The following is a 230,686-nucleotide window of genomic DNA, read 5'->3' on the forward strand; positions in this document are numbered from 1 at the left end:
ACGCAGCCGAAGCGAAAGCGAGTCTGAACAGGGCGTCGAGTCAGTGGGGGTAGACGCGAAACTTGGTGATCTACCCGTGGCCAGGTTGAAGGGGTGGTAACACACCGTGGAGGACCGAACCGATAAGCGTTGAAAAGCTTCCGGATGAGCTGCGGGTAGGGGTGAAAGGCCAATCAAACTGAGAAATAGCTCGTACTCTCCGAAATGTTTTTAGGAACAGCGTTCAGTGTTACCACTTTAGAGGTAGAGCGACCAACAGGATGCGGGGGAGTCACATCCTACCAACTTCTGATGAACTCCGAATGCTAAAGGGGGTGCTGGGCAGTGAGGGCTTGGGTGCTAAGGTCCAAGTCCGAGAGGGGAACAACCCAGACCATCATCTAAGGTCCCCAAGTGTGTGCTAAGTTGAACAAAGGCGGTCCGGCTGCTGAGACAGCCAGGAGGTTGGCTTGGAAGCAGCCATTCCTTTAAAGAGTGCGTAACAGCTCACTGGTCGAGCGGGGCGGGCGTCGATAATAAACGGGCATCAAGCACACCACCGAAGGTATGGACCTGTACATGAGTACAGTGTGGTAGGAGAGCATTCTAACAGCGGTGAAGTTGAAGCGTGAGCTTTGGTGGAGCGGTTAGAAAAGCAAATGTAGGCATAAGTAACGAGAATGAGGATGAGAACTCCTCACACCGAAAAGCTAAGGTTTCCTCCGCGATGGCAGTCATCGGAGGGTTAGTCGGGGTCTAAGGGGTAGCTGAAAGGCGGGACCTGAAGGGAATTGGGTTAATAGTCCCAAACTATCTATGCAGGTCAAACCATGACGGAGTGCCGGGGGTTCTACGTCCGGACGGAAGTGGGCGTTGAGATGAGGCTTCGGCTGAGTCGAAGAACTGAAGGGGCTTCCAAGAAAAGTGGTTTGGCGTCAAGCGTATGGATACCCGTACCGTAAACCGACACAGGTAGCTGGGAAGAATATTCTAAGGTGCGCGAAAGAATCATGGTTAAGGAACTCGGCAAGATGACCCTGTAACTTCGGGATAAGGGGGGCCTACCCAGCGATGGGAGGCTGCAGAGAAGAGGCCCAGGCGACTGTTTACCAAAAACACAGGACTCTGCCAAAATGAAAGTTGACGCATAGGGTCTGACACCTGCCCGGTGCTGGAAGGTTAAGGGGGGAGCTTAGTCGCAAGACGAAGGTTTGAACTGAAGCCCCAGTAAACGGCGGCCGTAACTATAACGGTCCTAAGGTAGCGAAATTCCTTGTCGGGTAAGTTCCGACCTGCACGAATGGTGTAACGATCTGGGCACTGTCTCAACCATGAGTTCGGTGAAATTGTAGTAGCGGTGAAGATGCCGCTTACCCGCCACGGGACGGAAAGACCCCGTGCACCTTTACTACAGCTTAACATTGATCGCCGGTCAGGCATGTGTAGGATAGGCGGGAGATTGCGAAGCGGTGTCGCCAGGCATCGTGGAATCAACCTTGAAATACCGCCCTTGGCTGACTGGCGGTCTAACCTAGACTTAGGGACCGTGTTTGGTGGGTAGTTTGACTGGGGTGGTCACCTCCGAAAGGGTAACGGAGGTTTCCCAAGGTTTGCTCATGCCGGACGGTAATCGGCAGCGGAGTGCAATAGCAAAAGCAAGCTTGACAGTGAGGCAAACAGGCCGATCTGGGACGAAAGTCGGGTATAGTGATCCGGTGGTTCCGCATGGAAGGGCCATCGCTCAAAGGATAAAAGGTACGCCGGGGATAACAGGCTGATCTCCCCCAAGAGCTCACATCGACGGGGAGGTTTGGCACCTCGATGTCGGCTCGTCACATCCTGGGGCTGGAGAAGGTTCCAAGGGTTCGGCTGTTCGCCGATTAAAGTGGCACGCGAGCTGGGTTCAGAACGTCGTGAGACAGTTCGGTCCCTATCTGTGGTGGGCGTTGGATGACTGAGGGGGTCTGTCCTTAGTACGAGAGGACCGGGATGGACCAACCGCTGGCGGATCGGTTGTTTGGCCGCAGGCACGGCCGAGTAGCTACGTTGGGAACAGATAAGCGCTGAAGGCATCTAAGTGCGAAACTGGCCCCGAGATGAGTCATCCGGTATAAAGGGTCGTAGGAGACGACTACGTTGATAGGCGACAGGTGTAGGTGCAGAGATGCATAGAGCTGAGTCGTACTAATGAGCCCGGACGCGTGATTGTTGTTGCTGCAAATGGAATGTGTGGAAATGTGTGTATTGAATTGTTTGTTTCTTTCTGTGGGGACAAAGACAACGCCATAAAGACATAAAGACTTTGAGCGCAAGCTCGACGAGTTCAACAGGTTGGTGCGGTTAAGGCGGGTGAACACCTCTTCCATTTCGAACAGAGCCGTTAAGCCCCGTACTGCCGATGGTACTGCTGTCACAAGCGGGAGAGTAGGAAGGTGCCACCTGGTGATATTGAGGGGAAAGGCCGTTAGCGGAAGCTAGCGGCCTTTTGCTATTAAAGCCTATTCAACTGTAATTATCTCAAAAAGAAATAGACTCCTATAAATGTTCATAGCGACTTGTCTAAGCAGGTTGCAAATCGTTGATGGATGGCAATACAATCTTTTGTAATAACTGATCCTCTAGCAAGCCCGCCCAAGTGTTTAGATAAGTAACTACATCATCACGGACATTATGTTTCAGATAGCGCTTCTCCAAAGGCAAACGGAGTAGCACTTCTCTATCGTCCAACTTCTCAAGATGTTTTAAATCTTCTATCGTCAGACCATTCGTAATCATTTCGTTGATTATTAAGTCAATTGGCATTTGGCTGCTGGAACAATAATCGTCAACCTGTTTGCTCCAATCGCCGTAACGCTCCATAGCGTATCGATGAATTTGATCTTTTGATAGTTTGGTCAGCTCTTGAGCGAGATTTCCGCAATTGCAGCCTCCCATATGCCCCCATTGATAATGCGTACCGTTCTTAAGCTTTTGAGCCGTAACGCGCAGTGCATGTATTAATTCAGGTGTTGGACGTGCCATGTCTAAAACGTTTATTGAATGATAATACTGTTATTGGCCGAACAGCTTGCTTATTGGTTTTGTTCGCTTGGCATAAATGAAAAAGCCCACCGACATGGTGGGCTTTTTTTATCGGACCAATTCCATCAAATCTTTATCGTTTACTTCTTTTCGAATGTCTGCCATATCGAGGAAGCGTGTGTAGATACCGTCCAAAGTTGGTTTGTCGTAGCGGTATCCAAGCAATTCAAGTCGATGCTTTAGGGCGTGACGTCCACTTCGTGCCGTTAATACGATAGATGACTCCGGAACGCCGACATCCTGAGGCTTCATGATCTCATAGTTCTCCGAATGCTTTAGAAAACCGTCCTGGTGTATACCCGACGAGTGTGCGAAGGCATTGCGACCAACGATAGCTTTGTTCGCCTGAACAGGCATGCGCATCATTTGCGAGACAAGATTACTTACTGGAAATAGCCGGGTAGCATCGATGTTCGTGTAATAGCCAAGCTCCTTTTTCACCTTTAAGGCCATAACGACTTCTTCCAGTGATGTATTGCCAGCACGTTCGCCGATGCCGTTCATAGTAACCTCAACCTGCCGCGCTCCATTCATGACGCCAGCCAGGGTATTAGCTGTAGCCAGGCCAAGATCATTGTGGCAATGAATCGATATGGTCGCTTGATGAACATTCGAAACGTGCTCGTATATATAGGCAATCTTTCTGCCGTATTCATCAGGCAGGCAATAACCTGTTGTATCCGGTACATTGACAACGGTTGCCCCTGCTCTGATAACCGCTTCGGTAAGCTGAGCTAGAAAGCTAAGATCAGCTCGTCCCGCATCTTCAGCGTAAAACTCCACATCTTCAACGTACGTCTTAGCGTGTTTAACCGCAGCAACGGCTTGCTCAAGGATCTTTTCCCGTGTACTGTTAAATTTGTTTCTGATGTGAATATCTGAGGAGCCAATACCTGTGTGAATCCGACCGCGTTTCGCCCACTTAAGCGCTTCACCAGCTGCGTCGATATCCCCTTTAACGGCACGGCTAAGAGCACAAATGGTCGGCTCGCTAACCGCTTTAGAAATTTCAACTACCGATTTAAAATCTCCGGGGCTAGATATTGGGAAACCTGCTTCAATAATATCAACGCCCAGTCGTTCCAGCTCTTTAGCTACCACAATTTTTTCTTCAGTGGTTAACTGGCATCCCGGCACTTGTTCGCCGTCGCGTAGCGTGGTGTCGAAAATATAAACTCGTTGGCTCATACCCGGTATTGATTGAACTGTATATAATTGACAAAGTAACGTAAAAAGATAAAGCCCTTTCATTTGGAGAAAGGGCTTTATTTGCATAGAACAACCTTCTCCGTTTAAAAAACGCTTCTCTTTAGAAGTAGGCTATTCCAACAAATCGATATCATATTTTCTGCGAAATTTCGCTGCTTGCGTAAATACGCTACAAAAGTAGCCAATTCATACAAAATTGCAAATACCCGCAAAAATTTTTGTCTTTTACAATGTAACTACAAATCAGGCATTTAAGCGGCTGACTAGCTCCTTACCCATAGCTTCAGTTCCAAGTATTTTCTCCGCTGGGGTATTCTGATCGGCGATGTCCCGTGTACGGAATCCGGCCTTCAATACGGAATCGACAGCGTCGATGACTGCCTGGGCTTCGTCCTTCAAGCCAAAGGAAATGTCTAGAAGCAAGGCTGCTGATAAAACCGAAGCAAGCGGATTGGCAACGCCTTTTCCTGTAATGTCATGCGCTGATCCGTGGATTGGTTCGTAGACTCCCGTATTATCGCCAACCGAAGCAGACGCGAGCATACCCATTGAACCTGCAATTTGGCTAGCTTCGTCAGTGAGGATATCACCGAACAAATTACCTGTTACAACTACGTCAAACCGCTTAGGATCTTTAATCAGAAGCATGGCAGCTGCATCGATGAACTGATGCTCGACGGTTACGTCAGGGTATTCGGGCGACAGCGTTTGTACGACTTCCCGCCACAAGCGACTACTTTCTAAAACGTTTGCCTTATCAACGGAGCACAACTTCTTACCACGTGTACGGGCTGCTTCGAACGCTTTACGAACGATACGTTCAACTTCGTACTTGCTGTAAATCATCGTATCATAAGCCGTATTTCCTTCATCGAGCCGCTCGCGTTTGCCGAAGTATACGTCACCCGTCAACTCGCGAAAGAAAAGAATGTCAGCACCCCGTAGAATTTCCGGCTTAATACTCGATGCTTCGAGAAGTTCGTCAAATAGCTTGATCGGGCGGAGGTTGGCATATAAGCCCAGCTCTTTCCGCATCTTCAATAGCCCCTGCTCAGGACGTACTTTAGCCGAAGGGTCGTTATCGTATTTGGGGTGACCTACTGCGCCGAAAAGAACAGCATCGGCAGCGCGCATTTTTTCTAATGTTTCGTCCGGTAGAGGAGAACCCGTAGCTTCGATAGCAACGTGGCCGATGAGTGCTTCATCGTAGGTGAATTCATGACCGAATTTCTGGGCTATTACTTCCAGAACCTGCTTACCTACGGTGGTTACTTCGGCACCGATGCCGTCGCCGGGAACTACGAGAATGTGTTTTTTTGCCATGATTAATCTAAAGTATTCAGCATTTTTTGGGTTGCCTTGATGGCTGATACGGTTTGGTCAGAGTCGAGGCCCCGGGTTTTAAATTCGCGATTTTTGTCTTTCCAGGTAATGATTGTCTCGCAAAGAGCGTCGGTTCGCCCTCCCGTCGGAATCCGCACGGCGTAGTCGGTCAAAACGGGTAAGGTTTGGTTTTTCTTGCCGTAAATTTTCTTTAGCGCATTCATAAAGGCGTCGTACTGCCCGTCGCCCTGTGCACTCTCCTCAAATTGCTCTTCATTAATACGCATCCGGAGCGTGGCCGAAGGCTTCAGATCTTTTGAATGAGTCAGCACATAGTTAAGAATCTCTACCCGCGAGACGACAGCGTTTGTATTCAGCACGTCAGCAATGACGTACGGCAGATCTTCACGGGTAACAACTTCTTTCTGATCACCTAGCTCAATAACCCGTTGGGTTACTTTTTTTAGGTCGTTTTCCGACAACTGGATCCCCAGTTCGCGCAGGTTATTTTCAATGTTTGCCTTGCCTGACGTTTTTCCGAGGGCATAACTGCGTTTACGCCCAAAACGCTCGGGAAGCAGGGCGTTGAAGTACAGGTTATTTTTCTTGTCGCCATCGGCGTGAATACCTGCGGTTTGCGTGAATACGTTATCGCCTACAACAGGTTTGTTATCCGGAATCCGCAACCCGGAAAAGGTTTCGACAATCTTGCTGACCTGATAGAGCGACTTTTCAGTAACGCCCATTTTCACATCCGGCATAAAATCCCGGAGAGCGGCAATGGCGCTGGCCATCGGTGCGTTACCTGCCCGCTCGCCTAAGCCGTTAACAGTTAGGTGAATGCCCTGCGCGCCGGCACGTATACCTTCCAGCACGTTGGCAACACTGAGGTCATAATCGTTATGCGCGTGAAAGTCAAAATGAATCGTTGGGTAGCGGCTGACAAGCTGACTGATGAACGCATACGTTTCTGAAGGGGTAAGAATGCCGAGTGTATCCGGAAGGAGCGCCCGGCGGATTGGCTGGGTTTGAAGAAAGTCAAGCAGTTGAAAAACGTAATCGGGCGAGTTTCGCATGCCGTTGCTCCAGTCTTCCAGATAAACGTTCGTTTGCAAGCCTTCCTGCTGAGCCTCCTCGATAACTAATCGAATGTCGGCGAAATGTTCGTCTGGCGACTTTTTGAGCTGGTGGGTAAGGTGGTTGAGCGAACCCTTGGTCAGTAAGTTCATCACCTTGGCACCGGATGCCCGCATCCAGTCGAGAGACGCTTTGCCGTCGACGAAGGTGAGTACTTCGATTTTGTCGAGTAAGCCAGCGCTAGCCGCCCAGGTGGTAATCTGTTGTACCGCTTCCAGTTCCCCGGCTGATACCCGCGCAGAAGCCACCTCTACCCGGTCTACCCTGACTTCGGTAAGCAGCAGCTGGGCCAGAGCCAATTTCTCAGAGGCAGAAAACGACACCCCGCTGGTTTGTTCACCGTCGCGGAGTGTCGTATCCATAATTTCAATGTAACGGCGCTTCATACGTTAAAGAGCGAAAGAAGTAAATAAACAAAAGAGTGATCGTTTGGCGCTCCGCTAGTGCGATGTCCCGAACGTTCACTCTTCCGCTGGCTCTTTAAAATGGCCTTGTCTCAGCAAAGGTTTCGATCTCCCCTTTCATCGAAAGCAGGTAATCAATGTCATCATAACCGTTGATGAGGTTATGCTTTTTGTAGCCATTGATGTTAAAGCTTTCACTCTCGCCCGTAACCAGCAACGTAATCGTCTGCGTTGGAAGATTGATTTCTAGTTCCGTGTTAGGGTCCGCATCGATAGCCGCGAAGATTTTCTCCAGAAACTCGGGGCTTACTTGTACGGGAAGGATACCAATGTTCAGCGAGTTATTGCGGAAAATATCGGCAAAGAAGCTCGATACAACACAGCGGAACCCGTAATCGTAAATCGCCCAGGCAGCGTGTTCACGGCTAGACCCACTACCGAAGTTTTTGCCGCCTACCAGAATTTTGCGGGGCGACCCTTCGCCCGAATAGGTCGGATTGTTCAGTACGAAATCTTGCTTAGGCGTATCGTCGTTGTTATAGCGCCAGTCGCGGAAAAGGTTGTCGCCGAATCCTTTGCGCTCCGTTGCTTTCAGAAAGCGGGCAGGGATGATTTGGTCCGTATCGACGTTCTCAATCGGCATCGGAACGGCAGTGCTACGCAGTATAGTGAATTTGTCGTAAGCCATTTTTGTAGTCGTTCTATGTCACTTGCGCGGAATTAATCGTCGTTAGCTGCCATTGAGTGTTTGGAATGACAGCTAACCGACGCAGAGCGCCATGACGTTAAATAAATTGACGGGGATCAGTTACTACACCGGTGACGGCAGCAGCGGCAGCTACCAGCGGACTTGCCAGCAAGGTTCTGGCACCTGGACCCTGACGACCTTCAAAGTTGCGGTTCGAGGTCGAAACAGCGTATTTGCCCGCTGGAATTTTGTCTTCATTCATCGCCAGACATGCGGAGCAGCCTGGTTGACGTAGTTCAAAACCGGCGGTAGTCAAGATATCGAGAATGCCTTCTTCCTTGATCTGCGATTCGACAATGTGTGAACCCGGCACAAGCCAGGCCGTTACGTTATCCGCTTTCTGACGACCTTTAACGATCGAGGCAAAGGCGCGGAAGTCTTCGATACGACCGTTGGTGCAACTGCCCAGAAACACAAAATCAACGGGTTTGCCCAGCATCGATTCGTTTTCCGAGAAACCCATGTACTGAAGCGATTTCTTGTAGCTTGCGGCACCGTCTTTCACCGTTTCAGCTACTGGAATCTGACGCGTTACGCCGGTTCCCAATCCAGGATTGGTACCGTAGGTAATTTGGGGTTCAATAGCGGCTGCGTCGAAGGTCAGGTCAACGTCGAAGGTAGCGCCTTCGTCTGTTTTGAGCGTCTGCCAGTAAGGAACCAGTTTATCCCACTGTTCGCCCTGAGGAGCCAGTTCGCGTCCTTTCAGGTAGTTGAGCGTCGTCGCGTCAGGAGCGATGATACCCCCACGAGCACCCATTTCGATACTCATGTTGCAGACCGTCATCCGGCCTTCCATGCTCATATTCTCAAACACATCACCCGCGTACTCGACGAAATAGCCGGTTGCGCCACTGGCTGAGATCTGCGAAATGATGTACAGAATCGCGTCTTTAGGCAACACCCCTTTACCCAGCGTACCGTTGACGGTAATGCGCATTTTCTTGGGTTTAGGCTGCATAATGCATTGAGTTGCCAGTACCATTTCTACTTCCGACGTACCAATACCGAAAGCGATAGCACCAAACGCGCCGTGTGTTGAGGTGTGCGAATCACCACAAACAATGGTCATACCGGGTAACGTAATGCCGTTTTCTGGACCGACGACGTGTACGATACCGTTTTTGATATGGCCCAAACCCCAGTGCGAGATGCCATACTTGGTCGCGTTCCGTTCCAGGGCCGCCAGCTGATTAGCCGACAAAGGATCGGCAACCGGCAGGTGTTGATTAAGCGTTGGCGTGTTGTGATCGGCAGTCGCGAAGGTGCGTTGGGAAAACATCACGGGTACGTGGCGGCTTTCGAGACCAAGGAAAGCGACAGGACTGGTTACTTCGTGGATAAAATGACGGTCGATGAAGAAAACATCAGGGCCATCGTCAACGTGCCGGACAACGTGTGCGTCCCACACCTTATCGAACAAAGTTTTTGGAGTGCTCATAACTATATAGATAACAAGTCTTAGGATTTTCTACCAAATCTTTCTGGCGTAGTAACAAGCGAGAAAGGTGGCTACAAATTTGCCAAATGTTCTTCGATTATACATCTCGCCATTCGTCCAGTGAATAGCGATTTTAGCTCAATGTACCTGTTTAGGTGTAAAACCGTATTGCTGTTTGTACGCCTTTATAAAATGGGAAACGCTTTCGTAGCCAATTTCCATGCTAACTTCTGATACGTTCTTGACCGTATTTCGTAGTAAAAAATGCGCGTGCGTTAGCCGCTTCTGGCGAATCCATTGACCAGGTGACGTATGAAAGTGTTCTTCGAAATCACGTTTAAACGCCGACAAGCTCCGTCCCGACAAACGGGCCAGTTCGTTCATGGACAACGGTTTAAGTAAATAGGTACTCATGAGGTAATCAAGATCCGTTTTCTGGCCTTCGTAGATATGGCGAAGAATAGCTTTCAGTTGGTTGGACGCATCCAGCTCAAGAAGGTGTAAAAGCAATTCCTGGAATTTGAGCCGAAGCAGTTCGTTCAGAAAAGGAGTTTTTGCCCCGAAGTAGGGGAGTAGTGAGTCGATAAACGTTACGAAAGTCGGTGATGAAGAGAAAGACAGGATCAGATCAGCAGGCAACGGGAGCGGAACCGGCAACGATTGGAAAAGGGCCAGATGCTGGCTAACAAATTCTTTCAGTAATTTCTCATTTACAAAAAAGACGAGGCTGCGGTAGCTGGAGTCAATAGACTCGTTCATGGAGTAGCACCCTCGCTGAAAAAATAGAATCTGCCCCTTGTGTACGTGCAGTTCCTGCGTGGGTGAGCTGAATTTCTTCTCTCCTTCCAGAATAACAATGACGGCATGTTCTTCAAAGAAAACCTCGTTCCGTTCAGGATAGACATCGCTACGGTAAGCCACGAACGTCATTTCCTGAATTTTCAGGGATTGAAACTGATTCGCTTCGATAGAAGACGGCACACGGAGCATGGAAAAGACAAATTAGCGGAAAAGGCAGACTACACCTGTCGGCTGGCGGGCTTCTGCGTTAGACTAAAAACTGAAAAAGATTCGGCTGGTCGTTCAGGTAGTCGAACACAATATTCTGGTCTTTCATCCGCTGAATAAGTGGCTCGAAATCATCTCGATTTTTAAGTTCAATGCCTACCACAGCAGGACCGTTTTCCCGATTTGTTTTCTTGATGTATTCAAAGCGGGTGATATCATCGGTCGGTCCCAGTACGTTCAGAAACTCGCGAAAAGCACCCGAGCGCTGTGGAAACCGAATAATGAAGTAATGTTTCAGTCCTTCGTAAAGCAAGGACCGTTCTTTGATCTCTTCGGTGCGGGTAATGTCATTGTTGCCACCGCTGACCAGACAGACCACGTTTTTGCCTTTGATCTCGTCCTTGATCAAATCGAGTGCGGCAATGGTCAATGCTCCGGCGGGTTCAGCAACAATAGCATCTTCATCGTACAGTTTGAGGATGGTGGTGCAGACCTGCCCTTCCGGCACCAGAATAACGCGGTCAAGAAACTGACGGCATACTTCGAACGTAGTTTCACCAACGCGCTTCACGGCGGCACCATCTACGAATTTGTCAATCTGGTGGAGGGTAACCACATGGCCCTGGTCAATGGCTACCTTCATGGAAGGCGATCCCAGCGGCTCAACGCCAATCAGTTTGGTTTTCGGACTAAGCTGATTAAAAACCGTCGAAACACCGGCTGCCAGACCGCCCCCACCGATAGCCATCAGCAGGTAATCGATCCTAAAATCAGAATCCTTAAAAATTTCCAACCCAACCGTTCCCTGCCCTTCAATGACCTGCAAATCGTCAAATGGATGAACGAATATGCTGTCGTGGGTTTTGACGTAATCAATAGCTGCGTAATACGCATCATCAAACGTATCGCCCGTCAGCACAACCTCAACGAACTCCTTACCAAACAGTTTTACTTGCTTAACCTTTTGGTTCGGCGTGGTTGACGGCATAAAAATAGTACCGCGAACGGCCATCTTCCGGCAGGCATACGCTACGCCCTGAGCGTGGTTGCCGGCACTGGCGCAAACGACACCCTGAGCCAGTGCTTCGGCTGACAGGCTAGCCATTTTGTTGTAAGCACCCCGAAGTTTGTAAGACCGAACAACCTGTTGATCTTCGCGTTTCAGGAAAATGGTAGCTCCATAACGATCCGACAGATTGATGCTTTCCTGAAGAGCTGTGTGCGAGGCTACACCCCGGAGCCGCTCGGCAGCCAGATAAATATTATCCAGATCGGGAAAGGTTGTTTTCTTATCGGCTTCGACGGACAAGCTCATAGTGCAAAAAAAGTATAAGCGGGAAAGGTAGCCTTGTTGTCCGACCGTCAGTTTCTAATGAGCGGTCTGCCAACAAAACTACCTTTCCCGAATTAATTAGTTAGCTACGCTCTGGACGCAACGACCGAACGGCTTTACCAGCCTGCCACATTTCTGAATCGCGCAATTCGGACAGTTCTACTTCCAGCTTCTCGCGGTAGTCGGGCTGCGAGTTACGGGTGATGCTGATTTCGGCCTGCTCCTGCGATTTTACTGAGTTATAGAGTTGCTCGAAAACCGGCTTGGTCGCATCGCGGAAAGGCTTCCACCAGTCGAGAGCACCGCGCTGAGCTGTGGTCGAGCAGTTTGCGTACATCCAATCCATGCCGTTCTCGGCGACGAGTGGCATCAGCGACTGCGTCAGTTCTTCAACCGTTTCGTTGAAGGCTTCCGAAGGGCTGTGGCCATTAGCGCGCAATACTTCGTACTGAGCCGCGAAGATACCTTGAATAGCACCCATCAGCGTACCCCGTTCGCCGGTCAAGTCGGAGGTTACTTCTTTGTAGAAATCTGTTTCGAACAGGTAGCCCGAACCTACGCCGATACCCATAGCAATTGCCTTGGTACGGGCATTGCCCGATGCATCCTGGTAGATAGCAAAGCTAGAGTTCAGCCCTTTTCCTTCTACGAACAACCGGCGAAGCGACGTACCCGATCCTTTCGGTGCAACCAGGAACACGTCAACATCAGCTGGCGGAACAATACCCGTTTTTTCTTTATAAGTAACGCCAAAGCCGTGCGAGAAGTACAACGACTTGCCGGGCTTCAGAGCCGCTTTTACGGTCGGCCAAAGTTCAATTTGAGCGGCATCAGAAAGCAGGAAGCAAATGATGGTACCTTTTTCCAGCGCTTCTTCAATCTCGAAAAGCGTTTCGCCGGGTACCCAGCCGTCGGCAACGGCTTTGTCGTACGTTTTGCCTTTACGCTGTCCTACGATGACGTTAAAGCCATTGTCGCGCATGTTCAGCGACTGACCAGGGCCTTGTACGCCATAGCCAATAACGGCGATTGTTTCATTAGCTAGCACCTCACGGGCTTTTTCCAGCGGGAACTCTTCCCGTGTAACAACTTGCTCCTCAACTCCTCCGAAATTAATCGTTGCCATGTTTAATTGGTTTTGGTACTCGTATTATGGGGGTTAAACATTACAGATAATAAGCCCACTCCATTTCGGGCAGGTATTCTACCAGTCCTTTCTCGGTTTTTCCGACGGCTACGCGACCCGAGCGAACAAACTCCAGAATGTCGTACTGCTTGATGTAGGCAAAGAAATCAAAGATCTCCGTATCGTTCCCGGTTTTCTCGATCACTACGTAATCAAGACCCCAGTAAACGACCCAGGCTTTGTATTTCTTGTTGATGGTTTCAACATCCAGCGGTTTGCTGCCCAGGGGTGTAGAAACCTTGAACAGCGCAATCTCATTATAGACGATCTCGTCGTTGAGGTAACCAAAAACGGCCATCACCTCCACGATTTTACGAATCTGACGCACAAGCTTTTCGACTTCTTCCCGCGATTCGTGTTTAATGACAATTGTGAATCGGGACACGCCTTTTCGCTCGGTTTCAGAAACCGTCAGGCTCTCGATGTTGATCCGTCGGCGCGTGAAAATAATCGTGATGCGATTCAGCAGTCCGATGGTATTTTCCGTGAATATACAAATGGTGTAAGTCGTCATGGGGGATGTCATTAGTTGTCAATTGATCGTCGTTGTGTTACCATTTATTGGGCTGAATACTGATGAAATAGGCACCAACGAATGGGTAATTAGGACAGTCAGCGACGGAATAGCGAATGACTATTTCAATCTGATTTGTGAAACGCTGGTGCCAGCAGGTACCATCGGGAATACGTTTTCTTCTTTCTCCACGATGACTTCGAGCAAGAACGGTCCGTCGTGGTTCAGCATGGTATCAAGCGCATCCGACAGGTTTTCCCGCTGATCGCAGGTCATACCATCCATGCCGAAACCTTTGGCAATCGTGATGAAATCAGGATTCTGCAACTCAACGAATGAGTACCGGCGTTGGTGAAACAGTTGTTGCCATTGCCGGACCATGCCCAGAAAGTTATTATTCAGGATGATGGCTTTAACCGGTTGCTTGTTCTGCACAATGGTTCCTAATTCCTGTAGCGTCATCTGGAAACAACCATCACCAATAATGGCTACAACCTGCCGGTCGGGAGCACCGACCTGAGCACCAAAGGCCGCTGGTAACGCAAAGCCCATCGTGCCCATACCGCCCGAGGTAACTAAGCTATTGGGACGGCGGAACTGATAGTAACGGGAGGCCATCATCTGGTGCTGACCTACGTCGGTCACCAGAATAGATTCTCCGTTGGTTTTCTCCGACAGCATGTTCACAACCTCGCCCATTCGGATTTTTCCTTCGGCGGTGTTTAGTACCGGCTGTGTGATGGTTTCGTGCTCGACCACGTCATATTTGCGAAACTCATTGCGCCATACCGTATGATCGTTGGGGTTAACCAGCGATAGCAGAGCGTTGAGTGCTTCTTTGGCATCACCGACAACCGGCGCGTCGGCCCGAATAATCTTATCGATTTCCGATGGATCGATCTCGATGTGAACGACCTTGGCTTGCTTGATAAACTTGCTGGCATCGCCCGTTACCCGGTCATCAAAACGCATACCGATGGCAATAACTACGTCGGCTTGATCGGTCATCACGTTCGCGCCGTAGTTTCCGTGCATGCCTAGCCAGCCTACGTACAGTGGATGGGCGGTCGAAATGGTTGATTGGCCCAGCAAGGTTGTTGCTACCGGGATGCCGGTTTTTTCAACGAATGTCAGTAATTCCGCTTCCGCTTTTGCGATTTGCACGCCGTGTCCAACCAGCACGTAAGGCCGTTTCGCGGAGTTGATCAGGCGGGCTGCTGCTTCCACCTGTTCCAGCTTTGGTACGAGACGAGGCCGGTAGCTAATGATGCTCTGGCAACGTTCGTACGCAAACGGTTTCGTCATCAGTTCCAGCTGGGCACTTTTGGTAATGTCGATCAGGACGGGTCCCGGACGACCCGACTGGGCAATGTAGAATGCTTTTGAAATGACATCCGGCACTTCGTCAGCGTCGGTAATCTGGTAGTTCCATTTAGTAATCGGCATCGTAACGCCCATCACATCGGCTTCCTGAAAAGCATCTGTGCCCAGTAACTTTTTAGCCACCTGACCGACAATGCAGACCATCGGTGTCGAATCGATCAACGCATCGGCAATACCCGTAACCAGATTCGTTGCGCCTGGTCCCGATGTTACGAGGCAGACACCCGCCCGACCCGTTACGCGGGCGTATCCTTCGGCTGCGTGAGCCGCGCCTTGCTCGTGACGAACCAGAATGTGATTCAAGCGATCCTGAAAATCGTAAAGGGCATCGTAGACCGGCATGATTGCTCCGCCGGGGTACCCAAAAATGGTATCGACGCCTTCGGCTACCAGAGCCATCATAAGTGCTTCCGATCCTGAGATTAATTTCGGAGCTACTGGGGGAGCCGCCGGGGTAGTCTCAATAATTTCCGGGGTGATGCTGGCGATTGCTTCCATGACGTATGGTCAGTTTAAGGTCGTTAGCTTGTTGGTTTTCTTACAGGGTTGTATTCAACTATCGAAAGTACGAATCGGGCAACTGATTAAGCTTCATCCGTGACACAACCTTCACTGGCTGATTTTACGTTCCGGATGTATTTGCCGAGCATACCCTTTGCAAAGCGTGGAGCCGGTTGCGTCCAGCGACTCCGCCGGTCGGCTAGTTCTTCGTCCGAAACGTGCAGCGTGATCTCGCGATTGACAGCGTCAATGGTGATGCGGTCGCCGTTCTGAACCAGTGCAATCGGTCCGCCTTCAAACGCTTCAGGAGTGATGTGTCCAACCACAAAACCGTGGGTTCCACCCGAGAAACGTCCGTCCGTGATCAACGCTACTTTATCGCCAAGACCCGCGCCAATAATGGCCGAGGTCGGTTTCAGCATTTCGCTCATACCAGGGCCGCCTTTGGGTCCTGCATTCCGGATTACGACTACCTGACCGGGCAGCAGTTCACCGTTCTGTAGCGCTTCGATTACTTCGCCTTCGTGCTCACACACTTTGGCTGTGCCTTCAAAGCGTTCGCCTTCTTTACCCGTAATCTTGGCTACTGAACCATCTGGGGCCAGATTACCGCGCAGGACCTGAAGGTGTCCGGTAGTCTTGATGGGCTGAGAGACGGGGAAAATGATTTTTTGCGTTGAGAAATCAAGGTCCTGTGCCTCCGCCAGATTCTCGGCAACGGTTTTTCCGGTAACCGTGATACAGTCGCCGTGAATCATACCTTGCTGGTAAAGGTATTTCATAACCGCAGGAACACCGCCGATACCCAGTAGATCTTCCATGTAGTACTTACCGCTCGGCTTTAGATCCGATAGTAAGGGCACACGATCGCTGATCGCCTGAATTTCATCGAGTGTCAGGTTGATGCCAGCCGCACGCGCAATAGCCAGGTAGTGAAGTACCGCGTTGGTTGACCCGCCGAGTGCCATAACTACTGCAAACGCGTTTTCGAGCGACTCGCGGGTAATAATATCTTTGGGGGTGATATTGCGCTCTAGCAGGATACGCATAGCTGCCCCAATCTTCTTGCATTCTTCCTGTTTTCCTTCATGGGTAGCCGGGTAAGTACTGCTGAACGGAAGGCTTAAGCCCATCGCTTCGATGCTACTCGCCATGGTGTTGGCGGTATACATACCACCGCAGGCACCGGCTCCTGGAATCGCGTTTTTGACAACGCCTTCGTAATCTTCATCGGAGATGTTATTGGCGTACCGCTTGCCGAGGGCTTCAAAAGCCGAAACGATGTCTAATTTCTGACCTTTATAGTGTCCTGAACGAATTGTTCCACCGTAGACCATGATACCTGGCCGATCAAGGCGAGCCATCGCCATAACAGCACCCGGCATATTTTTATCACAGCCAACCACCGTAACAACACCATCGTACCACTGCGCTGACACAACGGATTCAATCGAGTCAGCGATCAGGTCGCGGCTGGGCAGCGAATAGCGCATACCGTCATTGCCGTTCGTCATGCCATCCGATACACCGATTGTGTTGAAGATTAGACCAACCAGACCGTTCGCCTGAATACCTTGCTTTACGTAGACGGATAACCCGTTGAGGTGCATGTTACAGGTGTTACCCTCGTAGCCCGTGCTGGCAATACCAATCTGGGGCTTCTGCATGTCATCCTCGCTTAATCCAATACCGTATAGCATAGCTTTAGCGGCTGGATTAGTTACTTCTTGCGTTAGTGTGCGACTAAAACGGTTTAATTCGGTAGTTTCTGGTTCGGCAATCATCTTAGACAATTAGCGAAATTTCGCTGATAGTGTAATAACGCCGTAAAGAAAAGTTAAGTTTTCTGTAAAGGCAAGAAAAATGGTATTATTTGTCAGTTAAAATATGGACGTATTATTTTTGGGTCATGATAACAGAAACATCGTCGCAATACGATCATTTAGAGCAGATGTCGGTTCACGACTTGCTGACCAATATTAACAAAGAAGATAAGACTGTCCCGTTGGCAGTTGAGAAGGCTATCCCCCAAATTGAAGCGTTGGTTAGCCAGATCGTCAATCGCATGAAAAAAGGCGGACGGTTGATTTATATCGGTGCTGGAACAAGTGGTCGTCTGGGCGTTGTCGATGCATCGGAGTGTCCGCCAACGTACGGTGTTCCGCACGATCTGGTCATCGGTTTGATAGCGGGCGGGGATGGAGCCGTACGAAAAGCGGTCGAATTCGCCGAAGATGATGCGGAACAAGCCTGGAAAGATATTGAGCCGTATCACCCCGACGAGCTGGATACGGTCATCGGGATTGCAGCCTCGGGCAGAACGCCTTACGTGATTGGTGGGCTTGATAAAGCGCGCGCAGCAGGTTTGCTAACGGGTTGTGTTGTTTGTAATCCGGGTTCAGCGGTGGCGCAGGCGGCTGAATTTCCAGTTGAAGTCGTTGTCGGTCCCGAGTTCGTTACGGGTAGCACACGCATGAAAGCAGGAACTGCCCAGAAGCTGGTGTTGAACATGATTTCCACGTCGGTTATGATTCAACTAGGTCGCGTGAAGGGAAATAAAATGGTCGATATGCAGCTTACTAATATCAAGCTTCAAGATCGGGCGGCCAAGATGGTAATGGGTGAGATTGGTGTCAGTCGGGAAGAGGCCGAAGCGCTATTAGCGAAGTACGGTAACGTTCGCGGTGCTATCGACAACTTTAACCAGGAAAATAACTTGTAAAAATAAGGCTGCTGGTATCCAGGTATAGTTCAGGTAGCAGTTTTAAACCAGTGTTACTTGAAACCTGTACCGGTTTGACGCGATTCACAAAGTAGATTCATAAACGCTTCGAATGTACAAGAGCCAGTAACGACGCTTTTGTATCTTACTCAAGGGCAGACAAGAAATCACTTATTCGTTTTCTGATTGTTGAAATCAGTAGCGGGAAACTGGTCGCCCTTTGGTAAGTCGTCAAACAGACGACTATGGCGTCCTGCGGGCTGGAGCTGAGCGCATCTAGTCAAAGTTTGCGCTGTTTCTGCCAGACATCGGATTAAGGAAAAGCAGCCTGTAGTAGCAATGGCTTTTGCCGGTAGCAACGGTTGATTTTGCTGGCCGATGACCAGGTGCCAACCGCTCAGCTTCGGATCAGTGAAATACTGAAACGTAAAATCGTGAATGCGCTTAATCCATTTTGGGCATTCGGGGTGGTGCGTTTGAAAATAGCTTTTGGTCAAAGCCGATAAGGCTTCGACCTGTACCCAGGCCCACCGTTGGTTCCAGTCCGGAAAAATAAGCGGCTGCCCTTTCATATCCGCGTACTGATTAAGTCCACCTGATAGCTCATTCCAGGCCACTTCGCTCATTCGGATACACCATGATGCTACTTGCATAGCCAATTTGCGATTGCCCGATTCAGCGCAGAGGTCAAGCAAAAAATTGGCGGCTTGGAAAGTCAGACCAACGTTAAGCCGCCGACCTTCCGGGGTGTTGATGAACGAGCCGTCGGGCAGCATATATTCTCGCAAGATACCCGTGCGACGGTCCAGAAATTCGCGCAACAGCACATGCAGGACGCTTTCTATCTTTTCGTGCCAGCTTTCCTCATCGAGCAACGGTCGGATTTCGAGTAGTGTTTTGAGCAACAGAACGGGCTCACCTAAGTGACGGAGCTGGCGATAGCCGCCAATTGTCTGTGCCAATTCGGTATGCGTTGTTTCCCATTGCCGGAACAAGCCCGAAAACACTTGTTTCGCCAGCATCGCCCAGCCGTCGTCGTCTGTTGCGCGGTGAAGCTGGGCGTACGCCATAACGGCTGAACAGCTTGCTACAACGTTGGCTGCCGGAGCTACCGGACGGCCCCGGCGGTCAAGCTGTTCATACGAATTCAGCTTTTCGTCGTGGGCAAACTCACTCAAAAAAGTAGCGCCCTTGTATGCGTGGTCAAGCCAGGCTGGTTGACCGTCGAAGGTATTGTAAAGCCACGTAAATGCCCATACTTGTTGTGCTTGCAGCGTTACGATCTTATCGCCTTCTATAACCTGCCCGTCGCTTGTCAGGAAGTCAAAGTAACCACCGCATTGCTCATCCCGGCTGTGGTTAAGCCAAAACGGAACAACCTGGCGAAGCAGCGCCTGTTGATAATCGGCAGAAAGTTTACGAAAATCTAACACCCTGTAAATATAAAAAAGCGGCTCAAATCGTACGATTTGAGCCGCTTTTTTGTTTCGCTGCGACTAGGAATAAACACGCTCTACTTCGCGCTGTTCCTTATCTTCTGGCAATACGAATTTCATCGGTTTACCAACTTTATCCGGCAATAAAGCAATGTCGAGAACCTGATCGACGGTGTCGGCGTAATGAAACTTGAGGTCTTTGATGTACGTAGCATTGATTTCCTCAATGTCCTTCCGGTTTTTCGAGCAAAGAATAATTTCCTTGATACCCGCCCGATTAGCCGCCAGAATTTTCTCTTTGATACCACCAACCGGTAACACTTTACCCCGCAACGTCACTTCACCTGTCATCGCCAGGTAAGGTCTAACCTTGCGTTGGGTATAAATCGATGTCATCGACGTTAGCATCGTAATCCCCGCAGAAGGGCCATCTTTTGGAACCGCCCCCGCCGGAATGTGGATGTGCAAGTCGTAGTGATTGAATATCCGGTAGTCGATGTCTAAATCATCGGCGTGGGCTTTCAGATAAGAAAGAGCGGTGATTGCTGATTCTTTCATTACGTCACCCAACTGACCCGACAAGGTCAAAACGCCTTTTCCACGGCTTAAACTCGACTCGATCAGCAGGATTTCACCGCCAACCTGCGTCCAGGCCAATCCCGTTACAACACCCGCAATGTCGTCATCGGCGTATAACTCTTTGTCGAAGATTTCGGCTCCCAGCATTTTCGGCACATCAATAGCCCGAACGGTGTGGTTGTATTCCTCCTCCATCGCAATGGATTTGGCAACTTTACGGACCAAAGCACCAATTTTCTGCTCCAGATTCCGCACGCCCGATTCACGCGTGTACCCTTCAATAATCCGCAAAATCGCTTTGTCCTCAAACACCAGATCTTTAGGCTTTAGCCCGTGATCTTTGCGCTGCTTGGGAATCAGGTATTTCTTGGCAATCTGTACTTTTTCTTCAACGGTATACCCCGCGATGTCGATAATCTCCATCCGGTCGCGTAGGGCGGGGTGGATGGTATCGAGTGAGTTAGCGGTAGCGATAAACAACACCCGCGACAGATCGTACTCCGTTTCGAGGTAATTGTCCATAAACGTCGAGTTCTGCTCGGGATCGAGTACTTCCAACAACGCTGACGACGGATCGCCCCGAAAATCGGAACTGACTTTGTCGATCTCGTCCAGAATAAAGACCGGGTTCGACGTGCCGCATTTGCGAATATTCTGGATGACCTTACCCGGCATAGCGCCGATGTACGTTTTGCGGTGACCTCGGATTTCGGCTTCGTCGTGAACACCACCCAGCGCCATTCGGCTGTATTTACGTCCTAATGCCTTGGCAACCGATTTCCCCAGCGAAGTTTTACCCACGCCCGGAGGGCCATACAGGCACAGGATTGGCGCTTTCATGTCGTTTTTCAGCTTCAGAACGGCCAGGTATTCGATGATCCGCTCTTTTACTTTTTCGAGACCAAAGTGATCGGTATCCAGAATCTTCTGCGCCCGCTTCAGGTCGAAGTTGTCCTTCGTGTACTCACTCCACGGTAGATCAACCATCAGCTCCACGTAGTTCATCGTCACCGGATATTCCGGAGCCATTGGGTTGATCCGCTGAAGTTTGTTCAGCTCCTTGTCGAAGTGCGCCCGTACCTCGGTTGGCCACTTTTTATGATCGGCCCGTATGCGAAGTTCGTCGATCTCGCGGTCAGGATTATCCATGCCCAACTCGTCCTGTAACACCTTCATCTGCTGGCGCAGGTAATAATCCCGCTGCTGCTGATCGAGGTCCGAGGAGGCTTTAGACTGAATCTCGCGTTTCAGTTCAAGCAACTGCACTTCCCGAAGCATGTATTCGAGCAGCAGATTAGCCTGTTGGTTTCCTTCGAGTGTTTCAAGAAGGCGTTGTTTGTCGGATACGTCGGCGTTGATGTTAGACGACAGGAAGTGGAGCAGAAATGTCGGACTTTCGATGTTGTCGAGCGCAATCCGGGCTTCCTGTGGTATCTCTGGATTAAGCCGTAAAATCTTATAGGCCGAATCTTTCAGTGACTGCAACAGGGCTTTTCCTTCCTTTTTATTGACGGCTGGAAACGAATCTTCGATCTGACGAACCTGCGCCGTCATGAAAGGCTCTTCCTGCTGGATTTGCTGGATTTCAAAACGTTTCTTTCCCTGAATGATAATCGTAATGTTACCATCAGGAAGCGTAATCATTTTGATGATATAAGCCACTGTACCATATCGATACAGATCATCGACCGTTGGTTCGTCTTTTTGTTGATTCAACTGCGCAACTACGCCGATAATCCGATTGCCTTTGTACGCTTTTTTTACCAGCCGAATGGATTTCGCTCTACCTACCGTAACCGGAATAACCATACCTGGAAACAATACAGTATTACGAACCGGCAGAATAGGCAGGTTCGGCGGAAGCTCGTAGTCATCATCCAACCCTTCCGGCGAGCCAAGTGGCACAATTTCTAAATTGTCCGAATCAAAATCGGCCAGCAGTAAACGGGTAGCTAAATCTTTTTCTGAAATCATATGTGAACTGTCAAACTGACAGCTTTCATTACGTGGTAGGTGTCTTTACCTTGTGGAAAGATAAGGTTATGAGCAAGTTGCAAGAGCCGTGCCATATATTGACCGCTGACCCAAAAAGGGGTCACACACCTTAACAACAAAAGTAACCAAATAGGACCGCCACTAATCAATAAATTTATTATTCAGAACGAAACATCCTGAACGGGCTGGTTTTTGCGGAAAACAAATGTTTTTTTCTGGCCCTGATACTGAACATTGACCATATTGACCTGGTCATCGAACATTTCCATCAGTACATTTTGCTTTAGCAGCCCTCCTTTAAAGGGTTCACTATAAGGCATTTCCAGATAAATCCAGTTGGCGTCAGCTTCTACCTCATGACCTACGTAGGTTATAGGTTTAGTTTGCTTCTGTGGATTTACGTAAGCAAAATGTGAACGAATGTATTTTTCGATTAGTGGTTCGTTTTTATCGTGCGGCTGACCGGGCGAACCATCTAAATGCACTTTGGTGTTTGCCTCCTGGGATAACGCTTTTTCAAAGTCGTCCGTGAAAATACGGATACTGATCTCAAATGCGCGCTCCTTGGGGTTGTACTGCATTTGCGTAACACTGGCATGAAAATCATGTTTCGCTCCGCTATTCAGGACAAGAGGCCGACTACCTGACAGGCAACCGGCCACTAGTATCATCAAGGCTATTACTGACTTACGCGATTTCACTGCTTAGAAAACAGCTTTAAATACATCATTGAAAATAGCGAAGGCCATTAGCCCGAGCAGGATAACCATACCAACTCGCTGAGCTGCTTCCAGGAATCGATCCGATGGTTTTCTACCTGATATGATTTCGTACCCTAAAATGGTCGCGTGACCACCATCGAGCGCCGGGATCGGTAGTGCGTTCATAAACGCCAGTGCCATAGAAAGCAATCCTGTGACGGTCCAGAAGCGATCCCAAACCCAGATACCACCAAACAGATTTTGTGCGATACCGATCGGGCCACTTAGTGCTTTGGAGGGAGAAACTTCACCCCGGAAGATTTTACCAAACCCTTTGATGTTGTCGAACACAACCTGAAAAGCCTTTTGTGTACCAATCGAAAGAGCTTGCCCAAATGTGTATTCTTCTTTCGTCAACGGAAGCAACAGCTTTGGGTAGAAACCAATAGTCCCATCGGCGGTTGTTGTCATGTTGAGGGTAAGCGCCTGACCGTTGCGGTTGATACCAAGGGTAAGCGGTTTGCTTTTGAGCGGCTTCACCACCTCGGTAAACTCGTGATAGAACCGAATTGGTTTGCCGTTAGCGCTCGTGATAACATCCCCTTTCTTTAAGCCTGCTTTCGTCGCTGGCTGGCCAGGAACCAACTCGTCAACTTTGAACGGCTCGATAGGCTCAATGAATTGCCCGGCAGCTTTTTTGTCGGCTAGCTTATCAACAAAATTGTTGGGAATGTAAATGTCTTCCAGCTTACCGTTGCGTTCGATCGTGTAGGAGCTATTGTCGCCCAGAAACACGTCCGAGCTACGGATCTCGTTAAAATCGTTAATTGGCTTACCGTTTACTTTAACAATTTTGTCGCCTGTCTGCAAGCCAATACCTTTTGCCAGATCGTACGCTACAATACCGTATTTAGCGTCTTTCATGGCCAGGTACGTATTGCCATTTTTGTACGTAAGGATCACGAAAATCAGGATACCGACAATTACGTTAACGATGATACCGCCGAGCATGACGATAAGGCGCTGCCAGGCTGGTTTGGCCCGGAATTCGTACGGCTGAGGTTCGGTGTTCGTATGCGTCGTATCGAGCGATTCGTCGATCATGCCCGATATTTTCACGAAGCCACCGAGTGGAACGGCACCAACGCCATATTCGGTTTCACCCCGTTTGATGCTCCAGATTTTGGGTGGGAAGCCGATAAAATATTGTTCCACCCGCATGCCAAAGGCTTTTGCCGCCAGCAGGTGTCCTAACTCGTGCAATCCTACTAAGATAGACAGGCCCAATATGAGCTGTCCGGCCATAACTAATATTTCCATCTACTCTTAACTGTGAATTTCGCTGATTGAATGAATGCCGGTATTACTCAAGTGGCTTAATGATCGTTATAAACGAAGCACAACTATACGTCAAAGGTAATAATCCGTGTGAATAGAAACGTTAACCGGTGTGTATACTGTACAAACACCTAAACGAAACTTTTAATTCGCTCGGACGCTAATCGACGGGCTTCGTCATCTGTACGGACGTAATCCTCATAAGTCGGGTTCTGTACGAACGTTGTTTTGGTTAGGCACGACTCGATAATCTCCGAAATTTCCAGAAAACCGACCTGGTCATGCAAGAAGGCATCGACGGCTACTTCGTTGGCCGCGTTGATGATACACGGCGCATTTCCGCCTTGTTTGAGAGCATCAAAGGCAAGTTGCAAATTGCGGAACGTTTTAACGTCAGGCTTCTCGAACGTCAATGACGGGTAGTCCAGAAAGTTGAAGCGCGGAAAATCGGACGGAAGTCGGTTCGGATAGCCGAGGGCGAATTGAATCGGTAGTCGCATATCGGGTAAGCCCATCTGCGCTTTCAGGCTACCATCTTCAAACTGAACCAGCGAGTGAATAATGCTCTGAGGATGTACAATCACATCAATCTGATCGGGAGTTAGTCCGAACAGCCACTTGGCTTCGATTACTTCCAGCCCTTTGTTCATCAGGGTAGCGGAGTCGATCGTAATTTTAGCGCCCATAGTCCAGTTGGGGTGCTTAAGCGCCTGTGCTTTCGTGACCGTCGATAAAAACTCGGACGATTTTCCCCGGAAGGGGCCGCCCGAAGCCGTCAGGATAATTTTCTCGATGGGGTTATGAAACTCCCCGACAAGGCACTGGAAGATAGCCGAATGTTCTGAATCGACCGGATAGATGTTGACGCCTTTTTGGGCCGCCAGCTTGGTAATCAGTTCGCCCGCAACAACCAAGGTTTCTTTATTGGCCAGTGCAATCGACTTCCCCGCTTCAATCGCCTTGATGGTCGGTAACAAACCTGCGTAACCAACCATAGCGGTCAGGACCATATCGATTGTATCCATCTGTACGACCGAAGCAATGGATTTAGCGCCAGCGTAGACCTTGATACCAAGCGGGTCTAGTGCGCTGAAGACCTGATCGTATTTGGCCTCGTTGCAGATAACCACAACATTAGGATTTAGGTCGGCAGCCTGCTGAATCAGCAGTTCGGCGTTGTTGTTGGTCGTTAGCACCTCAACGGCAAACTGGTCGGGATGGGCCTTGACCACTTCAATTGCCTGTGTCCCAATAGAACCAGTCGAGCCGAGAATAGCGATATGGCGTTTTTTTATATCAGTCATGTAGTTTTCAACAGATCAAAATTGACTTTTACGTCTAACTCTTCTTCAATAGCGCGGATAAAGTAAACGCCCTCGGGATAAGTAACTAGCAATTCATCAATATACTGCTGTGCTGATTGACGCAAGTTACCAATCTGTTGCTTTTTTGATTGAACATACCGTTTGCGTTGATCTGCCAGGCGGGCATTGTCTAAATCGAGTAGTCGAATAAGATTTTGGGCTGCTACATCATTGGGATCAGCGGCAACATAGTGGCCGCCAGCGAAGTACAAAATTCGTTGTTCTAAGTCTTCAGCAGTTGGATGAAGTATAGGTTGATAGTCTGCCCATTTTCTAGACTTTTTAGTATTCCATAGGCTTTTTACTAAAAACCAATTCGTATAACTATCTTCATTTGTGCCTTTTAGCGTCGGATTGAAGTGTTCAATGTGTGCGTCATCTGATGGACCAAGATATGTCTCCGTATAAGCACAAAGCGTATGCTGTTCATCAGCTAATAACTGCCTTAGCAAGTCATTCTCCCCAGCTTTAAACTTCACCTTACGTTTAATTACCTCCGAATCGGCGTCTTTTTTAACTCGTCGCATGCCGATTAAAATTTATACTGATCACCTAATTTAGCCTGCTCAACAATCAATTCTTTTTGGCGAACAGGGTCCTTCTCGTTTCTAATTTCTACAAATAAATTCCTATATCGCTTATAAGCGTCTAAGCCTGGCTTTAGCATCAATTCCTCTAAGCCAAAATCTTCACTTAGTATATCGTTGGGATCATCACCTTCTGGAGCAATTCCGTTGTGAAACTTCACTTCTCCGTTTTCGTCAAAGTATAAAATGAAGCGTTCACAAGGCTCGAAAGCGGAAGCAATAATTGGTGAGTGAGTGGCGAAGAAGAACTGAGCTTCAGGAGCAAGTGACGTATAATAATCAATTAGACCTCGCTGAACGTCAGGAAATAAGGAACGTTCAGGTTCATCGAAAAGAATAACTCCTTGATGAATTTGACTCTTATAAATTGGGATCGCTGTTGCTAAAAGCTGCTTTGTACCAGTGCTTAAAGTGTCGTAGGTTAAAGATACCCCGTTTTGTGTTTTTATAACTATTGGCGCTTCTGTACCTTCTATGTCTACTTCCAGATGAAAGTTTTTCAGGATTGGATTAAGGCAGTTATTAGCTATATCTATTTTTGGATTAGGATTCTCTTCCTGCCATTTACTTAGTTTCTCTGCCAAACGATTTGGTGAAAAGCTGCCATTCCTCTGAATTAAATCAATTGCTATTCTCTTCAAACTATCATCGTATCTATCTATATCGCTAAGTAGGTAATTCCACAAGTAACGACTTCCCACAGACTGTAAAGCCATCACTTTTGAGTTTGTCAATTTAGTAATTGTTTCCTCTCTTTTTTCATTAGCTAGAAGGATCTCATTACTATTTGCAATGTATGGCTTATTGCCAAAATCACTTTCGTTTCTATTAGCTGTTAAACTATAAGCGTGATTAATAGCCGAGTCATCAACATACACACATAGTTTACTGGTTACTCCAATCTCATTTTCTACCTGTGACTTTAATAGCCACTCTACGCTGCTATTGATAACTGATAAGTCTTTAAAAAGGCTATCTTCATAGTTTTTAAAGCTTTCATTATCAAATCGAATAGATTTTCCGCTGGCATCAGCTGTCACTGATACTTTGTTGAAAATTATGTAAGGATCTATAGAGTTTGGCCTACCGAGTTGTCTCTTTTTGTAGAGTTGATATCCATCATCACTGATCACAAAGAAGTTCCAAATAATATTCAATAGGGTCGTCTTGCCAGTTCCGCTTTGGCCGATAAAGCACACTTTCTCCAACGGCTGACCTGCTTTAGGGTGGTTAGCCGGATACGTGAAATCAAACTTTATATTTTTGAACTGACGGTATTCATCAATGTTGATTCCGGTTATTTTCATCGTCTAAACCGTTTTCGGGATTTCCAGTAATCCATCGGCAATTTTTCGGTCGTTGGCCAGACGAGGTACTTTGTTCTGACCACCTAGCTTACCCTGCGACTTCATGTAACGCTGAAAAGCTCCGCGTGGTAAGCTGGTCAACTTCAGTGGTTGTAAGATAGAGCCTGTAATCAGATCGTCGTAATATACGTTTAAACCAATCAGTCGGTTGTCAATATCGCGGGCAAATGAAGCTAGATCGTTAGGGGGCGTAGCAAATTCAATTAGCCACTCATGGTACGGTAAACCTTCCGAAGGACTTACCATCGGAGCGACGGTAAATTCGACGACTTCCGTTTCGGGATGGCGCTGCATGGCGTACTGGAGCGCTTTCTCTACTTCTTCGCCAATGACGTGTTCGCCAAAGGCCGAAATAAAGTGCTTGATGCGTCCCGTTACCAGTAGCCGGTAAGGCTCCCGCGAAACAAACTTGACCGTGTCGCCTAGCGAATAGCCCCACAGCCCGGCGTTGTTGTTGATAATGACCGCGTAGTTTTTTCCCAGCTCCACTTCTTCGATGGTTAGTCGGCGCGGGTTTTCCGTAAAGAACTCGTCAGCGGCAATAAATTCATAAAAGATACCGCTGTCTAGCAACATCAACAGACCCTCTTCGGTCTGCGTATCCTGAAACGCAATGAAGCCTTCCGAGGCTGGGTATGTTTCGATGGAGTCGATCCGCTTGCCGATGCTTTCGTACAGCTTCGCGCGATACGGCTCGAAGTTAACACCACCGTACACGAACAGCGAGAAATCGGGAAACACGTCCTTAATCAATTTACCCGTGCGTTCCTGGATTCGGTCGAAATACATCTGCACCCAGGGGGGGATTCCCGAGATCAGCGACATCGGCTGATCGATTGTTTCATCGATGATCCGCTCAAGCTTCGTCTCCCAGTCTTCAATGGTGTTTGTTTCGTAGCTGGGCAACTGGTTCGTGCGCAGGTAAGCTGGAACATGGTGATTCGCGATGCCCGACAATCGACCAATGTTGATACCCGCTTTTTGAGTAAGTTCAGGACTGCCCGAAAGAAAAATAAGCTTCTTATCCAGAAAACCACTGTTGCCCGTTTGGTGAACGTAATTCAGCAGTGCGTCACGAGCTGAGTTGATGTGGTTTGGAATGGAGTCATGGGTAATGGGAATATACTTCGTGCCGGAGGTTGTACCGGACGTTTTGGCAAAATAAAGCGGCTTGCCTTTCCAGAGGACATCCGACGTACCGGCTAGGATCTGGTCGATATACGGTCTAAGATCTTCATAATCGCGGACGGGTACAGCCTGCCGAAAGTCTTCGACCGTTTGGATATCCCGGAAGTGATGAATTCGGCCAAACACCGTGTTTCGACCGCCTTCGAGCAACTGCTGTAACCAGCGCTGCTGGGCTTCGGCGGGTCTGTACATCCACGCCTGTTGCCGCTCTACCACCCATTTAGCCAGTGGCTTACTTACGACTGAACGAATTCCCATAAGGACACAAAGTTACGAAAACAGTTGGCAGTCTGCTGTACATACACACAATTGATGCAGGTCAGAGAAGTGTGTATGTTTCTAAATTTACTTTGTTGTAAACAGACGCCTATAAACTGCTAACTATTCTGATTGTCATATAAAAAATACAATAATGCTTTTAACGACTAGGCTTGTTTGTCTTGAATAATCCATATTTTTGCAGACCTTTTAAAACACTACTTGTAAAAAGGCGCAACAAATAACCTGGAATGGGACTTTTCAATTTTTTAACCAGCGACATTGCTATTGACCTGGGCACGGCGAATACCTTGATTATTCACAAGGATCGGATTGTGGTGGATGAGCCTTCGATTATTGCAATGGACAAAGCCAGTGGGAAAGTGCTGGCTATTGGCCACAAGGCCATGCAAATGCACGAAAAGACCAATGAAAATATTAAGACTATCCGTCCGTTGAAAGACGGCGTGATTGCTGACTTTACAGCCGCCGAGTTGATGATTCGGGGTATGATCAAAATGATCGATACCGGCAGTAAGCTTTTCTCTCCTTCTCACCGGATGGTGATCTGTATTCCATCAGGCATTACGGAGGTTGAGAAGCGGGCCGTTAAAGATTCTGCTGAGCATGCCGGGGCCAAGGAAGTATACATGGTGCATGAGCCAATTGCCGCTGCTATCGGTATCGGTATTGACATTACGCAGCCGAACGGAACGATGATCGTTGACATCGGTGGGGGCACTACCGAAATTGCCGTAATCGCGCTGTCGGGTATCGTCTGCGAACAGTCTATCCGTATTGCGGGCGACGTGTTCACGCGTGACATTGTCGACTACATGCGCCGGGAACACAACCTGCTTATTGGAGAACGCTCGGCGGAGCAGATCAAGATGGAAGTTGGCTCGGCACTGCCCGAACTCGACAACCCGCCGGCTGACTACGAAATTCGCGGTCGTGACCTGATGACGGGTATTCCCAAAGAAATCAAGGTTACGTATAGCGAGATTGCCTACGCGCTCGATAAATCGATTTCGAAAATTGAAGAGGCTACCATGAAGGCGCTGGAAATTTCGCCACCGGAGCTTTCGGCGGATATTTACACGAATGGTATTCACCTGACCGGGGGCGGTGCGCTGCTGCACGGACTTGATAAGCGCCTGGGTGCAAAAACCAAGCTGCCTATTCACGTGGCCGATGATCCGCTCAAAGCCGTTGTAAAAGGCACGGGCGAAGTAATTAAGAATTTGGATATGTACCGGTCGGTACTGATTAGTTAAGCTTTGTTTTGTAGCCTGGACCGCTGGTTTGGGTAACCGAAGGGTAGCTTGTGGCGGAGAATTTCGCGGGCAATGCAGGCTTCGGTTATCTGAATCAGCGGTTCAGGCTACTTGCTTTCGCTACTCTATGGGCGAGTTAGTCGATTTTTTTGTTCGAAGCCGAAACTTCATTTTGTTTGTGCTATTGGAAGTACTTTGCTTCTATTTTATCATCAACACAAGCAATTACTGGAGCGCAACGTATTTCAACACCTCGAACCGATACGCGGCAAAGGTGTTGGCGTGGTCGAATGCGGCCAACGAGTACACACGATTGCGGCAGGTTAACGCCGATTTGGCTATGGAAAACCAGCGGCTCAATACCCGCCTGACCCGGTTACTCCAGAGCAAACCCGCTGCCCCTGCTGAATACCAAGCTGATTCAGCCTTTGCCGACCGATTCAAATACACCGTAGCGAAGGTGGTTGACAACACCACGCAATTCGCCAACAACTATATCACGATCGACAAGGGAACCGACGACGGTATTCGTCCGGGGATGGGTGTGCTTTCACCAACAGGAATAGTCGGCAAGGTGAAAGTGTGTAACCGTCATTTTTCGGTCGTTACGTCCATCCTGCATTCCGAGTATCTAGTTTCCTCGCGACTGACGAAAGCTGGTGATGTTGGAACCGCTAAATGGGATGGCGTCGATCCGCACCTGATCAAGCTCAATGACATTTCGCTGACGAAAACGGTTAATAAGGGTGACTCTGCGGTTACTTCCGAATACAACACAACGTTTCCTCCGGGGATTCTGGTGGGGCGCGTTCGGTCGGTTGGTGTGCAACCAAACAAGACATTCCACGATATAACGCTTCTGTTGTCAACAAACTTTAGTAACCTCTCCTTTGTGTATGTGGTCGAAAATCGGTTGCAGCAGGAGCAGGATCAGTTGGAAAAACAAGTCGAAACGGAAAAATGAGTTTTCAGTTGACGGGCAAATCAATATGCCTCAGAATCTGAAAGCAGAAAACGGTTAATTAGAGTGACTTTACGCGAGATCCTGTCCGCTGTCTTTTTGTTTTTGTTGTACCTGGTATTGCAGATCCTGCTGGTGCGGAATCTGGTGCTGTTCGATTACGCATTCTGTTTTGTTTACATCGCCTGCGTGCTGCTGCTGCCAAACGAAACCAGCCTGACCTGGCTATTGCTGATTGGCTTCGTCACCGGTATTATTGTCGATACGTTTTACAACACGCTGGGTATGCACGCAGCGGCTACAGTGCTTATGGCCTATTGCCGTCCATTGATTGTCCGTTCGCAGATTGACGTACCCGGTCTGGAACACCGAATTGAATTCTCGTTAAAAGAACTGGGGGCGGGCGCTTTTTTTCGGTATGTGTTTATTCTGGCACTTATTCATCATACCGCGCTGTTCTTCATTGAAGCGAGCAGCCTGTCATTGCTTATTCCAACGATAATCCGGGTTATTGCCAGTACGCTGTTCACGACGGTGAGCATTGTGCTGATCCAGTTTTTTACAAGAAACTAGCGTACCGAAATGGCAGAAACACTTTTCATTCCGCAAACAGCCGACCGTAAAGCCGTCTACGAAAGCTTAGTACCACAAATAGCCGCCTTGATTGAAGGCGAACCAGACCTGATCGCTAACCTGGCCAATATTGCCGCTGCCCTCAAAGAAGCGTTCGGCTTTTTCTGGGTTGGCTTCTACCTCAGTAAAGACAACCAGCTTGTGCTCGGACCTTTTCAGGGACCAATTGCCTGCACGCGCATTGCATTCGATAAAGGCGTTTGCGGAGCCGCCTACACCCGGCGGGAGACGATTTTAGTACCCGACGTTGACCAGTTTCCAGGGCATATTGCTTGCAGTTCGGCGTCTAAATCCGAAGTTGTTGTCCCGATCGTCAACCGTACGGGCGAGGTGATTATGGTCCTGGATGTAGACAGTGATCAGCTTAATGACTTTACGGAGGTCGATGTGCAGGGGTTAGAGCAAATTGCCGCTTTGATTACCGCTTTGTGAGCTAACGACTAGAACTAAATAGGTGCAACAATGGGTCAACTCGTTTTGAAACGAGTTGACCCATTGTTTTATATAGAAAGACAGAATCGAATTAAACGCTCGCAAACAGCGCCTTGGGCTTGCAGTAAAGTTTAGGCGTTGTATCCTTTTGCTAGTGATGGCGCGGGTATGTCCTCGTCAAAAAGCACACCCGATAAACCACAGCGGTTTGCCTGGAATGATGGAAGACCATGAACAAACTGATTTTAGTACAGGCAAATGCATCGCAACCGTCTGACTGGGCGCTGTTTTTTGGTCATTTCCACCCGCTTATTGTTCACCTCCCCATTGGCTTTTTGCTTATCGCAGGTCTGCTCGAACTGGACCGGTTAATCCGCCGTAATTCGGTCAGCACACATACCATCACGCTTATTCTGTTCTGGTCGGCGGTCAGCGCGACCTTAGCCTGTGTGTTTGGTTATTTGTTATCGCTGGGGGGCGGGTATGATGCCGCGACCCTGACCAGCCATCAATGGCAAGGGATCGGCGTCGCAGTGTTTGCGTGGATTGCCTGGGCGGTCAAGTGGGAAAATTTGGGTCGTATCATTCCCTTCGCGCAACTGATGTACCTGCCTGCGCTTGGAGTAGCACTGTTGTTTCTATTGTCCGCTGGTCATCAGGGTGGCAACCTGACGCACGGGTCGGACTACCTGACCCAGTACGCGCCTGAACCCATTCGAACGCTGGCGGGCTTACCACCGAAGCAAAACGAAATCAAAATTGAGCCAATCTCCGACGTGAATCAGGCGCTGGTGTATCAGCAGATCGTTAACCCGATTTTGCAGACGCGCTGCGTTCAGTGTCACAATGCCGACAAAGCCAAGGCTGGCCTACGCCTTGATAACCCCGCTATGATCAAGAAAGGCTATGAAGATGGTCCGGTTTTCGTCGCGGGGAACAGCAAGGGTAGCGAACTGACGAAAGTTTGTCTGCTGCCCGAAACCGACGACAACCACATGCCGCCGAAAGGGAAGCCGCAACTGACGGATAGCCAGATCGCGCTGCTGACCTGGTGGATTGATCAGGGCGCTTCGTTTGACAAGAAAGTAGCGGACCTCGCTGTTAATGACGCGATTCGTCCGGTGTTAGCTGGATTGGCGAAGGGTAGTTCAGAAAAGGAATCGTCGGAGAAGCAGGTTGCGTTAGCGGGACCTTCACCCGAATCGCCGGTGCTGACCATGACGGTTCCGGCGGCTGATCCGAAAGCTGTAGACGAACTCAAAAAAACGGGTCTGTTGGTACTACCGCTTTCCAAAGAGCACAATCAATTGGAGGTTAGTGCCGTTAATGCGCGGAGTTTTAGTGATGCACAAGCGGCTTTGCTGCCTGCACTGCGTGAACAGATCGTATGGTTGAAGGTAAGTGATACTGAGGTGACCGATGCGGCATTAACGCATATCGCTCAATTGAAAAACCTGCAAAAGCTTCACCTCGAACAAACCAAAGTGACCGATGCGGGGCTGAAACAACTGGCTGGATTAACCCATCTGGAGTACCTGAACCTGTACGGTACAGCCGTGACGGACGCTGGTCTCAACGAATTGACAAAGTTGAAAAATCTAAAGACCGTTTACCTCTGGCAAACCAAAGTAACACCGCAGGGGCTGGCTTCTCTGAAGAAAACGATGCCGAACCTGGAAGTGATTGGGGGCAGCGACGACCAGTCGATTGCCAAAGCGACCGCTACGGATCAGGAAGAACCGAAGAAGAATTGATTGCTACGGCGCTTACCAGGCAATGGCGAAAACAGTCCAGCCATCGGACTCGGTTTGCAGCGAGAAGGTGAAGCCATGGTTCAGCAGAATCTCCCGCGTAAGCGTTAGACCAATGCCCTGTCCGGTAGGCCGCGTACTGAAAAAAGGGTTGAACAGTTTGGCGGCTATCTCGTCGGAAATTGGTGCGCCATTGTTGCGAACAAGCAGTTGACGCGCTTTGACCTGTACTTCTACTATTTGTCCTGCCTTGCAGGCTTCAATGGCGTTTTTGATAATATTGACCAGCACCTGCTCGAGCTGACCAACATCCATTGGCTGCGTAACCGGTGTAGTTGAACTTATCAGCGTAAGTGTTACGTGCTGCGCTTCCGCCTGCGGCTGCATAAGCCGAACAACATTACGAGCCAGTTCGGTTACGTCGCCGGGCAGAAGGTGGGGCGTTGGCAGCCTGACCACATCCGCAAAGCGACGCATAAACCGATTCAATCGCTCGTTACGGTCAATCGCAACCTGAACCGCGCTTCGTAGGTCGGGGTCCGGCAGTTCGGATTCGGCTATGTTCAGAATCGAATTGACGGCACCGATGGAGTTATTCACTTCATGCGCCATCATACGGATAACTTTACTGTAGGCATTTTTCTCGGTAGCCAGAATCTCGGGGGTGAGTTCTTCAATGATCAGGAATGAACGGCGGAAACCACGGTCGACAAAATTGGACCGAAGCACTTTGTAGGTTTCGATACCGTTAGGCTTCATGATGCGCGAATCGCCGTCAACCAAATCAGCAATGTGGGCGAGCAGGGAATAACCCAAATCGGCCAACTGCTTTCCGATCACGTCATTGGGGTGTACACTCAGCAGCTGGCAAGCCCTCGGATTGATGGACGCGATACGGTCGTCGAAATCAAAGACCAGGATGGCAATGGGGGCAGCCTCGATGAGTTTATCCAGGAAAAACTGTTGTTCAGCCTGCCGGGTGCGTTCCTGCCGAAGCTGATCGATCATGAGGTTATACACCGTAATCAACTCATCGACTTCTCGGTTGCCCGTTTGGACAAATTTGATGGAAAAATCTTTGTCGCGGATGGCTTCAATACCCGATGTGATGAACTCGGCAGGTTGCTGAAACGCCCGGTAAATACGTACCGCAACGTAGGCCGAGATAAGAATCAACACTTCCGACGCAATGAACAACGCTTTATTCTCCCGCAAGATCCAACCCATCAGGGCCAGCAGCACAAGGTGAACAGCCGTGATGTAAATCAGGTAACGAGTGCGTAGCGGTAAGTTCATTCCTCGGTTGTGTAGGGAATGCCAAATTTCTCTAATCGCCGGTAGAGTGCAAAACGAGTGATCCCCAGCGCTCGGGCCACTCGGGTCACCCGGTTATTGTGAAACACCATCGCCTGCTGAATCATCTGGTATTCCATCTCTTCGAGTGTCATCGTGCCTGTCTGCGGCAAAACGGTGGGGACTGTCTTTGTTTGAGCCTGGCTAAGATTCTGTTCAAAATCAGCCACCGTCAGTTTATCGCTATGCGCTAGCAGCACCGTGCGCTCGACCACGTTTTTCAACTGACGAATGTTGCCCGGTAACGCCAGCGTTGATAGCCAGTTCATGGCTTCCTTTCCTATGTGAAGACCAGGACGCCCATACAGTGTTTTCAGGTTGTTGACAAAGTACGTCGCCAGCCGGGGGATGTCGTTGGGCCGTTCGCGCAGTGCCGGTAAGCGGACCGTAATGAGATTGATCCGGTACAGTAAATCTTCGCGAAATAAGCCCTTAGCGACCATCTCGTCCAGATTCCGGTTTGTGGCGCAGATAACGCGTACATCGACCGTCCGGCTCTTGCTGCTGCCCAGCGGCTCAAAAGTCCGGTCCTGTAACACCCGAAGCAGTTTTACCTGACTGGCCGGATCAAGATCACCAATTTCGTCCAGGAAGATACTGCCTTTATTTGCCAACTCAAACCGTCCGATCCGGTCGGTGCGGGCGTCGGTGAAAGCCCCCCGGACATGTCCGAACAATTCACTTTCAAACAACGTAGAGGAGATGCCCCCCAGATTCACTTTGACAAAGGGCTGCCGCTTGCGTCGGCTGTTCTGGTGAATGGCTTCCGCGATCAGTTCCTTGCCCGTGCCGCTCTCACCCGTAATCAGTACCGGGGCATCGGTAGGAGCCACCCGCCCAATTGTTTTTAGCACATTGAGCAGAGTGGCGTCTTCACCGACGATGTTATCAAACGAAAACTGTTCGTCAAGACGTTGGCGGTCGGGTGATACCAGGTCCGGTTTCGCCAGATTCAATGCGGTACGAACCGACTGAACAAGGTACTCATTTTGCCAGGGCTTGGTAATAAAATCTTGGGCACCGGCTTTCATTCCTTCCACGGCCAGATCGATGCTGCCCCAACCCGTAATCAGAATGACCGGCACATCGGGCAGCCGTTCCCGAATCCGACGCAACAGCCGTAGCCCATCATCACCGGACGTATCTACCGAAAAATTCATGTCCAGCAGAATCAGCTCCGGTGTTTCTTCGCCTAAAATTTCGAAGGTCTCGAAGGGGCCGTCGGCAATACGCACGGCAAATCCTTCTTTCCTGAACAGCAGGGAAAGCGACGTTTGAACCGCTATATCGTCGTCAATAATCAGAAGCATGAGCTCAAGGCAAAAATAGCCTTATAAAGTTTGAAAACTCTACAAGGCTCGTGCAACTATTCCTCGTGAAGGGCCGTCGCTGGTTGAATGAGGGCGGCCTGTCGGCTGGGAAATAGAGCGCATAGGGTAACAATTCCGTAGATGATGAGTACTGCAATGCCAATAGCTGTCATGTACGTCCCCGATGCTAAATCGAAAACGTTCAGCAACGGAAACTGAACGGCAAAAAGTAGCCCGATCAGCATGGCGAATGTCGCCAGTACCCAGATTTCACCGATAAACTGGGTCGAGATACCGCTGCCTGTCGCCCCGATCGCCCGACGCAATCCGATTTCGCCCCGACGTTTGGCAATACTTAGATTTAGTACGCCGAACAAGCCAAGCGCTACATTGATCAGCAGAAAACCCGACACAATGGCGGCTATGATAACCGGGACCAATACCAGATTATGTTGGTTTTTTCGGGAGTCGGTCAGGTAGTTGACTTCCACGCTCCATCCTTTTACCATCGTTGCAATATTCTTTACCACGTTGGCTTCGAAGACCGCATCCGTTCCGGGCTTTACTTTGATGAGTACGATGTTGGACCAGGAATTCTTGGCTTCCATTAGCTCAAAAACGGCAGGTTTATTCGTCATGAATTCCCCCTTTGCCTTGAAATTGTCCATAACGCCAACTACTCTGAACTTGTCGCTAACTATTTTTCCTAGGGCGTTTTCGTTACCGAAGAGTTCTTCTTTGGCTTTCTCGTTGATAACCATTGGTCGATATTTACCGACGCTGTCAGCATTACGATACCATTTGCCGTCCGTTACGGAGATGCCAAGCGTTTGGGCGAAATTCTCGTCCGTTACGTAACGGTCAGACACTACGTTCCGCTTGTTGTATTCAACGCCGTCGTTCATCTGGTTTGCCGAAAACGGAAAGTTGCTGCTCATGCGCGAAACCGATTCTACTTCTGGATACGTTTTCAGTTGCTGTACAATCCGCCCCAGTTTATTGGCCACTTCCGTTGTATCCTGGTTGTTGTTCAGGTCGATGGCCCACACGTTTTCGTAGGCAAACCCCAGCGGCTCCCGGTAATTCCCGACATTCACCACAATGAGGGTGGCCAGGCCAAACAAGACCATAAACGAAGCCCAGATCTCGACGATCAGCAGCGTATGGGCCTTTTTCTTATTCCAGATAAGTCTAAAGAGATGAGAGATCATAGTAGAAAGGGAAAAGGCGTAGGAATGAACGGGCGGAAACCGAAAGGCGATTTACGGTCACGGATTCATTCCATCGCTGTTTACGATTTTAAGGCGTCTGCGATCGATAAGCGGGACATGCGAAGGGCGGGCAATACACCCGATAGAAATCCGAAAATTAAACACACGAAGATGCTGATCAGGAACACGCTTAGGTTGATGGTTAGATCGGCGTAGGCAATCCAGCCACTGCTGTTGATAAAATAAATGATACCGGAGGTCAGCAATAGGGCAATAGCGCCCCCGATCAGCGTGATGAAAATATTTTCGACTATAAACTGCCAGACCAGCGTCTGAATGGGTGCACCGAAAGCTTTCCGGATGCCAATTTCCGACGCTCGTTCCATGATCCGACTGACGTTGACGTTAACCAGATTGAGAGCTGGTAATCCCAGCAGCATAAACAGAATGAAGGCAAGAGCCCCAAACAGAATGGCTTTGAGCCCAGGGCCACCGTCCAGAATTTGACCGATGAAATTGGCCGCGTACGGCTCTGATTTTACTTCCAGATAGGTATACTTATTGTCGTTTTCGACAATTGGTAACGGTATCTGATTGATGCGGTCCTGAAATTCATCGTTTATGGCCTTTAGATCTGATTTATTCTTGGCCAGCAAAATACTCATGAAACCGCCCCGCATATCGCTTCGCTGGTAGTTGCTCTTGGGAGCTGTGTACGGAAAATAAACGTCGGCGTACGTGATTGGGCGTGTAACGGGACTGCCTTTTACAACACCGATGACTTTGTAATGAATGTTTTCGATTTCAACGTCTTTGCCAACCGCCGATTCCGTCGCATCGGGAAAGTACTGTTTCCTGAAGTCGTCCGTAATAACCGCCACGTAATCCCCATTGGTAATGTTCTGCTCACTGTACGGTTTGCCTTCCAGAAAATCGAAGTCCATGACCCGCCAGAAATCGGCGTCGGTAAATTTGGTGTTCAGCTTGATGCGCTGCGAACCCACGTACGCATTAGAGCTATTGAAGGCGGAAAAGATACTGACCCGCTCGGGCGTTTTTAGCGTTTTAGCGTACTTGTTCAGAAACTGAAAACTCATCGGTCCCGAACTTCTTCCGCTTCGAGCCGAGTCGCGCTGAACCATCAACATGATGTAGAGCGAGCGGTCCCGGTTTGTCTCAGGATAATGACTGCTAAACAGATGATCCAGAAAGGAGGTTAGTACCATCAATACCGTGAGGGTCAGGCTGATACCAAAGAGCGTAATGAAAGTGTAGAACGGATGCCGAAGCAATACCTTCCAGGCGATTTTTATGTAGTTTATCAGCATGGCATTAAACCGTTTGAAGTACCGAATCGCCAACCATTGACCCATCGAAAAGCCGCACTAAACGATGCGTTTTCTTTGCCATCGATTCGTCGTGCGTAACCATCACAATCGTGCTGCCCTCAGCGTTGAGCTGTTGAAGAATCGCCATGATTTCGTTGCCCATCGCGCTGTCCAGATTGCCCGTCGGTTCATCGGCGAGAATAATATCGGGTCGGCCTACGATGGCTCGTGCAATCGCCACCCGCTGTTTCTGACCACCTGACAGTTGATTCGGGAAATGTTTCATGCGGTTGCTCAGACCAACGCGTTCGAGCGCCTGCTTCGCCATCTCCCGGCGCGATGCACCCGTTGTGTCACCTTTGCGGTAAAGTAGCGGAATCTCGACGTTATCGAGCACCGACAGGTCGTTGATCAGGTGGAAGCTTTGAAAAATAAAACCGATTTTCTGGTTCCGAAGCCGGGCCAGTTCTTTGTCCCGGTAATGGGTTACGGCCTGGCCGCCAATCTCCACACTGCCTTTGCTGGGTTCGTCGAGCAGGCCCATAAGGTTCATTAGCGTCGATTTGCCACAGCCGCTGGGTCCCATAATAGATAGGAATTCTCCGGTTCGGATGTCAAGGTTAATGTTTGTCAGCGCCAGCGTCTCGATGCTGCTGGTGCGGTACACTTTTTCGATGTTTTTGAGGGTAATCATGTCGATCGAGGGTGGTTAATACGTGATTTTATGATTCGTTTCAAAGTCGTACAACGTCAGCAGACGAAGTGAATAGAATGCCTGCCAGTAGTCGCGAAGCGCCAGAATGGCATCCCGGCGGGCACGGTCTTTATCCTGGATGGCAATACCCAGATCCGTAACGCTCAGGTTACTTAACTTAAACCGGTCCTGGGCAATCTGATAGCGATTCTGGGCGATCTGGTCGGCCTCGGCAGTGAGTTTGACCTGCTGGCGAAGCATGTCCAGCAGCGTTACCTGCGTGTAGATCTGCTGCTCGAATACGCGCTTGTTCTGCTCGACGGTCTGTACGATTAGCTGTTGGTTCGCCAGTGCGGTTTCTGTCCGGGCTTTGGCTCGTCCCCACGTCATGATGGGTAGTACAAAGCGAACTTCCAAAAACTCGCGGTCCTGCGGACGCACGTACACGTCGCTCGGTTGAGTACCCCGGTTCGACAAGCCGAATTCTGCGTTTAGCGTAGCATTCAGTCCATTTTCTTTTCTTGCCTTTTCCGTATCGCGTTCGGCTTCGAGCAATTGCCGACGGAAGCCAATCGACGCCGAGCGATTCGCAAACGCTTCGGTTAGTGCCTTGCTGATATCGACCGGAAATTCCGTTAGCTGAGTCGGTACAACCAGTTCGAAGGGCTGCGGTCGGCCTGAATTGGCGTCGTTTGTATTCAAATACGATCGTAGCTTTAGCGAGGCTACTTCTGCCGTCTGACGAGCCGATGCCAGATCTTTTTTGGCGTTCAATACGCTTAGTTGCAATTGAAGCAGATCGTTCTGCGAAATCTTGCCCAGGTCCAGCTTGTGAACGGCTATCTTGTAAAGCGTGTCATTGTTAGCGCGGTTGGTTTCGGCAATCTGAAGGTTTACCTGCGCAACCAGTAAGTCAAAATAGAGACTCGTCGCATCAACGGCAACCTGTTCCAGGGCTTCGATGTATTGCTGGTTACTTTCGGCGTAGCGCAATGGTTCGGTTCGGCGATCCCACTTCATCTGATTGAAGCGAAACAGCGGTTGCGTTAAGCCGATGGCAAAAGGAATACCGTTGTAAAGCGTCGTGTTGTTCAGAAAATTGTCGAACCGCTGAAGTTGCTGCTGGACGAAGATAGAGCCACCCGTCAAAGGAATGTTCTGGCTCAGGGACAGGTTCAGAATCGAGTTATTGTTCGAAACGGGTTGAAACGCAATCGTACCGTCGGGCTGAGTGACCTGCACAAACGAACGGGTAAAGCTGGGCAACGATCCATCAAGGCTCAACTGCGGTTTAAAATCGGACAGAAACGTTCGGTATTTCCAGTAGTTCGTTTTTCGCAGGGTAGCCGCCTGTTTACCGGCGATCGACTGGTCACGAGCCAGCTGAATAACGTCGTTCAGCGTAAACTTTTGTGCTTGCGTCGTGGATAGTTGCAGGATTAGAAGCATGGAGCAACCTACCACCCATTTCGTCAGTGAACCGATCCGTTGGCCTGCCTGACTAGTCGTCGTCTTCATCGTCAGGGCTTTTTAGGATCAATCGTGAGCTGTTCCAAATGCGCGAATTCGCTTAAATCGGTTAAAATAACCTGATCGCCGGGTTGCAAACCACTTTTGATCTCAACCCAATCGAAGTTGGACAAACCGACCTCTATTTCGCGACGCGTCGCCACGGTAGGGCTGGTCATCACGTAGATAAACTGCTTGCGTTTGCCTTTAAAGGCGGGGCCGTTGGCGACGCGAACGGATTTCGCCACGCGATTGGTGACGATAAAGACTTCTACTTTCTGATTAGGCCGGAGCGACGTGTGACGATTATCATCCAGATCAACTGCAAACTGGATAACGCCGTTCTGAACGGCTGGTTTGACCTGGACGATCTGACCGCGTATGGACGTTTCATTTATTTTTACAATGACCGGTAAGCCTGATTTTAGCTGTTCGGCATATACATCGGAGCAGGAACCTTCAACCCGGAAGCTGCCCAAATCGGCTAGCCGGGCCAGCATTTCGCCTTCGCTCACGGCTGAACCGATGTGCTCGTTTACCCACGTCAGCACGCCCGCCCGGTCGGTTAAAATATCCGCCTGTTTGAGCTTGTGCGCCAATACTTTCAGGTTGGTGGCTTCGATCTGCGCCTGTAATTCCGACTCTTTCAGGCTGGCGCTCATCGACTGACGATTGTAGGTCAAGTCATTCTCAAGCTGCCTCTTTTCCAGTTGAGCAATTTGCAACAGATTCTCCGCGCGGGTAACGTCTTCCGGCGTCTGGCCACCTACTTTCAGTAATCGTTTTGCATCGTTTAGTTCGGCTTTAAGTTTGTTGATAGACAGCGATTTGATCTGGTCGTTGACATCCGCATCGAATAAGTTCTTGTTTAACTTTAGCCGAAGTTGCTCGATGCTGTTTTGTTTTAATGCGAGTTGGTCAGCAATTTTTTCGTATTCAATCTGGGTCAGTGATTTGTCCAGTTCCAGGATGGGCTGACCTGGCCGGACGCGCGTTCCGGGCGTTAGCAGGACCCGACGGATACTGGCGCGGATGGGGCTGGTGATGATTTGCTCATAAGCAGGGATGACTTCTCCCGTAGCGGTGATGGTATTCTCCACAAAACCGGTCTGGGCAACTGCCGTCCTGATTTTGCTTGCTTCGACTGATGTGTTTAGCAGCGTCTTAAACCAGAGAATCCCAGCAATCAACCCAATACATAAGGCTGTGCCAATCAACCAGCTTTTTCGGCGGGTTTGGGCAACAAGTTCGGGTGCTAATTCACGGTCCATGATTGGTAAGTGTCGTTATGCACTATACTTTCCAAATGGCATGCCACGAATAAAATGTTGAAATTGAGGTGTTTATGGTTTTGTTGGGAACGAAATATGTGCGAAATCGCACAATCGGTGCGGTTGTGCACTAAGTAGCGAAGCCCAAGACGGAGCACGGAGTGATACAGGATACCTGTAATGGCTGGCAACGTTTCGTTCTTGTTAGGTGTTTCACTCTGGACGGGCGTTAAAATAGAACGGTAACCGGGTAAAATAGTACTGTTTGAAGGTTCGTGGAGTTCGTAAATTTGTAATTTAGCGTATACTCAACTTAACTGGTTGCATGCCAATTTGGTCCGACATACGGTTTCGACGTGTTTTACTTGGTACAACGGCCAGTCTGTTCACCATGTCCGTTTGGCTTACGGCTTGTCAAAAAGTGGTTGAGAAGCCTGCCGACGTTATTGCCGCCGAAGCCTTTTTGCCGGAAAAAGTCGATTATAACCTGCACGTCAAGCCAATTCTGTCCGATCGATGCTTTGCCTGTCACGGTCCCGACAAAGCCAAACAGCAGGCGGGGCTGCGACTCGACACGCCCGAAGGAGCTTATGAAGCGTTAGCCAAAAGCGGTCATACGGCTATCGTGCCGGGTAATCTGGCCAAAAGTGAATTTGCGCGTCGCATCATCACCACTGATCCGGACGAAGTGATGCCTACGCCCCAGTCGAATCTGACGCTCAGCGCGGAAGAAAAGGCAATATTGCTACGTTGGGTCGAACAGGGGGCTGAGTATAAGCAGCACTGGTCGCTGATTGCGCCGACCACGCCCGAAGTTCCCAAGGTCGGTGACGATAAATGGGTCAAGAACGACATTGATCGATTTGTTCTGGCTAAACTGAAAGCTAAGCAACTAAACCACGCACCCGAGGCCGATAAAACAACGCTTCTTCGTCGCGTAAGTCTGGACCTGACGGGCTTACCACCAACACCGGCCGAGATTGACGCGTTTCTGGCGGATAAGTCCCCGAATGCGTACGAGAAAGTAGTAAATCGGTTGCTCAACAGCCCGCACTACGGCGAACGGCAGGCGGCTGAGTGGCTCGACGTGGCCCGGTATGCCGATACGCACGGCTACCAGGACGACGGTTTGCGAACAGCGTGGCCTTACCGCGATTGGGTGATTCGGGCTTACAACCGCAATTTGTCGTTTGATCGGTTCGTCACCTGGCAGCTAGCCGGTGATTTACTGCCTAAGTCAAACCGGGATCAGCTCATTGCAACGGCTTTTAATCGCAATCACCAGCAAAGCCAGGAGGGTGGTATCGTTGATGAGGAATATCGCGTCGAATACGTAGCCGACCGGACCAATACGTTTGGGAAAGCCATGCTGGGCCTGACCGTCGAATGCGCCCGCTGTCACGATCATAAATACGATCCGATCAGTCAGAAGGATTACTTTTCCTTGTTTGCGTTTTTTAACAGCAACAATGAGCGCGGGCAGATTCCTTATAATGGCGAGGCCGCTCCGACCATTACGCTTACCAAGCCCGAGACCGAAGCAAAATTAAAGTTCATTCGCGAAAAGCTCAAGCCCATTGAGCAAAAGCTAAATCCCAATCGCCCGGATTACCAGCAACGGTTTACGCAATGGCTTGCCAACGATTCGCAGCAAAACCTATCGTCAACGGATTCGGGATTGTTGGCCCATTACACCTTCGACGAGGCCGACCGGGCCGATGTAAGCGCGTTTGTGAAAGCGCAGAACGAAGCGAAAAAGCTGGAGGATGCGAAGCGGAAAAAAGAAGAGGACGCCAAGTCGAAAACAAAGAAACCGGAGATTAAGAAGCCTGAACCGAAACCCGTTGCCAAGCGGAAAACGAAAGAAGAGCTTTGGAAAGATCCGCGCAATGCGTTTGCCAACTCGGTGAACGACACGATTCCGGCACGGCTGGGTGGCGATCCCGACAAGGTGCCTTACGCCGTTCCCGGACGGTTCGGTAAGGCGCGATTCCTGCCCGGAGATAGTTACATCGAACTACCCCGTGATTTTGGTGCTTTCGAACAGAATCAGCCGTTTTCGGTGAGTAGCTGGTTTAATCTGGCTAAACCAAACATGGCCCTTACGCTTTTGGGGCGCACAACCGGACCGATGGACGGGCAGCGCGGCTACCAACTTGATCTTCTGGCCGACGGTCGATTGAAACTCACGTTCAACCACGTCTGGCCTGCGAATGCCATTGACATCGAATCAGTCGATAAAGTACCCGCTCACCAGTGGTTTCAGGTCGCGTTTACCTACAATGGCATGGGACGCGCCAACGGGCTGACGCTGTACCTGAACGGTAAGCCTATGCGGACTAAAGTGGTTACCGACAACTTGGTTCACAGCATGGTGTACGGCAAGGATAAAACGCATTGGGCGCAACACGCGTTTTACGTGGGTCGGATGCACGACAATTTCTACAAAGACTTTGCTGTTGACGAATTGCGCATCTACGACCGTTGCCTGACGGCATTGGAAATGCCTAAACTGGCCGGACAGTTGGATGCGCTCAACGCGGCTCTGCAAACGCCCGCGTCTAAACGTACGCCCGCGCAACGAGCGGGTTTGTATACGTACTACGTGACAACGCAGGACCCGATCTATCGCGATGAGTACGCTAAAGCCATGACCTTACGGGGTGAGCAACTCATGCTTTACACCAATTCTGATCAGGTCATGGTGATGCAGGAGCGACCAACTCCCCGCGAAACGCGTTTGCTGAAGCGTGGCGCTTACGATGCACCAGGTGAAGTTGTTAAACCTGCTGTGCTGCACAGTTTGAGCCCAATCCCAGACGATCTTCCTAAAAACCGGCTTGGTTTGGCAAAATGGTTGCTGTTGTCCGACAATCCGTTGTTTAGTCGGGTGATGGTTAATCGGGTGTGGCAACAATATTTCGGGCAGGGATTAGCCAAAAACAGCGATGATTTTGGTAATCAGGGCGCGTTACCAAGTCACCCCGAATTGCTGGATTACCTGGCCGTTCGGTTTCGGGAAGGAACCGGGGCGCCCGGCTCTCCATGGAACATAAAAGCCTTACACAAGATGATCGTCATGTCGGCAACCTATCGGCAATCGTCGCGGGTTTCGGAAAAGGAGCGGGAAGCCGATCCCGAAAATACGTTCCTGAGCCGTGGACCAAGTTATCGGATGTCGGCGGAGCAGGTACGTGACAATGCATTGGCAGCTAGTGGGTTATTGAACCAACGGATTGGTGGGCCGAGTGTCCGACCGTATCAGCCGGCAGGTATCTGGGAAGCACTGGCAACGCGCAACGCGGTAAAATACGAGCAAAACCACGGCGATAGTCTATACCGACGCTCGATGTACACGATCTGGAAACGGAGTTCGCCCCCGCCGATGATGCTTAATTTCGACGCTGCCGAGCGGCATACCTGTATTGTCAAACGGCAGAAAACGAGTACCCCATTACAGGCACTCGTCACCCTTAACGACCCGCAGTTTGTTGAAGCGGCCAGAGTACTGGCGCAGCGGGTAAAGGGGGCAGGCACACGCGATGATGGCGAATTAATTAACCGAATCTTCAAAGCCGTTATTAGCCGTCCGGCCCGACCGATGGAAGTAACCCTGATGAAGCAGCTTTACGCGGAAGAGCTGGCCGATTTTCGAAAAAGCCCTAAGCGAGCGACGGAACTGTTAACCGTAGGCGAGTACCCGGTTGACAAAACACTAGATTCGGCGGAGCTTGCTGCCTGGACCGTGGTGACAAGCACAATCATGAATTTCGACGAAGCGATCATCAAGCGCTAATGGAAGTGGCGTTGGCGGGGCCGCCCGAGCGGTTCTCAAACCTGATGCCACCAAAAAACTGATGAATAATAGGCGCTGGCCTTTGTAATCAACAACAGCTATGGACATTCAGGACGAAATACACGATCAGTTGAGCCGCCGGACGTTTTTAGGACAAACGAGCGCGGGGCTGGGGACGATTGCGCTGGCGTCGCTCCTGAATCCAGCGAATCTGTTTGGTAAAGGATCATCTGCGTCAGACGAAAATCCGGCGGTCGGGAAACCGCATTTTCCACCCAAAGTAAAGCGGGTTATTTATTTGTTTCAAAGTGGCGCACCTTCGCAACTGGAACTGTTCGACTACAAGCCGAAGCTTGAAGCGATGTGGGGGCAGGATCTACCCGAATCCGTCCGCAATGGTCAGCGTCTTACCGGAATGAGCGCGGGACAAAGCCGGTTTCCTCTGGCTGCTTCAAAATACGCGTTCGCGCAGTACGGCCCCAGTCGCATGTGGATGAGTGAACTTTTGCCCCACACCAGCCGGATTGTGGGCGATCTGACGTTTGTTCGTTCGCTCCATACCGAGGCCATCAATCACGATCCCGCCGTTACATTTTTCCAGACGGGTAGCCAACAGGCGGGGCGTCCTAGTTTTGGCTCCTGGATTAGCTACGGATTAGGTTCCGACAACCAGAATCTTCCGGCTTTCGTCGTGTTGCTGTCCAAAGGCCGCGATGGTGACCAGCCGTTGTACGCGAAGTTGTGGAGTAACGGATTTTTACCTTCGGTGCACCAGGGCGTTGTGTTTCGGTCGGGTCCCGATCCGGTTTATTACCTCAATAATCCGCCGGGTGTTGACAAAACGAGCCGTCGGCGGATGCTTGATTACCTGACAAAACTGCATCAGGAGCAATATAAACAGGTACTCGACCCGGAGATTAACAGCCGAATGGCGCAGTATGAAATGGCGTACCGGATGCAAACGTCAGTCCCCGAAACGCTCGACATTGCTAAGGAGCCCGATTACATTTTCGACATGTACGGCCCCGAAAGCCGGAAACCCGGTACGTTTGCCGCCAACTGCCTGCTGGCTCGTAAGCTCATCGAGAAAGACGTGAAATTCGTGCAGTTGTACCACCAGGGTTGGGATCAGCACGGTAACCTGCCGAACGACATCAAGATTCAGACGAAAAGCGTCGATCAGCCGTCTGCCGCCTTAATCCGGGATTTGAAGCAGCGCGGTTTGCTGGATGATACGCTCGTGATCTGGGGTGGTGAGTTTGGGCGTGGCGCTTATTCGCAGGGAAAGCTAACACGTGACAACTACGGGCGCGATCACCACCCGCGCGCGTTTACGGTCTGGATGGCTGGGGCCGGGGTGAAAAAAGGACTGGTCTACGGCGAAACCGACGATTTTGGCTACAACGTTATTAAAGATCCAGTCCACGTCCATGACTTTCAGGCTACTATTCTGCACTTGCTCGGCGTTGACCACGAGAAACTTACCTTCAAAAGCCAGGGCCGTCGCTACCGCCTGACGGATGTACACGGTAAGGTCATTAAGCCGTTGCTGGCTTAGTTTTCGCTGTATTTTTGGAGGTTCGTTCTGCCGAACAGTATTCGATACGCTGTATCTTGGAGATACGGCGTATCGAATACTGTTCGGCAGAACTCTCTTATACCATTAACTTTGGCGATCCAGAGTGAATACCGATAAAGGAATAAGTATGATTCAGTTCAGGCGATTAGATCACATCTTACTGTCGATCCCGGAAGGTGAGACGGCAACAGCTCGTACCTTTTACACCAATGTAATGGGGCTGACCGAAATTCCGGGCAACCATCCGGGCGGGGCTATCTGGTTTGCTATCGCCGATATTCAGCTCCACCTTCGCGAAGAAGGCGGTGAACAACCCTACTCAAAGCGTCATCCGGCGTTTGAAGTCAGCCAACTGGAACTAGCCAAAAAAGCGCTTGAACAGCACGCTATTCCCATCGAATATTCATCAGAAATTGACGGGCGGCAGCGATTCTTCATTCGTGATCCGTTCGGTAACCGGATCGAGTTTCTGGAGTTTTTACCGTAAAAAGGGGCTGTTCCTTAACCTGATTCCTTCTATATTTCACCCGGCAAAAGAAAAATAGGAGAAAATCAGTTAATCAGAAGGAGCATCTTTCTAACTAATGCAGGAACAAATAGAGACATGGATACGGGCGCTGGTCCGCTGGTTTGGGTATGTGCCTAATCGTGATTTGTCAGGTTGGGTATTACTCACAATCGCGGTCGTGCTAGGCCTGGCAGTTGATGTTGTCGTTACTCAAGTAAGCCGGTTTATTGCCCGTCGCCGAACGTTTCAAACGCTCAATCTTCTCAAAATTCATGTTCGCTGGGCGTTTTGGTTGTTCACACCATCCTTGTTTTTTCTCCTGGCTACCAATATTCAATCCGCGCGGTTTCTGCGTCGTCACCCTGTAGCCGACAAAGTGGCGGAGGTGTTGTTTCTCGTTACAGCCACTTGGTTGATTGTCAAATTGTTGAAGTTTGGCGAACTGTTCCTGATCCGGGAATACGACACAACCAAGGACGTGAATCTGTCGCAGCGGAAATTTGTGACGCAGGTGCGCTTTGTTCGCCGTTTAATCGCGATTTGTGTTCTGATTGTGGGCGTCTCGCTCTTACTGATCTCGTTTCAGGGAAGCCGAAAAGTTGGATTGAGCGTGCTGACGTCTGCGGGGGTCGTATCGGTGGTTGTCGGTTTTGCTGCTCAAAAAACGCTGGCTAGTTTGCTGGCAGGGATACAGATTGCTTTCAACCAGCAAATTCGTCTCGACGATGCGGTTGTTGTGGAAAAGGAGTGGGGGCGTATCGAAGAAATTAACCTTACCAGCGTTATTGTCCGGCTCTGGGACCGGCGTCGGCTGATTTTGCCTATTACGTACTTTGTCGAAAATCCGTTTGAAAACTGGACCCGCTCCGACGCGTCGATTGTTGGTGCCGTTTTTTTATATCTGGATTATAACGTACCGATCGAAACGATTCGGACTAAAGCGCGGGAAATTGTCGAGAATGACCCCTTATGGACGGGCGAAACCTTTGCCGTTCAACTGACTGATACGACACTGACCTGCATTCAGATTCGGATATTAGCATCGGCCCACGATGCGCCGTCGGCGTTTGATTTACGCTGTCATATTCGGGAACAACTCATTACCTTCATCCGGGACGAATACCCGCAGGCGCTACCGCAAACACGCTTGATGCTGGCTGAAGAGCTGCGCCCCAAAGAAGTCTAACCTGATAGATTTAGGCTTAGTGGGGTCAACTACTCATAGCTGACCCCACTGATAAGCCGTGTTTTCTTGTGGTGTCGGTTTCTCAAAACAGTATTGTCCGAAATGTTCGATTTACATCAATCGGCTCCCTTCGTAGTGGTGTCGGTTACTCAAAACCGACCTTTGGCGTCAGCAACCGGTGTCGGTTATGAGTAACCGACACCACTGACACCACCAAAACAATTCAGGTTTTATTCTTCCCAATCGAATGAGCGTTCGATCGCTTTCTGCCAGCCGCGCATGAGTCGTTTACGCTGCGCATCGTCCATTGTCGATTCGTACGTTCTGGCGACGCCCCAGTTTTGCCGAAGGTCGTCCAGATTGTGCCAGTAACCCACGGCGAGACCGGCAGCATAAGCAGCACCCAACGCTGTCGTCTCGGTCATCTGTGGACAAACGACGGGTCCGTTCAGTACATCCGCCTGAAACTGCATCAGCAATGAATTGACAACCATGCCCCCATCGACGCGCAACGATTTTAGTGATACACCCGCATCCTGTTCCATCGCCCGTACTACATCGACAGTTTGGTAAGCTGTTGCTTCCAGAACAGCCCGCGCGATATGCCCTTTGTTGACAAAGCGGGTCAGGCCGGCAATTACGCCCCGCGCGTCGGCTTTCCAGTGGGGAGCATACAGTCCCGAAAAGGCAGGGACGAAATACGCTCCGCCGTTATCGTCTACCGACCGGGCAAGCGTTTCAATATCGGTGCTTTTTTTGATAATGCCCAGATTGTCGCGCAGCCATTGCACCAGCGCGCCCGTTATGGCCACACTGCCTTCGAGCGCGTAATGAACGGGTTCGTTCTGAAACTGGTAAGCCACGGTAGTCAGCAAGCCGTAAGTCGACTCGCGGAGTTCGGTGCCGGTATTCATAAGCAGGAAGCAGCCCGTACCGTAGGTATTTTTAGCTTGTCCCGGTTCGTAACAGGTCTGTCCGACCAGCGCGGCTTGCTGATCCCCAAGAATACCCGCAATGGGTACGCCCGGCAACACCTCCGACGTGACTGTTCCGTACACTTCGCTACTGGGCCGGATTTGTGGCAACATAGCGCGGGGAACCCCAAACGTTTCCAGCAGCGAATCGTCCCAGTCGAGCGTGCGCAGGTTCATCAGTTGCGTACGACTGGCATTGGTAACGTCGGTAATATGCAAACCACCAGCGGGGCCGCCGGTCAGATTCCAGACAACGAACGTATCCATATTGCCAAAAAGCGCGTCGCCCCGTTCGGCATCAGCGCGTAAACCAGACACGTTGTCCAGCAACCATTTGAGTTTCAAACCGCTGAAATAGGTTGCTAGTGGAAGGCCCGTTTGCGGCCGAAACCGGTCTTGGCCGCCGTGCGCTGCAAACTCCGTTACCAGATCGGCGGTACGCATATCCTGCCAGACAATGGCATTGTAGTACGGCTTCCCCGTTTTACGATTCCATACGACGGTGGTTTCCCGCTGGTTGGTGATACCAATAGCGGCAATATCCTGCGTTGACAACTGCGCTTTGATGCGGGCAAGGGCGACCACTTCCAGCGTATTACGCCATATTTCTTCGGGATCGTGTTCAACCCAGCCGGGCTGCGGATAAATCTGTTTATGTTCTTTCTGAGCGAGTGAAACAATCTGGCCTTGCCGGTCGAATACTATACAACGGGTACTGGTCGTCCCCTGGTCAATGGCGGCTATGTACGTGGGCATAAAACGGTATGAATGGTCAAAACAGGTAAATACAAAAGAGCAGTCAATTTACTGGTAATGATTAGTAACTTACCGTTGGGTCCCCTATACGTTTCGTATTGAACAATCCTCAATAAATACAGATTGTATTCGTTAAAAGAAAGACACGCCCAAATTTGCCTATCTTGGGCGTGAAAATGCCTCTGCTTCATTTTTATATGAAAATCAATACGTTGTCTGTGCTACTGGTCGCATTGGGTTTAGCTACCGGGCTGGCGGGTTGCAACTCAGCCATGCAGGCGTACAAAAAAGGCGTTCGGCACTACGACGCTGGAGAATATAATTTGGCGCTCACCCAATTTCAGAAAGCGGAAAAAGGAAGTATCGATCCGGCCCGCCTGAACTATTACATGGCCGAATCGTACCGCTTGTCGAACCGCTTTGGGGAGGCCGTTCCCTTCTACCAGAAAGCTATTGAAGCCAATACGACGGAACCCGAAGCCCGCTTCAACTATGCATATGCATTGAAGTCGCAGGGGAATTACCCCGCAGCGTTGGATCAACTTCAGCAGTATGTCGCCAACGCGCCCAAAACGACGGCTAAGCCGGTACTCGACAAAGCGAAGCGCGAAATCGAAACGCTGAAAGCCATAAACATCATCGCCCAGAATAAGTCGCTGATCACGCTTAAAAACATGAGTAACCTTAACTCGCCCGGATCGGAGTTTGCGCCGGTGGTGCGGGGAGAAGAACTCGTCTTTACGGCGTCGCGGAAGGAGCAGGTTTATAAGAACAATGGTTTGCCAATGCTGGGTCTGTACAAGACCAAACTCAACCAGAAGCCCGACGAGACTGGCAACGCACCGGAATTGTTCAGCAGCAATGTTCTTCAGAACGATGTGAACGAGGGAACACCGGCTTTCTCAAAAGATGGCAAAACCATGATTCTGGCGCGTGGTAATAACGGCAAGCGCAAAGGCGGGCTGGATGTGGATCTGTACATCAGCCGCTTAGGTGAAAACAACACCTGGAGTCAGCCACTTCGTCTGCCCATCAGTGACTCAACGGCCTGGGACGGTTCACCTGCTTTCTCTGCCGATGGCAAAACGCTTTATTTTGCTTCGAATCGCGCGGGTGGTGCGGGTGGTATCGACCTGTACCGGACGAGTATCGATGCATCGGGACGGTTTAGCCGCCCGGTCAACATGGGTCGTGATATCAATACGCCCGGCGATGAAATGTTTCCCTACGTTGGACCAGACGCGAAACTGTATTTTGCTTCCGACGGACATCCGGGATTGGGTAAACTGGACGTATTTGTCGCTACCCGGTCGGGTGGGGTAACGCGGGTCGAAAATATGGGCCAGCCTATCAATTCACCCGGTGATGATTTTGGCCTGATCTATATTGAGCCGAAGAAGGGATTCCTTGCGTCCAACCGAACGGGTGGTAAAGGTGACGACGATATTTATTTCTTCCAGGAAGGCCCCGCTGCTGATACGACGACGATTGTACAGAACAAACGCGATCCGAAGCGGGTCCGTTATTTCTTAGCTGGAACTGTTTCGGCCAACGAAACGCCGATTGCCCCACTGGATTCGGCTCGTGTCCGTATTCTAGATGACGCTACCGGGCAGCCAATTGCCGAAGCGACAACGGGTCAGCCCGGTACGTTTGGTAAGTACCCGTTGCAGGAAGGCAAAGACTACACCATTCTGGCCGAGCGTAAAGGATACCTGACACGTCGGGAGCAGTTTACGATGCAGGGCAAGAGCATTCCCGAAATCTTCCTGACAAAGCCGGAGACAGACACAACGTTCAACGTAGCGATTTTGCTGGATAAAGGCACGCTGAACAAAACGTTCGTGCTGGAAAACATCTACTACGATTTTGATAAATTCAACATCCGCCCCGACGCTGCTGATGAATTGGATAAGTTAGTAACGATACTGAAAGACAACCCGACGCTTAAAATAGAATTAGGCTCCCATACGGATGCGCGGGGTAGTGATGCGCACAACGAAACGTTGTCGCAGAACCGGGCGAAATCAGCCGTCGAATACATTGCTTCGAAGGGTATCGACGCCAGTCGTCTGACCTACAAAGGGTACGGCGAAAACCAGCTGATCGTCAAAAATGCGAAGACGGAAGAGGAACACCAGCGCAACCGTCGAACCGAGTTCAAGATTCTTGAGCTATAGGCAGGCACGGGATTAGATTTGTTGAATGGGTAATTGATAAGCAGGGTCATAACAATTTGACCGGTTTACCAATTACCCATTTATCTATTTACCCGTTGTGAGCCATGAACGATAAACTCCGTCAGTTTCTAGTTGTCTTCGGCATTATCTCGCTGATCGTGACAAATTATCTGTCGAACGTAGGGGCGTTTGGCGGACAAACGAATGCCAACATCTCGGCCAAATACCCAACCCTAATTACGCCGGCTGGTTATGCCTTTTCAATCTGGGGCGTGATTTTTCTCGGCTTGCTTGCTTTTGCCATCTACCAGGCTACGCCATCGCAACGAACCAATCCGCGTTTTCGGGCTGTTGGCGGATGGGTTATCCTGAATGCGTTTTGTAATAGCATCTGGAGTCCTTTATTCAACAACGAGCGCATCGGATTAGCACTAGTGGTCATTCTAGTCATGCTATTTTCGCTGGTTATTATTGAGCAGCGTCTCCTGGCGCGGCCACATAGCCCCTTGTTGCCGGTTGATGGTGATGCAACGCTTCCTGAATCAGCAGCGTCACCAGCGGAGACGTGGCTAGCCCGGATTCCGTTTTCGCTGTATTTCGGCTGGCTAACCATTGCTACGATTGTCAACGTGGCAGTTTATCTGAAAGCTACCGATTTTAGCCTGATGGGTCTTAGTGAGCAAACCTGGGCCGTTGCTGTCCTGATCGTTGGGTTGGTTGTGGGAGCTGTTGTCTTCAATCGCTATCGAAGTGTCGCGTACATACTTGTATTTGCCTGGGCTTACGTAGCCATAGCTATCAAGCAGGAAGGTAATGGACAGGTTCCGTTGGTAGCCGGGGCCGGAGCAATTGTGGCGGTTTTGCTAGCCATTACAGGGCTTATCTCCCGAAAAACACCAAGCTATACGTAACTGCTGATCATTGACGGTTATCAAAAAAGGGCGCTTCCAGTTGGAAGCGCCCTTTTTGTAGGTAGGAGGAAATAGACTTATGCCTGTTCTTCTTCCAGTACTTCGATGCTGTTGATTTTGTCGCCCTGACGAATCTGGTCAATAACGTCCAATCCTTCGACAACCTTTCCGAAAACGGTGTGGTTACGATCCAGGTGCTGCGTATTCTGGCGGTTGTGGCAAATGAAAAACTGCGAACCACCCGTGTTGCGGCCCCGGTGTGCCATCGACAAGACACCCCGGTCATGGTATTGGTTGTCGCCCGTCAGTTCGCAATCGATCGTGTAGCCAGGACCACCCGCACCCGTACCGGTTGGGTCGCCACCCTGGATCATGAAGTTTGGGATAACGCGGTGAAACATGATACCGTCGTAGAATCCTTTCTTCGCGAGGGTAATAAAGTTATTAACCGCTTTTGGCGCGTCTTTATCGAAAAATTCGATGAGCATGCTGCCTTTGTCGGTATTCATTTTAGCCTTTGGCATAACTAAAGTCGATTTTGTTGTGACTGCAAAATTACGACGAATCGCTTTACAAAGATGTCCTTTTCCGATGATTGCAAAGAGAAGCAATAAACAAGGATTTGATAAAGTCAGAACAACGGATTAACACTATTTACAATGTACAGCCAGTCAAGTGGCTAGTCGACAGGGCAATAGTTTATCAGTTGAGACGCCTAGGTGTAACAGGCGAGTTGACCTGTCGTTGGCGAGAAGCGTATAGCGAATAGCTGTCAAGGAAAAATAGGTAGTTAATGGTAGCAAAACCATTGGTTGATGCTAGTGGTAAAGACGCTTATAAGTCTCCTGATTTCGCAAAGCTATTTTTTAAGATTTGATTTATAATTTATTCTTGGAATAAGTCAATGTGTGGTGTGTTGTTATTTGCGGCAAAGAGGATAAATTGCCTGATCGTTAAGACTTAAGAAGAAACTAAGTCTGATTTTCTTCTTGTTTTTGTTCAATTATACTCAGTTTCATCTTTTTTGTAAGTACTATTACTCCGTTGGTTTTACTTTTTTGTTGGATTCCCTACTTACCATTTTTATTCAGAATCTGTGAACATTCAACCGATTCTTATCAATTTCTAAACGTGTAACCATGAGTCTGATCTATCATGTTGTTCCGGCTAAAGACTGGGCGACGTTCGAAAATAAATCAACGTATGAAGCCGCCAGTCTCCAATCTGAAGGCTTCATTCATTTGTCAACAGAGAGTCAAGTGGCTGGTGTATTGGAACGGTACTATCAGAACGTGCCAGATCGATTACTGCTGCACATTGATCCTACACTGCTGACTGCCGAACTGAAATATGAAATTTCGACCAACAACGAGCGTTTTCCGCATCTTTATGGCCCTCTTAATAAGGAATCCGTCGTGACCGTAGAACACCTGGATTAACCGTCATAATTGACCTGTACGAAAGCGTTGTGATTGCAGGCCCTGGACGATTTGTATTTGTCAACGTGCCCCAAGCGTATTTCCAATCGGTTAAGGTCGGGTGCCCGCCACAGTTGTAACAGAATTAAGAAATCAGGCGTTTGCCGGAAAAGTTGTAGGTGCATCAGGTACGTTACGAAGCGAATCACGAACTTTACTTGCCGAAGTGGCAATTCTTAACCCAAAACAGAAACTGTCTTCAGGCTTGTGTAGTCAGGTAGAGTTCGACATAATTGTGCCCAATGCACCCGCCTAATCCCAGCCAACGCGCTTCAAATCACTTCTGAGAAACCGCACAGTGCGGTAATCGAACGTTGTCGAAAAACAGTAGCCCAACGATGAAGAAAAGTATTATTTATAGTTTATTGATTCTTGCCGTCGGTGCGCCGATTTGGTGTTACACTGCCCATGCCCAGACTACGCCACTCAATGCACCAGGTGGGGGAGTAACGGTACAGCCGGGGAGCGTTCCTGCTGGTACAACGGGTACGGTTCAACCACAAACCCCGGCCAACAACGGCGCAACCGGACCAACGACGACATCGTCCGCAGCTCCTGATCCAAACGCGGCCGCTCCGGCCTTGACAATCAGTGGCTTTCGCCGGTTCAGCGATCCGATGCTTGAGTCGTTGATTCAACTGGGTTTGGACAATAGCCCGAACCTGAAAGCGGCTTTGAGCCGGTTGGAAGAAGCCCGAATTCGGGTGCAGGTGGCGCAATCATTCCTGTCGCCTTCTTTACGAAGTTCGTTACTGGTTACCACACAAAGCCTGTCTGAGCGTCGGCCCTTATCAGTTCCAAACCAGGCTGATCAGCTGCCTCGCTTTCAGTTGAATACATTTCAGCTTTTACCCATCGACGCTAGCTACGAACTTGATTTGTTTAAGCGGATTCGGAACAGCATCACGGTGGCGAATCTGCAAGCGCAGGCCAGCGATGCTGACTATCAATCGTTTCGGCTAACACTAGCTTCCGATATTGCCCGTACGTATCTGCTTATTCGGGGTAACGATGCCGAGCAGGCAGTTTTCCGTCGGAACATTCAATCGCGGGACACAACCTTATCGATCATTCGGGAGCGCTTCCGGGTCGGGTTGATTAATAACATCGATGTACAACGGGCCGAAACGGACTATGCAAGTTTGCAAGTGACGTTGAAAGGGCTCGAACGCGCGCGTATCGAACTCGTCAACGGCTTAGCTCAGCTTTGCGCGCAGGACCCTACCCAGTTTTCGGTACCTGCCGGAACGTTGCCAGCCGCCGTACCAGCGTATCCGTACACCGCTGTGCAGGTCGAACAACTGCAACGTCGTCCTGATTTGCTACAGTTCACCCGTCAGAATCAGATTGCAACCGCTCAGGTTACGCTCCAGCAAAGTAGTACGCTACCCCGCGTAACCCTTGTTGGATCAGCGGGCGTCTTGTCGGGCCGGATCGGTCCCTGGTTTACGCCTAGTGCTGCAACGTACATAGTAGGCGTTAACGCGTCGGTACCTATTTATGAGGGGCATCGGGCTCGTCAGAACATCTCGCTTTCCAGGCAGCTTGCCCAAACGGCGCAGCAGACGTATCAGCAGGCCCTACAACTTGCTCTACGTGATGCCGAAACGGCTTTGGATAATCAGACACTTTTACGACAGCAGATTGATTTACAGGGACAAACACTAGCGCTGGCTCGTCGAACCGAGCAATATAACCGGGAATTGTATGTTCGAGGACTGGCTACGTATTTGGAGGTTCTGGATGCGCAACGTACCATTTTAACGGCTGAACAGCAGCTCGTACAGCTTAGAAGCCAGGAAAATCAGTACGCTGTAGCCCTGTTACGTGCCATTGGCGGGGATTGGTAGTTTAAATAATTTATATTTCGGTAACAATTCTGCTTTGGTAAGTAGGAAATCTGCCGTTTGTCTATGTACTTTTGCTAGCCGTGATCGTTCAGTAAAATTACTGAACTATTCCGTAGTTTTTAAGTAGAATAGTAGCGTCGCAACTTTAGCACATTCAAGTCTATTAGACCACTATCAATGAATCATACGTACGTCATCATTATGGCGGGGGGCGTTGGAACGCGCTTTTGGCCCTTTAGCCGGACCAGTTATCCAAAGCAATTTCACGATGTTTTAGGTACAGGCCGAACGCTTCTCCAGCAAACTGCGGACCGTTTCAACGGTGTTTGTCCACCTGAGAATATTTTTATCGTTACCAGCTCGTTGTACAAAGATCTGTGCCAGCAGCAACTGCCGCAGCTTTCGGACGATCAGGTACTCTGCGAACCTATTGCTCGCAATACGGCTCCCTGTATTGCATATGCTTGCTATAAAATTGCCCAGCAAGATCCGGAGGCCAATATTGTTGTGGCTCCGGCTGATCATATTATTCTTAAGGAAGAAGAGTTTCAGCGTACCATTCGTACCGCTCTGGATGCTACGCAGAACCAGGACATTCTGGTAACGCTCGGTATTCAGCCAAGCCGTCCGGATACGGGCTATGGCTACATTCAGTACATTCCTGATTCAGCACAGTCGGTTAAGAAAGTAAAAACATTTACCGAAAAGCCACACCTCGAACTGGCGCAACAGTTTGTCGAAAGTGGTGAGTTCGTCTGGAATGCGGGTATCTTCGTCTGGAACGTACAAGCGATTGTCAAAGCGTTCGAGAAATACCTTCCTGAAGTTGCCGAAATTTTTGACGAAGGGAAAGGCAAGTATTACACGAGCGAAGAAACCGCTTTTATCGACAAAGCGTACTCGCTGACTAAAAGCATTTCCATCGACAACGGTGTGATGGAAAAAGCAGACAACGTTTATGTTGTGCTTAGTGACTTTGGCTGGTCGGATCTGGGTACCTGGAAGTCTTTGTACGAGGTGTCGGATAAAAACGACGAAATGAACGTAGTAGACGGTCACGTTCTGCTATACGATACCAAAAACTGCATCATCAAAACGCCTAAAGATCGCTTAGTAGCAATTAACGGTCTGGATGGCTTTATCGTTGCCGAATACGACAACGTACTGATGATCTGTCGGAAGGAAGATGAACAGAAAGTAAAAGCCTTTGTGGCTGATGCCAAAGAGCGCGGTGTTCACTACGTGTAATTCCTAAATTAGCTCAGCACCGTCGCGGCACGTTGACAAACGGGGCCGCGACGGTGTTGACGTTTTCTGAATAAGCGTATCCTTCTTATAAAAATAGTCGGTCAGGACAATCAGACTGAAACAGCTTTCGTTAGTTTTGCGAACTACCGACTGACTTGTGAAAAAACTCTTCCTATCCATATCTATTTGCTTGCTGTGTATTGGTTTACTGACCGACTGCAACGATTCTAAGTATGCTTTCTCGCCCGGTGCCGGAGACCCTCGCATTACCGGGACCTGGCAGTTGTACGAGCGACAGTTTCCTAAGGACTCCACGTTATACACGAAAAATTATTCCTACCAGGTTGTGGTGGTGGATAAACGTAATGTTCGGGTTGTCCGTGACTCAACATTGACGTCGCGGGATACGTCTTTTTACGCCCGGCGGAGATATCGAGCCAATCCTGCGCAGACGCTGTCATTCGGTACAGATGGGACACTCACTGCCAGCGGTGATGAAATGACGTATTACACCTCGACAAAGCATTTTCGCGTCGATTCAACGCAGCAGGACGGATTGGGTGTGAATTTGTATGTCAACACGAACGGTGCCAATCAATATTTCCGACAGGGCGTTTCCTTCCAGAGCGATACACTTTTACTGAAGCCCAAATGCGAAGGAAATTGCTACCTTAAACTGTATCGCGTGCGGTAGGATGTTCTTCCAGACGAAAGAGCGGTAGATTTAGCTATATTGGCCTGTTAACATCGCTTTATATGACGCTTCTCAATCGCCGTTTCGTCGCGCTGACGGCTATTTTCGTGTGTTTATCAGCGCTCTGGCAATCAACACTTGGTCAGACAAAACCAACGCTAGCCCAACTGCGCGGACAGATCACCGAGGAACTAGCCAAGCAACGTGGTGTTTTTGCGGTCGCTTTCAAAGATTTAAGCACTGGTCAGGCGTTAATGATTCGAGAGCATGATGTATTTCATGCGGCCAGTACCATGAAAACGCCCGTTATGATTGAGATTTATAAGCAGGCTGCCCAACGTCAGTTATCGCTTACGGACTCGATTCCTATTAAAACAGAATTCAAAAGCATTGTGGATGGTAGTCCCTACAGCTTAAGCGCCAGGAATGACAGCGACACTGCTATCTACAAACAAGTTGGAACGAAGCGGACGCTTGCGTCGCTGGTTTACGACATGATTATTCTGAGCAGCAATCTGGCGACAAACCTGGTTATTGAGCAGGCCGATGCCCAGAAGGTGACGCAAACCATGCTTGAATTGGGCGCAAAAGATATCCAGGTCCGCCGGGGTGTCGAAGATTCGAAAGCATTTGCCCAGGGCCTTAATAATACCACGACGGCCTACGACCTGATGGTGATTTTTGAAAAAATGGCCAACGGTCAGGTCGTTAGTCCGGAAGCGTCAAACGCAATGATCAAGGTATTGCTCGATCAGCGATTCAACAGTAAAATTCCCGCTAAATTGCCAAAAGAAGTGAAAGTGGCGCACAAAACGGGTTCTATCGTCGGTGTCTCGCACGATTCGGGCATCGTGTTTTTACCCGATGGACGGAAGTACGTGCTGGTTCTCTTGTCGAAGGATCTCAAAGACGATCAGGCGGCTGAAAACACGTTGGCTACTGTTTCGGAAATGATCTATAACTACGTAAAAGACTAAGCGTCGTTCGTCTGCCTGCACATCCCTGCTTGCTCAGGATAACTAAGTAATTGCGGTATCGGCAGCCTAACAACGGTCGTTGTCGCCGTTGGCCTGTTACCTGCGTAAAGGTTTAGTAAAGTTTAGCCATTGCTCGTACAGGAAACGTACCGACTCCTTTAAACTTTGGCGGGATAGCGCTAAACGTAAAACGGTCGTCGGGGAGCGAAGACAAGTTGCACAAATGTTCGACGATTAAAATGGACGCACCTAGTAACGTGGTGTGTACCGGACGGCTTTTACCGCGTGTATCGTCGATGTTATGGGAGTCGATACCGACTAGTTTTACGCCACAATCACGTAAATAGTCAGCCGCTTCACTTGTCAGAAACGGATGATTCTCGTAATAGTTGGCCGTGTTCCAGAACTGATCCCAGCCGGTATGAATAAGAACCGCCCGATTCCTGACTTCGTACGATTGCACGTGAGCTTTCGTAATAGACAGTGTTTCGGTGTAGGGCACTCGAATAACAATACCTTCCAGATCGGTAAACGCTTCCAGGCCGGTTTCAGACAGGTCTTTGCCGTTTTCGAACCGATGAAACGGGCAGTCCAGATAAGTACCTGTATTGGTGACCATCTCGATCCTGCCAATCTGAAACTCTGTGCCTTCCTCGTAAAGCTGACGCGATTTTTCGCGGCTCAGGTAATCGCAGATGATAGGGGCGGGGAGACCCTTGTACGTCACGAGGCCATCTTCAATGGTATGGCTTAGATCGATCAACCGATTTTGCTGTCCAGTACCTTCAATAGGCTTTCGTTTATGCGCTTCAGCAATGATTTCTTTGTTCAGGATTTTGGCAGGACCCACCATAAGTAGGCGCAAGTCAGCAATGATGTACTCTAGTAAGTCGGCGTCTGAAATATCGTCTCCTGCAATATCCAGTCTAAAATCTTCGCCGGTTAAATTACCACCGTTGGTGAATTGAATCTCGAAATCGAACTTAACGCGCTTCTGCATAAATTGACAACTACAAGGGTTTACCCGCTTCTATAATTACTTCTGCATAGCTTCCCAACCCTGCGCACGAATCGGTGTTTGCTGACCTGCTTTGGTAGCCAGCGTTATCTGATTCGGGTCGTTCGTCAAATAACCAATCGCCGTTATACGCGGGTTATTGGCTAGTTTGTCAAATTCCTGCGGACAGACCGTAAACAGTAATTCATAATCCTCGCCACCGTTGAGTGAAGCCGTTATAGGGCTGATCTTAAATTCATCGGCCCCCAAATGCGTCTGATCATCAACCGGAATGTTTTCATCAAAAATCACCGCTCCCGTACCGGATTGGCGGCAAATGTGAAGCAGTTCAGAAGCTAGTCCGTCCGAAATATCGATCATGGCCGTAGGAAGAACACCCAGGTCGCGAAGCTCATGCACAACGTCGGTGCGTGCATCAGGACGGAGTTGCCGTTCTACCAGATAAGCGCGTTCTTCCGAAAGATTGGGTTGCATGTTCGGATCGGCCAGAAAAACCTGCTTCTCGCGCTCCAGCAGCTGAAGGCCAAGGTAAGCGGCTCCAAGATCGCCCGTTACGCAAATCACATCGTTGGGCTGGGCGGTGTTCCGGTACGTGATCAGCTCTTTAGGTACTTTGCCCAGCACCGAAACCGAGATGATCAGTCCCGACCTTGAGGCCGTGGTATCACCACCCACCAGATCAACGTTGTAGGCTTCGCAAGCTGCCCGGATGCCCTCGTACAATTCATCAACGGCCTCAACCGGGAATCGGCTGCTCAGGCCAATGTTGACCGTAACCTGAATCGGCAGGCCATTCATCGCTGCAATGTCCGATACGTTGACGGCAATGGCTTTGTAGCCGAGGTGTTTCAGGGGGACATACGTCAGGTCGAAATGAATACCTTCAACGAGCATGTCGGTCGCCAGCAAACCGTAGTCGTCACCCCAGTCAAAAACAGCTGCATCGTCGCCGATACCGCGAACCGTTTCGGCATGGGCGGGAGCCGGAGTTGCCTGTCGGATACGCTCAATCAGGCCAATTTCGCCAATAGTATTAAGATCAGTCATAAGTTTGCAGGCGATTTACGGACTAGTAAACCACTAAAAAAGCCGTTCCTGTTGACATACGGAACGGCTTAATCAAAAAAATGGTTTGCGCGCTTACGGATTCGTCAGCGTATATTTCACGATTTGACCCCCTGTTTTCTGGGTAGTTGTCGTCTGGGTAATCACCAACTCATTATCGCTAATCGAATTGATTGTGAAATCGAGTTTGCCGGTGGTGTTACCACTTATCGGGGGGCTTATATTTGAGAAGGAAAGTTGTGTATCCGATGGAACTGAGTACTGGCCCGTAAAAGAAGTTCCTTCAAAATCGGTGAAGGTAACGGTAGGCGCTGCGCTTAAATTCAGCTGGTAATTAGCGTAACCTGGCCGAACATTGCTCGTTGCTCCTTTTGTATAAACAGTAACGTTGTTCCATTCAATTTTACTGGCTGTCCACACTTTAGCAATTCGTTCAGAAACCGGAGGGGTTTTGGAACCACTGCAACCCATCAGCAAACCAATAACGGCTATTGCCGAGAGAAAAGCAGTGAAAGAAGTCTTTTTCATTGTAAATTGTTGCATATAACAGAAGTGGCTAAAGTTACACTATTTTTGTTTTCGCCTGCAACTTTCAGGCACTCAATAATTAGTTGGTCCGACTGAACGGTTATACAAATGCTTACTGATTCGGCAAAGCCGAAAGAATACACCCGAGCGCAACTGGCCCTTCGCAATGGCTCCGACCGCGACGAGATCTGGTGCGCCTACGCTGGCCTGATCTATGACGTATCGGCCTCCCGACTTTGGCGTACGGGTAAACATTACGAACACTGGGCTGGGCAAGACCTGACGGCTGAACTAGCCGACGCTCCCCACGCTGATTGGGTATTCGCCCGCTTTCCCATAGTAGGACGGCTTCTGTAAGCTATCACAAATCAGAGGCCACAAACGCTACATAATGACTACGATTCTCATCGCCGACAGCGGTTCAACCAAAACCGACTGGCGTCTTGTTAGCGCTGATGAAACTCCCCGCGCTATTCAAACGAATGGCTTCAATCCCTATTATCAAACAACCGAACAGATTATTGATACGCTACGCGTTCAGTTGCTGCCGGAGCTAAATGGCCAAACCGTAACCGCTGTGTTTTTCTACGGGGCTGGATGCAGCGGGCCGTCGGTAAACTATGTTATCGCCGATGCGTTGCGGGCGATTCTGCCTGCTGTGAGTCTTGTCGAGGTGAACAGCGATATGTTGGGAGCCGCTCGCGGAGCCGCCGGACGTGAGCAGGGCATCGTTTGTATCTTAGGAACAGGTTCCAATGCGTGCTGTTACGATGGCTACGACATCAAGCGTGGTATCCAGACGCTGGGCTTCTGGCTTGGTGATGAAGGTAGTGGCGGTTACATGGGTAAAACGCTCGTCCGGGATTTTTTCCAGGAACGGCTACCGGCTCACCTGCGCGACAGTTTTCAGGCTCGTTATGCGCTTGACCGGCCAACGCTGTTGGAAAATGCGTACCAGAAACCCTACCCGAACCGTTATTTCGCGTCGTTCACGCCTTTCTTATCCGATCACTTGGCCGATGAATACGTCGATACGTTAGTGACCGATGCGTTTATTTTATTTCTGTCAACCTACGTCACTCGCTTCCCCGAATCCAGACAGTGGCCAGTGCATTTTGTTGGGTCAATTGCGTATTATTTCGGGGATCAGCTCCGTAAAGCCGTTCAACAAACCGGTTTGCTGATGGGCCGTGTCGTAAAGGCTCCCGCTACGGAGCTGGTTAATTTTCATCGGGAGACTGCATAATGTACCTTTGCGGTGGGGTTATTGGTTACGCCTTGTCGATAGCCTATACAAATCCCGCAACAACCTGAATAGTAATGGCAAATCGGTATTTTTTAAAAGTAAAAGAGGTCGTTCGGGAAACGCCGGACGCTGTAACAATAACGTTTTGGCACCCACTCAACGAAGAAGTGCGCTACCAGCCGGGACAGTTTTTAACGTTCCTGCTGAATATAAACGGTCAGAAGCTGAGACGCTCGTATTCAATGGCTTCGTCACCACATGTCGATGTGTCGTTGGCGGTGTCGGTGAAACGGGTACCGGGCGGTTTGGCGTCCAACTACCTGTGTGATCAAGTCAAATCCGGCGATATTCTTGAAACGCTGGAGCCAATGGGTAATTTCGTGCCGAAGCTGGACGCTAAAAATCGGCGCAACATTGTGCTGATTGGCGCGGGTAGCGGTATCACTCCGCTGTTTTCGATGGCGAAGTCGGCGTTGCACGTTGAGCCGGATAGTCGCGTATGGCTGATTTACGGTAACCGCAGTCAGGAAACCATTATCTACAAAGCGCATCTGGACGCGATGGAGCAGGCGTATGGAGCATCGCGCTTTCGGGTGACGCATGTGCTGAGTCAGCCTACGGGAAGCTGGTCGGGACTCGAAGGACGATTGAATCAGCACACGATTGCGAAACTGGTCGAAACATTACCGGCTGCTGAGCGCCAGAACGTTAGTGTTTATCTGTGCGGTCCCGATGGCATGATGGCCGAAGCCCGTTCAGCTTTGTCGCTGGTCGGCATTCCGAATGATCGTGTATTCAAGGAAAGCTACATTACTGCGCCCGTCGCGGCTGGTGAAGTAGTCGAAGAGCCGGTAGCCGCCGACGAGGCAGGATCGCCCGAAGTGACCGTTCTCTACGAAGGTAGCGAGTACAAATTCACCGTGGCCCCGCACCAGACTATTCTGGAAGCGGCTTTAGATCTGGACATCGATTTGCCTTATTCGTGTCAGGCGGGAATGTGTACGGCCTGTATGGGCCGTTGCGTATCTGGTAAAGTACAATTGGACGAAGAAGACGGTCTTTCGGAATCGGAATTAAAAGCGGGTTACATACTAACCTGCGTTGCGCACCCTGTTGGCCGGGATGTAGTGATTGAAATTGAATAAAAAGCCTATTTGATCTTTTCGGAATGTTTTAGAATGTCATACGCCATATCTCCAAGATATGGCGTATGACATTCTAAAACATTCCGAAGCCGTAGAACTACAACTCGTCCTTGCCCATTTATTTTTTACGCTTCGACGCCGGAGCTGGGGCAGCTGGTAAGGCAGGAACTACGGCGTCAGGAGCCTGAGCCGGTGTGACGAAGGCCGGAGGGGCAGCTGGTGTTGCTGGAAGTGGAGGAACGGTAGCGCGTAACGACCGGGACGGACGAGTCGGACGCTTTACCGGTTTGGATTCAACCTTGATCGGTAAATCTAGATCCATGTCCGATTCGTCTTCCGCCATAATATGCGCTACTTTTTCGCTGTGCCGACTCATCTCTTCCGATAGCAAATCCAGCCGTTTTGTCATCTTCTCGATCTCCTGTTCCAATTGGTCCATGGGCTGCCGGGCTGCTTCCGCTCTTTTTTGAGCCTCTTCGAGTTGCTTGTCTACCTCTTCGACACTGAGTTCCTGCTTTTTTATTTCCGGTTCAAGAAGTTCAAGTTGTTTTTCAATCGTAGCGGCTGCGGCTTTGTCTTTTCCTTCGACGGATGCGTCCATCATCTGTTGTCGTTTCTGGAGAATACGTTGCCGTTCTTCCAGCAACCGTTGTTTACGCCATTCGAGCGTTTCCTGACTGCGCTCAATCGCTTCGACTGGAAAGCGAAGCTTCTCCATCTGCCGATACAAGGCTTCCATTTGGTTCGACCGCTGAGCCATGAGCCGGCTCAAACTGTCAAGACGCGTTTGGTGCAATTTGCGCAGCTGCTTAAGGGTGTCGGCCAAGGGCTTTGGTGGCGCAGTCATTTTGGCTAATTCCTCGTCGAGCTTATCCGGGCTAACAATGCTGGTATGCTTTATGTCTGCCGTCCATTGATCCAGTGCGTTCATGCCTTTGTCGAAGGAATACTTTGTTTCGATAAGGGCCAGTAGCATATCGCGCTCAGGTTGAGGAATCGAGTCTAGTAGAAGCTGACCGCTCATGACCTGATCGAACTGCTGTTGAAGCTGGTCAACGTGCTTCGCTGGTAGCTTCTGACCTTTCCAGGTCATATAATCGAGCTTGTTATTGTCCGTCATACTGAATTCAGTGCCGTTACCTGCGCTAAGCCGCCGGTACGACTGCGGCTTCGGCTTACTTGGTTTAGATTGTTGCTGAATGGCATAAACCGATGCGCTTACCAGGAGTAGCGTTGCCAGCGTAAGACCAACCAAACTACCGTTCGAGACAATCGGGCGCGTTGAAACACCAAGTGCGCGCCGAACCCGGTGGAGAAGCAACTGCCGTTTGGTGGTCAGGGCCATTGCCAAAGCGGGCGTTTGACTGGATTGAGCCAGCCGTAGTTCTTCGACACGAGCTAGCGCCTGAGCCAGTATCCGTCCATTATTTCCACATGCCTGTATCGCCAGATCATCGCAGCAGTGTTCCCGTTCCTCCCGGATACGCGCTGATAACCACCAGATAGCCGGGTGGAAGAAATACAGTACTTCCAGAACCGACTGAAGAAGATTAACCGCATAGTCGTGGCGCTTCACATGGGCTAACTCGTGAGCAATAACGGCTTCAAGTTCCTGAATGGACAGGTGAGTCGCCAGGCCGATAGGAAGTAACAGAACAGGTTTCAGGCTGTTGACAACCATCGGTACCACGATCCGGGCCGACTCACGGATGCGTACCACCGGACGGATCTGTAAAGCTGATCGCAGGTGATTGGCCAGATCGGCTACACGGTCGGAAGCGGGTTGAGCCGCTGTTCGGTTGAGGTGTTGCAGGTAAAGCCAGCCACCCGTAAGTCGTACACCAAACAAAGCGACACCGATTAAATAAATCAAAACAAACTGACTCAGGTGGTTATCCAGAAAAACCTGAATTTGGGTATGCCACGGTACTATCTGCGTCATCGTTTGCCAATGAACGGGTAGTGAGCCTGCGGAATGCGTGTGGCTGGGTGTTGTGATCGTAGAGGGTAGAGGCTTGTAATACCAGGCGAATGTACCCATCGAAAGAAGCGGTTGTGCCAATAAAGCCAGAACGCCTGTTCGGTAACGGGCCGCGCTGGACCGACCGCGAAATACCTGCAAGACTAAAGCTGCCGACAAAACAAGCGCGAACCCTTGCCAAAGTGTGTGAAGTAAGGTCCAGCCAAGCGCGTAACTAACCGGACTTGATAGATAATGCGTGATAGTATTCATGACAAACCTTGTTGATCAGTTTAATTGATTACTCCCGGTCCAGATTATCAAGTAACTTTTTGATTTCGTCCAGCTCTTCGCGCGATGTCTTGTGCTGGCCCAGTACCTGCATGACCAGCTTCGACGCTGATCCGCGAAAAGCCGTTTCGACAAAGCGGTCAACCAGCCCCCGTTGCGTATCCTCCTGACTGACAGCCGCTGTGTACGTATGCGACCGCCCATCTTCTTCCCGGCTCAGTAACCCTTTCTCATGCATGATCTGCATAAGCTTCAAGGCCGTTGTATAGCCAATATCACGACTTTGGCTTAGTGTTTCGTGAACCTGTCGTACGGTGCTCGGCCCTTTAGCCCAAAGCACGTGCAGGATTTCCAGTTCAGCATCGGTTGGCTTCATAATTATCTACGAATAATTTCGTAGTAAAGAAATACGAAGATTTTCGTAGATGCAAGAGTGTGAACAAAAAAGTTTTATAATCACTTATTTGTAAGATGGCTGGATAGCTTTTTGCTTTATCAACCCGTAAAAATTTACACATCGACTTTGATAGCCGAATCACCCTATGACCCCAAACGAAACCTTACTTATTCCAACTCGTCCCGTTCGGCAATTCATTGGCGAAGATCGCTTTGCTAATTCGGATCTAAAAAGTTGGGACGATGTAAAACCCTTGTACGACGAGTTACTGAACCGGCCTATTCAAAACGCCGATGATCTCAAACGATGGTTGATCGACCGGAGCGAGCTGGAATCGTACCTGTCCGAGAATTTTGCGTGGCGGTACATTAAAATGACCTGCGACACGGCGAACGAAGAGCTGGTTAACAGCCTGAATTTTTTTATTGCCGAGCTACAGCCCCCCATGACTGCGTACGGAAACGATCTGGATATCAAAGCCATCAGCAGTCCTTATTTAAGCCAGCTAACCGACGAAGGATTTGCGGTTATGGTACGGGGCATGAAAAAGGCTATTGAGATCTTCCGCGAGGAAAACATTCCGCTGCAAACGGAGATTCAGACCGAAGAACGCAAATACGGTGCAATAGCCGGTGCAATGACCGTTACGATTGACGGACGTGAAATGACTTTGCCCGAAGCCAGCGACTTACTTCAGGTAACGGACCGGTCGGTTCGGGAAAAAGCCTGGCGTAAAATCTGGGAACGGCGGTATCAGGATCATGATGCGCTCGATGGGCTTTTTGATCGGTTGCGAACGCTACGGCATCAGGTAGCGGTTAATGCGGGGTTTGCCAACTTCCGGGATTACTCGTTTGCGGCTCTCGGTCGGTTTGACTACACACCGGAAGATTGCTTTAATTTTCACAGTTCGGTGGCGGATGCGGTAGTGCCGTTGCTGGACAAACTGGCTTCGGATCGGAAACAACGACTCGGTGTCGAACCGCTGCGTCCGTGGGATTCAAAAGTTGATGTGGAGGGCCGTCCACCGCTCAAACCGTTTGGAACGGGAACCGAACTAATCGAAAAGACAATAACCTGCTTTGACCGACTTGATCGTTCGCTTGGCGACGACCTGCGGATTATGCGGGCAATGGGCCACCTCGATCTGGAATCGCGGAAAGGAAAAGCGCCCGGTGGCTACAATTACCCACTGGAGGAAATCGGCGTACCGTTTATTTTTATGAACGCTACTTCTAGCCTACGCGATCTGGTAACGATGGTTCACGAAGGTGGACATGCTATCCACTCGTTTCTGACGCGTGATTTGTTGCTAAAAGCGTTCCGCAACCCACCGATGGAGGTAGCCGAACTAGCTTCCATGAGCATGGAATTACTGTCGATGGATCACTGGGATGTGTTTTTTGACAACCCCGATGAATTACGTCGGGCTAAGCTTCAGCATCTTGAATCGATTATCGAAACCCTGCCTTGGGTAGCAACCATCGATAAGTTTCAGCATTGGATCTACGAGAACCCAACGCACACCGACGCCGACAGGAGAGAAAGCTGGATTGCCATTTATGATACGTTTGCCGATAAAATAACGGACTGGTCGGGCATAGAATTCTTCAAGTCGTACCTCTGGCAGCGGCAATTGCATTTATACGAGGTGCCGTTTTACTACATCGAATACGGCATTGCTCAACTCGGCGCTATTGGTGTCTGGCGTAACTATCGTCGGGACACGGAGGCTGGTTTAGAGGGCTACAAAAAAGCGCTTAGCCTGGGGTACAAAGCGCCTATTCGGGATATTTACGCGGCTGCTAATGTACCGTTCGATTTTTCCCGCGAACATATTCGCGAGCTAATGGCGTTTGTATGGGAGGAAATGGAGACGCTTAAGAAGTAGACGAATAACGAGAAAATTAGAAAAATCTAACGGTTAACCGCTTACGACTAACGACTCTTTCGTAAGTTTGCAGAATCAATTCGTAATCAAGTGGCTATGAAACGCGTATTCAGTGCAGGATTAATGGTAGCCGCCGTGCTGTCGCTGGCATCCTGTGACTATCAGAAAAATAACACGATCCGTCAGGCCGACTACCGGGCAGGTGATTTCCGGCCTGATTATCGGGCGGGTGATCCTGAAGTATATGGAGCTGGCAAAGATTCGGCTGCTGTACAAACAAAATACAAATACACGCCGAATCCTGCTCTTGATCAACGGGCCGATAAGATTCGTCAGAAATTATTTGGGCCTAGTACAAACGGGCAAGGTGCTTAATCAACTTGCATTATTCGGAGGTCAAGGTTTATTTAACCAAGGCCGTAGAATGGGCTAGTTAGATGGCTTATAAAAGCGACGCATTGGTCAACTTGACCGATGCGTCGCTTTTGTGTATAAGGAATAGTAGTATCTATTTTTTTTGCGTTACTTTGTTCGCTTAACGCATTGCACTTAATAGTACTTTTTAAATAAGGTAAGTAGTCAAAAACAGCATAGACGCTATGAATATTGCATTAGTAACAGGTTCGGCTGGGCTCATTGGTAGCGAAGCCGTATCCTTTTTTGCCGATAAGTTCGATCTCATTATTGGTATTGACAACAACATGCGTCAGTACTTTTTTGGCGCCGATGGGTCAACCGAATGGAATCGGAATCGATTGTCAGACACCTATGCTACTTATAAACACTACGCAGCTGACATCCGGGAAGTAAGCCAACTGGAACCTATTTTCCGGGAGTACGGCTCTGACATTAAATTAGTACTGCACACGGCTGCGCAACCGTCACACGACTGGGCGGCTCGTGAGCCATTTACCGATTTCGGCGTGAATGCTGTTGGAACGCTCAACATGCTTGAGATGACCCGCTTACACAGCCCCGAAGCAGTATTTATCTTTACCTCGACCAACAAAGTATACGGTGATAACCCGAACTACCTGCCGCTGATCGAGACAGAAACCCGCTGGGAAATCGATCAGAACCACCCGTATTTCAAGGATGGTATTGACGAGTACATGAGTCTTGATCATACCAAACACTCGGTATTTGGCGCATCGAAAGTAGCTGCTGATATCATGGTACAGGAGTACGGCCGCTATTTCGGTATGAAAACGGGTGTTTTCCGGGGCGGCTGCCTGACGGGACCAAACCACTCAGGTGCTCAGCTTCACGGCTTCCTATCTTACCTGATGAAGTGTGCCATCACGGGTAATCAGTACACGATTTTCGGCTACAAAGGCAAGCAGGTACGGGACAACATTCACAGCTGGGACCTGGTGAACATGTTCTGGCATTTTTACCAGAATCCTCGTGCGGGTGAAGTTTACAATGCGGGTGGTGGCCGTTACGCCAACTGCTCCATGCTCGAAGCCATTGCCCTATGCGAAGAAATTTCGGGTAATAAAATGAATTACCAGTATTCAGAAACGGCGCGTAGTGGCGACCATATCTGGTACATTTCTAATCTGAACAAATTCAAAGATCACTACCCCGACTGGAACTGGACATACGATTTGAAAGAAACGATGGTTCAGATTCACGATAGTATGGCTGCCCGGTTGGCCCTGGTGAAATAATATCCATTTACGCTAAAAAATGCCAGTCGAATAAGCTGGCATTTTTAGTATTATGTCCATGCCGCATTTCGATACCTACCCGACTTTATACTGGTTTCCCGTTTATTTATTGTGCTGGGCGCTGTTGTGGTTGGCCGTTCGGCCCCGGTTCAATCACCGGGCCTTTCTAGCCTTGTCGGTGCTGGTCCTGTTTTTGCTACGGTTGCCGAGTATTGTTTTTAACAGCGAGATTAATCCGGACGAAAGTCAGATGATTACGCAGGCGCTAACGCTCCGGCAGGACCCCGTTTATTTTCGGGCGGTAGATGGAACGACAGGGGGACCGTTGGATAGCTACTTCTTAATTGTTCCCAGCTTTATCGGGTTACCATTCGATTACATCACTGCGCACTTAACCGCCTTTGGTTTGGTTGCGGCATGTCTGTGGCTTCTGTTTCGAACGGCAAGGTTGTGGTTTGGCGACGCAGCCGCTCGTCTGGCGTTGCTCCCTTTCATCTTCATGCTGGGATTAACGCAGAATGGTGATTTTTTGCATTATAACAGCGAACTGATTGCGCTGCTGCTGCTAAGCTGGAGCTATTACCTTTACGCTACATTATTAAAGCAGAAACAACCTTCGACAGGTCGAATAGCGTTGATCGGCTTATTTCTGGGAATGGTGCCGTTTGGCAAATTACAGGCTGTTCCGCTTGCGGCTGTGGTCGGTTTGTTTGTTTGTGTCGATGTACTGCTTCGGCAAAATCTTAGTGCAGCGGGTAAGATTGGTCGCGTCGCTGTACTAGGCGTATGTGGGCTAGCGTTCCCGCTATTTTTCGTTTTGTTTATGCAAGTCAACGGCATGTACGATGACTTCGTAACGTTCTATATTCTGGGCAATTTTCGGTACGCTGGTGACACAAACCAGTGGCAAAGCCTGCTTCGTCTGCCTGATTTTTTCCGAAAAGGAAGCGAGTTTGACTGGCTGGTTAAGTTTGTCGCCATCGTCTGGTTAGCTGGCCTGGTAATGGCCTTCCGCCGAAAAGACCGGTTAACGGCTCATTCCGTTCAGATTGGTGCTTTTATTGGTCTGCTCTTCGTGGCAACGCTGTTTGCTATCACCCGAACCGGCTCGGAATATGTACACTATCTTTACTTTCTGACGGGACCGCTGTTGTTTGGACTAGCGTATGGCTGGCAAAATCTGTTGAATGTTGAACGCTTAGGGAAGTGGCTTGGGCTGGGTGTTACCGCTATTTTTCTAATCCTCTTTGGTGTTCAAACCGGTCAGAAATTTCTGAATAAAACGCCCGTTAACCCGTATCCTTCGGACAGTCAGCATGGCTGGGCCGTTCAGCAAACGCCCGTATCGAAAGAAGTCCTGAAATACGCGCGACCCGGTGAAAAACTAGCCGTTTGGGGTTGGCGCTGCGATTACTACATACAAACCCAAATGCCGCAGGGCGTAGCTGAGAATCATACCATTCGCAGTGCTTTTAATCATCCCATGCTGGCCGACTATCAGAAACGGTACGTACGTGATTTTGTACGATCTACTCCGCCGGTTTTCGTTGATGCGGTTGGTAGCCAGAGCCTTTGGATGAATGATCGGAAGACGCAGGGCCATGAACTAATCGGACCGTTGGCTCAATTTGTAGCTGCGCACTATACATATGTGGGCCTGATCAATGACACCCGAATCTACGTTCGTAAGGATCGTGTCAATGGCTTATCGCTGGTGGATCAATCCGTAAAGTAGACAAGTAAAAAAAATAATTCACATTTAGCAGCCAGCACTTATTAATCAAAAAAAGGCTAAGCTGACTCGTAACAAGCTTTTTTCATGTGGACAAAAAAAGGACTCATTTATAAACCAGACGGTACCCAACCGTTTAGCCGTACGCACGCTCAAGTACCATTTGGCTATCCAATGGGCGATAAGTTACGCGTGTATTTTTCGACGCGTGATGAGAACAGTTCGTCGGCGGTTTCCTTTGTCGAACTGAATCCGAACAATTTATCCGAAATAACGTATATTCATGACCAACCCTGCCTGAGCAAAGGTGCTGTTGGTATGTTTGATGAAACCGGAACCATGCCTTCGTGGTTTTTGCCCGTTGGCGACGAAATCTGGCTCTACTATACCGGTTGGAACAAAAGCGAAACAGCGAGTTATCGACTGGGTATCGGTTTGGCTATTAGCACGGATGGAGGGCTGACGTTTCAGCGAAAGTACGACGGACCCCTACTGGATCGCTCTATTTATGATCAAGTGTGGGCGGCCCAGCCTTGTGTGATTCGGGAGGGTGAAACCTGGCGGATGTGGTATTTGTCCTGTACAAAAATTGAAGTCATTAACGGGCATCCTGAACCGTTTTACGACGTTAAGTACGCCGAATCGAAGGACGGTATCAACTGGGAACGTACGGGGCAGGTATGCGTTGGTTACGACGAATTTACCGACGCAATAGGGCGCCCAACGGTTTACAAAGACGGTGATTTGTACAAGATGTATTTTTCGTACCGCAACGCGACGAACTATCGTACCGACGTACAGCGCAGCTATCGAATTGGCTATGCCGAGTCGAAAGACGGAATTACGTGGAGCCGCAAAGATGAGCTGGCCGGTATTGAACGTTCTGCCGACGGTTGGGATTCATTGATGATGGATTATTGCCATATATTCCCGCATCAAAATGAATGGATTATGCTTTATAATGGTAATGGCTTCGGTGCATCAGGATTTGGGTACGCTACCCAGTCGGCCACTTACTAAATTATGAACAAATGTCTTTGTTTATTAGATAGATAGCAACCTAATTTGTGTACAATCCACAAGTGAGCACCCATGAAAGAAGTAGCGAAATATCTGATTAAAATAGACGCCGAATTTGTTGATGGTAAGATAGTAACCGAGATTCCTTACGAGGAGGTAATGCGGCTGGTTAACGAACCGAATATTGTCATTATAAAGACCGGCATTCCACAGGAAACCCTGGCGAAAGTTATCAAAGGCACACGCCAGTGGGCTAGCAAAACTCCTTTGACTGAGGCACCGGATACGTTTGACAATAACCAGCACAAACATCGGTTACATATTGCCAAAATTCAGCAGGCTCCGCAGTTGTTCCACGATCATACATTCGATGCTTTGCTCGACCTGGAGCCAGCATTTCAGCAGACACTGCTGAGCATTTTTGATCCGATGCGTAATCTTTGGAACAGTCTGACTGGAAACGATGAGGCATTTGGAATTCGCAAAGGGGAGGCTTATTTCCACCCGCAGGTAACGCACTACCCGCTGGGAGGAAGTTTCTTTGGCCGGCACTGGCATCCGCTCAATCCACAAAAAGTAGGGTTGATTCTAGCGTTGAACCAGTACGGAAAAGACTACACGTCAGGTGGCACAGGCTATGTAATAAACGATCACATTATTGAAACAGAAGGTTTCCAGGATTCGGGTGATCTGCTTTTGTTTCGCTACGACCTCCCTCATTGGGTGAGTCCTTCCAGCTTTGCTGACCGCTTCAGTTGGGAAGATCCCGCCGGACGTTGGGTGTCGATTCTACCGTTTTATAACCCGTGGGGTACACCCGCTGACAAAGATGAGCCGCAGGGCTGGAAAACCCAGATCCAGCAGGCAAAACATGCCCCATCGGTGGCAGTTGCTTAAGTTAGTCATTAAGTACTACAAGTGAACCCTATACGTGACATTCGGGTTTCAACTGAAGTACTTAACGACTAGCTGTAAATTTCCAGTATATGGTTAAAGTTAGCGTGCTGATTATTACTTACAATCAGCATAAATTCATTCGCGCTGCCATCGAGAGCGCTCTTGCTCAGCAGACAACGTTTCCAATTGAAATTCTGGTGGGCGATGATTTTTCAAAAGATGGTACGCGTGAGATTATTCAAGAGTATGAGCAAAAATATCCTGGCTTAGTTATTGGTGTACTACATCCTCACAACATGGGGAAAAATGGGGGGATCAACTGCCTTGAGACCCTAAAGCTAGCCAAAGGTGAATATTGGGCCTTGATGGATGGCGATGATTACTGGATAGATCCGCTGAAACTGCAAAAACAGGCCGATCTATTAGACGCTCATTCTGACTATTCCACTGTTTTTAGCAACACGCGGGTCATTTTCGAAGATGGGTCGCCGTCGTACCTACTCAACGGCCCCGACATGAAGCCCTATTATACGCTGGATGATTTGATCGGCGAGGATGAGATCTGGTTTATGGCTACGTCAAGTTGCATGTACCGGAACAACATCAAGGAGTACCCGGCCTGGTTTCGGGAATCATCGAGCGGTGATATTCCCCGCTTGATCCTGAAGGCAAAACTGGGTAAGATTGGATATATCCCGGATGTGATGTCGGTTTATCGTAAAAACCGGGGTGGAGCTAGTTACGCAGATAACTACTACGACGAATCATTTCTGCGCAATCGAATTCAAATGTATAGCGACATCAACCGGGAGCTTGATTACCGCTACGATCACCTTTTGCGCCGGAATATTGCTCGCTATTACCGGATGATGCTCGATTCGAAACAATACAAAGACACTTATTTCCGTCGCGCCAAAGTGGCCATTCAGTACCTTTATCTGGGAAAACCAGAGTGGGATAAGGCGAAAAAAGTAATTCGTGATTATATTGTTCCTCAGCCGTTAGCGAAATTGTACAGTACAATTCGTTTGTTGCCTTACCGATAATTCGTGACGGCAGCCAGTACGGAGACGGAAGCTACAAACCTATTTAGAGAATCACGGGCCAGAATCCGTGCTATAGCTATGAAATTAAGCGTTGTTATACCGGCTTATAACGAAGAAGAATCGTTGCCGCCCACCTTACGGGCCTTGTACCAGACCTTGGCTAAACACGGTATTCCGCACGAGATCTGCGTGACCAACGACAACTCGAAAGACGGAACGTTACGGGTACTTAATGAAATGGCGGCTAATGAAATTCCAACGTTGGTTCCATTCACAAACCTTGGTCCTAACGGATTTGGCTACGCGGTTCGTTACGGACTGGAACGTTTTTCGGGCGACTGTGTGGCTGTATTTATGGCCGACATGTCTGATGATCCAGAAGATCTGGTTAAGTTTTATAATAAAATGCTTGAAACCGATGTCGACGCCGTATTTGGGTCGCGTTGGGGAAAGGGTGGAAAAGTAATTGACTACCCACCGCTTAAAATGTACATCAACCGCGTAGCCAACTTCATCGTTAAGCTGTTGATGGGGATTAAGTACAACGACACGACCAATGCGTTTAAGTTGTACAAGCGCGAGACCATTGAAGGCATTAAGCCCTTTTTAGCCCCTCACTTTAATCTGACGGTGGAGCTCCCACTGAAAACGATTGTGCGTGGTTACAGCTTCGCCGTTGTACCCAATAGCTGGACAAACCGGAAATACGGCGAGTCTAAACTAAAGATTAAAGAGATGGGCAGCCGCTACTTCTTTATCTTGATGTACTGCCTGATCGAAAAATATTTTTCGCGTGGTGATTTCCACAAAAAACCGGTGACGCCTGTAGCGCAAACAGTTAGCCGGTAGAAAATAGTCTATTAGCGTTAGTTGATGAGCCAGCCCGCAGACGGTTGGCTCATCGTGCTATCAGGCCCTTTAAGCCGGGAATCTGGTAAATAGCGAGGGTTTGTACGACCGCCCACAGAAACCCGCTGATCAGCATATAAAGCAGGAGCTGACCACGACTCACGCGGAACGAAACCGCGAGAGCGGTGCCCCCAATAGGCGTGAGAATCAAAGGCGTCAGAAAAGCGATTCCCATCAGGCCAAACCGCTTCCACACTCTGATTGCCATCCGCGTTCGGCGTGTAAACCGCTTTGGGCGCTGCTTTCGGTAACGATCGACTAAGGCTTGTATGGCTGATCCGGCGTAAGTAATTGCTGCCACACTAAGCATCATGCCCGCCACTGTACAAAGGGATGTTTCTATCCAGGATAAGCCCAGTGTTGCCCCTGTCAATGGCCCGCCAATGAATTTAATCGTGCTGGCAATGATTACCGAAACATATTTGGCAAGGTTCATAGAAAGAATTTAGTCTTGAAACAACGCCATAAACGTAGCTGTTGTTTACGATATATGCCACTGCTTAAATCTGTTTATTCTGGTTCGCCTGCCTACCTTTACAATGGTCATTTACAAACCATTATTCCAAGTCTTACCCGCAATGTCACTGGCGTTACTTACGAACGTGAACGGCTAACGCTCGCCGACGACGATTTTATCGACCTTGACTGGATCGATGCAGGAAAGAAACGACTGGTTATTCTGACGCATGGACTAGAGGGCGATAGCCGACGCCAATACATGCTTGGAACGTCCCGGCTGTTTTCTCGGCATGGCTTTGATGTGCTCGCCTGGAACTGTCGTTCGTGCAGTGGAGAGATGAACCGGGCTTTTCGGCTCTATAATCATGGTGAGATTGGTGATATTGGTGAGGTGATAAACCACGCATTACGCACCAAATCATACGAGGAAATCGTCTTGGTAGGCTACAGCATGGGAGGAAATATTATCCTGAAATACCTGGGTGTCCATGCAAAACACGCCCCCGATGTTATCAAGCGAGGAGTTGCCATTTCGGCCCCAACTGATTTGGGAGCTAGTGCTGCGCTGCTCGACCGGACTTCGAATCGTTTCTACCGGAATCGATTCATGAAAAAACTGATTGCGAAACTAAATCAGAAAGCCGACCTGTTTCCGGGCCGGCTGGATATGACAAAATTGAAGCAGGTAAAGCAATGGCGTGATTTCGACGATTTTTTCTCGGCTCCGGTAAACGGATACCACGATGCCAACGACTTTTACAATCAGGCTTCCGCCGTTAATTACATGGCTGACATTGCAGTACCCGCACTATTATTAAACGCAAAAAACGATCCGTTACTATCCGCCGAATGTTCACCCGGTTGGCTTGCTGAAAACCATCCGTCTATATTTTTAGAAACGCCCGCTACGGGTGGTCACGTTGGCTTTATGGTCGCGAATGACATATACACCTACGCCGAACGACGAGCGCTGGCTTTTGCCGAAGGTACAATCGACGGCTAAAACATCGCTTCTGCGATCTGTTCAGCGTGAACTAGGCGCTGGCAATGTGAATCAGATCTTCGATTTGATTGATGATTGTAGCATTTTCGGGAATATCAATATCCTGTCCGACGACTTGGTAACCCATGAGTAGCAAGTGAACGTCCGGAAACGATTTCACCAGACGATCAACATAAGGTTGGACTTCGTGGTTTGCGGGTACCGAGGTCAAGGCCGTGAGCAGATAATCAGGTTTGTGAACGTTGTAGGCAAAAACCAACTCGTTGAACGGCAAACTCTGACCCAGATAAATAACTTTGTTGTAGCGAGCCCGAATGATGTAATTGCTGAAAAGGAGACTAATCTCGTGCATTTCACCTTCCGGTAAGAACAGCATGTATTTTTTGCCGTCTGGCCGCTGTTTGCTGGCCTGCCCATCGATAGCAACGATAATTTTCTGACGAATCAGATTAGAAATGAAGTGTTCCTGGGCAGAGCCAATCGATCCTGTCACCCAAAGCGTACCGATTCGGCTTAAGAATGGATAGACAATGTGAATCATTGTGTTCTCAAAGCCAAACTGGAGAATGTTCGTGCTGATGATCTTCTCGAAACGCTCCTCGTCGAGGTCAATCATCGAGATGGTAAGCGCGTGGATCTGATCAGGATAATTAAGTTGCCGATCTGAAATCTTGATTACTTCACGATACATTTCCTCTACCGACAGCTTCGAGATCTCAGATATCTTGTATCCATGATCTTTTAGCAGAGAAATATTCAGCACCAGTTTGAGATCCTGATCGTCGTACGTGCGGATATTGGTATCCGTTCGCTTGGGAGAAATTATATTGTAGCGTTGTTCCCAGATTCGCAACGTGTGAGCTTTGATGCCCGAAAGTTGCTCTAAATCTTTTATGGAGTAACTACTCATAGAACCAATCTATTGTATATGAACAGGGAGTAAAGCGCCATGCTGATTCATACTTTTTTGCAGTTGACAGCAGACTGCTTTTACAAGCCGACTGAAGATAAATAAAGACATACGGTCAATACCATCGTTAAGTTTGCTTGCTATGCAAATATACTTATAGAACACCAAAGTTTGACTTTTGTTTAAGTGGATTCTACAAAAGTATGAACAAAAATTGGCCGATAAAAAACGTGAATTGTAATGCCAATAACCACTTCGCCAAGCGATTGTCTTTTCGGAAGGGTAGGGCATACCAAACGGTAAACAGTAGAATAGAAACAAGCCACCAACCAAGATAATTCTGCAAAGGAACTGGCTGCCCGAACCACGTCCAAAAATCCAGCTGAATCGCTACGGGTTCGATAAATAAGTCTAACACGACCATCACTGTTGCGGCCAGTACAACTTTTAGCCAGGCAGGGGCAGGTAACTCATTGCATACAGAACCAATACAATACGACAAGATAAGCCAGTTGACAGCAATAACCGGAGGAACTGACCATACCTGAGCGCCTAGTCCCCAGCCGTAGGCATAGTGACCAAAAATCGACTCTGTATGAACACCGATTACTTCAATAAAATAGCTCGCCAGTAGGGTGAGGGCAAGATAGATGTAAAAGGAAGGACGCCAGTCGGTGTGATATAACAGTAAAACGACCAGGGATGAAATAAGCGTAACGGGGCTTAACGGGCGGAAATAGTCTACCAACGGGGGGAGTTGTAAACCAACGATACCCGCAAGGTAAGCCATAATCAAAATCGCTCGGATGATTGAGTGATACCGGGTAACTGTAGGAACATGAACGGCCATGAACGAGCAACTACCTGATCGAGAGAAGTGTTACAAAAAAAGCCTCCTGAATAATCAGGAGGCTTTACTAGGGGGTGAAAGACGGGGCTCGAACCCGCGACCTTCGGAACCACAATCCGACGCTCTAACCAACTGAGCTACAATCACCGTTTTGAGAGGGCAAAGATAGTAAATAGCAATGAATTATAAACAATAGCGGCTACCTTTTTTTCTACAATAGCCAACATTGTCTATAATTCATCGCTTATAATTAGGCTTGCTTACCTTGCTGATAACGCTTATTCGCAGCGTTCCAGTCAATTACGTTAAAATAAGCGCCAATGTATTCGGGACGACGGTTCTGGTACTTTAGGTAGTACGCATGTTCCCAAACGTCCAAACCAATGATTGGAAATCCTTTTGCGTCCGCAACGTCCATGAGTGGATTATCCTGATTTGGGGTTGAAGTAACGGCTAACTGACCTTCTGGAGTAACGATCAACCACGCCCATCCTGAACCAAAGCGGGTCGTCGCAGCTTTCGTGAACTCTTCTTTAAAAGCGTCGTAAGAACCGAATTTTTCGTTGATCGCGTCGGCTAGCTCACCCGTTGGCTGGCCGCCACCGTTACCAGAAATCGTATTCCAGAACAAGGTATGGTTATAATGGCCGCCCCCGTTATTGCGTACTGCAACCGGAGCCTGGCTCACCGTTTGAAGCAATTCTTCAATTGACTTGTTTTCCAGCTCTGTTCCAGCGATTGCATTATTTAAGTTCGTAACATAAGCATTGTGGTGCTTGTCATGGTGAATTTCCATGGTTTGCTTGTCAATGTTAGGCTCGAGCGAGTCGCTGGGGTAGGGTAGTGGGTCTAATACAAAAGCCATTGGACTTATAAAGTTAAAATGGAAGATCTTTCGGTTGGGTTAACACGGCTCCATTCGTTTATGTTCTTAAGCGTCGAAAAAACTTAGTCAATAACTGCTGACTGTCATCGGCTAACACACCTGTTTCGACGCGCGTTTTGGGATGTAACAGCGAGGGCTGAATGCGGCTGTACCCACGTTTTGTGTCGGGTGCGCCGATCACAACACGCCCGATCTGCGCCCAAAACAAGGCCCCGGCGCACATCACACAGGGCTCCAGCGTGACGTAAAGTGTACAGTCGGTTAAGTACTTGCCGCCGAGGTATTGCGTCGCTGCCGTGATGGCGAGCATCTCGGCATGAGCGGTTACGTCGTTGAATTGCTCCGTCTGGTTTCGACCCTTCGCTATAATACGATTTTGAGCGACAACTAAAGCGCCAACGGGGATCTCGCCCGCTTCGGCTGCCTCTTCCGCCAGACTTAGCGCAATATCCATAAAGTAGTCATCCGAGAACATAAGCAAGAGGGTAGCTGGAGAACCGGCTAAAATACAGCTTAATTTATTGTTTAAGAATTTTCCGAACCGACTGCCGGTCTCCAACCTGAATGCGAAGTATATACTGACCCGTCGGTTGAGTACTCAGATCAAGTTCGGTTTTGGCCGTACGGGTGGTCAGTTGATGGATTGTTCGTCCCTGCTGATCCATGAGCGAAAGAACAGCCGGGGTACGACTCAAAGGCATATCAATCGCCACGGTCACAGATGTCTGAGCGGGTACGGGATACACACCCACCAACGGATCGAGTGAATTGTTTTCCAGCCCTGTTACAACCAGAACTTTTACAGTCGCTGTACCCGATATAGCGCCTGCTCCGCAACCATTGCTCACACTAACCAGATGATACGTTGTCGTTCGCGCGGGTCGGACTTCGGCAACGTATGGGTTCGTAGTGGTTGTTGCTACATATGATCGAAGGCTATCCGCGTACGTTACTGTCCAGGGATTTTCACCGCTTAGGGTAACCGTCAAGCTTGCCGGGACACCCGCATAAATAGTTTGATCACCCTTCAGGAGGGCAATCGGTTTGGAGCGTACCGTAACAAGCGTGGGGCTGTTGGTCCCTACCACTTCGACATCTGGATTTGATCCTTTCACGCGAACGTAATACTGACCAGCTACGAAAGAATCTGACAAACGTGCTGTGACAGGGCTGTTGGTACTGGTAGCAGAAATTTCGTATTTTTTACTCGTATCTGCCGTACTGATCAGATCGATTTTAAACGTGTTGCCATTTCTAAATGCTCCTGTCGTCTGAAACGGTACCGTCAGAGTTGTTCCTGCGCACACAATGTTATTGCCTATGCTGCTCGTCGTGATCGTTGGACTTTGTACACTGATGACGGCTGTTGCCGGATTACCCGGTAGCCCAACACCACAACTATTGGAGACGGTCGTGACCTGATAAGTAGTATTGCCTCTGGGTAGTACCTGAATGGTTGTGTCAGCTGTGCGGGATACGCCCGAGTAACCACCCGTCAGCGTGTAGCTGAACGGAGGATTGCCCGTGAACTGTAATCGTAGTGGTGTTCTCTCGCCCAGATTGATCGAGGCCGATCCTGTTAATGATAAAGTTGGTATCGCGTTGACGATGACTTTAACAACCGAACGGGCGCTGTAGCAACCCGATGAACTGGTCTGATACACATAATACGCATCACCACCGGGCTCTACATTGACGTTGATCGTGGGAGGAGCGGGTGCAACGGTTGTTTCGTGGCCGTACGGATCGACCCAATGCAAGACACCCCCTGGCTCAGCGGTTGCTTCCAGGGGTACTGATTTCTCATCGACGCAGTACGCAACTACCGGCTTAGAAACCACCGGGACGGGTGTTGTCTGCACGTATACCTGAAGTGTAGCTTTCTGGCTTTCGCAATTGTCAACCGTCTGGGTAACCTGGTAGCTGATACTACCTGTCTGCGAGATGGGTGGCGTTGGAGCGCTTGAATAAACCCGACCGTCGGTATTGTACCACCGCAGATTCTGACCACTTGCGGTCAACGGCGAAATCGTCTGAGCGGGCTGGTCCTTCTGTGCCTGACAGAACGTTAGATTGCTGACGATGGGAGAGGCCGGTATGGGTTTGATGCTGACGGTTAAGGCCGCCTTGTTACTTTCACAGCCGTTTACGGTTTGCGTGGCTTTGAAAAGTTGATTGCCAATCGTGTTTGTACCGGGTGTCGGAGCATTAGCCAACGGTTGATCCGACGCGTCGTACCACTTGATGTTTGATCCCGTAGCCGTCAGCGCTTGTGCCTGCGCGTTGTTGCAGAAATTTACTGAACTTACGCCAGGAGCAACGGGTATTGCTTTAACTGTAACAACCAGACTGGCTCTTGTACTCTGGCAACCATCCAGCGTTTGACTGACGTAATACATCGTTTGCCCTGGTGTGGTGTTCTGAACAACGGGACTCGTGGCAGATGCCGTACCACCCGTCGCATTAGTACCATACCAGTTTGCTGTTGCATTAGCCGTAAGGGTTACTGGTAGTGTTGGCACAGGACTATTCTGGCAAAAATCAACGGGTGTCGTGACGGGTGCCGTGGGTGCATCTTTGACAAGCACCGGAATAGCCGCTCGGTCGCTTTCGCAACCGTTTACGATTTGCGTAACGTAGTAGTTTGTCGTGCCAATAATCGATGTATTCGGAATTGTTGCCGTTAGGGAAGAGGGCCCACCCGACTGTTGGGTACCATACCAGTGTAGATCCTGACCGCTAGCCGATAATGGATTGGCTTTCGCGCCTTCGCAGTAAGGACTTGGGGTAATACCGGCGGGCTTGTTGGGTAACGGGTTAACCAGAGCCGTCAAACTTGTCCGAGCACTCTCGCAGCCATTCAGCGTCTGACTCACGTAATAAACCGTTGAACTAACGGTGCTTGTAGAAGGCGTAGGCGCCGTAACCGACGCTGTACCACCCGTGGCATTGGTTCCGTACCAGTTCAATGTGCCACCTTGCGCTGGTGTTGCAGACAAAGCGTTCGCTGGACGATTTTGACAATAGATAGTTGGACTGACTACGGTCGGAGTTGTAGGTAGCGGTTTCACCTGTACGGACAAGCTGGCCCGTGGACTTTCGCAGTTGCCTACTACTTGAGCGACATAATATAACGTTGTCGAAGCGGAGGTCGTACCAGGCGTGGTTGGTGTCGAGGTAGCTGTACCACCGGTTCTGTTGGTCCCGTACCAATTTAATGTACCGCCCGATAGCGCTGTGGCCGACAAGGGTTTTGCTGTTTCATGCTGGCAATAGGTCAACGCAGCCGGCACAGAAGGCGAAGCGGGCGCCGACAGTACGGTTACGGCAATTGCTGCTCGCTGACTTTCACAGTTATCAATTATCTGACTAACGTAATACGTAGCACTGCTTTGATTAGTAGGTACTGTCGGTGTTGCTGAAGCCGTGCCACCCGTAGCCGATGTACCCCACCACCGTAATGTCGCTCCTGATAGGGCCGTAGCTGTAAGCGCTGCCGTCGTTGCTCCCTGACAAATACTTACCGAAGCGATTGTTGCAGGAGCTGGCAGAGCATTGCTAGTTGTTACAAGGAGGGAGACCCGCTCGCTTTCGCATCCGTTCAACGTTTGGCTGACGTAATAGGCTTTCTGACCAATTACGCTTGTGTTAGGAGTTGGAGCAATCGATGAAGCCACCCCGCCAGTGGCCCCTGTGTACCAATTGAGCGTTGCCTTCGTAACAGTTGTAGCAGACAAAGGACTGGCAACACTACCCTGACAGTACGATTTGTTCGCAACGATAGGCGCATCTGGGCGTTCGTTAACCGTTACCTTAATGCTTACTTTATCGCTCATGCAGCCATTCAGCGTTTGGCTTACGTAATAAGCCGTGCTACCGGTGAGGTTGGTATTTGGGACTGTTGCAACACTGGTTGGCGCGTTTGATGCATTCGTTCCGTACCAGTTTAACGTTCCACCAGACGAAGCTGTAGCGGTCAGGGGTTGGGCAACATCACCTTCACAATACGCAGCAGGCGTTAATACCGTAGGCAAACCCGGAGCCGATTGGACAGCGACCTGTTGGGTATTTGTGCTAATGCGAGCCGGAGAACTGGAAATAACCCTGATCTTATACGCTACGCTGGCTGCTGTCGTCTTTGGAATCGTCGCATTGATTGTAGCCGTGTTGGCTGCTGATGGAACCAGAGAAAGCGTTCCGATGCTGATCGTAGAACCAGAGAAAACGCCGTTTGCATCCGATAGTTGAGCCGTAAAAACATTTCCGGTCGAAAACGCGCCCGTCGTTGAAAAGGGAATAACCAGTGTACCGTTTGAGCCTGTGCAGGCGATACTGGCCGATAAGGCACCTGTCGTGATGGTTTGAGCCTTGCCCGGTGTCATAAACCCGGTAAGACAAAAACAGATGAAGAGATAAAAGTAACGTATAGGTCCCTTCATAGATATAATTGGAAAAGCGGTTAACGTATCTAAAAATAGCAAAATTACTTTACTTGATGCAGACGGTAGACGAGGGTAACTAATAGTATCTAACAATAAAAATGCCACCTTTCACAGTGGCATTTCATAAAAGACGAAAGGATCGTGGAGTGTGTTGCGCTTATAAAACTGCGCTGTAAATCAACTCGTGTATTCTTCGGCGAAGCTTAGTTGTGTTGATTGAGTTGTTGCCCGCTGTCGGATAAATACGGTTCGACAAGAAAACGAAGATTAATTCCTTTTCCGGATCAACCCAAACGACGTTACCCGTAAAGCCCGTATGCCCAAATGAGGTGGCGGAGGCTTGTTGCGCCAGATAAACGCTGCTCGAACTTTCCGGATTCGGCTTATCCCAGCCCAGCGCCCGGTGGCTACGGTTACTCAATGTCTGCGTAAAGTAAGGAACCGTCATCGGTTGAAAGATACGCTCCGTACCGTAAAACCCCTTTTGGAGATTCATTTGAAGAAGGGTCGCAATGTCATGGGCGTTTCCAAACAACCCGGCATGTCCCGAAACTCCCCCCTGTACCGCTGCCATCTGATCGTGTACCGTACCCACCAGTAGTTGATTCCGGTAGTAGGTATCCTGTTCCGTCGGTGCGCAATGTGGATTTTTCAGGCGTTGAAGTGGTGTAAAGCCTAACTGGTGTAAGCCAAGCGTTTTGTACACATTTTCCGTTACAAACGCATCCAGAGGTTGTTTGCTGACGCGCTCGACAATCTTTTGCAGCATCAGAAAATTCAAATCACTGTACACGTAAGCGGGTTTGCCCGACTCGTCGAGCTTGCGGGACATTGGTGACTGAACCACCCATTTCCAGACTGAGTCCTTCAGCGCAGGCGTTGCCCAAAGCGTCGGTGCTATTTGCAGCGGGTGCAACGTATCACGGGTAGCACTGTAATATTCAGCTTTCAGCCCACCACCCGGCGTCCGTGTCCGGTCCCATGTGGTTGGGTAGAACGACACCATACCCGACTGATGCCACAACAAATCCTGAATAACGATATTCTGTTTGTTAGTGCCTCTAAGTTCGGGCAAGTAAAGCGATGCTTTCTGGCTTATGTCAATCTGCTTGCGATCATACAGAACCATCACACTTTGCAGCGTTGCCAGCACTTTGGTCAATGAAGCCAGATCATACAGCGTTTCGTCCGTTACTTTCTCTGCACCGGGGCTGTAAGTCAACGCACCAAAATTCTTGCTGTAAACAACCTTGCCTTTACGAGCCACCAGAATTTCGCAACCGGGTACAACGTGATCGCGAACTGCGTTTTGAGCAATAGCGTCAATTTTTGCCAGAACGGCGGTTTTCATGCCAACGCTTTCTGGCGAACCCGCCGAAAGACGACCTTCCGGACTGACCGTTTCGCCAAGCCCAACCTTCAGATCACCCGTCGAAATTGGCAGCATACCGCGGGAGCCTAGTGCGCCGAACAGAACCTGAGGCACAACGCGTTGCATCTCATCAAATTCCTGATAAGCGCAGATCAGGCCGTCGGCATCCGTAAACTGCGTAAGGCTGTAAGGCGAACCAAAAACCGTAACAATTACTTTGACGCCCCGTTGTTTCAGCCGTGTTACCAGATCGAATGAAGCTTTTGTAATGCCGAACTTCCGGTAACTCGACTCGGTCATTTTGTGGTAGCTCACGACAACCGTATTCGCCGAACTGACCTGAGCCAGCGCATCGTTCAGTTCCGTTTCGGAAACAATCTTGTTTGGGTAAGAAAGCGTCTGAAAAGGCGCGTATTGGTTAAGCGTTTTTTGGAACGGGTTGTCGACATCTGCACCAATCGCAATCGACGCCAACCGCAGGGAGTCCAACGGGCCGATAGGCAGGATCTTGTTACGATTTGTAACAACCGTAACCGCTTGTTCGCACAAGTCATGCTTGAGCTGTTGCGCTTCCGGTGAATTCAGCTCCGCCGATAAGCCAGCAAGATTGATGGGCTTATACTGATTTAACCCAGCCCAGTATTTAGCGCGAAGTATTTTTTTGACTTTTTCGTCAATGAATTCCTGGGATATGACACCCTGCTGAATCGCATTAAGGATATTTTGCGAGGCTTCCCGAACGTTTTCTGGATACAGCAAAATATCATTCCCGGCCATCAACGCCCGTAGGTTAACGTCCATTGCTTTGGGTGACCGGCTGATACCGCCCATGTTCAGCGCATCAGTAAAGACCAGCCCCCGGAATCCCAGCTCCTTCTTAAGAAGCTCTGTTACAATTTTTTCGGATAACGTAGCGGCCAGGGCCGGGGTGTTGTCCATTACTGGTACATGCAAATGACCCGTTACAACGCCCATCAAACTGTCGGCAATGAGTTTCCGGAATGGGTACAGGTCAATGTCACGCATTTGCTCCGACGACCGGCTAACGGTTGGCAGCGTGTGGTGCGAATCGGCATTGGTGTCGCCGTGGCCCGGAAAATGCTTAGCCGTAGCAATGACGTGGGTTTGCTGTAAGCCACGCATGTAGGCCGACGCTTTCAAGGCTACATTCTCCTTCGACTCCCCAAATGAACGGATGCCGATGACCGGATTCGCGGGGTTGCTGTTAATGTCCGATACCGGGGCAAAATTGATATGGATGCCGAGCCGCTGGCATTGCCGGCCAATTTCGGCGCCCATCCGGTAAATCAGTTCATTGTCGCGAATGGCACCGAGCGCCATCTGCTTAGGAAAGTCCATCGTACTATCCAGGCGCATCCCTAATCCCCATTCGCCATCAATGCCAATCAATAAAGGGACTTTTGATAATGCCTGATAGCGATTGGTCAGAACGGCCTGCCGGTACGGACCACCCTGGAAAAAGATCAGACCACCAATATGGTTTGTCTGGATAAGGTGCTCGATGTATTGGTAATGATTATCATGACGGTTGGAGAACGTAGCCACCATGAAAAATTGCCCGACTTTTTGTTCGGGGGTGAGCGTCTGAAACACACTGTCGACCCAACGCTGCCCGCTATCGGAAAGCGAGAAGACTTCAACAGGGGTGGCGTACGAACGCACGTGCGAAGCGGGTGCCGTCAACCGTCGGGCCTTCGCTTTGTGAGCGTGTGCCGACGGGGCGAGCCGGGTCCATAAAGTACGCCCTGGCTTCGTTAAGCCAAATGCCGTAAATAAACTGACGGACAGCAGACCGATGACCAAAATCGGTCGTACAAGGTTGTTCCGCATGGGTACTCGATTGGTAAAAAGGTACAGTCGGCTATCGGTGGTTTATCGCCAAACCATAAAAATAGCCAACACCTACTGAAAACAATAACACATGTTTGAATTATCTAACTTTTTAACAAAATAATATACGTGAAATGTTTCGCTGCTTGGATTAATACAAAATTAAAACGAGCGAATGGAAAGAAAGCCGACGTTGCGATTTCAGGAAATGCATTGACAATCAACTCATCAGTTGATGAATAAATGAATGTTTGTTGCAGGATTGAAACGTCAAAAAAGTATACGGAGCAGCACAAAATAACAGCAGATCAATCACCAACCGTATACGGGTGTAGCTGTAAAGCACTTGGAGCGGAAGAAAACTTCCTGTAAACTGACGAATGAGATTGGAGAAGCAGGCTGGTAAGAGTTTAACAACGATTCGTTGTCTACATGGGCCGATCACCCAATAGCCTGTTCAAGTGGATCATTGCAAGACCCAAGCTGTAGCTAGTTGGAAGAAGCTACAGGGCGCTTTCAGACGTAACTTAACAGCCGTCAGATGAAGTGTGGAAGAGAGGATGCGTAAGAGTAAATCAGAAAGACCGTGCCGGACGTACGCTCGCCAGGGCAGCAACCAGTCGTTTGCTTAGTTCAGCTTTGTCAATAGCGGCAAGCGGCTGCCAGCACGACGACGCTGATGTCACTTTCGATTTTTGAACTAAAGCCGACGATTTCGCCCGCATTTGCTTTCTGGCAGCAAAAATATTGTGCGGATGCCCCATGCTCATCGCCTGTCCGCTAATGCCTACTAGTAAGGTTCCGACAATTAGTAAGGTTTTCATGGTCTGGTTGGTTCTTATTGACAACACAAAGATATAGGCTTTGTTGGGTATCTTGCAATACATAGTACTAAATTTTTTAATTATTTTTTCAGAATCGGCCAGGTCGAGCAAAATATTGAGTCTCTTCTCCATAAAGCATAATCATTTTGCTCGACCTGGCTAACCGATTTATCGTCAATCAAGCACGATTCGTTTGACGGCACCGTCTTCGTTCTGCGTGACAGTTATAAAGTAAGCTCCTTGTGCGCTTTTACCTAAATCAATTTGGCCGACAAACTCACCTGAGAAATCGTTCAACTCGCGTTTAGCTACTTCTTTTCCTTTCGGATTGGTCACAACGATACTTACATCGCCTTTTGCCGGAGCCGTGAACCGGACGTTCAGTTGGGCGCGGTCTGGGTTGTTTGGATAAGCATCCAATCCACGAATGGTAGACGGTTTGCTGTTGAAATTGCGTGACCAGTCTTCGAAGGGACGAACAAGCTGTCGATCCAAGTCGCGCGGTAATTGCATTCTGAATCGGTTGAGCTGGTCGGCTAGCGAATCGGTCCCGCGACGAAATTCATAGCGCCAGGTTTGTAGATCACGGTCGTTAATCCGGGGTATTCTGCCTCGATACACGTAAAAATCATCGGGAAGCCGTCGGTGGCGGGGGGTGAGATGCTCGCGTCTTGCTACGTGGCCGCTATCCGTATCATCAACGATAATGGTCATGTGGCGCTTGCCTTCTTTCCCTTTCCGCGTCGTCTTCAGCGAGTCGACCAGTTTCATGACAAGACGGTCGCGTTCAGGATCAGTCAGACCGTCAACCCGGTAGGTACGTTCGATCTCCCGCACTTCATCGCCGTTTCGTTCAATGATCCGGACGTTAACTTCGTCTTTCTTTGGCGAAGAACCCGCCTTCTGAGCCGTAGCGATTCCACTGATACCACCAGCGATGAACAGCGCTAAAACGAACCGCTGTAGCAGAATTACTGTTTTTTTCATAATCGTAACCGTTAATGAATACACAATAAGATAGGCTAAAAGTCATTGAGGGTGGGGCTGTTAAAGTTTGTTAAAGGCTCAGTGACTGCCTGGCAGCATTCGTATTTTTACGGATTACACAATCAGGCATAGCCAAAAGCATACCGATTGTGATCTGCTTGTTTACCCATAGATGAAAAAAAAGGCCGAAGGTTGCATAAAGGCCGAAAAAAATGTCGACACTACGCATACGATGGATTGTTGCCCTGATGGCAGTCGGATTGGTGGGCCTCGTTGGTTTACAGTCTTACTGGATCAGTAGTGCATTGCATTTGCAGAAAGAACAATTCGACTATAAGGTTACCGATGGCTTGCAGGAGGTTGTTCGCGCCCTCGAACGGCAGGAGGCTATGTACCAGGCAAAACAACATATCCAGGCCCGCGACCATCAGGACCGGTTGATGGCGATTGCCAGAAAAGAAGATAAGAAGTCGGTTGTTGAATCCTCGGCTTCCAGGAAAAAAGTAGCCAGTGCAACATCCGATAAAGTAGCTAGTACTCAGGCAAAGAAAGCAAATCCGAAAGTGACTGATTCGCAGCGGTTGCCGTATGGAATGGCCCCGGCTGGTGCGGTAGTTGTACAATCGGATGTGCTGCATCCGGTAGCGCATCCGCTGTCGCCAGAGCAAATGGCCGTTGTCGAAGAATTTTTCCGCCAGCAGGATGAACTGATGGCAGTTGGCGACTGGCAGACACAACTAGCCCAACAACAGCAGTTTAATCACTGGGTCGATCAGATTCTTGTCAACGAACTCAATCAGATCAACGGACAGGTGGCTTCGGCTCGTCGGCAGGATTCGCTGGCCCGATTAAAAGCAAGTCGGGAGCGGGCCAAACAGATTGCTAAGCAGCGAAAGTCGCGCCAAAATGTGTTGAACGATTCGGCTAAAACAGAGGTAGCCGTCAGTACACCAACAAGCTTTAGCTCGAACCGAACGGGCGAGCAGTCGAGAATGATCAAGGATGTATTGAAAGGGCTACTTCTTTCGGAACGCCCCATCGAGGATCGTATCAACCGACTGGCGCTCGATACGCTGCTACGGCAGGCATTGCAGGAAAGAGGCATCAACATTCCGTTTGCTTTTGGCGTTCGGACGAAATCCCAACCTGCTTTTCTGTTTACGTCGCTCGGTATGAGTCCGCAGCAGTTCAGAGAGGGTGGATATAAAGCCGCCTTGTTTCCGAACAATATGCTTGAAACGGGAAACTACGTTTACGTTTATTTCCCAACGCAACGACAGTTTATTCTGAGTCAGTTGTGGTTTACGTTCGGCGCATCAGCCGTGTTGATTCTCGTCATTCTGGCTTGTTTTTACATTGCTATTAGTACGATTGTCCGACAGAAAAAGCTGGCCGACATCAAGAATGATTTCATCAACAACATGACCCACGAGTTCAAAACGCCTATTTCGACCATCTCATTGGCGGTTGAAATGGCGCAGGAACAGGTCCGCCACCCGCAGGGCGCTTCAAGCACGGATGAGTCATCCGTAAATGAACGGTTGTCGCGTTACATGGGTATTATACGTGATGAAACCCGACGACTTGGTTCGCACGTTGAGAAAGTACTGCAAATGGCCTTGCTCGACCGGGGCGAAATCAAGCTGAAATTGTCGTCAGTCAACGTACACGATGTCGTCGAGAATGTGCTGAACAACATGAGTTTGCAGATCGAGCAGCGCGGGGGCGAATTAGACCTGGAGTTTGATGCCGACCGCGAAGTGATTGAAGCCGATGAGGTCCACGTAACCAATATCGTGTATAACCTGCTCGACAATGCGCTGAAGTACTCGCCCGAAAGTCCGCATATCGCCTTGGCTACGCGTAGCCTTCCCGAAGGAGTCAGCATAACGGTTACGGATCACGGGCTGGGAATGACCAAAGATCAGCTAAGCCGTATCTTTGAAAAATTTTACCGGGTTCCGACGGGCAACCGACACGACGTAAAAGGTTTTGGGCTGGGATTGAGTTACGTGAAGAAGATGGTTGACGAACACCACGGGCAGATTCACGTGGTCAGCGAACCTGGCAAAGGCAGTTCATTCGAAGTGATTTTACCCTATAACATTAGCGAAAGAGCAAAAGAGTAGTGAACGATTCATGTACTCGTTTGCTCTTTCATCGTTCAATTATGCCTACCATTCTTCTCGTCGAAGACGATCCCAATCTGGGCCAATTAGTGCAGGAATACCTGACTATGAAAGGCTACGCTACTGACCGCGCTACGGATGGCAATCAGGGCCTGCAAAAGTTCATGGCTGGTCAGTACGACCTATGCATCTTCGATGTAATGATGCCCAAGAAAGACGGCTTCACCCTGGCGAAAGAAGTACGTATGGCGCAGCGTGAAGTGCCGATCATCTTTCTGACGGCCAAGTCCATGCAGGAAGATGCCATCCAGGGCTTCAAGGTGGGAGCCGATGACTACGTGACGAAGCCGTTTAGTATGGAGGAGCTTTTGTTACGCATTCAGGCTATCCTACGGCGGTATCAGCGATCTGCCGACGCACCTGAACCAACGGTATATAAGATCGGCTCGTTTTCGTTCGATTATCCCCACCAACTGCTAAGCCGTTCCGCCGAAAATGAACCCCAAAGCGAAATAGAGTCGCCGGCGCAGAAACTAACCAGTAAGGAATCCGAGTTATTAAAGTTGTTGGCTCAGAATTTGAATCAGCCCGTTAGCCGTAGTTTTGCGTTAAAAATGGTCTGGGGTGACGATTCATACTTCAACGCCCGCAGCATGGACGTGTACGTTACCAAGCTTCGTAAATACTTGAAAGATGATGCGACTGTTCAGTTGGTCAATGTACACGGTGAAGGATTTAAACTGATTGCCTGACGGTTTTCAGCTGTTCGATTGTTTTGAACCGAACGGTACGCGAAAACCGAAATTTGTAAGCCATGAATATAATACGTCGTCCGCGCCGGAGCCGTCAATCCGCTGCTATTCGTGATATGGTGCAGGAAACGCGCCTGTCCGTCACCGATTTTATTTTGCCCGTTTTTATCATGGAAGGGCAGAACGTCCGTTCTGAAGTGGCTTCCATGCCGGGAATTCATCGTTTGTCGCAGGACTTACTCCTCGAAGAAATACAAGAGTGCGTCGATTTAGGTATCAAAACGTTCGATCTGTTTCCAAATCTGCCTGAGTCGAAAAAAGATAAATACGCTACGGAAAGCTACAACCCTGACGGTTTATATCTGCAAACGATCCGCGCCATCAAAGACCGCTTCCCCGATGTGATGGTGATGACTGATGTGGCGATGGACCCGTACAGTTCGGACGGTCACGATGGTGTTGTCGAAAACGGTAAGATCCTAAACGATCCGACCTTAGAAGTACTGGGTAAAATGGCCTTGGCGCAGGCGCAGGCAGGCGCTAACATTGTCGGTCCTTCAGATATGATGGATGGGCGAGTAGGCTATCTCCGGCAGGTGCTCGACGAAGGGGGCTTTCACGATGTTGCGATCATGTCGTACTCAGCCAAGTATGCCAGTGCTTTTTACGGACCGTTCCGCGATGCGCTTGATTCAGCACCGAAATTTGGCGACAAAAAAACCTATCAGATGAACCCGGCCAATAGTCGGGAAGCGCTCATCGAAGCCCAGCTCGATTTTGCCGAAGGAGCCGACTTTCTGATGGTAAAACCCGCCTTAGCGTACCTTGACATCATCAAGCTTCTGAACGATAACTTTCATTTGCCCATTGCTGCTTATAACGTCAGTGGCGAGTATGCGATGATTAAGGCCGCGGCTCAGCAGGGCTGGCTCGATGGAGAACGGGCCATGATGGAATCACTACTGTCAATCAAACGGGCTGGTGCTTCGGTTATCCTCACTTATTTTGCTAAAGAAGCTGCCCGCCTTTTATGAGTAAGCTATTAATTCGTAACGCTCGTTTGGTAAACGAAGGGCGTGTTGTGGAAACGGATGTGCGTATTGAAGATGGATTCATTGCGCAGATCGGTCAGAATTTGTCAGATGCTGGTGTCAATCAATCAATTGATGCCGATGGTCAGTACCTGCTCCCTGGTGTTATTGATGATCAGGTACACTTCCGTGAGCCGGGTCTTACGCATAAAGCAACCATTCAGTCCGAGTCGCGGGCGGGCATAGCGGGGGGTGTCACCAGCTTTATGGAGATGCCCAATACCGTACCCAACGCGCTGACGCAGGAGCTACTGGCCGATAAATATGCCATCGCTGCCCAAACGTCGCTGGCGAACTACTCGTTTTTTATGGGTGCTTCGAACAACAATCTGGATGAGGTTTTGCGTACAGATCCGCGCACTGTTTGTGGCATCAAGGTGTTCATGGGATCATCTACCGGTAATATGCTTGTGGATAATGAGCAGGTACTGGCCAGTTTGTTCCAGCAAAGTCCGATGCTAATTGCTACCCACTGCGAAGACGAAGCTACGATTCGGGCCAACACCGAGCGCTACCGGGCAGAATACGGTGACAATGCGACTGCCGCTCTGCATCCGTTGATTCGTAACGAGGAAGCGTGCTTAATATCGTCAACGCTAGCGGTTGAACTGGCCAAGCAGTATAATGCCCGATTACATATCCTGCACATCTCGACGGCTGACGAACTGAAGTTATTCGCTAACGACCGGCCGTTAACGGAAAAGCGCATTACAGCGGAGGTGTGTGTCCATCACCTTTGGTTTGATAGTGATGATTACAAACGCCTGGGCAATCTGATTAAATGCAATCCGGCCATAAAAGCTCCGCATCACAAGGAAGCGCTAATGACGGCTCTGCTGGATGATCGACTGGATATAATTGCTACAGACCATGCTCCGCACACTTGGGCGGAAAAGAAGCAATCGTATTGGCAGGCTCCATCTGGGTTACCGTTGGTACAGCACCCGCTTTTGTTGATGCTTGATTTTGTTCAGCAGGGTAAGCTACCGATTGAAACCGTTGTCCGCAAGATGTGCCACGCCCCCGCCGATTGTTTTCAGATTGACCGGCGTGGTTATGCGCGTGAAGGATACTGGGCGGATCTAGTACTTGTCGATACCAATCGGCCAACAACCGTTTCGAAAGAAAATGTACTGTATCAATGCGGATGGTCGCCATTAGAAGGCCATACATTCGGGGCTACGGTAACGCACACGATTGTGTCGGGTGAACAGGTATACGCACAAGGACAGTTTCTGACCCACCAGTCAGGAAAGCGGATGCTATTTAATCGATAGTACGAAAAAAATATGGTCTAGATCTTGCACAGTCAGGAAAGTGTACCGTATCTTTGCAATCCCAAACAAGGGGAAACGTACTGCCGAAGTGGTGAAATTGGTAGACACGCACGTTTCAGGGGCGTGTGTCTTTACGGACATGCGAGTTCGAGTCTCGCCTTCGGCACCACCTTAAGCCGCAATCTATTGATTGCGGCTTTTGTTTTATAATTAACTTGTCCGCCACGACACTGCCCCTCTATACTACCCCTGAATGCGGCATGATTGGTCTGCCCCTTTTGAACACTGTTGAATAACCAGCAGTCTCTTTTCGGTTTCAATAATCCATTTACCAAGATTGCGCGTACGAGCGTGATCGATTCGAAGACGGCTACCGAGACGACACTTAGCCCGTTAGAGAAAGAAAACCGCCCCACTCTTTATCGCCCCTTTGATACTCACTGATTCTAAAAGTAGACTCAAGTCTCTACAAACATTTTTGTTACTGGCTTGTCTACTATAAACTATTCATACATATTGTTTTTCAAGATTAACTCTTTTGCAATCAATGAACGGTGAGCGCGAGCCCCTCGATCAAACTATTACCGCCGACTATGAGCGGATAAAGTTTACGCTACAGGCTGCTTGTATTGGAACCTGGGAGCTAGATATAACGAATCAATTGGTTCGTTGGGACGATAGCTGTAAAACGCTTTTTAATTTTTCGGGCGATGATCTGGTAGCCTATGATCAGGTACTGAATTTAATACACCCTGGTGATCGAATTTTAATCGAAGAGATTGTTCAACAGGTAATTAATAACCAGCTTGGTGAGCAGTATAACGTTAAATTTCGTGTTTATGCTGATGAGAGCGGCCAGTTTCGCTGGTTGCAAAGCAGAGGGAAGATACACATAGACAAAAAGACGGGAAGCCGCCGTTTGCTAGGCATATTAGAGGACGTCACTCAGTCGGTTGACGGTCAAGACCAGATTGCTGCTCAGCAGAAGATTGAGATTGACGAGCGATTTCGGGGACTTATTAACGAAGTACCCGTCGCCACTTGTCTTTTGATGGGCGAAGATCTGATTGTCGAAATGGCCAATTCGCCGGCGTTGGCTATCTGCGGAAAAGACCATTCTATAATTGGTAAACCATTAATTGACATCTTCCCCGAACTGAAAGGTGAACTCGTCGAACGGATGTTACATAGTACGTTACGTTCGGGAGAAACCAATCAGACGCGCAACACCCTTGTCGAGTTGATTGTAGATGGTGTATCGCACACCTATTATGTTGATTTTGTATGTAAGCCGTTGCGTAACCCGGCGGGTACTATCAACGCTATCTTAGTCATGGGAATCGACGTCACCGAGCAGGTGATGGCCCGGATGAAGATCGAAGAAAGCAAAGACCAGTTGACGTTTGCCATTGAGGCTGCTGAACTGGGCGTTTGGGATTTGAATCCTGCCACGAACAAATTCACCGCTAATAACCGATTGAAAGAGTGGTTTGGCGTTCCTTCCCAAAAGGAAGTAGAGTTAGATGTAGCACTTAATGCCATCACTGATAAGGACAAACAGCGGGTATCCGGGGCAATCTGGAACGCCTTGCAGGGGCAATCGGGAGGGCAGTACGATATTGAATATACACTCGTCCATCCGGAGACGAAGCATGAGCGAACGGTCCGGGCAAAAGGAAAAGCCCAATTTACCGATAAAGGCGTGGCTTATCGCTTCAATGGTACACTACAGGACATAACTGAGCGTGGACAGATAGAATTGGTCCTAGCCGAAAGTGCGCAAAAATTACGTAGTTTAGTTGAAAGCGCCCCCTTTCCGATTGGCGTTTACGTTGGTAGAGAGATGCGTATTGAACTTGCCAACCAGTCGATTATGGACGTTTGGGGTAAAGGCAACAATGTGGTCGGTAAAACGTACCAGGAGGTGTTACCCGAACTGTCGAATCAAGACATTTACTCCCAACTCGACAACGTTTTCACTTCGGGTATTCCCTTCCATGCTAAAAATCAACGGGTTGATCTTAAGGTAGATGGTAAGTTACAGCCTTACTATTTCAATTATAGCTTTACTCCTCTGTATGATGCCAAGGGGGAAGTGTACGGGGTGATGAATACGGCTGCTGAAGTAACGGACCTGATAGTTGCCAAGCAGCAGATCGAAGACGCTGAGGTGGCTCTTAGAGGGGCAATCGAACTGGCGGAACTGGCTACCTGGAGCGTGGATGCCAACCAGAGCACCTTCACTTTTTCCGAACGATTTATGAATTGGCTTGGCATCACCGAGTCTACAAAAAGTCTGGAGGAAGTGTATAAGTTGTTGCCCGATGAATCGAGGCAGTCAGTGAAAGAAGGAATTGCGGCCTGTCTACAGTCTGGTTCGTCCGGCTTTTACGAGAATGAGCATCCTGTTAGTAACCAACTGACTGGGAAGATGCGCATCATCCATACCCAAGCTCAGCTTTATTTTGATGCCGATAATCAGCCAATAGCGCTTCGAGGTACGGCCCAGGATGTCACTGAGCAACGGCAGGTACAAATAGCCTTGGAGCGGCAAGTCCAGGAGCGGACTGAAGAATTGGCGGCTATCAACGAGGAGTTGGCAGCTACCAACGAAGAATTAGCCGCTACCAATGAGGAACTGGCTGCTACCAATGAAGAGTTAGCCGAATCCAACCAGTTGTTTATTCGCTCCAACCACAACCTTGAGCAATTCGCTTACATTGCCTCGCATGACTTACAGGAACCTTTACGTAAGGTGCAGCAATTCGGCGATCTGTTGATACGACAACATGGCGATCAGCTAGGTGAAGGGGCGATGTATCTGGAGCGCATGCAATCAGCCGCTAGCCGCATGTCGACGTTGATTCGTGACTTACTGACTTTCTCGCGCATTTCGACTCAGCAGGATAGTACAGGGCTGGTAGCTTTGAATGGCGTTATTAACATGGTACTGACAGACTTAGACCTGCGCATTCAGGAGACAAGTGCGGCCGTTAACGTTGGGTCATTACCAGTTATACAAGGCGATAAATCTCAACTGGGGCAATTATTTCAGAACCTGATTAGTAACGCGCTAAAGTTTTTCCGACCTGATATTCTACCCGTTATCAACATCAGTGCTGAATTGATAGAGGTCAGTGATTTACCTCCAACAGTGAAGCCAACGCGCTCGGTAAGGGCTTACTATCGCATCGATGTAGCCGACAACGGAATTGGGTTTGATGAAAAGTACATTGATCGCATCTTCCAGGTTTTTCAACGGCTGCACACCAAAAGCCAGTACGCAGGTACTGGTATCGGATTGGCGATCTGCGAAAAGGTAGCGGCCAATCATGGAGGAGCAATCACCGCTACGAGTCAACCGGGGCAGGGTGCTACTTTTAGCGTATACTTACCGGCCTGAGTCGCTATTGAGGCTGGTAGCAGTCGACTTAGCATTGTCAATACAAACAAAATCCCGTCTGGTTCTAATGCCAGACGGGATTTCTGTTATTATATCTTGTAAAGAAGTTAGGCAATAACTTCGCCAGCTTCTACCAGATTATGTTTTAGTAAGTATTCTGCAATCTGAACGGCGTTGGTAGCTGCTCCCTTGCGAAGGTTATCAGCTACGATCCACATATTCAGCGTGTTCGGCTGACTTTCATCACGACGAATGCGACCGACGAATACTTCGTCTTTTCCGTGCGCTGTCAGTGGCATCGGGTATACTTTGTTTTGCGGGTCATCCTGTACAACAACACCCTCGGCATTGCTGAGTAGTTCAACCACTTCGGTTACGTCAAAATCGTTTTTGAATTCAACGTTTACTGCTTCCGAGTGGCCACCGATGGTTGGAATGCGGACTGTGGTTGCCGTTACCTGAATCGAATCGTCGCCCATGATCTTCTTGGTCTCGTTGACCATTTTCATTTCCTCTTTGGTATAACCATTGTCGAGGAACACGTCGATATGGGGTAATACGTTCAGGTCAATCGGGTGCGGATACACTTTCGATACGCTAGTGTCGCCATTACGTTCAGCAAATAGTTGATCAACAGCCGCTTTGCCCGTACCCGTAACCGACTGGTAGGTCGAAACGACAACCCGTTTAACGCCATAGCGGTCGTGCAGGGGCTTTAGCGCAACGACCATCTGGATCGTCGAGCAGTTTGGATTCGCAATAATCTTGTCTTCTGGCGTGAGCGTATTGGCGTTGATTTCAGGAACAACCAGCTTTTTGGTTGGGTCCATCCGCCAGGCCGACGAATTGTCAACTACGGTAATTCCTGCCTCCGCAAACTTGGGGGCCAGGGCCAGCGAGGTGCTACCTCCAGCCGAGAAAATCGCAACGGCAGGTTTGGCGGCAATGGCATCCTCAAAGCTAACGACTGTGTACGGTTTACCCTTGAACTCAATCTGTTTACCAACCGAGCGCTCGGAAGCAACGGGAATGAGTTCTGACACGGGGAAGTTACGTTCTTCCAGTACCTTCAGGATTTCGCCACCGACTAGGCCTGTGGCGCCAACGACTGCGATTTTCATAATTTTTTCACCAGTTAATTAAAAATTGACCGCAAAATTACAGTAATAAGTTGACATACAGATAAAAAAGGAAGATATTTTTAGTAGCCACCAATTACTTAAAATAGACAACGGAATCAGGAGTCACACAAACCTCCAACGGAATGTCAGTCGGTTCAATCGCGTCAATTTGCTCGACGGGCTCTACGAATGATAATCCGACTTTTAAACAGTCGGGGCGACAATCCGCCAGGAACCGATCATAAAAGCCGCCACCATAGCCGACTCGATGGCCCTGTCGATCAAAAGCCAGAAGTGGTACCAGTACAAGGTCAATCGCGCTGGTCTTGACGGCTAGAGAATCTTCGGCAATGGGCTCAGGAATACCCCATTGATTAGTAGCCAGAAGCGTATCTGGAGTCAGTTCGTAATGAGTCAGTTGGTACGTATCAGCATCCGTGATCGAAACAGCCAGCCGGACCTGCGGAAAATCGTGCCAAAAACGGTGAACGATTAGCCAGGTGTTTAGCTCGTTTTGGCGTGCGATGGGGAGGAAAGTATGAACGGTAAGCCTGCCATCCGTCCATACCTGATCGAAAAAATGCGCGCAGATTTTATGGCTATACTCAGCAAGCGCTGTATCGGACAGCGCCTTGCGAGTGGTCAGATACTGACGCCGTAAATCAGCTTTTTTCATACACGCTGTGATAGCCAGAAGCCAAACTTATTCCAAACAGAGCTGCATCCGATAGTCGAACGGATCGAAGACCGAACCGATTTTGTTTAAAAACTCCCGGTCGTTCAGGTGAAATGTCAGAAAGTTCTCGCTTCGTTCCTGTAATCCGCCATTAGGAAACAGTTCGTCTTTGACGGCCAGTAACTGCCGAACACCCACTTCCTGATTGTGCTCTTCGGCCCGGCGCATTTTCTTTTCCAGCCGTGTAATGGCATTGGCAAACCGCTTCGTCTCGGCTAAAACTGCTTTCTCAAGGGTAGGGTCAACCATTTGCGCTTTGTGCAAAATGTTGTCCAGCGCTTTGTTGACAACCTTGTTTTCGTTGTCGAACTTAAGCGTGTGCCGGGCGTGGTTTTCGACATACTCGCGCTTGAGAACCAGCGTGTCCTTAAACAGTTCTTCGGGCGTCAGACCCAACTTGCGAATGCGCTTTGCGCTTACTGATGGCACATACATCGCAAAATTGCGGGGCATCAGAATTGGAAAAGTAGTCTGGAAATAATCGAATACCGGTTTCAGCTGCAACCAGTAAGGTACTTCCGACGGTCCACCGATATAAGCCAGATTCGGTAGAATCGTTTCCTGGTACAGAGGTCGTAGCACGACGTTAGGACTGAATTGCTCCGGATGTTCGTCGAGCAGTTGTAACAACTCCTGTTCGGTAAACCGAAGCTTGGTATGTAGCACCCGATAGGTACCATCCTCCTTGCGCTCGATACGTTCGCGAAGCTGATCGTCCAGGTAAAACAGGTTAATGTCGCGCGGGGAAATAACCGTTTTGTACCCCAGTTTTTCGAGTAGCTCAGTTTGCTTTGCCACCAGTTCACCCGAGCGCTGATGCTGCAACTCATCCCGCATGACCGGGGCGAAAACACGCTTTAACGCGGCATCGTCGGCATCCAGCGATATAAGACCCTGACTCCCGAACAGCTCGTTTATGTAATGCCGGGCCGCATCGGCTAAGGTGTTGTGCTTTAAATACGCTTCTTCAAACAAGGACAGCTTTTCGGGAATCTGATTGAAAAGCGTCTTTAGTTCCTGCGGATTCATCCGTCCAACGGCTCCCCGCTGTTCGGTCGCCCAGGAGTAGTTTTTACCGAAGAGCGAGAAGTGATTGATTTCAGCAAAATCGTGATCTTCCGTCGCCATCCAGTAAACCGGCACAAAATTGTAGTCGGGATAGGCTTTCTTCAACTGTTGCGCCAGCCTGATTGTCGTAATCAGCTTGTAGACGATGTACAGCGGTCCCGTAAAGATATTTAGCTGGTGGCCCGTTGTAACCGTAAACGTGTTTGGCTGGAGGAGTACCGAAAAATCCGGTTTGTTAGAAATTTGTGCGTACTGCCGCTCAAGTGCATCGACTAAAACCTGCCGTTTTGATTCGTCAAATGTCTTATCATTGATCTGTTCTTTAAACGCTGATAACTCTGGGTAGCGCTGATAGAACGGGAAAAGTATATCTTTTTTATTGATGTAATCGAGAAATAAGGAAGAAAACTGGCCGGTGGATGCGAGCGGCAGGTACTGACAGTCCATGCAGGTTGGGATTTATTCGGCTCAACAACGGAAAAACCCGCAAGGTTCGGCTTGATCATAATGACCAGGACTAAACCTTGCGGGTCAGTAACAGTTAGGAGACAACTTCTCCGTATAAATCAAACTCTTCGGCCCGGTTGATCTGGACATTTGCGAAATCGCCCTGTCGAACGTAGCGATTGCTTGCCGATACCAGCACCTCATTATCTACTTCGGGAGAATCGCCTTCGGTACGGCCAATAAAATAGCCGCCCTCTTTGCGGTCGAAAAGAACTTTATAGGTTTTTCCGACTTTCTGCTGATTCAATTCGTGCGAAATACCCTGTTGTAATTCCATGAGCGCATCAGCACGTTCCTGCTTGATCTCATCGGATATATCGTCAGGCATGGAGAACGAGTGCGTGTTTTCTTCGTGCGAATACGTAAACACACCCATTCGGTCAAAACGCATCCGTTCAACAAAGTCGTACGTTTCGTCAAACATGGCGTCCGTTTCGCCGGGGTGGCCAACGATCAGGGTTGTACGCAACGTAATGTCCGGTACTTTTTCCCGAATCGTATGGATCAAGGCTTCCGTTTTTTCGCGGGTTGTACCCCGGCGCATCAGTTTCAACAATTCCGTCGAACCGGTTTGCAAAGGCATATCCAGGTAGTTGCAGACGTTTGGCCGGTCGCGCATAACGTCGAGTACTTCCAGCGGAAATCCTGACGGATATGCGTATTGCAGACGAATCCAGTCGATACCTTCCACGTCGGCAAGCTGGTTGATCAGATCGGCAAGGTTCCGCTTTTTGTACAGATCCAGACCGTAGTAGGTCAAATCCTGAGCAATAAGAATCAACTCTTTGGTGCCACGTCTGGCCAACGAACGCGCTTCGGTAAGCAAGTCGTCGATGGTTCGGGATACGTGTCCTCCGCGCATCAACGGGATAGCGCAGAACGAGCAGGGACGGTCGCAACCTTCGGCAATTTTCAGGTAAGCGTAATGCGCAGGCGTTGTCAAAAGCCGTTCGCCAACGAGTTCGTGCTTGTAGTCGGCCCGAAGTGTTTTCAGCATCCGGGGCAATTCGTTGGTGCCAAACCAGGCATCGACGGTAGGCATTTCGACTTCGAGTTCGTCTTTGTATCGATGGGACAAACACCCCGTTACGTACACTTTATCGACAATCCCTGCTTCCTTGGCATCGACGTAGCGGAGAATCGTGTTGATGGATTCTTCCTTCGCATTGTCTATAAAGCCGCAGGTATTGATGACAACGATGTTGGCATCGTCCTTTTTGGCTTCGTGCGTCACATCCATACCGTTGCCCTTCAGTTGCGTAAATAGCACTTCCGAATCGACTAGATTCTTCGAGCAGCCCAGCGTGACTATATTGATTTTATTGGTACGTATTCCTTTCGTTTTCAAAACAGTAATTATGCATTGCCGTGACTGTTAGAACGGCAGTTTTGTCTGCAAAGTTCGTTAAATTAATTAGAGTCTGATGGCTCAAACCAAACTGATTCGTGGACGACAACAGTATGAGTAAGCCTTTTGAAATAATGTTCCACAACATCTGGGAAAAAGAAAAGATTACTGATGCTGTGACGGCTTCCGTTCGTCAAGATAAACGTCCAATACGAGAAATCTGGCCCTTTCGTACGGTTATTTATATGATACTCAATGTCAGAGACAGTATGCGAGTTGAGAATAACATGAGAATTATCTTGAGTAATTGTAATGCATAAATCAGTTGGATCGAATGTAATGGTCCTGCCTTTGAACTGATGCCAATGTTTCCATTGTAGCCAAAAGGTGTGTATAGCTACGCCGAAGAAAAGGGCTATCGAAAGCAGCAGTAGTCCAATGGCCAGCGGATCAGAAGGCAGATTAGCTAGAGTAAGCCACAAGGTAATTAGGCCCAATAGCAACATTACACCACTGAATACCGTTTCGGAACTAGAAAAAAAACGCTTGGCTGTCCATTCAATTGACTGTTTACAAAGGAAGGGGGAGTTTTCGCCGACGGCGTCTGTCGTGTACCGGATCATCTTGTAAATGAACCAGATGAAGGGTATGAAAATGATCAGCAGTATACTAAAGAAAGTCTCCATATAGCATAAGAAATCACTTCATGGTTAATGTTCACGGTTGCCACTAACTACCGACTTCTCAGCGTGTTGTATGTCAGTAGGTTTGATATCCATCGCCCAAGCCAAGCGATGCCAGACAAGCGCTTGTGGAACATGGCCGAAGAAATGTTCGATAAATTCAACGTGGCCTATGTGGCTAATAAACAGGTTGTTTAGTTGAATGATTTGCCCGTCTGACCTGTAGAACAAGTAGTAACCGTAGCCAGCCAATGGATTTTTAGCATTGTCCATTTTCTGCAAGTGGTGTTCAAGACGAACAACAGTATTAGGCGTAAGAACGCTGTGCTGATCAGGGCTGTCAATCGTAATGCTCTGACTACTGGGATCAAAGGTAAGTACCACGTTTCGGGTGATGGTCCAGTATTGCCAATCGAAATAAAAATAAAAGATCAGGTATCCTGAAAAGGCTAAAAAGAAAGGTGCCAGCAGAAAGCCGAAGTATTGTTTTTGGTGAATGCTCACATCTACCACGATGAAAGCCAATACTGGCATCATAACAAGCAAAAGAGCTTCAAGTACCTTTGTAAATGTGAAAAAATACTGAGAAGCCGAAAAGTAGTAGGTGCGTTCCCGTTGTAATGGCGCATTCTCGCCAACGGTGTCATCTGTATAAACAAGAGCCCGGTTAATGAACCAGATGAATGGCACAAAGACAATAACCAGCAGAATGATGAACGTTTCCATGATGCCTAAAAAACAGCTTCATGGGTGATTTCTACTTTTACAGTTGACTGCCGGTTCTTCTGGACGTTGACCGGAAAAATATTGTTTTGAGTGTCAGAAAGGTTTGCGTACAAACCCTTCGGTTCACGTACGATCAGCGAGTAACGGCCAACAGGAAGGACAACGCAGAATTTTCCATTTTTATCGGATCGTACCGTCTTGATGGGCTTAGCCTCCCGGACGGAATTGATAAAACCATTGTCGCCCGCATCGACCTGACTCATATTCAGAAGTGGAAAAATAAGAATTTCCCGCTCAGCGGGTACGCCATCCGAATCCACGCTGGGCGAATCCACGCTGGGCATATGATTTCCGCGCTTTACCACAACCAAACCGCAGATTCCTTGCTTGGCGGCAGGTTTACGAGTCTGTTTGCGTGAGTGGTTTTGAGCGGAGACCGCAAACGCAACTACGAGCAAAAGAAATGTAACTGCCGCCTGTTTCATACCCGATGTCATTTCTTGAAAAACGAATCCACAAACTCCATCTTGTTGAAGGTTTGTAAATCGTCAATTTTTTCGCCGACGCCGATGTATTTGACCGGAATTTTAAACTGATCTGAAATACCGATGACAACGCCACCTTTGGCTGTACCGTCCAGCTTGGTAATGGCCAAAGCCGATACTTCCGTTGCTTTTGTAAATTCGGTAGCCTGGATAAACGCGTTCTGTCCCGTTGATCCGTCGAGTACTAAAAGCACCTCGTGCGGAGCGTCAGGAGTCACCTTCTGCATGACCCGTTTGATTTTGGTCAGCTCGTTCATCAGGTTGACCTTGGTATGAAGGCGTCCGGCGGTGTCGATGATAACCACATCGGCCTGCATATCCGTGGCTTTTTTGACCGCATCGAACGCAACCGCCGACGGGTCGGTGTTCATGCCGTGTGAGATAACAGGTACCCCCACGCGATCGCCCCAAAGTTTGAGCTGGTCGACAGCCGCAGCCCGGAACGTATCACCCGCACCCAACACAACCTGCTTTCCCCGCTTGTGGAACTGAGCCGCCAGCTTACCAATGGTTGTGGTTTTACCGACGCCGTTGACACCAACAACCATGATTACATACGGCTTTTTATCAGCAGGGAGCGCAAAGTCGTTCGACACGTCGGTTGTGTTATTGTCGGAGAGCAGCGCAGCGATTTCCTCGCGCAAAATGCGGTCCAACTCTTCGGTACCCACGTATTTGTCACGGGCAACTCGCTCTTCAATCCGGCGAATAATCTTGACGGTTGTCTCAACGCCAACGTCCGACGAAATCAGGACGTTTTCTACCTCGTCCAGCACTTCCTCATCGACAGTTGATTTGCCGACGACGGCTCTGCTAAGTTTAGAGAAGAAACTATCTTTTGTTTTCTCTAAACCTTTGTCGAGCGATTCCTTTTTTTCTTTCGAGAAAAAACCGAATAAAGCCATAGTATCGTTAGTGAAATGGGATCAACAAGTTAGTGTGTCAGTGCTTAAGGAGATCCGCGCATTCAATACGGTGATCGGCCTGCCAACTGACTAACTATTTTTTAACGCAAAAAGTCCCACTAGGCCAGTGAAGGCTGTGGGACATTTGAGTTATTGGTGAAGGAAACAGGTTCCAACAGGGGTTAGCCTTTCAGCGCAGCCTGTACTTCGTCGACAGGAACCATTTCTTCCTTGAAGGTGTAAGCGCCAGTTTTAGGCGATTTAACGGCTTTGATAATCTTAGCAAACGCTTTGCCGTTATCCTTCGTTTTCAGGGTTGCAACTACCTTTTTTGCCATGACGGTTTATGGTTTATAGTTTTTGACTGTGTTATGGTTTTTTACAAGCTAAAGCAAGTGCCGGCCCACGCTGTAAAAACAATAACCAAAACTATTTAATTTCTTTATGCAACGTTACTTTTTTCAGGAACGGATTGTATTTCTTCCGTTCGATACGAGCCGGCGTATTCTTCCGGTTTTTCGTGGTGATGTACCGGGACATGCCGGGTACACCGCTGTCTTTCTGCTCGGTGCATTCCAGAATAACCTGGATTCTATTGGCGCCTTTCTTTGCCATTGCTAAAGTTCGTTTTCTCGATAAGGAGCGCAAAGGTACAAAATTACTTTTAGTTTACAAACATATAGTTGCGAAAAAGCTATGATTTGTAGAAGGTTAGCCCGGAAGCGATAATCTTTGGGCGTTTAATTCCCTCTGACGACCTTTGTCCGCAAATGCACTAAAACAGCCGTAAGTTGTTTTGGGTATGGTTATGGCTACGCAAATAATTCAATACGAATACGCTCCTGGTCATTTTCGGGCGTCGGAACCAAACGTTTACCGGCCCGATATGCTCAATGAAGGAGAGATGATTTTAAACATGGGACCGCAGCATCCGTCTACCCACGGTGTGCTACGGCTCGAAGTCGTTACCGACGGCGAGATTATTGTCGACGTGGTGCCGCACCTGGGTTATCTGCATCGTTGTTTCGAGAAACACGCCCAGGCCTTGCCATTCAATCAGACCATTCCATTTGTGGACCGGCTTGATTATCTGGCTGCTATGAACAGCGAACATGCTTTCGTAATGGGTGTCGAGCGGATGCTGGGCATTGAAAACGACATTCCAAAACGGACGGAATACATTCGGGTGCTGGTAGCTGAACTAAACCGCATCGCGGCCCACTTCGTCGGAGTTGGTACGTATGCGCTGGACATTGGCGCGTACACGCCTTTTCTGTGGCTTATGCGCGACCGCGAACACATTCAGCGCCTGCTGGAGTGGGTAAGTGGCGCGCGAATGCTGTACAACTATATGTGGGTAGGCGGCTTGTTTTATGATCTGCCGGTAGGTTTTGAAGAACGCTGCCGGGAGTTTGTTCAGTACCTCAAACCTAAGCTGGTTGAGCTGCAACAATTGGTGATCGAGAACGAAATCTTCGTAAAACGGACGGCTAACGTGGGTGTTTTGCCGCTCCCAGTGGCGATTAGCTACGGTTGTACAGGGCCTATGTTGCGTGGTTCTGGCTTGCGTTACGATTTGCGCCGGGTTGACGGGTACTCCATTTATCCTGAACTGGATTTTGATATCCCCATTGGTGAAGGCCAGATGGGAACTGTCGGTGACTGCTGGGACCGTAATAATGTTCGGGTACTGGAATGTCATGAGTCAATACGGATTGTCGAGCAGTGTCTGGACAAGCTCACGACCGATTACCGACGTACCCGCGACTACGACCCACAGGCTGTGGTACCCAAAAAGATCCGTCCAAAAGCAATGGATTTTTACGCCCGCGCCGAAAGTGCCAAGGGTGAGTTAGGTTTCTTTTTTCGGACGGATGGTCGATCAGACGTACCCGTTCGCTGCAAAGCCCGTTCCTGCTGTTTTCACAACCTATCGGTTATCGGTGAAATTAGCAAAGGGGCTATGCTGGCCGACCTGGTGGCTGTTATTGGATCAATCGACGTTGTAATGGGCGAAGTAGACCGGTAGAAGATCAAATTCTTTTCCGGCTGCTACCCGCTTATTCCAGTACCAGAATATCGGGTGTGTTACGACCCAGGCCATCGTAATCGAGACCGTAGCCTAGTACAAACCGGTTTTCGATCTCAAAGCCCACGTAGTTTAGGTCCAACTGCTTTTTGAGCGCTGCTGGTTTGAACAATAGCGTGGCAATAGCAAGCGATGCCGGTTTTTGAGCGTTGAGCTGATTGCAGACATCACTAATAGTCAGGCCCGTATCAACAATGTCCTCGATGATGATAAGGTCACGGCCTTCAACAGAATCGTTTAAACCTAAAATCTGTTTAAGCGTTCCGCTGGATTCAGTAGCGGAATAAGAAGCAACCCGAATAAAGGTGATTTCGCAGGAAATGGTGAGACGCTTTACCAGATCGGCGGCAAATATAAAGGCCCCGTTGAGTACGACGACGATCAAAGGCTGTTTGCCTGCATATTCCTGATTAATTTGCCCAGCCAGTTCGTCGATACGCGTTTGAATGGCTTCTGCACTAATGAATGGGACGAAATTTTTATTGTTGACTGTTATCATATCAGCGTCTGCGTAGCGTCAAAGATACGGCCCTCTGTTGCTAGCAGACAAAAATTTACCTGAAAAATAAACGTTAGTAAACGTACTGTCAGCGGATTGTGTTGATAGAGAAGGAAAAGCGACCTTAACGAATGAAGAAACTACTGTTGACGGTATGGCTCGTGGGACTGGCTGCGTTAGCACAAGCCCAGTTGTATGATCCGTCGGCGTTTGATAAGAAGTATGATGGCTTGTTGAAGCATCCTGGGGTTCAGATCGAATCTGCCGAAGCCATCAATTTGATGTATAATTACAAATTTTACGACGCCGATAAGGAGTTTCGGTGGTTACGGCTACGTTACCCCAAACACCCAATGCCTTATTTCCTGATGGGCCTGGCAGAATGGTGGAAAATTGTCCCGAACACCGACGTTACGGACTATGATGACGTTTGTCTGGCTTACATGGATTCGACCATTACGCTGGCCGAAAAGCTGTATGATACCAGTGAAAACAAGCTTGAACCTTCCTTTTTCCTGGCGGCTGCTTATGCCTTTAAAGGCCGACTTTACTCGGAGCGGAAAAAGTGGACAAAGGCGACCTTGGCCGGTAAGAATGCATTAAAGTATTTCGAGAAGTGTAAAGGGAATGCTGATTTCAGCCCTGAACTCTTATTTGGCGACGGAATGTATGACTATTACGCGCAGTGGATACCCGAAAATTACCCGTTGCTGAAACCGATCCTGATGTTCTTCCCAAAAGGAAACAAAGTCAATGGCATCAAGGAGTTGGAAAAAACGGCTAATTCGGCCTTCTACACGCGTGTCGAGGCCCGGTATTTCCTGATTCAGATTTACAGCATGGAAAATCAGTATGATAAAGCGTACGAAATGTCGAAGTACATGGCGGAGCAATATCCTGATAATCCATTTTTCGAGCGGTATTATGCCCGGTCAGCTTTTGTAACGGGACGATTAACCGAAGCGGAGCGCATCTCGAAAGATATTCTGGCGAAGGTAAGCCGTACGCAGTCGGGCTATGAAGGTGTTAGTGGACGAACGGCAGCGTATATCTTGGCTTACATCAACCAGCAGTTTTACAAGAATCTGCCCGAAGCCAAAAAGTATTACCAGCAGTCGATTGACTATGCTAAACAAACGAATGCGTTAAATGCGGGCTATTACTGGTCGTCGGTGCTGGCTTTAGGTAAGATTGCCAACGAAGAAAAGAATTACGATCAGGCGCAGGCTTACTTTAAAGAAGTGATGGACAAAGCCGAACGTAAGTCAAGCCAGCATAAAGACGCGAAAAAAGCGCTGGATGACTTGAAGAAATCGCGCCGGGAAGAACGCCGGAAGCGTAGAGAGTAGCGTGCAATAGGGAGTAAGATGTATGATATAGCGGTTATTAGTGGTATATCATACATCTTACTTCGTACATCATCAAGGAATAGGTAATACTTTGCTTTCTTTGAACGTTGACATGATCACCATAGTTTGGGTGCTGGCAACTTCGTCAATTTCGTTAATAACATCCAGCATTAACGCCTGATACGAAGCAATATCCTTCGCAATTACTTTCAGCAGGAAGTCGCCGGAACCCGTAATGTGGTGGCACTCGATAATTTCAGGAATTTCATTCGCACGAGCCACAAACGACATTGTGGTTTCTTTTTTGTGCCCAACAAGCGTAACCATCACGAATGTGGTAACGCCGAGGCCGACTTTCTCGCGGCTAAGCTGAGCGTGGTAGCTTTGAATAATACCTGACGTTTCGAGCTTTTTAACGCGCTCCAGGGTGGGAGCAGGAGAAAGACCTATTTCTTTAGAAAGCTGGGCATTGGTAATTTTTGCGTTGGCTTGCAGGATCTCTAATACGTTGCGATCTATTTGATCTAATTTATGGCTCATACTCAATACGGTCTGTTGAAACTCAGTTTCAGAATAGGGCAAAAGTAGTATCTTTCAAGAAAAATAGTCTAAAAAGATATTGGTATTTTGCAAATTTCGAAAGAATTGTTGCTTATATTTCTTTTAAACGGCACAAAAGTAAGGGAATTCACTAAGACACCAAATGAAAGCCTATTGATCGGTTACATACTGATATGTTACCGGTGCTACTGAATCAGCTGTGAAAACAGGCTTAATAACCCCTGTGAGGGGCAATTACAGAAATTTTGGATAAGTACTATTTACTAAAAAATTATTTTGTGCGCGTTAGGTTGATGGATTCAGACAAGCAAATAGATCGCCGAGGATTAAACCTAGGCAGTTAATCCGGGTTTATAAGGCATGAAAATGCGCAAAAAATCAGAGTTGCCTACCAAAATATGTCCGGTGTGTAACCGTCCGTTTGCGTGGCGAAAGAAATGGGAACGCGACTGGGATAACGTAATTTATTGCAGTGATGCGTGCCGCTTAGTTGGCAAAAAGCAAAAAACGACTCCTTCGCAAACGTAGATCCAGCCGTCTATCGTTATTTTTGGCAATTAACCAGCTACTCAACATGCGCTTAATTGCCTTTCTCTGTTTGTTTGTTCTTGCTTTATCATGGGATGGTTGCCGGCGACCTCAACCTGTTGTGGTAAAAAGAACGCCAGTGCCCGTCAGACGCCCACCCGCAGCAAAACCAATTCCTCAGAAACCAGTAGCTGCAAAGCCAGAACCCGCGAAGCCTGTTCCAGTAGCTCCTGTAGCGGCCCCCACTCCTAAAGATATGGTTGATGGCGAAGAGGTGGAAGAAATGCCCTTCGAACGTGGTCTCGTTCCGCCAAAGCGGGAGTTTCGGGCTGTCTGGATCGCAACCATTGATAACATCGACTGGCCCAGTAAGAAGGGGTTACCCGTTGCTGACCAGCAACGCGAGATTATCGAAATGTTCGATCAGCAGCAGCAGATGGGGATCAACGCTGTTGTTGTGCAGGTCCGGTCAGCAGCGGATGCGTTTTACGCCAAAAGCTCGGAACCCTGGTCGGAGTGGCTTACTGGTCAGCAGGGTTTAGCACCACAGCCGTTTTACGATCCGCTGGAATTTATGATTGAGCAGGCCCATCAGCGCGGCATGGAATTTCATGCGTGGTTTAACCTCGACCGGGCTACGTACAGCAAAACATCCAGCGTAGCGCCAACGAACATCATTTATCGAAAACCGGGATGGGTCTTTACCTACGGTGGCCGTAAACTTTTTAACCTGGGAGCGCCCGCTGTTCGGACATACATCGCCGGAATCGTCGCCAACGTGGTCCGTGAGTACGATGTAGATGGGATTCATTTTGACGATTATTTTTACCCATACGCCGTCGCCGGACAGGTTTTTCGCGATGACAGCACGTATCAGGCGAATTTCAATGGTATGAAAAAAGAAGATTGGCGACGTGACAACGTGACCAAGCTCATCACTGAACTGCGCGATTCGATTCGGGATAATAAACCCTGGGTTAAATTTGGGGTGAGTCCGTTTGGCATCTGGAAAAACCGAAGTAACGATGCCGAAGGATCAGCTACCAACGGTGGTCAATCGTACTACGATCAATATGCCGATACCCGGAAGTGGATTCGTAACGGGCTGATCGATTACATCGTACCGCAGGTTTATTTTAGCACGGAGTTTACGCGGGTGCCGTATAAAACCTTGGTTGAATGGTGGGCTCGTAACTGTGGTAAGGCTCACCTTTATATCGGACACGGCGCTTACCGAGTTGGACGTGGGTCGGAGCGCGATCCGGGCTGGGGGCGATTCACGGAGCTTCCGGATCAAATGCGTTACAACCGGCAGCAGCGAGCCGTACTGGGAAGCGTATTTTTCAGCGCAAAATCGTTAAAGACCAATCCACTTGCCATTCGGGATTCGTTACAGTCGAATTTTTATCGGTATCCGGCCCTGGTACCGCCAATGACCTGGCTGGATAGCATCCCACCCCTGGCGCCCCGCGACTTAAAAGTAGCTGACACCCCAGAAGGTATAGAGTTGTTTTGGCAACAACCCGGCGAAGCACAGGACGGCGACGGAGCGAGTTATTACATTGTCTACCGCTTTGAAGGGCGACCTTCCCGTATGCGATTAGAGGATCCTCGGTGTATCGTTGCGCAGTGCATCGGCGAAGCTTCGACGCGATTTATCGACAGAACCGCCGATCCGAAAAAGAAGTACGTCTACGCCGTAACAGCCGTTGACCGACTTCATAACGAAAGCCGTGAAGTAACCGTTAAGCTACGCTAGCTCAAAAACTCGTTCATGATTTCGGAAACGGGCCGGGCATCCGGAAAAAAGCTGACTAGTTTCGTCAGGATACCTTCTACCGTAGCATCGGGGCAGGACGCGCCACAGGTCAGTAAGATCGTGACGGGTTCGCCCGTTGACCCGCTTAGTCGGGGGATAAAGTTTTCGGTAACGACTTCTTGTTTCGTATGGCCGTTATAATGACGGATCAGGTTTGGCGAAAGAATCTTCTGTTCCGACTCGATAAAATAGGTGGGTAACTTCTCCTCACAAAGATCGACGATGTGTGATGTATTGGATGAGTTATAGCCACCGGCTACGATGGCAAAATCGGCTGGATACGTCAGTAGCGCATACGTCGCGTCCTGGTTATCATTCGTCGCGTAGCAGAGTGTGTCCCGCGTGTTAGCAAAGTAGGCGTCAACCTGATCCGTCGATGGATTTTCGCCAAGATTGTGCTTCTGGATCATCACTTGCTTCAGGTAATCGGCAATACCCTGAGTGTCCGAAGCCAGCATGGTGGTCTGGTTGACGACGCCAATCCGCTGCAAATCGCGGGATGCGTCAAAACCAACCGAGTACTGATCCGCAAACTCGGTGTAAAATTGTTCGGTGGGTGACTCGCCCGTAATGTAGCGAGCCAGGCGCTGCGTTTGCGCTAAATCTTTTACAACTACTGTTGGGGCCGCTTCTTTGCTGTGCGAAAACGTAGCGCGCGTTTCTTCGTGGTTCGGTTTACCGTGAACAATCACGGTATAATTTTTCTGCCCGATCTGGCCTGCTTTATTCCAGACTTTTTCGACAAACGGGCAGGTCGTATCGTATTTTTCAACGTTCAACCCAATGGAAGCCAGCTTGCTTTGTGTTTCTAGCGTTGTGCCAAAAGCCGGGATAATTACAACGTCATCGGGCATTAGTTCCGACCAGGGAATAATCTGCCCGCCCTTGGTATCCATGATGAAACGTACCCCACGGCTTTGTAAATCAGCGTTTACGTCGGGGTTATGAATCATTTCACTAAGCAGAAAGATGCGTTTTCCAACGTTCTCAGCAATCGCTCTGTAGGCAATTTCAATCGCGTTTTCGACGCCGTAACAGAAGCCAAAATGCCGGGCTATCAAAAAACGGACCGGACCAAAATCGAGCAGGGTAGGGGTGAAGTCCCGTTTAAGCTTATCTTTTTTCCGCCGGAATTCCTTAAGCGGTGTAATAATGCTGCTACGGTAGTAATCAGGGATATCGAACGATTTCATGCTGAGAGTCGGCGGTCAGACTTTTTGGGCTAACAAAGTTAATGTGCCGGTAATCAAACAACAACCTGCCGTTCGGCAATGTTCATTTACCACTATTTTCGATAATCCTGACGAAACCGATGCCGAAACGCCTGCTGAAATACAAGAATTACGATATTCACAGCATTACCACCGTCGCTGGTCTAGACGCAACCGCCCCACGTTATAATGCAAACATTGTTAGCTGGGTCATGACAACGGACATGAAGGCTACCGTAGTAGCCGTAGCGCTTTACAAAGTTGATTACACCATTGAACTAGTACGGGCAAGCGGTATTCTAAACGTTAATCTGCTGGCTACCGACCAGACACGGCTGATTCGTAAGTTTGGTCAGCAGTCTGGTCGCACTAGCGACGGGCGGGCAATCGATAAACTGAAAAACGTGCCTTTTGCCCTTGACCAACGCGGTTGTCCATACCTGACAGAAGCCATCGGTTATGCGCAATGCTCCGTAATGCACAGTACTGATGCGGGCGATCATGAGCTTTTTATTTGTGAAGTACAGAAACAGATTGTGCTCAATCCCGACAAAGAAGTAATGACGTACGCTTTCCTGAAAGAAAAGAAACTGGTGCGTGGGTGATTAGCCACTTTTGTTACAGTTGACGGTAGTCTGATCACCTTATAGGGATTGGCTGTTGCGAAAGTCGGTATTGGTCTGAATGACCCGTTTAAGCTACCTGTTTTGAAGGGAAAAATCAGTCGAATAAGGATTACCAACTCAGCCCAGCGTTTCTCGACTTTTGCAACAGCCACATCGTGATAGACTCGATTAGAACCGATTGGCCGTAGCCGACACCTTTTTAGCTTCAAATACGTAGCGAACAAGCTGATTAAGGCTGTCGGGCTCAACAATATCGAAAGCCAGGTTCTGGGTTTGTGGCCCATAATAGCCAAAGGCACTAGCCCCGTCTCGATAAAATCCCACAATGTCGTTCGTCTGATTGGCCCGCTTAGCGATGATGTTCAAACCGCCAATATTAGCGATCTTATTCACCAGAAAGCCACGCGCTCCTTTCCGGTATACGTTGCGAAGAATTGACGCTTTCACTGTGCCATCGGGTTGGGGATTGGCCATACTAATGCCGATGCGATGGGTAATCGTCGTACTATCCGGCATCAAAAAGGGTAAATAGCCATCGAAGGTTTTTTGGCCGTTTACATACTGCGTCAATCGGGTCACTTCATACGTACCGATCGAACTCTTCAAATTGGTGGCTACCGGATCATCATCACGACGGCAACTACTCATCAGCAGAATGAACACGGCGAGGGAGAGCAAATAATGCATACGAATAAATAGATTTGGTTTTGTAGATACGAGTCCACCCTTACGAAAAGCGTTGGGTTGCTGTCGGCTTAAAAGTTGTTAAATCAGTGTTATTGATCAGGTAAGATAACTTGATCATCATCTTGCTTATTTAGAAAGCTATCCCTTTCCGAGCGTGCTCTAGCAAGTCCATTGGCGTCTTTTACGGAATAAAGGTTGGCATACCGCTTCAGGCTGTCATGGAAGTGACATGGCCGTTTCAAGAGTGGGTTTATAGTTCTAAATTTCCAGACTTTACAATTGCAGAGTAGGGTAAAATCTGCCTGCTTAAGGCTTATGTGTCGAGCAGCATAAGCCTCTTATTGACTTTTACAACAGCTATGGAGGTTATCTATCAATATGTTATCGCCTGACTCCGCTTTACTTCTTTGGCAAATCATTATATTAATCCAACTACTCGGATTAGTCTATAGCATTGTGCGTCTGTACAACCATCGGCTGGGTTTCAGGACGAAAACGGTTTGGTGCTTCATCATTCTATGCGTTCCTCTCGGCTGGGTTGTTTATCTAATCTTTAGGAAGCCGACCTATTCGACGGGTGACTGAGTCAGCGTAAGCAATCGGCAGCCAATGCCTGAGCTCTTTGCCGCAATGCCCGAATGGAACGGATAGTGTCTTTGTCGCCATCCCCACTAAACGCTAAGGATCGAGCATCGGGGTAGTGCTTTTATTACCAGTAGTTTCTTCGAGAATTAGTTTCTCTAACCTAAAACCATTCATGGAAAACTCCGCCGTGTACTTGGATAATCAGTGGGCCTGGTGGCACAAATTGCTATTTCGCTTCGCCTGCATTTACATCGTACTCTACACAACGATCTGGACCTGGATAGGCGACCTGCCTCTATTCAGCTTGATTGGTGAGTACTACGGCAAAATGGAGAACTGGCTGGTGACGGCGGCTAACGATTACATATTTCATGTAAAGGACGAGCTGGTTCCATTGAACGGTAGCGGGGATACATCCTACGGATACGCTCAATTGTGTTTCTTTCTACTGGTTGCAGTCGTCGGTACAGTCATCTGGACAATTTTCGACAAACGGAAAGAATATAACACGGGCTACTACTGGCTGATCGTGCTGGTTCGCTATTACGTAGCGATGATGGCGTTAGGCTACGGCATCATCAAGCTATTCGGACTGCAAATGATCTTTCCGTCGCTGAGCGCCTTGGCTACTCCGCTGGGTGATCTGCTGCCCATGCGGTTTTCCTGGTATTTTATTGGCTACTCGACGCCATACCAGTTCTTTTCGGGGGCCGTTGAGGTCGTAGCGGGCCTGCTGTTATTATTTCGGCGCACCAGTACGCTGGGAGCATTTGTGGCTGCAAGCGTGTTTCTTAACGTGATGATGCTGAATCTGTGCTATGACATTCCCGTCAAGCTATTTTCGATTCATTTGTTTCTGTTTAGTAGTTTTCTGCTGATCGCCGATGCCCGACGACTGCTTAACTTCTTTGTATTCAATAAATCGACCCAGCCACTGCCTCAGATCGTACTTCCTAAACAATGGATGCGACGGAGCAAAGTAGTGCTGAAAATCGCGTTTTTTATTTTGTTTCTGGTATTCCCTCTGATCAGATCGTATCAGGGTTGGTCATCGTCACAGCAAGCGTCTACTACACCAAAGCTGACCACCGGTTTTTTCTCGGTTGATCAGTCGCAGGGTACAGCCGTCGATAGTCTGCGTTGGAAAGATATCGTTTTTGAACCGACGAATACGGGTAGCATTCACACCGCTGATACGCTATTCCGGCAACGGTATCACCGGGCTTATTTCAGCTATTCCTTTGATACCTTAAAACACACAATTGATTTCAAGCGGTCGTCTATGGATACGACGGCGCTGTTTACCATGCAGTACGTAATGCCCGACACGAATCACATCGAGTTGCGTGGAAAAATTCGTAACGATTCAGTAGCAATGACGCTTAGACGCGAGAACCGCCGTTTTCAATTGGCAGAAAAGCAATTTCACTGGCTTTCGGAGGCCAACCGTTAAAAGCGACGAAACACCAGTAAAATGCTTGCTTACAGGCGGATACTCTGACCAAGAATGTCATCCAGATATTCCCGCGAGTTGGCTAGTCTAGGCACTTTATGCTGTCCACCTAGCTTGCCGCGCTGTTTCATCCAGGCGTAGAAGGTGCCGCGCGGAACGACGTGTATGCGGGGCTGTTTCAGAACCATATCGTTATAGCGCTTCGCGTCGTAGTCGGAGTTAACCTCGCGCAATGCCTGATCAAGGAGCTGGTTAAATCGCTGTTGGCTATCAGGCTCTCGCGAAAACTCGATTACCCATTCGTGGCAGCCGTTTGCGCCGTTGCTCATGTAAACTGGCCCCGCCGTGTAATCGGCAATAACCGCACCTGTGGCTTCGCAAGCCCGCGTTATGGCGGCTTCTGCATTCTCGACGATGATTTCTTCGCCAAACGCGTTGATGAAATGCTTCGTACGACCACTGACTTTCAGGCGATGGGGGTATAGCGACGTGAAGCGCACGGTGTCGCCGATTCTGTAGCGCCACAAGCCGCCGTTTGTCGAAACGATCAGCGCGTAGTTTTTGTCTAGCTCCACTTCGTCGATGGTCAGGGCTTTGGGAAAAGGCTGATCCGCTTCCTGAATGGGGACGAACTCGTAGAAAATTCCATAATCGAGCATCAGAAGCATTTCACCGATTCGCGACAAATCGTCCTGAATGGCAAAGAACCCTTCCGAAGCGTTATAAACCTCCTGATACCGAACGGTTGACGAAGGAAAGACCTGCTGTTGAAACAACTCCCGGTAAGGCTGAAAATTTACCGCACCGTGAATCATAACTTCGAAGTTCGGCCACACGTCAAGAATGTTGGATTTACCCGTGCGAGCCAGAATTTTGTCGATCAACACCAAGCCCCAGGTGGGTGCGCCCAGCATACTCGTCACGTTTTCCTGAGCCGTGACCTCCGCCATACGATCCATTTTGGCTTCCCATTCATCCATGAGCGCAATGTCGATAGACGGTGTGCGGATGAACTGCGCCCAACTTGGCAAGTTTTTCATGACCACGGCGGACACATCGCCAGCGGCACTGTTCGCACTGAATGGATTGGTATGCAGGCTACCACCAATCGAAAGTCCTTTGCCAGCAAAAGTCTGTGTATCTGGATTGTTGGCTACGTAAAGAGCCATCATATCCTTACCGCCTTTAAAGTGGCTTTCATCCAGCGACTCGGTCGTAACCGGAATGAATTTGCTGCGGGCGTTGGTTGTTCCTGACGATTTGGAAAACCAGCGCACCGGCGACGGCCAAAGTACCTTGTTTTCGCCTTTCATTACGCGCTCTATGTAGGGATAGAGATCTTCGTAACTTGAAACAGGTACCTGGCGCTGGAAATCAGCAATCGTCTGAATTGAGCGGTAATCGTACTTTTTGCCCCATTCCGTTCGGCGACCTGCCCGGATGAGTTGCTCAAAAACCCGTTGCTGCACCGGACCTGGGTGTTGCATCATGGCCTCAATGCGCGGTAAACGCCGTTGCAGGAGCCATTTGAGCGTAGTATTGAGGAAGGTCATACCGTTAAAATACACATAAACTAACGTAGACAGCTAGGTTAGAGGTAGAAACTTACAAAAGCATTGGTTGGTTTACAAACGAGCCGCTCGATCAGGGTAATCGGTAATCAAGCCATCAACACCCCACTCTTTCAGCCGTTTCATGTCGCTCAACTGGTTGACCGTCCACGGAATAACACTGATCCCCTGTTCGTGTAGCTGGGCAATCCGGCGCTGGTTCAGTAGTTTGTAGTGAGGGCTGTAGATAGCCGGTTTGAAGCCCAACTTCTGTATGTTTTTTTGGGGACTGCGCAGATTCTCGATCAAAGCCGAAAGCCGGACGTTAGGGTATTTGCCCGCATCGATCTGTTGCTTCCAATGGGTCAGGATGGCAAAGTCAAAGCTTTGAATAACAACACGTTCGGCTGGTAAGGTCTGGTTGATGACGGATTCAACAAGGTCGCAGAAAGCGGCTGGTTCTGGCTGGCTTATGTTGTACTCAGACGGAACGCTCTTTAGCTCAATGTTGTAAGAAAATGCCGGTAGATTATGCGCTTTTCTGTAGGCTTCTGCCTGCTCAATAACTTCGCTCAGCAAAGGCTTGTAAGTCTGGATTTTCTGTTGTTCGGGATAGGCGGAGTTGCCGTTTGAACCGATGTCGTAGCGCTTGACATCGGCATAATTCATTCGATAAATGAGCAGACTTTTCTGGTCTTTCTTATCAACTGGTTTCCCGTCCGGTGTTATGCTGTAGGCCGCATTGAAGTAGGGTTCATGCGAAACAACCACCTGTCGGTCTTTGCTAATGACCACATCCAGCTCCAGCGTTGTCACGCCCAGTTCCAGCGCTTTGAGAAAGGCCGGAATCGTATTTTCAGGCATCAATCCCCGGCAGCCCCGGTGCCCCTGTACATCAAACGCGGGCGGAGTAGCCGAGGTAAAAAGGGTGGCAATCACGCAACTAAGTAGAACGTTAAAACCCATAGGCCTGATTGGTGGAGTCCCAAAAGTACACTTTCTTTTTTAGTTAGGCTCGCTCGAAACCACTCGTGAGGATTGCGATAGGTAGCCGCCCCCCCAATCAAACTCTACTCTGCGTCTGTTTTTTAAACTGGTAAACACCTCGGTTGGCTTGACTCGCCGGTATCTTGTCTGATCGTTTGTTTGGGTAAAAACGCGAACGGGACCGTTGTTTTGCGTGGCGATGTGACAAAGTTTTCCGTTAGCAAGCAGGACTGTCGCCAGTGCTTTGGCGTCTCCATCGACAACAAAACCTGACTGAGCGGGAGAAAGAGGTTTAAAGTGACCACGTCCATCGCCTAGCAGACATAGCCCCAATCCGGCATCTTGCCAACCCGACAAAACTTCGTTGGCGTAGTCGTTGCCGATCAGCAGCAGATCCAGGTTACCATCGTGGTTAAGGTCAGTAGAAATAGTGCCGAACACGGGCGAAAATTGAGCCTCTATAGGCAGCGTATGCAGGACAAGCGTTCCGTTTCGGTTCTCGATGTAAGCCGATGATGTGAAGGTTGCCCGTTTATGAATGGCTGATTGTTGCTGATCGCTGTCCAGCAGGTCGGCTAATTTTAGTTTGCCGTAAGTAGCGTAGGACGTCATTTTCTTTTTCAACGACGGAACCTGATCGGTTAGCACATCACGCGGGTGAATCGGGTATTCGGTGTCGCCGTTGAAAAAACTCAGGATGGGGTCAAGCGTACCATTCTTGTCATAATCAGCCGCGTAAACTGATACCGGGTGAGAATCGGATGCCTGAAAGCGATTGTTCAGGCCCAAATTGCCCGCTACGTAATCCATGTCGCCATCGTTATCAAAATCACCCGCCGTCAGGCTATTCCAGAATCCGACCGCTTTTTCCAGCGACGGCATGGACGCAGCTGCCAACCGGCGACCTTGCTGATTTTTAAAAACGCTAACAGGCATGAACTCGCCCGCTATCAGTAGGTCCGGCCAGGAATCGTTATCCACATCTGTCCAGAGCGCTGCGCAGATCAATCCGGCCTGACTAAGCCCAGGCGCTAGCTGGTCGGTGACGTCAGTAAATCGAACAGTACCCTTATCGCTATCATTGCGGAGAATGCAGCTCCGGGCCGGTTCAGGGTATCGCTGTGGTTTTATGCGCCCCCCGACAAACAAATCGAGGTCGCCGTCGTGGTCGAAGTCCGTCGCTACGATACACGATCCGCTTGACGTGGTGTTAGGTAATGATTGAACAGCGGCCCGAAAATTTCCCTTTCCGTCGTTTAGATACAGGCTGTCCTGATAGCGGGCTTCGTTTTGCCCAAACTCGGTGCTACCGTGAACGGCGTACAAATCGAGGTCGCCGTCTTTATCGGCGTCAAACAGCAAAACACCGGTTTCTTCGGGTTCTTTCGCCGGTCGATCTTTACGAGAAAAATGACTTTTGCCAGATGACGTAGCTTGTTGCAGAAAGAAAGTGCCGCCCCGGTGAGCCGGTCCCCCAATGTAGATATCGTCCAGCCCGTTGCCGTCTATATCGCCTACCGCTAAGCTTGGACCAATCTGTGAGTGCTTGTGCACAAGTAAGGTTTGCTGGGCTTTATAATCCACAAAATCGTCTTCCTGATGCTGAAACGACAAACCGAGTGGTGCAGAAACTTCGGTAAATAAAGCTTTCTCGACAGGCTGTAACTGCATGAATGCGGCTGGTTGCGCGGTGGCCGAACGTTCGTCGAGGGTGACCGTTTTGTTGGTCAATATATTTTTGAGTAGCTGACCGGTACCAGATGGCCATAGTATTTTTAGCGAATCGATTCGCTGTGCTTTGCCTAACCCCAGATGAACGCCCGATTCCATTGACGATTGATAACCACGCTGTCGGATGTATTCGGTGTAGCGAACTGTCCCGTTTGTCCAGATGGCGATTTTAGCACCTAAGCCTTCCCGATTACCCGGTTTCCCCGCTAGTTTTAGTTTTAAAAAGCGATTGGTTGACGAGTCGGTGGCGTTTTCGATGGTCCTGTTGCGATAAATGAAAGCCGGATCGTTGATGTTATTCATCACCAGATCCAGATCGCCGTCATTATCGAAATCGGCGTAGGCCGTACCGTTCGTAAATGACGGTTCATTCAGCCCCCAATCACCAGCAACGTTCGCAAAATGGAGGCCATCGCCTTTGTTGTGGAACAGGAAATTTGGTTTGTAAACGGGTTCCAAATCCTCGATTCGCTTCAAAAGTTGCGCACGTCGGTCGGCATCCGTACCAAATGTCCCAGCATCCCGGTTGTAGCTCGTGAAGTCTAGGTCAGTGATGTCTTTGCGGTAGCCGTTTGTGATCAGCAAATCACGAAGTCCGTCGTTGTCCAGATCGGCAAAAAGCGCACTCCAGCTCCAATCGGTTGCGGCTGTACCCGTCAGGTAGCCGATATCACTGAAAAGAGGTAGCGCCCCCGCTTTATCGGATGCATATCCCCGATTGAGTTGAAGGACATTACGAACGTACTGCGTCTGATAACCCAGCCGTTGCGCCATCTGAAAACGGTCGTACGGAATGGTCGAAAACATGGTTTTCTGCCGTAAGTTATCGTCGGGAAGCATATCGACTACGGCCAGATCATTCAGACCGTCGTTGTTGATGTCAGCTATATCAACACCCATGCTATTATGACTCTGGTGCTTGAGCGTTTCCGCTATCCGGTTGGTAAACGTGCCGTTTTGATTGTTGACGAGCCAGACGTCGTTGGACTGGAAATCATTGGCGACATAAATGTCAGACCAGCCGTCTGCGTTTATGTCGTTGATCACGACGCCTAGTCCCCAGCCTTCGTGTAGTAAACCTGCCTGCGCCGAAACATCGGTAAAATGCGGGACAGCCGGACCAGAGCCTACCTTGCTCGAAGAACCATCGTTGCGAAATAGCTTGTCCCGACTTTTGGCCGAGCCGTCGTTGCGAGGGCCTATCACGTTGTTTCGGTTAAACGCTTCCAGCGCATTGGTCAGTAGAAAAACGTCAAGGTCACCATCGCGGTCGTAATCCAGGAAAGTCGCCTGCGTCGAGTAGCTGGAGTCGGCTAATCCCGCTGTTTGTGCGGTTTCCCGAAAACGGGGATTGCCATTGGCGTCATTGCCCAGATTAAGAAACAGCAGATTAGGAACGGCCCGGTCCCGATTGGGATGAACCGTCGAGACGTAAATATCCTGCCGACCGTCCTGGTTTATATCGGCCACGGCTACCCCCGTGCACCAGGATGTAGTGCCGACACCCGCTTGTTTCGTAATGTCTTCGAACTTAAAGTTTCCTTTGTTAAGATACAGCTTGCTCGACACCTGATTGCCCGCAAAAAAGACATCGCTCAACCCGTCGCCGTTAAAATCGCCGACGCCAACGCCCCCGCCATTGTAGATGTATTCGAACTCCAGTACGTTCAACGAGTCACTTTCGGTAATGGTATTGGCAAAATCGATACCCGTCTGATTGGCGTCTAAGCGCTCAAACCGGGGTGTTTGACGGGTGCAGCCAGCGAGTGTAACGACAAGTAAGAGAGTTCGTGTGAGCAATGAGCGCATAGTCGACAGGCAAAATCCCCGGCATAGCAACGAAGGCCAGCCGGGGATCGTATTGGATACTTTTATCTAGAGAAACAACGCTTAATAGCCCGGATTCTGATCTTTTTGCGAGAGCTTACTGTTGTTGTCCAACTCCTGTTGTGGAATCGGTAGCAACTCCTGCTTGCCTTTAGCGAAGTAAGAAATAGGCTCGGTTTTAAGCTTGTTCTGAGCCCGCCAACGCAAAAGGTCGCGGTTCCGGATTTGCTCACCGCCCTGTTCGACCCGCTTCTCGTGAACAATCGCTCGGAACACTTCATCCTTGCTATTCACCGGGTAGTTTGTGGTCGGATAGGCGGGCATGGCTACGCTCTTACGCGCCCGAACCTGGTTAAGCAAGGCAATAGCGTTCGCTGTGCTACCCGTTTCGTTTTCGGCTTCAGCCATCATCAGCAGCACCTCCGCGTAACGGATAATTCGCATATTGATTCCTGACGTATAGAACGTTTCGTTGTTTTTATACATCGCCGTGTACTTGCGCCAGCTTATCTTCTGCGCCGTTCCGTTGAAATTGGACGTGTTGCCCTGCACCTGCGACTCCATCAGCGTATTAGCGCCGTTGTTATAGGTATCGCCAATGAAATAAAAATTGTATTTCAAGCGGGGGTCCGTTTTAGCATCGCCTTTAGCGGTGTTTTCAAATTCGCCGATCAGGCCATCGGATGGAATCAGGTTGCGCCAGCCAATGGCCGAGTACTCCTGGCTTCGCGTCATCGTTTCGTTAGCTCCGCCATCATTGCCGTCGCCATCCCAGTTGAAGTCGCCAATTTTAGAGAACCCAATTTCAAAAATAGATTCCGAATTAAATTCCGTCTCTTCAATGAAATTGTCGTTGTACTCGTCGGTCAGCTTATACAAGCCTGAGCTAATGATCTGCTGAAGCTGGGTTTTTGCATTGGCATAATCGCCTTTTTGCATGTACACCCGGGCGAGCAGTGCCTGAGCCGCTCCCTTCGTTGCCCGACCGAGATCGGCTCCGCTAAAGCTAGCAGGAAGATCGGCCTGAATAGCCTGTAAGTCGGTGATGAGCAAATTATAGATCTCATCGACCGTTGCTCTTGCCTTCGTTCCGGAGGTACTCTCGACGTATTCGGTGTAAAGCGGAACCCCGCCCCAAAGCGTCACCAGATCGAAATACGACAAGGCACGGAGAAATTTAGCCTCTGCAATGGCGCGCTTGGTTAATGTCGGATTATCCGTAACGGAGGTCCCTTTATTGATGACCACGTTGGCCCGGTGTACGGCCCGGTAAAGGCCATTCCAGACGGAGAAGGCAACGCCATTACCGGGGTTCTGAGCCCCAATCAGAATCTGGTTGCGGGGCGCTTCCAGCTGTCCACCACCCGTTGCTACGTCGTCCGAGCGTAGATCATGGACAAAAAACCATTCACGGCCCGTCAAATTGGCGCTTTGCCAGATGGCGTAAACGGAATTGACACCCTTGACGAGTTCGTCGGCGTTTTTAAAATAAGTTTCGGTTGTGAACTGGTTTGGATTGACTTTGTCGAGGTTGTCTGTACTACACCCAAAAAACAATCCAATCGCCACTATACCTGTAGTCCAGTATGTAGGTTTCATAGTTGCTGCGTTTTTCTGTTCCGTTAAAAGCCAAGTTGTAAGCCGACCATAAAGGTGCGTGCCTGCGGAAACTGACCGTAATCGATACCGTTTGTTAATGTCGGGTTGGCGTTGCTGGTGCGTGATCCGACTTCTGGGTCGTAACCCGTGTACTTCGTAAACGTCAGCAGATTCGTCGCTGCGACGTAAACCCGCGCCCGGCTGACCGTACCGCGTGAGAACGATTGCAAGGCTGCGGCTGGTATGGAATAGCCAAGGCTGAAATTCTTCAGGCGCAGGTACGAACCATCTTCGATAAAGCGGTCCGAGGTGCGGGAGTTCGCGTTCGGATCGCCGTCAACAGCGCGGGGAACGTCGGTGTTGGTGTTTGTTGGGGTCCAGGCCCGAAGTACATCGGTTCCGGCATTGAACAACCGCAGCATTCCTTGCTCAAGCACTTTTACACCGTTGTAGATTTTATTGCCCTGAACTCCCTGGAAAAAGAGCGACGCATCGAAGCCCAGATAATTGGCGCTCAGGTTTAATCCATAAGTGAATTTCGGCAAAAAGCTACCCAGATTGATCCGGTCATTCGCGTCGATCACACCGTCGTTGTTGGCATCCACGAACCGAAGATCACCCGGCTTCGCGTTGGGTTGCGAAGGAGCCGTTCTAACCTCATCCGCTGTCTGGAAAATACCCGCTACTTTCCAGCCGTAGAAATACTGAATTGGCTGACCCGCTTCGGTACGCGTAATGTCGAATCCACCGTAATCGGCGTTGGAGCCGTTGAGCAGCGGTGAAATCGTTGGTCCCAGACTTAGGACTTTGTTGCTTATGAAACTGATGTTACCCGACGCGTTGAACCGGAAAGCACCTTTGGTTTTGTTATAGCCCAGTTGTGCTTCGAAGCCGTTGTTTCGCATGCTACCCACGTTCACAATCGGTGATTGTGAATAGCCGATGGATGGCGCAATCGGTTGGTTCAGAATCAGTCCGTCCGTGTTGCGGCTGTACACCTCGGCTGATAAGGTAATGCTGTTGTTCAACAAGCCCAGATCCAATCCGAAGTTGCTCATCTTAGTCACCTCCCAGCGCAGGTCGGTGTTGCCCAGTCGGTCGAAATAAGATCCCTGCGCCCGGTTACCACCTAGAATCGAGTTGGTGTTCTGCGATACGGTTACCTGCCACGAGTAATCACCGATGCCGTTAAAGCCCATTGTGCCGTAGCTAGCCCGCACTTTTAACTCCGAAATGGTCGGTATATTTTTCATGAACGGTTCTTCGCTGATGCGCCATCCTGCCGAAACAGATGGGAAGTTGCCCCACTTGTTGCCCGGCGCAAACCGCGATGAACCATCCCGCCGGAACGACGCACCAAACAGGTATTTACCAGCAAATTCGTAATTGAGTCGGCCCAGGTAAGAGATGAGTACGCTTTCAGAACGGGTTCCGCTCAAACCCACGCTGGTACTGATCAGGGCATTCAATTCGCGAATGTCGTTCGACGCTGCCTGCCCCGTACCATTAATATCGAGGAACCGGCTGCCTTGCCGTTCGGCGACAGCTACGGCGTTGATGCTATGCTTGCCAAATGTTTTTTCGTAGCTCAGCTGGTTCGAGATCAGTGGTGATACATACGTTGAGCGTTGGTCGGTCAAACTGGCCAGCGCCCGGGCGTTAAAGCTTTCATTATAGATCGGCAAGAAGGAATACGTCCGGGCGGTTACGTAGTCGATACCACCCCGTAGCCGGTAGGTCAGTCCTTCGATAAGCTTCACGTCGATATAAGCGCTTCCCAGAAATTTCATCCGTTGGGTGTTGCTTTGATCCTGCAACGCGGCCCGAACCGGGTTCTGTGGGTCCGATGCATCGGACCCGTCGGGACCCCGGTATCCGCCCAGCAGATTCGGATCTTCAATCGGCATGTAAGGTGTCATCCGGATCATATTCTGCACCTGCGTCCGGCCACCAGCGCTTACTTCATTCAGCTTGTCATCGTAGGAGATGGTCAGGTTCTGACCGAACGAAAAGCGCTTGCTGATGGTATGGTCGGAGTTGATGCGAAAATTGCCCCGTTTGTATCCCGTACCGATCATAATACCCTGCTGGTTGAAATAACCGACGGATGAGTAAAACCGTGACCGTTCATTACCACCCGATAGCTGAAGGCTATGTTGTGTAATCGGAGCACTGCGAAACACAGCTTTCTGCCAATCGGTATCCGTTTGCGCGTAAGTCTGCGTTGCACCGGTATAAATAGGCTGGTTCAGGTTCGCGAATCGGGTAGGAATTGGCTGGCCCGCGTTTGTACGCAATGCCGTACCGTATTGGATGTACTCGTCGCGGTTGAGCAGGTCCAGTTCGCGCCAGGTACTCTGCGTACCTACGTAGCCATCGTAATTGACGTGTAGTTTTCCGTCAGCGGCTCCTTTTTTCGTTGTAACAATGATAACGCCGTTAGCGGCCCGCGATCCGTAGATGGCTGCCGACGATGCGTCTTTCAGTACATCAACCGACTCGATATCGCGCGTGTCGAAATTGTTTAGATCACTGGTAGGAAATCCGTCAATGACATACAGCGGATTAGCTGCGTAGTTGATCGAGCCTATCCCCCGGATGCGGACAATGGGTGTTTCTCCCGGCGATCCGTTGGCTACCACCGTTACGCCTGGTACGCGGCCCTGAATTGCCTGCTCGACACTCGGCACGGGTAGCTGGGTAACTTCCTGCGCTGACACGGACGAAATCGCGCCCGTGACGGAAGCCCGCTTTTGCGTGCCGTAGCCAACGACGACAACTTCGCTGAGCGCTTTAACATCATCCTGTAGCGTTATGTTGACCCGGCTGCGGTTAGCTACCGCCACTTCCTGCGATGCATAACCGACAAAGCTAAATACGAGTGTCGCATTGTTGGCTGCGTTCAGGGTGTACTCGCCATTGGCGTTCGTTGTCGTCCCCCGGCTAGTTCCTTTCACGATGACACTGACCCCGGGTATTCCCTGTCCGTTTTTGTCGATGACCCGGCCACTGATGTCGGCCAGTGGTTGGCTCGATGTCATCGACCAGCCGCTACGCTCTAATCGTTCAAGGGTGCGGTCGGGCAGGTTCACGGGTGACGATGGCTGATCGACCTCAGCTGGACTCTCGATTTGTTTGATTTTGTTGAGAAACCGGTGATTTTTCTCTTTCTCCCATACGATGGCGTAAAAGTTAGGCTGGACCTTGCGATACGTCAGCCCCTTATCCGTTAGTAGGTTAGTGAGTTCGGTTTCCAGATTTGGGCTTCGACGGCCCACCAGCTGAACTTTTGTGTCAACCAGATTGGTCGGATAGATAAACGAAACTCCGTAGTGCTGCTCTAATTCAGCCAGGGCGCTTCGGAGTGTAATAAAACGAGTATCAGTGCTTCTGCTCTGATACATAGCAAATCGGTCGCTGGAGGCCAGTAATTGGGCACGTACTGGCAAGATCCCGGCCAGCAACAACGATCCGAGGACAGTTAGTTGTTTATTCATGTTGGGATAGGTTGGTTCGCTGAATAATAATCCGATTTTTTTGTTGAGTAATGCGCAGGTCGAATACTGTTGATAATCCATTCAAAATGGTTTGCATCGACTGGTTAGGAATCGTTCCGGACAAGGTCTGACGCTGTAGGTCCGGATCGGCAATCAGTACCGTCGCTCCATAGGTGTCTTTGAGCATCTGGGCTACTTCCTGCAAGCTGGTTCCCTCGAACTTTAGCTTCCCCGTTTGCCAAGCCGATTGAGCCGCTGCGTCAACCCGTTTGCGGTAATACTCCTTTGTTTTGACGTCCGTATAAATCAAGTCGCCCGGTTTCATGACCAGTTTATTCTGCCTGGGATTGCCTACATCGAGCTGAATTTTTCCGGTGTTTAGTACCACTTTTGCCCGGCTTTCGCGGGCTAGTACGTTGAATTGCGTACCGAGTACTTCAACGTTCAGCTTATTTGGTAGATGGACAATAAAGCGCTCGTGATTTGACTTATGGGTGACCTGAAAAAAGCCTTCGCCATTGAGCCAGACTTCGCGCGTTTGACCGCTTTTCCAGTGAGGTGCATACCGTAGGCTACTGTTGCCATTAAGCGTTACAAGCGAACCATCTGATAGCGTAAAGCGAGTTGTTTTGCCGAACGCGGTTTGCTGGAACAAGTCAGCGGGATATAGTTGCCGGTAACCAAAGAAAGCAGCTGTTGCCAGTAGCAAAGAACCAACGAAAATCGCGGCCCATTGCATGGGTTGACGGAGCCAGTTTATTCGTCGGATTACCGGTCTATGCTCGGTCGAGGCAGCGGCCAATCGATGCCGAATTGTACTCAGCATCTGGTCCGCATCGGGTACCGGAATAGTGGGAGGGGCGTGCCAGTCCGCGTTGCTGAACTGATTGTTGAGCCGCCGAACCAGATAGGACTGCCCGGCCTCGGTGTCAAACCAGGCCAGCACCTGTTTCGCTTCGTCGGCCGTTACCCGATTGGCGAAATACTGCTCAAGTAGCGCTTCATTCATGAGTATAGGAATGCCAGTATGCTTCCTATACACCACTCAAAGTGAAAAGTATTATTAGAAACAGAAAAATATTTCTATTTTAATTGATAAAAACAGCCAGCCATGTGATCATAGCTTCAATTCCGGCGTGTTGTCGTAAATAATCGCGCAGAAATCGGCAGGCGTGATAATACTGCACTTTGGCTGTGTTGCTAGAGATTTGCAGTTGAGAGGCTACTTCCTCGTTGGTCAGTCCTTTTTCGGAGCGTAGGATAAATACTTGTCGCCGTTGCGCCGAAAGTTGTCGTAAGCCCGCCAGCACTACCGATCCGTATTCGCTCAGCGTCAACGTCTCTTCCGTCGAAGTATCCACATCGGGTCGGGTGGCCTGATGACTGAGATGCCGTAGAATAGCCCGTTTTTCGTCACGAATCGTATTAATCATTTGATGACGCATAGCTGTTGAGAGATAGTTTCTTACCGATTGAGAGGGATCTAAATGCTCCCGGTTTATCCATAATTTCAGGTAAACGTCCTGAAGTGCGTCTTTCGCCAGGGCCGGGTCTTTTACGTACTGTATAGCTATACTGTATAGAAAATGGTAATATCGCCGAAACAAAGTTTCGAACGCAGCCTCGTCATGCTGTTTCAAGCGAAGCGTTAATTCCGTATCCGTCAGTTCCATAGATTTTATGTAGGAGCAGTGCGAACGGTTACACGTAGAAGGAGCAGACAACGTGTTCTATTTACAAATGTAACAAGAATTGTCCCGACAGGAAAAGAATATTTTTTATTTGTTCAATCCAATAGTGATCTTGCAATACCATTTTTCCGCTTGGTCTATTAAATCTTCATGCGCTATCTAAAGCCTATCTTAGTTTCAACAATTACCCTACTTTTTGTTTGGCTATTAAATCGTTCGTGGGGTAGCATTCCCGCTTTCGGACCATTACTAAGTCCCTTTGTTGGATTTTGGCAAAATGCGGAGTCTGTTTCCGGTACGGACGAAGAAATCAAGCTGGAAGGGACCAAAGCACCTGTTACCGTTGTCTATGATGACATGGCGGTTCCGCACGTGTTCGCTCAGAATGACTACGACGTTTATTTCGCCCAAGGGTACGTTACGGCTCGTGATCGACTTTGGCAGATGGAATTTCAGACTCATGCCGCTTCGGGCCGATTAGCTGAAGTCGTGGGTGAGCGGGCTTTGCCGCTTGATCGCTTCAATCGGGAAATTGGTATGGTATACGGTGCCGAGCAGGCGTTGAAAGCCATGATGAGCAATCCTGTATCGAAGCAGATTGTTGAAGCGTACACGGCTGGGGTTAACGCTTGGATTTCGACGCTCAAACCAGCTGATTACCCAATCGAATACAAGTTACTTGGCTACTCGCCCGAACCCTGGTCGACCTTAAAATGTGCTTTACTACTCAAGGCCATGACCAGCACACTGGCCAGCGGAGCCGATGATCTGCAAATGAGCAATGTCAGAAAACTGTTCGGCTCGGCGGTTACGAGTGATCTTTTTCCGGATTATCCTGATCACGAGGACCCAATTATTCCCCCTGGTACTAAATGGGACTTTAAACCGCTACCGGTCCCTAAAACACCCGATTCGTCAGGGGTAAACAATTCATTAGCGCTTAACTGGCCCGCTCACGATCCGGCCATTGGTAGCAATAACTGGGCGGTAGGATCACAGAAATCAGCTACCGGCTATCCGATTTTAGCGAATGATCCTCACCTGACGCTTAGCTTACCGTCTATCTGGTACCAGATTCAGCTCGTTTCGCCGACGATGAATGCCTGTGGCGTATCGTTGCCGGGATCGCCCGCCGTGATCATTGGCTTTAATAAAGACATCGCCTGGGGCGTAACGAACGTTGGTGCCGATGTGCTGGACTTTTACAAAATCCGTTTTCGGGATGCCAGCAAGCAGGAATATTTGCACGGTGGCACATGGAAACCGGTTCGGCAACGGCTCGAAGTCATCAAGGTGAAAGGTCAGGCCGATGTGATCGATACAGTCTATTACACGCATCATGGACCAATCGTGAATCAAAGTGATCAGAAAGGATTCCGCGCGAATATACCGTCGGGGTATGCCGCCCGCTGGATCGCTCACGAACCGACCAACGAAATTCAGTGCTATTACCTGCTTAACCGCGCGAAAAATTACACGGATTATGTACAGTCACTGGCTTACTACGGTGCGCCGGCACAAAACTTTATTTTTGCCGATGTTCACAAAGACATTGCTATTTCGCCCAATGGTAAGTTTCCGCTGAAATGGAAAGAGCAGGGCAAATATTTGCTCGATGGTACCAATCCGGCTCACGACTGGCAGGGATGGATTCCTCCGGCCCAAAACCCCCGCGTACTAAATCCGCCAAGAGGCTTTGTCAGTTCGGCCAATCAGTCGTCAACCGATCCGAGTTATCCGTATTACATCAACTGGCAATTTGCTCCTGCGGAGCGTGGAATGCGCATCAACCAGCGGCTGACGGCTATGCAGCGCGTTACAACGGATAGCATGCGTCGTTTACAGAACGATGTGTATAACCTGCGGGCGTCGATGGCCCTGCCTACGTTGCTGCCTTTGCTGGACATATCAGCGTTAAGCGGTGATTACGCCAAAGCGTTAGCCACGTTAAAAAGCTGGAATTATCAGAACGACACCAGTTCCGTTGGCGCGACGATCTTCACGGAGTGGAACCGACAGTTAAGCGACGCCATCTGGAAGGACGAATTTGACCGGGGCGATACTTTGCTCACGCGCTTCCCGAGCTTCGACCGGACGCTACGCATGATCCAGAAAGAGCCTAAATCACATTGGTTCGATAATGTGCATACGGCCGCCCGCGAAACGCTATCGGATGTGCTGACGAGTAGTTTCCGCTCTACCTGTGATACGCTTCAGAAAAAGCATGGTGCTATTGGTTCTTCCTGGTCCTGGGCGACTCATAAAGCTACGGCTATCCGGCATTTGGTACCCGGCTTGGACGCATTCAGCGTCTTAAACGTACAGACTGGGGGAGGGAGTGGTATTGTCAATGCAACTACGGAGCGCACGGGTCCTTCGTGGCGGATGGTTGTTGAATTAGGGCCAACCCCAAAAGCATACGGTATTTATCCGGGCGGTCAGTCAGGAAATCCGGGCAGTCCACTTTATCAGAACATGATCGAAACATGGCGTCGAGGACAGTTGACCGAGCTGGTCTACCTTCAATCGGCACAGGACAAAAATGCCCGGATTAAACGAAAGCTAACGCTTAAATAGCCTTGTTGACAGGCACACTAAGTTCACATTCTTAACTCCCAGCGGTTCCCGTACTATTTTCATGATTCAAATTCTGTTAATTGCGCTGCTTAGTTTGCTGGCTCAGCTCGTACTTCCCTGGTGGAGCCTGGCCATCATCGCCTTTTTGGTTTGCTTTTGGCGTAGCGAGCGAGCCGGACGAGCTTTCTTTTATGGTTTTGCGGGCGTCGCCCTGGTCTGGCTGGCCTATGCATTACTGATTCACCTGCGTACTGATGGTGTTTTTACGGGACGAATGAGCCAACTGATTTTTCGGACAAACAACGCGGGCCTGCCACTGCTAGCCACAGCGCTTGTTGGCGGCTTAGTGGGTGGTCTGGCTGGACTTTCCGGTTTCTTTGTTCGACAAGTGACCGGAAATCAACCCGTAAAGCATACTTCGTAACTTGTAAAACCCCTACATTTGTAAGATAAACTTGCAACTAACCAATCCATTTTACTGTGAAGAATGCTTCATTGATTCTAAATGTCGTCCTGACAATTGCCGTAGCTGTTCTGTATTACCTGCACTTTAAAGATCGTCAGCCCGAAACCACTTCGACGGCAGCCGTGCCTGCCGAAGCAAAAGGAAAAGCCATTGTATACGTGAATGTCGATTCGTTGCTGACTAAATATGAGTATTTCAAAGACACGCAGAAAGTGCTGGAAAGCAAACGTTTCCAATTAGAGAATGACCTGACTGCTAAAGGCCGTAATCTGCAAAACAAAGTAGCGTTCTTTCAGCAGCGGGCAGCTACTATGACCCAGGAGCAGGGCCGCGCTACAGAAGCGTCGCTTCAGAAAGAGCAACAGGACATCCTGGCTTATCGTGAGCGGGCCGCCCAAAACCTGGCTGTCGAAGAACAGAACAAAAACAAGGAATTGTACGACCAGATCTACGACTACCTGAAAAAAGAAAACGCGAAGAATAAATACGAGTTCGTGTTGGGTTATACCAAAGGCGGTGGAATCCTTTTCGCTGATCCATCAAGTGATCAAACCAGCCGTATACTGGCGGGATTAAACCAAGAATATAAGACGAAGCAGGATAAGCCAGCGAAAAAATAAGCAAGCATAGCTCGTTACAAAGCGTCGGTTAACAGACTATTTGTTTGTCGACCGACGCTTTTTGTTCGTGAATAGGGTAGAAGAGGGCCTCGCAAAGACAATTTTCGTACGCAAACAAACCTCTGTTCTGTTTCGTGTGTTCTTGACCTTACCGGGTTATTTTCGACCTGCTAGTAGTTGTTTATTTGGATTACTAAAGGCTAAAGCCTGCTTTTAGGCATCACAATTATATATAGTATTGCATGGCCTCCGCTTCTATTGTTAAACAGGTTGATATTCGAAACCGCCGGGCGTCGTTTGAATATTCATTCTTAGAAACCTACACCGCCGGTATCGTACTGACTGGTACAGAAATCAAGTCGGTACGGCAGGGGAAAGTGAACTTGCAGGACGCTTACTGTCTGATTCATGGCGACGAATTATTTATTCGTCAGATGAATATCTCGCTCTACAGTGAAGGGACGCATTATAATCACGAGCCGTTACGGGACCGAAAACTGCTGTTGACCAAGCGGGAAATAAGGCGGCTGAACGAAAAGCTAAAGGATCAGGGACTTACGATTGTTCCCGTTCGGATGTTTACCAGCGAGCGTGGGTTCGCTAAAATTGAAATTGCGCTCGCCAAGGGTAAGAAACTGTACGATAAGCGCGATAGCATCAAAGAGCGCGATGTAACCCGAGAGATGCAACGAGAACGCTATTAAGTTTACGTTTCTGGGCATCTACTAAATTTTCCACAACTCTTGTCGTTATGTGGATAACTCTGTAACTTGCTACCGTACAGAGGCATCTAAACGCGACATGGGCAGGAAAGTATTAGTCTTAAATCAAGATTACAGTGCACTCAGCATCTGCTCCGTTCCAAAAGCATTTTTGCTGGTTTATTTAGACAAAGCCGAACTCATCGCCGAATCTGAGCAATTTATGCTACGAACCGTTTCGGCCGAGTTCCCGATGCCGTCGGTTATCCGGTTACATCGGTACGTTAGTCTGCCCTACAAAGGCGTTATGCTTACTAGGCAGAATATTTTTAAGCGCGACGGCCACAATTGCCAATACTGCGGAACGACCGAAGACCTGACACTCGACCACGTTCTGCCCAAATCACGCGGTGGAAAAACAAGCTGGGACAATCTGGCTACCGCCTGCAAACGGTGTAACTCGCGAAAAGGCGATTATACCCCCGAAGAAGCAAACATGAAGCTTCGTCAAAAACCGTTCAAGCCCACTTTTTTAGTTTTCCTACGCGAATTTTCCGGGTCTCTTGAACAAAGCTGGATGCCCTTTTTGAGCAAAAAAGGAAAGGCTTTTCAGTAAGATAACGATATACGAAGAAGAAGGAAACGGCCCGCCCTAAGTGTTCCGCGAAATGCGAACCTCTTGGGCGGGCCGTTTCCTTCTTCTTTTTTGCTTTTTCTTGCTCAATTTCAAAGAGTTTTACCTGCCGAGAAACTTTTTCCACAAAGCAATTGCTATCTTTGCAGTCCTTTTTTAAAGGTACCATTTTATAAAACCAAAAGTCAGTCCGCCGTTGACCCACGGACTGATGTACCGAGTGGGTCAGGAAAACTTTTTTTATGAGCAAAACGCAGCAACGCGAACTGCCGGCATTTGATTGGGACCGGGCAGACAACAAAGGATTCGGAAGTGGCTATTCGGATGCGGAGCGCAACCGGATGTTAGAACTGTACGACAATACCCTGTCGGAAGTTAAAGAAAAAGAAGTCGTTATGGGAACCGTCGTTGGGATCACAGACCGTGAGGTACTGCTCAACATCGGCTTCAAGTCGGACGGATTGGTTCCAGCTTCCGAATTCCGGGATATGCCGGACCTGAAGATGGGTGATGAAATTGAAGTTTACGTAGAAAATCAGGAAGACCCGAACGGCCAGCTGGTATTATCGCGTAAAAAAGCGAAAGTGATTACCGCATGGCAGAAAATCCAGAAGGCTCTGGACGAAGACCTCGTTATCGATGGCTTCGTGAAGCGCCGGACAAAGGGTGGTCTGATCGTTGATATTTTCAGTATTGAAGCTTTCTTGCCAGGTTCGCAGATCGACGTGAAGCCGATTCGTGACTTCGACATCTTTGTCGGCAAGAAAATGGAGGTTAAAGTCGTGAAGATCAACTATGCAAACGATAACGTTGTCGTTTCGCACAAAGTACTGATCGAGAAAGACCTCGAAGCACAACGCGCTCAAATCCTGAACAACCTCGAAAAAGGTCAGGTTCTGGAAGGCGTGATCAAAAACATGACCAACTTCGGTGTGTTCATCGATCTTGGTGGTGTCGATGGTCTGTTGCACATCACGGATATCTCGTGGGGCCGCATCAGTCATCCATCCGAAGTACTGCACCTCGACCAGAAGGTCAACGTGGTTGTTCTGGATTTCGACGAGGACAAAAAGCGTATCTCGCTGGGCATGAAGCAACTTCAGGCTCATCCTTGGGATGCTCTGGAAGAAAACATCGAAGTAGGATCGAAAGTAAAAGGCAAGATCGTAAACGTAGCCGACTACGGTGCGTTCCTCGAAATCATGCCGGGTGTAGAAGGTCTGATCCACGTTTCAGAAATGTCGTGGTCGCAGCACCTGCGTAACCCACAGGAGTTCCTGAAAGTTGGTGACGAAGTAGAAGCTGTTGTGCTGACACTCGACCGCGCTGACCGCAAAATGTCGCTGGGTATCAAGCAACTGACCGAAGATCCTTGGACTCGTCCAGAACTTCGTACGAAGTATGCAATTGGCACCAAGCACAAAGGCGTGGTTCGTAACCTGACCAACTTCGGCTTGTTCCTCGAACTGGAAGAAGGCATTGATGGTCTGGTACACGTATCGGATCTGTCGTGGACGAAGAAAGTGAAACATCCTTCTGACTTCATCAAGGTTGGTGAAGAACTTGAAGTGATTGTTCTTGAACTGGACATCGAAAACCGTCGTCTGGCTCTGGGTCACAAGCAACTCGAAGAGAACCCATGGGATACGTTCGAAACCGTATTCGCCGTTGGTACGATTCACCGGTGTACGATTATCAGCAAGAACGATAAGATGGCAACGCTCGAACTGCCTTACGGCATCGAAGGCTTCTCTTCATTGAAAAATCTTGCTAAAGAAGACGGTACATTTGCTGAAGTAGGCGAAACGCTTGATTTCAAAGTAACCGAATTCTCGAAAGACGAAAAGCGGATCATGCTGTCGCACACGAAATCGTGGCAGGAGAAGAATGAGCCAGTGAAAGAGCAAAAGCCTAAAGCTGCTGCTGCTAAACCAGCTTCTACTTCGAACCAGTCTGACCGTGGTGCAACCTTAGGAGACCTCGACGCGCTGGCGGCTCTGAAAGAGCAGCTAGAAGGTCGTAACTAGTCTTCTCGTATAGATTTACGGTGAAAATCCTCTGGGCCGAAAGGTTCAGGGGATTTTTTTCAACACTCTTTTCAAAATAAGAGATAAAATCGTATGTTTGCACTCCCGAATCCGGCATACAGATCAATTCGGGCTATAAGGTTCCGTGGCCGAGTGGCTAGGCAGAGGTCTGCAAAACCTCGTACAGCGGTTCGAATCCGCTCGGAACCTCACCAAAAAAAGGCTAATCAATACTGGTTAGCCTTTTTTTGTGGCCTTTGCTCAACAAAATGAGTTATAGCGTCAAGTCTTCTTTATCAACAGATCAATTATTTTACTGAGTATCTCAAATCATTCATACGATGGCGATAGATTGCGGCTTTTTCTGCTATCTTAACTGATAGACGTTACGGATGTAATTCACTGATGGGCAACTATAAAAACGTTGAGGAAGAGCTGGTCGCTTTACGAGAAGAGCTTGATCGGGTAAGAAAACAGACGAGTGCAGCCCTAGAAGCGGTTGGCATTGGTCTGTGGACGATGTTTCCTCAACAAAACCGTGTCCTTTGGGACGAACAATGCCAGCGAATCTATAATTGGCCTCACGCGTCCGTCAGGCTGGATGAGTTTATGTCCCGAATCGATCCGCAGGATTTGATACGGATGCAGGCAATACTGGCGGAGCCGCCAAGTCGACAAACGGGTAAACCCACAACTATTGATTACCGAATCACCAGTCCGGTCGACGAGAAAGTTCGCTGGATTCGTATTACAGGCCGGGTAACGATGCAGGCATCCGGAACAGCGGATTATTTTTCGGGCACGGCCCAAGACATTACTGACGAAAAACGCAGGGAAGCTACGCTACAGACTGTCGAGCAGCGATTTCAAATGGCCTTCTCCAATGCTTCGGTCGGCGTGGTTATTCTGGATACGCACAGCAGAATACAGCTTATCAACAAAGCATTTGCTGACTTGGTAGGCTACGATCAGGAAGAGTTACACGATCAGCATTTTCAAGCAATCAGTCATCCAGACGATGTACAGGAAAATATTTTCTTAGCGCAGCAGCTGTTAGCGGAAGAAGCGAATTCGTATGTATTCAACAAACGTTACATTCGTAAAGACGGCTCTATTGTATGGGCTCAGGTGAGTTCAGCCTTAATTCGGGATCAGGATGGAAAACCCGATAGCTTCATTACGATTGTACAGGATATTACGACTGAGCTCCAGGCACAGGCAGAACAGAAAAAGCTACTCTCCTTATTACAATCCAGCGAAGAAAGCCTGCGGGATGCCATTGAACTTGCGGAACTAAGCACCTTTGAGATAGATCCGGCTAAGGATGTACTCCTGCTTTCCGAACGGGCTAGAGATTGGCTGGGATTCTCGCACGATGAAAGAATTACCCTTACGCAAGTGCTTGATACGATGCGAGACCGCAATTCGGTCGAAGTGTCCTTGAATCAAGCTTTTTCTAAAGATGTAGGTACAACAACCGATATTGAGCTATGGGCCATTAACCGGCAAACAGGACAAGAACGGCTGTATCTGGCTCAGGGACGCGTGGTCAGACGAAGTCCGAACGATGCAGATCTAGTCATACGTGGTATTGCTAAAGACATAACAACCCAAAAACAGTACGCACGGGAGCTGGAGCAACAAGTGCAAGGGCGTACTCAGGCGCTTCAGCAAGCTACGGTACTTGTAGAGCAGCAAGCCGATCAACTCCGGTTCGTTACCGACAGCGCACTGACTGCTATTGCGCTTTACTCGATTGTTCGTGACGAAAAGACTGCAACCGTCATTGACCTGCGTTACGTGTTGATTAACCAGATGGCTTCACGCATGACGGGCATACCCGTAGACCGCCTGATCGGTAAAACGATGTCAGAAGTGTTTCCTGGTATGAAAGGCAGCAAGGCTTGGCACCTTTATTTAGAATTAGCGGAAACCGGAACCCCGCTGCGTTATCACAATCATTACACGCAGGATGGCTACGATATCTGGTATCAGGTCCAGGGAGTCCGCCAAGGCGACTTTTTAGTCTTGTCATTTCTCGACATCACCGAACTAAAGCAGACCCAACTTCAGCTTGAAGGACTAAACAAAGATCTCTTAACCGCAAACGATAACCTGCAACAGTTCGCATTTATCGCGTCACATGATTTGCAGGAGCCACTGCGCAAGGTGCAACAGTTTGGCGACCTATTGAAAAACCAGTACAGTACTGAATTGGGCGATGGCGTAACATATCTTGAACGAATGCAACTCGCTGCCCAGCGGATGTCTATCCTGATTAAAGATCTCTTGACTTTTTCGCGGATTACGACCAAAACCCAAACCACTACAGAAATACCTTTGGAACGGGTGATAAGCCGTGTAGTCGAAGACTTGGACATCGCTATTCAAGATGCTGATGCAACGGTACAGATCGATTCATTGCCAGTTATAAAAGGGGATGAGTCTCAGCTGCGACAACTCTTTCAGAACTTACTATCAAACTCTCTGAAGTTTCGCCGACCGGATGTAAAGCCGGATATCCATATAAGTGCGCAGCGCATAGCCGCATCTGATTTGCCGTCAACCATCAACATGATTCGGCAGTCAGCTAGCTATCAACTAATTAGTATTAGTGATAATGGAATTGGGTTTGATGAAAAATACCTTGATCGTATTTTTCAGGTTTTCCAGCGTCTGCACGGCAAAAATCAATATGATGGTACCGGCATAGGATTGGCTATTGTTCAAAAGGTAGTTTCCAACCATGGGGGGACAATTACCGCTACGAGCCAACTCGGTCAGGGTAGCACGTTTCAAGTATTTCTGCCCTATGAATCTTGAAATTCAGTATTGAGAACAGGCTGAACGAATAGCGAAGATGTGGGCGAATAATCTGACCGCTATGCTCGTCTTTAGCTAGCTAAGTTTATCCTCTTCCGATGAAAACAGCAGTTGGCTAATAGTCAATAAGTTATTTTCAACAAATAAAGACCGCCCATGTTTACAACTTACTCGAGCGGTTTAAATAATCCTTGTAGTCTTTCTGACTGACATTCTTGAAAGAATTGTGAAATAGCTTTTTTGCCGAATAGCTCGTTTGATTATTTGCCCAAATCGCCAATGGGCAGTACGATCCTTCTTAATTAGAAACAATATAAATAAAATTGAGAATGCAAAATAACTAAACGTCTGCTTTTGCCTATACAGCATTCGTGTAGTACTTTTGTGGACCTATGAAAGGTCAGTGGTGATTATGTTGATCAACTTAATGAATAGATGTCTAACAATGAGTCGTTTGTCTAAGTTTTGCGGGGCTATGGCCCTGTCACTGGCGCTGTTATTTAACGGCGGTCAGCTAAAGGCGCAGGACTCATCTGCAACTGCGGGCGGTGGTGCGGCTGCGGCTGCACCTGCTTCTGGGGGTGGTGGTGATGCTGAAAAAGGAAAAAGTCTGTTTACTAACAACTGTGCACAGTGCCACGCAGTAACAGATGAGAAAGTAGTTGGCCCGGGCTTAAAAGGTATTGAAGAGCGGGCTCCAAGCAAAGATTGGCTTCACAAATGGATACGTAATTCATCCGCTGTGATTGCATCTGGTGATGCGTATGCTAACCAAGTATTCAACGCCAATGGTAAAGTACAGATGTCGAGCTTCCCCAATTTGTCGGATGCTGACATCGATGGAATTCTAGCTTATATTGACCAAGCTAATAAACCTGCAACAGCGGGACCTACAAGCACACCAGGTAACGCAAACACAGCAGGCGTAAGTCAGCCGGGTGGAGCAACCGCTGGTAGTCCTTCTGAGCTGTTTACAGTAGTACTTGTTGCTTTACTTGTAGTGATGTTGCTCGTTCTGGGCGTCCTGCTGGTAATCGTAACGATCCTGTCGAAAGCCGTAACGCCGGTAACTGTCGATGGAACACAAACTACTTCATCATTTGGACAGCGTTTGAAAGACGGTTTGTCTAGCGCTTTCAATAACTCGACACTTCGCTCGATTGTAATCTGGTTGTTTATCTTGGTTGCTACGAAAGAAACATTCGATGGCGCTTACAGCATCGGTATTCAACAAGGTTACGCACCTAAGCAGCCAATCGCTTATTCGCACAAGCTGCATGCAGGTCAGTACAAGATCGATTGTAACTACTGTCACACAGGGGTTAATAAGGGTAAGAGCGCTACGATTCCGTCGGCTAATATCTGTATGAACTGCCACGGCGTCATCAAGAAAGAGTCTCCGGAAATTCAAAAGATCTACACAGCTATTGAACAGAATCGTCCTATCGAATGGATTCGGGTTCATAACCTGCCTGATCTGGCTTACTTCAACCATGCTCAACACGTAAACGTCGGTAACGTACAGTGCCAGACCTGCCACGGTGAGATTGAAAAAATGGAAGTAGTTGAGCAGCGTTCGTCGCTGACGATGGGCTGGTGTATTGACTGCCACCGCAAGACGGAAGTTAATACGAAAGACAATGCTTACTACGATAAGTTAGTCGCTCTCCACCGGAAAGAAAGCAAAGAGCCGCTCAAAGTGGCTAATATCGGCGGTCTAGAATGTTCTAAATGCCATTATTAATCCACTGAGCCGTATAGACCTGACCGTAATACGTCAGGTTTGACCGGCCGGTTCAACCAACAGGTATCTTACCGATTACAACACGCATGGAAGAGAATACGACCAAACGGTATTGGAAAGGGGTTGAAGAATTACGCAACGACGCAACGTTTGTAAAAAACGCTAACAGCGAGTTTGCTAATCCTGATCCGCAAGACTCGCCGAGTGACTTGGAAGGTCTGCTCGGTGGTTCAAACACCCAGCGCCGTGATTTCCTGAAAGTAATGGGCTTTGGCATGGCAGCCGTGACTTTGGCAGCCTGCGAAACCCCAGTTCATAAAGCAATTCCGTACATCAACAAACCGGAATTTACATTTCCTTCTATTTCAGACTACTACGCATCAACGTATACCGAAGGCGGTGATTACGCTGCCGTTTTAGTTGAAACACGCGAAGGTCGGCCTATCAAAATTGAAGGTAACCCGCTGTCCAGCATTTCGAAAGGTGGTACCACCGCTCGGGTTCAGGCATCGGTTTTGTCACTGTATGATATTGATAAGCTGAAAGGTCCAAAGCGGGGTGAGTCAGATATTGACTGGGCTACAGCAGACCGGGAGATTGTCACTCAGCTGAATTCGGTTGCGTCTCGTGGAGGTGCCATCCGGATTGTTACATCAACGATTCTTAGCCCGGCAACCAAAGCTGTCGTAGCTGATTTCGTTGCCAAATACCCAACGGCACGTCACATTATGTACGATGCCAACTCAGCATTTGGTATTACGCAGGCTAACCAGGCTTCGTTTGGTAAGGCTGTTATTCCTTCCTACGATTTTGGCAAAGCGCAAACAATCGTTAGTGTTGGTGCTGACTTCCTTGGTACGTGGATTGCTCCGCTAGAATATGCTCGTCCGTACGCAACGGGACGGAAAATCGGTGCTGTCGGTGGTGGTAAGAAAACCATGTCGCGGCACTATCAGTTCGAAACCGGACTGTCGATGACAGGTGCTAACGCTGATTACCGTACCGCCATCAAGCCATCGCAGGAAGGTCTGGTTGTCGCAGCGCTGTATAACAAAGTAGCGGCTAAACTAGGCGGATCAGCGATCAGTACGCCAGCTGTTACTGTTGCTAATCTTGACAAAGCTGCCAACGATCTGGCCCGTTCACGTGGACGCGCACTGGTTGTATCAGGTTCTAACGATCCAAATGTTCAGATCGTTGTGAATGCCCTGAACAATCTGCTGGGTAGCTACGGAACAACAATCGATATCAATACGCCGGTTAATTACCGTCAGGGTAATGACCAGCAGATGAATGCTTTTATCGACGAAGTTAAAGGAGGTCGCGTAGGAGCAGTACTTATTTTTGGTGCTAACCCGGTATACGATCATCCTCGTGGTGCTGAATTAGGTGAAGCGTTGCCTAAAGTTGCCTTATCCGTGTCATTTGCGGATCGGGCTGACGAAACGGCTTCGTTGGCAAAATACATTGCGCCAGCTCCTCATTATCTGGAGTGCTGGAATGATGCTGAGCCAAAACAGGGTTTCTACAGTCTGATGCAGCCTGCCATCACCAACATTTATAAAACTCGCCAATTTCAATCGAGTCTTTTGACGTGGGCTGGCAAACCAGGTGATTTTCAGACGTATTTAAAAAACTACTGGCGGGCGAACCGCTACCCACAAGCGTCTGGCTTCAGCTCTTTTGATTCGTTCTGGATCAAGAGCTTACACGACGGTGTATTCGAGCCTAATAAAGGTGCAGCAGTAGCAGGTGGAGCTTCTTTTGCTGGCAACGTAGCACAAGCTGCTGCCGGAATTGCTCAGCGTTACAGACCAACAACAGGCATGGAGCTAGCGCTCTATGAGAAAGTAAGCGTTGGTACAGGTGCAATGGCTAATAACCCCTGGTTACAGGAAATGCCGGATCCTGTTACAAAGGCTTGCTGGGATAACTACGCATCGCTATCGCAGAAGACAGCCAACGATATGGGCCTTGCTCAGAACGACCTGGTAACGGTAAGCGTTGGTGGTAAGTCGATAGAGTTGCCTGTTCTTGTTCAACCTGGCCAGGCAGACAACACAGTTTCTGTGGCCGTCGGTTATGGTCGTGAGAAAGCTGGTAAGTCGGCAAATGGTGTCGGTAAAAACGCGTTTCCGTTTGTTACGCTAGCCGGTGGCTATGTAACGTATGCTGCTTTCGACGCAAAAGTTGACAAGGCTGGTGGATCGCACGAAATAGCGCAGACGCAGACGCACGAGACCGTGATGGGTCGTAAAGCTGTTCTTCAGGAAGCGATACTCGCTGATTACCAGAAGAACCCGATGGCGGGCCGGTATGAGCCAAGAGTAGCGACATCGGAAGGGCCAAAAGCGCCAACTGATATTACGCTATGGAATGGTTACGGAAAGCCAAACCATTCATGGGGTATGGTTATTGACCTGAACTCATGCATCGGCTGTAACGCGTGCGTAATCGGTTGCCAATCCGAAAACAACGTTGCTGTTGTTGGTCGTCAGGAAGTTATCAACCGTCGTGAAATGCACTGGATTCGGATTGACCGTTACTACAGTAGCGACGCCGATCCAGAAGACGTTAGAGAGTTAGAAGTTGCATCAGCTAACCCTGAAGTAACGTTCCAGCCAATGCTGTGTCAGCATTGCAGCAACGCTCCCTGCGAAACGGTATGCCCAGTGTTGGCTACTACCCACAGCACGGAAGGTCTTAACCAAATGACCTATAACCGTTGTGTAGGTACACGTTATTGCGCAAACAACTGTCCTTATAAAGTACGCCGGTTCAACTGGTTTAAGTACTTCGATAACGATAACTTTGATTACAACTTCAATAATGACCTTGGTAAAATGGTCATTAACCCGGACGTAACGGTTCGTTCACGCGGTGTAATCGAAAAATGTTCATTCTGCGTACAACGTATTCAGGAAGGTAAACTGACTGCCAAGAAAGAACGTCGCCGGCCAATGCCTGACGAAATTCAGACAGCTTGTGCACAAGCCTGCCCAACGAATGCGATTATTTTCGGAGATATGAACAATCCGGAGAGTACGATTTCTAAAACACTGGAAACCGAACGGCAAGGTCGTGCTTTCCACGTGCTCGAAGAGATTAACGTAAGACCGCAGATTTCGTACCTTACGAAAATCCGGAACAAAGACGAAGAGCCTAAACAAAAAGCTCGTCAGGAATCAGAGGCATAATGTAACTTACAATTTACGGCCTGTAACTCATGATTTTAAACATCAAGAGAACACAAACTGTAAATCGTACATCGTAAATCGAAAATAAAAAAAGTAAGTATATGTCGCATGTAACATCAGCCGTAAGAACTCCTCTGGTCACCGGTGGTAAGACCTACGCCGACGTGACGGAGGATATCAGCAGACAGGTTGAGGGAAGCCCCACCCGCGAGTGGACGATTGCCTTTACCATCTCGGTGGTTGTGCTACTCTACGGAACCGCCTGCGTGTTCTGGACCTGGTGGGAGGGCCTTGGTGTATGGGGCTTGAATAAAACAGTCGGTTGGGCATGGGACATTACCAACTTCGTGTGGTGGGTTGGTATCGGTCACGCCGGAACGCTGATCTCTGCGATCTTACTACTGTTCCGTCAAAAATGGCGGACGGCTGTAAACCGCGCGGCTGAAGCGATGACCATTTTCGCCGTTATTTGCGCAGCTACGTTCATTCTGATGCACATGGGTCGGCCTTGGCTCGCTTACTGGGCATTACCGCTGCCAAATACATTCGGGTCGTTGTGGGTAAACTTCAAATCTCCACTTGTATGGGACGTATTTGCTATTAGCACATACTTCACTGTATCGCTGGTTTTCTGGTACATGGGCTTACTGCCTGACCTAGCTACCATCCGCGACCGGGCTCGCAGCAAAGTATCTCGTTATATTTATGGTGCATTCTCGCTAGGTTGGAACGGTTCCGCTAAAACGTGGGCTCGTTATGAATACATGAGCTTGATCCTGGCTGGTCTGTCTACTCCACTTGTATTGTCTGTACACACCATCGTATCATTTGACTTTGCTACGTCGGTGATTCCAGGATGGCATACAACAATCTTCCCTCCTTACTTCGTAGCTGGTGCTATCTTCTCCGGATTTGCCATGGTGCAAAACCTTGTGTTAATCATCCGGGTCGTATTTAAATTGGAAGATTACATTACGCTTGAGCACATTGAGTCGATGAACAAAGTCATTACGCTAACAGGTTCTATTGTGGGCGTGGCTTACCTGACAGAGTTCTTTATCGCTTGGTATTCTGGAGTTGAATTTGAAAGTTACGCGTTTATCAACCGTGCCACAGGTCCTTACTGGTGGGCTTACTGGGCGATGATGACCTGTAACGTAATCACTCCACAGCTTTTCTGGTCACGGGCTATCCGTCGGAGCATCGTTTGGACATTTACGTTGTCAGTTGTGGTAAACATTGGTATGTGGTTCGAGCGGTTCGTAATTATCGTTACCTCGCTGCACCGTGATTACCTGCCATCGAGCTGGGCTATGTTCCATCCAACCTTGTTCGATATCAGCGATTACATCTTCTCATTCGGTTTGTTCTTTACGTTGTTCTTATTGTTCTCCAAGTTCCTACCCGTAGTGAACATGGCCGAAGTAAAGACCGTAATCAAATCGTCGTCGGAAAGACTGCCAGTGTCTGTCTCTGGCGTTGCTAAAGGGGAGCGCGTTGCGAATCCAACATTCAATAAAGACGTAGAGTAAACTAGTTCGAGCTGGGTAACCGGGCGGCTTGATGGTTGTGGTTAACGCTGCAACCATCAAGCTACAAACCTCAAACATTAATCACTGATCATGTCAGACGTAATTGGTAACGGTAAATTTTTGGTAGGCATCTACGATGATGATGATGTTGTACTGACAGCCGTTAAAGATGTTAAAAAAGCGGGTGTACGTATTCATGAAGTGTATTCACCATTCCCAATTCACGGATTGGACGTTGCGCTTGGACACCCACGGTCACGGCTAGGAATTGCCGCTTTTCTATTTGCTCTGTCGGGTACAACTACTGCTCTTTTATTGACCGCTTATACCGAAGGTTTCGACTGGCCAATGATCGTTGGTGGTAAAGATTCGTATTCCCCGGTCATCTATGTACCGATTATATTTGAATTAACGGTATTGTTCTGTGCCTTGGGCATGGTTGCTACCTTTCTTGTATCAAACGGTCTTGGGCCTACGGTTAAACCCTTAATGTATGACCTGAGAACTACTGATAATAAGTTTGCAATGGCTATTGACCTAAGCAAAAACAATATTGGCGAAGGTGATATAGAGCAAATTCTGAGAAAATCAGGAGCTGCTGAAGTTAACATTAAGCAGTTCTAACGGTCCGCATGAGAATGATAACGAAACATATAAGCATAACTGCACTGGCTATCGTTGGGCTACTGTTTGCTGGAACATCCTGCAAGCGGAGCCATGATAGTACCGGTCTTGAATTTGCTCCGAACATGTACGATGCTGTTGGCTATGAACCTTATCGTCAGATTCGGCCAAACACCATAAACGTTCGGGAAAATGGTCTGAACATGCGTCTCCCAGCTCGGGGAACGGTTTCAAGGCCAAATTACCATACTACGTTTGATGGAGATAGTGCATCAACTGATTTGATGATTTACAACATCCCAGCCGATAGTATCTCTATTGCTGAGCGTACGTTGATAAACCCAATCCCTCAAACCGAAAAGTCGCTAGCTGATGGTCAGCTAATGTACACTCGGTATTGCTCACATTGCCACGGTGCAACGGGCAAGGGCGATGGACCTGTCGGTAAAGAGTATAAAGGGGTACCTAACTACTCTACCGATGCTTATAAAACAATGAATGATGGACACATCTTTCATGTGATTACGCATGGTAAAGGGCGTATGTGGCCGCATGGCTCTCAAATTACCCCTGAAGATCGGTGGAAGATTGTTCAGTACGTACACAAATTGCAACAAGGATAAATTTGAGTATTAGCTTTTGGTTTTCGGTTGTTTGATTGGACAGCCATTGAACTGAAAGCTAATAACCGAAAACTGAAAACTATTAAGAATGGCATCGGCTCACGCAATACCGTCGCTAGACGAAGAATTTGAATTTACTGCGGAATCCAAGCGTCGACTACTTATTGGCATCGGAGCCGGAGTTGCGTTGGTCGCAATTGGCGCGTACTTACTGGCATCGGGTGCTGGTTCCCATGGACATCATGAAGTTGCTCATGCGGCCGGTGTACACGAAGGTGCAGAATCAGGACATCACGCCTATAAATGGACGAATCGGCTTTGGGCAAACGTCTGGCTGAATGCTGTCTATTTTGCTGGAGCTTCCGTGATCGGGATGTTCTTTATTTCCTACAACTATCTGGCTCAGGCTGGCTGGTCATCTGCCTTTAAACGTGTTCCAGAAGCACTGCCTGCTTTTCTACCTTTTACAGGTATAGCTATTCTTCTTGTCTTCTTTGTTGCTGGCCATGATTTGTTCCACTGGACCAATCCTGCATTGTATGACAAGAGCAGTCCAGAATACGATCCGATAATCAGTGGCAAACACGGCTTTCTTAATACGCCATTTTACCTAATCCGTATCGTCCTGTATTTCGCGCTATGGTATGTGCTATGGCGTATGATCCGCAAGTATTCTTTAGACGAAGATCTAAACGGTGGTACTGAATACTACGATAAGAGCATTCGGTTAGGTACAGCTTTCCTCGTGGTTTTTGGCGTAACATCGTCAACCTCGGCCTGGGATTTTGTTATGTCTATCGATACTCACTGGTTTAGTACCATGTTTGGTTGGTATACACTGGCTAGCTGGCACGTTACAGGTTTAGCTATTATTACGCTGACTGTTGTAAACCTAAAGGAAAGGGGCTATCTGAAGATAGTAAATGAAAGCCATCTTCAGGATCTAGGTAAATTCATGTTTGCGTTCAGCATTTTCTGGACCTATGTGTGGTTCGCTCAGTTCATGCTTTACTATTACGCTAACATTCCAGAGGAAACAATTTACTACCGCGAGCGCTTCAGTGGATTTGGGGGTATTTATAAAGCACCATTTTTTATAAATATACTTCTAAACTTTGTCTTTCCATTTCTCGTTCTAATGACAAGAGATTCCAAGCGGACATATATCTTTCTTAAGATAGCTGCTTGGGGTATTATAATCGGTCATTATTTCGATTTCTATACCAATATTATGCCAGGGACGGTAGGCGAGCACGGTGGTTTTGGACCGATTGAATTCGGTATGATTCTGATTTTTGCCTGTGGGTTCATGTGGTCTATTTCTTCACAGCTTACAAAAGCTAATTTGATTCCAAAGAATCATCCAATGCTAGAGGAAGCCATACACCATGACATCTAATCAATAATCCGCTTACAACATGGTTTACATAGTTGCTATATTATCGGTTATCTTTCTAGGAATGGCTGCATTGGTCGTTTCTCGGATTGCAACCGTTGTAAAGAATGCAAATGGTCCCGTTGAGGAAGGTCGCATAGGGACGAGTAACCGTATCAACGGTGCCTTGTTCATGATCTTCTTCATTCTTGGAATAATTGGCGTGGTATGGTCTTTCCTATATGCCAAGCAATTCTTCTTGCCAGAGGCTTCCTCTCCGCACGGTCGTCGTACCGATTTCTTGTTCTGGTTGTCGATGGGAATCATCATGGTTGCTTTTGTTATTACAAACGCGCTGTTGTTTTTATTCTCATGGATGTATCAACACAAAGAAGGTCGTAGAGCGGCTTATTATCCAGAAAACCACAAGCTGGAGTTAATCTGGACCGTGGTGCCAGCAATCGTGATGGCTATTCTGGTTTTCACCGGCTGGCGCGCATGGCGTGATATCATGTCTGAAGCTCCAGCAGATGCTCAGGTTTTTGAGATCGTTGGAAAACAGTTCAACTGGATCGTTCGCTATCCAGGTGTTGATGACAACAAGCTTGGTTCTTACAACTATAAGCTTATTGACAACAACAACGAGACAGGGATTGATTATTCAGATGAATCGTCGTTTGATGACTTTGTATCAACTTCTGAATTGCATATTCCAGCGGGCAAACCTGTTTTGTTGAAAATCCGTGCTCGTGATGTGTTGCACAGCGTATTCATTCCTCATCTTCGGGTGAAAATGGATGCTGTACCAGGTATGCCAACTCGTTTCTGGTTCGTTGCTGATAAGACAACCGACGAAATGCGGAACATTACCGGCAACCAGGACTTCGGTTATGAAATCGCTTGTACAGAAGTATGCGGTCAGGGACACTTCTCAATGCGTATTCGTTTAATTGTTGAGGATGAAGCGTCGTGGCAAGCATGGTGCAAAGAGCAAAAGCCACTCTTGAGTTCTACTCCGGATCTGGCAGCGCGGATTCCTGCCAATCTGAAAGCGAAAGCAGCGAAGTACTTGCCTGCTGATGGTGCTGCTGCCCCGTCGGACAGTTCAACAGCCTCAACGAAACAGGGCGGTGGTCTGTCAGTAGCCAGTGCTACGATTCGTTAATCTAAAAAAACTTTAATAAACCAAATACAATGGCGACTGTTCCAGCTAACCCGGCAACCGTAGCTCATGCAATTGAGCATGATCACCACGAGCCGCAGAGTTTTTGGCAGACATACATTTTTTCGGAAGATCACAAAACAATTGCCAAGCAATACCTGATTTCTGGGATTCTTTGGTCAATTATTGGGATTAGTTTATCAGTTATGTTCCGGCTTCAGTTAGGTTTTCCTAACATGAAGTTAGAGTTTCTGCGTCCAATCTTAGGTGGCTGGATCAATGAAGCTGGTAAGCTTGACCAAGACTTTTACTTGGCTTTGGTGACCATGCACGGTACCATCATGGTATTTTTCGTGCTAACAGCTGGTTTGAGCGGAACATTCTCAAACTTTCTGATACCGCTTCAAGTTGGTGCTCGCGATATGGCATCAGGATTTTTGAACATGTTATCATTCTGGTTCTTCTTCTTGGCCGGAGTGTTCATGTTCTGTTCGTTGTTCTTGGAGACGGGACCTGCTGCTGGTGGTTGGGTTGTGTATCCTCCTCTTAGCGCGCTGCCCCAAGCACACAAAGGTTCGGAGCTCGGAATGACGCTTTGGTTAATTGCAATGGCGCTGTTTATTGTATCTCAATTATTAGGAGGTATCAACTACATCACAACCGTAATCAACCTGCGGACGCGCGGTATGTCGTTTAGCAAACTACCGCTGACAATCTGGGCGTTCTTTCTGACAGCTGTTTTAGGTCTGATCTCATTCCCTGTTCTTTTATCAGCGGCTCTGCTTCTGATCTTTGACCGGAGTTTTGGAACGAGTTTCTATTTGTCAGAGATTTATATTAAAGGAGAAGCGCTTCCGAACGTAGGTGGTAGCCCGATCCTGTTCCAACACTTGTTTTGGTTCTTAGGACACCCCGAAGTATACATTGTCTTACTTCCTGCTTTGGGAATGACCTCAGAGATCATTGCAACAAACGCACGTAAGCCAATTTTTGGTTATCGCGCTATGATTGCGTCCATGATGGGTATTGCTTTCCTTGCGTTCATCGTATGGGCACACCATATGTTCGTATCGGGGATGAACCCATTCCTTGGGTCGGTGTTCATGTTCCTTACTCTGATTATTGCTGTACCATCAGCGGTAAAAGCGTTTAACTACATTACGACTCTCTGGCGCGGTAACATTCGGTTTACCCCGGCTATGTTGTTCTCGATCGGTCTTGTATCGTTCTTTATTTCGGGTGGTTTGACCGGCCTTATCTTGGGTAACTCTGCCCTTGATATCCAGTTGCACGATACGTACTTCGTAGTAGCTCACTTCCACCTTGTGATGGGTGCAGCTTCTGCCTTTGGCTTATTAGCTGGGGTATATCACTGGTTCCCAAAAATGTTTGGCCGTATGATGAATGAGAAGCTTGGTTATATCCACTTCTGGCTTACATTCATTGGTATCTATCTAGTGTTCTTCCCAATGCACTATATCGGTATCGCGGGTTTCCCACGTCGGTATTATGCATTTACGAGCTACGACTTCACGAAAAACATTTTCGCTGATATGAATAGCTTTATCAGTATCGCAGCTATTTTCACCTTCACGGCTCAGTGGGTATTCGTTTATAATTTTGTGTATAGCATTTTCAAAGGTAGAAAAGCGACACAAAACCCATGGAAGTCAAATACATTGGAGTGGACTACGCCGATCATTCCAGGTCATGGTAACTGGCCAGGTGAAATCCCCGCAGTTTACCGGTGGCCGTATGATTACAGCAAACCAGGAGCTAAGGATGATTTCATTCCACAAAACGTGCCCTATTCACAAACTCCGGAGTCCAACCTACCTCACGAAAATGAGCTGATCAGTTTGGAAAGAGAGATTGAGGCACAGAATATGAATGATCAATTCAAGCAACCTCATTAACAAAAAAGAACAGCGATTCCAGAGTCTGGTGCTTTTAACAATACTAATCGTCTACCTAGTTGTGTTAGCTGGTGGTATTGTTAGAGGAACAGGTTCTGGAATGGGCTGTCCTGACTGGCCTAAATGCTTCGGACGTTGGATTCCTCCTACAGAAGCGTCTCAATTACCTTCTAATTACCAAGCCATTTACGGAGCAAAGCTGAAGGGCGAAATTGAGTTCAATGCTGTAAAAACATGGATTGAATATGTAAACAGGTTGCTGGGCGTATTATCCGGCTTCTTTGTTTTTGCTACGTTAATTACTTCATTTCAATACTGGCGGAAAGACAAAGCGATTGTCATTGGTAGTATCGCTGCTTTTCTGCTGATAGGGGCAAATGGCTGGCTTGGTTCACGAGTGGTTGCAACGGAGTTAGCACAATACCTAATTTCCTTTCACTTACTACTAGCGATTTTAGTTGTTCTATCGTTACTCTTTGTCTTCGTTCGCGCAAATCCAGAGCAAGTGAAGTCAATGACGAATGGCCGCAAGGAAAGCCGTGTTGCCTGGCTTTTGCTACTTACCTTGTTTTTGACATTAGGGCAACTCTTACTCGGTACTACTGTTCGGGAGACGCTTGATGAAGCCATAAAACGTCTCGGTTACGGCCAACGGGACAGCTGGATTGACAATTTAGATTGGCGATTTTACGTCCACCGTTCGTTTTCATTAGTGATTCTGGCCTTCCATGTAGCGGTAATTTATCAGCTGCGAAAGCTTGGTAAGAACGGATGGATATCGGCAATCGCCACTTGGTTGATAGTCATGGTGTTCATAGAAATACTAACGGGCGTTATAATGGCGTATATGGCTGTGCCAGCCGCAGCTCAACCCATTCATTTATTGTTAGCGATCATAATAATAGGTTTGCAATTTGTAGCTTGGTTAATGTGCATGCCGAGGATAGGACTTGCGCAAAAGTCAGCTCAGCCGATCTATGAATTAAAAATATAGTATGGAAAAAACGATTGCTGTAAACGGCGTCAATGCGAAAGCTAAAGCGTATATAGAGTTAATAAAACTAAAGCTTACACTAGCTGTAGTTTTTTCTGGCGTGTTTGGTTATTGTTTAGCTGTTGATCAAGTAATTTGGTGGAAAGTTGGGGTCTTGGCAATTGCTTCTATTGCAATAACCGGAGCTGCAAATATTATTAACCAGATTATTGAAAAAGATTCCGACAAGGTAATGAAGCGAACAGCCGTCAGACCATTACCAACTGGTCGGCTGTCGGTGAATGAAGCGGCTATATTTGCATTCATACTATTCAGCGTTGGATGTTATTTATTCGTCGAAGTTTTTAATATCAGAGCTGCGGCATTAGCTGTACTATCGTTGCTCTTATACGGCTTTGTCTACACGCCACTTAAGCGGAAAGGTCAGATCGCTGTGTTCATTGGTGCTTTACCTGGGGCCTTCCCACCGATGATCGGTTGGGTAGCAGCCACAAATCATTACGGGTGGGCTCCTGGTATCTTATTCGCTATTCAGTTTTTCTGGCAGTTTCCCCATTTCTGGGCGATTGGCTGGCTAGCGTTTGATGAATACAAAAAAGCAGGAATTCAAATGATGCCGGGTAGCGGTAAAAACGCAGACACTGCCTTTCGTATCATGATCTATACTTTGTTCTTAGTGCCCATAGGTTGGTTGCCCTACTTACTCGGTATGACAGGCATAAATTCCGCATTGGTCGCTATGATTGGCGGAATCTTGTTCCTAGCACAAACGTTTCACTTAATGAGGACTTGTACCGATAAAGCGGCTTTACAAATGATGTTTGGCTCTTTATTGTACTTACCTGTTGTACAGATAGTTTACCTGTTAGACAAAGTTTAAGGAACCATGAGTGATTTTGTGAACGAACTTGCTGTGATTGAAGAGCCGGAAGAGACGCTCTCGATGAATCCTAAAAAGTTTATTCTTTGGTTGTTCATCGTTAGTATTATTATGCTCTTTGCCGCAATGACCAGTGCTTATCTGGTACGCCGGGCAGAAGGGAACTGGTTAGAGTATGACATACCTGCCGTTTTCTCCTACAGCTCGATTGTACTGGTAGCGAGTAGCCTGACAATGCATTGGGCGTATCTTGCTGCAAAAAAAGATAACTTCGGCGGTCTGAAAATAGCGATAACTATTACTTTTGCACTTGGAATGGCATTTTTATACATGCAATTCCAAGGCTGGGTTGATCTGGTTAAACAGAATGTGTTTTTTGTGGGAAACCCCGCTGGCTCTTTTATGTATGTATTTACAGGGCTACACGCGTTTCACCTGATTTCGGGCTTAGCGGTGTTGGTGTTCGCGCTAATTGCTGCTTTTAAGCTTAGAATTCACGCTAAAAGTTTGAATCAACTAGAAATTGCTGCTACATACTGGCATTTTTTAGACATTTTGTGGTTGTATTTGTTTTTCTTTTTAGTCTATTTTCATTGATAATCTTTTAGACGCATGGCGGCTAGTGTAACGACCGATACCCTGACAACCGACTCGGATCAAGTGTTCGACAAGAAAACCTGGATGGGGGGTGTCGAGCCAATGAAGGCGAGCTACGGCAAGCTGATGATGTGGTTCTTCCTGATTTCTGACACGTTTACGTTCTCAGCTTTGCTGGTAACTTACGGTCTGATCCGGTATAGCTATCCAGCTTGGGACCCAGCTATTTATGGAGAGGTGTTCAAATTCTCGAACCTCTATTGGCCAACGCCTGAAAAGGTTTACAACGCAGTGCCGTTTTTGCATGGTGTCGATATGCCCCTGATTTTCGTGGGTATTATGACGTTCATTCTTATTTTCAGTAGCGTAACGATGGTACTAGCTGTTGAGGCTGGTCACCGGATGGACCGCGCTGATGTTGAGAAATACATGCTCTGGACTATTCTTGGTGGTTTTACCTTTTTGGGAAGCCAGGCTTGGGAATGGACGCACTTTATTCATGGAACGGAAACGGGTACAACCATTACAGAAATTGTGAATGGGCAAACTATCCAACGCACAATTTTTGGTGCTAACCTAGTCGAGAACCAGTATGGACCACCAGCTTTCGCTGACTTGTTCTTCTTCATTACCGGTTTTCACGGAACGCACGTACTTAGTGGTGTTATTCTAAACATCTTGATCTTCTATCGGGCTGCAACTGGCTTATACGACCGTCGTGGCCATTACGAAATGGTCGAGAAAGTCGGTCTGTACTGGCACTTTGTCGATCTTGTTTGGGTATTCGTATTCACCTTCTTTTACCTGGTTTAACCATCTTTTACCATGTCTGATCATACACACGGAACCCACGAAGTTGGAGAAATACCACCAGCGCAAACAGGTGTTATTTGGCGGACCTTCTGGATTCTACTTGCCATCACTGCTCTAGAATTTACGTTGGCTTACTTCATGAAAGCTGGCGGCTTTAGAACGTCGATTTTCGTTATCATGACGTTAGTCAAAGCGTTTTACATTGTAGGTGAATTTATGCACCTTAAGCATGAAGTAAAAAGCCTTATCTGGGCAATCGTGCTTCCCGTAATTTTTGTCGTCTGGTTGTTAGTTGCATTATTGAACGAAGGCGGTTCAATTTTCGAACTTCGATAAATTATGACGGCCAATCGAAAAGCCGGGATCCTGCTCGCTACGCTGCTGGTCCCGGCTTTGCTGTATCTATTCCTACGGTTCGGTACCGAAAATCATTACGTTTTGCCTCGTTATTTGCCTAAAATTGATTCGGCAAAAGGAGAGCCTCTAATGGGTAAGGTAACGTTGGCAGATGGCCAGCAGGTTACTGACACGCTATACAATCATATCCCCCCGTTCAGGCTAATCGATCAGGACGGTAAAGTAGTCGACCAATCCATTGTAAAAGGAAAAATTTACGTTGCTGACTTTTTCTTTACGCGATGCGGGACAATATGCCCTAGAATGTCGTCACAACTTACCCGCGTGCAGGATATCTTTCGCGAAAATCCAAACATTGTCTTTTTATCCCACTCAGTTGATCCGGAACACGACCGCCCTGAGCAGCTGAAAGCCTACGCCAAAAAGTACGAAGCGATACCTGGGAAGTGGTATTTCCTGACGGGAAGTAAAGAGGAAATCTATGACTTGGCGATGCATGGGTATTACTTACCGGCAGTTGATAAGGGTGTCACCGAAGGGAAACCTGACGAAACTTTTATTCATAGCCAAAAGTTGGTATTAGTAGATAAGGAAGGCATTGTCAGGGGTTTTTACGATGGGACGGACAAGGAAGACGTTGATCGGCTAGTGCTCGAAATTCGTGTCCTTCTGGATATCTACGACAAAGAATAATTCTCCGTTATTATGGAAACATTGCAACCGGCTCGGGAGCAAAAAGCCAACCGGGTTATCAATATTTTATCGATAGCTATTCCCGTTGCTGTAGCCATTCTGTTGGGTATTCGCCAAAAGGTTGACTTAGGCGGGTGGACGACGTACCTGCCCCACATAAATGCCGTAATCAATTCGCTAACCGCCGTGCTTTTATTGATGGGGCTTTATTTCATTCGGCAACAGAATGTTGAGGCTCATAAGCGTACGATGTTAGCCGCTTTTACGCTGGGTTCACTTTTCTTGGTGAGCTATGTTCTTTACCACTTAACGAATAATTCGACGCCTTTCGGTGGTCAAGGATGGGTACGTCCGGTTTATTACTTTCTGCTGATTTCGCATATCGTACTGTCTGTCGTTGTGGTCTGGTTTGTGCTGCGGGCTGTGTATTTTGCTTTAAGCGGCCAGATACAGAAGCATAAACAAACCGTGAAATATGCTTTCCCAATCTGGTTATACGTTAGTATTACGGGCGTTGTTGTTTATCTACTGATTAAACCGTATTACGTCCATTAGCTCAAAAAAATTATGAGAAGTTGGAAAGTGTGGTTACTACTAGTTGTATTCGTATCAGTAACCCCCGACTTAATGGCCCAATGTGCCATGTGTCGTGGAACGGTTGAAAGTACGGTTAGTAATGGGCGTAGTGTTGTAGCTTCGGAGCTGAACTTCGGTATCCTCTACCTACTAGTGGTCCCTTATTTGATTGTCAGTGCCATAGGATACCTATGGTACAGAAATAGCAAGCGTGAGCATGAAAGACGTCTCGAAATTACAGGCCGCGTTAAGCGGGCTTTGTCCCAGATGTAGGAAAGGTAAAATTTTTAAAAAGCCTTTTTACTCGCCAAAAGGGTTCGATGAAATGTATGAGCATTGTCCCCACTGTGGATTGCGCTACGAAGTCGAACCAGGCTATTTCATTGGGGCCATGTACGTGAGCTATGCCATATCTGGTGGAGTAGCACTGGTGATTGGCTTCATGCTTTTTTATTTAGGAGGTGATCCTGATGGATGGGTATATGCCGCCGTTGTAGCGCCCGTCATGCTCTTGATTGCACCGGTAAATTTTCGAATATCACGCGTTATCTGGCTACACTACGTAGCCGGTATAAAATACGTAAAGGGGCTGTAATGCCCCTTTTTTGTTGGCTACTACTGACAAAAGATTAATTGCGCCTTTGCTGATCAGCAAAATTTTTTAACAATTTTTAGGACGTATGCAACCAATGCCCTAGTATCGTGCATCTTGTCGATGAACCTAAACTAGTATGCTTCGACTTATACCGTTTTTTACGACCGAATCGCAGATGATTGCTGCGTTGAAGCGGGGCGAAAGCCGCGCTCACAAGGTAGTCTATGAACGGTTTGCGGGTAAAATGCTGGCGGTATGCGTTCGTTATTGTGCAAATCGGGCAGATGCGGAGGAAGTGATGCTGGACGGTTTTATGCGCGTTTTCGAAAAAATAAATCAGTTTAGGGAAGATGGTAGTTTTGAAGGGTGGGTCCGGCGAATCATGGTGACTGAGTCGCTTATGTTTCTTCGCAGAACAAAACAGCTTCGGCAGGAAGTACCCATTGAAGACATAACTGTCGAACCGGATTACGAGTGGGCGGATGCGGCTGTCAATGAAAACGATCTGTTACGCTTGGTAAATCAGTTATCCGAAGGATACCGGACTGTGTTCAATTTATACGCCGTTGAAGGATATAGCCATGCTGAAATAGCCGAGATGTTGGGCATCTCGGAAGGGACGTCTAAGTCGCAGCTAAGTCGTGCCCGGACGTTGTTGCAAATGAGTTTGAAAAAACTGGAACAGGAACCGGGACGCCGGAACCAGAGCGAACATTATGAAAAAACATACCGAAAGACTTCCGATTGATGACCTGTTTGCCCGAAAGCTGGGTAACATGTCATTGCCGCCGAGCTCTGATGGTTTTGAGCGGCTACAGGCACGTTTGGGGCAGACAACCAAAAAACCAAAAGTTGTCCTCTGGCGAAATCCCGATAGCTACCGCTACATGGCTGCTGCCGCCTGTTTACTACTGGTATGCCTGTTTGGGTGGTTGTACTGGCCGTCTGGCGATCCGGCTCAAATAGACCGTAACTCAGTAGCTAGTAATAAGCGTATTGAAAAGCACAAGCTGGAGCAGCCGTCCTCAACACGTATGGGTGCTTCTCAGGAGTCGAGGCAAGCAGAAAAGGCCGACAATCCCGTTATAGACGAAACTGCGGCTACGGACCAACTCGCTCAAGCTTCGTCATCGACGAAAGGTCGTAAAGGCATAAGAAACGATAATAGGGGAGTAAATGCAGCTAACGCCCCCGTTGGGTTAACTCGTAAATTAACGGGTGGATCTGTTGTTGCACAAACGACCCCTGGCAAGCCTAGTGATAAGATCGACTCTGAGCGGTTAGCAACAAATTCGGCTGCGTCATCACAGCCAACTTCGTCTGATCAACCAGTTGTTGCCGCTGTGAAGCCAGCGCCGGCCACTGAGCGCGTTTTGATTGTCACCATTGCTGAGCCTGAAGCACTGGTTGCGGCTCGTCAGGCTGCCAAAACGGCAATCGAAGAAAAGACAGCACTAGCTGCAAACGATAAATCCGAGAAGGAAAACAAATCTCCGAATATCTGGCAACAGGTAAAGCGATTCAAACAGGGCGACGTTTTTGCCCGTGGCGACAAAGATGATAGCGAGAGCGGCTTACTGGGAAAAGCCTATAGCGGGATAAAACACAGTTTCGAAAAAGATAAAGCAGTAAAGCAATGAGAAGTATGCTGAGCTTAGGTGCTCTCCTGGCAATTTTAGTACTTCCGGTATGTGTCGTTTATGCATCTCCGGCGCATACCGCTGACTCGCTGGTTATCCGATTTGCGAATCGGACCCGACTCGTCATTTACGCCCCTGATAAAGCCGGAATACAAGCGTTGTCGAACTACGATTTAAACAAGATCGTGCGGGAGATGAGCATGAAACTTGATTCGGTGCCGGGTGGAGAAACCGCTATTTCGCGGGATGGTGGTCGCTACTTAAAAGATACTGTACTCGTTGTTACAAAGAAGAAAGACGGTGTAACGATTGTTATCAGCGGTAAGAGCGATTCAACCCGATCCGACTCAGCAAAAAACCTTCGGGATTATAAGCGGTCGAGCGTGCGAAGGGGTATAAACTCATGGTCGAGAAGCATCGATTTTCAGATTGGCCTCAACACGTTCATCAGTCAATCTACGCTCGCAGCTTACCCAAGCGACGTGTATTCTTTAAAGCCGATTGGATCGCGTTATTTTGCCGTAGCATTCTCGCAGCGTCCGACCCTCATCAATGGAAAACGGGCGAAGCTGAGCCTGTATTACGCGCTGGAAGGCTCCTGGAACAACTATATGTTTGACAATAACGTCGTAGCTACCAAAGGCCCCTCGCAGCTGGAATTTGTCCAGTACCCAGAGCAACTCAAGAAAAGTAAACTAACGACTTTTGCGTTACAATTGCCGGTCGTGCCCCGTATAAGCTTTTATAATAGTTCAGGCCGCAAGGTGTTTCATCTGGGTCTAGGCGGTTTTATTGGTTATCGACTCGATAGTTACACGAAAATCAAGCGACTGAACAACGACAAAGAGCACGAACACGCTAACTTTTACCTCAACAATTTTCGATACGGTCTGGTGGGACATATTGGTATCGTACGGACCAGTTTGTTCGTCAAATACGATCTGAATCCGGTGTTTCAGGAAGGAAAAGGGCCCGACGTGCGTACACTTAGCTTTGGTATATCTTTTTAATGAGTCAGGAAACCGTTTCAATAATCGGCTGCGGCTGGATAGGGCTACCACTAGCCGAACGTTTGGTTAAAACAGGCTACACCGTCAAAGGAAGTACCACATCGGCTGAAAAGATAAGCGTATTGCGTCAGAAAGGTATCGAAGCGCATTTGTTAGCATTAAATCCTGAGCCACAGGGTAACCTATCGGCTTTGCTGCAAGCCGATACGCTTATCGTTGACATTCCACCTAAAGCGGGTAAACTGGGCGATGAGCATCATCCGGCGCAAATAGATCATTTGGTAGAAGCTATCCGACAATCCACACTAAAGCACGTCATTTACGTCAGTTCAACGTCTATCTACCCTGAACTAAATCGAGTCGTGGTTGAAACGGATGTCGTTGAGCCAGCGCAGTCAGCCGCGTCCGCACTGGTAAAGGCTGAACAGTCGATACAAAACCTCCAATCAGGACAAGCGGTAACGATTCTACGCTGCGGTGGCCTGCTGGGATACGATCGAATACCCGGTAGATACGTTGCTGGAAAAACGGTAAATACGGGTGCTGTTCCAGTTAATTACCTACACCGTGATGATGCCGTTGGTATTCTAGAAACTTTAATTCGGCAAAAGATTCGTGGCGTTTATAATGCTGTTGCACCGAAGCATCCCAACCGGGAAGCCATCTACCGTAAAAATTGCGAGGAGTTCGGCTTCGAGCAACCCACATTTGTTAAGCCCGAATCGCCGGTAGCCTATAAAGTTATTAGCCCAGACAAGTTGCTGGAAGCTACACAGTATAACTTCCAGTATCCCGATCCGTTGCAGTTTTTTTATCAGCTATGAACGTAAGATGTGGCGCATGCGCGTCCAGAAGAAGCCACCCGATGGTTTACTTTTAGGCATAATGGCCCGGTTCAAAGCCGCTAGGAATAAAAAATAACCCTGTGCGTGCCAGGCTCGGAAACGTTCGCTTACTGTTGAATCGTAGTTGGGAATCGCCTTCAACAGCTGTTCTAAGTCGAAGTGACTGGCCGCAACGCCAACCCCAGCGCGCTGCCCATCGATCGCGTTGCAGGCTTGTTCGAAGTGATTGGGCTGAGGAATCATAAGGGCGGGTTTGCCCAGATACGCGGCTTCGCATACCGATTCAAATCCGGCGGTAGTTATGACCGCTTTGCAACGTGCCATAAATTCCAGAAACCGCTTACCGTCAATTGCGTGGTAAGTTAGTGTTTCATCGATTACTTGATCGGGGGCCGTTACGCCCGAATGAAAGCCATCCATTCGAACCGTCGGATGCTGCAAATGAGCTTTCATCAATTCGCTTCTCAGTCCTGGCTGCGTAACATACGCTAGTAGAAAGTCTCCATCTGTTGGCTTCAGATCGGTCAGCTCCTGACGGAGAAGCGGAGGAACAACCCGTACACGCTGGCCCGGTTCATCCGCTTGCTTATCGAATGATAGAGCCAGTAGTTCCTGGGCACCGAAACAGGTTAATCTGGTGTTGATTTTAAACGCTTGCCGGTAAAACCATTGCCCTTTAGGTCGTTGAAAATTTGAGTGGAAAGCAAAGTATTGATGGGCAATACAAATCATCGGTACGGATGGTCGGAAAAGAGCATAGGTAAGACCACCCAGCATCTCATAGAAGTTGACAACCACGTCCGGGCGCTGCGTTTCTATTGTGTCGCGTACCTGTTGCAAGCTCTGCCAGAAAGGACGCATGGAGCGAATCGCTTGTACGGTAGTTTTAAACGGTTCAAGCGAATTGTTGCCCGCATTGTAAACCAACCCTGGACTAAATAATGGCGTGATCGGTGCTGTGAATTTTTCGCTAAAGAACGCTGGAACTCCTCGTTCAGCGGTTACACCCACCAGCGCGCCAATAACATCATGGCCCGCCGTTTTCAGAATTTGTGCTAATGATAAAGCCTGCGTCAAATGGCCTCGTCCTTCACCCTGTACTAAAAATAAAACACGCATGATTATGGAGTTAAGAGCGCTGATGCTTATTGATGAGTCAGTTCGTGCGTTATAGCAGCGGCTTCTGCCTCGTCTTCGTCTTCGGATGTATAGTAAAGCAGGTTCCAGTTGCCATCGTGATCTTCCACAAGCGCGCTAAGCGATTCGACCCAATCGCCGGAATTCATGTAGATGATACCGTCAAAATTGTGAATGGCTGGCTTGTGAATATGGCCGCAGATAATGCCGTCGCAGTGGCGAGCGCGTGCCAGTTCGGTCAATTTCTGTTCGTAATCAGAAATGTAGTTGACCGCCTGTTTGATACGCTGCTTAATCTGTTGTGAGAGCGAATAATAAGGTAGTCCCCGCCAGGCTCGATATTGATTGTAAAACTTATTCATCCAAAGCAGAAATGTATATCCCAGATCGCCCAGATAGGCAAGCCACTTCATTTGCGAGGTGATTGAATCGAAGACATCGCCGTGGGTGATGTAAAACTTTTTATCGCCCGAGGCTAGTGTATAGTCTTTGCGGATCGAAAAGTTTTTACCCACTTTGAGCGGCATAATCTGATCTAAAAAGTCATCGTGATTACCCCGTAGGTAAATGACTTTGGTATCGTAGTGAACGATTTGCTTTAAAACCGTTTTAAAAAAGGCAGTGTGTTTTTTCTTCCAGGTGCCGTACTGTTTCAGTTGCCAGCCATCAATGATGTCGCCGTTGAGGATGAGTTTCTGACAAGAGTAATTTCGCAAAAACTCGGTGGCCTCTCTGGCTTTTGAGCCCTCTGTACCAAGATGAATGTCAGAGAGTACAATTGTGCGGAACTGTGTACTTGATTTCATAGACGAATTTACCCTCCGTCTATGAAATAGAATTTACCCTATTGTTACCAAATTGCCAACTATAATGAACTCGTAAAGTCTTTATTCACATTGACTTAACACAACACGATAAATGGAGAATCCAGTGCTAATTTTTGGGGCAGGTAGCCTCGGTCTGACCGTTTTAGATTTATTTCAGCGCAATAATGTCGTTGTTTACGGCCTGCTGGACGATAACAAGGAGCTTCACGGAAAAGAGTATGGAGACATATCCGTACTAGGCGAAACCGATGACGACGGGTTCCTGAAACTCATCGGGCAGAAATGCGAAGCCTTTGTTGCCATTAGTGATGGGCGCGTTCGGAAGCGATTGGTAAAAATGCTTAATGAACGACGGAAGGTACAGCCCGTCAATGCTATTCACGATACGGCAATCGTGTCAGCAACGGCTACGATTGGGCATGGTAATCTGATTGCCGCCCGAGTCGTAATCAACCCATTTGCGGAGGTGGGCCAGCATTGTATTATTCAGTCGGGAGTCGTCATTGAAAGTCAGGCCAAGCTAGGTGATTACGTGCAGGTAGGAACCGGCAGTATGATCAACAGTGGCGTGACGGTAGGAGAAGGAGCCTTTATCGGTAGCGGAGCAACGGTTGTTGCTGGGGTGACAATCGGCAAAAATGCCCGCATTGGAGCGGGTTCGGTAGTCATAGAGAGCGTCGACGCGGGTGCAACAGTATTTGGTAACCCGGCCAAAGCTTTGTAATGGTTGCTGGTTTTACGTCTGCCAGCCAACGAGTGGCAGACGTAAAACTAATTAACATCTATTCAACGTACAGTACTTCGTTCGCCAGAAAATCCTGGTAAGTACGTTCGATACCTTCGCGAAGTTCGGTTGAGTGTTTCCAGCCCATCGAATGCAGCCGCGAAACATCCATCAGTTTGCGCGGAGTACCATCGGGCTTGTCGGTATTCCAGTGAAGTTCGCCTTCATAGCCAACGGTCTCCTTAACGAGTTCAGCCAGTTCACGAATGGTCACGTCTTCGCCGGTACCGACGTTGACAAACAATTCGTCGTTGTAATGTTCCATCAGATAGAAGCACGCGTCGGCGAGGTCGTCGGCGTGTAGAAACTCCCGTCTTGGCGAGCCAGTGCCCCAAAGTTCAACCGTAGGCTGATCGTTGATCTTCGCTTCGTGAAACTTACGGATCATCGCTGGTAGCACGTGCGAGCCTTGCAGGTCGTAGTTGTCGTTCGGACCATACAGATTCGTAGGCATTGCGGAGATGAAATTTGCCCCGTATTGGCTTCTGTACGCTTCACAAAGTTTAATGCCGGTTATCTTAGCGATAGCGTAAGGTTCATTCGTTGGCTCCAGAAAACCACTCAGCAGATATTCTTCTTTGAGCGGCTGCGGAGCCATTTTTGGGTAGATGCATGATGAACCGAGGAACAATAACTTTTTAACGCCTGTTTCATAAGCGCTATGAATAATATTCGATTCGATCAGTAAGTTATCATACAGAAACTCAGCCCGATAAATATTATTAGCCATGATACCACCTACCTTAGCCGCTGCCAGAAACACGTAGTCCGGTTTTTCTTCGGCAAAGAAAGTAGCTACCGCTGCTTGATTTCTTAAATCCAATTCAGATGAGGTGCGGACAAGTATGTTTTCGTACCCTTCGGCATGTAACTTGCGAACAAGAGCTGAACCGACCATTCCTCGGTGTCCGGCAACGTAAATGCGAGCCTGTTTTTCCACGATCTTTGTTTATATAAATGCCGGATAGTCCGGTAATGGATTGACAAAATAATAGTATATAGTGAAGCGTTGCAAACTTAACAAACTTAAGACATCAATCGTTACTCAAATCATGTTTGCACATTCGGTTAAACATCTTGTTCTCCTTGTCTTTTTTGTTGGATCGGGAACAGTATTTGCGCAAACGCAAGTAACACAACCCGCTTCACTGACAACAGCTTCGAAACCGGTGTTGGCTCCTTCCGGAGCGCCTGCTTCGCCTTTTTCTTCGGTTTCATCCGCGCTTGGTCTTCCCTCAATGTCTTCTTTGAAAGAAAAGAAAGACGAGTATATTTCCGACTTGAAAAAGAGCAAAGATGCGCTTGTATCCGATGTGATGCCGGACCTTGGTCTAAAGATAAAACATTTAAAGAAGGCTAAATCCGATAACAAAGACAAGAAGAAGGCGGCAAAAAATGAGTATGAGGGCTTAACAATGATAAAAGCCTATACCAAGATGGGTAGCGGAGACCGGACAATTGTTGAGGAGTTCCATATATTAAAAGACAACGATGCCGCAAAACCACTACCTTTTGTTCGGGATGTGTATCGTTATTATCAGCGGAGTGGTCGAGTGACCAGCTCAATCATAAAAGACGAGGGTACCGGCTTATTATTACATGGGCCTTACAAACGGTATCAGAATGGTGATTTGGTTGAAGAAGGATTTTACTACGCCGGTATGAAAGACGGGCGCTGGGAAAAGTACGATTCACATTTTATACTTACTGACAAGAGCCGTTGGGCGAAGGGGGTGCCGGCTGAATCGAGGCTGACCTACCACGACTCGACGCACCGAAAAATTAAAGAGATTATACCCATCGAGTACGGCAAGGTAAAAGGCACGTACATGGCCTTTCACGAAAATGGACTGCTGGCCGAAGAAGGGAAATACGACAATGGCGTAAAAGTAGGACGCTGGACGGAGTTTTATCCTGTTAACCCAAGTGGCCGGCGGATGCGAAAAAAACTCACGCAGTATGCCAGCGATCAGTGGGATACCGACTTCGAACCGTTCGTGATCAGTGAGTGGGACGAAAAAGGAAAAATCACCTTCGAGCGGGCAAAAGAAAAAGTTATTCAGGAAGAGGAAACGGAAAACTAATCAACCCTGTAAGCATGAAATGCTGGCTTTTAGCCAGCATTTTTTATTTAAACTTTCCGGTCGGATCGGGTCGTTTAGCGAGCAGATCGTTCAGGTAAGCGAGGTCCAGAACCGAAAGGTCGAGACTGTAGGCCTGATGAAATAATTCCCAGGCTTTGTCATAATCGGCCTTCAGGTAATTGACCAGCGATAATTTCTGGTAAGCACCGGCATTTTCCGGACTGATAGCGAGCGAGCGTTGTAAATGTTGCTCTGCTTCGAGAAGGTCGTCCTGAACGGCTTTTATCTGAAAGTGCTTTATCTGAAGCGTAGCCAGATCTGTCATCAAAACGGCATTGCTGTCCGTTACGGCTAACCCCTTCTTGAGCATCCGAATAGCGTCGGGAAGGTTCTCTTTCTGATAACAGACTACGCCTAAACCCCAGTAGGCGTCTGCATTTTTGGCGTCAAGCAGCCAGGCCAGATTAAAGCGATGGGCCGCTGTGTCCAGTTGGCCGCTCTGAATGTAATCCCAGCCGCGTGCTGCAAAGAACTCGCTGGCTTCGGGGCGGCTGGCGAAATTTCGGTCGCAGTCGTTTAGAAAATGAATCTCCTCGTCAATCTGAGCCGCCGTTTTTGTCCGCTCACCAAAAAGGGGGAGCGTGTTAACGTCCATCGACGATTGCGGAGTGGTATCCGTACTCGTCGATTCCAGCTGTTTTGTCTGCCGTTCTGTAGCGGTTGTCGTGTTGCTTACGGTCTGAACGGAGTTAGGCCGCGCCGACGTTATAAGCCGTTTGGGTTGTGCCAACGATAACATGGGCATCATCACCAAACTCCACTGCACCAGATTCATCCGGACGTTCATACTGACTAATACACGGCTGTTATTATCGTAAAACGAATGGGCAATCCAAGTTAGTACATAGTTTTGGTACTACCGACGGCCTCCTCGTGTACCTGTACGTTTTGCACTACCTGATGTTCCACCAGATTTGCGGGCTGAGCTGCCAGAACGAGGTCCTGCGGCCTGCGATGCGGCTTTTTTCGAGCTGCCAAGCTTTGCTTTTGCTTTTAGACGCTCCTTGCCCGCCGGGGTATTTTTTACCTTTTTTTCGTGAAAGGCACCCAAAAAAGTTGGATCTTCCTTTCGGCGCTGCTCGTCAATCTGGCGCAGCATATCCTGCTGCTCATCGAAAGGTGTTTCCGTGACCTCAACCAACTCGGGCAATGGCTGACGAGGAATAGTCATACGAATGATTTTCTCAATCTTCTGAACGTGATAGTCCTCAGCAATTGTCATGAACGTAATGGCCTCACCCATCTTGTTGGCCCGGCCTGTCCGGCCAATCCGGTGCACGTAATCTTCGTAAATAAGCGGTACGTCAAAATTAATGACGTGACTGACTTCGGCTACATCGATACCCCGCGCAGCAACGTCTGTTGCGACCAGTACCTGGATGTTTCCTTCCTTGAAAGCATCCATCGCATTGATACGCGTATTTTGTCCTTTGTTTGCGTGAATGACCCGAATCTTTTCCGACTCAACAACTTTACGAGCCAGAAACTTGTAAATGTTCTCTGCTGTAGCTTTTGATCGGGCGAAGATGATAACCCGCTGAAATGCATCCTTACTGATCAAATAATCCAGCAAATTAATCTTGGTGCGGAAATTCGGAACTTCGTACAGCACCTGACTGACCATCTCGGCGGTAGATGCCTGGGGTGTTACCTCAATTTTAATAGGAGCTTCCAGAAATTCACCGGAAAGCCGCTCAACGCGTCCGCCGAACGTAGCCGAAAACAGCAGATTCTGGCGTTTGTTGGGAATAACCTCCAGAATGGAACGAATCTGAGGCATGAATCCCATGTCCATCATCTTGTCGGCTTCGTCCAGAATCATCGTCCGGATGTCCTTCGTAACAATCTCCCCCATTCGGTAAAGATCCATGAAGCGACCCGGCGTTGCTACTAGCAGATCAACACCTTTCTGTAACGTCTCGATTTGCGTTTTAGGCCCTAGTCCACCGTAAAGCGCCAAGTGGCGGAGATCAGTGTATTTTCCGAGCTGGCTCACGGCTTCGTTGATCTGCATGACCAGTTCACGCGTGGGAGCCAGAATAAGCGCCCGTGGGTTGGAGCCCTGCGCGTATTTTATCTTCATAAGCAGGGGCAGCAAATAAGCCGCTGTCTTACCGGTTCCCGTCTGCGCTATACCGAGTACGTCGTGGTTCCCTAGGCTCAGCGGAATGGTTTTCTGCTGAATAGGGGTTGGTTCGGTGTAGCCAAGATCGGCGATGGCATTGAGCAACTGTCGGTTAAGCTCAAACTGCTCGAACGATGTAATTTCCATGGGTAAATCAAATGAGTTAGAACGAGCGCTAAAATTGATTTAACACGCGCTCCACACCGCTAACATAACCAGAACCAAACAGATTCACGTGAACAAGTAGCGGATAAAGATTATAAATCGCGACGCGTTCGTTGAAGTTCTCCTCGAGCGGAAAAGCTTCGTCGTAAGCGTCATAAAACCGTTGGGCAAAACCGCCGAACAGCTTCGTGAAAGCCAGCTCAGCTTCCCGAAAGCCGTAATACGTTGCTGGATCAATCAACGCAGGTTGCCCACCTTCGGTAACCATAACATTGCCCGACCATAAATCGCCGTGAAGCAGGGCCGGACGCTCGTTGGGTAATAAGTCGGGCAAGCGGGCCTGCAACCGAAACAACGCGTCATAAGCTTGCTTGGGCAGTAATCCTTTGTACAAGGCCATACCCGCCTGAGGAAGGAGACGCTGCTCAAAAAAGAAATCGCTACCACTGGCCGTCAACGTATTTGCCTGCGGTAAGGAGCCGATGTAATTGCTGAAACTTAAGCCAAATTTGGGTTGTGTGTGAGAATGCAAGACGGCTAGTGCCTGGCCCAGCGCTTCCCAGTATTTTTTGTCAGGAGTTCCGGGATCAATATAATCCAGAATCAGGTACGACTTGTCGAGTTCCTGCCCAAAACCGACAACCTGCGGAATGTGCAACGCATCCGTCTGACGAAGCAAATCAAGACCACGTGCTTCAGTTTCAAACATATCCTTGCGGTCTGCATGGTTCCACTTGATGAAAAATACACCTTCCGACGAAAATACCTGAGCCGCTGTGTTGATATCACCCCCGGACAGAAACTGCGTTTCAATTACATCTACGGGTTGACCCAATGCCGAGAATAGAATGCTCTCAAAAAATGAAAATTGTTCGTCACCCCAGAAATTCATGCGTTATTCGCGTAACGATAGATTTGCCGTCGAACTCCGCACCGTAAAGTGGTGGTATCTAACGCAAACTATCTGATCAATAGCTTTTATGAATCAGCAAATTCAACACCTGTACGATATTGCCCGAAAGCCCGAACGGCGCATCATTGGTCTTATGTCGGGTACGTCACTCGATGGACTTGATATCGCACTTTGTCGCATCACAGGTAGCGGATCAACAACGGCTGTTGTGCTTGAGCAATTTGCCACCGTACCCTACGACGACGACTTTAAAGCGGAGATTCGCACCATTTTTGCCAACCGTGACATCGACTTTGAACGGCTCTGCCTCTTAAATCCGTACATTGGCCGACTGCACGGTCAACTAATTCTCGACTGTCTGCGTACCTGGGCAATTGAACCCAGCGAGATAGATGTTGTTGCCAGTCATGGTCAAACGGTTTACCATGCTCCCAAAAGCCAGCACCGCCATGATAAGTTCCCCAACGCCACGCTTCAGATTGGTGATGGCGACCATATTGCCGCGCTAACGGGCATAATTACCCTCAGCGATTTTCGACAAAAACATATTGCTCTTGGGGGCGAAGGTGCACCGTTGGCTGTTTATGGCGATTATTTTATGTTTTCCGAAGCGGGCCAAAACCGAATCCTGCTCAACATGGGCGGTATTGCCAATTTTACGTACCTGCCAGCCGACGGTGATGCCAGCAAGGTGTTTACAACCGATACCGGACCGGGCAATACACTGCTTGACGCCTACGCCCGGCGATTGCTCAATCAACCTTATGACGCCGATGGCCGGTTAGCAGCTAGTGGTCAGGTGAATGAGTTACTACTCGATGCGCTGAAAACGAACCCTTTCTTTAACGCTCCTTTTCCAAAAACAACCGGGCCGGAGGTGTTCAATGTGCCCTATGTTGAGGAGGCTCAGCAGCGGAGTCGCACCCGCGATCTGCCAGCAGCGGACCTGATGGCAACGCTGGTTCAGTTTAGCGCCGATACCATTGCCCATGCCATCAGGCGTGTCATCAACGAAGCCGAAACGAGCAATCCGCACGTTTACATGAGCGGAGGAGGGATGCATAATCCGGTCCTGACAGGAGCCATTCAGAAATTACTACCGGACTGTGCTTTTGGGGTTACGAACGACCTTGGTATCAATGGTGATGCTAAAGAAGCGGTATTGTTTGCGGTACTGGCCAACGAGAGTCTCGCGGGCGGGACCACCTCTTTCGGGAATCGGCAAGGCGTTCCAACCGTTTCGATGGGTAAGGTGAGCTTTCCGAAGTGACCCATCCATACCAATAAAATTCCTCGGAACGACATTAAGTTAGCAATGTCATTCCGAGGAATTCTTGAGGACAAAAAAGGGTAGCTAACTTTTTGGGCGGAAGACTTTCATTACCGTCTCATCCGTCGTTAGAAAAGGGCCGTTGATCAGGTCAATGCAATACGGTATGGCTGGAAATACGACGGATAAACACTGACCAATAGCGGTCGGTTTGCCCGGTAGGTTCAGGATAAGCGTTTGATTACGAATGCCCGCTGTCTGCCGCGATAAGATTGCCGTAGGAACGTATTTAAGGCTTTCCTGACGCATTAATTCACCAAAACCGGGAAGCATTTTCTGACAAACCGCTTCGGTCGCTTCGGGTGTTACATCGCGAAGAGCAGGTCCCGTACCGCCAGTCGTAACAACCAGACAGCAGCCTTCTGTGTCGGCCAGTTCGATCATTGTTGCTTCTAGTTGGTCCTGTTCATCAGGAATGACGCGGTAAACGGGTTCCCATTCACAAGTCAGCCATTCGGTCAGCAGTTTCACAACCGCCTTACCGGGAATATCTTCGTAAACACCTGCACTAGCCCGGTCGGATACGTTGATGATACCAATCTTAATCATGGATGCGAATAAAGTGCCGCTGTCGGCAAGCGTAAATGATAGTGCCTACAACGATTAGGGTTTCTTCCGTTTTAAAGCCAGATCGTGCGCCGTGTCATAATAGGAGCGAAGGTTACTCCAGTCGAACACTTCGGCGATGCTTTCGACGCGGTTACGCTGAGCAATCCGATCCCGCTGCGCCATCCGCACGAAGCGGAACAACACGTTGGCAAGCTGATCGGCGGCTTCGTTGAAGTTCTGCGTACGCCGGTTAATCACATAAATACCCCGGTTTTCGTAGTCCCGCATGATCTGCATGATGAAATCACCAAAACCCGACTGGTCGCTCGTAACGGTTGGAATACCACGCACAACGCATTCGAGCGGTGTATAACCCCACGGTTCGTAATAACTCGGAAACACGCCAAGGTGACAACCGCGCACAAACTGGCTATAATCCAGACCAAATAAAGGGTTGGTTGACGCGATGAAGTCGGGGTGGTAAACGATTTTAACCCGGTCGTATTCGTTGTTGACCAGATTAGCCCGCTCAATAAACCGCGTCATGTCATCTTCCTGTACCAGATTATGCGTGACAAACGGCGGGAGGTGCTTGGTCTTCCAGCTTTGCACGGTACGCCGTAACCGAAGGCGCCAGTATTCATCAACAAATTTGTTGAGATCGGGCAGCATGTTGTCGGTGTTCGACGCAGCCGCCAGAAACAAGCGTTCGCCAACCTGTTTTTCGATGCTTTCGCACGTTTCTTGAATTTCGTCGAGCAGGGCGCGCGAGTGTAAAACCTCAGGATTGATGGAGGTGTACGGCTGTTTGGTCACCATAAACATAACCACCGTCATATCCATGTTGGCTTCCCGCATCCGGTAGTTGAGCCGGGCCAGCGCTTCGAGCGTCAGATCATACCCTTTGTTTGAAAATTCAAAACGGCCCGACGTAAAGAAATAAAGCGTTTTTTCCAGATCGAATGAGTAGCTCTGGAAGAAATGGCCCATGACGAACTCATGAATTTTGTCTTTGTACCGGACGTGCAAATTCTGGAACTCGTGCGTGGCCGCAAAACGCGTTATGTTTAATCCATTCGGCAGAATCAAATCGGGGTTTCGACCCAGGAAAACCTCGCACTCCCGAGCGGTTACGTCACTAACCGTCGTAAAGACGTGCGCTTGCTGAGCGGCCAATCGCTCGATGGTTGCCTGCGTGTCGATGCCGTAGTGCAGCGCTTCCCGTTTCCAGTCGAAGAAAGGAAGCTTGCCGTAAAAACCCGCTTCGTTCTGGGCCAGATAACGACCGAGCATTGTCGCGTGGGTAGTAAAAACCGTTGCCACTTTGACATTGTCCCGGCGCAGATCAGGCAGACCGGTACTCGCCATCCATTCGTGAAAATGAGCGACGAAATCCACCCGGCGCGCATGATCTTCGGCTAGCAGCGTAATGAACACCCGGACCATTTCGCCAAAAGCAATGGTTTGGTTCACTAGATCTTCTACGTTGAGGGTCGAAAGCTGATGGTTTTGCCAAAGCTGCCCTTTGATGTAGTTTAGCTGCTCAACGCTGATGCTGGACACATCGAAGAGAACAACCCGGGGGCGACCAGTTACCAGCCAGTAACCGTATTCGACGTTGAAGCCCAGCTGCCGCATTTTACGGACAGTCTGACCAATCTCGGTCTCATCAGAGTCTATAATCGGCTCAAATTCGGCGGCTGCCCGTTGGGCAAAATACGGTCCGAGTGCAACATAGTTATCATCCCATTTTTCGACCATCGCCGGTACTTTTGACCGGATGACCGTGTAAATACCGCCGACCTGGTTACAAACCTCCCAGGCTATTTCCAGCAGCAACTTCCGCTTTGATGTTGAGAATACCGATTCCAAATTAGCTGTAGTTTTGGCGTATTGTGATTCGTACAGATTACGTGTTTGGCACTGCAATCAAATACTATAAACAATAATAGACAAAGTTGTTTATTTCAAATATGACGGCGCGTCAATAACCTTTGTCTGCTTATCCTGAGTTATTGTATAGTTAAAGCCAGGTTGGATACTAAATGCACCTGTTTCTCCTTTTTTGTTAACAGCCACGAAGCCTACTTGAATGTCTTTGTAGTCTTGTTTCTTCACAATTCGCAGCGCGGCTTCTTCACAAGCTTGCTGAGGTGTTCGGCCTTGTCGCATCAGTTCAACAACTAGAAAAGAACCGCAGGTCCGCATTACCAATTCGCCAAGACCCGTCGCGCACGCACCACCGATCTCATTATCAACGAATAAGCCCGCGCCGATAATCGGTGAATCGCCCACCCGGCCATTCATTTTGTACGCTAACCCACTCGTCGTACAGGCCCCTGAGATGTTACCCTGAGCGTCGATGGAGAGCATGCCTATCGTATCGTGACGCTCAATATTGGCAATCGGTTTATATTTTGCTGTTTTTAACCACTCGCGCCATTCTTTTTCGGCTTTTGCGGTTAATAAATTTTCTTTTTTAAAACCTTGCGAGAGCGCAAATCGATAAGCACCTTCACCCGCCAGCATAACGTGCGGTGTTTTCTCCATGACCGCCCGGGCTACCGAAATCGGGTGCATGATATGCTCCAGGAAGACAACCGAACCGGCGTTGCCTTTCTCGTCCATGATGCAGGCATCGAGCGTTACGCGCCCGTCGCGGTCGGGACGCCCCCCGTAGCCAACGCTCATATCCTCAGGATCGGCTTCCGGAATACGAACCCCCGCTTCTACGGCGTCGAGGGCACTTCCGCCCCGATCGAGAGCGGCTTGGGCAGCGGCATTTGCCTTGGGTTGCTTCCAGGTCGAGATAACCAGGGGGCCACCTGCCGGAGCTTCATTCGGTGTTGGTGAAACGGTTTTAAACGAGAGGGTTGGAAAGAGGCCAGCCAACGAGCTAACGGACAAGAAACGGCGTCGATTTATCATAATAAGGCTACTTGTGGCCCAAAATAAAGGAATAAACAATTGGCATTTACTACTTTTAGACGATTTCTTACCAACGAACTATGGAAGATCCCCGGAAGCATATTCTGCTGATGGATGGGCCTGATAACAAAGGTCTGATTTATCACGTAACAGGCGTTCTGTTTCGCCACAACCTGAACATCATTCATAATGACGAGTATGTTAGCCCGTCTGGACAGTTCTTCATGCGAACCGAATTCGAAGGAACGTTCGACAACGACGCATTATTGACCGAGCTAAAGACAACGTTACCTGATCCTGGGATTACGTTTCGGCTGAATCCCAAGCGCAAAAAGAATATCGTTGTTCTCGTCACTAAAGAACACCACTGCTTGGGCGAACTACTCATACGGTATGCTTTTGATGAACTGGATGCCGACATTTTAGCCGTAATAAGCAATTATAACAGCCTGCAACCGCTGGTAAGCAAATTTGGTATTCCGTTTCACTACGTCTCTCACGAAAATAGAACTCGCGAAGAGCACGAGCAGGCCATTCTACGAACATTGGCCATCTACGAACCTGAATACCTTGTACTGGCCAAATACATGCGGGTGCTGACACCGGGATTTGTCGATCTGTTCCCAAACCGAATTGTCAATATCCATCATTCATTCCTGCCCGCTTTTATCGGAGCCAATCCGTACCGGCAAGCCTACGAGCGAGGGGTGAAAATTATTGGAGCCACGGCTCATTTTGTGAACAATAATCTGGACGAAGGGCCGATTATTGCGCAAAATGTAAAAGATGTGGACCACCGTCACACGGCTGCCGATATGGCTACCGAAGGAAAAGACATCGAAAAGATTGTGCTATCGCAGGCACTAAAGCTGGTGTTCAACGACCGGGTCTTTATCGCAGGAAATCGGGCTATCGTTTTGTAAACCAAAGGGGCGTAGCGGGGGCTAGGTCGCTGTTATTTTGCCTCATTAAACAAATCAAGCTACGTTTAACGGCGTTAGTAGGCGAAAAGCACACTTTTTTGTATCAGGAATATGGTATATTTCGGACCTAAAAAATACTATTAACATAACATAGCTTTCCTGTACCCGCTCTATCATGCAAAAACTTCAGGCGTTAGACTACACAGTCTTTTTCGTTTACTTCATTATCGTCAGTGCCTATGGCTACTGGATTTACAAAAAAAAGCACGCTGAAAACATATCTACCACCGATTTCTTCCTGGCCGAAGGGTCACTGACTTGGTGGGCTATTGGTTCTTCGCTGATCGCGTCCAATATCTCAGCGGAACAATTCATTGGTGCTTCGGGCGACGGATTTGCGATGGGACTGGCCATTGCTACCTACGAATGGATGGCCGCGGCTACGCTGATTGTAGTAGCCGTTTTTTTTATGCCTATTTACCTCAAGAACCGCATCTTCACGATGCCGCAGTTCCTGACCCAACGGTACAACAATACCGTTGCGATGATCATGGCTATCTTCTGGCTGTTCCTGTATGTCCTTGTTAACCTAACCTCGATCCTCTTCCTGGGTGCATTAGCCGTTTCAACCATTTCGGGTCTGAACTTTACGGCTTGTATGATCGGACTAGCCGTTTTTGCCGTCATCATCACACTGGGGGGAATGAAAGTAATCGGCTATACCGACGTAATTCAGGTATTTTTCCTGATTCTGGGTGGCTTGGCAACTACGTATCTGGCGATTAACCTGGTTTCAACGCAAAGTGGGACAGAAGGGGTTATGAACGGATTCAATCAGATGCTGACTCAATCGGCGGACCACTTCCATATGATTTTTGAGAAAGACAACCCGCATTATTCATCCCTGCCTGGACTGACGGTGCTGATTGGCGGTATGTGGATTGTAAACCTGAACTACTGGGGTTGTAACCAGTACATTACGCAACGGGCGCTGGGCGCTGATCTGAAAACGGCTCGCGAAGGTATTCTTTTTGCCGCCTTTCTGAAATTGTTGATGCCAATTATTGTGGTCTTACCGGGTATTGCGGCCTATACGTTGTACCAGAAAGGACTGTTTCAACAGGAGATGCTCGACGCAACGGGTGAAATCAATAAAGACCATGCGTATCCGGTGTTGCTTAACCTATTACCAGCCGGTTTGAAAGGGCTTTCCTTCGCGGCACTAACGGCTGCGGTCGTAGCGTCACTGGCCGGTAAAGCCAACTCGATTTCAACCATTTTCACGCTTGATATTTTCAAAAAATACATTTCTCCCGACGCCAGTGAAAAGCGGCTGGTACAAGTTGGCCGTATCACCATTTGGGTATCGATGGTCATGGCTATTCTTATTTCGCCATTCATGGGTATCGATAAAAAAGGTGGTTTTCAGTTCATTCAGGAAATGACTGGTCTGGTTTCGCCGGGGGTTTTTGCTGCCTTCCTGCTTGGTTTCTTCTGGAAAAAGACGAATTCGCAAGGTGCCCTGTTTGCCATTGTCGGCGGCTTTTTGCTCTCCCTCTTTTTCAAATACGTACTTCCTGATATCGTGAACCTGGAATTCCTGGCTCCGATAGGCTTTGCCGTTCAGAATGCAAACGGTGTTTACACGATTCCGTTCCTCGACACGATGGGGCTTGTGTTCCTTATCTGCGTTGCGGTTATGATCGTTATGGGGCTAATGAAGCCCGGTTCGAAAGGGCTGGAAATTGATGCCAGTATGTTTAAAGTGGCACCTACCTTTGCAATAGGTGCCGGGGTAATTCTGGTATTGGTTACTATCCTTTACGCGACTTTCTGGTAAGGATCACCCCTTAACCTGATCAATCACGCTTTGAATGGCGTCGGCGCTGGCTTCGATACGTTCGTATTCGCCCAGTACAGCCGACGCCATTTGTATGTTTGGCCGACGATAAACCATGGGACTGGGTTGATTGCTTTTCCCGCTGAGGTGTAACGCGTCGAGACCAATTTGCGTGAACAGGTTCGCGTTGCGCCCGGAAACGCCGACGCCCGCCATTATTTCGATGCGTCCGGCGGCCTGCTCGGTTAGTTGACGAAGAACGGATAATCCCTCTTCGGCGGAAGGGTGCTGACCCGATGTCAGAATGCGGATAGCACCCGTACGGATGACGGCTTCCAGCGCTTCTGCCGGATCGCGGCTCACGTCGAAAGCGCGGTGGAAAGCAACCGGCATTGGGTGGGCCAGGGCTACCAATTCTTTGGTCCTCTCTTCGTCGATAGTTCCGTCAGCTTGCAGGATGCCCAATACAACGCCGTCGGCTCCTAATGACTTAGCAACGGCAATGTCGGCGCGCATAACCTCAAGTTCGGTATCGGAATACAGGAAGTCGCCCCCGCGTGGCCGGATCATGACAAATAGCTGGATAGACAGATGCTGACGAGCCAGTTGAATCAGTCCAGCACTTGGTGTGGTACCGCCTTCGCTCAGACCTCCACAAAGTTCGATCCGGTCGGCTCCGGCTTGTTGCGCCGTCAGGCACGATTCAAAAGAGTAAGCACAAACTTCGATGCGCATTGCAGATGAAATTAAAATTTAGAGAAGTGATGGCCGAGGCAAGAAATTATCGTCAAAATGATGGTATAGGTCCGAAAGTGTGTATTTTAACTGAAAATTATTGCTCAGCCTATATTTAGGACGAGATCCAAACAAAAGTAATGAATGGCTGTTATTGGCCTAAATCCCCTGCTAAATGCGCTTGCAAACATTTTTGCCGAAAAGCGTTTGGATATTAACTGTTTTTTTACTTTTGCACCCTCATTGAAAAAGTAGTCATTAAATACTGAAGACACTATGTACTGGACTCTCGAACTCGCATCCTACCTGGAAGATGCTCCTTGGCCTGCCACCAAAGATGAACTGATTGACTATTCCATCCGCTCCGGCGCACCCCTGGAAGTTGTAGAAAATTTGCAGGAATTGGAAGACGACGGTCAGCCTTACGAAAGCATCGAAGAAATCTGGCCGGATTACCCGACCAAAGACGATTTCTTTTTCAACGAAGACGAGTACTGAGTAATCCGAATAGTCTTCAACCCAAAAAGGCGTAACCTATCTATAAGGTTACGCCTTTTTGGTACATATGAATTAGTTATTACTTCGAAGCGCCGGTTGAGCGTTACTTTTCCTTGACGGTTGCCGGCGAGGACTTTACAGAACGATCGTACTTCTTAGGAGCGTACAAAAAGCCAAATGCTTCAGCGCCCTCTTTTGTGTGGACTTTATGGTGAATGTAGTGCGCGCGCATGATGCGTTGCATGTATCGACCGCTCGTATCAATTTTCATCTTTACACGACGATGTACAATGATGTCGTGAAACACAAAGTAAAAGAAGCCGTATAGCGTTACGCCCGCACCAATCCAGGCAAGATAGCTTAACTCAGGTACTTCTACACCGACAACGATAAGGATGATGGCTGTCAGGCTGAAAACTACTGCGAACAGGTCGTTGATCTCAAAAAAGCCTTTATGATGGTTATGGTGATCGCGGTGCCAACTCCACAAAAAACCATGCATAACGTACTTGTGAGTGAACCATGCAACACCTTCCATAAAGAGAAAAGTCCCTAGTACTAAGGCAACGTTTAGCAGCATTTTTGTGTTATTTAGTTAATATAAAGGTAATTGAGCGGGGCAATTACTTCTGTAGTTAGCTCACCAATTATTAGTCAGTAACGGTTTGTTCAGCGGAAAAGTTGGCTTGACCAGAATGACTTTTAAACGAAAAATAGGGATATATAACCGATACTTGCATGTTTGAAGAAAAGCCGTATCTTTATCCCGATTCAGTGCTCAACCAGATGAACCCATCGGTTATGGACTATCAGGCACTTAAGAACCTGGTTAGACGGGGAGAGGGTAGCAATTTAGAGTTTAAACTGAAAACGAATCATCCCGAGAAAATCATCCGGGGTGTAGTCGCTTTCGCGAATTCAAATGGCGGCATCATGCTGATCGGCATCGGTGACGACAAAAAAATTGTGGGACTCAAATACGCCGATGAGGACGAATACCTGCTCGTCCGGGCTATCAACAAGTATTGCTTCCCGCGTATCAGCTACACCATCGAACGAGTGCAACTTTACGACGAACGTGAAGTACTCGTTATCCGGGTGCCCCCCAGCCCCACCCGCCCGCATTACATCATTCCGGACCTCAACGAACCCGAAAATAAAAAGGCTTACGTTCGCGTAGCCGATAAGTCGGTTCAGGCCAGCCGCGAAGTGCGCGAAATTCTCAAAGGAGAACAAGCCGCCCGCGACATTCGATTTTCGTACGGTGAGAAGGAAAAGAAGCTCATGCAGCACCTCGGCGAACACAACAGCATTACGGTTGATCTGTTTGCGTCAATCGCCGGTATTTCAAGACGTATCGCATCTCGAACGCTTGTTTTGTTAGTTCTCGCCAATGTGCTCGAAATACATCCTAGCGACATAGTCGATCAATACACGACCCGACAGGTTAGTTAACAGTATTTAGAAAAAAGCGTAGAAGCGAAGAAGCATACGCCGTATCTTAAAGATACGGCGTATGCTTCTTCGCTTCTACGGGGGGCTACGAAAGGCTGGTCAGTAGTTCCTCTATCTGCGCATAGGTATACGCTAGCTGCTCGTCGGTAGTGCAGTAAGGTGGCATCAGGTAAAGCACGTTGCCCAACGGACGCATGAGTACTCCCCGTTCCAGCAGGAAGTGGTAAGCGCGGTCGCGGATGCTGTTGAAGTAGGAAGTTTGTTCGCCCACTTGCAAATCGAACGCAAGCAATGTTCCCCGCTGGCGGACATTGGCAACGGTCGAATAAGTCCGTAAGCGTTGGCTGAACGCAGCATGATGCGCATCAATCCGCTCAATACTGGCCTGTGTTTCGTCCAGCAGCAGCAAATCCATGCTGGCCAGAGCAGCCGCACAAGCTACCGGATTAGCCGTAAAGGAGTGCCCGTGAAAAAGCGTCTTGCTTTTATCGCTCGACAGAAAAGCGTCGTAGATAGCCTGGGTGCATGTCGTTACGCCCAGTGCCATTGTGCCGCCGGTCAACCCTTTTGATAAGCACATCAAATCCGGTTTCTCCGGTACATAATCGCTGGCAAATCGCTTCCCCGTCCGGCCAAAGCCTGTCATCACTTCATCGGCGATGATGAGCGTACCGTTTTGCCGTGCCAATGCGTATAATTCGTTCAGGACAGCTGGCTCGTACATGATCATACCCCCGGAACCTTGTACCAGCGGCTCCACAATAAAAGCGGCCACCTCGTCGGTGAACAACTGCTTTGCTTGCTGAAGAACGGCTTCTTCCTGTCCAGCGACGGGCGCGGGTAGATACTCTACATCGAACAGGAACGGGAAAAACGGAGCCGTAAACGCACTTCGGCCCCCTACAGCCATCGCGCCGAAGGTATCACCGTGGTAAGCGTTGTCCAGCGCTACGACTTTATAACGCGGTCTACCGAGGTTGTGCCAGTACTGAAATGCCATTTTCAAGGCTACCTCAACGGCCGTCGATCCGTTGTCTGAATAAAAAACTTTCGACTGGTTCTGAGGCAGTATCGCCAGCACTCGTTCGGCTAGTTCGACGGCGGGCTCATGCGTAAAATCGGCGAAAATAACGTGTTCCAAGCGCTGCAACTGTTCCGAGACGCGTTGGGCAATGTGAGGATGCGCGTGACCGTGCAGATTGACCCACCAGGAGGCAATCATGTCGAGGTATTCGCGACCATCAGCACCGTATAGTATCGATCCGCTACCTCTTACAATTGGAGTGGGGGGCAAAGCCGTCTGCATCTGCGTAAACGGGTGCCAGATTACCGCTTTATCGCGTTCTGATAAGTTCGGCAAATTGGTCGGCGTAGTGTCGGATAACATCCTTTGTGAGCGTATCTTCCTGCCCGATTCGACCGAGACAGGGTATATTGGTGTAACTAAGAATAAATGATTCGGAACTGGTAACCGTTGGGCCGTTGAAAATGATCCCTAAGATTGGAATGTTGCGGCTCCGGCAGGCATCGACTGACAACAGCGTATGATTGATACTCCCCAGATAGTTGCGGGAAACCAGTATAACGGGTAGCCCCCACCGTTGTACCAGATCAATGTTCAACTCGCGTTCATTAAGCGGAACCATCAAACCACCGGCTAGCTCAACAACCAGTGCGTTGCTGGTTTGCGGCAAAACAATGTTGTCGAGACTGATGTGAACCCCATCAATGTCGGCGGCTGCGTGGGGTGACAACGGTTCGGTAAGCCGGTACGCTTCCGGGTGAAACTGTGTTCCTGAGTTACTGATCAACCGTCGGACGGCTTCGGTATCGGAGTCTTCCAGCGCACCGGACTGAATGGGTTTCCAGTAATCGGCCTGCAACGCTTCGACCAGTATCGTCGAAACGATTGTTTTTCCGATTTCGGTGCCGATACCAGCAACGATAAATTGGGTTGGAAAAGAATGGGTATTCATAAACGTACTGTATGCGTAAGGGCTGTTTGTAAAACGGCAATCAGCCAGTCGATCTCGTCGAACGAATTAAAGAGGTGGATACAAATGCGCAAGCGTTCCTGGCCGCTCGGAACCGTTGGACTGAGAATCGCTCGTACGTCGAAACCCGCCCGTTGTGCTTCCTCGGCCACCTGCCGGGCCTGCTCATTGCCCGGTACAATCAAACACTGAATGGGAGATTGACTGGCCGTCCAGTTCGTTTCGGGTAATAAGCTTGCCGCCTGTTGCCGGAAATAACTGATTCGGTTGTGCAATTGCTGACGGCCTTCCCCCAAAATGGATACGTGTTGATGGGCACACCGAATAGCCAGTAGGCTATGGGGCGGGAGCGCCGTGGTATAGATGAACGGTCGGGCGAAATTAATCAGGTAATCACGCAGAACCGCCGGACCGACAACCACTGCTCCGTGAACGCCCAAGGCTTTTCCAAACGTGTGAACGCGGGCCAGTACCTGATCCGTTAATCCTAGAGCGGCTACTAATCCTTCACCATTGGGACCGTAAACGCCCGTTGCGTGGGCTTCGTCAACCAGCAGTGCCGCACCGTATCGCTCACACAAATCGACCAGTTCGGCCAGGGGAGCCTGATCGCCATCCATCGAATAAATCGATTCGACTGCAACAAATACCTGTCCCGATTGACCGTCGCCTGTTGCCTGCTGAAGTTTCGATTGGAGATCATACAGGTCGTTGTGCCGAAAACGCAGACGGTGGGCATAGCTAAGCCGTGCCCCGTCGATCATGCTGGCATGAATTAGTTCGTCTGTTATCAGGGTGTCGCCCGCTTGCGGCAGGCAAGCCAGCAAACCGAGGTTAGCGTCGTAGCCAGAGTTAAAAATCAGGGATGATTCGGTCTGATAAAATTGAGCCAACTCCTGCTCGACGTGATCGGCCAGCGCCGTCTGTCCAGCCAGTAGACGAGAACCCGTAGCTCCATTCTGCGTACCGGTGTTCAAACTTTCCGCTTCCTGAATATGGGCTTTGAGTGCGGCCGAACGGGCAAACCCCAGATAGTCGTTTGAGCAAAAATCGGTGAGGTGATCAGCCGTACGCAACTGGCGCAATAGCCCGGACTGGCGTCGGTTTACCAGCCGTTCGGCGAGTTTATCAGCGATTGAGAGATTTTGTTCAATCATAGCACAAAGGTAAAACAGGCGGCTCTACCGTTGTCTTTTTAATTTGCTTCTTATGAAAATGTTAATAAGATAGTAGTTATCCACATTCAGAATGTGGATAACTTTTGTAGTGTGTTACTAAGTTTTGGCAAAATCTTTTCTAGATATACGATTAGTTAACCATTTAAGAGGTTTGTTTCCTACTCGTCAATGCGCAAAACGAGCTTTCCGAATTGCTTACCGTCGTTCATTCTACGCATAGCCTGCTCTGCATCAACCAATGGAAAAATTTCGTCAATAACGGGGACCAGCTGTTTTGCGGTTACGAAAGAAAGCATATCGGAAAATTCTAATTCGGTACCCATCGTAGTGCCCGCGATGTTCAGCTGCTTGAAAAAAACTTTGGCCGGGACAACATCGGTGATAAGTCCCGTTGTGCCGCCATAAAAAACAATGCGCCCACCGGGGGCGGCTACGTCAATCAATCGGGCAAAGCCGGGGCCTCCTGCACTATCGATGATCACGTCAAAATAGCCCCGCGCTGAACGGCTTTGCGTTTGGGACATAAGCGTTTTAGCCCAGTCCGGCTCCCGATAATTGACACCCCCGGCTGCCCCTAGTGCCTTGGCGAGTTCCAGTTTCTGGGATGATCCCGACGTTACCCAGACCTCGGCACCTGCTCCTAGTGCGAACTGTAACGCCAACAAAGCGACTCCTCCGCCAATGCCGGTGATAAGCACTTTTTCGGGCTGACTGCTTGCTTTCTTATGAAGCCCCGCTCGGGTCATAAGCGCTCGCCAGGCGGTCAGACCCGCCAGTGGAAGTGCGGCTGCTTGTTCGAAAGATAGGTGACCCGGTTTTGGGAAAATGTACTCGGCATCTACGGCTACGTACTCCGCAAACGTACCATTGGCAGGCATCCCCAGGATCTGAAAGTCAGGCCCGTAAAAATTGGGATCATCTCCCCAGTTCATGGCGCAGTTAATAACGACTTCCTGGCCGAGCCAGCTTACGTCAACACCTTCACCTACCGTATCAACGATTCCCGCACCGTCAGAACCTAAAATGACGGGAAGTTTGATGCTTGGATACAGACCTTGCTGGATAAAGAGGTCGCGGTGGTTTAGTGCCGCAGCTTTAAGGTGAACAAGCACCTGACCGGGTCCGGCAACGGGCTTTGGCAGATCGATGTACTGAATGGGCTGGTGTATGGCCGACAGATAGATAGCTTTCATGAGTTGTTTACGGATCAGGGAGCGATTACGCAAATAAGTGCGGGTTCGGTGTTATCTGAACGTATCTTTGTACCTCCAACGGATGCGTAAAATTCATCCTACAATCAGATTATGATTCGGTTTTTCAACGAAGACGTTCCGTACAAACTTCCTCAGAAACAGGCTACCCGCCAGTGGTTAAAACAGCAGGCTGAGCGCGAGGGTTACGCTGTGGGCGATTTAAATTATATTTTTTGCTCCGATGACTACGTGCTGCAAGTCAATCGGGATTACCTCGAACACGATTATTATACGGACATTATCACGTTTGATCAAAGCGAGGAGGAAGGAAAAATAGAAGGGGATATTTTTGTCAGCGTTGACCGGGTGGCCGATAATGCGGCACAACTGGGTGTACCTTCGGAGCAGGAAATGCGTCGGGTGCTGGCGCACGGTCTGCTTCACCTGTGCGGCTACGGCGACAAAACAGGGGAAGAGGAAGCGCAGATGCGCGCAAAAGAAGAAGAATGGCTCCGCAATGCCTAAGGGCCTTGTTTACTGATTCACAGACGTAAAGTACCGGTTCGGTTGAGTTACCCAGCTGTCATGCCCCCGTCCATCTGGATGGCCTGACCGGTACAAAAAACGTTTTCGTCGGAACACAGCCAGAGGATGGCCTGCGCTATATCGTCTGGATGTCCTAACCGGCCTACGGGGATCACCCGGCGCATTCGTTCTTCCATGTTGGGCGCCATCGTGAGCAAATGATCCACCATAGCCGAGTGGGTGTATACCGGGCAGACGGCGTTAATCCGAATATTTCTTTGCGCGTATTCCAAAGCGGCTGTTTTGGTCAGGCCAATAACCGCGTGTTTCGATGCGCTATACGGCGCTCCCATTGGCATTCCCCGAACACCGGCTACGCTGGATACATTGACAATTTTGCCCCGGTCGCTATGCCCATTTTCGGGTTGCTTGAGCATTTGCCGGATCTGGGCTTGCATTCCGTGGAAAACGCCACCCACATTGACGGCCATTATTTCGTTAAAATCGTCGGGTGTCTGATCCAGTAGCCGGGCAAATCGGCCGCCAATACCTGCGTTGTTGACGGCTATGTCTAACCGGCCATACGCTTCGACTGTCTGCTGAATAGCTGTATCAATTTGGCTGGGGTTGGCAACGTCGCACGTAACGGACAAAGCTTCGCGACCGCTCTCCCGAATAAGTGCTACAGTTTCCTGACCACTGGTTTCGTTTACTTCGGCCACGACAATACGGGCGCCTGCTTTTGCGAAGGCCAGAGCCGTTGCCCGACCGATACCAGAGCCTGCTCCTGTAATAAATGCTACTTGATTGGTAAAATCTAACATATATTGCTGAACGATGAAGTCGAAAGACGAGCCGAAAATAAGGTTATTTTGTAGTCCATTCGTAGAAAGTCAACCAATTTTGCCGTTCCTATCCCGTGAAAACGCTCTGGCGCGACCTGCGCGATCATCTTCGTATTGACTTTCGACCTGATCTCTATGCGGCTACGGCAATCTGGGCGGCACTACTGCTTACAGTCAATTACTACATCGATCTCGAAGATTCGTACATCGACACGTTTCAGGGCGATCCGCGCTGGCCAGTATTGTACTTTGCCTTGTACGCGACAACGTATTATGTCAGCGTCTGGCTCTGGACTTATTTTCATCACCGATCCGACATCTGGCGAAACCGGGAGTTTTGGCTTCGCAGTCTCTGGGCGCTTGTCTTTTACTCGCTTTATTCCGGCTTCTACGCGCATACCGAATGGAGCCGTCAACTGTTTGGCGGACAGATTTTCGTGTATGCCTACTACTGCCTGCACAATCTACAGTCGGTGCTGACCATTGTGTTACCGTTGTACGTGTTTTACAAGCTGGTCGACCGAAACCCGAGCAGTTTTTACGGGATGGCCCCGAAGCGAAAGGGATTGGCGTTGTACGTGATCTTACTGGGGCTAATGATTCCGCTTATCACGCTGGCGTCGTTTCAGCCGGACTTTCTGGAATCGTACCCGACCTATCGCGATACTAACGCCAATGAATTTCTAGGCATACCAGAATGGGTCACCGTACTGATTTACGAACTCTGCTACGGCTGGGATTTTATCCCCACTGAATTGTTGTTTCGCGGCTTTCTGGTTATTGGCATGAGTCGGGTACTGGGCCGGGGAGCTGTATTGCCCATGATTGTTTGGTATTGCGCCATTCATTTTGGCCGTCCGCTGGGCGAAGCCGTTTCTTCCCTGTTCGGTGGGTATCTGTTGGGCGTTCTCGCCTTAAGTACCCGAAGTATCTGGGGCGGGTTGCTTATTCACATCGGTATTGCCTGGGGAATGGAACTAGCCGCATTTTTACAGCGGTCCAGTCATTGAGGCAGTGGTCATGCCGGAGAAAATTACCCCAGCATGACCAGCTCTTTCAATTCATTATCGCTCAAATCACCAAGCCAGGTTTCGCCCGTCTGAATACTCAGGTCGGCCAGTTCGCGCTTGGACCGGATCATCGCGTCGATTTTTTCTTCCAGCGTCCCCTGGTTCATCAGGCGGTAAACCAGCACGTTTTTCGTTTGGCCAATCCGGAACGCCCGGTCGGTGGCCTGTGCTTCCACCGCTGGATTCCACCATAGATCGTAATGAATGACGTGGTTGGCCTGGGTCAAATTCAAGCCCGTACCACCCGCTTTGAGCGACAGGATAAAGGTATGATCGCTCCGGTTCCGCTGGAATTGCTCAACCATCTCATCGCGGTCAGCGCGGGAAGTGCCACCGTGCAGAAACAATGGCTGCGTACCGAACGTCTGCTGGATAAACTGCTGAAGCAACTCGCCCATCTCACGGTATTGCGTGAAAATCAAGACTTTTTCGTGGCTGGCGTAGATGTTTTCGAGCAAGTTGAGCAGTAAGGTTGCTTTCCCGGAAAGGCTGGGTGAAGGGCCTCCGTTTCGGCTACTGTTTCGTTTTAGATACTGCTGCGGATGGTTGCCGATCTGCTTCAGCGCCGTCATTAATTTCAGCACCAGACCCCGGCGGGCAATACCGTCTTTCTCTTCAATAGCGCGTAAACTTTCCTGAACCACGCTTTCGTAGAGTGCCGCCTGCTCGGTCGTAAGCGAACAAAACTGATTGTTCTCAATCTTGTCGGGCAGATCACTAATAATACTCCGGTCGGTTTTGACACGGCGGAGCAAAAACGGACTCGTAACACGCCGGAATAAGTCCAGCTTGTGGCGGTCGTGCTCCTGCTGAATGGGTTTTCCAAAGTCTTCATTGAACTTCCCTAAGCCACCCAAATACCCTTTATTCACAAAATCCATGATGCTCCAGAACTCCGACAGCCGGTTTTCGACGGGCGTACCACTGAGCGCAATACGGATCGGCGCTTTCAGGGCTTTTACGGCTTTGGTTTGTTCGGCGTCGGGATTTTTGATGTTCTGTGCTTCGTCGATGACGACGGTTGCCCAGGTCGATTTTTTGAGCGTATCAAGGTCTGACCGAACAACACCGTAGGTTGTCAGCAACAGATCGTACTCGTCAGCTTTGCCCGTACCCGTCGGAAATTTCCGATTGGGACCATGATAAATGTGCGCCCTTAAATCGGGAGCAAACCGGGCAATCTCTTTTTGCCAGTTGGTAAGCAGTGTCGTTGGTAAAACCACCAGGCCTCTTTGCTTTTTGAAACGACCATCCTGCTTGAATTTTAGCAGTAACGCGATGATTTGAAGCGTTTTTCCCAAGCCCATGTCATCGGCCAGCAAACTGCCCATGCCTAGGGTTGTATTTTTAAACAACCAGTCGTAGCCACGCTGCTGGTAAGGCCGAAGGGTCGCGTTCAGGGCGTCGGGAAGGGGTTGCGCTTCGCTGTCCGTAAATTGCTTGACTAGGTTACGAACCTCCGCTGTGAGTCCCAGACGAGCACCTTTGTACTCTTCGGCTAGCGCGGCTTTCAGCAAATCGGCACCTGTCAACTCAGGCGGGTTTTCAAGTTGCTTGTACAATTTGGTCAGCTCCGCCGGGTCGATTAGCACATACTGATCCTTGATTTTGACAAGACCTTTGGAAGTGCTCACCAGTTTCTGAAACTCCTTAACGCCCATCATCTCGTCGCCAAGTGCCACCTGCCAGTCGAAAGTAAGCATGTCTTCCAAACGCATGAACGCGTTTTTGTCGGTAACCTTGGCTTTAAGGCGTCCGCCGATCTGCGGTCTAACCCAGTGCTGAAGAGATTTCGGCAGCCAGAGGGCAATGCCGAGCAATTGCATCCGGGGCAAGGTTTCGAGCAGAACCTTTACAAATTCGTCGGGTGAATACGAGAGATGGACAGGGCCGCCCATCTTAGTGAGTTTCGCCAGATCGGGGAAGTGTCGCGACAGCACCAGCAGATCCTGCAAAACGGCCATCCGAATCCGCTCGTGCTTCTTTTTCGTCAGGAGGTCGGGCAGCGGAATAGGCTGTTCGGTTGTCCCGGCGGTGTTTACTGCTTCGCGATCCCGGATAAGCAAACTAAGCCGAAACTCGTCGCCAAACTCGCTATCTTCAACGGCCAGGATAGGTACGAACCGTTTGTGAGTCAGGAAAAAATCGTTGAGCCAAAGTTGAATAGCCAAGGGCATTTCCTTTCTGCCAAACCCTTCAAATCGTAAGGTTTCGACGCCAAAAAATAAGCGGTCGGCATCTTCCAGAGGCCAGCGCTCCCATAGTTCAATGGTACTCGGCTTGATGACCCGACGCAAAAACAGAGAGCAAAGCGTCAGTACCTGCTGATCGTCGGGTAAGGCCAGCCATTCTTTTTGCCAGCGAACCGTCAGCAGCGTTGGTGGAATCTGGGTCGCCAGCCGACTCGTTAGGTCTTTGATCGTTTCGTTCAGCGTGGCGGGTAGCCAGCGTACCCGATACTGATCTTCGGTAGGGCCAACGCGCAACAATTGGGGAACAATTGCTCCCCGACGCAGTAAGGCAGCCGCAAATTGCTGAGTCAGGTAAAGACTCCGTACCGAATCGCTCATTTCGGGCCAGTCGGCCTCGGTCAGTGTATCGAGCCAGTTGTTCAGATCGGTCATGGTAAAACCCGCAATAGAACGGGGCTCACCGTGTTCGCTGAACATGCTGATCTTTTTTACTTTCATCACCTCATCCAGTTGCAGCTCAATGCTATCACTCGGATCGGGATGGGGTTCGTTGTCGGTTTCTGGTTTCTTAATAAGCTTGTCCAGCAGCGGTTTACTGAAAAGCTTGTAGGATTTGCTGAGCGACTTATGGAAATCGCTTTTCGTAAACGTTACATCGGTTGACAGCAGATCGAGGAGCTGATCGGCCAGGGGCGGAATTACGGCAAAGTCGAGCCCAGCGCGAATCTTATCGTCGGGACGCCAGTCTTCGTCATCATCGGGTAGTTCGTCGGTACCGAGCTCCCGAAACGACAGTACTGTATTCATACTACCACTAACCGCATCGGGTTGACCTTTTTGCAGTTCGGCCAGAATATCGAGTCCTTTCAGCAAAAAAACCTGGAATGGATTGCGGTCAATTTCATTGGCAACTACATAAATGACCGCAGCCAGATGTTTACACGGAACCGCTTCATCGGGACAGGAGCAACCCATAATCAAATCCTGAAAGGAATGCGGAAAGAGCTGTGTCCCCTGCCGATTCGCAAATTCGATCAGCTCGGCGGGAAGCTGGCGATTAAGAAGCTGGGCCAGTATAGCCGGATTTTCCCGGATTTCGTTTAATAACCCTTCCTTCTCAGCTTCGGTAAACAACTGTACTGTCAACTTCGTCCGGTAGGGGCGGGGGGCCGACCCTTTAATAGACGCTGAAATCTGGTTGTTCGAAATGGTTAATCCCTGTACCGCTCCTTTGTTGGCATATGTTTTGCCCCGTGGTAGTCGGTTGGCCATGTCAATGCTTGTCAGGGCATTGAGCCATTGCTGTCCCCACCACGTTTTGCCGTAGGTGATGCGTTCCGCCATCTATACTAAAAAAGTAAGTTCATGTAAAAAGCAACTGGTTTCTAGCACGGCTATGTCGGATAGGTATGCGTAGTACCCATTACCGGTGTAAACCAGACTCGACATACGACTATAACCCGTGTGGCCAAACTGTTGAGTGAAGTTCAGCCGTATTTCTTCCAGTACGTTAACGGTTATTGTCCTGAAGTAGTTTGAACGATCTGCTACGAATCATTAGTTTAATCTATTTTAGTCGAGGTGAAGTGACGCACTTTGGTTTGTTTTGTCAAAATGGAATAATATATTGTACATTCATTTATAATATACATTTAATTTGTCAAAAGGGTTATGATGCTTAGTTTTGTATGAGTCTTGTGGCGATCTCTTACATAATACAAGTACAGGAATAACAAGCTGGTATCGACTAACGCTTTATGTATCGCTCACTGCCGGGACAGTAACTAGTAAGAGGAGGTATCAGGCAGGTTACCGCCAAATAACAAATTTTGCTCTGCTGCAAAGAATATAGTTATCAGAAACATATGCGATGAGCACTCAACGGCTTAGCTCAATTCGTGCGTGGGACGTGGATAAGGGGCTGTTCGTAGAATAATAGTGCCTTCTCAACGGCTGTTTCTGGTGGCTGGCTATCTATAAGTAGTTAACTGCTACAAGTTTTCTTTTACGTATTTATTATTCACGCTCTAGCACGCTTATGTCAATCGTAAATCTGGATCTGGATTCGCCCGCTGATACGGCGCTTGGTCGAGGAATCAAACACATTGGCATTGGTAAATACGGTAGTAAGCCGCTTTCCGCCGAACTACTGGCGGAGTGCCGTGCTGCCCTCGAAGATCCTATGTCGCATCCGCTTCAACGGGGAGCTTTTCTGGGAGCCCTGATCGCTAAGGGACCCACGCCTGCCGAAATGACGTTGGAGGACGTGATCGGTAAAGGCGCATTCTCACATCCTACGTTTTTTATTAACAAGGTTTGTCCTGATTTGCCGATTGGTATGCATCCGATTGCCACCAAACTGGTGCGAGGACATAACCTGCAAATCAGTGAAGCACATCAACTAGGCGATTATTTGTTTGGTGATGGCGACTGCGAAACATTTCGTGGGTTAGCCGCCAGCATTTTACGCGTCAGACACGAAACCAACGAAGAATATCTGGGGCTGATGCGAGCCGCCGAGCAAACCTATTCACCAGGATTTGCGCCGATCAGTTGTGCCGACCGCCCCTTGATACAATTGGCTGAGCCGTTCGATGGGGTGGACAACAGCTACCTGATTACACCCCTGTTGGGGCAATTTTTTCAGAAGCGCGGCTACGGTGCCGTCTCTATGGTTGGACGTTCGGGCGGGCCGAAATTTACGCTCAATGCGCTTGATCTGTACATGCACATGGGCTGTCAGTTCCTGCAAAGCAACCACGAACTGGATACACCGTTGGGTCGCTACGGCTGGGTGCTCGATCAGAAAGCCCTGTCTCCCGCGTTGAACCATTGGGTAGACCGGCGACACACGATCATCAAGCGCCCTTTTCTGGCTACCTTGGAGAAAGTGCTTAACCCTTGTCACGCGCAAATTCTGGTAACGTCGGTCTTCCACATCACGTATCAAATGAAAATGGCCGAACTGGCGTTGATGGCGGGTTTCGACGCAGCTATCGTCCTGAAACGTGGTCTGGAAGGAAGTCTTGCCCCGTCAACCAGCCGGTCAACTGGAATCTTATGCGCCGTCCGGACTCCACGGGGACATATGTTTCATCAGAACTTTGAAGGTGATTCTTCCGCGTTTACGGCGTTCCGTACCGAGAGCGACGTACAATACGAGAATCCGCTGGCTTCGGATAATGCTCGGCTTGTCCAGCGGTTTATGGACGAAGGGCAAACGAACAATGCGGATTTTGATAACCGGGTACATTTTGCTCATGCGCTGTATGGGCGTGGGCTGGATTGGGTAGAAGCGCAACTGCAATACACCAATTAGCCAAGGCTGTAGCGTTTGCGGAAAGAAGAACGCAACGCCCCGACTTATCACCTCTTTTTAGAAAGAAACGATCATTACGCCGTACCTTTGTGGCTGATATTTAGCCATTCTGGCATGACAGACGTAGTAATTATTGGCGGTGGCATTGTGGGTTTAGCCACGGCGCTGCAACTGAAACAGCAACGACCAAACTTAAAAGTCGTTTTGATCGAAAAAGAACCAGCGGTGGCCCGCCACCAGACTGGTCATAACAGTGGTGTTATTCACTCCGGGCTGTATTACAAACCGGGTAGCCTGAAAGCCACGAATTGCATCCGGGGTTACCACATGCTGATCGATTTTTGTAACGCCGAAGGGATTCCCTACGACCTTTGCGGAAAAATTGTGGTAGCCACCAAGCAGGAAGAACTGCCGCAACTGGATACCCTTTACCAGCGTGGTCAACAGAACGGCTTAACGGGCCTGAAAAAATTGTCGCTGCCCGAAATGCGCGAGATTGAGCCTCACGTAAACGGAGTCGCCGGGATGTTTGTGCCCCAGACGGGGATCATCGATTATAAGCAGGTATCCGAGAAATACGCGGAGAAGTTTCAACAGCTGGGTGGCGAAATCCGGCTAGCCGAACGCGTTGAGCAGGTAACTCCCGGTACTAGCCTGAGCATCGTCGTGACGAACAAAGCGCGTTACGAAACAAAGCTGGTCGTCAACTGCGCCGGTCTGTATTCGGATAAAATCGCGCAGTTAACCCAGCCCGTCGATGTGCGTATTGTGCCGTTCCGGGGCGAGTATTTCAAGATTCGTCCCCAGAAGGAGTACCTGGTCAAAAACCTGATTTATCCGGTTCCTGATCCAAATTTTCCGTTTCTCGGCGTTCACTTTACCCGTATGGTTCATGGGGGTGTCGAAGCGGGGCCTAATGCGGTACTGGCCTTTCGGCGGGAAGGCTATTCTAAATCCGATATTAACCTGAAAGAGCTATTCGAGATATTGGCGTGGCCGGGTTTTCAGAAGGTGGCGGCTAAATACTGGGAAACGGGATTGGGTGAAATGTATCGTTCGTTTTCGAAAGCGGCCTTTACGAAAGCTTTGCAGGCGTTAATTCCCGACGTGCAGGAAGCCGACCTCGAAGATGGTGGGGCGGGTGTCCGGGCGCAGGCCTGTGACCGGAACGGCGGTCTCCTCGACGACTTTGCTATTCTGGAAACCGATAAAGCCATTAACGTCATCAACGCCCCTTCTCCCGCAGCAACCTCGTCATTGTCAATTGGGAAAACGGTATCCGAAAAAGTTCTAATCCGCTTTTAATGATCTTCACAAACAATCGTGCGTACAGAAGGTTGTAAATAGTGACAATTTTAGACTTAAAACGGACTTAGCCATGAACGCTATCACCCATATCGAAGCGCTTGATACACCTTCTGACTTGAAAGAAAAAGGAAGAGAGAAGGTTGCAGAAGCTATAAACAGACTTGTTGCCGATTCATTTGCGCTATATATCAAAACGAAAAACTACCACTGGCATATGTCCGGTCGTCACTTCCGTGATTACCACTTGCTGCTGGATGAGCAGGCCGACCAGATCTTCGCTACAATTGACCCACTAGCCGAGCGCGTTCGGAAAATCGGTGGGAACACCATCCGGTCGGTGGCTCACATTGCACAGCTGCAACGGGTAAAAGACAACGACGAGGATTTTGTAGCTCCCAAAGACATGCTGGCCGATCTGATCGATGAGAACAAAAAAATGGCCAAGAACATGCGCGATGCTCACCAGATCTGCGACGACGCAGAAGACGTAGCAACGGCGAGTTTGCTGGAAAACTACATCGACGAAACCGAACGTCGTACCTGGTTCCTGTTTGAAACGACGCGTGAACTGAACTAATAGAACTTGTTTTATCACTAGTAAGAAGCGGTCGTTTTCCGGCAATAACCCGGAAAACGACCGCTTTTAAGTATGCTGCCTTTATGAAAGTTCGCCCATCTGCTCTTATCTGGCGCCAGAATGCCAATCAAGCGGAAGTATTATTGATGCGTTATAACTACGGTGGTCAGGATGTGTACGCGTTGCCGGGTGGCAATCCGGATCGGGGCGAAATCCTGACTGAAACGGTTGTCCGAGAAATCCAGGAAGAATTAGGGGTTTCGGTCGATGTGGGCGAAATGATTCTGGCGGGCGAAATGCTACTGTCGCAACGGAATGATGATGTTCTGCACATTGTGTTTGCTACCCGCAATCTCCAGGGGCAACCAGCGCTGAATCCCGCCGAAACAACCGCGCACGAACTGGTCTGGCAACCCGTTAATGTACTCGACAAACTAAATATGTATCCGAACATCGGCGCGAAAATTCAACCCTGGTTTAGCTCGGCTACGTATCTTGGCTACGTCGGACGCATCGAACAGCAATACTTTGGTTAGCAGGTAAAGTATTCTATTTTGCGTTTCGTTACGATTGAATGTAATAAACCAATTACTAAGGCAGAAATAGTTTGTAGTAGTTTACAATATCGTTTTTGTCATGCTTCCTGCGTCAGCATGACAAAAGTTTTCGATGATTTACCTATGCTTGTACAGACCTTGAAAAGCTTATTTGGCCGGGATTTAGCCCGGTTGAAGCACGAGATTAGCCTTTACAAAGACGAAAGCCGGATTTGGTACATTGAAAAAGAAATTGCCAACTCTGCCGGTAATCTGTGTTTGCACCTGATTGGTAACCTGAATACGTACATCGGCGCTGAACTCGGCAAGACGGCCTATGTGCGCTATCGTGAGCTAGAGTTCTCGCGCAAGGATGTACCGAAGCACGAACTCATTCGGATGGTTGAGGAAACGGATGCTGTTGTCCAGAAGACGCTTGATACGGTAACCAGCGAGCAACTCGACGAGGAGTACCCTATGCTGGTTTTCGAGGAAAAAACGACAACTGGCTATCTGCTCGTACACCTGACAACTCACTTGACGTATCACCTCGGACAGATCAATTACCACCGGCGGTTGCTGGATAATTGAGTAAATCGTTACTTACAAAGCAGTCGGCTGATTGACGGGCTGTCTTTGCCGACTGATCAAACTTCCCAGGACCATTGCTAGTATGCTGGCCAGCAGGCCCCACAAAATCGGTTCGTAGTTAGTGTTCAGCCACAGACAGGCTACCCAAACCACAAAACCAACGCCCATCGACCACAGACAACCCGTTAGGTTTGCCCGTTTCCAGTAGATTCCAGCGGTTAGTGGGACAAAAAGAGACACCAGGCTAAAAGCCGACGATTCGCCTACGAGATCAAAAATATTGGTATCGCGGACCGTACTCATGCCGACGCAGATAATGGTAATGACGACGACCGCCCAGCGGATGGTTGCCAGCAATGCCTGATCGCTCAGGTCAGGACGAAAGAATTTAACCACGTTCTCGCCAAAGACCGTTGCCGGAGCCAGAATTGCCCCACTCGACACGCTCAGTATGGCCGATGTAACTGCACCGAAGAATAAGACTTGTAAAGCCAGATTGCCGTGCCGCATCACCATGTTCGGAATGATCAGCTGGTTGTCTTTGGGAAGGTCAGGGTGTAGCAGCCGGGCGCTCAGAGCAATAAAAAGCGGGATCAGGGCGATTGTCAGATACATGCCCGATGCCAGGAACGAAGCCCGGACGGATGTATCCTCGGTTTTGGCCGCCATCACGCGTTGAAAAACGTCCTGCTGCGGTATCGATCCAAGTCCTATTGTTATCCAGGCGGCTATGTACGTCGACCAGTCTTTAAGCGTCGCCTGGGGAAAGAAGCGAAAAAATCCGCTGGGTGTCCGCTTCTGAATCGTTTCCCAGCCACCCACATCATTCCAAAGCATAACGCCTAAAACCAGCATGGCTAGAATGATGATCAGGTTATGAAAAAAGTCGGTAACCGAGATTGACCACATGCCACCCAGCAGGGTGTAGATCATCACGATGGTTGCGCTGGCAATGATGCAGTATTCACGGGGTACATCAGTCACGACGCTTAACACAATGCCGATGGCAACCAGTTGAGCCGCAATCCAGCTAAAATAGGAGGGAATGACCATTAACGCGGATAAAAGCTCGGCTGATCGGCCAAACCGAATGCGGAAATAATCGCTGAATGTCGTGATGTTGAGCCGGTAGAGAGGGCGGGCAAAGAACGCACCGACGAGAAATAAGCAAAGCGACGATCCGAACGGTTCTTCGATAACCGCCTGAACACCCCCTTCTATGAACATAGCGGGTGCACCCATAATCGTCTCCGAGCCAAACCAGGTCGCAAACGTAACGGATGCGGCCAGAAACAGCGGCAATCGTCGGCCCGCCAGCACGAAATCCTGGGCGCTTGTCACGCGTCGGGCGGCCCAGGCACCAACCGCTACGTTGGAAAGAAGGTATAGGGAAATCAGAAGGAGCAGCATCGGCAACGGATAAAACACGGAGGCACAAAATACACAAAGATTGGCTGTGTATTTTGTGCCTCAATAATTTATAGTCGCTAGTTAGGACGCTAACCAAATTTTGCCCTGACGAACCGAAATGAGTGTTCTTTGTCATCTCGACGGCAGGAGAGATCTTCGGGAGCGGGTATTTTACGTCATTTCCGAAGATCCCTCGTTCCTCGGAATGACAAAAGTGTTACAAAAATAAATCTTTAGATGCCTGGTAAGACGCTCACATTCAGACCGGTGCAATATTCGTCGGTCTATGCTTACAGTTTCAGCGTTGCGGGCAAATACTTGGCGATCAGATCCTCGTAATACGGTTTTAGTTCGCTTACGACCGGTGGCTTCGGACTTTTCGAATACAGATCGTACGGGTTGAATTTATGAACCCATTTAAACATCTCATGGTCGTGATCGTCCATTAGGTGGTTATAGGCTTCTTCGCGGTGTTGCGAATAGAATGAGTGGTATCGCATCATGTACAAGGCCGGTTCAGGCATGTAATCTTTCATGATCTGATACAGATACTCATCATGACCCCACGACATGTGGACGTTACGCAGGCCACAGTTTGGCTCGTAGACGCCATATTTGGTATTATACCGTTCGTCGTAGCTATCCGGGTTATTGACAAAGTATTCAGAGTAAACGATCTTATCCGAATGCTTGCAACCTACGGGGAAGGTATCACCAACGACTGCCCACTGCGGCTCGCCAAACAGACACAGTACTTTACCCATGTCGTGCAGGAAGCCGGTCAACACAAACCAATCGGGGTGACCGTCGGCGCGGATGGCTTCGGCAGTCTGCAACAGGTGCTGAAGCTGATCGAGGTCCGTATCCGGGTCCGAATCATCGACGAGCGTGTTCAGAAACTCCATAGCGCCCCAGACGGGTAGCTCTTTCTTATCGAATTTCAAAAATTCCTGCTCTTTCTCGCGTACAAAAGCATACGTCTGGTACGTATGGTTGAGCCGGTAGAACTCACGAACGGTATCCCGCTCCGGCGTATCGTAGTTCCGATAGTCTTCTTTAGCTTTATGCGTTGGCTCGGGATAACGGCTCAGTAAGTCATCTTCCCACTGATCGAGACTGGCAAGGGGAGCGGTTTCGCTGATCATAGTTCAATGAAAATTTTTGCAGTAAATATATGATTTTATTGCTGTTAACCGACATATCGAACCAGATGTTATTGACGGGTTAAGCAAAAGTCCGGTGTTTACCAGAATACAGCGTACAAAACGGCCAAAATGCTGAATATGACCACTGACCCAGCCACAAAGGAAGGCGCTACCCGAAACATTTGTCGATCAACAATCAATCCTTTCACTCGCACCGAATCGGTCAGTGACACGACAACCATCAGCAGTACATCAATGCAGAAAACCCAGGTTGTGCGGTGTAGAAACGGAATGGGGTCCGACTGAATACCGATCAGTTCGGTTACTTCCGGCCAGAACTTAAGCAGCGTTGACAGGGGAATGGTCAGGATGGCAACGGTGAGGGCAGCCCGGTTGGTCGCGCGTTTCCAGAAAAAGCCAAGCAGAAAAATGGCCAGTACACCGGGAGTAATAAAGTTTGTGTATTCCTGAATGTACTGATAAACCTGATCGAGTGACCGGAGCAGAGGGGCCAGCGTAAGAGCGATGGCAAAAGCCACGACAACAACCCAGCGGCCAACGTTGACTAGCTTCTGTTCGGACGCGTTCTTGTCGATGTATTTTTTGTAGATATCCAGCGTAAAGATCGTTGAGATCGAGTTGCCTTTACCCGCCAGCGAGGCTACTATAGCGGCTGTCAGTGCGGCAAACGCCAGACCTTTCATACCCGCGGGTAGTAAGTTCATCAGTACCGGATAGGCATGGTCGGGTTTAACGACGCCCGATGCATCGGTCATCGCGTCGCGAAACGGGCCGCTCTGGTACAGCACGAACGCGGCAATACCCGGAATGACTACGATCAGCGGGATCATTAGCTTCAGGAAGGCGGCAAACAGAATACCGCTCCGTGCTGTCTTTAGATCCGCGCCCAACGCCCGCTGAATGATGTATTGGTTACAGCCCCAATACGAAAAGTTGTTAATCCACATACCGCCCGTTACCAACGCCATACCGGGCAAAGCGTCGTAATGCGGATGGCCTTTCGGCAGAAACATGTGAAAATGCGTGTTCGCCTGTTCGTGTAACGTCAGTAATCCATTCCAGACACTTGAATCACCGCTTTGCTGAGCCACCAGTTGTAAGGCCAGATACGTAACGACCAAGCCGCCGAACACCAGCACGGCAACCTGAATCACATCGGTATAACCGATTACTTTCATGCCGCCAAGGGTGATAAAAATAGCGAATATAGCCAGTCCGAAGGTGCAGGCCGTAAATGAAACCCCGGCCAGCGACTCGATAGCGATAGCGCCTAGGTAAAGAATAGACGTAAGATTAACCAGCACGTACACGACTAGCCAGAATACGGCCAGAATGGTACTCACCGTGTTGCTATACCGCTGCGCCAGAAACTGAGGCATGGTATAAATGTGGTTTCGGAGATAGATCGGGATAAAGTAGACTGCCACAATGACCAACGTAGCAGCCGCAAACCATTCGTACGACGAAATTGCCAGGCCCATCGCAAAGCCAGAGCCCGCCATACCAATGAAGTGTTCAGCAGATATATTCGACGCAATCAGGGAAGCGCCGATAGCCCACCAGGTCAGCGAGCCTTCAGCCAGAAAAAAATCCGTTGTGTTTACCTCGCTCCGGCGTCTTCGTTGGTAAACCCAGTAGCCGTAACCAACAACAATAACTAGATACGTAAAAAAAACGATGTAATCAGCGGTAACGAGATGGTTCATAAGGTGGGCAAAAGAAAAGGGTGCCTTAGCCTAAAGCAAGACACCCTTTTGTTATACCTAATGCTAGGTAAATACTACAACGTGCTAAAATCGAACGTTTCCAGGAATGCGGTTGTGAACTGACCCGATTTGAAGCCGGGGTCGTCCATAAGCTTGATATGGAACGGAATGGTCGTTTTGATACCTTCGATCACAAATTCCTGCAAAGCCCGCTTCATCCGGGTAATTACTTCTTCCCGCGACTGCCCTGATACAATCAGTTTGGCAATCATTGAGTCGTAGTTCGGTGGAATGGTATAACCCATGTACACGTGGCTATCGACCCGAACGCCATGACCACCCGGCATGTGCAGGACGGTAATTTTTCCCGGCGATGGGCGGAAACCGTTCGCTGGATCTTCGGCGTTGATCCGGCACTCCATAGCGTACAATTTCGGTGTATAATTCTGTCCCGAGATTCCAACGCCAGCGGCTACTTTGATCTGCTCTTTAATCAAATCGAAATCCGTTACTTCTTCGGTGATCGGGTGTTCAACCTGAATCCGGGTGTTCATCTCCATGAAGTAGAACTTCCCGTGCTTATCGACCAGGAATTCAACCGTTCCGGCTCCTTCGTAGCCGATAGCTTGAGCACCTTTGATGGCTGCTTCTCCCATCCGGTCGCGAAGATCCTGCGAAACGATGGGTGAAGGGGTTTCTTCCACCAGTTTCTGGTGCCGACGTTGGATAGAGCAATCCCGTTCGGAGAGGTGGCACACGCGTCCGTATTGATCACCAACAATCTGGATCTCAATGTGACGGGGTTCTTCTACAAATTTTTCGAGGTAAAGACCATCGTTTCCGAAGGCAGCTCCTGCTTCCGTACGGGCGTCGTTCCAGGCTTTCTCGAATTCGTTCTCCGCCCGGATAATCCGCATCCCGCGTCCACCACCACCGGCCGTTGCTTTGATGATAACGGGATAGCCCATTTCCGCAGACAATGCTTTGCCTTCTTCAATCGATTCCAGCAAGCCATCGGAACCCGGAATAACCGGAACACCAGCGATTTTCATCGTTGCCTTGGCGGTTGCCTTGTCGCCCATGCCGTTGATCTGTTCGGCGGTCGCTCCTATGAACTTTATCCCGTAATCGGCGCAGATCTGCGAAAATTCAGCGTTTTCCGACAGGAAGCCGTAGCCCGGATGAATCGCATCCGCGCCTGTGACTTCGGCAGCCGAAATGATGCTGGGGATACTCAGGTACGATTGTTTGCTGACGGGTGGGCCAATGCAAACAGCCTCGTCGGCGAAGCGCACGTGTAGGCTATCCCGGTCAGCCGTTGAGTAAACAGCGACCGTTTTTATACCCATTTCGCGGCACGTCCGAATAATTCGCAGGGCGATTTCTCCTCGGTTAGCGATTAATATTTTTTTGAACATAAACGAGAGAGGAAAAGCGTGAACGCGTGAAAGAGCGAAACTACTGCGCTTGTAACGCTCGCTCTTTCACGCGTTCACGCTTTCGCTATTAAATAGGTTCTACCAAAAATAAGGGCTGATCATATTCAACCGGCGTTGCATTTTCGACAAGCACCTTAACGATGCGTCCAGAAACTTCGGATTCAATTTCGTTGAACAGTTTCATGGCTTCTATGATGCAGACTACTTTTCCTTCGCTTACAGTGTCGCCTACCTCTACAAATGAAGGTGTTTCGGGGTTGGATGACCGGTAGAATGTACCAATCATGGGCGATTTGATGGTAACGTAGTTTGATGAATCAGCTTTGGGGGCTGCCACTGTCGGGGCGGCTGCGGCTGTTTGTGCTGGGGCTGCTACTGGCTGCGGTTGTAGAGCGGCTACTGGTGCAGGGGCAGCGGGCGCTGGAGCGGCTGCGGCAACGACAGGCGCGCCTGATCCGTAGCGCTTTACGCTGATCTTGAGGTCAGTCGTTTCGATATTTACCTCATCTAATCCCGATTGAGAGATGAAGTCAATTAGTTGCTGAATGTCTTGTGTGCTCATAGTCTAGGAGTGAAGAGCGAGAAGAGAGGGTGAGAGGCAAAGATTGGTGTCGTGCTCACAACTCGCTCCTCACTTCTTGTTTATTTCACGCGTTCTACATAATCCCGTGTACGGGTATCAACTCGAATTTTTTCACCTGACTCGATGAAGAGTGGTACCATGATTTTGGCTCCCGACTCAACTTCGACCCGCTTTTTAGGGCTGTTGGCTGTATCGCCTTTAATACCTGGCTCGGCGTAGGTCACTTCCAGCTCAACGAATGGCGGTAATTCGCACGAAAGCGGAGTGTCATTTTCAGCATTGATCAGAATTTCAACTTCCTGGCCTTCTTTCATCAGATCGGAGCCATCAACGAGTTTCTCATCGATGTTAATTTGATCAAACGATTCCTGGTCCATAAAGTTATAACCCGCTTCGTCTTTGTAAAGAAACTGGAATTTCCGGCGCTCAACCCGAACAGGGTAAATCGTTACGCCCGAGTTGAACGTATTGTCGATCACCCGACCTGTAGTAAGGCTTTTTAGTTTGGTACGCACAAAAGCCGCGCCTTTACCGGGTTTCACGTGCTGAAACTCAGTAATCTGGAAGAGGTCGTTGTTGAAGTTTAAGACTAGTCCGTTGCGGATGTCTGCGGTCGTTGCCATGTCAAAAATGTATGATAGTAGATGTTGGACGTATGCTATAGGACGCCGTGATGTTCATGTATCCTATACCATGCATCGTATGTAAAGTTAATACGCCCACTTTACGTAGGCCGCTCCCCAGGTAAAGCCACCACCAAAAGCAGCCAATACCAGATTATCCCCTTTTTTTAACTGCGATTCGTAGTCAAACAGGCAAAGCGGAATGGTTGCTGCTGTCGTGTTGCCGTATCGGTGGATGTTCATCATAACCTTGTCGGACTCAATACCCATGCGGTGAGCCGTTGCGTCGATGATGCGCTTGTTTGCCTGGTGCGGTACCAGCCAGGCAACATCGCTGCCTGTCAGTTGGTTACGCTCCATAATCTCAGCCGATACATCGGCCATATTTTTCACTGCGAATTTAAACACCGACGGACCATCCTGGTAAACGTAGTGCCATCGCTTTTCAACAGTTTCGTGGGTGGGCGGGTAGCGGCTGCCGCCTGCTTTCTGGAACAGGTGGTTCTGGCCGGTACCGTCGGACTTAATGAGCGAATCGAGAATACCCAGACCGTCATCGTTTGGTTCGAGCATTACCGCTCCGGCGCCATCGCCAAATAAAACACAGGTTGTCCGGTCCGTGTAATCAACAATTGCCGACATCTTATCGGCGCCGACAACAATCACTTTCTTGTATTTACCCGTCTCGATAAACTGTGAGCCGACGGTTATTGCGTACAGAAAGCCCGAGCAAGCGGCCTGAATGTCGAAGCTACCTACATTCCGAATACCAACCATATCGCAGATAAGATTCGCCGTGCAGGGAAATACATAATCGGGCGTGGTCGTCGCGCAGATAAGCAGATCGACCTCTTCAGGTTTCGTGTTCAGCTTTTCGAGTAAACCCGCCACTGCTTTGGCCCCCATATGCGAGGACCCCATACCTTCGCCCTTCAGAATGTGACGTTCTTTTATCCCGGTCCGCGTTGTAATCCATTCATCGTTTGTATCGACCATGCGCTCCAATTCAGTATTGGTCAGCACGTAGTCGGGTACATAGCCGTGGACTCCTGTTATGGCAGCTTTACTCATAATTCGGTGGTACAAAAAATTTACAGCCTACGGTCTATACCTTTCCAGCAGTCAAGATAATACCTGAAAGCGTTGAACATAGACCGATCATTAACTGAGGGCCTGTGCGATTTTGGTGTAAGCGTCTGATTCAACCTGTCGGATGGCCAGACCAATCATGTTTTTGATCGCAAGCGGTGACGAAATTCCGTGAGCGATAATGACATTTCCATTAACGCCAAGAATAGGACTACCGCCTACCGATTCATAATTGGTCTTATCCAGAAATTCGTCACGGATGCCCCGTTGCAATGCCATTCCGTAAAACGACTCGCCGAGCTTAAACATGGTGTTACCCGTAAAGCCATCGGTTATAATGACATCGGCTTTGCCCGCGAAGAAATCTCCGCCTTCGATGTTACCGACAAAATTGATTTTTCGATTGTCTTTGAGCAGCTGATGCGCTGCCTGGGCCACAAGGGATCCTTTTTGCTCTTCGGTACCGATGTTCATCAGCGCTACGCGGGGCCGTTCGATGTCGAACGTATACTGAGCGTAGATCGAGCCGATCTCACCGAACTGAGCGAGCATTTCGGGCTTGCAATCAGCATTGGCTCCAATGTCGAGCATAACGGCATGACCACCTGTGATCTGTGGGACAAAACCGGCAATACACGGCCGTAGGATACCCTCTATGGCTTTTATGCTAAACAGCGCACCAACGTGCATGGCTCCCGTATTTCCGGCGCTGCAAAAAGCGTTGACCTGACCGTCTTTCAAAAGCTTAAACCCAACTCCGATACTGGAATTGGGTTTCTGCGAGAGAGCTTTAGTAGGGTGCTCACTCATTTCGATGACGTCGTCAGCGTTGACCAATTCAATATTGGCAACGGCTTCCGCACCGTGTTTCTGGATTAGTTCATGCACAAGGGACTGCTTGCCAATCAGCACAATAGTTACATTTTCCGGCAATTCAGCAGCGGCCATTACAACTCCTTCCACAATTGCTTCGGGAGCAAAATCGCCACCCATTGCGTCCACTGCAATTTTCATTGACTCCGTTTGTTCAATACCTCCCAGCTTATACTGGCTAGCAAAAAATACGCGTAAAAATAGGGAGGTGGCGGGCAATAAAAAAGTATTTCGCGTTCATCTTCAGGAAGACGTCAACGAAATACTCTTTATAATAGAATGACAATTAAGCTGTTTTAGCGTAATTCTCAATGATCATCTGGCCTTTGTAAAACAAGTTGCCCTCGAAAACGTGAGCGTGGTGGCGCTCATGAACTTCACCTGTTTGGGCGTCTGTCGAGAGCGTTACGGCCGTAGCCTTGTAATGAGTTCTGCGCTTATCGCGCCGGGTGCTAGAGTGGCGTCGTTTGGGGTGTGCCATAAAACAGTTTGTAGTTTATAGTTTTTAGGTTCATCGTTCGAAGGCCATCACACACAAGCCCGTGAACAACAAACAGATTAATTATCACTCAATTTACGCAAGGCCGCCCAGCGCGGATCGATCTCCGGCTGCTCGTCTTCGCTTGTCGTTTCGGGGTCAGAGCGGTAAATTACTTTACCGTTTTGCTCATCGTCAGCATCATCCTCATCGCGAAAACGGGGATGCAATCGCTTCATGGGCAGCGACAGGCTAATAAACTCAAAAATGTAGTGAGCTACATTGATGGTTGCCGTACTGCGCTCAATCAGTTCAATCTCGTCGCTCAGCTCTTCGTTGTGGTCGCCAAACTTAAGCAGCATCGTCTGCTGCGTATCAACAGGTTCATCATAGTCATCAAGGCTCCGGTCGCATACTTGTTCGACGGTGCCTGTGATGTGAAAATCCAGCCGGATCATCGTTTCAGACTTATCCAGTGTCACATGAGTCCGAACGTTCCCTTTCTGAATTAGATCCTGTTCCAACGCAGCAAAAAACGCGTCGTCCGATGTAAAATCGTACTCGTAGCGTTTGTTGTCCAGACCGACAATATTAATGTCGTATGCGCGTAGTGGGTTCACCTCTGTGTCTCCTCTTCAAAATAAGACCGCAAAGGTACGAAATGTTTGTTAATCAGTAAAGTGCTAAGCTAAAAAAGGTTTGCGGTTTAACATTAACTTCCACTTTTTGAGAAATTTTTGTAACTCTGACACTTACCTTCCTGCTTGTTTATGTTCGTAACCTTTGTCAGCGTTACCTCGCTGGCGGTACTGATCCGCATTATTGCCAATCCGCTTTCGAACGTATTTCAGAAGCAGCTTACCCACCGATCTGCCGATCCGTTGTTCATCATTTCGGCTACTTACGGGTTTCTGGCGCTGGCTTGTCTCACGGTTTGGCCCCAGCTTCAGGTTGAAGGCTTACCCAAAGCTTTCTGGCTAAGTATGCTAGTCGTTGGTCTGTTTGCGATGCTTGGAAATGTATTTCTGGTGAAAGCACTGCACATCGGCGATCTGTCGGTACTAGGCCCCATCAATGCGTATAAATCGGTAGTAGGTCTTGTTGTTGGCATTTTTCTTTTAAACGAAATTCCGGGTTGGTGGGGGCTGGCGGGCGTTGTACTTATTGTAGTCGGTAGTTATGTCGTACTAAGCAATAAACAGCAGCGTAAAGGCTTTTCTTGGCGTATTTTCGGTCGACAGGAAGTGAAATTAAGGTTGGCAGCGCTGGTATTTTCGGCCATCGACGGAGCGTTTCTGAAAAAAGCAATCGTTCTCTCGTCGCCGACTATAGCGTTCTTTTATTGGTGTATATTCGGGTTTGCTTTTACGCTCATCTGGATGCTGATCGTTCTGAAAGACCGCTGGCAGGAGCAAACGAGCCTGCTTTTTTCGCAGAAAAGCACATACCTGGCCTTGTTCCTGACGGTTGGTGTCACGCAGGTCGCCAGCAACATTGCCCTGGCGGGGATGCAGGTCGGTTATGCGCTGGCTTTGTTTCAGACATCAGCGTTAATAAGCGTGCTGTTTGGGCACCGATTTTTCAATGAACAAGGTATACTACGGAAGCTAATAGGGGCTGGTATCATGGTTGCCGGGGCTATTCTAATCACTGTACTGGGATAAACATCTACTCGCGAAGTAGGTTATGATTGTTGAATCTATAGTCCGTAGCTGATTAACCGCTACGACAAACCGTTATAAACTTTTCCGCTATGTCTCAGTACAAACTCGTCGAAAAACACGACATCGAACACCACAATGAGTATTATGAAGTGCGTATAACGCAGGACAACGATCACCCCGAAAGCTTGTTTTTTACCACCAATGAAGAAAATCTGGAAGAGGTCGCTGCTGACATTATCTATGAGCACAGACCCGGGGTAAAGAACTGGACGGTAATTCCACATCGCAAAGACAGTTAATTAGACAAGCGAAAAATCAGGATTCGTGGCAAACGCTTTCCTTATCATTGACACCCAATTTGATTTCTGCCATCCCGACGGAGCTTTGTTTGTACCGGGGGCCGAACAGGACGTTATGCGTATGGCCAATCTGATTCGTCAGCATACGGATCAGATCGACCATATAGTGGTGACGCTCGATACACACCATCTGCTCGATATTGCCCATCCTTTATTTTGGGTAGACAATAATGGGCAGCATCCGGCACCCTTTACCCGCATTTCAGCCGAAGACGTTGATGCCGGACGTTGGGTTCCACGTTTTGCGGTCGAAAAGGCGAAGCAATACGTTCACGATCTGGAAGCGGATGGGCAGCTTGCGCACTTTATCTGGCCCGAGCATTGCCTGATCGGCTCGCGGGGTGCCGCCTTACACGATACCCTGCTCGATGCGTTGAAAGATTGGTCACGCCAGCGAGAGCTTGATTACGTGGCGGTTCCGAAAGGATTACACCCGCTGTCGGAGCACTTCGGTATTTTCCGGGCGCAGGTTCCCGATCCGGCGGTGCCCGAATCACAGCTCAACACGGGCCTGATTGCTGACCTTGATCGTTTCGACCGGGTTTACCTGATGGGCGAAGCTAAATCCCACTGTGTAGCCAATAGCTTGAAACAAATCCTTGACTTTGCTCCGGAGCTTGTGCCCAAAGTGACGGTCGTGACTGATTGTATGTCGGACGTAACGGGCTTAGGTCATCTTGCTGATCCGATTTATGCTGAAGCTCGCGCAAGAAATGTGCATTTTGTGAAATCAGACGCGGTTTTTAGCTGAAAACCCGTACTTTTCGGCTGTATGGAAAAAACGTTACCACTGTTTCCGCTCAGTTTAATCGTTTATCCGGGCGAAGATTTGAATCTCCACATCTTCGAGCCGCGCTATCGCCAGCTCATTAATGAGTGTCTGGAAGAGGAGCGTACGTTCGGTATTCCGGCATTCATCAATAACAAGATGCCGGGTTACGGCACCGAAATGCACGTAACCAGTCTGCACAGACGTTACGACGATGGACGGATGGATATTAAGTCCAAAGGACTATCGGTGTTCCGGTTAGTTAATTTCGAAAACCCTATTCCCGGAAAGCTCTATGCGGGTGGGGAAGTAGAAATGATTGACAAGAGCGATAGCTTCAGCGCTCACGCGACGGCATTGATGGAACGCCTAGAGCGTCTATACGGCTTGTTGCAGATCGAAAACGATTGCGATCCAACCAGCGAAAATTTTTCGTATAAAGTAGCGCACAAAGTTGGTTTATCGGTCGATCAGGAATATGAGTTGCTGACCCTTGAAACCGAAGCCGAACGTCAGCTTTTTTTGATTCAGCACCTTAATAATGTCATGCCTGTAGTGGCTGACATGGAGCGGACCAAGCAGCGCATCCGCATGAACGGCCACTTCAAAAACCTCGATCCGCTCAATTTTTAACAAGCTCCTTTGAGAGCCGATCTTTCGGGAGTGACAGACTCTTGTCCTAGGCGTGGTGTCGGTTTTGAGAAACCGACACCTGGCGGCAGAAATCCGTGTCGGTTTTGAGAACCGCGCGGGCGGCCCCGCCGACACCACGCTCACACCACGCCCACGGAGCTTACAGCAATTTCATTGTCTCGTAATCACCGACGTGTTGCAGGTAAAAGAAATGCAGCAACAAACCATTGACGTTGTTGACCAATTTGTGCGCTTCGGGCAGTGACGTAACAACGGTGGTTATCCGTTCGTGCTCCGACTGGTTGCCCATATCTTTGTGGTGAAAGCTCATGATTTCGTCGTGCGACATTTCGCGTTCGACGTAGAAATAATGCATCGCTTCATCGCTTGTCCCCGTACTAGGATAGCACAACTGGGAGTTAAGCTTTGTCAACTCATCAGCCGTGACGGTAAGACCAATCTCTTCGCCTAGCTCACGAGCGGCTACTTCATCCGGCGCATCGCTGGCATCGACCATACCGGCGGGGTGCTCGTACGTATGCGACCCATCGGCAATCCGCCGTTGACGAACCAACACGACGTATTTCTGTTTGGTCTCTTTATCGATCAGGGCCACCAGCATACAGACCGCATGGCCTTTCAAGAACAAAGCCGGTGGAATTTTATCGCCCTCGGGTGTATCGGCGTCTACTTCGAGCATGGCGAAGAGTACTTCACCATTATGCCGACGCCGGATGTAAAAATCGTTGATCGCGTTAATTTTAAGCCCATTGCTTTCCATCTGGCTTTTCCAGAATTTGAATTTCGGTGCGTCCTGAAGGGCTTCTTCGTGTTTACTCATAGTCGTTTATCGAATCAAAATTACGTTACTCACCGGGCGTTCGCCGGTATGAATCCACTGCTTGCTATCGGACGGATAATTAACGACCCCAGCGCTCCCCTGACCTACCGAGCGAATCCAGAGCGTTGTGGAGCCACCTCCGTCGAGGTTGATTGCGTCGCGGCAACCGAGCCAGCGCATGAGATCCGTTAGTTCGTGCAGGTTCATGCCTTGTGCGTTCGCATTTCGTCCGTCGACGGTAGCTAGAATCAGCCGTTTGCCCGGACCTACGCATAGACACGCCCGCGGATGACGATTGTCGTTAAAAGCGTTCTTTTGAAGCGGATGCGGCTTGCCGTTGCGCAGTAGTAACGGACCCGTTGTCATCACGTTTTCCGCCGACAGTTGCCGGTCCCAACCGGGCTGGTTACCGCCAAAAACAAGCTTAACCTTATTCTTGTGAATAACAATGGCTGCCTGCTGATGTTCAACCATCGTTTTGCCGGACAATCGAGTGGTGTCCAGCACACGACCATCAATTTTGATCAGATCGACCGAACCTCCCTTTTTTGTGTCGAAGAACGTGCCGTTTAGGGCAACCAACGCCTTGAATTTCTGACCGAACCAGCTAGTCGGCTTTAAGCTATCACCGGCTGATCCAAAAGCGATGGTCGGCCGACGACGATTTTTGAGGACGATCAGGTTAATGTTCTGTTTCGATTTAAACAAGCTGTCGAAGTGCGCTTCCTGCCAGAGGATACGGCGGTGAATGCGGCTGTTGCGCCAGTTGGCCGTTTTGACCTGTACGGAATCCGTTGACTGAGCAAAGGTGAACCGAATGCTCAGCAAGGTGATAGCGACCAATAAAGTGACTCGAGAAAGATACATAGAATCGTTTGTAAACGCAGAGGAAGCCGACCTAGTCGGGGAGCTACCAAGCGCCTAAAGCGTGGCGTCCACGAATATCCCGGCTTCCTCCAGGTTTACCAAATTAACTTATTTCTGCGTCAGGCCCTGAGCATCGGGACCGACGTAGCGCTCAAAGAATTCGTAAATCCGAAGCATCCGGTCAATACGCTGACGGACATTGCCCGTACGGCTCAACTCGTGCGTTGCCCCCGGCATCCGAACGTACTCAACCGGACGGCCCAGAATTTTAAGGCTCTTATACATCATCTCGCTCTGGATAATACCCGTGCGCAGGTCGTTTTCGCCGTGTTTGATCAGCAAAGGCGTTTTGATGTTCTGCACGAACGTGTACGGCGAGTTGGCGTCCAGCACTTTGGCTTCGGCTGTCCACGGATAGGCAAAGTAGTTTGGCACAAGCCGCCAGGCATTACCCTCACCCAGGAAAGTTGTCAGGTCGTACACACCGCGTTGCGAGAAAGCGGCTTTGAATCGGTTGTCATGGCCGACGATCCAGGCCGTGAGGTAGCCCGCGTATGAACCACCTGTGATCACCTGCCGACTTGTATCGACCCAGGCTTCCTTTGCCGCAGCGGTTGCCGCAGCCAGTACATCTTCGGCCGGGCCGGTTCCCCAATCTTTGATGTTAGCCCGTTGAAATTCGAGTCCGTAACCGCCCGAACCGCGTGGATTGGCGTAGACAACCCCGTACCCCTGCGAACACATATACTGAAATTCGTGCCACATTGACGGTTCGCCCGGTCCCCACATGGCGGTTGGCCCACCATGCATATTGAGCAGGAGCGGATATTTTTTACCATTTTCCACAAGGACTGGTTTCATGATCCAGTAATCAACCGTTTGACCAAGCGAATTCTTGTACGTGTGCTTTTCGGGAAAGCTAAGCTGCTTTTGAGTGACCCAGTCGTTGTAATTGCTCAGCTTCGTCTGAGCCTTGGCCTCGGCGTTTGTTAGATACAGTTCCGATGGGTTTGTTACCTCCGTTTTGGCGAAAACGATTTGACCACCAGTGATGTCGAAATTCGTTACGCCACTCTCAAACGGAGTTAACTGACTTACCTGGCGTGTTGCGGGATCGAGTCGGTAGAGCGGAGTTCCACCATTTGCGGCAGCGGTGAAGTAGATCGCATAGCCAGTGGTTCCTTTCTTGCCTTTGCCCGACGATGGAAGAGCTGTCCAGGTCAGATTACTCGCTGCCCGGTCGAAGGTAACGGGCTGGATGGTTGAGGCTGTTGTACCGGTTAACGTTGCCAGACCAATCTGCGCGAAGTTGACGCCTTCGGATGGACTCATCAGAACGGCCAGTTGTTTGCCATCGGGTGAAACCTCCGGCGAACCGTAGCTTTTTCCGGTTTCGGCCAGTACGACCGTCCGAGTACCGGAGCCATTGGCCGGGATGAATACGATGGCGTTGTCCGATTCACGGTCGGGGTGCTTGAGCGAGTCACGATCCGTTACGGCTAGTAAACCCTGCCCGTTGGGTAGCCAGGTTCCTGCCTGAAACGACGAAAAGCCACGCGTCAGGGCTTTGGGTGTTGCCTCTTCGTTGACGTCGATCACGTACAAATGCGTGAAACTAAGGTCTGGCTCGGTCGTAGACTCTCCCTGAAAGTTAAGCCGGGTAATGACCTTTGCCTTTTTATCGTCAACGTCTTTGTTTAGATACGCCCGAATTTCGGCCAGCGATCCGTCGGGGTTCGCTTTGATTTTTTTGTCTGTCTTGATGAAGTTGTTATTGGCAAAACCCGGCTTTTCGAGCGACCAGAGCGGACCGTTCTTACTCGGATTCAACACCGAATCGGTTAGCATCTGCGCCGTAGTGACGGTACCCGAAAAGGCAATCCGCTTCCCATCGGGCGACCAGACCGGGCTCGACGCACCGTAGGGGCTGTTGGTCAGCTGCCAGGCTTCACCACCATTGAGCGGCATGACAAAAATCTGACCTTTGCCTTTTACGGTCCGCACAAAGGCAATCCGTTGACCATCCGGCGACCATACCGCCTGCCGGGCCGATTCGTTACCACGGGTCAGGGCTTTGCTGTCGCCGGGCTTAAGATTGGTCAGGTAAACGTGCGTTTTGTATTCGTATTCTTCCTTCTGGTCGGGGTTTGGCTCAATCGTCGTGAGCGTGTAAACCGCCTGTTTACCATCGGGGGAGAGTTCGATGCCGCCTACCTGCCTGATGCGTGTCAGATCGGTAACGACAACCTTGCTTTTGGTCTGCGCACAGACGACCTGTGCTGTCAGTGTAAGAAAAAGGAAAGTTCGTTTTAGCATAGCTAATTCAGGTTATATGTTGGCGAAAATACAAAAAAGGGGTGTAGAATGATTGTTCTACACCCCTTTTCAGCAATGCCTGCCTGATTAGGACAGCAAAGGCAGATAACGCTCTTGCAGGATAGCTGCGTGGTGCCGCGCGTGACCAACTACCACAAAGCCCAGCGCCAGTACGGATATGGTCTGATTAGAAGCGGTACCGCTGCGGACCAACATTTCGTCGTCAACGCTTTTGAACAGCCAGATGGTCGCCTGCCGAACACTGGCAAATTCATCATACAGATCCGCAAGCGTCCGGCGGTTGGCTTGAGCCGAATGGGCAAACGGATCTTCATCGAAGCCGGGTAAGGCGGTTTTGTCGTTGCGGGCGAAGCGCATCGCACGGTACGTCATAATACGCTCGGTATCGATAACATGCTGAAGAATGTCCTTGCCCGTCCATTTGCCGGGCGCGTAGCGGAGATCGCCCAACGCGTCGAGCGTTTCAAGTGGAATCAGGCTATTGAAAGATGCCTGTTGAGTCAGTGCATCAATGATGTCGATGTCCTGGACCAGGTGGATGTAGCGGTCGAAAAATTGGGGCAATGCCGGAATGTCGGACTTAGTCATAGTGGCGAATGATTGGCTGCCGAAAGATCTGAAACTTTGGTGAGTTTTCGAATTGGGACTATTTCTTTCGGATTGGGGACAAATCAATCATCAGCCGTGACCAATGTGTATACTTGCCGCTCTAACAGAAACCGGTAGGATTGGCTGCTGGCAGTAAGCGGAAATTTAGAGCGGCAGGTATTCACATGCAACGGGTATGTTCTATCAACAAAGTGTTTGTCCACGTTTCCCATCAATTCTATGAAAAATAACTACGGAAAATTAACGGGCTTCGGTTGGTTAATAATGTTAGTGAGCGCTGTAAGCTTAGCCTTTTTTAGTCAGGCGCAAACCGTTTCTCCACCCCAAATTCAATGGCAGCGGACGATTGGTAACCAACCGTTAAATGCGACAGGATCCAGGATTGTGAAAGTGAGTAGTGGCGGTTATGCTATTTTGACATACGGTCAACTTCATCGGTTATCGGCTACTGGCGAGGTGCTATGGAGTACTACCATTACAGGTAATCCGTTGACGAGTGTACCCGGTCAATACGCTCAATTTTATACTGCATACGGACTTATAGAGACGCCAGATGGCGGTTTCGCAATGATCGTAGTAGATGCGGGGCGCTATGCGCTGGTTAAGTTTAATAGTGCTGGTGAAGTAACTTCCAGAAAACTACTAGTAGGTACATTACCTAATGAGCGTGGTATAAGTGTAACAGACCTTATTTCGAGCCCAGAAGGTGGCTATATGGCCTTTGGCGGGGCTGGTCCGGGACGGCAGAGAGGGGTAGTTGCCATGAAGCTTGACCAGGACGGTAACATAGTTTGGCAGCGGGAGTATTATTATGAGACCGATGTTAAACTTTATTCAGGAAATATAATCAATTCAGCGGATGGCGGTTATATACTAACCGGTGGCGTTGGTGGAATTGGTCCTTATCAGGGCAGCAATGGATGGGCAGCTAAAATAGATGGTCAGGGCAATCGCATATGGCAAAGACGCTATAACGATTTTTCATATTTCAGGGACGTTGTTCAAAGTCCTTTTGCCAATGACGCTTACGTAGCCATTGGGTCGAATACCAATGATCCCGAAACCACTCGAACGATCACTATAGGTGCGGATGGAATTGCTATAGGTACATTTCAGTTATCGGGCCAAGCTCCTGACACATACTACGATTGTACATTGATAGGTAATTCAGCAAAGAATGGAGTTCCTGCCTATCTAACTCTCATGGATGTCAGCAGTCAGAATAATGGTGATATTCGGTTAACGGCGATCAATGCGCAAAATGAAGTAAGTTGGACAAAGACGTTAGGCGGTTCAGGCAAAGAAAAGGGGCAGGCTATTCTGGCTACAGATGATGGCGGCTATATTGCTGTTGGTACGACTACGTCAACGGATGGCGATGTAACCGGCAAGACAACGAGTGATGAAGCTACATGGGTAGTCAAGTTAAGCGCACCCGTATCAACACCCACATCGACTTTGAAGCTAACCCAGCCAACCTATAACTGTAATACAGGTATCATCACCTTCAACACAAGTGGTGGCGATGGTTCACCTATTACGTATACGGCACCAGGAATTACCCGTTCTTCACCTACCAGCAACACGGGAGTTATTGAGCAGGGCTTACGCAATGATCCCAAGTCCATTACTATCCAGGCTACGCAGCATGGTTATACAACAAGTTACATCTTTGATTTAAAAGCAAGTTGTACATCCAACAACGGACCCTATCCTCCAGTTCTTGCCACACCCATTCAAAATCTTACCTTAACAGTGGGGCAGAGCTTGGATCGTTATAGGGTCAACTTTAATTTTAAAGATCCTAACTCGCACCACGGTACCAGCTTTTACCTGCTTTCGTTTGAAGCTACGAATACACCACCCGGCTTGTATTTCTTCGATGATACCGATTCGGGAACAGGAATAGGCGATGCTTATTTTACGGGTACACCTACCAAGCCTGGTACTTACCTAATCACGGTAACCGCTTACTTCTTTCGGTATACCGCGTCTAGCATCTCTACTTCTGGAACCTTCACAATAACCGTAATTGACCCGTCCGTCAATCCACCCACCGGAGGGGATTTAAAATTAACTCAGCCTACGTATGATTGCGCAACGGGGGCTATCACTTTTAACACAAGTGGTGGCGACGGTTCACCCATCACGTATTCTGCGCCAGGAATTACTCGCTCGTCGGCCAGCAACAACACCGGCGTCGTTGAGCAGGGACTGCGTAATGATCCCAAGCCTATTACCATCCAAGCGACCCAGAGCGGCTATACGACTAGCTATACCTTCGATTTGAAGGCTTACTGCACCTCCCGTCAGCGCTCTCCGCTTTACACCTCGGTGGCGGATCGAAGCCTGGAAGTCGGTAAAGTGGTCCTCTATCCACCCTTTGAGATTGGGCAAGGCTACTACAGCCCCTCTGATCCCAACAATTATAAGAAGTGGTCGATATCGGCAACGGGCTTGCCGCCCGGATTGTCTCTCAAAACGGAGGTGGTGATGAGTACGTTCTTTATAGTTCGGATTGGTGGCAATCCAACTACGGTGGGTGTATATCCGGTGATGGTAACGGCCATTGATCCGCAGTATCCCAATGATCCCTACACAACTCGTTTTACCATCACCGTCGTCAATTCCCCTACCGGAGGAACATTGACACTTACGCAGCCCACCTACGATTGTGCTACCGGTGCCATTACATTTAAGACAACAGGGGGGGATGGCTCGCCGATTGAGTTCAGAGCCATTGGCATTACCGACTGGACAACCAATCCGAGCCAGTTTGTCGATCGGGAGAGCCGCACTGCGAGCGATGTACAACCCTTCACGATTATGGCGCGTCAGAGTGGACAGGTTGTTACGTATACCTGGGACCTAAAGGCTGCCTGTGGTCGGACGCGAGTGGGCGCAATAGAAGTAGGACAAGCGTTCTCAGTGCAACTACTCGGAAACCCGGTTCAGGACTGGGTGAACATTCAGATACGGGGTGCTGAAGGCCAATCGGTACAGTTGCGGCTAACGGACTTACAAGGTCGCTTGCTGGAAAGCCGGACGATTGAGCAGGCCAAACCGGTAGAGGAGCAGCAATTCTGGCTACATGCATCCGCACCTAAATTATTATTGCTACAGGCCGCGACCCCGCAGCAAGTACAGACCGTAAAGATTATCAAGCAATAAACGTAGCGTATTGAGTTCGCAAACAGGCTTCTGAGAAACCGGAAGCCTGTTTTTTTTAATGATCGATCCGTGATTGAAGTAGGCCGTTCCGAAGTCAGTGGCGAACTAAGCGAACCATCCGTACCCGTTACTTTTTCGCCCCTCGCTAACCAAATTTTTTTGTAGCTTTGATTGTTATATAAAGACGCTGGATGCTGGATAGCACACGCTGGACGTTCGTTGAATCCAGCATCCAGCGTATGCTCTCCAACGTCTTTGTATGGTTGATTATATTTCTGGATTGAATGACCCCCAGCGGGAAGCCGTCATGCACGGTGATGGTCCGCTGATGATTATAGCCGGTGCTGGTTCGGGTAAGACGCGCGTGTTGACGTATCGGATTGCCCACCTGATCGAAAATGGCGTCGATCCGTTTCGGATTCTGTCGCTGACGTTTACGAATAAAGCAGCCGGTGAGATGCGGAAACGGATCGAAACGGTTGTTGGCACCGAAGCCCGCAACATCTGGATGGGTACCTTCCACTCCGTTTTTGCCAAGATCCTGCGCATCGAAGCCAAGGCGATTGGCTACACCAGCAACTTTTCGATTTACGATACCGACGACTCGAAGTCGCTGCTGCGGAGTATCGTTAAAGAAATGGGGCTGGACGATAAAGTGTACCGGGTCAACAACGTGTTCGGACGTATTTCGGGCGCGAAGAACCGGCTGATCGGCCCCGACGATTACCTGAATAATGCGGTGATTCAGGCCGACGACGAAGCGGCCCGAATGCCACACATTGGCCGGATCTACAAGCAATACGCCGTTCGTTGCTTTGCGGCCAACGCCATGGACTTCGATGATCTGCTGTTCAACACGAACGTGCTGTTCCGTGACCATCTGGATATTCTGAACAAGTACCAGCACAAGTTTCAGCACGTAATGGTCGATGAGTTTCAGGATACCAACGTATCGCAGTACCTCATCACGCGGAAGCTCGCAGCCGTTCATCAGAACATCTGCGTGGTAGGCGACGATGCGCAGAGTATCTACGCCTTCCGGGGGGCTAACATTGAGAACATCCTGAACTTCCAGCGCGATTACGGCAAAGAAAACGTCAAGATCGTGAAACTGGAGCAGAATTACCGCTCGACAAAAACGATCGTTCAGGCGGCTAATTCCATTATCTCCCGCAACAAAAATCAGCTGGAAAAGCACGTTTTCACCGACAACGAAGACGGTCCACTGATTGATGTCATCAAAGCATCGTCGGATAACGAGGAAGGACGGCTCGTCGCGTCGGCTATTTTTGAAGCCAAGATGAACGGCAGTCTCGTCAACAACGATTTTGCCATTCTGTACCGGACCAATGCTCAGTCGCGGGCGTTTGAGGAAGCCCTGCGGAAAGTAAGCATCAAGTACCGTATCATCGGTGGCCTTTCATTCTATCAGCGGAAAGAGATCAAGGATTTGATTGCGTACCTGCGTTTTACGGTCAATCAGAATGACGAAGAAGCGTTCAAACGCATCATCAACCTACCCAAGCGGGGTATCGGCGACACGACGGTAGCGAAAATCAGCGTAATAGCCGCCGAAAAAGAAGATTCGATCTGGGAAATCGTTGCCGAGATCAATAAGCACATTGCTGGTCGTGCCTCTATTGCCATTGAAGCGTTTGCGGACCTGATCAAAAGTTTTAAACTACTGCTCGATCAGAAAGATGCGTTTGAAGTGGCCTCGCACATTGCTAAAGCGTCGGGTCTGTTGAAAGAACTGTACGACGACAAAACCGTGGAAGGGCTGGCCCGGTACGAAAACGTACAGGAATTGCTGAACGCCATCAAAGAGTTTGTCGATAATCCCGATAACGAGGAAAAAAGCCTGGGAGCCTTCCTGCAATCTGTGTCGTTGCTGACTACCGCCGACGAAAAAGAAGATGACGGTGATAACGACAAGGTGACGCTGATGACGATTCACGCGGCCAAGGGACTGGAATTTAAATACGTACACATTGTCGGGCTGGAAGAAGACCTTTTTCCTAGTCAGATGATGCTCGAAAGCCGCAACGACCTGGAAGAAGAACGGCGACTGTTTTACGTAGCGATTACCCGTGCCGAAAAGCGCCTGACTGTATCGTACGCCGAAACACGCTATCACTTCGGTCGCCTGAAAATGTGCGAGCCAAGCCGGTTCCTGATGGAAATAGACCAGCGGTATCTAAAAATGGCGAAGTTACGGTCGGCCCCGAGCCGAATGGATTTTGACCGTCCTGAACGAGATCGTAGTGAAAGCACCTCAACAGGTTCGATGGCCTTTGTGCGGTCGCTGGCCCAGAAAACCGCTCAAAGGCAGGCTCCACAACCAACCGTATCGCATACACCCTCGGCTGATTTTGCGCCCACCAGTACCGCTGAACTAGCCGCTGGACAGCGCGTCGAACACGCGAAGTTTGGCTTCGGAACGGTAAAAAAAATGGAGGTAAACGGTACCGAGCGTAAGGCTACGATCCAGTTTGAAACCGCTGGCGTTGGCGAAAAAGTGCTGTTGCTTAGTTTTGCAAAGTTGAGGGTAGTAACATAAGAGACCAGATTTCGTAGTTTGCTATACAGAACCGGGTTTGCCTGTCGTTTCCCTTAAACAACTCCACTATCCTTTACCATAGTATGAATGCCAACGGTATCGTTGTCGCCAGTTTGTTTTTTTCAATAGCATCCCTGGCTGCTTTCGCGCAGCCAGGCGACCCTGCGCAGCGGCAAGACTCGACCAAAACTGCCAGTGCATCGGACACAAAAGTTGAAAACTTGGGTAGCCAGGTCAATTCGGAATACAACGAGATCAACCCGATGATTTCGCCGGATGGCAAAACGCTGTACTTTGCCCGGATAAGCCATCCCAACAATACGCACGGAACCAAAGGCAGTCAGGATATCTGGTATTCGGAACTCGATGGGGCCAGCGGTAAATGGGGACCCGCCCGGCGCATGGGCTTTCCGCTGAATAAGGATGAATATAACTGTGCCTACAGCATTACGCCCGATGGCAATTCGATGCTGATCAAGGGACAGTATGCCAATGGAAACTACGAAACGCGCGGTTTTTCGACCAGTAAACGCACGGCCAGCGGTTGGTCCGTTCCGCAAAAGCTCGATATACCGAGCTACGTGAACATGAGCAAGGGACAGTTCGACTGTGGCTTCATGTCTGCGGATGGTAAGGTGCTGCTGATGGCGTTCAGCGAAAAGAAGAACAGCAAAGACGACGATATCTACGTCAGCTTTCGGCAAAAGGACGGCTCCTGGACGAAGCCGATGGAGCTTGGCCCGGAAGTAAATACAAAGTTTACGGAAACGACCCCATTTCTGGCTCCCGACGGGGCCACGCTTTATTTTTCCAGTAACCGCGAAGGGGGACTGGGTAGTAATGACATTTACGTTTGTAAGCGCGTAGACAAAACCTGGAAACACTGGACGAAACCTGTTAATCTGGGCCCCAAAGTCAATACCGAAGGCTATGACGCGTATTACACGCTGGCTGCTTCGGGCGATTATGCTTATCTGACCACCTTCAAGAATACGCTCGGCAAAGGCGACATCGTGCGGGTGAAGCTGACTGAGGATCAACCAACCAACCAGCCGGGGCGATTGGGCGGTAGTGACGATGTGGCTGGCAAGGGTGATGTAACGCGTCCCGATCCAGTAGCGCTAATCAGCGGAAAAGTAATTGACCAGAAAACCGGTAAGCCCGTTGAAGCCCGAATTGTGTACCAGACGCTCCCCGATGGAGCCGAAGCGGGTGAGGCTACGTCGGACCCGGTTACGGGTGAGTACAAGATCGTGCTTCCCTACGGCCAGAAATACAGCATGCGGGCTATCGCCAAAGATTTTATTGCGGAAGGCGACAACGTGGATTTGACCCAGACGAAGGGTTTTCAGGAAATTAAAGGGAAAGAACTGAAGCTGGTGCCTATCGAAGAAGGACGAGCGATTCGGTTGAATAACATCTTCTTTGATACGGGCAAATCGGAGCTTCGTCCGGAATCCGGTCCTGAACTTGATCGTCTGGTGACAACGTTGAACGAAACACCGAAAATGATCATCGAAGTGCGTGGTCACACCGACAATACAGGCTCAAACGAAATAAACGCAAAGCTGTCGCAGGACCGGGCCGACGCTGTTCGTGAGTATTTTATCAGCAAAGGCATTGAGCCGGATCGGGTTGGTAGCAAAGGGTTTGGAGAAGCCAAGCCCGTCGCACCAAACGACACAGACGAAGGGCGGCAGAAGAACCGACGCGTAGAATTTGTAATCGTGAAAAAATAGGGATTGGGCCAAGCGTTCGCTTGGCCCAATTGTTAATCCAACCCTGGACGTTTGAACGCACGGGCGTCTGGAAACAAACCTTCCAACTCCCGGCGCAGGCGACTTAACAGCGCCATCAGATCAAGCACATCGTCGGTTTTTTCCGGAGAATGCTGAATAATCGTTTCCCAGGCCAACAACGAACGGTCGATACTGACCAGAATAAGTTTGGCTTTACCCAACTGGTAATTGACTAACTGCGGATTGTTAATCGGCTCGGCAAAAGCGCGCAGAACCGATTGCGTTTTCACCGGAATCAGCGTGCGATACCAGCGAATCATGTCCCACGCATCTTTCAACGCGTGCAGAATCGGCATCGCTTCCTCCTGCGTCCGCAAGCCCAGTTCAACGGCTCGGATTTGTTCTTGGCCGGTCTGTTCCAGCAAGTTTTTTTCTTCGCTGAGCCAGACGCCCGTTTGCTTTAAGTAGTCACCGGATAAACGCGTGGTGATGTGGTTTCGAAAATCGATTTGTTCGACAGCCTTTTGTTCCAAAGCTTGAGCTTGTTCTTCGGTGGGAACGTCTGAACCCGAAAGTGCTTGTGTCCGCGTCAGGTTTTCGACATACTTCTTCGTTAGATTGAGAGCCTCGGTTAACTGCTGAACCAGGTTGTCACCAGCCGTCTCCGGTTTTGCCAGACCCGTCTCTGTTTGCAGTTGAAAACTACGGCAGCGTGCTGTAAACAGGCACCGCTCACACCAGGCGTCACAGTAATTATAAATACCAGTAATCAATTCAGCTTGTGTATTCATTTGCCGATAGGGCAGATATTGTAGTATTGTTTTGTAAATATAGTAAATATCGAAATGATGTGTTGATTAAAATCGTGTGAAATCGACGAGTTGATGAGACCATTTATACGTTTGGTCAGCCGTTTAAACTAAGGTATTTCTACTCATCCAATTCTTGTGCATCGTACGAGTAAATAAGGTAGTTTTGAGTTATGCTAAACACATCTTCTATGAAACGTCTCTTTGTACTGCTCGCCTTTGTTTTTGCCTCGGTTGCTGCATCTGCGCAAACTACCGACAAAGCCGTTGCCTCACCCGAAGCCGCCAAGTTGGACTCGTTAGCCAAATTATCGCAGCAGTTTATGAATAATAATCAGCCTGATTCGCTATACGCCCTGATGGGCGCTACGTTCAAGCAGAATATTTCGCTGGAAAAGATGAAAGAGGTGACAGGCCAGCTTGCGGGCCAACTGGGAAAATGGGTGTCGCTGGAACCGCGTGGCGTACAAAACGGAATAGCTCGCTACAAAGCTGTATTTGCCTTAGCGCCGTTGGACTTTTACATCAGTCGGGACAAAGAAGGAAAAATTGAGACTTTTTTATTTAAGCAGCTACAGGAATAGTGTGATTGGGCATAGCTGTAATTTACCCTATTTTTGTCAAAAACAGCGCTTTGTATGAATCCTCAACAACAACAAAACCCTGAAGGCTCTATTGATGTCGAACTGAGCGAAGAAATTGCCGAAGGGGTATACGCTAATTTAGCGATGATCGCTCATTCCAACAGCGAATTCATTCTTGATTTTATCCGTCTGATGCCGGGTGTGCCGAAGGCGAAGGTGAAAGCGCGTATCATTCTGACACCAGAACACGCCAAGCGATTATTGGAAGCGCTTCGCGAAAACATCAGTCGGTTTGAAGAAGCCTATGGCAATATCAACAACTCGACCGATACCTTTAAATTCCCCAACGGAGGCTTCGGCGGACCTGTCGGCCAGGCGTAGACAGTAAGCGTTAAAAATTTTTGCAGAAAGGCGTTGAATACGAGAAGCCAGAACAGGCTTAAGCGCTCGTATTCAACGCCTTTTATTTTGGGTATCTTCTGCTTAGAGGTTTGGTATTCAAAGAGTTTTCCGTATCTTTGCACCTCAAATTTCGGGAAGACTGTTTTTTGTAAACAATTTAAAGAATGCCTACTATACAACAACTAGTGCGTAAAGGCCGCGAGAAGCTTGAATTCAAGTCAAAATCGCCGGCTCTTGACGCCTGCCCACAACGTCGTGGCGTGTGCACACGTGTGTATACGACGACACCGAAGAAGCCAAACTCGGCTCTTCGTAAAGTTGCCCGGGTTCGTTTGACGAACGGTCGGGAAGTTAACGCGTACATTCCAGGTGAAGGCCACAACCTACAGGAGCACTCAATCGTGCTGATCCGTGGTGGCCGGGTAAAAGACCTTCCGGGTGTTCGTTACCACATTGTTCGGGGTGCTCTGGATACGGCTGGTGTAAACGGTCGTCTGCAAAGCCGTTCGAAATACGGTGCAAAACGTCCGAAGCCAGGTCAGGCTCCAGCGGGCAAAGGCGCACCAGCAAAAGGTAAGAAGAAGTAATTAATCAGACTGCCCGTTGAAAAAACACGGCAGAGTAAGATCAAAAATCTGAAGAAATCATGAGAAAGGCGAAACCGCCCAAGCGTTACGTGTTACCCGATCCTAAATACAAGGAGGTTCTCGTAACCAAATTTGTTAACAACCTGATGTACGAAGGCAAAAAGAGCCTGGCGTACGGTATCTTCTATGACGCACTTGACGTGGTTGCAAAACGCACCAGCGAAAGTGGTCTGGATACGTGGAAAAAGGCGTTGAACAACGTCATGCCATCAGTTGAAGTAAAAAGCCGTCGCGTCGGTGGAGCTACCTTCCAGGTGCCAACCGAAGTACGGGCAGACCGAAAAGTCGCGGTAGGCATGAAATGGCTTATTAAGTATGCTCGTTCGCGGGGTGAAAAAACCATGGTAGACCGGTTAGCAGCCGAAATCGTTGCAGCATCGAAAGGTGAAGGCGCGGCTGTGAAAAAGAAAGACGATACGCACCGTATGGCCGAAGCCAACAAAGCGTTCTCGCACTTCCGGTTCTAAATCACTACCGACCACATTCCCGGTGGTCACCAAATTCAAAAAAGCCGCTCAACATTGGGCGGCTTTTTTAGTTTTGCAGGATATGACGATTTTAGAAAACGATCAAATTCGCGTCTCAGTCCGTTCCAAGGGGGCTGAATTAACATCCATATTCCACAAAGCAAGTGGCATCGAGCACCTCTGGCAAGCTGATCCAAGTGTTTGGGCCTGGCACGCGCCGAATCTGTTTCCGGTAGTAGGTGGTTGCTTAAACAATCAGCTACTGGTTGACGGAAAAACCTACCCAATCGAACGACACGGTTTCGCCCGGCAGTCTACCTTCGAGACAACGGAATCGACAGCGACACATGCCGTTTTTTCGTTACGGTCGAGTGAGGCAACACGTGTTCATTTTCCGTATGAGTTCGAATTTCAGATCATCTATGAACTGAGCGGACCAACGCTTACAGTTACGTACCGGGTGCTCAACGAAGATGAGAAAACGGTCTTTTTCTCGGTAGGAGCGCACCCCGCGTTTGCCGTACCGTTTGGACCGGATGAAGTCTACGAAGATTATTACATTGAATTTGAGAAGGCTGAGCCTTTACAAACCCATATGCTGTCAGCAGCGGGGTACTTTACGGGCGAAACAAGACCAGTTGCGACGGACGAAAACCGTTTGCCGTTGACCAAGCATCTGTTCGATCAGGATGCGTTGGTGTTCAAAAGGCTGCGTTCGCATCGGGCAGCAATTCGAAGCCGTAACCACGACCATGCCGTAACCGTTGATTATCCTGCTTTTCCGTATCTGGGGGTCTGGGCTAAGCCCGGAGCGCCATTTGTGTGCATCGAGCCCTGGTTAGGATGTGCCGATAGCGAAGGGGACCAGAAGCCAATTGAACGAAAAGAAGCTATTCAGCATGTCGAGCCGGGCCGCGTGTTCAATGCTTCTTTTACGATTACGGTGTCGTAGGGTATCAGGTCTAAAAGCTAATACTGTCCAAAATAAGTATCCGCCTGGTGGTGTCGGTTTTTTGAACCGACACCACCAGGCAGTACTATAAAAAAGTTTGGGTTGTGTTTAGTCGTGTGGTATCAGGTTTTGAACCGCACGGGCGGCCCCGCTGACAACACACGACTAAACACAACCTAGATAAACACCTTAGCCGTTGGCTTACAGTTCCTTTAACTCCAGTTTCCGCCAGCGAACTTTAATACCGCCACCATCGTGGATTTGCAGGGCTACTGAGCCATCGGCCTGTCCAATCTTTTCGTCGTGCATGTCTACCATTTCTTTGCCGTTCAGGTACGTTTGCACATGGTCGCCTTCGACCCGAATGCGCATTTTGTTCCATTCGCCGGGCTTCAGAATGTTTTCTTTTTGGTCGGGGATTTTTTCCAGCCAACCGCGTCCGTACGATTCGTAAACACCGCCTGTATCGTGATCTTTAGGGGCCACTTCTACCTGCCAGCCCGTGACTTTGGTTCCTTCGATGCTGGAACGGAAAAAGACGCCACTATTGCCGTTCGCTTCCTGTTTGAATTCAAGCGATAAGTCAAAATTCTTGTACGGCTTCTCGGTAGCTAAATAGCCGTATTGTTTGTCAGGACCACTTTCGCAGACAAGTTCGCCGTTATCGACATACCATTTTTCGGTGCCATAGACTTTCCAGCCAGAAAGGTCTTTACCGTTAAACAGTTTTACCGATTTGGTTGGAGCCGTAAAGGCCAGCGTCGCTATGGCCAGGCCAGTAATCAGAAGGTGTTTCATTGAGTACAGGAAGTTAAATTCGTGACAGCGTATTCGATGCACGGCTAAAAATACGATGCACGCGCTTTATCTATTGTATCTAACGTTAAAATCTACTTTTCAGCGCTAGAAAACGGTTTAGCGCTTAGCCATGATGACGCAAACGGGCGCGGGGACTTTCACTGACTGGCCTGTGTACGTCAGCTTACCCGTTTTCTGATCGCGCTTGAAAATGGTAATGTTGTCCGAATCCTGGTGAGCAACAAAAACAAAATCGCCTTTCGGATCGATCATGAAATTACGAGGGTTTTTGCCTTCGGTTGGTTGGTCACCCACTTTCGTTAGTTTGCCATCGTTGCCAATCGAAAAAATAGCGAGTGCGTTATAACCACGATTCGATTGGTACAAGAATTTGCCGCTCGGGTCAATGTGAATGTCGGCGCTGGTATTTTGCCCCGTGAAGTCATCGGGCAAGGTTTTAACACCGTCCTGAATAAGCGTCAGCGCACCGGTTTTCGGATTCCGTGAGAAGACGGCTACCGAAGAGGTCAATTCTTCTACCAGATACGCGTATTTACCGTTTGGATGAAAGGTGAAATGCCGTGGGCCCGAACCGGGTTGTACGGATGCGTAAGGCGTCGAAGCTGGTTTGACAGTACTGGCTTTTACGTCCGTCTCGAAGATATTAAGTTTATCCGTACTCAAGTTAGCTACGTAAACAAACCGGTTATCAGGAGCCAGCGTAGCCGAATGAACGTGGGATTTCTCCTGTCGTTGCGTGTTCGGACCTGAACCAACGTCTTGAACGCTGTCAGCGGCTGCACTCAGCTTACCATCTGCGTTAATGGGCAGCACCGCCAGGCTACCACCGCCGTAGTTTGAAACAAACGCCGTTTTGCCGGTCTGATCGATGCTGATGTGACAAGGACCGCTTCCTAACGACGACTGACCGTTCAGGTACTGAAGTTTTCCCGTTGCTTTATCAACGGCGTAGGCACTGACACCACCCGACTTGTCGGCCCCTTCGTTGACAGAATACAGGTAGTTTCCTGATGGATGTAGCGCTAAAAATGACGGGCTTTTGGCATTCGAAACGGCCTGAAGCTGTTGCATGGTACCCTTGCTCCGGTCGAACTCAAAGACGTAGATTCCCTCACTACCGCGAAGCGAGTAGGTGCCGATGTACATAATTTCTTTGTTGGACTGAGCTTGCGCAGTTGTACTTAAACCGATCATAATGCCTAAAAAACAGCGGACTAATTTGTTCATAACTGAAAGAATGGGTCGTTGTAATAAGTAAAAATGGATGGTAAACTACCGATGCTGATCATATTGGTTGGCGGGCAGAGCGTTGGCTAGCTGTTGCCACTCCTGCTCCGTCAAGGCCAGACTGGTCTGACTAAGCACGACATCGATTAATTGTTCCTGCGTCCGTACACCAACTACCGCCGATGCGACCGCCGGGTGATGAAGTACATACCGAATGGCCGTCGCCACGGGGCTACGATTGGTAGATGCTGCGGCAGTGGACACTGACCTAATGGCTTCGGCGGCCTGCCGCACCTCGTCAGTTGTATAATTTAGGTACGATTTGGCTGGTTTGTTGGCAAGCAAGCCTTTCGCCAGACTACCCCGCGCCAGTACGCTGACTTTATGTTCATGCAGCAGGTCCAGACTAGTTTCCTCGGGGCGACGGTCCAACAGGCTGTATTGCATCATGACACTGACCATGTTCGAGCGAGCGATCCACTCGCGGATGACGTTCGGACGAATCGACGAGATACCGTACTCCCTAATTTTACCTTCCCGTTTAAGCTGCTCAAATGCTTCGATGGTTTCGTCGATAGGGTCATCAAGTGTACCGCCGTGCAACTGGTAGAGGTCGATGTAATCGGTCTGTAGTCGCTTTAAGCTTTCTTCGACCGCTTGCAGAATATACGCCTTGGTTGGGTTCCAGTCCCAGCCCGAACCGTCGGGCCGCCACCGATTACCCACCTTGGTTGCCAGAATGACTTGCTGCCGCATGCCGGCAAAGGCTTGGCCGACCATCCGCTCGTTCTGACCCTGGTCATACAGATCCGCTGTGTCGAAGAGGGTGATGCCGTTATCAAAAGCATGACGGAGTAAAGACGCGTTCTGATTCGGATCATCGCCTAGCGACATGCATCCCATGCTGATCTCGCTGACAATAAGGTCCGATTGTCCCAGTGGCAAATAATTCATGGAATAACTTCGTTCTTAATTACATCTAACTTTTTGAGAAATTTCTCCGGTGTCATGAAGAAATAATGCAAAAAGAATTGTTTTAGATGAGGAATGCTATTAAAACGATTAAACAGAATCACTTACCTTTGTAAAACGGTTTAGTGTGCAAGCCATTTATAGCGTTTAAACCTAACTTTTCGTTACCCTTCAATATTTTAATCATCCGTATGAAACGAGTTTTGATTGTTTTCGCAGCTGTAGCAATGCTTTCTTCCTGCAATAGCAAGAAGCGGCTGGCTGAAATCAAATCCCTACAGGAAGCCCGTGATAAGGCTGTGGCATCATTGAATGACTGCGATCAGCGTACCGCCGACTTACGCACGCAATTATCCGCCAAAGACAACGATCTGCAAGGTAAAGACAAACAGGTATCTGACCTGCAAGCACAAGTGGATTACCTGAAAAAGACAAACACGAACCTCCTCGACCGGATGTCTGATTTGTCGATTGTTAGTAAGTCAGGTGCTGAAAGTATCAAAAAATCGCTTGAGACACTGAACGAGCAAACCAAGTATACGAACAACCTGAACGCTAGCATTCAGCGTAAAGACTCGTTGAACTTGGCGTTGGTTATGAGCCTGAAACGGTCACTGGACGATATCAACGACCAGGACGTGCAGGTTGAAGTGAAGAAAGGTGTCGTTTACGTATCAATCTCTGACAAACTGCTGTTCAAATCAGGTAGCTACGACATTACACCACGTGCTGAAACCGTATTAGGTAAAGTAGCTAAGGTTGTCAACGACCACAAAGACCTGGACATTCTGGTTGAAGGTCATACGGATGTTGTCCCTATCTCTACCGCGTCTATCAAAGATAACTGGGATTTGAGCGCATTGCGGGCTACGTCGGTTGTCCGGACGCTGCAAGGTCGCTTCGGGGTATCTCCTGAGCGTATGACAGCGGGTGGGCGGTCCGAGTACGCGCCGAAAGATGATAACACCACATCGGCTGGTCGTCAACAAAACCGCCGGACCGAAATCATTATTACGCCGAAACTTGATCAGTTCTTCAACTTGTTGTCGAGCGGTCAGGCTGGCGGAAGTCGGTAAGCGGACATACTAGATAATTGAGAAGCCCTGCTCCATAGCGATTCCGTTATGAGGCAGGGCTTCTCTCGTAATAGCGTTCTGACAAATAAGGACAAGGTACCAAAAGCTATTTTTATCGGTTGCTGCGCACACCAATCCCCCGGCGAGTAGTTTATAAAAAGGGAAAATCTGGATAGATCAACAGATGAATGGAATTGACATTATTTTGGCTGGTGTTGCTGGCACGGCCATTATGACAGCGTTCATGTACGGTATGACCTTCGTTACCAAACGCGTTATGAAAGTGGTGAAAATATTGGGTACGATGCTGACCTTTCGAACGTCGCCCGATGGAAAACTGTCAGACACGCCACGCGCTATTTCAATCGGAATTATTGCTCACTACGCTATTGGTGTGTTGTTTGCTTTTATTTACAACTCACTGTGGTCTAGGGGAGTAGGGCGTCCCGATTTTGAGTCCGGTATTTGGTTGGGAATCGGCAGTGGGGTTGCCGCCATTGCGTTCTGGTACAGCTTCTTCGCTATTCATCCCAATCCCCCGGCTATTTCACTGAAGCACTATCTAGTCACGCTGTTTCTAGCGCACATTGTCTTCACGTACGGTGTTATTCTGGCTTATAATTTTCTGAAATAGACAGGTTGTCGGGGCTATTTATTTGCCTTCCAGTTAAAGCGTTTTTATTTTTAAGTTGGCTAATGAAGCGCCAGAATAGGCGTATCGTTGGTCTTCTAAACGAATTCGTCTTAACCGTACCTGTTTGATGCATACGTCTACAACAAAAGCACTGTTTCATATTCTGTTGGCTGGCACTTTGGCTTGGCCCGCCTTTGCGCAGACGCCCGTACCAACGCCTAAATTCGCCTTCGCCGAACCAAGTCTTTCGCCCGATGGCTCAGAGATCGCGTTTGTGTCGGGTGGCGACATCTGGACCGTTCCTGCAAATGGTGGAGAGGCCCGTTTACTGGTTTCTCATCCTGATAATGAGTCGCGTCCGCTCTATTCGCCGGATGGAAAATACCTGGCATTTGTATCGTCGCGGACGGGCAATGGGGATGTTTATCTGTTGACGCTGGAAACCGGAGCCATCAAACGACTCACGTACGACGATGGCGCGGAAGTGCTTACCGCCTGGTCGCGGGATGGGAAGATGGTCTACTTTCAGTCAACAAGCCGCGATATTGCCGGAATGAACGACATGTACCGCGTGCCGGTTACGGGTGGTACCCCAATGGCGATTACGGCTGATCGTTACGCCAACGAATTTTACGGCACACCTTCCCCGGATGGCAAAACGCTGGCGTTTTCGGCGCGGGGCATCGCGTCGAACCAATGGTGGCGTAAAGGACACAGTCACCTCGATGAAGCCGAAATCTGGCTCTACCATAGCGATGCGAAAAAAGCAGGAACTGCGTACGAACGACTGACGGAAAGCGGAGCGAAAGAGTTATGGCCGATGTGGAGCCAGGACGGTAAAACGCTTTTTT

Annotated in this window: 198 protein-coding genes, 3 tRNA genes and 2 rRNA genes (2 of these 203 cut by a window edge); 102 read left to right on the forward strand and 101 right to left on the reverse strand. The window is 49.1% G+C overall.

Features of this window, described 5'->3' with window-relative positions; translation table 11 throughout:
• Together LQ777_RS00650 and rrf are read left to right on the forward strand one after the other, a co-directional pair.
• Positions 1 to 2,188 (forward strand): 23S ribosomal RNA (locus LQ777_RS00650) (it extends 646 nt beyond the left edge of the window).
• A gap of 121 nt (positions 2,189 to 2,309) precedes the next feature.
• A 5S ribosomal RNA gene (gene rrf / locus LQ777_RS00655) occupies positions 2,310 to 2,420 on the forward strand.
• 118 nt (positions 2,421 to 2,538) lie between these two features.
• On the opposite strand, the gene LQ777_RS00660 is transcribed toward rrf, so the two are convergent.
• The 12 genes from LQ777_RS00660 to ilvD form a co-directional block, all read right to left on the reverse strand.
• A complete protein-coding gene (locus LQ777_RS00660) occupies positions 2,539 to 3,000 on the reverse strand; it encodes a hypothetical protein (protein ID WP_232560594.1) in 462 nt (153 codons plus the stop codon).
• A gap of 108 nt (positions 3,001 to 3,108) precedes the next feature.
• The gene (locus LQ777_RS00665) at positions 3,109 to 4,248 is read right to left on the reverse strand and encodes a 2-isopropylmalate synthase (RefSeq protein WP_232560595.1); all 1,140 of its coding nucleotides are present in this window, start codon (positions 4,246 to 4,248) and stop codon (positions 3,109 to 3,111) included.
• A gap of 264 nt (positions 4,249 to 4,512) precedes the next feature.
• On the reverse strand, positions 4,513 to 5,592 hold the full coding sequence (gene leuB / locus LQ777_RS00670) for a 3-isopropylmalate dehydrogenase (protein WP_232560596.1): 1,080 nt from the start codon (positions 5,590 to 5,592) through the stop codon (positions 4,513 to 4,515).
• 2 nt (positions 5,593 to 5,594) lie between these two features.
• Positions 5,595 to 7,115 (reverse strand): alpha-isopropylmalate synthase regulatory domain-containing protein, encoded by a 1,521-nt coding sequence (locus LQ777_RS00675; protein WP_232560597.1) that lies wholly within the window; start codon positions 7,113 to 7,115, stop codon positions 5,595 to 5,597.
• Positions 7,116 to 7,209: 94 nt separating this feature from the next.
• Positions 7,210 to 7,821, reverse strand: coding sequence for a 3-isopropylmalate dehydratase small subunit (leuD, locus tag LQ777_RS00680; protein ID WP_232560598.1), 612 nt, complete (start codon positions 7,819 to 7,821; stop codon positions 7,210 to 7,212).
• Between the two features lie 97 nt (positions 7,822 to 7,918).
• Positions 7,919 to 9,319, reverse strand: coding sequence for a 3-isopropylmalate dehydratase large subunit (gene leuC / locus LQ777_RS00685; protein ID WP_232560599.1), 1,401 nt, complete (start codon positions 9,317 to 9,319; stop codon positions 7,919 to 7,921).
• Between the two features lie 138 nt (positions 9,320 to 9,457).
• The gene (locus LQ777_RS00690) at positions 9,458 to 10,309 is read right to left on the reverse strand and encodes a helix-turn-helix transcriptional regulator (protein ID WP_232560600.1); all 852 of its coding nucleotides are present in this window, start codon (positions 10,307 to 10,309) and stop codon (positions 9,458 to 9,460) included.
• A gap of 58 nt (positions 10,310 to 10,367) precedes the next feature.
• Positions 10,368 to 11,642 carry a threonine ammonia-lyase IlvA gene (ilvA, locus tag LQ777_RS00695; protein WP_232560601.1) on the reverse strand — a complete coding sequence of 425 codons (1,275 nt, stop codon included), beginning with the start codon at positions 11,640 to 11,642 and terminating at the stop codon, positions 10,368 to 10,370.
• Between the two features lie 100 nt (positions 11,643 to 11,742).
• Positions 11,743 to 12,786 carry a ketol-acid reductoisomerase gene (ilvC, locus tag LQ777_RS00700; RefSeq protein WP_232560602.1) on the reverse strand — a complete coding sequence of 348 codons (1,044 nt, stop codon included), beginning with the start codon at positions 12,784 to 12,786 and terminating at the stop codon, positions 11,743 to 11,745.
• A 40-nt stretch (positions 12,787 to 12,826) separates the two neighbouring features.
• A complete protein-coding gene (gene ilvN / locus LQ777_RS00705) occupies positions 12,827 to 13,360 on the reverse strand; it encodes an acetolactate synthase small subunit (protein ID WP_232560603.1) in 534 nt (177 codons plus the stop codon).
• A 120-nt stretch (positions 13,361 to 13,480) separates the two neighbouring features.
• Complete coding sequence (ilvB, locus tag LQ777_RS00710) at positions 13,481 to 15,241, reverse strand: biosynthetic-type acetolactate synthase large subunit (protein WP_232560604.1); 1,761 nt, start codon at positions 15,239 to 15,241, stop codon at positions 13,481 to 13,483.
• An 86-nt stretch (positions 15,242 to 15,327) separates the two neighbouring features.
• Positions 15,328 to 17,028 (reverse strand): dihydroxy-acid dehydratase, encoded by a 1,701-nt coding sequence (gene ilvD / locus LQ777_RS00715; protein WP_232560605.1) that lies wholly within the window; start codon positions 17,026 to 17,028, stop codon positions 15,328 to 15,330.
• Positions 17,029 to 17,153: 125 nt separating this feature from the next.
• Between ilvD and murQ the strand changes: the two genes are divergently transcribed.
• Complete coding sequence (gene murQ / locus LQ777_RS00720; RefSeq protein ID WP_232560606.1) at positions 17,154 to 17,966, forward strand: N-acetylmuramic acid 6-phosphate etherase; 813 nt, start codon at positions 17,154 to 17,156, stop codon at positions 17,964 to 17,966.
• Positions 17,967 to 18,133: 167 nt separating this feature from the next.
• Here murQ and LQ777_RS00725 read toward each other — a convergent pair whose 3' ends face one another.
• The 8 genes from LQ777_RS00725 to LQ777_RS00760 all read right to left on the reverse strand — a co-directional run bounded on the left by LQ777_RS00725 (position 18,134) and on the right by LQ777_RS00760 (position 28,779).
• On the reverse strand, positions 18,134 to 19,399 hold the full coding sequence (locus tag LQ777_RS00725) for an AGE family epimerase/isomerase (RefSeq protein WP_232560607.1): 1,266 nt from the start codon (positions 19,397 to 19,399) through the stop codon (positions 18,134 to 18,136).
• Positions 19,400 to 19,462: 63 nt separating this feature from the next.
• Positions 19,463 to 21,955, reverse strand: coding sequence for an endopeptidase La (gene lon, locus LQ777_RS00730; RefSeq protein WP_232560608.1), 2,493 nt, complete (start codon positions 21,953 to 21,955; stop codon positions 19,463 to 19,465).
• Positions 21,956 to 22,137: 182 nt separating this feature from the next.
• Complete coding sequence (locus LQ777_RS00735) at positions 22,138 to 22,647, reverse strand: DUF6702 family protein (protein ID WP_232560609.1); 510 nt, start codon at positions 22,645 to 22,647, stop codon at positions 22,138 to 22,140.
• Positions 22,648 to 22,680: 33 nt separating this feature from the next.
• Entirely contained in the window at positions 22,681 to 23,997 is a 1,317-nt protein-coding gene (rseP, locus tag LQ777_RS00740; protein ID WP_232560610.1) for an RIP metalloprotease RseP, read from the reverse strand.
• A gap of 149 nt (positions 23,998 to 24,146) precedes the next feature.
• A complete protein-coding gene (locus tag LQ777_RS00745) occupies positions 24,147 to 25,319 on the reverse strand; it encodes a 1-deoxy-D-xylulose-5-phosphate reductoisomerase (protein ID WP_232560611.1) in 1,173 nt (390 codons plus the stop codon).
• Positions 25,316 to 25,906, reverse strand: a complete 591-nt coding sequence (locus LQ777_RS00750; protein WP_232560612.1) for an HNH endonuclease family protein — start codon at positions 25,904 to 25,906, stop codon at positions 25,316 to 25,318. Before LQ777_RS00750 ends, LQ777_RS00745 begins: the two co-directional genes overlap by 4 nt.
• A 5-nt stretch (positions 25,907 to 25,911) precedes the next feature.
• Complete coding sequence (locus tag LQ777_RS00755) at positions 25,912 to 27,273, reverse strand: AAA family ATPase (protein ID WP_232560613.1); 1,362 nt, start codon at positions 27,271 to 27,273, stop codon at positions 25,912 to 25,914.
• 3 nt (positions 27,274 to 27,276) lie between these two features.
• Positions 27,277 to 28,779, reverse strand: a complete 1,503-nt coding sequence (locus LQ777_RS00760) for a GH3 auxin-responsive promoter family protein (RefSeq protein WP_232560614.1) — start codon at positions 28,777 to 28,779, stop codon at positions 27,277 to 27,279.
• Positions 28,780 to 29,030: 251 nt separating this feature from the next.
• Between LQ777_RS00760 and LQ777_RS00765 the strand changes: the two genes are divergently transcribed.
• The 5 genes from LQ777_RS00765 (at position 29,031) to LQ777_RS00785 (ending at position 33,836) form a co-directional block, all read left to right on the forward strand.
• Positions 29,031 to 30,056, forward strand: coding sequence for a rod shape-determining protein (locus tag LQ777_RS00765; RefSeq protein WP_077923646.1), 1,026 nt, complete (start codon positions 29,031 to 29,033; stop codon positions 30,054 to 30,056).
• A 127-nt stretch (positions 30,057 to 30,183) separates the two neighbouring features.
• On the forward strand, positions 30,184 to 31,020 hold the full coding sequence (mreC, locus tag LQ777_RS00770; protein ID WP_232560615.1) for a rod shape-determining protein MreC: 837 nt from the start codon (positions 30,184 to 30,186) through the stop codon (positions 31,018 to 31,020).
• A 63-nt stretch (positions 31,021 to 31,083) separates the two neighbouring features.
• Positions 31,084 to 31,590 (forward strand): hypothetical protein, encoded by a 507-nt coding sequence (locus LQ777_RS00775; RefSeq protein ID WP_232560616.1) that lies wholly within the window; start codon positions 31,084 to 31,086, stop codon positions 31,588 to 31,590.
• A gap of 9 nt (positions 31,591 to 31,599) precedes the next feature.
• The gene (locus tag LQ777_RS00780; protein ID WP_232560617.1) at positions 31,600 to 32,082 is read left to right on the forward strand and encodes a GAF domain-containing protein; all 483 of its coding nucleotides are present in this window, start codon (positions 31,600 to 31,602) and stop codon (positions 32,080 to 32,082) included.
• A 230-nt stretch (positions 32,083 to 32,312) separates the two neighbouring features.
• Positions 32,313 to 33,836, forward strand: coding sequence for a c-type cytochrome domain-containing protein (locus LQ777_RS00785; RefSeq protein WP_232560618.1), 1,524 nt, complete (start codon positions 32,313 to 32,315; stop codon positions 33,834 to 33,836).
• Between the two features lie 12 nt (positions 33,837 to 33,848).
• Here the strand turns inward: LQ777_RS00785 and LQ777_RS00790 are convergent, their stop codons facing one another.
• The 7 genes from LQ777_RS00790 to LQ777_RS00820 all read right to left on the reverse strand — a co-directional run bounded on the left by LQ777_RS00790 (position 33,849) and on the right by LQ777_RS00820 (position 42,509).
• Positions 33,849 to 35,129 (reverse strand): sensor histidine kinase, encoded by a 1,281-nt coding sequence (locus LQ777_RS00790; RefSeq protein WP_232560619.1) that lies wholly within the window; start codon positions 35,127 to 35,129, stop codon positions 33,849 to 33,851.
• The gene (locus tag LQ777_RS00795) at positions 35,126 to 36,496 is read right to left on the reverse strand and encodes a sigma-54-dependent transcriptional regulator (RefSeq protein ID WP_232560620.1); all 1,371 of its coding nucleotides are present in this window, start codon (positions 36,494 to 36,496) and stop codon (positions 35,126 to 35,128) included. The genes LQ777_RS00790 and LQ777_RS00795 overlap by 4 nt, the downstream gene beginning before the upstream one ends.
• A 56-nt stretch (positions 36,497 to 36,552) precedes the next feature.
• Entirely contained in the window at positions 36,553 to 37,707 is a 1,155-nt protein-coding gene (locus LQ777_RS00800; RefSeq protein ID WP_232560621.1) for an ABC transporter permease, read from the reverse strand.
• 80 nt (positions 37,708 to 37,787) lie between these two features.
• On the reverse strand, positions 37,788 to 39,035 hold the full coding sequence (locus LQ777_RS00805) for an ABC transporter permease (protein WP_232560622.1): 1,248 nt from the start codon (positions 39,033 to 39,035) through the stop codon (positions 37,788 to 37,790).
• 4 nt (positions 39,036 to 39,039) lie between these two features.
• Positions 39,040 to 39,729 (reverse strand): ABC transporter ATP-binding protein, encoded by a 690-nt coding sequence (locus tag LQ777_RS00810; RefSeq protein ID WP_232560623.1) that lies wholly within the window; start codon positions 39,727 to 39,729, stop codon positions 39,040 to 39,042.
• 15 nt (positions 39,730 to 39,744) lie between these two features.
• Positions 39,745 to 41,178 carry a TolC family protein gene (locus LQ777_RS00815; RefSeq protein ID WP_232562777.1) on the reverse strand — a complete coding sequence of 478 codons (1,434 nt, stop codon included), beginning with the start codon at positions 41,176 to 41,178 and terminating at the stop codon, positions 39,745 to 39,747.
• A gap of 71 nt (positions 41,179 to 41,249) precedes the next feature.
• Positions 41,250 to 42,509: an efflux RND transporter periplasmic adaptor subunit gene (locus LQ777_RS00820; RefSeq protein WP_232560624.1), complete on the reverse strand. Its 1,260-nt coding sequence runs from the start codon at positions 42,507 to 42,509 to the stop codon at positions 41,250 to 41,252.
• Between the two features lie 325 nt (positions 42,510 to 42,834).
• Here LQ777_RS00820 and LQ777_RS00825 point away from each other — a divergent pair, with 325 nt between their 5' ends.
• From LQ777_RS00825 to LQ777_RS00840, 4 genes are all read left to right on the forward strand, one after another.
• Entirely contained in the window at positions 42,835 to 46,305 is a 3,471-nt protein-coding gene (locus tag LQ777_RS00825) for a DUF1553 domain-containing protein (RefSeq protein ID WP_232560625.1), read from the forward strand.
• A 100-nt stretch (positions 46,306 to 46,405) separates the two neighbouring features.
• Positions 46,406 to 47,863 (forward strand): DUF1501 domain-containing protein, encoded by a 1,458-nt coding sequence (locus LQ777_RS00830; RefSeq protein WP_232560626.1) that lies wholly within the window; start codon positions 46,406 to 46,408, stop codon positions 47,861 to 47,863.
• Positions 47,864 to 47,987: 124 nt separating this feature from the next.
• Positions 47,988 to 48,371 carry a VOC family protein gene (locus LQ777_RS00835; RefSeq protein WP_341871362.1) on the forward strand — a complete coding sequence of 128 codons (384 nt, stop codon included), beginning with the start codon at positions 47,988 to 47,990 and terminating at the stop codon, positions 48,369 to 48,371.
• 97 nt (positions 48,372 to 48,468) lie between these two features.
• On the forward strand, positions 48,469 to 49,578 hold the full coding sequence (locus tag LQ777_RS00840) for a mechanosensitive ion channel family protein (RefSeq protein WP_232560627.1): 1,110 nt from the start codon (positions 48,469 to 48,471) through the stop codon (positions 49,576 to 49,578).
• A 230-nt stretch (positions 49,579 to 49,808) separates the two neighbouring features.
• Here LQ777_RS00840 and glpK read toward each other — a convergent pair whose 3' ends face one another.
• The gene (gene glpK, locus LQ777_RS00845; RefSeq protein ID WP_232560628.1) at positions 49,809 to 51,308 is read right to left on the reverse strand and encodes a glycerol kinase GlpK; all 1,500 of its coding nucleotides are present in this window, start codon (positions 51,306 to 51,308) and stop codon (positions 49,809 to 49,811) included.
• A 197-nt stretch (positions 51,309 to 51,505) separates the two neighbouring features.
• Here glpK and LQ777_RS00850 point away from each other — a divergent pair, with 197 nt between their 5' ends.
• Together LQ777_RS00850 and LQ777_RS00855 are read left to right on the forward strand one after the other, a co-directional pair.
• Positions 51,506 to 53,488: a CHU_0125 family OmpA-like outer membrane integrity protein gene (locus LQ777_RS00850; protein ID WP_232560629.1), complete on the forward strand. Its 1,983-nt coding sequence runs from the start codon at positions 51,506 to 51,508 to the stop codon at positions 53,486 to 53,488.
• Between the two features lie 104 nt (positions 53,489 to 53,592).
• Positions 53,593 to 54,399, forward strand: coding sequence for a tryptophan-rich sensory protein (locus LQ777_RS00855; RefSeq protein ID WP_232560630.1), 807 nt, complete (start codon positions 53,593 to 53,595; stop codon positions 54,397 to 54,399).
• 77 nt (positions 54,400 to 54,476) lie between these two features.
• Here the strand turns inward: LQ777_RS00855 and LQ777_RS00860 are convergent, their stop codons facing one another.
• Entirely contained in the window at positions 54,477 to 54,923 is a 447-nt protein-coding gene (locus LQ777_RS00860; RefSeq protein WP_232560631.1) for a peptidylprolyl isomerase, read from the reverse strand.
• Positions 54,924 to 55,538: 615 nt separating this feature from the next.
• On the opposite strand from LQ777_RS00860, the gene LQ777_RS00865 reads away from it, so the two are divergent.
• Positions 55,539 to 55,838: a DUF952 domain-containing protein gene (locus LQ777_RS00865; protein ID WP_232560632.1), complete on the forward strand. Its 300-nt coding sequence runs from the start codon at positions 55,539 to 55,541 to the stop codon at positions 55,836 to 55,838.
• Here the strand turns inward: LQ777_RS00865 and LQ777_RS00870 are convergent.
• Entirely contained in the window at positions 55,835 to 56,026 is a 192-nt protein-coding gene (locus tag LQ777_RS00870; RefSeq protein ID WP_232560633.1) for a hypothetical protein, read from the reverse strand. The genes LQ777_RS00865 and LQ777_RS00870 overlap by 4 nt on opposite strands.
• Positions 56,027 to 56,215: 189 nt before the next feature.
• On the opposite strand from LQ777_RS00870, the gene LQ777_RS00875 reads away from it, so the two are divergent.
• From LQ777_RS00875 to LQ777_RS00890, 4 genes are all read left to right on the forward strand, one after another.
• Positions 56,216 to 57,727, forward strand: coding sequence for a TolC family protein (locus LQ777_RS00875; protein ID WP_232560634.1), 1,512 nt, complete (start codon positions 56,216 to 56,218; stop codon positions 57,725 to 57,727).
• A gap of 177 nt (positions 57,728 to 57,904) precedes the next feature.
• On the forward strand, positions 57,905 to 58,975 hold the full coding sequence (locus tag LQ777_RS00880; protein WP_232560635.1) for a mannose-1-phosphate guanylyltransferase: 1,071 nt from the start codon (positions 57,905 to 57,907) through the stop codon (positions 58,973 to 58,975).
• Positions 58,976 to 59,132: 157 nt separating this feature from the next.
• On the forward strand, positions 59,133 to 59,669 hold the full coding sequence (locus LQ777_RS00885; RefSeq protein WP_232560636.1) for a hypothetical protein: 537 nt from the start codon (positions 59,133 to 59,135) through the stop codon (positions 59,667 to 59,669).
• A 62-nt stretch (positions 59,670 to 59,731) separates the two neighbouring features.
• Complete coding sequence (locus LQ777_RS00890) at positions 59,732 to 60,646, forward strand: serine hydrolase (RefSeq protein ID WP_232560637.1); 915 nt, start codon at positions 59,732 to 59,734, stop codon at positions 60,644 to 60,646.
• Between the two features lie 112 nt (positions 60,647 to 60,758).
• Here LQ777_RS00890 and LQ777_RS00895 read toward each other — a convergent pair whose 3' ends face one another.
• From LQ777_RS00895 to LQ777_RS00905, 3 genes are all read right to left on the reverse strand, one after another.
• Positions 60,759 to 61,646 carry a cyclase family protein gene (locus LQ777_RS00895; protein ID WP_232560638.1) on the reverse strand — a complete coding sequence of 296 codons (888 nt, stop codon included), beginning with the start codon at positions 61,644 to 61,646 and terminating at the stop codon, positions 60,759 to 60,761.
• Between the two features lie 36 nt (positions 61,647 to 61,682).
• Positions 61,683 to 62,711, reverse strand: a complete 1,029-nt coding sequence (gene thiL / locus LQ777_RS00900) for a thiamine-phosphate kinase (protein ID WP_232560639.1) — start codon at positions 62,709 to 62,711, stop codon at positions 61,683 to 61,685.
• Between the two features lie 93 nt (positions 62,712 to 62,804).
• Entirely contained in the window at positions 62,805 to 63,257 is a 453-nt protein-coding gene (locus LQ777_RS00905) for a hypothetical protein (RefSeq protein ID WP_232560640.1), read from the reverse strand.
• Between the two features lie 108 nt (positions 63,258 to 63,365).
• Between LQ777_RS00905 and LQ777_RS00910 the strand changes: the two genes are divergently transcribed.
• From LQ777_RS00910 to LQ777_RS00920, 3 genes are all read left to right on the forward strand, one after another.
• Positions 63,366 to 63,614, forward strand: coding sequence for a cytochrome b5 domain-containing protein (locus tag LQ777_RS00910; RefSeq protein WP_232560641.1), 249 nt, complete (start codon positions 63,366 to 63,368; stop codon positions 63,612 to 63,614).
• A 34-nt stretch (positions 63,615 to 63,648) separates the two neighbouring features.
• Positions 63,649 to 64,503: an N-acetylglucosamine kinase gene (locus LQ777_RS00915; protein WP_232560642.1), complete on the forward strand. Its 855-nt coding sequence runs from the start codon at positions 63,649 to 63,651 to the stop codon at positions 64,501 to 64,503.
• Positions 64,504 to 64,577: 74 nt separating this feature from the next.
• The gene (locus LQ777_RS00920) at positions 64,578 to 65,648 is read left to right on the forward strand and encodes a ferredoxin--NADP reductase (protein ID WP_232560643.1); all 1,071 of its coding nucleotides are present in this window, start codon (positions 64,578 to 64,580) and stop codon (positions 65,646 to 65,648) included.
• A gap of 118 nt (positions 65,649 to 65,766) precedes the next feature.
• Here the strand turns inward: LQ777_RS00920 and LQ777_RS00925 are convergent, their stop codons facing one another.
• Both LQ777_RS00925 and LQ777_RS00930 read right to left on the reverse strand, forming a co-directional pair.
• Positions 65,767 to 67,881, reverse strand: coding sequence for a M56 family metallopeptidase (locus LQ777_RS00925; protein ID WP_232560644.1), 2,115 nt, complete (start codon positions 67,879 to 67,881; stop codon positions 65,767 to 65,769).
• Between the two features lie 28 nt (positions 67,882 to 67,909).
• Entirely contained in the window at positions 67,910 to 68,275 is a 366-nt protein-coding gene (locus LQ777_RS00930; RefSeq protein WP_232560645.1) for a BlaI/MecI/CopY family transcriptional regulator, read from the reverse strand.
• Between the two features lie 166 nt (positions 68,276 to 68,441).
• Here LQ777_RS00930 and LQ777_RS00935 point away from each other — a divergent pair, with 166 nt between their 5' ends.
• From LQ777_RS00935 to LQ777_RS00970, 8 genes are all read left to right on the forward strand, one after another.
• Positions 68,442 to 70,187 carry a M3 family oligoendopeptidase gene (locus LQ777_RS00935; RefSeq protein WP_232560646.1) on the forward strand — a complete coding sequence of 582 codons (1,746 nt, stop codon included), beginning with the start codon at positions 68,442 to 68,444 and terminating at the stop codon, positions 70,185 to 70,187.
• 96 nt (positions 70,188 to 70,283) lie between these two features.
• On the forward strand, positions 70,284 to 70,562 hold the full coding sequence (locus LQ777_RS00940; RefSeq protein WP_232560647.1) for a hypothetical protein: 279 nt from the start codon (positions 70,284 to 70,286) through the stop codon (positions 70,560 to 70,562).
• A gap of 224 nt (positions 70,563 to 70,786) precedes the next feature.
• Positions 70,787 to 71,860 carry an NAD-dependent epimerase/dehydratase family protein gene (locus tag LQ777_RS00945; RefSeq protein WP_232560648.1) on the forward strand — a complete coding sequence of 358 codons (1,074 nt, stop codon included), beginning with the start codon at positions 70,787 to 70,789 and terminating at the stop codon, positions 71,858 to 71,860.
• Between the two features lie 58 nt (positions 71,861 to 71,918).
• Positions 71,919 to 73,595 (forward strand): hypothetical protein, encoded by a 1,677-nt coding sequence (locus LQ777_RS00950; protein WP_232560649.1) that lies wholly within the window; start codon positions 71,919 to 71,921, stop codon positions 73,593 to 73,595.
• Positions 73,596 to 73,679: 84 nt separating this feature from the next.
• Positions 73,680 to 74,612 (forward strand): glycoside hydrolase family protein, encoded by a 933-nt coding sequence (locus LQ777_RS00955; RefSeq protein WP_232560650.1) that lies wholly within the window; start codon positions 73,680 to 73,682, stop codon positions 74,610 to 74,612.
• A gap of 72 nt (positions 74,613 to 74,684) precedes the next feature.
• Entirely contained in the window at positions 74,685 to 75,509 is an 825-nt protein-coding gene (locus tag LQ777_RS00960) for a hypothetical protein (protein ID WP_232560651.1), read from the forward strand.
• A gap of 89 nt (positions 75,510 to 75,598) precedes the next feature.
• A complete protein-coding gene (locus LQ777_RS00965; protein ID WP_232560652.1) occupies positions 75,599 to 76,555 on the forward strand; it encodes a glycosyltransferase family 2 protein in 957 nt (318 codons plus the stop codon).
• Positions 76,556 to 76,633: 78 nt separating this feature from the next.
• Positions 76,634 to 77,404 (forward strand): glycosyltransferase family 2 protein, encoded by a 771-nt coding sequence (locus LQ777_RS00970; RefSeq protein WP_232560653.1) that lies wholly within the window; start codon positions 76,634 to 76,636, stop codon positions 77,402 to 77,404.
• A 49-nt stretch (positions 77,405 to 77,453) separates the two neighbouring features.
• Here the strand turns inward: LQ777_RS00970 and LQ777_RS00975 are convergent, their stop codons facing one another.
• Positions 77,454 to 77,900 carry a hypothetical protein gene (locus tag LQ777_RS00975; protein ID WP_232560654.1) on the reverse strand — a complete coding sequence of 149 codons (447 nt, stop codon included), beginning with the start codon at positions 77,898 to 77,900 and terminating at the stop codon, positions 77,454 to 77,456.
• Between the two features lie 54 nt (positions 77,901 to 77,954).
• Here LQ777_RS00975 and LQ777_RS00980 point away from each other — a divergent pair, with 54 nt between their 5' ends.
• Entirely contained in the window at positions 77,955 to 78,926 is a 972-nt protein-coding gene (locus tag LQ777_RS00980) for a YheT family hydrolase (protein ID WP_232560655.1), read from the forward strand.
• A 31-nt stretch (positions 78,927 to 78,957) separates the two neighbouring features.
• On the opposite strand, the gene LQ777_RS00985 is transcribed toward LQ777_RS00980, so the two are convergent.
• The 9 genes from LQ777_RS00985 to LQ777_RS01025 all read right to left on the reverse strand — a co-directional run bounded on the left by LQ777_RS00985 (position 78,958) and on the right by LQ777_RS01025 (position 91,048).
• Entirely contained in the window at positions 78,958 to 79,836 is an 879-nt protein-coding gene (locus tag LQ777_RS00985) for a MerR family transcriptional regulator (protein ID WP_232560656.1), read from the reverse strand.
• A gap of 193 nt (positions 79,837 to 80,029) precedes the next feature.
• The gene (locus tag LQ777_RS00990) at positions 80,030 to 80,626 is read right to left on the reverse strand and encodes a carotenoid biosynthesis protein (protein ID WP_232560657.1); all 597 of its coding nucleotides are present in this window, start codon (positions 80,624 to 80,626) and stop codon (positions 80,030 to 80,032) included.
• A 132-nt stretch (positions 80,627 to 80,758) separates the two neighbouring features.
• Positions 80,759 to 80,834: transfer RNA gene (locus LQ777_RS00995), tRNA-His, on the reverse strand.
• 102 nt (positions 80,835 to 80,936) lie between these two features.
• Positions 80,937 to 81,551 (reverse strand): superoxide dismutase, encoded by a 615-nt coding sequence (locus tag LQ777_RS01000; protein ID WP_232560658.1) that lies wholly within the window; start codon positions 81,549 to 81,551, stop codon positions 80,937 to 80,939.
• A 58-nt stretch (positions 81,552 to 81,609) separates the two neighbouring features.
• Entirely contained in the window at positions 81,610 to 82,047 is a 438-nt protein-coding gene (locus LQ777_RS01005; protein ID WP_232560659.1) for a nucleoside deaminase, read from the reverse strand.
• Positions 82,048 to 82,090: 43 nt separating this feature from the next.
• The gene (locus LQ777_RS01010) at positions 82,091 to 86,011 is read right to left on the reverse strand and encodes an Ig-like domain-containing protein (protein WP_232560660.1); all 3,921 of its coding nucleotides are present in this window, start codon (positions 86,009 to 86,011) and stop codon (positions 82,091 to 82,093) included.
• Between the two features lie 160 nt (positions 86,012 to 86,171).
• A complete protein-coding gene (locus tag LQ777_RS01015; RefSeq protein ID WP_232560661.1) occupies positions 86,172 to 89,237 on the reverse strand; it encodes a serine hydrolase domain-containing protein in 3,066 nt (1,021 codons plus the stop codon).
• Between the two features lie 575 nt (positions 89,238 to 89,812).
• Positions 89,813 to 90,061 (reverse strand): hypothetical protein, encoded by a 249-nt coding sequence (locus tag LQ777_RS01020; protein WP_232560662.1) that lies wholly within the window; start codon positions 90,059 to 90,061, stop codon positions 89,813 to 89,815.
• A 174-nt stretch (positions 90,062 to 90,235) separates the two neighbouring features.
• Positions 90,236 to 91,048, reverse strand: a complete 813-nt coding sequence (locus LQ777_RS01025) for a T9SS type A sorting domain-containing protein (RefSeq protein ID WP_232560663.1) — start codon at positions 91,046 to 91,048, stop codon at positions 90,236 to 90,238.
• A 212-nt stretch (positions 91,049 to 91,260) separates the two neighbouring features.
• On the opposite strand from LQ777_RS01025, the gene LQ777_RS01030 reads away from it, so the two are divergent.
• The 6 genes from LQ777_RS01030 (at position 91,261) to LQ777_RS01055 (ending at position 99,700) form a co-directional block, all read left to right on the forward strand.
• Positions 91,261 to 93,177 (forward strand): sensor histidine kinase, encoded by a 1,917-nt coding sequence (locus tag LQ777_RS01030; RefSeq protein ID WP_232560664.1) that lies wholly within the window; start codon positions 91,261 to 91,263, stop codon positions 93,175 to 93,177.
• A gap of 41 nt (positions 93,178 to 93,218) precedes the next feature.
• The gene (locus LQ777_RS01035; protein WP_232560665.1) at positions 93,219 to 93,929 is read left to right on the forward strand and encodes a response regulator transcription factor; all 711 of its coding nucleotides are present in this window, start codon (positions 93,219 to 93,221) and stop codon (positions 93,927 to 93,929) included.
• Between the two features lie 62 nt (positions 93,930 to 93,991).
• Entirely contained in the window at positions 93,992 to 94,963 is a 972-nt protein-coding gene (hemB, locus tag LQ777_RS01040) for a porphobilinogen synthase (protein ID WP_232560666.1), read from the forward strand.
• Positions 94,960 to 96,297, forward strand: coding sequence for a dihydroorotase (locus LQ777_RS01045; protein ID WP_232560667.1), 1,338 nt, complete (start codon positions 94,960 to 94,962; stop codon positions 96,295 to 96,297). Before hemB ends, LQ777_RS01045 begins: the two co-directional genes overlap by 4 nt.
• An 82-nt stretch (positions 96,298 to 96,379) precedes the next feature.
• A tRNA-Leu gene (locus LQ777_RS01050) sits at positions 96,380 to 96,466 on the forward strand.
• 378 nt (positions 96,467 to 96,844) lie between these two features.
• A complete protein-coding gene (locus tag LQ777_RS01055) occupies positions 96,845 to 99,700 on the forward strand; it encodes a PAS domain S-box protein (RefSeq protein ID WP_232560668.1) in 2,856 nt (951 codons plus the stop codon).
• 107 nt (positions 99,701 to 99,807) lie between these two features.
• On the opposite strand, the gene LQ777_RS01060 is transcribed toward LQ777_RS01055, so the two are convergent.
• From LQ777_RS01060 to rpmG, 10 genes are all read right to left on the reverse strand, one after another.
• A complete protein-coding gene (locus LQ777_RS01060) occupies positions 99,808 to 100,821 on the reverse strand; it encodes an aspartate-semialdehyde dehydrogenase (protein WP_232560669.1) in 1,014 nt (337 codons plus the stop codon).
• Between the two features lie 94 nt (positions 100,822 to 100,915).
• Positions 100,916 to 101,497, reverse strand: a complete 582-nt coding sequence (locus LQ777_RS01065; protein ID WP_232560670.1) for a 5-formyltetrahydrofolate cyclo-ligase — start codon at positions 101,495 to 101,497, stop codon at positions 100,916 to 100,918.
• A 27-nt stretch (positions 101,498 to 101,524) separates the two neighbouring features.
• Positions 101,525 to 103,072, reverse strand: a complete 1,548-nt coding sequence (gene bshC, locus LQ777_RS01070; RefSeq protein WP_232560671.1) for a bacillithiol biosynthesis cysteine-adding enzyme BshC — start codon at positions 103,070 to 103,072, stop codon at positions 101,525 to 101,527.
• Between the two features lie 94 nt (positions 103,073 to 103,166).
• Positions 103,167 to 104,480, reverse strand: a complete 1,314-nt coding sequence (rimO, locus tag LQ777_RS01075) for a 30S ribosomal protein S12 methylthiotransferase RimO (protein WP_232560672.1) — start codon at positions 104,478 to 104,480, stop codon at positions 103,167 to 103,169.
• Positions 104,481 to 104,542: 62 nt separating this feature from the next.
• Positions 104,543 to 105,166, reverse strand: coding sequence for a PH domain-containing protein (locus tag LQ777_RS30735; RefSeq protein WP_483012343.1), 624 nt, complete (start codon positions 105,164 to 105,166; stop codon positions 104,543 to 104,545).
• Positions 105,167 to 105,190: 24 nt separating this feature from the next.
• Positions 105,191 to 105,889 (reverse strand): PH domain-containing protein, encoded by a 699-nt coding sequence (locus LQ777_RS01080; RefSeq protein ID WP_232560673.1) that lies wholly within the window; start codon positions 105,887 to 105,889, stop codon positions 105,191 to 105,193.
• 5 nt (positions 105,890 to 105,894) lie between these two features.
• Positions 105,895 to 106,374, reverse strand: a complete 480-nt coding sequence (locus tag LQ777_RS01085) for a hypothetical protein (protein WP_232560674.1) — start codon at positions 106,372 to 106,374, stop codon at positions 105,895 to 105,897.
• Between the two features lie 8 nt (positions 106,375 to 106,382).
• Positions 106,383 to 107,339: a signal recognition particle-docking protein FtsY gene (gene ftsY / locus LQ777_RS01090; RefSeq protein WP_232560675.1), complete on the reverse strand. Its 957-nt coding sequence runs from the start codon at positions 107,337 to 107,339 to the stop codon at positions 106,383 to 106,385.
• Between the two features lie 182 nt (positions 107,340 to 107,521).
• A complete protein-coding gene (locus LQ777_RS01095; protein ID WP_171741734.1) occupies positions 107,522 to 107,677 on the reverse strand; it encodes a DUF4295 domain-containing protein in 156 nt (51 codons plus the stop codon).
• A gap of 91 nt (positions 107,678 to 107,768) precedes the next feature.
• Entirely contained in the window at positions 107,769 to 107,954 is a 186-nt protein-coding gene (gene rpmG, locus LQ777_RS01100) for a 50S ribosomal protein L33 (protein WP_012929817.1), read from the reverse strand.
• Between the two features lie 193 nt (positions 107,955 to 108,147).
• Here rpmG and LQ777_RS01105 point away from each other — a divergent pair, with 193 nt between their 5' ends.
• A complete protein-coding gene (locus tag LQ777_RS01105; RefSeq protein WP_232560676.1) occupies positions 108,148 to 109,368 on the forward strand; it encodes an NADH-quinone oxidoreductase subunit D in 1,221 nt (406 codons plus the stop codon).
• A 31-nt stretch (positions 109,369 to 109,399) separates the two neighbouring features.
• On the opposite strand, the gene hpt is transcribed toward LQ777_RS01105, so the two are convergent.
• The gene (hpt, locus tag LQ777_RS01110) at positions 109,400 to 109,927 is read right to left on the reverse strand and encodes a hypoxanthine phosphoribosyltransferase (RefSeq protein ID WP_232560677.1); all 528 of its coding nucleotides are present in this window, start codon (positions 109,925 to 109,927) and stop codon (positions 109,400 to 109,402) included.
• Positions 109,928 to 110,058: 131 nt separating this feature from the next.
• On the opposite strand from hpt, the gene LQ777_RS01115 reads away from it, so the two are divergent.
• Positions 110,059 to 111,276 (forward strand): tetratricopeptide repeat protein, encoded by a 1,218-nt coding sequence (locus tag LQ777_RS01115; RefSeq protein WP_232560678.1) that lies wholly within the window; start codon positions 110,059 to 110,061, stop codon positions 111,274 to 111,276.
• Between the two features lie 72 nt (positions 111,277 to 111,348).
• Here LQ777_RS01115 and LQ777_RS01120 read toward each other — a convergent pair whose 3' ends face one another.
• Positions 111,349 to 111,816 carry an Lrp/AsnC family transcriptional regulator gene (locus LQ777_RS01120; protein ID WP_232560679.1) on the reverse strand — a complete coding sequence of 156 codons (468 nt, stop codon included), beginning with the start codon at positions 111,814 to 111,816 and terminating at the stop codon, positions 111,349 to 111,351.
• 387 nt (positions 111,817 to 112,203) lie between these two features.
• On the opposite strand from LQ777_RS01120, the gene LQ777_RS01125 reads away from it, so the two are divergent.
• Positions 112,204 to 112,365, forward strand: coding sequence for a DUF2256 domain-containing protein (locus LQ777_RS01125; protein ID WP_425276918.1), 162 nt, complete (start codon positions 112,204 to 112,206; stop codon positions 112,363 to 112,365).
• 46 nt (positions 112,366 to 112,411) lie between these two features.
• A complete protein-coding gene (locus tag LQ777_RS01130; protein ID WP_232560681.1) occupies positions 112,412 to 114,124 on the forward strand; it encodes a glycoside hydrolase family 10-like protein in 1,713 nt (570 codons plus the stop codon).
• Here LQ777_RS01130 and LQ777_RS01135 read toward each other — a convergent pair.
• Positions 114,121 to 115,377: a 4-hydroxy-3-methylbut-2-enyl diphosphate reductase gene (locus tag LQ777_RS01135; RefSeq protein ID WP_232560682.1), complete on the reverse strand. Its 1,257-nt coding sequence runs from the start codon at positions 115,375 to 115,377 to the stop codon at positions 114,121 to 114,123. The genes LQ777_RS01130 and LQ777_RS01135 overlap by 4 nt on opposite strands.
• Before the next feature lie 119 nt (positions 115,378 to 115,496).
• Between LQ777_RS01135 and LQ777_RS01140 the strand changes: the two genes are divergently transcribed.
• Positions 115,497 to 116,000, forward strand: a complete 504-nt coding sequence (locus tag LQ777_RS01140; RefSeq protein ID WP_232560683.1) for a flavin reductase family protein — start codon at positions 115,497 to 115,499, stop codon at positions 115,998 to 116,000.
• Positions 116,001 to 116,189: 189 nt separating this feature from the next.
• Here the strand turns inward: LQ777_RS01140 and LQ777_RS01145 are convergent, their stop codons facing one another.
• Positions 116,190 to 116,708 carry a hypothetical protein gene (locus LQ777_RS01145; RefSeq protein ID WP_232560684.1) on the reverse strand — a complete coding sequence of 173 codons (519 nt, stop codon included), beginning with the start codon at positions 116,706 to 116,708 and terminating at the stop codon, positions 116,190 to 116,192.
• Positions 116,709 to 117,086: 378 nt separating this feature from the next.
• Here LQ777_RS01145 and LQ777_RS30640 point away from each other — a divergent pair, with 378 nt between their 5' ends.
• Both LQ777_RS30640 and LQ777_RS01150 read left to right on the forward strand, forming a co-directional pair.
• Positions 117,087 to 117,293 (forward strand): PLDc N-terminal domain-containing protein, encoded by a 207-nt coding sequence (locus LQ777_RS30640; protein WP_354004169.1) that lies wholly within the window; start codon positions 117,087 to 117,089, stop codon positions 117,291 to 117,293.
• 172 nt (positions 117,294 to 117,465) lie between these two features.
• Entirely contained in the window at positions 117,466 to 118,746 is a 1,281-nt protein-coding gene (locus LQ777_RS01150) for a hypothetical protein (protein WP_232560685.1), read from the forward strand.
• 29 nt (positions 118,747 to 118,775) lie between these two features.
• On the opposite strand, the gene LQ777_RS01155 is transcribed toward LQ777_RS01150, so the two are convergent.
• The 7 genes from LQ777_RS01155 to LQ777_RS01185 form a co-directional block, all read right to left on the reverse strand.
• Positions 118,776 to 120,299 carry a GH3 auxin-responsive promoter family protein gene (locus LQ777_RS01155; protein ID WP_232560686.1) on the reverse strand — a complete coding sequence of 508 codons (1,524 nt, stop codon included), beginning with the start codon at positions 120,297 to 120,299 and terminating at the stop codon, positions 118,776 to 118,778.
• 72 nt (positions 120,300 to 120,371) lie between these two features.
• Positions 120,372 to 121,262 carry a glycerophosphodiester phosphodiesterase family protein gene (locus LQ777_RS01160; protein ID WP_232560687.1) on the reverse strand — a complete coding sequence of 297 codons (891 nt, stop codon included), beginning with the start codon at positions 121,260 to 121,262 and terminating at the stop codon, positions 120,372 to 120,374.
• Between the two features lie 39 nt (positions 121,263 to 121,301).
• Positions 121,302 to 124,823, reverse strand: coding sequence for a VCBS repeat-containing protein (locus tag LQ777_RS01165; RefSeq protein ID WP_232560688.1), 3,522 nt, complete (start codon positions 124,821 to 124,823; stop codon positions 121,302 to 121,304).
• An 81-nt stretch (positions 124,824 to 124,904) separates the two neighbouring features.
• A complete protein-coding gene (locus LQ777_RS01170; RefSeq protein ID WP_232560689.1) occupies positions 124,905 to 126,440 on the reverse strand; it encodes a RagB/SusD family nutrient uptake outer membrane protein in 1,536 nt (511 codons plus the stop codon).
• Between the two features lie 23 nt (positions 126,441 to 126,463).
• A complete protein-coding gene (locus LQ777_RS01175; RefSeq protein ID WP_232560690.1) occupies positions 126,464 to 129,937 on the reverse strand; it encodes a SusC/RagA family TonB-linked outer membrane protein in 3,474 nt (1,157 codons plus the stop codon).
• Complete coding sequence (locus LQ777_RS01180) at positions 129,930 to 130,946, reverse strand: FecR family protein (protein ID WP_232560691.1); 1,017 nt, start codon at positions 130,944 to 130,946, stop codon at positions 129,930 to 129,932. Before LQ777_RS01180 ends, LQ777_RS01175 begins: the two co-directional genes overlap by 8 nt.
• Before the next feature lie 79 nt (positions 130,947 to 131,025).
• The gene (locus tag LQ777_RS01185; protein ID WP_232560692.1) at positions 131,026 to 131,610 is read right to left on the reverse strand and encodes an RNA polymerase sigma factor; all 585 of its coding nucleotides are present in this window, start codon (positions 131,608 to 131,610) and stop codon (positions 131,026 to 131,028) included.
• 168 nt (positions 131,611 to 131,778) lie between these two features.
• Here LQ777_RS01185 and LQ777_RS01190 point away from each other — a divergent pair, with 168 nt between their 5' ends.
• From LQ777_RS01190 to LQ777_RS01330, 29 genes are all read left to right on the forward strand, one after another.
• Positions 131,779 to 134,205 carry a penicillin acylase family protein gene (locus LQ777_RS01190; RefSeq protein ID WP_232560693.1) on the forward strand — a complete coding sequence of 809 codons (2,427 nt, stop codon included), beginning with the start codon at positions 131,779 to 131,781 and terminating at the stop codon, positions 134,203 to 134,205.
• Positions 134,206 to 134,266: 61 nt separating this feature from the next.
• Positions 134,267 to 134,629, forward strand: coding sequence for a hypothetical protein (locus LQ777_RS01195; protein WP_232560694.1), 363 nt, complete (start codon positions 134,267 to 134,269; stop codon positions 134,627 to 134,629).
• Positions 134,630 to 134,685: 56 nt separating this feature from the next.
• Positions 134,686 to 135,291: an OmpH/Skp family outer membrane protein gene (locus LQ777_RS01200; RefSeq protein WP_232560695.1), complete on the forward strand. Its 606-nt coding sequence runs from the start codon at positions 134,686 to 134,688 to the stop codon at positions 135,289 to 135,291.
• A 242-nt stretch (positions 135,292 to 135,533) separates the two neighbouring features.
• A complete protein-coding gene (smpB, locus tag LQ777_RS01205; protein ID WP_232560696.1) occupies positions 135,534 to 135,995 on the forward strand; it encodes an SsrA-binding protein SmpB in 462 nt (153 codons plus the stop codon).
• A 97-nt stretch (positions 135,996 to 136,092) separates the two neighbouring features.
• Positions 136,093 to 136,608, forward strand: a complete 516-nt coding sequence (locus LQ777_RS01210; RefSeq protein ID WP_232560697.1) for an HNH endonuclease — start codon at positions 136,093 to 136,095, stop codon at positions 136,606 to 136,608.
• Between the two features lie 260 nt (positions 136,609 to 136,868).
• Entirely contained in the window at positions 136,869 to 138,653 is a 1,785-nt protein-coding gene (gene rpsA, locus LQ777_RS01215; RefSeq protein WP_232560698.1) for a 30S ribosomal protein S1, read from the forward strand.
• Positions 138,654 to 138,792: 139 nt separating this feature from the next.
• A tRNA-Cys gene (locus LQ777_RS01220) sits at positions 138,793 to 138,863 on the forward strand.
• A 195-nt stretch (positions 138,864 to 139,058) separates the two neighbouring features.
• Positions 139,059 to 141,476 carry a PAS domain-containing sensor histidine kinase gene (locus LQ777_RS01225; RefSeq protein WP_232560699.1) on the forward strand — a complete coding sequence of 806 codons (2,418 nt, stop codon included), beginning with the start codon at positions 139,059 to 139,061 and terminating at the stop codon, positions 141,474 to 141,476.
• Between the two features lie 445 nt (positions 141,477 to 141,921).
• The gene (locus LQ777_RS01230) at positions 141,922 to 143,220 is read left to right on the forward strand and encodes a c-type cytochrome (RefSeq protein WP_425276919.1); all 1,299 of its coding nucleotides are present in this window, start codon (positions 141,922 to 141,924) and stop codon (positions 143,218 to 143,220) included.
• A gap of 86 nt (positions 143,221 to 143,306) precedes the next feature.
• Positions 143,307 to 146,417, forward strand: coding sequence for a TAT-variant-translocated molybdopterin oxidoreductase (locus tag LQ777_RS01235; RefSeq protein WP_232560701.1), 3,111 nt, complete (start codon positions 143,307 to 143,309; stop codon positions 146,415 to 146,417).
• Positions 146,418 to 146,518: 101 nt separating this feature from the next.
• Positions 146,519 to 147,949, forward strand: a complete 1,431-nt coding sequence (gene nrfD / locus LQ777_RS01240; RefSeq protein ID WP_232560702.1) for an NrfD/PsrC family molybdoenzyme membrane anchor subunit — start codon at positions 146,519 to 146,521, stop codon at positions 147,947 to 147,949.
• 90 nt (positions 147,950 to 148,039) lie between these two features.
• Positions 148,040 to 148,573 (forward strand): DUF3341 domain-containing protein, encoded by a 534-nt coding sequence (locus LQ777_RS01245; RefSeq protein WP_232560703.1) that lies wholly within the window; start codon positions 148,040 to 148,042, stop codon positions 148,571 to 148,573.
• A gap of 14 nt (positions 148,574 to 148,587) precedes the next feature.
• Positions 148,588 to 149,196: a c-type cytochrome gene (locus tag LQ777_RS01250; protein WP_232560704.1), complete on the forward strand. Its 609-nt coding sequence runs from the start codon at positions 148,588 to 148,590 to the stop codon at positions 149,194 to 149,196.
• 88 nt (positions 149,197 to 149,284) lie between these two features.
• The gene (locus LQ777_RS01255) at positions 149,285 to 150,595 is read left to right on the forward strand and encodes a quinol:cytochrome C oxidoreductase (RefSeq protein ID WP_232560705.1); all 1,311 of its coding nucleotides are present in this window, start codon (positions 149,285 to 149,287) and stop codon (positions 150,593 to 150,595) included.
• Positions 150,596 to 150,614: 19 nt separating this feature from the next.
• Entirely contained in the window at positions 150,615 to 151,736 is a 1,122-nt protein-coding gene (locus tag LQ777_RS01260) for a cytochrome c oxidase subunit II (protein ID WP_232560706.1), read from the forward strand.
• A gap of 29 nt (positions 151,737 to 151,765) precedes the next feature.
• Complete coding sequence (locus tag LQ777_RS01265) at positions 151,766 to 153,649, forward strand: cytochrome c oxidase subunit I (RefSeq protein ID WP_232560707.1); 1,884 nt, start codon at positions 151,766 to 151,768, stop codon at positions 153,647 to 153,649.
• A complete protein-coding gene (locus LQ777_RS01270) occupies positions 153,624 to 154,643 on the forward strand; it encodes a COX15/CtaA family protein (RefSeq protein ID WP_232560708.1) in 1,020 nt (339 codons plus the stop codon). The genes LQ777_RS01265 and LQ777_RS01270 overlap by 26 nt, the downstream gene beginning before the upstream one ends.
• Before the next feature lies 1 nt (position 154,644).
• Positions 154,645 to 155,523, forward strand: coding sequence for a heme o synthase (cyoE, locus tag LQ777_RS01275; RefSeq protein ID WP_232560709.1), 879 nt, complete (start codon positions 154,645 to 154,647; stop codon positions 155,521 to 155,523).
• A 6-nt stretch (positions 155,524 to 155,529) separates the two neighbouring features.
• Entirely contained in the window at positions 155,530 to 156,120 is a 591-nt protein-coding gene (locus LQ777_RS01280; protein ID WP_232560710.1) for a cytochrome c oxidase subunit 3, read from the forward strand.
• A 15-nt stretch (positions 156,121 to 156,135) separates the two neighbouring features.
• Positions 156,136 to 156,933, forward strand: coding sequence for a cytochrome c oxidase subunit 3 (locus tag LQ777_RS01285; RefSeq protein ID WP_232560711.1), 798 nt, complete (start codon positions 156,136 to 156,138; stop codon positions 156,931 to 156,933).
• Between the two features lie 12 nt (positions 156,934 to 156,945).
• Entirely contained in the window at positions 156,946 to 157,269 is a 324-nt protein-coding gene (locus tag LQ777_RS01290) for a cytochrome C oxidase subunit IV family protein (RefSeq protein WP_232560712.1), read from the forward strand.
• 3 nt (positions 157,270 to 157,272) lie between these two features.
• Positions 157,273 to 157,983 (forward strand): SCO family protein, encoded by a 711-nt coding sequence (locus LQ777_RS01295; protein ID WP_232560713.1) that lies wholly within the window; start codon positions 157,273 to 157,275, stop codon positions 157,981 to 157,983.
• Between the two features lie 12 nt (positions 157,984 to 157,995).
• Positions 157,996 to 158,538 (forward strand): DUF420 domain-containing protein, encoded by a 543-nt coding sequence (locus LQ777_RS01300; protein ID WP_232560714.1) that lies wholly within the window; start codon positions 157,996 to 157,998, stop codon positions 158,536 to 158,538.
• Positions 158,539 to 158,550: 12 nt separating this feature from the next.
• Positions 158,551 to 158,832 carry a hypothetical protein gene (locus tag LQ777_RS01305; RefSeq protein ID WP_232560715.1) on the forward strand — a complete coding sequence of 94 codons (282 nt, stop codon included), beginning with the start codon at positions 158,551 to 158,553 and terminating at the stop codon, positions 158,830 to 158,832.
• Complete coding sequence (locus LQ777_RS01310) at positions 158,777 to 159,154, forward strand: DUF983 domain-containing protein (protein WP_232560716.1); 378 nt, start codon at positions 158,777 to 158,779, stop codon at positions 159,152 to 159,154. The genes LQ777_RS01305 and LQ777_RS01310 overlap by 56 nt, the downstream gene beginning before the upstream one ends.
• A gap of 136 nt (positions 159,155 to 159,290) precedes the next feature.
• Positions 159,291 to 159,902 carry an RNA polymerase sigma factor gene (locus tag LQ777_RS01315; protein ID WP_232560717.1) on the forward strand — a complete coding sequence of 204 codons (612 nt, stop codon included), beginning with the start codon at positions 159,291 to 159,293 and terminating at the stop codon, positions 159,900 to 159,902.
• Positions 159,871 to 160,794 carry a hypothetical protein gene (locus LQ777_RS01320; protein ID WP_232560718.1) on the forward strand — a complete coding sequence of 308 codons (924 nt, stop codon included), beginning with the start codon at positions 159,871 to 159,873 and terminating at the stop codon, positions 160,792 to 160,794. Before LQ777_RS01315 ends, LQ777_RS01320 begins: the two co-directional genes overlap by 32 nt.
• Entirely contained in the window at positions 160,791 to 161,804 is a 1,014-nt protein-coding gene (locus tag LQ777_RS01325; protein WP_232560719.1) for an outer membrane beta-barrel protein, read from the forward strand. Before LQ777_RS01320 ends, LQ777_RS01325 begins: the two co-directional genes overlap by 4 nt.
• Complete coding sequence (locus LQ777_RS01330) at positions 161,804 to 162,628, forward strand: NAD(P)H-binding protein (RefSeq protein ID WP_232560720.1); 825 nt, start codon at positions 161,804 to 161,806, stop codon at positions 162,626 to 162,628. The genes LQ777_RS01325 and LQ777_RS01330 overlap by 1 nt, the downstream gene beginning before the upstream one ends.
• On the opposite strand, the gene LQ777_RS01335 is transcribed toward LQ777_RS01330, so the two are convergent.
• Both LQ777_RS01335 and LQ777_RS01340 read right to left on the reverse strand, forming a co-directional pair.
• Entirely contained in the window at positions 162,623 to 163,768 is a 1,146-nt protein-coding gene (locus LQ777_RS01335) for a glycosyltransferase family protein (RefSeq protein ID WP_232560721.1), read from the reverse strand. The genes LQ777_RS01330 and LQ777_RS01335 overlap by 6 nt on opposite strands.
• Positions 163,769 to 163,794: 26 nt before the next feature.
• Positions 163,795 to 164,592, reverse strand: a complete 798-nt coding sequence (locus LQ777_RS01340; protein ID WP_232560722.1) for a UDP-2,3-diacylglucosamine diphosphatase — start codon at positions 164,590 to 164,592, stop codon at positions 163,795 to 163,797.
• 112 nt (positions 164,593 to 164,704) lie between these two features.
• Between LQ777_RS01340 and LQ777_RS01345 the strand changes: the two genes are divergently transcribed.
• On the forward strand, positions 164,705 to 165,337 hold the full coding sequence (locus LQ777_RS01345) for an acetyltransferase (protein ID WP_232560723.1): 633 nt from the start codon (positions 164,705 to 164,707) through the stop codon (positions 165,335 to 165,337).
• 58 nt (positions 165,338 to 165,395) lie between these two features.
• Here the strand turns inward: LQ777_RS01345 and fcl are convergent, their stop codons facing one another.
• On the reverse strand, positions 165,396 to 166,337 hold the full coding sequence (gene fcl / locus LQ777_RS01350; RefSeq protein WP_232560724.1) for a GDP-L-fucose synthase: 942 nt from the start codon (positions 166,335 to 166,337) through the stop codon (positions 165,396 to 165,398).
• 112 nt (positions 166,338 to 166,449) lie between these two features.
• On the opposite strand from fcl, the gene LQ777_RS01355 reads away from it, so the two are divergent.
• A complete protein-coding gene (locus LQ777_RS01355; RefSeq protein WP_232560725.1) occupies positions 166,450 to 167,481 on the forward strand; it encodes a toxin-antitoxin system YwqK family antitoxin in 1,032 nt (343 codons plus the stop codon).
• 43 nt (positions 167,482 to 167,524) lie between these two features.
• Here LQ777_RS01355 and LQ777_RS01360 read toward each other — a convergent pair whose 3' ends face one another.
• The 3 genes from LQ777_RS01360 to LQ777_RS01370 all read right to left on the reverse strand — a co-directional run bounded on the left by LQ777_RS01360 (position 167,525) and on the right by LQ777_RS01370 (position 170,723).
• Positions 167,525 to 168,328: a tetratricopeptide repeat protein gene (locus LQ777_RS01360; protein ID WP_232560726.1), complete on the reverse strand. Its 804-nt coding sequence runs from the start codon at positions 168,326 to 168,328 to the stop codon at positions 167,525 to 167,527.
• A 69-nt stretch (positions 168,329 to 168,397) separates the two neighbouring features.
• Positions 168,398 to 169,813 carry a DEAD/DEAH box helicase gene (locus LQ777_RS01365; protein ID WP_232560727.1) on the reverse strand — a complete coding sequence of 472 codons (1,416 nt, stop codon included), beginning with the start codon at positions 169,811 to 169,813 and terminating at the stop codon, positions 168,398 to 168,400.
• 28 nt (positions 169,814 to 169,841) lie between these two features.
• Positions 169,842 to 170,723, reverse strand: a complete 882-nt coding sequence (locus LQ777_RS01370; protein ID WP_232560728.1) for a fructosamine kinase family protein — start codon at positions 170,721 to 170,723, stop codon at positions 169,842 to 169,844.
• 88 nt (positions 170,724 to 170,811) lie between these two features.
• On the opposite strand from LQ777_RS01370, the gene LQ777_RS01375 reads away from it, so the two are divergent.
• On the forward strand, positions 170,812 to 172,014 hold the full coding sequence (locus LQ777_RS01375; RefSeq protein ID WP_232560729.1) for an anhydro-N-acetylmuramic acid kinase: 1,203 nt from the start codon (positions 170,812 to 170,814) through the stop codon (positions 172,012 to 172,014).
• 84 nt (positions 172,015 to 172,098) lie between these two features.
• Here the strand turns inward: LQ777_RS01375 and mog are convergent, their stop codons facing one another.
• The 3 genes from mog to LQ777_RS01390 form a co-directional block, all read right to left on the reverse strand.
• Positions 172,099 to 172,623 carry a molybdopterin adenylyltransferase gene (mog, locus tag LQ777_RS01380; RefSeq protein ID WP_232560730.1) on the reverse strand — a complete coding sequence of 175 codons (525 nt, stop codon included), beginning with the start codon at positions 172,621 to 172,623 and terminating at the stop codon, positions 172,099 to 172,101.
• A 54-nt stretch (positions 172,624 to 172,677) separates the two neighbouring features.
• A complete protein-coding gene (locus LQ777_RS01385) occupies positions 172,678 to 174,495 on the reverse strand; it encodes a glycosyltransferase (RefSeq protein ID WP_232560731.1) in 1,818 nt (605 codons plus the stop codon).
• Between the two features lie 90 nt (positions 174,496 to 174,585).
• Complete coding sequence (locus LQ777_RS01390) at positions 174,586 to 175,551, reverse strand: isoaspartyl peptidase/L-asparaginase family protein (RefSeq protein WP_232560732.1); 966 nt, start codon at positions 175,549 to 175,551, stop codon at positions 174,586 to 174,588.
• Between the two features lie 80 nt (positions 175,552 to 175,631).
• On the opposite strand from LQ777_RS01390, the gene purU reads away from it, so the two are divergent.
• Both purU and LQ777_RS01400 read left to right on the forward strand, forming a co-directional pair.
• Positions 175,632 to 176,474 (forward strand): formyltetrahydrofolate deformylase, encoded by an 843-nt coding sequence (purU, locus tag LQ777_RS01395; protein WP_232560733.1) that lies wholly within the window; start codon positions 175,632 to 175,634, stop codon positions 176,472 to 176,474.
• Between the two features lie 175 nt (positions 176,475 to 176,649).
• On the forward strand, positions 176,650 to 178,314 hold the full coding sequence (locus tag LQ777_RS01400) for a sodium/sugar symporter (protein ID WP_232560734.1): 1,665 nt from the start codon (positions 176,650 to 176,652) through the stop codon (positions 178,312 to 178,314).
• A gap of 3 nt (positions 178,315 to 178,317) precedes the next feature.
• Here LQ777_RS01400 and LQ777_RS01405 read toward each other — a convergent pair whose 3' ends face one another.
• The gene (locus LQ777_RS01405; RefSeq protein WP_232560735.1) at positions 178,318 to 179,049 is read right to left on the reverse strand and encodes a copper homeostasis protein CutC; all 732 of its coding nucleotides are present in this window, start codon (positions 179,047 to 179,049) and stop codon (positions 178,318 to 178,320) included.
• A 276-nt stretch (positions 179,050 to 179,325) separates the two neighbouring features.
• Here LQ777_RS01405 and LQ777_RS01410 point away from each other — a divergent pair, with 276 nt between their 5' ends.
• On the forward strand, positions 179,326 to 179,547 hold the full coding sequence (locus tag LQ777_RS01410) for a DUF2795 domain-containing protein (protein WP_009284883.1): 222 nt from the start codon (positions 179,326 to 179,328) through the stop codon (positions 179,545 to 179,547).
• A gap of 103 nt (positions 179,548 to 179,650) precedes the next feature.
• On the opposite strand, the gene LQ777_RS01415 is transcribed toward LQ777_RS01410, so the two are convergent.
• Positions 179,651 to 180,127 (reverse strand): sterol desaturase family protein, encoded by a 477-nt coding sequence (locus LQ777_RS01415; protein WP_232560736.1) that lies wholly within the window; start codon positions 180,125 to 180,127, stop codon positions 179,651 to 179,653.
• A gap of 206 nt (positions 180,128 to 180,333) precedes the next feature.
• On the opposite strand from LQ777_RS01415, the gene LQ777_RS01420 reads away from it, so the two are divergent.
• Positions 180,334 to 181,002 (forward strand): AlbA family DNA-binding domain-containing protein, encoded by a 669-nt coding sequence (locus LQ777_RS01420; protein WP_232562779.1) that lies wholly within the window; start codon positions 180,334 to 180,336, stop codon positions 181,000 to 181,002.
• Between the two features lie 85 nt (positions 181,003 to 181,087).
• Here LQ777_RS01420 and bioA read toward each other — a convergent pair whose 3' ends face one another.
• The 4 genes from bioA to LQ777_RS01440 all read right to left on the reverse strand — a co-directional run bounded on the left by bioA (position 181,088) and on the right by LQ777_RS01440 (position 185,367).
• Positions 181,088 to 182,362, reverse strand: coding sequence for an adenosylmethionine--8-amino-7-oxononanoate transaminase (bioA, locus tag LQ777_RS01425; protein WP_232560737.1), 1,275 nt, complete (start codon positions 182,360 to 182,362; stop codon positions 181,088 to 181,090).
• A complete protein-coding gene (gene bioD / locus LQ777_RS01430) occupies positions 182,337 to 182,978 on the reverse strand; it encodes a dethiobiotin synthase (protein ID WP_232560738.1) in 642 nt (213 codons plus the stop codon). The genes bioA and bioD overlap by 26 nt, the downstream gene beginning before the upstream one ends.
• Positions 182,975 to 184,153 (reverse strand): aminotransferase class I/II-fold pyridoxal phosphate-dependent enzyme, encoded by a 1,179-nt coding sequence (locus LQ777_RS01435; RefSeq protein ID WP_232560739.1) that lies wholly within the window; start codon positions 184,151 to 184,153, stop codon positions 182,975 to 182,977. Before LQ777_RS01435 ends, bioD begins: the two co-directional genes overlap by 4 nt.
• A 179-nt stretch (positions 184,154 to 184,332) precedes the next feature.
• Positions 184,333 to 185,367 carry a zinc-binding dehydrogenase gene (locus LQ777_RS01440; protein WP_232560740.1) on the reverse strand — a complete coding sequence of 345 codons (1,035 nt, stop codon included), beginning with the start codon at positions 185,365 to 185,367 and terminating at the stop codon, positions 184,333 to 184,335.
• A 111-nt stretch (positions 185,368 to 185,478) separates the two neighbouring features.
• Here LQ777_RS01440 and ybeY point away from each other — a divergent pair, with 111 nt between their 5' ends.
• Positions 185,479 to 185,892, forward strand: coding sequence for an rRNA maturation RNase YbeY (gene ybeY, locus LQ777_RS01445; protein ID WP_232560741.1), 414 nt, complete (start codon positions 185,479 to 185,481; stop codon positions 185,890 to 185,892).
• 47 nt (positions 185,893 to 185,939) lie between these two features.
• Here ybeY and LQ777_RS01450 read toward each other — a convergent pair whose 3' ends face one another.
• Positions 185,940 to 186,716, reverse strand: coding sequence for an SDR family NAD(P)-dependent oxidoreductase (locus LQ777_RS01450; RefSeq protein WP_232560742.1), 777 nt, complete (start codon positions 186,714 to 186,716; stop codon positions 185,940 to 185,942).
• A 95-nt stretch (positions 186,717 to 186,811) separates the two neighbouring features.
• On the opposite strand from LQ777_RS01450, the gene LQ777_RS01455 reads away from it, so the two are divergent.
• Positions 186,812 to 187,747 carry a CPBP family intramembrane glutamic endopeptidase gene (locus LQ777_RS01455; RefSeq protein ID WP_232560743.1) on the forward strand — a complete coding sequence of 312 codons (936 nt, stop codon included), beginning with the start codon at positions 186,812 to 186,814 and terminating at the stop codon, positions 187,745 to 187,747.
• A 23-nt stretch (positions 187,748 to 187,770) separates the two neighbouring features.
• Here LQ777_RS01455 and LQ777_RS01460 read toward each other — a convergent pair whose 3' ends face one another.
• Complete coding sequence (locus LQ777_RS01460; protein WP_232560744.1) at positions 187,771 to 191,343, reverse strand: DEAD/DEAH box helicase; 3,573 nt, start codon at positions 191,341 to 191,343, stop codon at positions 187,771 to 187,773.
• Between the two features lie 694 nt (positions 191,344 to 192,037).
• On the opposite strand from LQ777_RS01460, the gene LQ777_RS01465 reads away from it, so the two are divergent.
• The 5 genes from LQ777_RS01465 (at position 192,038) to LQ777_RS01485 (ending at position 196,330) form a co-directional block, all read left to right on the forward strand.
• Positions 192,038 to 193,318 (forward strand): anthranilate phosphoribosyltransferase, encoded by a 1,281-nt coding sequence (locus LQ777_RS01465; RefSeq protein ID WP_232560745.1) that lies wholly within the window; start codon positions 192,038 to 192,040, stop codon positions 193,316 to 193,318.
• A gap of 114 nt (positions 193,319 to 193,432) precedes the next feature.
• A complete protein-coding gene (gene lhgO, locus LQ777_RS01470) occupies positions 193,433 to 194,623 on the forward strand; it encodes an L-2-hydroxyglutarate oxidase (protein ID WP_232560746.1) in 1,191 nt (396 codons plus the stop codon).
• 73 nt (positions 194,624 to 194,696) lie between these two features.
• Complete coding sequence (locus LQ777_RS01475) at positions 194,697 to 195,203, forward strand: Dps family protein (RefSeq protein ID WP_232560747.1); 507 nt, start codon at positions 194,697 to 194,699, stop codon at positions 195,201 to 195,203.
• 83 nt (positions 195,204 to 195,286) lie between these two features.
• A complete protein-coding gene (locus tag LQ777_RS01480; protein WP_232560748.1) occupies positions 195,287 to 195,739 on the forward strand; it encodes an NUDIX hydrolase in 453 nt (150 codons plus the stop codon).
• A gap of 144 nt (positions 195,740 to 195,883) precedes the next feature.
• Positions 195,884 to 196,330 (forward strand): DinB family protein, encoded by a 447-nt coding sequence (locus LQ777_RS01485; protein WP_232562780.1) that lies wholly within the window; start codon positions 195,884 to 195,886, stop codon positions 196,328 to 196,330.
• 12 nt (positions 196,331 to 196,342) lie between these two features.
• On the opposite strand, the gene LQ777_RS01490 is transcribed toward LQ777_RS01485, so the two are convergent.
• The 10 genes from LQ777_RS01490 to LQ777_RS01535 form a co-directional block, all read right to left on the reverse strand.
• Entirely contained in the window at positions 196,343 to 197,740 is a 1,398-nt protein-coding gene (locus LQ777_RS01490) for a high affinity choline transporter 1 (RefSeq protein WP_232560749.1), read from the reverse strand.
• Positions 197,741 to 198,030: 290 nt separating this feature from the next.
• Entirely contained in the window at positions 198,031 to 198,885 is an 855-nt protein-coding gene (locus tag LQ777_RS01495; RefSeq protein WP_232560750.1) for an inositol oxygenase, read from the reverse strand.
• A 98-nt stretch (positions 198,886 to 198,983) separates the two neighbouring features.
• Positions 198,984 to 200,612, reverse strand: coding sequence for a sodium:solute symporter family transporter (locus LQ777_RS01500; RefSeq protein WP_232560751.1), 1,629 nt, complete (start codon positions 200,610 to 200,612; stop codon positions 198,984 to 198,986).
• Between the two features lie 74 nt (positions 200,613 to 200,686).
• On the reverse strand, positions 200,687 to 202,030 hold the full coding sequence (gene accC, locus LQ777_RS01505; protein ID WP_232560752.1) for an acetyl-CoA carboxylase biotin carboxylase subunit: 1,344 nt from the start codon (positions 202,028 to 202,030) through the stop codon (positions 200,687 to 200,689).
• A gap of 88 nt (positions 202,031 to 202,118) precedes the next feature.
• On the reverse strand, positions 202,119 to 202,613 hold the full coding sequence (gene accB, locus LQ777_RS01510; protein WP_232560753.1) for an acetyl-CoA carboxylase biotin carboxyl carrier protein: 495 nt from the start codon (positions 202,611 to 202,613) through the stop codon (positions 202,119 to 202,121).
• An 80-nt stretch (positions 202,614 to 202,693) separates the two neighbouring features.
• A complete protein-coding gene (gene efp / locus LQ777_RS01515; RefSeq protein ID WP_232560754.1) occupies positions 202,694 to 203,257 on the reverse strand; it encodes an elongation factor P in 564 nt (187 codons plus the stop codon).
• A gap of 87 nt (positions 203,258 to 203,344) precedes the next feature.
• Complete coding sequence (locus LQ777_RS01520; protein ID WP_232560755.1) at positions 203,345 to 204,328, reverse strand: beta-ketoacyl-ACP synthase III; 984 nt, start codon at positions 204,326 to 204,328, stop codon at positions 203,345 to 203,347.
• Positions 204,329 to 204,418: 90 nt separating this feature from the next.
• The gene (gene plsX, locus LQ777_RS01525) at positions 204,419 to 205,360 is read right to left on the reverse strand and encodes a phosphate acyltransferase PlsX (RefSeq protein ID WP_232560756.1); all 942 of its coding nucleotides are present in this window, start codon (positions 205,358 to 205,360) and stop codon (positions 204,419 to 204,421) included.
• A 145-nt stretch (positions 205,361 to 205,505) separates the two neighbouring features.
• Positions 205,506 to 205,700, reverse strand: a complete 195-nt coding sequence (gene rpmF / locus LQ777_RS01530; RefSeq protein ID WP_077923042.1) for a 50S ribosomal protein L32 — start codon at positions 205,698 to 205,700, stop codon at positions 205,506 to 205,508.
• A 77-nt stretch (positions 205,701 to 205,777) separates the two neighbouring features.
• On the reverse strand, positions 205,778 to 206,317 hold the full coding sequence (locus LQ777_RS01535) for a YceD family protein (protein WP_232560757.1): 540 nt from the start codon (positions 206,315 to 206,317) through the stop codon (positions 205,778 to 205,780).
• 150 nt (positions 206,318 to 206,467) lie between these two features.
• Between LQ777_RS01535 and LQ777_RS01540 the strand changes: the two genes are divergently transcribed.
• The 4 genes from LQ777_RS01540 to LQ777_RS01555 all read left to right on the forward strand — a co-directional run bounded on the left by LQ777_RS01540 (position 206,468) and on the right by LQ777_RS01555 (position 209,122).
• Complete coding sequence (locus tag LQ777_RS01540; protein WP_232560758.1) at positions 206,468 to 207,361, forward strand: EamA family transporter; 894 nt, start codon at positions 206,468 to 206,470, stop codon at positions 207,359 to 207,361.
• A gap of 89 nt (positions 207,362 to 207,450) precedes the next feature.
• Positions 207,451 to 207,660, forward strand: a complete 210-nt coding sequence (locus LQ777_RS01545; RefSeq protein ID WP_232560759.1) for a hypothetical protein — start codon at positions 207,451 to 207,453, stop codon at positions 207,658 to 207,660.
• Positions 207,661 to 207,685: 25 nt separating this feature from the next.
• Positions 207,686 to 208,471 carry a cysteine hydrolase family protein gene (locus LQ777_RS01550; protein WP_232560760.1) on the forward strand — a complete coding sequence of 262 codons (786 nt, stop codon included), beginning with the start codon at positions 207,686 to 207,688 and terminating at the stop codon, positions 208,469 to 208,471.
• A 21-nt stretch (positions 208,472 to 208,492) separates the two neighbouring features.
• The gene (locus tag LQ777_RS01555) at positions 208,493 to 209,122 is read left to right on the forward strand and encodes an LON peptidase substrate-binding domain-containing protein (RefSeq protein ID WP_232560761.1); all 630 of its coding nucleotides are present in this window, start codon (positions 208,493 to 208,495) and stop codon (positions 209,120 to 209,122) included.
• A 160-nt stretch (positions 209,123 to 209,282) separates the two neighbouring features.
• On the opposite strand, the gene LQ777_RS01560 is transcribed toward LQ777_RS01555, so the two are convergent.
• The 4 genes from LQ777_RS01560 to LQ777_RS01575 form a co-directional block, all read right to left on the reverse strand.
• Complete coding sequence (locus LQ777_RS01560; RefSeq protein ID WP_232560762.1) at positions 209,283 to 209,963, reverse strand: NUDIX hydrolase; 681 nt, start codon at positions 209,961 to 209,963, stop codon at positions 209,283 to 209,285.
• A 6-nt stretch (positions 209,964 to 209,969) separates the two neighbouring features.
• The gene (locus LQ777_RS01565; RefSeq protein ID WP_232560763.1) at positions 209,970 to 210,830 is read right to left on the reverse strand and encodes a phosphodiester glycosidase family protein; all 861 of its coding nucleotides are present in this window, start codon (positions 210,828 to 210,830) and stop codon (positions 209,970 to 209,972) included.
• Positions 210,831 to 210,938: 108 nt separating this feature from the next.
• Positions 210,939 to 213,146, reverse strand: a complete 2,208-nt coding sequence (locus LQ777_RS01570; protein WP_232560764.1) for a S9 family peptidase — start codon at positions 213,144 to 213,146, stop codon at positions 210,939 to 210,941.
• An 87-nt stretch (positions 213,147 to 213,233) separates the two neighbouring features.
• Entirely contained in the window at positions 213,234 to 213,755 is a 522-nt protein-coding gene (locus tag LQ777_RS01575; protein WP_232560765.1) for a DinB family protein, read from the reverse strand.
• Positions 213,756 to 213,995: 240 nt separating this feature from the next.
• Here LQ777_RS01575 and LQ777_RS01580 point away from each other — a divergent pair, with 240 nt between their 5' ends.
• The 3 genes from LQ777_RS01580 to LQ777_RS01590 all read left to right on the forward strand — a co-directional run bounded on the left by LQ777_RS01580 (position 213,996) and on the right by LQ777_RS01590 (position 221,246).
• Positions 213,996 to 216,947 carry an RHS repeat domain-containing protein gene (locus LQ777_RS01580; RefSeq protein WP_232560766.1) on the forward strand — a complete coding sequence of 984 codons (2,952 nt, stop codon included), beginning with the start codon at positions 213,996 to 213,998 and terminating at the stop codon, positions 216,945 to 216,947.
• A gap of 259 nt (positions 216,948 to 217,206) precedes the next feature.
• Complete coding sequence (locus tag LQ777_RS01585; RefSeq protein ID WP_232560767.1) at positions 217,207 to 219,507, forward strand: ATP-dependent helicase; 2,301 nt, start codon at positions 217,207 to 217,209, stop codon at positions 219,505 to 219,507.
• Positions 219,508 to 219,590: 83 nt separating this feature from the next.
• Entirely contained in the window at positions 219,591 to 221,246 is a 1,656-nt protein-coding gene (locus tag LQ777_RS01590; protein WP_232560768.1) for an OmpA family protein, read from the forward strand.
• Between the two features lie 32 nt (positions 221,247 to 221,278).
• Here LQ777_RS01590 and LQ777_RS01595 read toward each other — a convergent pair whose 3' ends face one another.
• Complete coding sequence (locus LQ777_RS01595) at positions 221,279 to 222,037, reverse strand: hypothetical protein (protein WP_232560769.1); 759 nt, start codon at positions 222,035 to 222,037, stop codon at positions 221,279 to 221,281.
• Between the two features lie 209 nt (positions 222,038 to 222,246).
• Here LQ777_RS01595 and LQ777_RS01600 point away from each other — a divergent pair, with 209 nt between their 5' ends.
• The 5 genes from LQ777_RS01600 to LQ777_RS01620 all read left to right on the forward strand — a co-directional run bounded on the left by LQ777_RS01600 (position 222,247) and on the right by LQ777_RS01620 (position 225,107).
• Positions 222,247 to 222,639, forward strand: a complete 393-nt coding sequence (locus tag LQ777_RS01600) for a DUF3887 domain-containing protein (protein ID WP_232560770.1) — start codon at positions 222,247 to 222,249, stop codon at positions 222,637 to 222,639.
• A gap of 54 nt (positions 222,640 to 222,693) precedes the next feature.
• Positions 222,694 to 223,020 (forward strand): DUF3467 domain-containing protein, encoded by a 327-nt coding sequence (locus LQ777_RS01605; RefSeq protein WP_232560771.1) that lies wholly within the window; start codon positions 222,694 to 222,696, stop codon positions 223,018 to 223,020.
• A gap of 185 nt (positions 223,021 to 223,205) precedes the next feature.
• A complete protein-coding gene (rpsL, locus tag LQ777_RS01610) occupies positions 223,206 to 223,628 on the forward strand; it encodes a 30S ribosomal protein S12 (RefSeq protein ID WP_171741633.1) in 423 nt (140 codons plus the stop codon).
• A gap of 59 nt (positions 223,629 to 223,687) precedes the next feature.
• The gene (gene rpsG, locus LQ777_RS01615; RefSeq protein ID WP_232560772.1) at positions 223,688 to 224,155 is read left to right on the forward strand and encodes a 30S ribosomal protein S7; all 468 of its coding nucleotides are present in this window, start codon (positions 223,688 to 223,690) and stop codon (positions 224,153 to 224,155) included.
• A 22-nt stretch (positions 224,156 to 224,177) separates the two neighbouring features.
• On the forward strand, positions 224,178 to 225,107 hold the full coding sequence (locus LQ777_RS01620) for an aldose 1-epimerase family protein (protein ID WP_483012344.1): 930 nt from the start codon (positions 224,178 to 224,180) through the stop codon (positions 225,105 to 225,107).
• A 201-nt stretch (positions 225,108 to 225,308) separates the two neighbouring features.
• On the opposite strand, the gene LQ777_RS01625 is transcribed toward LQ777_RS01620, so the two are convergent.
• From LQ777_RS01625 to LQ777_RS01635, 3 genes are all read right to left on the reverse strand, one after another.
• Positions 225,309 to 225,905: a 3-keto-disaccharide hydrolase gene (locus LQ777_RS01625; protein WP_232560773.1), complete on the reverse strand. Its 597-nt coding sequence runs from the start codon at positions 225,903 to 225,905 to the stop codon at positions 225,309 to 225,311.
• A gap of 117 nt (positions 225,906 to 226,022) precedes the next feature.
• Complete coding sequence (locus LQ777_RS01630) at positions 226,023 to 227,153, reverse strand: lactonase family protein (protein ID WP_232560774.1); 1,131 nt, start codon at positions 227,151 to 227,153, stop codon at positions 226,023 to 226,025.
• Positions 227,154 to 227,198: 45 nt separating this feature from the next.
• On the reverse strand, positions 227,199 to 228,107 hold the full coding sequence (locus LQ777_RS01635) for an aldo/keto reductase (protein ID WP_232560775.1): 909 nt from the start codon (positions 228,105 to 228,107) through the stop codon (positions 227,199 to 227,201).
• Between the two features lie 209 nt (positions 228,108 to 228,316).
• Between LQ777_RS01635 and LQ777_RS01640 the strand changes: the two genes are divergently transcribed.
• The 3 genes from LQ777_RS01640 to LQ777_RS01650 all read left to right on the forward strand — a co-directional run.
• Positions 228,317 to 229,201 carry an OmpA/MotB family protein gene (locus LQ777_RS01640; RefSeq protein ID WP_232560776.1) on the forward strand — a complete coding sequence of 295 codons (885 nt, stop codon included), beginning with the start codon at positions 228,317 to 228,319 and terminating at the stop codon, positions 229,199 to 229,201.
• A gap of 184 nt (positions 229,202 to 229,385) precedes the next feature.
• Positions 229,386 to 229,835, forward strand: coding sequence for a hypothetical protein (locus tag LQ777_RS01645; RefSeq protein WP_232560777.1), 450 nt, complete (start codon positions 229,386 to 229,388; stop codon positions 229,833 to 229,835).
• Positions 229,836 to 229,962: 127 nt separating this feature from the next.
• A protein-coding gene (locus LQ777_RS01650; protein WP_232560778.1) for a S41 family peptidase crosses the window boundary here: on the forward strand, positions 229,963 to 230,686 show its beginning. It continues 2,561 nt past the right edge of the window; only the first 724 of its 3,285 coding nucleotides appear in the window; it begins with the start codon at positions 229,963 to 229,965; its stop codon lies beyond the right edge, outside the window.

Source organism: Spirosoma oryzicola (assembly GCF_021233055.1).
GTDB lineage: Bacteria > Bacteroidota > Bacteroidia > Cytophagales > Spirosomataceae > Spirosoma > Spirosoma oryzicola.

Coding starts and splice junctions, on each gene's coding strand:
- LQ777_RS01000 (WP_232560658.1), bottom strand. CDS start 81,551: ATGGCTTTTGTATTAGACCCACTACCCTACCCCAGCGACTCGCTCGAG.
- purU (WP_232560733.1), top strand. CDS start 175,632: ATGGAAGATCCCCGGAAGCATATTCTGCTGATGGATGGGCCTGATAAC.
- LQ777_RS01640 (WP_232560776.1), top strand. CDS start 228,317: ATGAAACGAGTTTTGATTGTTTTCGCAGCTGTAGCAATGCTTTCTTCC.
- LQ777_RS01165 (WP_232560688.1), bottom strand. CDS start 124,823: ATGCGCTCATTGCTCACACGAACTCTCTTACTTGTCGTTACACTCGCT.
- leuC (WP_232560599.1), bottom strand. CDS start 9,319: ATGAGCACTCCAAAAACTTTGTTCGATAAGGTGTGGGACGCACACGTT.
- LQ777_RS00970 (WP_232560653.1), top strand. CDS start 76,634: ATGAAATTAAGCGTTGTTATACCGGCTTATAACGAAGAAGAATCGTTG.
- LQ777_RS01210 (WP_232560697.1), top strand. CDS start 136,093: ATGGGCAGGAAAGTATTAGTCTTAAATCAAGATTACAGTGCACTCAGC.
- LQ777_RS01370 (WP_232560728.1), bottom strand. CDS start 170,723: ATGAATTTCTGGGGTGACGAACAATTTTCATTTTTTGAGAGCATTCTA.
- LQ777_RS00830 (WP_232560626.1), top strand. CDS start 46,406: ATGGACATTCAGGACGAAATACACGATCAGTTGAGCCGCCGGACGTTT.
- LQ777_RS01155 (WP_232560686.1), bottom strand. CDS start 120,299: ATGACCTTCCTCAATACTACGCTCAAATGGCTCCTGCAACGGCGTTTA.
- LQ777_RS00960 (WP_232560651.1), top strand. CDS start 74,685: ATGAAAGAAGTAGCGAAATATCTGATTAAAATAGACGCCGAATTTGTT.
- LQ777_RS01310 (WP_232560716.1), top strand. CDS start 158,777: ATGAAAGACGTCTCGAAATTACAGGCCGCGTTAAGCGGGCTTTGTCCC.
- rpmG (WP_012929817.1), bottom strand. CDS start 107,954: ATGGCAAAGAAAGGCGCCAATAGAATCCAGGTTATTCTGGAATGCACC.
- LQ777_RS01540 (WP_232560758.1), top strand. CDS start 206,468: ATGTTCGTAACCTTTGTCAGCGTTACCTCGCTGGCGGTACTGATCCGC.
- LQ777_RS00925 (WP_232560644.1), bottom strand. CDS start 67,881: ATGAATACTATCACGCATTATCTATCAAGTCCGGTTAGTTACGCGCTT.
- LQ777_RS01635 (WP_232560775.1), bottom strand. CDS start 228,107: ATGAATTATTTGCCACTGGGACAATCGGACCTTATTGTCAGCGAGATC.
- LQ777_RS01010 (WP_232560660.1), bottom strand. CDS start 86,011: ATGAAGGGACCTATACGTTACTTTTATCTCTTCATCTGTTTTTGTCTT.
- LQ777_RS01565 (WP_232560763.1), bottom strand. CDS start 210,830: ATGTATCTTTCTCGAGTCACTTTATTGGTCGCTATCACCTTGCTGAGC.
- LQ777_RS00795 (WP_232560620.1), bottom strand. CDS start 36,496: ATGCTTCTGATTATTGACGACGATATAGCGGTTCAAACGTCGCTTTCC.
- LQ777_RS01595 (WP_232560769.1), bottom strand. CDS start 222,037: ATGAATACACAAGCTGAATTGATTACTGGTATTTATAATTACTGTGAC.
- mog (WP_232560730.1), bottom strand. CDS start 172,623: ATGATTAAGATTGGTATCATCAACGTATCCGACCGGGCTAGTGCAGGT.
- bshC (WP_232560671.1), bottom strand. CDS start 103,072: ATGGACTGTCAGTACCTGCCGCTCGCATCCACCGGCCAGTTTTCTTCC.
- lon (WP_232560608.1), bottom strand. CDS start 21,955: ATGATTTCAGAAAAAGATTTAGCTACCCGTTTACTGCTGGCCGATTTT.
- rpsA (WP_232560698.1), top strand. CDS start 136,869: ATGAGCAAAACGCAGCAACGCGAACTGCCGGCATTTGATTGGGACCGG.
- lhgO (WP_232560746.1), top strand. CDS start 193,433: ATGACAGACGTAGTAATTATTGGCGGTGGCATTGTGGGTTTAGCCACG.
- LQ777_RS01300 (WP_232560714.1), top strand. CDS start 157,996: ATGGAAACATTGCAACCGGCTCGGGAGCAAAAAGCCAACCGGGTTATC.
- LQ777_RS30640 (WP_354004169.1), top strand. CDS start 117,087: ATGTTATCGCCTGACTCCGCTTTACTTCTTTGGCAAATCATTATATTA.
- LQ777_RS00800 (WP_232560621.1), bottom strand. CDS start 37,707: ATGATCTCTCATCTCTTTAGACTTATCTGGAATAAGAAAAAGGCCCAT.
- nrfD (WP_232560702.1), top strand. CDS start 146,519: ATGTCGCATGTAACATCAGCCGTAAGAACTCCTCTGGTCACCGGTGGT.
- rpmF (WP_077923042.1), bottom strand. CDS start 205,700: ATGGCACACCCCAAACGACGCCACTCTAGCACCCGGCGCGATAAGCGC.
- LQ777_RS00935 (WP_232560646.1), top strand. CDS start 68,442: ATGACCCCAAACGAAACCTTACTTATTCCAACTCGTCCCGTTCGGCAA.
- LQ777_RS01460 (WP_232560744.1), bottom strand. CDS start 191,343: ATGGCGGAACGCATCACCTACGGCAAAACGTGGTGGGGACAGCAATGG.
- LQ777_RS00765 (WP_077923646.1), top strand. CDS start 29,031: ATGGGACTTTTCAATTTTTTAACCAGCGACATTGCTATTGACCTGGGC.
- accB (WP_232560753.1), bottom strand. CDS start 202,613: ATGAGCACACAAGACATTCAGCAACTAATTGACTTCATCTCTCAATCG.
- LQ777_RS01120 (WP_232560679.1), bottom strand. CDS start 111,816: ATGAGCCATAAATTAGATCAAATAGATCGCAACGTATTAGAGATCCTG.
- LQ777_RS01170 (WP_232560689.1), bottom strand. CDS start 126,440: ATGAAACCTACATACTGGACTACAGGTATAGTGGCGATTGGATTGTTT.
- LQ777_RS01295 (WP_232560713.1), top strand. CDS start 157,273: ATGACGGCCAATCGAAAAGCCGGGATCCTGCTCGCTACGCTGCTGGTC.
- LQ777_RS00665 (WP_232560595.1), bottom strand. CDS start 4,248: ATGAGCCAACGAGTTTATATTTTCGACACCACGCTACGCGACGGCGAA.
- glpK (WP_232560628.1), bottom strand. CDS start 51,308: ATGCCCACGTACATAGCCGCCATTGACCAGGGGACGACCAGTACCCGT.
- LQ777_RS01400 (WP_232560734.1), top strand. CDS start 176,650: ATGCAAAAACTTCAGGCGTTAGACTACACAGTCTTTTTCGTTTACTTC.
- LQ777_RS01265 (WP_232560707.1), top strand. CDS start 151,766: ATGGCGACTGTTCCAGCTAACCCGGCAACCGTAGCTCATGCAATTGAG.
- LQ777_RS01570 (WP_232560764.1), bottom strand. CDS start 213,146: ATGCTAAAACGAACTTTCCTTTTTCTTACACTGACAGCACAGGTCGTC.
- LQ777_RS01005 (WP_232560659.1), bottom strand. CDS start 82,047: ATGTTCTCGGATGACTACTTTATGGATATTGCGCTAAGTCTGGCGGAA.
- LQ777_RS01135 (WP_232560682.1), bottom strand. CDS start 115,377: ATGAAATCGTTCGATATCCCTGATTACTACCGTAGCAGCATTATTACA.
- LQ777_RS00905 (WP_232560640.1), bottom strand. CDS start 63,257: ATGAAAAAGACTTCTTTCACTGCTTTTCTCTCGGCAATAGCCGTTATT.
- LQ777_RS01500 (WP_232560751.1), bottom strand. CDS start 200,612: ATGAACCATCTCGTTACCGCTGATTACATCGTTTTTTTTACGTATCTA.
- LQ777_RS00920 (WP_232560643.1), top strand. CDS start 64,578: ATGGCAAATCGGTATTTTTTAAAAGTAAAAGAGGTCGTTCGGGAAACG.
- LQ777_RS00965 (WP_232560652.1), top strand. CDS start 75,599: ATGGTTAAAGTTAGCGTGCTGATTATTACTTACAATCAGCATAAATTC.
- LQ777_RS00785 (WP_232560618.1), top strand. CDS start 32,313: ATGAACAAACTGATTTTAGTACAGGCAAATGCATCGCAACCGTCTGAC.
- LQ777_RS01485 (WP_232562780.1), top strand. CDS start 195,884: ATGCTTGTACAGACCTTGAAAAGCTTATTTGGCCGGGATTTAGCCCGG.
- LQ777_RS01315 (WP_232560717.1), top strand. CDS start 159,291: ATGCTTCGACTTATACCGTTTTTTACGACCGAATCGCAGATGATTGCT.
- ybeY (WP_232560741.1), top strand. CDS start 185,479: ATGATTCGGTTTTTCAACGAAGACGTTCCGTACAAACTTCCTCAGAAA.
- LQ777_RS01290 (WP_232560712.1), top strand. CDS start 156,946: ATGTCTGATCATACACACGGAACCCACGAAGTTGGAGAAATACCACCA.
- hpt (WP_232560677.1), bottom strand. CDS start 109,927: ATGATAACAGTCAACAATAAAAATTTCGTCCCATTCATTAGTGCAGAA.
- LQ777_RS01520 (WP_232560755.1), bottom strand. CDS start 204,328: ATGAGTAAAGCTGCCATAACAGGAGTCCACGGCTATGTACCCGACTAC.
- accC (WP_232560752.1), bottom strand. CDS start 202,030: ATGTTCAAAAAAATATTAATCGCTAACCGAGGAGAAATCGCCCTGCGA.
- LQ777_RS01575 (WP_232560765.1), bottom strand. CDS start 213,755: ATGACTAAGTCCGACATTCCGGCATTGCCCCAATTTTTCGACCGCTAC.
- LQ777_RS01180 (WP_232560691.1), bottom strand. CDS start 130,946: ATGAATGAAGCGCTACTTGAGCAGTATTTCGCCAATCGGGTAACGGCC.
- LQ777_RS01085 (WP_232560674.1), bottom strand. CDS start 106,374: ATGAAACAGGCGGCAGTTACATTTCTTTTGCTCGTAGTTGCGTTTGCG.
- LQ777_RS01125 (WP_425276918.1), top strand. CDS start 112,204: ATGCGCAAAAAATCAGAGTTGCCTACCAAAATATGTCCGGTGTGTAAC.
- murQ (WP_232560606.1), top strand. CDS start 17,154: ATGATAACAGAAACATCGTCGCAATACGATCATTTAGAGCAGATGTCG.
- LQ777_RS00945 (WP_232560648.1), top strand. CDS start 70,787: ATGAATATTGCATTAGTAACAGGTTCGGCTGGGCTCATTGGTAGCGAA.
- ilvN (WP_232560603.1), bottom strand. CDS start 13,360: ATGACGACTTACACCATTTGTATATTCACGGAAAATACCATCGGACTG.
- LQ777_RS01360 (WP_232560726.1), bottom strand. CDS start 168,328: ATGAACGTCCGGATGAATCTGGTGCAGTGGAGTTTGGTGATGATGCCC.
- LQ777_RS01270 (WP_232560708.1), top strand. CDS start 153,624: ATGATCAATTCAAGCAACCTCATTAACAAAAAAGAACAGCGATTCCAG.
- LQ777_RS01330 (WP_232560720.1), top strand. CDS start 161,804: ATGAGTCAGGAAACCGTTTCAATAATCGGCTGCGGCTGGATAGGGCTA.
- LQ777_RS01405 (WP_232560735.1), bottom strand. CDS start 179,049: ATGCGCATCGAAGTTTGTGCTTACTCTTTTGAATCGTGCCTGACGGCG.
- LQ777_RS01160 (WP_232560687.1), bottom strand. CDS start 121,262: ATGGGTTTTAACGTTCTACTTAGTTGCGTGATTGCCACCCTTTTTACC.
- LQ777_RS01060 (WP_232560669.1), bottom strand. CDS start 100,821: ATGAAAATCGCAGTCGTTGGCGCCACAGGCCTAGTCGGTGGCGAAATC.
- LQ777_RS01630 (WP_232560774.1), bottom strand. CDS start 227,153: ATGAACAAATTAGTCCGCTGTTTTTTAGGCATTATGATCGGTTTAAGT.
- LQ777_RS00915 (WP_232560642.1), top strand. CDS start 63,649: ATGACTACGATTCTCATCGCCGACAGCGGTTCAACCAAAACCGACTGG.
- LQ777_RS01190 (WP_232560693.1), top strand. CDS start 131,779: ATGCGCTATCTAAAGCCTATCTTAGTTTCAACAATTACCCTACTTTTT.
- LQ777_RS00755 (WP_232560613.1), bottom strand. CDS start 27,273: ATGAAAATAACCGGAATCAACATTGATGAATACCGTCAGTTCAAAAAT.
- LQ777_RS00980 (WP_232560655.1), top strand. CDS start 77,955: ATGCCACTGCTTAAATCTGTTTATTCTGGTTCGCCTGCCTACCTTTAC.
- LQ777_RS00750 (WP_232560612.1), bottom strand. CDS start 25,906: ATGCGACGAGTTAAAAAAGACGCCGATTCGGAGGTAATTAAACGTAAG.
- LQ777_RS01325 (WP_232560719.1), top strand. CDS start 160,791: ATGAGAAGTATGCTGAGCTTAGGTGCTCTCCTGGCAATTTTAGTACTT.
- LQ777_RS01115 (WP_232560678.1), top strand. CDS start 110,059: ATGAAGAAACTACTGTTGACGGTATGGCTCGTGGGACTGGCTGCGTTA.
- LQ777_RS00950 (WP_232560649.1), top strand. CDS start 71,919: ATGCCGCATTTCGATACCTACCCGACTTTATACTGGTTTCCCGTTTAT.
- LQ777_RS00690 (WP_232560600.1), bottom strand. CDS start 10,309: ATGCTCCGTGTGCCGTCTTCTATCGAAGCGAATCAGTTTCAATCCCTG.
- LQ777_RS01195 (WP_232560694.1), top strand. CDS start 134,267: ATGATTCAAATTCTGTTAATTGCGCTGCTTAGTTTGCTGGCTCAGCTC.
- rpsG (WP_232560772.1), top strand. CDS start 223,688: ATGAGAAAGGCGAAACCGCCCAAGCGTTACGTGTTACCCGATCCTAAA.
- LQ777_RS01250 (WP_232560704.1), top strand. CDS start 148,588: ATGATAACGAAACATATAAGCATAACTGCACTGGCTATCGTTGGGCTA.
- LQ777_RS00860 (WP_232560631.1), bottom strand. CDS start 54,923: ATGCCAAAGGCTAAAATGAATACCGACAAAGGCAGCATGCTCATCGAA.
- LQ777_RS00745 (WP_232560611.1), bottom strand. CDS start 25,319: ATGACTGATATAAAAAAACGCCATATCGCTATTCTCGGCTCGACTGGT.
- LQ777_RS01335 (WP_232560721.1), bottom strand. CDS start 163,768: ATGCGTGTTTTATTTTTAGTACAGGGTGAAGGACGAGGCCATTTGACG.
- LQ777_RS01340 (WP_232560722.1), bottom strand. CDS start 164,592: ATGAAATCAAGTACACAGTTCCGCACAATTGTACTCTCTGACATTCAT.
- LQ777_RS01345 (WP_232560723.1), top strand. CDS start 164,705: ATGGAGAATCCAGTGCTAATTTTTGGGGCAGGTAGCCTCGGTCTGACC.
- LQ777_RS01260 (WP_232560706.1), top strand. CDS start 150,615: ATGGTTTACATAGTTGCTATATTATCGGTTATCTTTCTAGGAATGGCT.
- LQ777_RS00955 (WP_232560650.1), top strand. CDS start 73,680: ATGTGGACAAAAAAAGGACTCATTTATAAACCAGACGGTACCCAACCG.
- LQ777_RS00820 (WP_232560624.1), bottom strand. CDS start 42,509: ATGGACCGTGAATTAGCACCCGAACTTGTTGCCCAAACCCGCCGAAAA.
- LQ777_RS00890 (WP_232560637.1), top strand. CDS start 59,732: ATGACGCTTCTCAATCGCCGTTTCGTCGCGCTGACGGCTATTTTCGTG.
- LQ777_RS00910 (WP_232560641.1), top strand. CDS start 63,366: ATGCTTACTGATTCGGCAAAGCCGAAAGAATACACCCGAGCGCAACTG.
- LQ777_RS01465 (WP_232560745.1), top strand. CDS start 192,038: ATGTCAATCGTAAATCTGGATCTGGATTCGCCCGCTGATACGGCGCTT.
- LQ777_RS01245 (WP_232560703.1), top strand. CDS start 148,040: ATGTCAGACGTAATTGGTAACGGTAAATTTTTGGTAGGCATCTACGAT.
- LQ777_RS01030 (WP_232560664.1), top strand. CDS start 91,261: ATGTCGACACTACGCATACGATGGATTGTTGCCCTGATGGCAGTCGGA.
- LQ777_RS00880 (WP_232560635.1), top strand. CDS start 57,905: ATGAATCATACGTACGTCATCATTATGGCGGGGGGCGTTGGAACGCGC.
- LQ777_RS00675 (WP_232560597.1), bottom strand. CDS start 7,115: ATGAAGCGCCGTTACATTGAAATTATGGATACGACACTCCGCGACGGT.
- LQ777_RS01605 (WP_232560771.1), top strand. CDS start 222,694: ATGAATCCTCAACAACAACAAAACCCTGAAGGCTCTATTGATGTCGAA.
- leuD (WP_232560598.1), bottom strand. CDS start 7,821: ATGGCTTACGACAAATTCACTATACTGCGTAGCACTGCCGTTCCGATG.
- LQ777_RS00985 (WP_232560656.1), bottom strand. CDS start 79,836: ATGAGTAGTTACTCCATAAAAGATTTAGAGCAACTTTCGGGCATCAAA.
- LQ777_RS00855 (WP_232560630.1), top strand. CDS start 53,593: ATGAACGATAAACTCCGTCAGTTTCTAGTTGTCTTCGGCATTATCTCG.
- LQ777_RS00805 (WP_232560622.1), bottom strand. CDS start 39,035: ATGCTGATAAACTACATAAAAATCGCCTGGAAGGTATTGCTTCGGCAT.
- LQ777_RS01130 (WP_232560681.1), top strand. CDS start 112,412: ATGCGCTTAATTGCCTTTCTCTGTTTGTTTGTTCTTGCTTTATCATGG.
- LQ777_RS01255 (WP_232560705.1), top strand. CDS start 149,285: ATGGCATCGGCTCACGCAATACCGTCGCTAGACGAAGAATTTGAATTT.
- LQ777_RS00790 (WP_232560619.1), bottom strand. CDS start 35,129: ATGAACTTACCGCTACGCACTCGTTACCTGATTTACATCACGGCTGTT.
- LQ777_RS01560 (WP_232560762.1), bottom strand. CDS start 209,963: ATGAGTAAACACGAAGAAGCCCTTCAGGACGCACCGAAATTCAAATTC.
- LQ777_RS01375 (WP_232560729.1), top strand. CDS start 170,812: ATGAATCAGCAAATTCAACACCTGTACGATATTGCCCGAAAGCCCGAA.
- ilvC (WP_232560602.1), bottom strand. CDS start 12,786: ATGGCAACGATTAATTTCGGAGGAGTTGAGGAGCAAGTTGTTACACGG.
- LQ777_RS01175 (WP_232560690.1), bottom strand. CDS start 129,937: ATGAATAAACAACTAACTGTCCTCGGATCGTTGTTGCTGGCCGGGATC.
- LQ777_RS01020 (WP_232560662.1), bottom strand. CDS start 90,061: ATGAAAACCTTACTAATTGTCGGAACCTTACTAGTAGGCATTAGCGGA.
- leuB (WP_232560596.1), bottom strand. CDS start 5,592: ATGGCAAAAAAACACATTCTCGTAGTTCCCGGCGACGGCATCGGTGCC.
- smpB (WP_232560696.1), top strand. CDS start 135,534: ATGGCCTCCGCTTCTATTGTTAAACAGGTTGATATTCGAAACCGCCGG.
- LQ777_RS00875 (WP_232560634.1), top strand. CDS start 56,216: ATGAAGAAAAGTATTATTTATAGTTTATTGATTCTTGCCGTCGGTGCG.
- LQ777_RS00735 (WP_232560609.1), bottom strand. CDS start 22,647: ATGATACTAGTGGCCGGTTGCCTGTCAGGTAGTCGGCCTCTTGTCCTG.
- LQ777_RS30735 (WP_483012343.1), bottom strand. CDS start 105,166: ATGGAGACTTTCTTTAGTATACTGCTGATCATTTTCATACCCTTCATC.
- LQ777_RS01320 (WP_232560718.1), top strand. CDS start 159,871: ATGAAAAAACATACCGAAAGACTTCCGATTGATGACCTGTTTGCCCGA.
- LQ777_RS01150 (WP_232560685.1), top strand. CDS start 117,466: ATGGAAAACTCCGCCGTGTACTTGGATAATCAGTGGGCCTGGTGGCAC.
- LQ777_RS01185 (WP_232560692.1), bottom strand. CDS start 131,610: ATGGAACTGACGGATACGGAATTAACGCTTCGCTTGAAACAGCATGAC.
- cyoE (WP_232560709.1), top strand. CDS start 154,645: ATGGAAAAAACGATTGCTGTAAACGGCGTCAATGCGAAAGCTAAAGCG.
- LQ777_RS01545 (WP_232560759.1), top strand. CDS start 207,451: ATGTCTCAGTACAAACTCGTCGAAAAACACGACATCGAACACCACAAT.
- LQ777_RS01065 (WP_232560670.1), bottom strand. CDS start 101,497: ATGAAAAAAGCTGATTTACGGCGTCAGTATCTGACCACTCGCAAGGCG.
- LQ777_RS00810 (WP_232560623.1), bottom strand. CDS start 39,729: ATGATTACCCTCAAAAACATCGAAAAAGTGTACCGCACCAGCAGCATC.
- LQ777_RS01585 (WP_232560767.1), top strand. CDS start 217,207: ATGGTTGATTATATTTCTGGATTGAATGACCCCCAGCGGGAAGCCGTC.
- LQ777_RS01490 (WP_232560749.1), bottom strand. CDS start 197,740: ATGCTGCTCCTTCTGATTTCCCTATACCTTCTTTCCAACGTAGCGGTT.
- LQ777_RS01140 (WP_232560683.1), top strand. CDS start 115,497: ATGCCGAAACGCCTGCTGAAATACAAGAATTACGATATTCACAGCATT.
- LQ777_RS01475 (WP_232560747.1), top strand. CDS start 194,697: ATGAACGCTATCACCCATATCGAAGCGCTTGATACACCTTCTGACTTG.
- LQ777_RS01080 (WP_232560673.1), bottom strand. CDS start 105,889: ATGGAAACGTTCATCATTCTGCTGGTTATTGTCTTTGTGCCATTCATC.
- LQ777_RS01600 (WP_232560770.1), top strand. CDS start 222,247: ATGAAACGTCTCTTTGTACTGCTCGCCTTTGTTTTTGCCTCGGTTGCT.
- LQ777_RS01035 (WP_232560665.1), top strand. CDS start 93,219: ATGCCTACCATTCTTCTCGTCGAAGACGATCCCAATCTGGGCCAATTA.
- LQ777_RS00850 (WP_232560629.1), top strand. CDS start 51,506: ATGAAAATCAATACGTTGTCTGTGCTACTGGTCGCATTGGGTTTAGCT.
- LQ777_RS01645 (WP_232560777.1), top strand. CDS start 229,386: ATGAATGGAATTGACATTATTTTGGCTGGTGTTGCTGGCACGGCCATT.
- LQ777_RS01390 (WP_232560732.1), bottom strand. CDS start 175,551: ATGATAAATCGACGCCGTTTCTTGTCCGTTAGCTCGTTGGCTGGCCTC.
- LQ777_RS00930 (WP_232560645.1), bottom strand. CDS start 68,275: ATGAAGCCAACCGATGCTGAACTGGAAATCCTGCACGTGCTTTGGGCT.
- LQ777_RS01285 (WP_232560711.1), top strand. CDS start 156,136: ATGGCGGCTAGTGTAACGACCGATACCCTGACAACCGACTCGGATCAA.
- ilvA (WP_232560601.1), bottom strand. CDS start 11,642: ATGAGCTTGTCCGTCGAAGCCGATAAGAAAACAACCTTTCCCGATCTG.
- LQ777_RS00895 (WP_232560638.1), bottom strand. CDS start 61,646: ATGCAGAAGCGCGTTAAGTTCGATTTCGAGATTCAATTCACCAACGGT.
- LQ777_RS01450 (WP_232560742.1), bottom strand. CDS start 186,716: ATGTTAGATTTTACCAATCAAGTAGCATTTATTACAGGAGCAGGCTCT.
- hemB (WP_232560666.1), top strand. CDS start 93,992: ATGAATATAATACGTCGTCCGCGCCGGAGCCGTCAATCCGCTGCTATT.
- LQ777_RS01235 (WP_232560701.1), top strand. CDS start 143,307: ATGGAAGAGAATACGACCAAACGGTATTGGAAAGGGGTTGAAGAATTA.
- LQ777_RS01410 (WP_009284883.1), top strand. CDS start 179,326: ATGTACTGGACTCTCGAACTCGCATCCTACCTGGAAGATGCTCCTTGG.
- LQ777_RS00840 (WP_232560627.1), top strand. CDS start 48,469: ATGCAGGAACAAATAGAGACATGGATACGGGCGCTGGTCCGCTGGTTT.
- LQ777_RS01145 (WP_232560684.1), bottom strand. CDS start 116,708: ATGCATTATTTGCTCTCCCTCGCCGTGTTCATTCTGCTGATGAGTAGT.
- LQ777_RS01555 (WP_232560761.1), top strand. CDS start 208,493: ATGGAAAAAACGTTACCACTGTTTCCGCTCAGTTTAATCGTTTATCCG.
- thiL (WP_232560639.1), bottom strand. CDS start 62,711: ATGACTGATCTTAATACTATTGGCGAAATTGGCCTGATTGAGCGTATC.
- LQ777_RS00825 (WP_232560625.1), top strand. CDS start 42,835: ATGCCAATTTGGTCCGACATACGGTTTCGACGTGTTTTACTTGGTACA.
- rpsL (WP_171741633.1), top strand. CDS start 223,206: ATGCCTACTATACAACAACTAGTGCGTAAAGGCCGCGAGAAGCTTGAA.
- LQ777_RS00780 (WP_232560617.1), top strand. CDS start 31,600: ATGGCAGAAACACTTTTCATTCCGCAAACAGCCGACCGTAAAGCCGTC.
- mreC (WP_232560615.1), top strand. CDS start 30,184: ATGGGCGAGTTAGTCGATTTTTTTGTTCGAAGCCGAAACTTCATTTTG.
- LQ777_RS01355 (WP_232560725.1), top strand. CDS start 166,450: ATGTTTGCACATTCGGTTAAACATCTTGTTCTCCTTGTCTTTTTTGTT.
- LQ777_RS01105 (WP_232560676.1), top strand. CDS start 108,148: ATGGCTACGCAAATAATTCAATACGAATACGCTCCTGGTCATTTTCGG.
- LQ777_RS01495 (WP_232560750.1), bottom strand. CDS start 198,885: ATGATCAGCGAAACCGCTCCCCTTGCCAGTCTCGATCAGTGGGAAGAT.
- LQ777_RS01480 (WP_232560748.1), top strand. CDS start 195,287: ATGAAAGTTCGCCCATCTGCTCTTATCTGGCGCCAGAATGCCAATCAA.
- LQ777_RS01590 (WP_232560768.1), top strand. CDS start 219,591: ATGAATGCCAACGGTATCGTTGTCGCCAGTTTGTTTTTTTCAATAGCA.
- LQ777_RS01435 (WP_232560739.1), bottom strand. CDS start 184,153: ATGATTGAACAAAATCTCTCAATCGCTGATAAACTCGCCGAACGGCTG.
- LQ777_RS01415 (WP_232560736.1), bottom strand. CDS start 180,127: ATGCTGCTAAACGTTGCCTTAGTACTAGGGACTTTTCTCTTTATGGAA.
- ilvB (WP_232560604.1), bottom strand. CDS start 15,241: ATGGAAGCAATCGCCAGCATCACCCCGGAAATTATTGAGACTACCCCG.
- LQ777_RS01280 (WP_232560710.1), top strand. CDS start 155,530: ATGAGTGATTTTGTGAACGAACTTGCTGTGATTGAAGAGCCGGAAGAG.
- rseP (WP_232560610.1), bottom strand. CDS start 23,997: ATGGAAATATTAGTTATGGCCGGACAGCTCATATTGGGCCTGTCTATC.
- LQ777_RS01305 (WP_232560715.1), top strand. CDS start 158,551: ATGAGAAGTTGGAAAGTGTGGTTACTACTAGTTGTATTCGTATCAGTA.
- efp (WP_232560754.1), bottom strand. CDS start 203,257: ATGGCAACGACCGCAGACATCCGCAACGGACTAGTCTTAAACTTCAAC.
- LQ777_RS01025 (WP_232560663.1), bottom strand. CDS start 91,048: ATGAAAAAAACAGTAATTCTGCTACAGCGGTTCGTTTTAGCGCTGTTC.
- LQ777_RS01095 (WP_171741734.1), bottom strand. CDS start 107,677: ATGGCAAAAAAGGTAGTTGCAACCCTGAAAACGAAGGATAACGGCAAA.
- LQ777_RS01225 (WP_232560699.1), top strand. CDS start 139,059: ATGGGCAACTATAAAAACGTTGAGGAAGAGCTGGTCGCTTTACGAGAA.
- LQ777_RS01055 (WP_232560668.1), top strand. CDS start 96,845: ATGAACGGTGAGCGCGAGCCCCTCGATCAAACTATTACCGCCGACTAT.
- bioD (WP_232560738.1), bottom strand. CDS start 182,978: ATGAATACCCATTCTTTTCCAACCCAATTTATCGTTGCTGGTATCGGC.
- ftsY (WP_232560675.1), bottom strand. CDS start 107,339: ATGGCTTTATTCGGTTTTTTCTCGAAAGAAAAAAAGGAATCGCTCGAC.
- LQ777_RS01015 (WP_232560661.1), bottom strand. CDS start 89,237: ATGCGGAACAACCTTGTACGACCGATTTTGGTCATCGGTCTGCTGTCC.
- LQ777_RS01440 (WP_232560740.1), bottom strand. CDS start 185,367: ATGAAAGCTATCTATCTGTCGGCCATACACCAGCCCATTCAGTACATC.
- LQ777_RS01365 (WP_232560727.1), bottom strand. CDS start 169,813: ATGGAAATTACATCGTTCGAGCAGTTTGAGCTTAACCGACAGTTGCTC.
- LQ777_RS00815 (WP_232562777.1), bottom strand. CDS start 41,178: ATGCTTCTAATCCTGCAACTATCCACGACGCAAGCACAAAAGTTTACG.
- plsX (WP_232560756.1), bottom strand. CDS start 205,360: ATGAAAATTGCAGTGGACGCAATGGGTGGCGATTTTGCTCCCGAAGCA.
- LQ777_RS01625 (WP_232560773.1), bottom strand. CDS start 225,905: ATGAAACACCTTCTGATTACTGGCCTGGCCATAGCGACGCTGGCCTTT.
- ilvD (WP_232560605.1), bottom strand. CDS start 17,028: ATGATTGCCGAACCAGAAACTACCGAATTAAACCGTTTTAGTCGCACA.
- LQ777_RS00760 (WP_232560614.1), bottom strand. CDS start 28,779: ATGGGAATTCGTTCAGTCGTAAGTAAGCCACTGGCTAAATGGGTGGTA.
- LQ777_RS00865 (WP_232560632.1), top strand. CDS start 55,539: ATGAGTCTGATCTATCATGTTGTTCCGGCTAAAGACTGGGCGACGTTC.
- LQ777_RS01045 (WP_232560667.1), top strand. CDS start 94,960: ATGAGTAAGCTATTAATTCGTAACGCTCGTTTGGTAAACGAAGGGCGT.
- LQ777_RS00990 (WP_232560657.1), bottom strand. CDS start 80,626: ATGGCTTACCTTGCGGGTATCGTTGGTTTACAACTCCCCCCGTTGGTA.
- LQ777_RS00940 (WP_232560647.1), top strand. CDS start 70,284: ATGAAACGCGTATTCAGTGCAGGATTAATGGTAGCCGCCGTGCTGTCG.
- LQ777_RS01580 (WP_232560766.1), top strand. CDS start 213,996: ATGAAAAATAACTACGGAAAATTAACGGGCTTCGGTTGGTTAATAATG.
- LQ777_RS00660 (WP_232560594.1), bottom strand. CDS start 3,000: ATGGCACGTCCAACACCTGAATTAATACATGCACTGCGCGTTACGGCT.
- LQ777_RS01230 (WP_425276919.1), top strand. CDS start 141,922: ATGAGTCGTTTGTCTAAGTTTTGCGGGGCTATGGCCCTGTCACTGGCG.
- LQ777_RS00975 (WP_232560654.1), bottom strand. CDS start 77,900: ATGAACCTTGCCAAATATGTTTCGGTAATCATTGCCAGCACGATTAAA.
- LQ777_RS01420 (WP_232562779.1), top strand. CDS start 180,334: ATGAACCCATCGGTTATGGACTATCAGGCACTTAAGAACCTGGTTAGA.